The sequence below is a fragment of the Streptomyces zingiberis genome (genome assembly GCF_012034935.1).
Classification (GTDB): domain Bacteria; phylum Actinomycetota; class Actinomycetes; order Streptomycetales; family Streptomycetaceae; genus Streptomyces; species Streptomyces zingiberis.
In genome coordinates this window covers 1-227,931 of record NZ_JAATEN010000005.1, presented here as the reverse complement: position 1 = coordinate 227,931, position 227,931 = coordinate 1, and the positions used below count along the sequence as shown (strand labels likewise).

Below are 227,931 nucleotides of genomic sequence, written 5' to 3'. Positions count from 1 at the left end.
CGCCCTGGAGGCCCTGCACCGCCGCATCCCCACGGCCGTGCTCACCGATCTGGGCATCCGCGAGGCGCTGGGCAACCACCACTTCCTCGGCTCCGGCTGCCTCGCCTCCTGGGACGAGCTCGACGAGGGCCACCGGCCGGAGCCCGACCCGGACTGGCTCGCCCGCCAAGGGGTCGCCGCCGAGGGCGGTTACGAGCGCGCGTTCGACGCGGCGCGGGAGCGGATCGCGAAGCTCCTGGACCGGCCCGCCCTGCCCCCCGTGACGCCCTACTACACCACCGTCACCGCCCCCGGCTATCTGCCCGGCATCCTCGCCCGCTACGGCCTGGACAGCGGCGGCGCGCCGACCGGCGCGGGATCCGGCGCCGAGGCCGCGGACGCCCGCGGGATGCGGCAGGTGGTCCGCGGGGCCGTGCGGGAGGCGGCGCGCGGTGCCTACCGCCACGGCGTGCAGCGCGTGGCCCCCGTCATCCGCCGGCTGGGGGAGCTGTGACCGAACGCCCCGCCCCCGAGGCCCCTTCCCCGGCGGCCCCTTCTCCGGCGGCCCCGTCACCGGTGGCCCCCACCCCCGACAACCAGCACCGGGCCGTGGCGCCCACCCGAGGAGTCCCCATGCCGCAGACCGGAACAACGGTTCGGGAACAGGTGGTGACACCCGCCCCGGAGACCGCCCCGGAGACCGCGCGGGAGCACGTGCCCGCCCCCGCGTCCCCGGGCGGAGAGGCGATAGCCCCCGGCCGTTCGGTGCTCGCCGTCATCCCCGCCCGGGGCGGTTCCAAGGGCGTGCCCCGGAAGAACCTCGCCCCCGTCGGCGGAGTACCGCTGGTGGTGCGGGCCGTCCGGGAGTGCCTGGCGAGCCGGCTGGTGACCGAGGTCGTCGTCTCCACCGACGACGACGCCGTCGCGGCGGCGGCCTCCGGCGCCGGAGCCGGGGTGGTGCGCCGCCCGGCCGAGATCTCGGGCGACACGGCCGGCAGCGAGGCGGCGGTCCTGCACGCGCTGGACGTGCACGAGGAGCGGCAGGGCCGGCCGGCGGACGTGGTGCTGCTCGTCCAGTGCACCAGCCCCTTCCTGCGGAGCGAGGACGTCGACGGGGTGGCCGCGGCGGTGGCGGAGGACGGCGCCGACAGCGCGCTGACCGTCGCCCCGTTCCACGGCTTCGTCTGGCGCGGGACGGCCGTCCGGCCGGCGCGCGAGGCGGCCGGCGCCGGTGATCCGCATGCCACGGGTGACCCACACGCCACGGGTGATCCGCGCACCGCGGACGATCCGCGCACCGCGGACGCCCCGGACGCCGTCCGCGCGGCGGAGGCCGCCACCGGGGACGCCGGGGACGCGATCGGCGTCAACCACGACAAGTCCCACCGCCCCCGCCGGCAGGACCGGCCGCAGGACCACCTGGAGACGGGCGCCGCGTACGCCATGTCCGTCGCCGGGTTCCGGGAGGCGCGGCATCGTTTCTTCGGCCGTACCGTTCCCGTCCTCACCGACCCCGCCCGGGTGCTGGAGATCGACGACCCGCACGACCTGGCCCGCGCCCGCGCCCTCGCGCCCCTCCTGGACGGCCCCGCGCACCCCGGCGAGACCGCCGGCCGGCCCCGGGCGCTGCCCACCCGCGAGGACGTGGACGCGGTGGTGCTGGACTTCGACGGCACCCAGACCGACGACCGGGTGTACGTCGACGCCGACGGGCGGGAGACGGTCGCCGTGCACCGCGGCGACGGACTCGGCATCGCGGCGCTGCGCCGCGCCGGCGGGCTCAAGCTGCTGATCCTCTCCACGGAGCAGAACCCGGTCGTCGCCGCCCGCGCCCGCAAGCTGCGGATCCCGGTCCTGCACGGCATCGACCGCAAGGACCTCGCCCTCAAGCAGTGGTGTGAGGAGGAGGGCGTCACGCCCGAACGCGTGCTCTACGTCGGTAACGACGTCAACGACCTGCCGTGCTTCGGCCTCGTCGGCTGGCCCGTCGCGGTCGCGGACGCCCACGACGTCGTGCGCGGTGCCGCGCGCGCCGTCACGACCACGCCCGGGGGGTACGGCGCGGTCCGGGAGATCGCGGCCTGGCTCCTCGGCGCGTCCCTCTGACCCACCGCCCCTCTGACCCACCGCCCCGCTGAGCCCGCTGACCCACCACCCGGTCCGCACCCCGGCCGCACCGCGCAGGCCCCGGCCCGCACACCGGCCAGGACCCGACCCGAGCAGCCGCCCGAGCCGCCACCCCGGAGAACGCCACCGGCACCCCTCCGGACCGGCACCCCCGACCCACGGCACCCCGACCATCAGCACCCCCGACCCAGCACCCCGATCCCGTACCCGAACCAGAGGAATCCCCCTGATGAGCACCACGTCCCGCACCCGTTCCCTCGGCGACCGTCTCGTCGGCCCCGGCCACCCGGTCTACGTCACCGGCGAGATCGGCATCAACCACAACGGTGACCTGGAGAACGCCTTCGCGCTCATCGACGCCGCCGCCGAAGCGGGCTGCGACGCCGTCAAGTTCCAGAAGCGGACCCCCGAGGTCTGCACCCCGCGCGACCAGTGGGAGATCGAGCGCGACACCCCGTGGGGCCGCATGACCTACATCGACTACCGCCACCGCGTCGAGTTCGACGAGACCGGCTACCGGGCGATCGACGAGCACTGCAAGAAGCGCGGCATCGACTGGTTCGCCTCCCCGTGGGACGAGGAGTCCGTCGCCTTCCTGGAGAAGTTCGACGTGCCCTGCTACAAGGTGGCCTCCGCGTCCCTCACCGACGACGGCCTGCTGCGCGCCATGCGCGCCACCGGCCGTGCCGTCATCCTCTCCACCGGCATGTCCACCCCGCGGCAGATCCGGCACGCGGTGGAGGTGCTCGGCAGCGACAACATCGTGCTCTGCCACGCCACCAGCACCTACCCGGCGAAGGCCGGAGAGCTGAACCTGCGCGTGATCAAGACCCTCCAGGCCGAGTACCCGAACGTGCCGATCGGCTACTCCGGCCACGAGACCGGGCTCCAGACGACCCTCGCGGCCGTCGCCCTCGGCGCCTGCTTCGTGGAGCGCCACATCACCCTCGACCGCGCCATGTGGGGCTCGGACCAGGCCGCCTCCGTCGAGCCGCAGGGCCTCCAGCGGCTGGTCCGCGACATCCGCGTGGTGGAGGAGTCGCTCGGCGACGGCGTCAAGAAGGTCTACCCGAGCGAGCTCGGGCCCATGAAGAAGCTGCGCCGGGTCGCCGGGGTCGTCGCGGAGAGCGACGACCGTGAGCCCGCGGCGGTCTGAGCGGCGACGGCTCCGGGACGGGAGCGACGGGAGGTCGACGGCGGTGAACGGATCCCAGACGGACGAGGGGACGGGCCGGGGGACCACCGGCCGGGACGCCGCGGGTGCCACCGGCCGTGGCCCGGCCGCCGGCCCGCCCGGGCCCGGTGGCCCGGCTCCGGTCACCGGCCCGCCGGGGACCACCGCCCGGACGGCCGCCGGGGAGCGGGACGGGGCCGGGGGAGGAGGCGGGGCCGGGGAGCGGACCGCGTCCGGCGGCCGGTCCGCGGGGCCCGTCCCGGCGGCGCGGCGCGCCCGCGTCCTGCGCCGCCGTCCGTCCCGGCGTCCGGCCACGGACCCCGTCACGCCGGGCGGCACCCACACGCTCGCCTTCGTCGAGAGCCCCGTGCAGCTGCTGAACGTCCTGGAGTGGCTGCACACGCACCCGGCGGGCCCCGGGCCGTCCGGCCCCGCCGGCGCGGAGGTGCCCGCCGGGGGCGTGGCTGCCCCCGGCACTCCCGGGCCCAGGGCCACCGCCCTCCCCGGCGCCACCGGTGCGCCGGGCCCGCCCGGCGTCTCCGCCACCCGGGGAACGGAACCCCGTGCCACCACCGCCGGCGACGCCACGGGCGAGAGGCGAACCCCCGGGGCCGGGCGGGACGGGATCTGCGTGGTCGTCCTCTCCAACAACGACCCGATGACCCGTGGCCAGCTCCGGCGGATGGCCGAACTCGCCCGCGAGGAAGGGATCGGCGTGCGCTGGGAGGACGCGCGCGGCGGTCCCACCGCGCCGCTGCGCACCGTGGGCTCGCTCGCCCGTGCGCTGCGCCGGGCGCGCCGCGTGGTCATCGGCGACCCCTTCTCGCGCTATGTGCAGCTCCTCCTCGGCCTCACCTCCGCGCGGGAGATCGTCGTGGTGGACGACGGGACGGCCACCATGGAGTTCGTCGCGCAACTGGCCCGCGGTGAGCGGCTGGTGCGCTGGCACCGCAACGGCGCGGGAGGACTGGCCGGAGTCCGGGACGCGGTGTACGCGCCCGTGGCGGGCGCCGCCCGCCGGCGGTTCGCGCCCCGCGCCGGCCGGACCGTCGAGGTGTTCAGCTCGATGCCGGTGGAGGCGCCGGACGGCATCACCGTCACGGTCAACGACTTCGCCTGGACCCGGGCCCGCTTCGGGCCGCCGCACCTCACCAAGGGCGCCGATCTGGTGGGCACCAACCTCGCGGAGACCGGGGTCGTGGGGGTGGAGCCCTATCTCCGCGCGGTCGCCGCGCTCGCCCGCGAGCACGGCGCCACCCGCTATTTCGCGCACCGCCGGGAGTCCACCGGGAAGCTCCACCGGCTCGCCGAGGTGACGGGGCTGGAGATCGTCCGGCCGGAACTGCCGCTGGAGCTGATCGCGCGCCGGGGGCCCATCGGGCGCACCGTCGTCAGCTTCCCCTCCACCGTGCTGCACACCCTGCCGCTCGCGCTGGCCGGCACGGAGGTGCGGGTGGCGGCCTGTGACATCGACCCGGCCTGGCTGACGGAGCACGCCTCGCCCCGGGCGGAGGGTTTCCTGGCGGTGGTCAGTGGCACCGCGCGGGACGTGCACCACCTGCGGTCCGCGCCGTCGCCGGGCGGCTGACGCGGCGCTCCCGCACCGCGGCGAGCCGTCCGGAAGCTCCTGAAAAGCCCCTGAAAGGCACCGGAAGGCCCGGAACCGGCCACAGATCCCATGCGTCACGAGCGGGGGCCCTCGTCCCGGGATGGCCGGTGGTCCTCCGGGGCGCCTCCCGCGTACCACCGGCCTCCGGTCTCACATGCCGGGCACCGTCCGCGAACGAGTATCAGTGCGACCTACCCGCGACGCCCTGCGGTTATGCGGCCCGTGGCCGGATTTCCGTCGTCTGACGGGTGGAACTTTTGGTGATCGACAAGCGGCGGGCGGTCCAACGGCCGTACCCTGCACAGGGTGAACGATGTGATGTCCTCCGACTCCGACCCCGACTCCGGCGCCGATCCGGCCGCCGGCCGATCCATGGGGGCGAGCGGGGCCGTCGAGTCCGCCGGGCCGGTCGCCGCACCGGCCGCGGGGCCCGTCCCGGTGTCCGCCGCGGAGTCTTTCCCGGCGTCCTCCGCCGTGGCCCCCGCTGTTCCCCGGGGCGCCGGCCCGCAGCTGCCCGGTACGCTGCCCGATCCCCTGCTCGCGGAGCTGATCGCGTTCCGCCGGGATCTCCACATGCACCCGGAGCTGGGCAATCAGGAGTTCCGTACCACGGCCGCGATCAAGGCGCGGCTGGAACACGCGGGCCTGGCGCCGCGGGTGCTCCCCAGCGGCACGGGCCTCATCTGCGACGTGGGCGGCGGCGAGGTGCCCGGTGCCGCGGGCCCCGCCGTCTCGGGCGCGCTCCCGCCCGGCCACCGCCCCGTGCTGGCGCTCCGCGCGGACATCGACGCGCTGCCCATCCCCGACACCAAGACGGTGCCGTACCGCTCGACGATCCCGCACCGGGCCCACGCCTGCGGTCACGACGTGCACACCACCGTCGTGCTCGGCGCGGGCCTGGTGCTCGCCGCGCTGGCCCGTGAGGGGCGGCTGCCGCACCCCGTCCGGCTCGTCTTCCAGCCCGCCGAGGAGGTGCTGCCCGGCGGGGCGACCGAGGTGATCGAGGCGGGTGCCCTGGACGGGGTGGGCCGGATCCTGGCCGTGCACTGCGACCCCCGGGTGGACGCCGGGCGGATCGGTCTGCGCACCGGCCCCATCACCTCGGCCTGTGACCGGCTGGAGGTCTCCCTCGACGGCCCCGGCGGGCACACCGCCCGCCCGCACCTGACCACGGACCTGGTGACGGCCGCGGCGAAGGTGGCCACGGAGGTGCCGGCGCTCCTCTCCCGCCGGGTCGACACCCGCTCCGGGCTCGTCCTCACCTGGGGGCGGCTGGAGACGGGGCACGCCTGCAACGTCATCCCGCAGCACGCCGAACTCTCCGGCACGGTCCGCTGCCTGGACCTGCCGGCCTGGTACGCCGCGCCGGACCTGGTGCACGCGGCGATCGACGAGGTCGCCGCGCTCGGCGGCGCCAAGTCGGAGATCAACTACGTCCGCGGGGTGCCGCCGGTGGTCAACGAGGCAGGGGCGGCGGAGCTGCTGGAGTCCGCCATGGCGGCCCGCCGGGGCCCGGCGGCCGTCGAGGACACCGAGCAGAGCCTGGGCGGGGAGGACTTCTCCTGGTACCTGCAACGGGTGCCCGGCGCGATGGCCCGGCTCGGCGTGCGGCGGCCCGGGGACACCTCCCGCCGCGATCTGCACGCCGGTGACTTCGACGTGGACGAGGCCGCGATCCGCGTGGGCGTCGAACTCTTCACCGCCGCCACCCTGCTGGACGGCCACCGGCAGTGAGCGGCGGGCGCCGCCGCGGTGACCGGGGCCCGGGGCGGCGGAGCGGGTGGCGGGCGGACGGGGACGGTCACCGACGGTGAGCGGGTGTGATCGATCCGCAGGTGGCCGCGTCCACTTCGCGTCGATCCGGTAACGGCTGAGGAAGAGGGGTTTTCCCGGCATCTACGCGCGTTACGATGCCGAAAACCAGCGCCGGACGCGGCGCTCGTCCTGACACAGCGCAAAATCTACAGCGCTCGTCCCACACAGCGCAGCACCAACAGCGCTCGTCCTCAAAGGGGAAGTCCTCGTGCGCCGGGTAACCAAGATCGCTGCCGCGGGTATGGCCTCCGCGGCCCTCATACTCACCACCGCCGCCTGTGGTGAGTCCTCCACCGAGTCGGGCGGCAAGGAGAAGGGCGTCGGCCTCGCGTTCGACGTCGGCGGCCGCGACGACCACTCCTTCAACGAGTCCGCGGCCCGGGGCGTCGACAAGGCCAAGGACGAGCTCGGCGTCGAGGCCAAGCTGATGACGGCGAAGAACAACGAGACCGAGGCGGACCGCGAGCAGCGGCTGTCCTCCCTCGCGGAGGCGGGCTACAACCCGGTCATCGGGGTCGGCTTCAGCTACGGCAAGTCGATCGAGAAGGTCGCGAAGCAGTTCCCCGACACCACCTTCGGCGTGGTCGACTCGGTGTCCGAGGGCAAGAACGTCGACTCGATGGTCTTCTCCGAGCACGAGGGTTCGTACCTCGCCGGAGTGGCGGCGGCGCTGAAGTCGAAGTCCGGCAAGGTCGGCTTCATCGGCGGCGTCAACAACGCCCTCATCCAGAAGTTCGAGGCGGGCTTCGTGCAGGGCGCCAAGGACACCAAGAAGGACATCGAGGTCGTCCCGGAGTACCTCTACCCGAACAACGACAAGGGCTTCAACGACCCGGGCGCCGCCAAGGCGAAGGCCAAGGGCATGCTCGACCGCGGCATCGACGTGATCTACACCGCCGCCGGCCAGTCCGGTGCCGGCTCGATCGAGGCCGTCGCCGCCAAGAAGGGCGCCTGGGCGATCGGTGTCGACTCCGACCAGTACCAGCAGCCGGGCCTGGCCAAGTACAAGGACGCCATCCTCACCTCCGTGGTGAAGAACGTCGACGTGGCCGTGTTCGACCTGATCAAGAGCGTCAAGGACGGCAAGCCGCTGACCGGCGTCAACGCCTACACCCTCAAGGAGGACGGCGTCTCCCTGGCGACCTCCGGCGGGTTCATCGACGACCTCCGGAAGGAGATCGACGCCGCCAAGGAGAAGATCGCGGGCGGCGAGATCACGGTCGACGAGCAGCCCAAGCGCTGATCCCGGGCGCGGGTGGCGGCGCCGGGGTCACGGCGCCGCCACCCGCGTGACCGGCCCCCGGGCCCGGGGAGGGGCACACCTTCCCCGGGCCCGCGCCCCGGAGCGAGCGCTACGCGCGTAGCGCGACGGGCGGGGTAGCGTCGTTGCTGTACCCCCGTCCCCCGGGCCCCATGATCGCGTCAGGCCCCACCGACCTCGCCCGGTCGCCCTCCCGGCCGGTGTCCCGTCCCGCTCCCTTTCCCCGAGGAGAGTGCGCCATCAAAGCGTCCAGCAGCAGTTCACGGGCGGACCGTGCCCCCGCCGGCGCCCCCGCGGTCGAACTGCACGGCATCACCAAGCGATTCCCCGGTGTCGTCGCCAACCACGACATCGACATCACCGTCCACCGCGGCACGGTCCACGCCCTCGTGGGTGAGAACGGCGCCGGCAAGTCCACGCTGATGAAGATCCTCTACGGCATGCAGAAGCCGGACGAGGGGACGATCACCGTCGACGGCGAGCAGGTCTCCTTCGCCGGCCCCGGCGACGCCATCGCCCGCGGCATCGGCATGGTCCACCAGCACTTCATGCTGGCCGACAACCTCACCGTGCTGGAGAACGTCGTCCTCGGCGCCGAGAAGCGGCACGGCATAGCCGGCCGGGCGCGCGCCCGGATCCGGGAGATCTCCGACGCCTATGGGCTCGCCGTCCGCCCCGACGTCCTCGTCGAGGAGCTCGGCGTCGCCGACCGGCAGCGGGTGGAGATCCTCAAGGTCCTCTACCGCGGCGCCCGGACGCTCATCCTCGACGAGCCGACGGCCGTCCTCGTGCCGCAGGAGGTCGACGCGCTCTTCGACAACCTCCGCGAGCTCAAGGCCGAGGGCCTCACCGTCATCTTCATCTCCCACAAGCTGGGCGAGGTGCTCTCCGTGGCGGACGACATCACCGTCATCCGGCGGGGCACCACCGTCGGCGCGGTGAAGCCGGACGGGGTGACGCGGAAGGAGCTCGCCGAGCTGATGGTCGGCAGCGAGCTGCCGTCGCCGGAGACCCGCGAGTCCACCGTCACGGAGGTCCCGGCGCTCACCGTCGAAGGGCTGTCGCTGACCGCCACCGACCCCGACGGGGTCGTGCGGACCGTGCTGGACGGCGTCACCTTCACCATCCACCAGGGCGAGGTGCTGGGCATCGCCGGGGTGGAGGGGAACGGCCAGGCCGAACTGGTCGAGGCCGTCATGGGGATGCGGACACCCGACGGCGGCACCGTGGTGCTGGACGGCGAGGACATCACCACCGCCCCCACCCGCAGGCGCCGCGAGAACGGCATCGGCTACATCCCGGAGGACCGGCACCGCCACGGCCTCCTGCTGGAGGCGCCGCTCTGGGAGAACCGCATCCTCGGGCACGTCACCGAACCCCCCAACAGCCGGCGCGGGCTGCTGGACATCAAGTCCGCCCGCGCCGACACCCGGCGGATCGTCCAGGAGTACGACGTCCGCACGCCCGGGATCGAGGTGACCGCGGCCAGCCTCTCCGGCGGCAACCAGCAGAAGCTGATCGTCGGCCGGGAGATGAGCCACCACCCCAAGCTGCTGATCGCCGCGCACCCCACCCGCGGGGTGGACGTCGGCGCGCAGGCGCAGATCTGGGACCAGATCCGCACGGCCCGCCGCGAGGGCCTGGCCGTGCTGCTGATCTCCGCCGACCTCGACGAGCTGATCGGCCTCTCCGACACGCTGCGGGTGATGTTCCGCGGCCGGCTGGTCGCCGACGCCGACCCCGCCGCCATCACCCCCGAGGAGCTGGGCTCCGCCATGACCGGCGCGGCCGGCGGCCACCTGGGGACGGACGCCCCAGCAACCCCCCCGATGTCCCAGGCACCCCCGGCCCCCGGGGTCCCCGCGGCCCGCGCGGCCTCCGGGGCCGGGGCCGGCGCTGCGCCCGCGGCGTCCCCCGAGGGTCCCGCAGCCGCCACCGACGATCCGGCCGGCGCCCCCGCGCCCGGCCCCGCCGCCCCCGGGAACCGCCGGGAGGGAGACGCATGAGCACCGCACCGCCCGCCTCCGGGGCGTCCGGACCCGCGCCCGCCCCCGGGGCGCCCGAACGGCAGGCCCCGCGCGGGCCCCGGTCCGCCATCGACTGGGGCCGGGTGGGCCTCGGCCTGGCGGCGCCGCTGCTGGCGATCGTCGCCGCCCTGGTCATCACCTCGCTGATCTTCCTCTCCACCGGCGACGACCCGTTCCGGGCCTTCGCGGTGATGGCCGACTACGGCGTGAAGAGCGACAGCCAGATCGTGATCGTCAACAAGGCGGTCCCGTACTTCCTGTCCGCGCTGGCCGTGGCCATCGGCTTCCGCATGAACCTGTTCAACATCGGCGTCGACGGCCAGTACCGGATCGCCGCGTTCTTCGCCGCCGCGGTCGGCGGGGCGCTGGCGCTGCCCGGCATCGTGCAGATCCCCGTCATCATGATCGTCGCGATGATGGTCGGCGCCGTCTGGGCCGGTATCGCCGGTCTGCTGAAGACCACCCGCGGGGTCAGCGAGGTCATCAGCACGATCATGCTGAATGCCATCGCCGCCGCCGTCATCGGCTACTTCCTCCAGGACGGCCGCCTCGCGGTGCGCGACGGCAACATCATCCACACCGAGCCGATCCCGGAGTCCGCGCACTTCTTCGAGATCCCGACCGGGCAGGCGCCGGTCAACGGCTTCCTCGTGGTCGCGGTGGTCGTCGGCGTCCTCTACTGGTTCCTGCTGAACCGCACCCGGTTCGGGTTCGACCTGCGCACCGTGGGCCGCTCCGAGTCCGCCGCGCACGCCGGCGGGGTCGGGGTGGGCCGGATGGTCGTCACCTCCATGCTCCTCTCCGGGGCCGTCGCGGGCCTGGTGGGGATGCCCACGCTGCTGGGGGAGTCGTACAACTACGGCACCGACTTCCCGGCCGGGATCGGCTTCACCGGCATCGCCATCGCCCTGCTCGGCCGGAACCACCCGGTCGGCATGGCGCTCGGCGCCCTGCTCTGGGGGTTCCTGGAGCGCACCGGCGGCCGCCTCGAATTCGAGGGGTACGCCCAGGAGATCGTCGGCGTGATGCAGGGCGTCATCGTCCTGTGCGTCGTCGTCGCCTATGAACTCGTCCGCCGGTACGGACTGCGGACCCAGCAGCGCAAGGTCGGCGAACGCCTTGCCGCCGAGGCCCGGAACAACGGGAAGACGGAGAAGGCGGAGGTGTCCGCGTGAGCACCCATCTCACGGCACTCACGGCCGCGGTCGCGAAGGGACTCGGCCGGGGCGGCCGGGACACCCCCGACGGCCGTCACGGCAAGGACGGCCGTCACGGCAAGGACGGCCGTCACGGCAAGGACGGCAACCACGGCAAGGGGGGCCGGGAGCGGCGGAAGCTGTCCTACCCGGTGATCCTGCTGATCATCGCGGGGGCGTTGCTGGTCCTCTCCACGTTGCAGTGGTACACCGGCGCGCGGGACCTCACCTCCTCCGGGCAGTACGGGGGCGCGCTGGTCGCCGCCGTGCCGATCGGGCTCGCCGGTCTGGGCGGCCTGTGGGCCGAGCGCGCGGGCGTCATCAACATCGGCCTCGAAGGCATGATGATGATGGGCACCTTCTGCGCCGGCTGGGCCGGCTGGCAGTACGGGCCGTGGGCCGCCGCGCTGGCCGGGGTGATCGGCGGGCTGCTCGGCGGGCTGGTGCACGCCGTCGCCACCGTCACCTTCGGCGTGGACCACATCATCTCCGGTGTGGCGATCAACATCCTGGCTCTCGGCGTCACCCAGTACCTCGCCAAGCTGCTGTTCGGCGCCGAGGGCTCGGCGGCGGCCGCGGCGGGCGGCAACGACAAGCAGTCACCGCCGATGGAGGACATGTCCTCGTTCTCCGTGCCCTGGCTCTCCGACTGGCTGGGCCGGGTGGAGAAGGACGGGCTGTTCCTCGTCTCCGACACCGCGGGCATCCTGCGCGGCCTGACGACCAACGTCTCCTGGCTGATCCTGATCGCCGCGCTGATGTTCGTCGGCACCTTCTTCGTGCTGTGGCGGTCCTCCTTCGGGCTGCGGCTGCGCTCCTGCGGGGAGAACCCGGTGGCGGCGGAGTCCCTCGGCGTCAACGTCTACCTGTACAAGTACGCGGCGTTGCTGGTCTCCGGCGGGCTGGCGGGCCTGGGCGGCGCGTTCATGGCCGTCGGTGTGCACATGTACTCCGACGGCCAGACCGGCGGCCGCGGCTACATCGGCCTCGCCACGATGATCTTCGGCAACTGGCGGCCGGGCGGTGTCGCGATGGGCGCGGGACTCTTCGGCTTCATGGACAGCCTCCAGCTCCGCGGCGGCGGTGACACCGTCCACGGCCTGCTGCTGCTCGCCGTGGTGCTGCTGGTCGGCGTCGCGCTGTGGCGGCTGCGGGTGGCGAACCGGCGAACCGCCGCGATCAGCGCGGTCTTCGCCCTGCTGCTCGTTCTCTGGTACGCCTTCACCGACACCGTGCCGCGCGAGTTCGTCGAGGCCACCCCGTATGTCGCGACCCTGCTGGTGCTCGCGCTGGCCGCGCAGCGGCTACGGGCGCCCAAGGCGATCGGGCGGACGTACCAGAAGGGCCAGGGCAAGTAGCCGCCAGGTGCGGGGCGGCGCGCGGGGACGCCGGACGGCGCGGGACCGGGCCTCAGGGCCGCCGGCCCCGCGCCGCCGGCCCCGGGGCCCACGGAATCCCGCACGCACGGAGATCCCGGGGCCCACGGAGGACCAGCACCCACGGAGGACCAGCACCCACGCACCCCACCGACCCGACCGCAGGGAGCCGACACGTGAACCAGAGAGGCCAGGCCGGCCCGTGACCACCACCCCCGACCCAGGCGCCCCCGAACGGGACGACGCCGACTGGGAAGCGCTCCGCGGCGCGGCCCGGGAGGCCATGTCCCGGGCCTACGCCCCGTACTCCGGTTTCCCGGTGGGCGCCGCCGCCCTCGTGGCGGACGGCTCCACGGTGACCGGCTGCAACGTGGAGAACGCCGCCTACGGGGTCGCGCTCTGCGCCGAGTGCGGCCTGATCTCCGCCCTCGTCGCGGGCGGCGGCGGCCGGCTGACCGCCTTCACCTGCTGCGGCCGGGACGGCGAGCTGCTGATGCCCTGCGGACGCTGCCGCCAGCTGCTGTGGGAGCACGGCGGGCCGGAGCTGCTCGTGGACACGCCCTCGGGCATCCGCCCGATGAGCGAGGTGCTGCCGGACGCCTTCGGCCCCGGTGACCTCGAACGGCTCGCCGAACCCGTCCGCCCCGCCCCCTCCGCCCCGCCCGCCGGCCGGGGCTGACCACCGCAACGACCGCCCCGTGCCCGGGGAGCCGGAGCGGCCCCGCGTCCCCGCGGGTGCCGCGAGGGCCCAGGGCCCGGGGCACCATGAAGCCCCCGTACCCAGGGGGCGCCAGGAAGAGAGTGCGCACTGATGGACGCCATCTCCGTCATCCGGACCAAGCGCGACAAGGCGCGGCTGAGCGACGCCCAGATCGACTGGGTCATCGACGCCTACACCCGCGGCGCGGTCGCCGACGAGCAGATGTCCGCGCTCGCCATGGCCATCCTGCTCAACGGCATGGACCGGGCCGAGACCGCCCGCTGGACCGCCGCCATGATCGCCTCCGGCGAGCGGATGGACTTCTCCGCGCTGCCCCGCCCCACCGCCGACAAGCACTCCACCGGCGGTGTCGGTGACAAGATCACACTGCCGCTGGCGCCGCTGGTCGCCGCCTGCGGCGCGGCCGTGCCGCAGCTCTCCGGCCGCGGCCTCGGCCACACCGGCGGCACCCTCGACAAGCTGGAGTCGATCCCGGGCTGGCGGGCCACCCTGTCCAACGACGAGATGATGGCCGTGCTGGGCGACGTCGGCGCCGTCATCTGCGCCGCCGGCGACGGCCTCGCGCCCGCCGACAAGAAGCTGTACGCGCTGCGCGACGTGACCGGCACCGTGGAGGCGATACCGCTGATCGCCGCCTCGATCATGTCCAAGAAGATCGCCGAGGGCACGGGCTCCCTGGTCCTGGACGTGAAGGTCGGCTCCGGCGCCTTCATGAAGAACCTGGACGACGCCCGCGAGCTGGCCACCACCATGGTCGGTCTCGGCACCGGCCACGGCGTGCGCACCACCGCCCTGCTCACCGACATGTCCGTCCCCCTCGGGCGCACCGCGGGCAACGCCCTGGAGGTCCGCGAGTCCGTCGAGGTGCTGGCGGGCGGCGGCCCGGCGGACGTCGTGGAGCTGACCCTGGCCCTCGCCCGCGAGATGCTCGACGCGGCCGGGCTGCCCGACGCCGACCCGGCCCGGGCGCTGGCCGACGGCTCCGCCATGGACCACTGGCGCCGCATGATCACCGCCCAGGGCGGCGACCCGGACGCCCCGCTGCCGGTCTCCCGCGAACAGCACGTCCTCACCGCCCCCGCCTCCGGGGTGCTCACCGGGCTCGACGCGTACGCGGTCGGCGTCACCGCCTGGCGCCTCGGCGCGGGCCGGGCCCGCAAGGAGGACCCCGTGCAGGCCGCGGCGGGCGTCGAGCTGCACGCCCGGCCGGGCGACGAGGTCACGGCGGGAGCGCCGCTGCTGACCCTGCACACCGACACCCCGGAGCGGTTCGGCTACGCCCTGGAGGCGCTGGACGGCGCCGTCGTCGTCGCGCCTCCCGGCACGGCGTACGAGCCGCGGCCGATCGTCCTGGACCGCGTCGCCGCGGCGGGCTGACGGCGGCGGCGCCGGCCCGGAGGGCCCGGGACCGCGCCCTCGCGGCCCCAGGCGGCTCGCGGTCCGGCGGCCTCGTGGCCGCCTGGTAGCGCGGCCCCGTGGTCTCGCGGCCCGGAGGGCCGGGGACGGCGGCCACGGGCGCGGGGGCGGGCCCGCGACGGACCCGCCACGGGCCCGCGACGGACCCGCCACGGGCCCGCGACGGACCCGCCACGGGCCCGCGACGGGCCCGGCGGGTACGCGGCGCCGCCGCACAAGCGCCCGGGCGAGGCAGGGCCCCACCCCGCCCCGCCCGGGTGAAAGGGACCGGTGCACCCCCACCGGTCCCTTTCTGCCGCCCGCGCGCGGCCTCCGCCGCCGTGACCGGCCGGTCCCCGTACGGGTGAACGGCAGCGGTGGACCGGACCCGGTCACACTCGGCATGCTGGGATCGGTGACGTACCGATAGAGGAGACCGCCGTGAGCGCACTCACCGTCGACCAGCGGCCCGGCGACGGCTACAGCTGGGACGACCTCGTCTGTCTCTGGCAGGAGACCGACGCCCCCGAGGGCTGCAGGGTGGAGATTGTCGAAGGAACCATCACCGTGTCACCACCGCCCGCGAACAGCCACAACGTCACCGCAGCGCTGCTCCAGCGGATGCTCTACCCGGTGCTCCCGGAGAACTGGGAGATCTTTCAGACGCAGGGGCTGTCCGTGCCCGAGCGGTCCGGGCTGTACATCCCCGATCTGGCGGTCATCCCCATCGCGTCGCTGAAGCGTCCCGGGCACACTGTGCCGGCGGAGGAGGCCGAGCTGGTCGTGGAGATCACGTCGCGTGACAACGCCAACCACGACCGGGTCAGCAAGGTCCACGGTTACGCCCGTGCCGGGGTCCCGCTGTACCTGCTGCTGGACCCGTGGCACTCGGGCCGGCCGACGGCCACGCTCTACGGGCGGCCCGAGAGCGCCACCTACCGGGTCCTGGACTCCGTGGTCTACGGACGGCCCCTGCGTCTCCCGGAACCTTTCGACCTCACCGTCGACACGAGCGTCTTCCCGGTTCCCTGACGCCCGTCGCCTCCCGGACGGATCACCCGTCCATGATCCGCTGATCGGCCGTGGACGGGTGCCAGTCGCAGCCGGGGCCCCTTCCCGGGGCGGACATCGCGGTCCGCGCGGAGGCCCTGCCGTGCCGGTGGGATCGGAAGGCCGGCTCTCCGCTCCCCTCCGGCCTCAGCCCCCCGCGTACGCCGCCGGGTGGGCCGCGCGGCAGCGGCGGTCGGCGAGGGCGCGGCGCGTGGCGTAGACGGTGATGCCCGCCGCCGCGGTCACCGCCGTCAGGCCCAGCGCCACCACGCCCGGCCAGCCCGCCGCGTGGAAGGCCACGGCCCCCACGGCGCCGCCCGCGCTGCTGCCGATGTAGTACGCCGCCTGGTACAGCGCCGACGCCTGGGCCCGGCCGGTCCGCGCCGAGCGGCTCACGGAGGACGAGGCCACGGCGTGTCCCGCGAAGAAGCCCGCCGTGACGAGCACCAGCCCGGCCAGGACGGCGGTGAGCGCGTCGACCAGGGTGAGCAGCAGACCGGCCGCCGTCGTCGTCACGGCCACGTAGAGCGCCCCGCGCCGGCCCAGCCGCCCGGCGAGCCGGCCGGAGGAGGCGGACGAGACGGTCCCCACCAGGTAGATCAGGAAGACCGAGCCCGCCACCCCCTGCGGCAGCCCGAACGGCTCCGCCGCCAGCCGGTAGCCGATCACCGTGTAGACGCCGCCGAAGACCGTCATGAACAGCGCGCCGATCGCGTACAGCCGGCACAGCAGCGGGTCCCTCAGATGCCCGCGGACGGTGCGGAGCAGGGCCCGCGGTCCCGCCGGGGCGGGGGTGAAGTGCGCCGGCCGGGGCACCAGCAGCCGGAAGACCAGCAGGCAGAGCACGGCCAGCGCGGCGGCGGAGGCGAGCGCCGCCCGCCAGCCCCAGAGCTGCGCGGCCCAGCCGGTGACGACCCGGCCGGCCATGCCGCCGACGCTGTTCCCGGCGACGAACAGCCCGATCGCCCCGACGACCGCCTTGGCCCGCACCTCCTCGGCGAGGAAGGCCATGGCGGAGGCCGGCACCCCGGCCAGGGCCACGCCCTGCGCGGTGCGGAGCGCGATCAGCGTGCCCAGGTCCGGGACGAAGGGCACCGCCAGGGCGAGCAGGGTGGCGACCGTCAGCGAGGCCGTCATCAGGGCGCGCCGGCCGAACCGCTCGGAGAGCGCGCTCAGCGGCAGCACGGCGAGCGCCAGCCCGAGCGTGGCGCCGGAGACCGTCCAGCTCGCCGCCGAGGGGGACACCCCGAGGCCGGCCGAGACGGCGGGCAGCAGCGCCTGGGTCGAGTACAGCAGGGCGAAGGTCGCCACCCCGGAGGCGAAGAGGGCGAAGCTGAGGCGGCGGTAACCGGGACCGCCCGGGTGCAGCTTGGTGGCGTCGGGGTCGCGGTCCCGGCCGGGGCCGGGGGCGGCGCCGTCGCCGGAGGAGCGGGGCGAGCCGGGCGGGACGGGGAAACCGGACGGGCGGGGGGACGGCGGAGCGGGGGCGCCCGCGCGGATCACGCCGGACGCCCCGGTATCGGCGGGAGACATACCGGAACCGTAGGCAGAGGCGATTTAATGCGTCCAATGCATAGAACTCGAAATTCCGATGCGTTGTCGCATGATCGCTGATGAGGGGCATGGATGTCATCGAACAGTAAAGAAAAGGACATGCCCGTGACGCGTGGAGCCCGGGGCGCCCCCGCGCCGGAGGCGGCCGCCGGGCTCGCGGCCGGCTCCTGGGCGGCGCTGCTCGCGCCCCGCCTCGCCCAGTTCGCGGGGGTCGCCCGGCACGAGCACGTCACCCGGGCGGCGGAGGAGCTGGCGGTGCCGCAGCCCACCCTCAGCCGCGCCGTGGTCCGCCTGGAGAGGGACCTGGGCGTCACCCTCCTCGCCCGGCACGGCCGCACCGTTTCGCTCACCCCGGCGGGCCGCGCCTTCCTCCGCTCCGTCGAACGCGCGCTGGCCGAGGTGGAACGCGCCGCCGAGGCCGTACGCGCCGACGCCGACCCGTCCGCCGGGAAGGTCGCCTTCGGCTTCCTTCACACCCTCGGCCCCGAGACGGTGCCCGGCCTGATCCGGGCGTTCCGCGCCGACCACCCCCGGGTCCGCTTCACCCTCGTGCAGAACTACGGCGAGGCGATGCTGGAACGGCTGCGCGCCGGCGACCTCGACCTCTGCCTCACCGCGCCGGTGCCCGAGGCGCCCGACCTCGTCGCGCGCCGCCTCGACGAACAGCGGCTGCGGCTGGTCGTCCCGGACGACCACCGGCTGGCCTCACGGAAACGGATCCGGCTGGCGGAGGCCGCCGAGGAGGCCTTCGTCACCCTCGAACCGGGCTACGGGCTCCGCCGCATCACCGACGACCTCTGCGCCGCGGCGGGCTTCCGGCCCCGGGTGGCGTTCGAGGGGGAGGAGGCCGAGACGCTGCGCGGGCTGGTGGCCGCGGGGCTGGGCGTGGCGCTGCTGCCCCCGCCGGCCGTGCCGCGCCCGGGGGTGGCGGAGCTGACGGTGACGGCCCCGCGCGCGGTCCGGGAGATCGGCGTGGCCTGGCTGGACGGCCACCCGGACACCCCGCCCGTGGCGGCCTTCAAGCGCTTCCTCCTCTCCCGCCGGGGACGGCTGCTGCCCGGCTGACGGGCGCCGGGCGTGGCCGGCCGCGGCGGGGAGGGTGGTTACGGGGCGAGGGTGGTGGTTCGCGCGGGCCGGCGCGGTGGCCCGTCCCGGCCGGAGGTGGGTGCGTCGCCGGCCGGGCCCGGCCCCGGCCCCTGCTCGTGCGGTGGGGCGAGCCCTGGCCGGAGACCGGCCCCGGGCGTGCCGGAGAGCGCCGGCGTGAGCCGGGGGAAGGTCACGGCACACGGGTCGACGTCCGTGGCGGTGACGTGGCCGCTTCGGGGCCGGTTGCGCGGGCCGGGGACCGGGAACCGGGGACCGCGGGCCAGGGCGAGGGCGGGGCGCCGCGGGGGCGGGGGTTCAGCGGGGCCGGGAGCGGGCCCGTTCCGAGCCGAAGCCGGTGGCCAGGGGCATCCGCAGGCCCAGCGGCGGTGGGGCGGCGAGGGCGTCCTCCAGCGGGCGGGAGAACCCGCGTTCGAAGAGTGATCCCAGGACGAAGTCCACCGCCAGGGCCCGTACCTCCGAGCGGTACTGGTGGAGTCCGTGCCCGTCGGAGTGCACCTCGAAGCGGCACACGTCGCGGTTGGCCTTCTTCGCGCGCTGCGCGAAGCGGTACGACTGCTCGGGGTCGGCCAGCCCGTCGTTCGTCCCGTGCACCAGCAGCACCCGGCGGCCCCGCAACTGCTTGACCGGATCCGGCCCGGGGGCGTCCTTGCCCTCCGCGGGCAGCCAGGGGGAGAGCGCCAGGACGCAGCTCACGGCGGGTTCCCCGGCGGCCCGCAGCGCGGCCCGCGCCCCCATCCCCGTACCGGTGAGGCAGACGGGGACGTCCCCGTAGCGCCGTACCAGTTCGTCGACCGCCCAGGCGGCGTCCTCCGCGGGGTGCGCCGCCGCGCCGTTCCACCCCCGGCAGCGGTAGCGCACGGTGTGCACCACCAGCCCGTCCTCCTGCCCGGCGCGGGCCAGATGGCGGGCCAGGGGCGCCATGACGGCCGGCGCCACCGGGGACTGCCGCCCCAGCCCGTCCGGCGGGCCGTCGCCGAGCAGCAGCACGGCGCCGCCGACCCCCGTTCCGCGCTCCGCCGTCCCCACCGCACGCCCCAGCCGGGCGCCCCGCACCGGCACTGCTCGCTGAGCCATGGACAGCACCTTGGCAGAGATCGCGCCGGTGTCCACCGCCCCGGAGGGCAACCGTTGCGCATCCGTCACGGTGCGCCGGGGCGGACCGGCGCCGGCGGGGTTCCGCGGCGCCCCATACGTCCGGCTCATGGGGCTCTACGCGCGTAGGAGTTAGAGTACGGAGATGACGAGTCAGACCCGTGGAAGAACACCGGACGCGGACCGGATCCGCCGCGCCCCGAAGGTGCTGCTGCACGACCACCTCGACGGCGGCCTGCGCCCCGCCACCGTCGTCGAACTCGCCCGCGAGCAGGGTTATCGGAACCTCCCGGAGACCGACGCCGCCGCCCTCGGCCGCTGGTTCCGCGAAGCCGCCGACTCCGGCTCGCTGGAGCGCTATCTGGAGACCTTCGCCCACACCTGCGCCGTGATGCAGAGCCGGGACGCGCTGTTCCGGGTCGCGGCCGAGTGCGCGGAGGACCTCGCCGCCGACGGCGTGGTCTACGCCGAGGTGCGCTACGCCCCCGAACAGCACCTCACCGGGGGGCTGGGCCTGGAGGAGGTCGTGGAAGCCGTCAACGACGGCTTCCGGGAGGGTGAGCGGCGGGCCCGCGCGGCCGGCCGGCGCATCCGGGTCGGCGCTCTGCTCACCGCCATGCGGCACGCCGCCCGCTCGCTGGAGATCGCCGAACTCGCCAACCGCTACCGGGACGCGGGCGTCGTCGGCTTCGACATCGCCGGGGCCGAGGCCGGGTACCCGCCCACCCGCCACCTCGACGCCTTCGAGTACCTCAAGCGCGAGAACAACCACTTCACCATCCACGCCGGGGAGGCGTTCGGGCTGCCGTCCATCTGGCAGGCGCTCCAGTGGTGCGGTGCCGACCGGCTGGGGCACGGAGTCCGGATCATCGACGACATCCAGGTCGCCGGTGACGGCACCGTGAAGCTCGGCAGGCTCGCCGCGTACGTGCGGGACAAGCGCGTACCGCTGGAGCTGTGCCCGAGCTCCAACCTCCAGACCGGCGCGGCTCCCTCGTACCGCGAACACCCCATCGGCCTCCTGCGGGAGCTGGGTTTCCGGGCGACGGTCAACACCGACAACCGGCTGATGAGCGGTACCAGCATGAGCGCCGAATTCGGGCACCTGGTCGACTCGTTCGATTACACCCTGGACGACATGCAGTGGTTCACCGTCAACGCCATGAAGTCGGCGTTCATCCCGTTCGACGAACGGCTCGCCATGATCAACGACGTCATCAAGCCCGGCTACGCGGAGCTGAAGTCCGAGTGGCTGTTCGCGACGGCGGGGGCCGGCCCGCGGGGCTGAGACCGGGGGCGGCCCCCGTGCGGCCGCCTCCGGTCCCGCCGGGTGGAGGACAAGTGGGGGTGCCCGGGGCGACGCGCCCGGCGGTTGATTGCGGGCATTCCGGCTGATGGTTACTTTTCGCTTGCATTCGGCAGCGGAGTGAGCGTACGAGCGGGCTCCTGCCCGTACGCGGAGCCGCGCCACCTCCCCCCAGCAGAGGATGTCAGTCGATGAAGCAGGTAACCTCCCGGATCGTCCAGGCCGCGGTGCTCGGCCTGGGCTTCGCCGTCGCGGGCGCCGGCGCCACCTCGGCCGTCGCGTGCGACCACGGCCACCGGCCCCCTTCCGGCCACCACGCGGAGTCCGGCAAGAGCACGGGCAAACCGGCGAAGGGCAAGAAGCGCGGGTGCACCTGCCCGCGCAAGGACAGCCACGGTGACCACCATCACGACAAGAAGCACCACGACAAGAAGCACGAGGACAAGAAGCACGGCGAGAAGAAGAGCGCCGACAAGAAGCACGAGGACAAGAAGCACGAGGACAAGAAGCACGAGGACAAGAAGCATCACGAGCACGACAAGGGCGCTCACGGTGACCCGAAGGGCGAGCACGGCGGGAAGCACGAGCACAAGGGTGAGCACGAGCCCAAGGGCGAGCACGGCGGAAAGCACGAGCACGAGCACGAGGGCGAGCACGGCGGCCACCACAAGTCCCACCACGACGGTGGCCAGGAGGAGGGCCACCGGACCGGCGCGGACCTGAGGACCCCCGACCAGGCGGACGCCCGGACGCAGAGCCCGAGCCAGGTGCGGACCCCGGTCCAGGGCCAGGTCCCGGGCCAGGTCCCGGGCCAGGTCCAGGGCCAGGTCCCGGGTCAGGCCCAGGGTCAGACCCGCGGCCCGGTCCAGGGCCAGGGCCAGGGGCAGCCGCAGGGCCAGGCCCGGAGCCAGGCGCCGTCGCAGGGCCAGGGGATCCCGGCCCGGACGCTGCCCGCCAAGGCGCCCGCCAAGGGTGGCGTGCTGGGCAAGCTGCTCGGCGGTCTGCCGCTCGGCTGACCGTTCCGTGCCGCGGTGACCACGGCGGAAGGAGGGGTACGTGCCCGGTCACGGGCACGTACCCCTCCTTCCGCCGCGTGTACCCGCGAGGTGCCGCCCGGCGGACGGCCGTGCCCGCGGTGTCACCCGGTGCGGGCGGGCCGGCCGCGGCGGACCGCGGCCGTCACCAGGCCTGCCGGGACCGCTTCTCCGACGGCAGGAACACCCACAGCGCCAGGTAGAGCAGGAACTGCGGACCGGGCAGCAGGCACGAGAGGACGAAGAGGACACGCATGGTCGAGGTCGACGTGGAGAAACGCCGGGCGAGCGCTCCGCACACACCGCCGATCATGCGGTCGTCGAGAGGGCGGACCAGGGCGCTCATGAGGACTCCTTCGTGAGGCGTCGAGGACGGGTGATGTCCCGACCGTATGCCCCGGAAAAGGAGGGAACATCCGCCCTGGGGACCGTGCCCACCCCGGAAATCCTCGGGGCCCGACCCTGAAAGGGTTCCCCCCGGGAGGAACCGCCCGTCGCGGACGGCGCGCCGGCCGAGGCGGACGCGCGGGCCCGCTCCGCCCCGCGCCGCGTCCAGCCGCGCAGCACGGGCACCAGCGCCGCGTGGGCGATCGCCACCCCCGTCAGATGCAGCACCAGGGAGTCCACGTCCAGTGGCCGGCCCGAGCGGTTGGTCTGCAACAGCGCGAGGCCGAGGGAGACCAGGACGCCCGTGAAGACGGTGCGGGCCAGCGAGGTCAGCAGGGAGCCCTCCAGCCGTCCGACCGCCCACGGCAGCAGGACCCCCAGCGGGGCCAGCAGCAGCAGCGTCCCGCCCAGGTGCTGGACGGCCGGCCAGAGGCCCAGGGCCAGCTCGGCGCGGATCGTGGCCAGGGGCCGGAGGTTGGCCGCGGTGACCCACGGCAGCGCCGGCGGACGCAGCGTCAGCCACCCCAGGTACAGCAGGTAGCCGACCAGGAGAAGGAGTCCGGTCGCGCGGAAGCGGAAGGCGGCGCGGGCGCCGCGACCATGGTGCTGCACGCCCGTGAGGACGCGGCCCCGCGTCCGCGCGGTTCCGGCCGGGCCCCCGCCCCGGGGCTGTTGGCCCCGTCACACGGCGGCTGCGGGGTACGGCGGTACGGCGGTACGGGGGCACGGCGGGGCCGTGCCCCGGGGCGGGAACGGGCAGGGCGGGCGCGGAGGGCCCGGCGCACTCCCCGCGGGCCCGGGCGGGGACGGCCGGGCGCTCTCCCGCCCCGTCTGCCCGCCGCCCGCGGCCGTGGTCCCGTGCCGCCCGCGGGCACGCGCGTGGTGGCGCGCCGGTCCGGAGGGCGCGAGGGGAGGGTGGCGCGGTTCTCCCTGGCGCTCCGGTGGCACCCGGGACCGGTCCGTTCCGCCCAGGGGCGGGGGCCCGCGTCTCCGGGCGGGACGGGAGAGGCCCACCCCGGCGCGGGCGGAGCATCCGGCCGCCCGACGCCCCGACGCCCCGACGCCCCGACGCGCCGCCGACCGCCCGCCGACCGCCCGGGTCGCTCAGCGGTTCAGTCCTCCGCCGGTACGCCGTCGGCCGGCGCCTCCTCCGGCCGGGAGCGAATCTCCTCGGTGCAGGCGAAGCGCTCGGGGCGGTCCCGGCCCGGTCCGGCGAGGACGACCGACCCCTCGCCGCCGGTCACGACGGTCCCCGCGAAGGTGCACACGAGCTGGGCCAGCGCGAGGGCGGGCAGCTCGCCCGGGACGCGGCTGAGCCGCAGGGTCCGGCCCGGATCACCGTCGTGCGGGGGGAACACCTGGAGCCCGCCGGGCACCTCGGTGGAGAAGCCCGCCTCCGTCTCGGTGGCGGACGGCCGGGACCTCAACTCGCCGAGCAGGGCCCGCGCCGTGAGCAGCCGCTCCTCCTCCGTCCGCCCGTCCGTGTAGGGGATGACCCGCTGCACGGGCACGAGTTGCGCGCCGCACACCAGATGGACGGCGGCGGGCACGGTGGTGTTGGAGTCCGGCACGGGCGTGGGGTCCTGCGGGACCTGGCAGGAGACGCGGGACGGCGCCGGCCCCGCGTCGACGGGGACGGACGTGCCGCGGATGCCGCAGCCCGCCACCCCCGCGAGCAGCAGGACGGCGGCGGTGAGAGCGGCCCGCGGCCGGCGGCGCGGCGCCCCGGGGACGTGCGGCGAGCGGAGGCGGGCGCCCGGTGTCCCGGGGAGGGCGTGCCGTGCCTCCGCGGGACCGGGCGGGGCCTCGTGGGAGCCGTGCCGCGCCCCGGGTGGGTACGGGCGCGTGGCGGCGGGGGCGGAGCCGGGGAGCGGCGGCGTCGCGGGTATCAATCGGTGTCCTCGCGGGGCTGGTCCGTACCGGGGCGGGCGGCGTCCACGGGCAGGCGGAGGCGGAACACCGCGCCGCCCTCGGGGTGGTTGGCGGCGCTGATGTCCCCGCCGTGGATATGGGCGTTCTCCAGGGCGATGGAGAGGCCGAGGCCGCTGCCCTCGGAGCGCGGCCGTGACGCGCTCGCCTTGTAGAAGCGGTCGAACACGTGCGGGAGGACCTCCTCCGGGATGCCCGGCCCGTGGTCCCGCACCTCCACGGCGAGCCCGCCGTCGTCGGGGCGGACGGTGACCCGCACCGGGGAGCCGCCGTGCTTCAGGGCGTTGCCGATGAGGTTGGCGAGGATGACGTCGAGGCGGCGCGGGTCGAGCCGGGCGACGAGGCCGCGCTCGGTGTCGAGTTCGACGGCGTCCAGCCAGGCGCGGGCGTCGATGCAGGCGGTCACCATGTCCGCCACGTCCACCTCGTCGAGGACCAGGCGGGCCGTGCCGGCGTCGAACCGCGTGACCTCCATCAGGTTCTCCACGAGGGTGCCGAGGCGCCGGGTCTCGTCGACCACCAGCCGCACCGCGGGCGCGACCATCGGGTCGAGGTTGTCGTACTCCTCCTCCAGCACCTCCGTGACGGCGGTGATGGCGGTCAGCGGCGTGCGCAGCTCGTGCGACATGTCGGCGACGAAGCGGCGGCTGGCGGCCTCGCGCGCGCTAAGCTCCTCGACCCGGGCCTCCAGGGAGGCCGCGGCGGCGTTGAACGTCCGTGACAGCTCGGCGAGTTCGTCCGTCCCGGAGACCCGCAGCCGGGTGTCGAGCTTGCCCTCGCCGAGCCGGCGCGCGGCGTCCCCGAGGCGCTGCACGGGCCGCAGCACGGTGCTGGCCGCGGCCTGCGCGAGCAGTGCGGAGCCGACCAGCGCCAGGGCGGTGGCCACCCCCAGCGACCAGGCCAGCGAGTTGAGGTCCTCCCGCTCGGAGCTGAGCGACTTCAGCATGTAACCGGTGGGGCCGCCGCCGATCACCCTCGTCCCGCCGACGAGGTAGGGGGCGCCGTCGAGGGTGATCCGCTGCCAGTACAGGTGGTACGGCAGCCCGTCGCCCACCTCGGCGGGCCGTTCCTCGTCGACGGCGGTGCGCAGCGTCCCGGGCACCGTGTCGAGGGTGAAGCGGCCGTTCCCGGAGGGCGCGGCGCAGGAGCGGCCCTCCCGGTCCCGGTCGACGAGGAGCACCTCGTACCGCTGGGTGGACGCCGCCATGCGCTCCGCCGCCTCCTGGAGCTGCTCGCAGCGGGGGCGCAGCGGCAGGGTGCCGGTGGTGTCGGCGAGCGACTGGCGGAAGTCGTTGAGCGCCGCGTTCTGGGTGCGGGTGAGCACGGCGTCCCGGTTGAGCCAGTAGGCGATGCCGGAAGCGGAGACCGCCGCGGTGAGGGCGACCAGGGCGAAGACCACCACCAGCCGCAGCCGCAGGCTCGTCAGCCGGATCAGCCCCGAGATCCGCTCCCGGACACGGCCGGAGGGGCCGGGCGGGGCGGAACCGGACGGGGCGGAACCGGACGGGGCGGAGGCAGCGAACGGGCCGTCCGGCGCGGCGGACGGCGTTCCGCGGCCGGACGGGGCGGCCGGGCCGGAGCGACCGGCGGGCTGCGACGGGCCCGGCGGGGCGGGCGCAGGGCTCACTGCGGCGTGTCCAGCCGGTACCCCACGCCCCGCACGGTGCGGATGAGGGTCGGCGAGGACGGCACGTCCTCGACCTTGGCGCGGAGCCGCTGCACACAGGCGTCCACCAGGCGGGAGTCGCCCAGATAGTCGTGTTCCCACACGAGCCGCAGCAACTGCTGACGGGACAGCGCCTGGCCGGGGCGGCGGCTCAGCTCCAGCAGCAGCCGCAGCTCGGTGGGGGTGAGCTGGAGGTCCTCGCCGTTCTTGGTGACGGTCATCGCCGAGCGGTCGATCACCAGGCTGCCGAAGCTCGCGGCGTCGTTGGACTCCCGCTCGCCGCGCCGCAGCACGGCCCGGATCCGGGCGTCGAGAACGCGCGGCTGCACCGGCTTGACCACGTAGTCGTCGGCACCGGACTCCAGGCCCACCACCACGTCGATGTCGTCGCTGCGCGCGGTGAGCAGGATGATCGGCAACTGGTCGGTGCGGCGGATGCGGCGGCACACCTCGAAGCCGTCGATGCCGGGCAGCATCACGTCCAGCACGATCAGATCCGGCCGCTGGTCGCGGAGGAGTTTCAGGCCGTCCTCGCCCGTCGCCGCGGCCACCACACGGTGACCCTGGCGGGACAGGGAGAGTTCCAGGGCCGTGCGGATGGCGTCGTCGTCCTCGATCAGCAACAGGAAGGGCACGGTGGCCATTCTGGCCCACGGACGGGCGGGAGTTCGAGCGGCCGGACACCGGGGGCGCCGGAGGGGCGGCGCTGCCTCCCCGGAGCGCCGGCGCCCCGAACGGCCCGGAGGGGCCCCGGGTGGCCCGGCGGGCGCTGCTCGACGAGGCCGTGGCCGTGGCCGAGTTCAGGGGGCCCGGCGCTGCCCGTCGCCGTCCGTCACCGTGGGGAACCGGCCTGCCGGGGCGCGCGTCCGCACCCTTCGTACGTGACCCACGTCACGCCGCATCCCGGTCCCCGAGGCCCGGCGGCGCCCCGGGCGCCGGCCGACCGGGGTGCGAATCGCGCCAGGCGTGCGGGGGGCCGCAGGACAAGCCGCCCCCGTCCGGGGCCGGTTGCGCGGGTTACTGCCTCCCGGCCCCCTGTGACACGGCTGTGACAGGCGGCGGACAGCGTGATGAAACTGCCCCTGCAATCTGGTGTGCACCGGGCGGGAGGACGACCCGCCGGCCCGGCGGCAAGCGATCGGAACTGGCTCCATGATGGGGGGCGCGGCATGAACACACTGCAGACCCGTACCAGCAGCGCAGTTGTCACGCGCCTCCACACGGCCAACCGGGCCTGGGGACGCTCTCAGGACACCGGCGGCGAGATGTCCGGTGCCGTGGGCGGGCGGGGGTGCGCTCGCGGTACCGGACGGCAGAACCGGCAGTCGACCCACCCGGTGGCGATCGACGCGGTGACGGAGGGGAGCGGGGGTGGCTCCCCTCGGGGCGCCGTCGCGGACGGGGAGGCGCAGGGGGAGCGGCGTGAGCCGGCGGAGGCGGAGTTCACCGCCTACGTCCGGGAGCGCCGGGCCGCCCTGTTCGCGACGGCGTACCACCTGACCGGCGACCGGTACGAGGCGGAGGACCTGCTCCAGAGCGCGCTGTTCTCCACCTACCGCGCCTGGCACCGGATCAGCGACAAGGCGGCCGTGGGCGGCTATCTCCGCCGCACCATGACCAACCTGCACATCAGCGCCTGGCGCCGGCGCAAGGTCGCCGAGTACCCGACCGAGGAACTCCCGGAGACGGCCGGCGAACAGGACGCGATGCGCGGCACCGAACTGCGCGCCGTGCTCTGGCAGGCGCTGGCCCGGCTGCCCGAGACCCAGCGCACCATGCTGGTGCTCCGCTACTACGAGGGGCGGACCGACCCGGAGATCGCGGACATCCTCGGCATCAGCGTCGGCACGGTGAAGAGCAGCATCTGGCGCTCGCTGCGCCGGCTGCGCGACGACGAGGCGCTCAGCTTCGGCCGGGACCAGGAGGAGTCCTTCGGCGAACTGGTCGCCTGAGACCGGGGGGTGCGGTCCGCGGTACCGGGATCGCGGGAGGGGGACCGGTGGGCCGGGAGACCGGCCCGCCGGATGACACGGGGGAGCCGGGGGAGCGGGGGGACGCAGGGAACGGGGGAGACGGGGGAACAACGGGGGCCTGCCGGAGGGGAGGACGGCAGGGCCACGGGGGCCACCGCTCGGGGGAGCGGTGGGCAGGCGGGACCGAACGGCCGGGGGTCTGTTCGGTCCCGCCTCGCCGTGCCCGGTGTCAGCCGCCCGCCGCGGCGCGCGTCAGACGGAGCTGTCCGATCTCCGCGACGTTCTTCATCAGCTCGACGTTCACCCAGGCCAGCAGGTGGCCGACGGTGTGCGCGGGGTCGTCCGGGACGGGGAACCGCGCCGGGCTGCCGAGGTCGGCGTCCGTGAGCCCGGCCACCGTCCGCTGCCACTCCTGGCGCAGTCCGCGCAGCCATTCCACGGCCGGTTCGCCCGGACCCGGCCACGGGATGTCCTCCCGCCCGCGCGGTGGCCGGCCCGCCACATGGTCGGTGGCCACGCTCAGCCACCAACCGAGGTGCCAGCTCAGCCAGGCGACGGTGGGAACGGGCACGGGATCGGGCTCGGTGTCCGCCCAGTCCGCAGTCCACGCCCCGGTGCCGTCCGGGCGCATCGTCCAGTGGTGCGGGGCCGGTTCCCACAGGAAGTCCTCCGGGCGAAGACGCTCCAGGTGGTACTCGAAAAGCGACCAGGTCATGTCCCACTGACCGCGCAGCAGTTCGGATCGAGATGTGCTCATCCCCGGGACTCTGGCATGCCCGCCGGCCCCGGCCCCACCGGTTTCCGTCGGCCGGCGGCCCCGGCGGGCTTCCCGGACCTGGCCCGGGCCGTGGGACGGTGGGTGAGCGGAGGGCGGCGGCGTGGCCGAGGTGGCCACCGGGCCGCCGCCGGTGACGGTGTCCCGCGCCCCCAGCATCTACGGGGCCTACAGGGCCTACAGGGGCCTACAGGGCCTACGGGGTCGGCTGCGCCGACGGGACGGGCTCGGCCGGGGTGCGGGCCGGGGCCGGGCGGGGGGCCGGAACCTTCCCGTCCGCGGCGGGACGCGCCACGGCCGCGATCCGGGCGAGCGCCTCGTCCCGGCCGCACGGGTGGGCGCCGAGGGCCGCGTGGCGGGCCACGATGGAGCGTTCGGCGCGCATCAGCCGCCAGCCGCGCCGCACCAGGACGGCCGCCGGTTTGCGGCCCTCCCGCAGATCCCGCGCCAGCCGCCGGCGGAACGTCGTCGCAGGGCGCCCGCGCAGGCAGAGCACGTCGGCGAGGACCCCCGCGGCGCGGCAGCGTTCGGCGATGTCGGCGGCGAAGACTCCCTCCGCGACGAAGAGGGGCGCGTCAGCGATGTCGAACGCCGTCTCCCCGGTGCGGGCGCTGGTCGCGATGTCGTAGACCGGGACGGCCGTCCGTCCCGCGTGGCACAGGGCCGTCACGGCGGCGACCGCCGTGCCGGCGTCCCAGGAGAGCGGGGAGTCCCAGTCCGTGGCGCCGTCCGGGAGCCGGGGGAGGGCGGGGTCACCGGCCTCGCGGTAGAAGTCGTCGAGCCGGAGGACGGGCAGGCCGGTGCGGGCGGCGAGCGAGGACTTGCCGGAACCGGAGGGCCCGGTGAGCAGGACGACACGGGCGCGCGGGCGCGGTTGGCGGTTCACGGAAGACCAGTCTCCCTCATCCGGTCCCGTCCCCACACCCCTGGGTCCCGGCACACCGGGTTCGCGGACCGCCGCGTTCCGGCGTCCGGCCTCCCGGGCCCGGCTCCCGGCGGCCCCGGCACACGGCCGCCCCGGGCACACGGCGGTCCCGGGCGCTCGGCGGCCCCGGGTATACGGCTCCCCGGGCACACGCCGGCCCCGGCGAAGTGGCCGTCCCGGTGGGCGGGATCAGATGCCGATCGGGTGCCAGACCGTCTTGGTCTCCAGGAACGCCAGCATGCGCTCCGTACCGGGGCCGGTCGTCCAGTCCGTCGTGGCGGACGGCCGCAGGACCCGCTTGAGGTTGTCGGCCGCCGCCGTCTCCAGCTCCTTCGCCAGCGTCTCGTCCGTGGCCGCCCCGGCCAGGTCGATCGCGTTCACGTCCTGGTGGGCGGCGAGCGGCGCGGCGATCTCCGCCGTCCCGCCCGAGAGGAGGTTGACCACACCGCCCGGCAGGTCGGAGGTGGCCAGCACCTCGCCGAGCGAGAGCGCCGGCAGCGGGGTCCGCTCCGCGGCCACCACCACGGCGGTGTTGCCGGTGACGATCACCGGGGCGATCACCGACACCAGCCCCAGGAAGGAGGAGTCACCGGGGGCGAGCACGGCGACGACCCCGGTCGGCTCCGGGCTGGAGAGGTTGAAGTACGGGCCGGCCACCGGGTTGGCACCGCCCACGACCTGGGCGATCTTGTCCGACCAGCCCGCGTACCAGACCCAGCGGTCGATCGCCGCGTCCACCTGGGCGGCCGCCCCGGCCCGGTCCAGGCCCTCCGCGGCGGCCACCTCGGTGGTGAACTGCTCGCGGCGGCCCTCCAGCATCTCGGCGATCCGGTAGAGGATCTGGCCCCGGTTGTAGGCCGTCGCACCGGACCAGCCCGGGAACGCCTTGCGGGCCGCGACCACCGCGTCCCGCGCGTCCTTGCGGGAGGAGCGGGGGGCGTTGGCGAGCCACGCGCCGGTGCTGTCGGACACCTCGTACACCCGTCCGCTCTCGGAGCGGGGGAACTTCCCCCCGACGAACAACTTGTAGGTCTTGAGAACGCTCAGCCGGGCGGCGGCTCCGCCCCCGGGGCTCCCCGGGACCTCGTCCGCGCGAGACGCCGGTGAGCCCGGGGCCGACGGGGACGACGGAGAGGCCGGGGAGGCCGGGGAGGCCGGCGGTCCGGTCTTCCCGGTCGGCTCGGTCAGCTCAGACATCGAGATACGCCTCCAGACCGTGGCGGCCGCCCTCGCGGCCGTGACCGGACTCCTTGTAGCCGCCGAACGGCGAGGCCGGGTCGAACTTGTTGAACGTGTTGGCCCAGACGACGCCCGCGCGGAGCTGGTCCGCCGTCCACAGGATGCGGGAGCCCTTCTCCGTCCAGATGCCGGCGGAGAGCCCGTAGGGCGTGTTGTTCGCCTTCTCCACGGCCTCCGCCGGGGTGCGGAAGGTCAGCACCGAGAGCACGGGGCCGAAGATCTCCTCCCGCGCGATGCGGTGGGCCTGGGTGACGCCGGTGAACAGGGTCGGCGCGAACCAGTAGCCGGTGGACGGCAGGTCGCACGCCGGGGACCAGCGTTCGGCGCCCTCCGCCTCGCCCGCGTCGGCGAGGGCCGTGATCCGGTCGAGCTGCTCCCGGGAGTTGACCGCCCCGACGTCGGTGTTCTTGTCGAGCGGGTCACCCACCCGCAGCGTCGCCATCCGGCGCCGCAGGGCGTCCAGCACCTCCTCGGCCACCGACTCCTGCACCAGCAGCCGGGAGCCCGCGCAGCAGACATGGCCCTGGTTGAAGAAGATGCCGTTCACGATGCCCTCGACGGCCTGGTCGAGCGGGGCGTCGTCGTAGACGATGTTGGCGGCCTTGCCGCCCAGCTCCAGGGTGAGCTTCTTCCGCGTCCCCGCGACCGTGCGCGCGATGGCCTTGCCGACCTCCGTGGAGCCGGTGAACGCCACCTTGTCCACGCCGGGGTGGGCCACCAGCGCGGCACCGGTCGAGCCGTCGCCCGTGACGATGTTGACCACGCCCCGCGGGAGGCCGGCCTGCCGGCAGATGTCCGCGAAGAACAGCGCCGACAGCGGTGTGGTCTCGGCCGGCTTCAGGACCACCGTGTTGCCGGTGGCCAGCGCGGGGGCGATCTTCCACGAGAGCATCAGCAGCGGAAAGTTCCACGGGATGACCTGTGCGGCCACCCCCAGCGGGCGGGGGTCCGGCCCGTAGCCGGCGTGCGCCAGTTTGTCGGCCCAGCCCGCGTAGTGGAAGAAGTACGCGGCGGCGAGCGGCAGGTCCGCGTCGCGGGACTCGCGGATCGGCTTGCCGTTGTCCAGCGACTCCAGGACGGCCAGCTCGCGGGAGCGCTCCTGGAGGATGCGCGCGATCCGGAAGAGGTACTTGGCGCGTTCCGCGCCGGGCAGCGCCGACCAGGGGCCGAACGCCCGGCGGGCGGCGGCCACCGCCGCGTCCACGTCCTCCTCGCCGCCCTGGGCGACCTCGGAGAGCACCTCCTCGGAGGAGGGCGAGACGGTCTTGAAGACCTGGCCGTCCGCCGCCTCGCGGAACTCGCCGTCGATGTAGAGGCCGTACCGCGGCGCGATGTCCACGACGGAGCGGGACTCGGGCGCGGGGGCGTAGGCGAACAGCGGGCCGCCGGCCCCGGTGGCTCGCGCTGTTCCCGTGGTCCCGAGCGCCCCGGTGGGCTCGGCGGGTGTGGCCGGCCGGGTCTGCCGCCCGCGCTGCGGCTGGGTCTCCCGGGTCTGCCGGGTCTGCTGCTTCTTGGGCTGGGTCATGGGTTCCTCAGTCCACCGTCACGTAGTCGGGACCGGAGTAGCGGCCCGTGCCGAGCTTCTGGCGCTGCATCAGCAGATCGTTCAGCAGGCTGGAGGCGCCGAAGCGGAACCAGTCCGGGGAGAGCCAGTCCTCGCCCGCCGTCTCGTTGACCATCACCAGGTACTTGACCGCGTCCTTCGTGGTCCGGATGCCGCCCGCGGGCTTCACGCCCACCTGGACGCCGACGGACGCGCGGAAGTCGCGCACCGCCTCCAGCATGAGGAGGGTGACCGGCGGAGTGGCGTTGACCGCCACCTTCCCCGTGGAGGTCTTGATGAAGTCGGCCCCCGCGAGCATCGCCAGCCAGGAGGCCCGGCGCACGTTGTCGTAGGTCTGCAACTCGCCGGTCTCGAAGATCACCTTGAGGTGGGCGGCGCTCCCGTCCTCGCGCCGGCACGCCTCCTTCACCTGCCGGATCTCCTCGGAGACCTGGAGGTACCGGCCGGTGAGGAAGGCGCCGCGGTCGATCACCATGTCGATCTCGTCGGCGCCCGCGGCCACCGCGTCCCGCGTGTCGGCCAGCTTCACCGGCAGCGCGGCGCGGCCCGCCGGGAACGCGGTGGCGACCGAGGCGACCGGGATGTGAGGCGCTCCCGCCGCACGCAGCGCGTCCTTGGCGGTGGCCACCATGTCGGGGTAGACGCAGATGGCCGCGACCTTCGGCGCGCTCCGGTCCAGCGGGTCCGGGTGCGCGCCCTTGGCGCAGAGGGCCCGGACCTTGCCCGGGCTGTCGGCGCCTTCCAGGGTGGTCAGGTCGATCATGGAGATGGCCAGGTCGATGGCGAACGCCTTGGCCGTGGTCTTGATCGAGCGGGTGCCGAGGGCCGCCGCGCGGGCGTGCAGGCCGACGGCGTCGACGCCCGGCAGGCCGTGCAGGAAGCGGCGCAGCGCGGCATCGGAGGCGGTGACGTCCGCCATCGACGCCAGCCGCTCCGCGGCCTCGCTGCCGTATGCGGGCACTGCGGAGGGAAACGGGGGAGACGAGGGGGACGGAGGAAGAACGGTCACCCGAGGAGCATATCTACGCGCGTAGCCAGCTGTCACCCCCCGGGGAGGTGGTCCCCGCCACCGGGGCGGCCCGTGGTGGTCCCCGCCACCCGGACGGCCCGTGCCGCCCACCGGACCCGGCGGGACGGGTCTCCGGCCGCCGGACCGTCCCCGGGCCCGGTGCCCGGCCCCGTCGTGGCTCGTGGGGGGCATCGGGCAGAATCGGGCGCATGACGAGCCCGGACCCCTCCTCCTCCGCGCCGCGGCCCGAGCCCGGCCCCGAGCACGCCCCGCGGTACGCCGACCGCGTCTACCGCTCCGGCTCGGCCCTGCTCGGCGGGGCGGTGCTGCTCGGTCTCGCGGGCTGGATCGGCATCGACGCGCTCGTCCGCGGCACGGGCCGCACCCCCTGGCTCGCGCTGGCCGGGCTGCTGCTCGTGGTGCCGCTGGTCGTCGCCTTCACCTTCCGGCCCGCGGTCTTCGCGGGCGAGGACCGGCTCCGGGTGCGCAACCCGTTCCGCACGATCACCCTCCCCTGGGGGACGGTCGAAGGCGTACGGGCGAGCTACTCCAGCGAGATCTTCGCCGGGGGGCGGAAGTTCCAGCTCTGGGCGATCCCGGTGTCGCTGCGGGCCCGCAAGCGCTCGGCCCGGCGCAGCGCACGGAACGCCGCCGCCGACGACACCGGCCGTGCCTCGGCCGCCGTCACCGGACCGGACCGGGCCCCCGGCGACGAGGCCGTCACGGAACTCTCCGAGCTGGCGGAGCGGCACGCCCGCCGGGAGACGGCGCAGGGCGAGCCCGAGGTGCGCTGGGCCTACGAGGTGCTGGCCCCCTCGGCGGTGGGCGCGGTGCTGCTGCTCGTGCTCGCCCTGATCGGCTGACGGGCCTGATGGGCCTGACGGGCCTACTGGGCCTGATGGGCTGACGGGGCGGCGACGGCGCGGCGGGGCTCTCGCTCGCCGCCCGCCGCCGGCCGGGGGCCGGTCCGCGCGGGCTCCGGGTCCCGGGTCCCGGGTCCCGGTGGCGCCGGGAGGTCCCGGCCGGCCGCGCCCGGCGCACCGCCGTCCGGCCGCGCACCGCCGTCCGTCCTGCCGGCCCCCGGCCTGCCTGCCGTCCGTGCCCCCTTGCCGCTCTGCCGCCCTGCCGCCCGGCGGCCACGGCGCCGGCTGCCGCTTCCGTACCGGTCAGAGGCGCGCGGCCGCCGCCAGGTCCACCTTGAGCGCGGCCAGCACGGCGGCGGCGGTGGTCCGGGCGTCGTCCAGCGCGTCGGGGCCCGCCACCGGCACGACGGCCTCCAGGTAGCACTTGAGCTTGGGCTCGGTCCCGCTGGGCCGGACCACGACCCGGGCCGATTCCACCGGCAGGCGCCCGGCCGGGAAGTCCCCGCCGGCGAGGGTGTAGCGCAGGCCGTCGGTGGGCGGCAGCCGGTCGGTGCCGCGGGCCAGGTCCTCGGCGGTGGTCACGGTGAGCCCGGCCAGGGTGGCGGGGGGCCGCTCACGGAGCCGCGTCATGGCGTCGGAGATCAGCGAGAGGTCGGTCACCCGTACGGAGAGCTGGTCGGTGGCGTGCAGCCCGTACTCCACGGCGATGTCGTCCAGGAGTTCGGACAGGTCACGGCCGCCGGCCTTGAGTTCGGCGGCCAGTTCGGCCACGAGCAGGGCGGCGGTGATGCCGTCCTTGTCGCGCACCCCGTCCGGGTCCACGCAGTAGCCCAGCGCCTCCTCGTAGGCGTAAGCCAGCCCTTCGACGCGGGTCAGCCACTTGAAGCCGGTCAGCGTCTCGTCGTACGGCTGTTCGGCGCGGGCGGCGATGCGGGAGAGCAGCGAAGAGGAGACGACGGTGGTGGCGAAGGCCCCGGCGGCCCGCTTGTGCACCAGGTGCGTGGCGAGCAGCGCGCCGACCTCGTCCCCGCGGAGCATCCGCCAGCCCGGGCCGGTGCCGGGCGCGGGCACGGCGACGGCGCAGCGGTCCGCGTCCGGGTCGTTGGCGATGACGAGGTCGGGCGCCGGGGAGGCGGCGCGGGCGGTGGCGAACGCCAGGTCCATGGCGCCCGGCTCCTCCGGGTTGGGGAAGGCCACCGTGGGGAACGCCGGGTCGGGATCGCCCTGTTCGGGCACCACGACGGGCGGGGGGAAGCCGGCCCGTTCGAAGGCGGCGAGCAGGGTGTCCCGGCCCACGCCGTGCAAGGGGGTGTGGACGACCCGGACGTCGCGCGGGGAACCGCCGGTCAGCACCGCGTCGGTGCGGGCCAGGTACGCCTCGACGATCTCCTCCCCCAGGGTCTCCCAGCCGGAGCCGGCGCGCGCCACGCCGGTCAGGCTGCCCACCGCCGCGATCTCGGCGGCGATCTCCGCGTCGGCCGGCGGGACGATCTGCGCGCCGCCGGACGCGCCGCCGAGGTACACCTTGTAGCCGTTGTCCCGGGGCGGGTTGTGGCTGGCGGTGACCGTGACGCCGGCGACCGCCCCCAGGTGCCGCACGGCGAACGCCAGCACGGGCGTGGGCAGCGGGCGGGGCAGCAGCGCGGCGCGGAGCCCGGCGCCGGTCATCACGGCCGCCGTGTCCCGGGCGAACTCCTCGCTCTTGTACCGGGCGTCGTAGCCGATGACGACCAGCCCCGGCTCGCCGTCCGCGGCCGGGTTCTGCTTGCGGAGGTACGCGGCGAGGCCGGCGGCGGCCCGGATGACCACCGCCCGGTTCATCCGCAGCGGCCCCGCGCCGAGTTCGCCGCGGAGCCCGGCGGTGCCGAACTGCAGGGTGCCGCCGAAGCGGCCGGCGAGCGCCTCGGTGTCCTCCGCCTCGATGAGCGCGCTCAGCTCCGCGCGGGTCTCGGGGTCGGGGTCCTCGGCCAGCCAGGCACCGGCCTGCCGGATCAGCTCCGCTGTGTCGCTTGCCACGTGACGCTCCTGCTTCGGTCGGGGGCGGCGGCCCGGTGGGCGCGGGCCGTTCACCCGGTGTCGTGGCCCCCGGGGGTCGGCGGTGCCGGGGGCCGGTGGTGTTCCGGTGCGGGCGCCGGAGGCGGCGCCGGTGCGGCGGTCGGGTCCCCCGCCCCGCCCCGGCAGGGGGCCGGGCGCCGGGGGTACGGGACCTGGTGGTGAACCGGTGAGGAACGGTCCGGGGCCCGAGGGGTACCGGTACCCGTGTCGGCCGGGCTTTACCGGGAGGACACCCGGCGTGCGCGGTGAGGTGTCCCACCGGTGGGCGGTGACGGGCCGGCGGACGGCCGGGTTCCGGCTCCGGGTGCCGAGGCCGGTCCGCCGCCTTCCGGCCCCGGCCGCGGAGGGCGTCCCGCCACCGGCGGACCCGGTGCCGCCATGGGCGGTGCCGGTGCCGGTGCCGCTCGTACGTCCCCCGGGCGGCGGTCCGGCGGTCCGAGACCGGTGGAACCGGCGCGCCGGGAGCCGGGACCTTGCCGTTTCCCGGCGGGTTGTGGACGGATCCTGTGCGCGGGGCCGAGGCGGAGACGGCCGGTGAAGCGCCACGTCGCGGCGGACGGGGCGACGGTGGAACTCCGCCTCCCTTTCCCCGGCGCCGACGCGGTTACCGACATCAGCATCAGCACGGGCACCGACAGCGTCACTGCCACCGAATCCGCCACCGCCACCGCCACCGCCCTCGACGGCGGAAATCCGCCACCGCCCCCCGTGCGGCGGAACTCCGCCACCGTCGTCGAGGGTCCGGCAACCGGGACCGCAGGTGGCCCGTTGTGGCGGGGCCCCTCGGCCCCGCCCCGGACTGCCCCGGACCACCCCGGCCGACGTCCGTCCGGCCCGCGGCAGGCGGGCCCGCCCCGGGCCCGGAACCGGACCGCGCCGGACCGCTCAGGCCGGAGCAGGCCCGCCCCGGCCGGCGCAGGTCCGCTCGCCTACAGGCGGCCGAGGACCCGGGCGAGCAGGCTGCCCATCCGGGCCGCCGAGTCGCGCCCGGCCTGGAGGACCTCTTCGTGGTTGAGCGGCTCGCCCGTCATGCCCGCGGCCAGATTGGTCACCAGGGAGATGCCGAGCACCTCGGCGCCGGCCTCGCGGGCGGCTATGGCCTCCAGCGCCGTCGACATGCCCACCAGGTCGGCCCCGAGGGTGCGGATCATGTGGATCTCGGCCGGGGTCTCGTAGTGGGGGCCGGGGAACTGCGCGTAGACGCCTTCCTCCAGGGTGTCGTCGACCTCCTTGCACAGGGCGCGCAGCCGCGTCGAGTACAGGTCCGTCAGGTCGACGAAGTTGGCGCCCACGATCGGCGAGACCGCGGTGAGGTTGATGTGATCGCTGATGAGCACGGGCTGACCGGGGCGCATCCCCGCGCGCAGCCCGCCGCAGCCGTTGGTCAGCACGACGGTCTTGCAGCCGGCGGCGACGGCGGTGCGGACGCCGTGGGTGACGGCCGCGACCCCGTGGCCCTCGTAGTAGTGGGTCCGGCCGAGGAAGACCAGGGCGCGCTTCTCCCCGATCCGGTACGAGCGGATCCGTCCGGCGTGGCCCTCGACGGCGGGCGGCGCGAAACCGGGAAGGTCGGTCACCGGCAGGTCGCTCTCCGGGGCGCCGAGCGCGTCGGCGGCGGGGACCCAGCCGGATCCCATGACCAGCGCGACGTCATGGGTCTCGGCGCCGGTCAGTTCGCGGAGGCGGGCGGCGGCGGCGCGGGCGTCGGGCGCCGGGGGGAGCCCCGGGGCGGCAGTCTCTGAGGCGTTCACCGGATGAGGGTAACCCGTTTTCGGCTACGCGCGTAGACGCCGGTGGTGAGAGCCCCGCGGGCGTCCGGTGACCGCTTGGCCGGCGGGTACCGGACGGCCCCCGGGCCCGCCCCGGGCCCGCCGCCGGGTTCGCCGCTCAGCAGGGCCGTTTGCGCAGCTCCATCACGTAGTCGTGCGGTGCCCCCGCCGACTCGGCCGCGTCCGCGATCTCGCCGAGGTAGCGCGCGGACGGCAGCCCGCCCTCGTAACCGTTGAGGACGTAGAGCCAGGCCGCCTCCTCGCCGTCGAGGGTGTGCACCCGGACCCGCATCCGCCGGTATATGTCGAGGCCGACGCCCTCCCAGCGGTCCATGGAGTCCTCGTCCATGGGGGCGATGTCGTAGAGGGCGACGAACGTCTGGGCCCGCGGCGCCTCCACGATGGTGGCCAGTGCGCCCTCCCAGCCCATCTGCTCGCCGCCGAAGGTCAGCCGCCAGCCCGAGAGCCAGCCCGTTCCGCGCAGCGGTGAGTGGGGAGCGCGGCGGGACATCAGCCGCGCGTCGAGGTTGCCGGCGTACGCGGCGTAGAGCGACATGTGACGAGGGTAAGCGAGGTCCGCGGGCGGCTCGCGGGTTCGCCCGCTCCCGGCCGACCCCCGCCGGGACCTCCGCGGGCCCGTGGGGGAGAATGGGCCCGTGACTCGGATCGTGATCATCGGCGGCGGACCCGGCGGGTACGAGGCGGCCCTGGTGGCCGCGCAACTCGGCGCGGAGGTGACCGTCGTCGACAGCGACGGCCTCGGCGGCGCGTCGGTGCTCACCGACTGCGTGCCGTCGAAGACGCTGATCGCGACCGCCGAGGTCATGACCACCTTCGACTCCTCCTACGAGGAGCTCGGCATCATCGTCGCCGACGACACCCCGCACGTCGACCAGCCCGCCCGGGTGGTCGGGGTGGACCTCGGCAAGGTCAACCGCCGGGTGAAGCGCCTCGCGCTCGCGCAGTCGCACGACATCACCGCGTCCGTCACCCGGGCCGGCGGCCGGGTGCTGCGCGGCCGGGGGCGGCTGGAGCCGCAGCAGGCACCGGACGGCTCCCGCACGGTGACCGTGCGGTTCGCCGACGGTGCCGAGGAGGCCCTGACCGCCGACGCGGTGCTGGTGGCCACCGGCGCGCACCCCCGGGAACTCCCCGACGCCCTGCCCGACGGCGAGCGCATCCTCAACTGGACGCAGCTCTACGACCTGGACGAGCTGCCCGAGGAGCTGATCGTCGTCGGCTCCGGCGTGACCGGCGCCGAGTTCGCCGGCGCGTACCAGGCGCTGGGCTCCCGGGTCACCCTGGTCTCCAGCCGGGACCGCGTGCTGCCGGGTGAGGACCCGGACGCCGCCGTGGTGCTGGAGGACGTCTTCCGCCGCCGCGGGATGAACGTGATGAGCCGCTCCCGCGCGGCGGCCGTGAAGCGGGCCGGCGCCGGGGTCGAGGTGCGGCTGGCCGACGGCCGCACGATCACCGGCTCGCACTGCCTGATGGCGGTGGGCGCGGTCCCCAACACCGGCGGCATGGGGCTGGAGGAGGCGGGGGTCGTGCTCAAGGAGTCCGGCCACATCCGGACCGACCGGGTCTCCCGCACCGGCGCGCCCGGCGTCTACGCCGCGGGCGACTGCACGGGAGTGCTGGCGCTGGCGTCCGTCGCCGCGATGCAGGGCCGGATCGCGATGTACCACATCCTCGGGGACGCGGTGGCCCCGCTGAACCTCAAGACCGTCTCGGCGAACGTCTTCACCGACCCGGAGATCGCGACCGTCGGCTACACGCAGGCGGACGTGGACAGCGGCCGGATCGACGCCCGCGCGGTCAAGCTGCCGCTGCTGCGCAACCCCCGGGCGAAGATGCAGGGCATCCGGGACGGCTTCGTGAAGCTGTTCTGCCGGCCCGGTACCGGCATCGTCGTGGGCGGTGTGGTGGTCGCGCCGCGCGCCAGCGAGCTGATCCACCCGATATCGCTCGCCGTGGACAACAGCCTGACGGTCGAGCAGGTGGCCAACACCTTCACGGTGTACCCCTCGCTCTCCGGTTCGATCGCCGAGGTGGCGCGGCAGCTGCACACCCGGAAGAGCCTCGGCGAGGGCTGAGCCGGGCCCGGCGCACGCCTCCGGGGCCCGGCGTCCGCCGCCCCGCCGGGTGGAGGCCGCCCCGCGACGGGTCCGGGTCCGGCCGCAGGCTTCCCGGGAGCCCGGTCCCGGGCCGGGAGGCGCTTCCCGGCCGGTTCCGGCACGGCGGTTGCCGCGGGGGCCCGGGGCATGGTCCCGTATAGCAGGAGCGGGACGGGGCCACGGGCAATTTCTGCTATTCGGCGAAAACCGCTGAAAGCGGTCGGTCGGTGGCGTTACTGTCAGTTTTGTGTTCGCTGCAGAACGTCGCCAATTGATCCTTGAAATGGTGCGCGCCAACGGGGCCGTGTCGCTCCGTGAGCTCGCCCGTGTCGTCCAGACCTCAGAAGTGACCGTACGCCGTGACGTGCGCGCGCTGGAGGCGGAAGGGCTGCTCGACCGCCGGCACGGCGGAGCGGTGCTGCCCGGAGGTTTCAGCCGGGAGCCCGGTTTCCCGCAGAAGGCCCATCTGGCGACCGCCGAGAAGACGGCCATCGCCGACCGTGCCGCCGCCCTGGTCACGGAGGGCGAGGCGATCGTGGTCGGGGCGGGCACGACCACCCAGGAGCTGGCCCGCCGGCTCGCGCGCGTCCCCGGCCTCACCGTGGTCACCAACTCCCTGCTCGTCGCGCAGGCGCTGGCGCACGCCAACCGGGTCGAGGTGGTGATGACCGGGGGTACCCTGCGCGGCTCCGACCACGCCCTGGTGGGCAGTGGCGCGGAGCAGTCCCTGCACGGCCTCCGGGTCTCCCGCGCGTTCCTCTCCGGCAGTGGGCTGACCGCCGAACGGGGCCTGTCCACCTCGAACATGCTCTCCGCCAGCGTCGACCGGGCCCTCGTCCAGGCCGCCGCCGAGGTGGTGGTCCTCGCCGACCACACCAAGCTCGGGACGGACACCATGTTCCAGACGGTCCCCACGGAGACGATCACCCGGCTGGTCACCGACGAGCCCCCGGAGCACGAGGAGCGGGCCGCCGCCGAACTCCGGGCCCTGGCGGACCAGGGCGTGCAGATCACGGTGGCTGCGCCCGGCGGTGGCACCGGCGGGGGCGCCGGGGCCGCGCCGGGGCCGGGGCGCAGGCCGCGCCCGGTGCCTCCCGCCGCCGGGCGGGGCCCGTCCCCGGCCGCCGGGCCGGGCGGTGGCAAGCCGCCGGCGGGCGGGCAGGGCCCCGGGCGCACCGAGGACCTGCCCCTCCCCGGGCAGCGCCGCGCGCACCCGGCCGCGTCCACCACGCCCCCGCTCCGGGGCGGGCCCCCGACCGCCGAACCGCCCGCCACGGGTGGGCGGGTGGCGGATCTGCGTCGCCGCTGACCTGGGCGGCGGCGGGCCCGGCCCACGTGCGGTGCGGTCCGCGGTGTGTGGTCGGGCCGGCCGGCGCGGGGCGGGCACCGCGTACCGTCACCGGCCGCGCGCCCGCTCCGGTGAACCGCCCCGCTGCACGGGTGGGGCAGCGGGTGGGCCAGTGGGTGGGCCAGCGGGCGGGTCAGCGGCCGGCCGGTCCCGGGGCGCACGCGCCCGGGTCCGCGCGGAGGCCGTGCAGGGTGAGGGTGAGCAGCCGGTCGGCGAGGCCGGGGTCGCCGGGGCTCTCCTCGACGGCGATCGCGATGGCGTTGGTGAGCCGGATCAGATCACCGATCTCCACCTCGGCCCGGGTGGCCCCGGCCCGCTGGGCCCGGGCCAGCAGCTCACCGCCCGCGGCGCGCACCGGCACGGCGCAGGAGGAGAGTTCGCAGTCCGCGGCGGTGGACGCGGTCATCAGGGCGCGGGAGAGGCCCCGGTAGGTCACCGAGTGGTCGATCAGCGCGCGCAGCCAGTCGAGGAGCGCGGCACAGGGCTCCTCCGCCTCCAGCAGTTCCCGTGCCCGGTCCGCCAGGGCCTCGACCTCACCGTGGAAGACGGCGCCGATGAGCGCGCGGCGGTTGGGGAAGTGGCGGTAGAGCGTGCCGACGCCGACACCCGCGCGGCGCGCCACCTCCTCCAGGGAGGTGTCCGTGCCGTGCTCGGTGAACGCGGCCCGGGCCACGGTCAGCAGCCGCTCGTGATTGCGCCGCGCGTCGGCGCGCATGGGGCGTGCCCCGGCCGTGTCCATCGCCGTCCGCCCCGTCTCGGTCGCCATCGCCGCCCGGTCCCTCCTCACTCGCCCGCCCTGGTCCCAAGGATGCCATCGCCGCGGTGGTGCGCTCGCCCGGGAGCCGCCCGGGGCGGATCACCGCCCCGTCACGGGGGCGGAGGCGGTGGGGCCGGGCGACCGGCGGGCGGGGCGGCCGGGGAGCGGCCGCGAGGCCCGTCGCCGGACGGAAGACCCGTCGCCGGACGGAAGACCCGTCGCCGGACGGAAGGCCCGTCGCCGGACGGAAGGCCCGTCGCCGGTGGGGGCCCGCGAGGCCGTAGCGGGGGCGGGGAGCCCGCCGGGACGGCAGCCACCGGGACGGTGGGCAGGGTGGTGGGGCGACCGGCGGGGGCCGCGTACCGGCGGGAAGGCGGGAACGGGACGGGCCCGCCGTACGGTGCGGTACGGCGGGCCCGGAGACAGATCGGCGGCGGTGGTGGACCGCCGCCCGCTCAGTCCTTGATCTCGCAGATGACGGCCCCCGAGGAGAGGGCCGCCCCGACCTCGGTGGCGAGGCCCTTGACCGTGCCGGCCTTGTGCGCGTTGAGCGGCTGCTCCATCTTCATGGCCTCCAGGACCACGATCAGCTCGCCCTCCTCGACCCGCTGGCCCTCCTCCACGGCGACCTTCACCACGGTGCCCTGCATGGGCGAGGCCAGGGTGTCGCCGGAGGCGGCGGAGCCGGCCTTCTTGGCGGCCTTCCGCTTCGGCTTCTTCTGCCCGGCGGCCGGGGCGGCGCCCGCGCCCAGCGAAGCGGGCAGCGAGACCTCCAGGCGCTTGCCGCCCACCTCGACCACGACCGTCTCGCGCGTCTCGCCCTCGGCCTCGTCGGCACCCGGAGCGGCGAACGGCGTGATCTCGTTGACGAATCCGGTCTCGATCCACCGGGTGTGGACGGTGAACGGCTCGGCGGAGCCGCCCAGTTCGGGGGCGAACGCCGGGTCCGTCACGACCGCGCGGTGGAAGGGGATCGCCGTGGCCATGCCCTCGATCCGGAACTCCGCCAGGGCGCGCGCGGCGCGCTGGAGGGCCTGCTGCCGGGTGGCGCCCGTGACGATCAGCTTGGCCAGCAGGGAGTCCCAGGCCGGGCCGATGACGGAGCCGGACTCGACCCCGGCGTCCAGCCGGACGCCCGGCCCGGAGGGCGGGGAGAAGAGGGTGACGGTGCCGGGGGCGGGCAGGAAGTTGCGGCCCGGGTCCTCGCCGTTGATGCGGAACTCGAAGGAGTGGCCGCGCACCGGCGGGTCGCCGTAGCCGAGTTCCTCGCCGTCGGCGACTCGGAACATCTCGCGGACCAGGTCGATGCCGGTGACCTCCTCGGTCACCGGGTGCTCCACCTGGAGACGGGTGTTGACCTCCAGGAAGGAGATCGTGCCGTCGTTGCCGACGAGGAACTCCACGGTGCCCGCGCCGACGTAACCGGCCTCCTTGAGGATGGCCTTGGAGGCGCGGTACAGCTCGGCGTTCTGCTCCTCGCTGAGGAAGGGGGCCGGGGCCTCCTCGACGAGCTTCTGGTGACGGCGCTGGAGGGAACAGTCGCGGGTGGAGACCACGACGACGTTGCCGTGCCGGTCGGCCAGGCACTGGGTCTCGACGTGGCGCGGCCGGTCCAGGTAGCGCTCGACGAAGCACTCGCCGCGGCCGAAGGCGGCGACGGCCTCGCGCACCGCGGAGTCGTACAGCTCGGGCACCTCGTCGAGGGTGCGGGCCACCTTCAGGCCGCGGCCGCCGCCACCGAACGCCGCCTTGATGGCGATGGGCAGGCCGTGTTCCTCGGCGAAGGCCACGACCTCGTCGGCGCCGGAGACCGGGTCGGGGGTGCCGGCGACCAGCGGGGCGCCGGCGCGCTGGGCGATGTGGCGGGCGGCGACCTTGTCACCGAGATCGCGGATCGCCTGCGGGGGCGGGCCGATCCAGGTCAGGCCCGCGTCGAGGACGGCCCGCGCGAAGTCGGCGTTCTCCGAGAGGAAGCCGTAGCCGGGATGGACGGCGTCGGCGCCCGACTCGGCCGCCGCGGCCAGCACCTTGGACATGTCCAGATAGCTGGTGGCCGGGGTGTCGCCACCCAGCGCGTAGGCCTCGTCGGCCGCGCGGACGTGCAGAGCGTCCCGGTCCGGATCGGCGTAGACGGCTACGCTCGCGATTCCGGCGTCCCGGCAGGCGCGGGCCACACGGACCGCGATTTCGCCCCGGTTGGCGATGAGCACCTTGCGCACGATGGCTCCCTCCTTGAAACAAGGTGAGTTTAGGGACTGCCGACACGCCGTGCCGAGGCGCCTCAGGGGGTGACCTTGCCCACACGGACGGTCAGGATCCCCTCGGTCAGGTGCTGAAAGTCCTTGTCAGGCAAGGATAGTCGGGTCCGGCCCGAGGGGTGGCGGGCCGGTGATGTGGGCTAGGTCTCTGTCGGAGCCCGAGGCGCGCGACCGGCATTCTTTGTGGAATTCCTACGAACCTCGCGGGGAATCTTTGCCCGGGAGTCCGTTCCGGCGCGCACCCCGTACGCGCCCCTTGCCGCCGGGCATTACCCGGAAGTAGCCTGCGGGCCTTCTCACATACCCTGGGTAACGACCGGGCGGGACGGAACGGCGGTGGGTTCGGTGGCGCGCAGACCGGCGGCGCTCGTGGCGGTGGTGACGGGGCTCGTGCTGGTGGCCGAGGCGGTGGGCGCCGTCTGGCTGCACTGGTTCCTCGGCGAGGTCGTGAGCCGGCAGAGCATGTCGCTCGCCGGCCTGGACCCGGACCACATGGGGGCGTCCACCCTGGGCCTGGGGATCGTCCTCGGCCTGTTCCTGCTCGGCTGCGCGGTGACGCTGGTGACCGCCGGGGTGCGGAACCGGGCGCCGCGCTCCGTCCCGCGCGTCCTGCTGATCGCCTGCGCCGTCCTGCACGCCGTGCTGGGCGCGCTGACGGTGGGTCTGGTCGGCTGGGACGCCTTCGCGTTCCTGATGACCGTCTTCGGCCTGATCGTCTTCTGCCTGCTGGGCTTCGCGGAGGGGGACGGAGCCCCGCCGTCCGGCCCGGCCACCGCGGACGGCGGGACCGCGGGCGCGCCGGCGCACCCCTGAGCCCCGAGCCCCCGAGCCCCTGACCGGGGTTCACCCCCGACCGGGGTCACCCCCACAAGTCGGTGATGCGCACGTCCAGTTCGGCGAGGAGCCGCCGCAGCGTCGGCAGCGACAGGCCGATGACGTTGCCCGGATCGCCGTCCACCCCCTCCACGAACGGTGCCGACCGCCCGTCCAGGGTGAACGCGCCCGCCACATGGAGGGGTTCACCGCTGGCCACGTACGCGGCGATCTCGCCGTCGGACGGCTCGCCGAACCGGACGGTGGTGGAGGCCGTCGCCGACACCCGCCGGCCGCTCACCGTGTCGATCACGCAGTGCCCGGTCCGCAGCACGCCCGAGCGGCCGCGCATGGCCTTCCAGCGGGCCGTGGCCTCCTCCGGGCCGCCGGGCTTGCCGAGCGCCCGTCCGTCCAGGTCCAGCACCGAGTCGCAGCCCACCACGAGTGCCCCCGCGGCCTCCGGCCGGGCGGCGACCGCCTCCGCCTTGGCCTCCGCGAGCAGTCGCGCCAGCGCGCCCGGGGAGTCCGCGGTGAGCGCGTCCTCGTCGACCCCGCTCACGATCACCTCGGGCACCAGCCCGGCCTGCCGGAGCAGACCCAGCCGGGCGGGGGAGCGGGAGGCGAGGACGAGCGTGCGGCGGGTGGCGGGCGCGGTGGTCTCCATGGCGGCAGCGTATAGAAGCGCGAGGAGGCGGCCGGCGGCGAGTGGTGGGGTCAGCGGAGGAGCAGAAGCGCCAGGGTCACGAGGACCGCCACCGCCAGCAGCCCGCCGGCCCGGCGCAGCTTCCTCTCGGTGTCCCGCATGTCCTGGGGCGGTTCGTCGGAGGGGTCGGAGCACAACATGCGTCCGATGATCCGCCCGGAACGGCGGTGCCGCCTGAGTACGGATACTCAGGCGGCAGCGGGGCCGGTGGTTCAGGCCGCCGTGGCCGGCCGCCCGTCTCTCCCGGCCTCCGTTCCGTCCGGCGAGGTCCCCCGGTGCCCCGCGGGGCTCAGCGGGGCCAGTACGAGGTGCGCCACGCCTGCGGCCCCGGGTGGGGCAGCGTGTGCCCGGGCACGTTGCGGGCCGGGTCGGCCCACTCGTCCAGCGACTCGGGCGCCGTGGCGGCGGACGAGGACGCCGCGGCGCGCGCCTGGACCACCGCCAGCGCGGCGGCCAGCTCCTCGGGGGTCGGATTGCCCCGGACCACCTTGAACATGGATTCCTCCTCGTCGCTCGCTCGATCCCCGATCGTTCCCCTACCCCGCCCGGCGGCCGGTGCCACCCGGCGGGCGGGACCGTGTGCCCCGGCGCGCGCCCTTCCCCCGCGCCGTTCCCGGCCGCGGGCCGCCGGCGGCCCGCTCGGCCCGCCCGGTGGCCGGTCCGCCGCCGGGGCGGGCCGGTCAGAGCGGGATGTTGCCGTGCTTCTTCGGGGGCAGCGACTCCCGCTTGGAGCGCAGGGTGCGCAGGCCCCGGACGATGTGGCGGCGCGTCTCGGAGGGCAGGACCACCGCGTCCACATAGCCGCGCTCCGCCGCCGTGTAGGGGTTGAGCAGCGTCTCCTCGTACTCCGTGACCAGCCGCTGCCGCAGGTCCTCGCGCTCCTCGTCGGGGGCGGCGGCGAGCGTCCTGCGGTGCAGGATGTTCACCGCGCCCTGCGCGCCCATGACCGCGACCTGGGCCGTGGGCCAGGCCAGGTTGAGGTCGGCGCCGAGATGCTTGGAACCCATGACGTCGTACGCGCCGCCGAACGCCTTGCGGGTGATGACCGTGATCAGCGGGACGGTCGCCTCCGCGTAGGCGTAGATCAGCTTGGCGCCGCGCCGGATGATGCCACCGAGTTCCTGCTCGACGCCGGGCAGGAAGCCGGGGACGTCGACGAAGGTCAGCACCGGGACGTTGAACGCGTCGCAGGTGCGGACGAAGCGCGCGGCCTTCTCGGAGGCGTCGATGTCCAGGCAGCCGGCGAACTGCATGGGCTGGTTGCCGACGACGCCCACCGGGCGGCCCTCGACCCGGCCGAAGCCGGTGATGATGTTCGGCGCGAAGAGCGCCTGGGTCTCCAGGAACTCCCCGTCGTCCAGGACGTGTTCGACGACCGTCCGCATGTCGTACGGCTGGTTGGCGGAGTCCGGGATGATCGAGTCGAGCTCCCGGTCCTCGTCGCCCGTCTCCAGGTCGGCCTCCTCGGGGAAGGCCGGCGGCTCGCTGAGGTTGTTGGACGGGAGGTAGGACAGCAGCGCCTTGACGAAGTCGACGGCGTCCTTCTCGTCGCCCGCCATGTGGTGCGCCACGCCGGAGGTGGCGTTGTGCGTGCGGGCGCCGCCCAGCTCGTCGAAGCCGACGTCCTCGCCGGTCACCGTCTTGATCACATCGGGGCCGGTGATGAACATGTGCGAGGTGCCGTCGACCATCACCGTGAAGTCGGTGATCGCCGGGGAGTAGACCGCGCCGCCCGCGCAGGGGCCCATGACCAGGGAGATCTGCGGGATCACTCCGGAGGCGTGGGTGTTGCGGCGGAAGATCTCGCCGTACAGCCCGAGGGCGCTGACGCCCTCCTGGATCCGGGCGCCGCCCGAGTCGTTGATGCCGATGACCGGGCAGCCGTTCTTCAGCGCGAAGTCCATCACCTTGACGATCTTCTGGCCGAAGACCTCGCCGAGCGCGCCGCCGAAGACGGTGAAGTCCTGCGAGAACACGGCCACCGGGCGGCCGTCGATCGTGCCGTACCCGGTCACCACGCCGTCCCCGTAGGGGCGGTTGGCGTCCAGGCCGAAGTTGGTCGAGCGGTGCCGGGCGAACTCGTCCAGCTCCGTGAACGAGCCCTCGTCCAGCAGCAGGTCGATCCGTTCGCGCGCCGTCAGCTTCCCCTTGGCGTGCTGCTTCTCCACGGCGCGCTGCGAGCCGGCGTGCGTGGCCTCGTCGATGCGCCGCCGCAGGTCAGAGATCTTCCCGGCGGTGGTGTGAAGGTCGATTTCCGGCTCGGACATCGGGATGCGGCTCCTGCTCGTCCAGGGGGCGGGTGCGGTGGTGTCGGCTCGGCTGTTCGGTTCCCGGGGGCGTGTGTTCCGGAGGCTGCCCAGGAGTCACCCGGGTTACCGCCTCGTAGGGTATCGGCGCGGGCGGGGCCCGGCACTGCGGCGTTGGCCACATCCGCGCAGGCCCGCCCCCGTCCCGCCGTCCCGTCCCGGCACCGCCCCCGCACGGGACGCGGGACGGAGGACGGGGCGCGGGGGACGCGCGCGCCGGAGAGGTGCGGCCGTTCGAGCGAGGCGGTACGGGGGCGCCCCCGCAGGGGACCGGGGGAGCACCGGGGCGGGGGCCGCGCCCGCCGGGGATCGCCGGGGATCACCCCCCGGGGTCCTTAGGGTGGGGCCCATGACTGCCACCCCGTCCGGCGGGACCGCGCCGGAACCCCCCGGCCGCTGGTCCGACCTGGAGCGCCCGCCGCTCGGCGCCGCCGCGCTCCGCCGTGGCCTGATCCGTCCCGGCGGGCTGTGGACGGCGCTCGACGTCGTCGAGTCCACCGGCTCCACCAACACCGATCTCGCGGAGCGCGCCGCGGCCGGGACCGCCGGCGAGGGCGCGGTACTCGTCTCCGAGGAGCAGACGGCCGGCCGCGGCCGGCTGGACCGGCACTGGGTGGCCCCCGCCCGCTCCGGCATCTTCGTCTCCGTGCTGCTGCGGCCCGGGGTGCCGGGGACGGAGCGGAGCGCCGCGGACCCCGTGCCCGTCACCCGCTGGGGGTGGCTGCCGCTGCTCGCCGGAGTGGCGGTCGCCGCGGCGGTCTCCCGCGCGGCGGACACCGAGATCCGGCTGAAGTGGCCCAACGACCTGCTGGTCACGGTGGGCGGCGAGGAGCGCAAGGCGGGCGGCATCCTCGCGGAGAGCGTCGGCGGCGGCGAGCCGGCCGCGCGGACGGGCGGGGACGCCGGGGCGGCGGGGCCGGCGGAGGCCGGAGGGGCCGCCGGCGCGGGAACGGCCGCCGGGGGCACCGCCGCCCCGGCGGGGGTGGTCCTCGGCCTCGGCCTCAACGTCTCGCTGCGCGCCGCCGAACTCCCCGTCCCCGGCGCGGGCTCGCTCGCCCTGGCCGGGGGCGGCACCGACCGCGATCCGCTGCTCCGGGCCGTCCTGCGCTCCCTGGAGCTCTGGTACGGCGACTGGCGGGCGGCCGGCGGCGATCCGGTGCGCAGCGGGCTGCTCGCCGCGTACACCGAGCGCTGCGCCACCCTCGGCCGCGCCGTGCGGGCCGTGCTGCCCGGCGACCGGGAGGTCACGGGGGAGGCGGTGGCCCTCGACGAGGACGGGCGGCTGGTGCTGGAGACCGCGGAGGGCCGGCGGGCGGTCGGCGCGGGAGACGTCGTCCACCTGCGGCCCCGCGGGTGAGCGGCCCGTCCGGGGAGAGTGAGCCAGCACACACCTGCCGTATCGTTGGGGCCGCCGGGACGGCGTTCCCGGCCCGCCCGGGTAACCCGGGCCGTGCGGGCGAGACGTGATCGGAAGAGCTGTGCGCAGGGATCGGACAGGGGGCGGGCAGTGACCGTCGACGACGCGGGCGCCGACGCCCCCCGGGGATCCGAGGGGTCCGGGGGACCCGGCGGTGGGGCCACCGGGGCGGCCCCCGGCGCCGGCCCCGCCGGCGGCGGGCGGCCGGGAGCGGCCGGAGGGACGGCGGAGACCGGGGACGGGGCCGACGACGGCCCGCCCCCCGACCGGGCCCGCGTCACCGGGCCGGCCGGGGCGGGGGAGCCGGGCGGCCCCTCCGGGCCCCCGGCCGCCGAGGCCCCTTACGCCGGGCACGCCGGGCGCACCGGGCCGGCCGGCACTACGGCGCACGCGCACTCGCCGCACGCCTTCGCCGGCTCGCACGAGGGCGAGGAGACCGCGGAGACCGGGGACAACCCCCTCGCCATCCGCCTGGAGCAGCTCATCCTGGGCGCCGAGCGCCAGTACACGCCGTTCCAGGCGGCCCGCAGCGCCGGTGTCTCCATGGAACTGGCCTCCCGTTTCTGGCGCGCGATGGGGTTCGCCGACATCGGCCAGGCCAAGGCGCTCACCGAGGCGGACGTCCTCGCGCTGCGGCGGCTGGCCGGCCTGGTCGAGGCCGGGCTGCTGAGCGAGCCGATGGCCGTGCAGGTGGCCCGTTCCACCGGCCAGACCACGGCGCGGCTGGCCGACTGGCAGATCGAGGGGTTCCTGGAAGGGCTCACCGAGCCGCCCGAGCCCGGCATGACCCGCACCGAGGTGGCCTACCCGCTGGTCCAGCTGCTCCTGCCCGAACTCCAGGAGTTCCTCGTCTACGTCTGGCGGCGGCAGCTCGCGGCCTCCGCCGGGCGGGTCATCCAGGCCGCCGACGACGAGGAAATGGTCGACCGCCGGCTGGCCGTCGGCTTCGCCGACCTGGTGGGCTTCACCCGGCTCACCCGGCGGCTGGAGGAGGAGGAACTCGGCGAACTCGTCGAGGCGTTCGAGACCACCGCGGCCGACCTGGTCGCGGCGCGCGGCGGGCGGCTGATCAAGACCCTCGGGGACGAGGTGCTGTTCGCGGCGGACGACGCCGGCACGGCCGCCGAGATCGGGCTGCGGCTGATCGAGACCCTGGCCCACGACGAGACGATGCCCGCGCTGCGGGTGGGCATCGCCTTCGGCACGGTCACCACGCGCATGGGCGACGTCTTCGGCACCACGGTCAACCTGGCCAGCCGGCTGACCTCGATAGCGCCCAAGGACGCGGTCCTCGTGGACGAGGCGCTGGCGGCCGATCTGATCCGCGCGGGGGACGCGCCGGAGTCGGAGGCGGAGGCCGCCGCGGCGGAGAAGGCGGCGGACGGCGAGCCACCGCACCGGTACCGGTTCGCGCTCCAGCCGATGTGGCAGCGCCCGGTGCGCGGCCTCGGCGTCGTCGAGCCGTGGCTGCTGTCCCGCCGGCCCGGGTGAACGCCCGGCGCCGGGGCCTACCGGGGCCTACCGGGGCCTACCGGGGCCTACCGGGGACGGGCCGGGGGCTCGGAGCCGGCAGACGGGTCGGGCGCGGCTCACGCGTGGGGCGGTTCACGCGTGGGGTGGCTCATGCGTGGGGTGGCTCACGCGTGGGGTGGTTCGCGCGTGGGGTGGCTCGCGCGGGGCGCGGGCGGCGGCCGGGTAGGTACGGCGCCGGACGGCACGGGTGGCCCCCGGGCAGGTCGGCGCCGGGCAGGGCGCCCGGGGTGGGTGCGGCGCCGGGCAGGGCGCCCGGGGCAGGTGCGGCGCCCGGGTAAGCGGGGAGCCCCGGTTCCGGTCGTGACCGGCTCGGCGCGCCGGTTCAGCGGCCGCGGAAGTGGCGCCGTTCCGGTCCGGCCACGGGTATCGCCGTGGAGGCGTCGGCCAGGCGGACCACCGGATCGTCCGGCCCCTCGTCGCCCGCGACCACGGGCTCCGCCGCGCGGGCCGCCTTGGCCCGGTACTGCGCGGCGTCGGCGAGGCGGAACAGCCGCCGCGCGGAGCGGACGCGCCCGATCGGGTGACCCGTGGAGGCGACGCCGCAGGCGACCCCCTCGCCCAGGTCGAGCTTGGCCGCCCGATGGCACAGCTCGGTCGCGGCCCGGACCACCTCCTCCGCGGGCGGCCCCTCCGCGATCAGGCAGAACTCGTCTCCGCCGAGGCGCGCGGCCAGCGCCCCGGGGAGCATCGCGCCGCACACCGACAGCACCGAGCCGAATCGTTCCAGCAGCCGGTCGCCGACCGCGTGGCCCAAGGTGTCGTTGACCTGCTTCAGCCCGTTGATGTCACAGACCACCAGGGAGACGGTGGTGCCGTCCGCCCGGTGCCGCGCCAGCGCCTCGTCCAGGCGTATGTCGACGGCCCGGCGGTTGGCCAGGCCGGTGAGCGGGTCGGTGAAGGCGAGCCGGCGGGCCTCGGCCAGCCGCTCGGTCTGGGCTATGCCGGTGGCGGTGACGGCGGCGAGCACCGCGGCGAGCCGGGCGTCGTCCCGGCCGAAGACGGGGTCGCCCACCGGGCGGGCCACGTACAGCTCGCCCCAGGCCCGCCCGTGCAGCACGATCGGCGCCACCACGCAGCAGCCCCGGCCGCGCCGCCGCAGCGTGGCCATCCGCCGGCCGGGCCCCGGCCCGGGCTCGCGCGCGGGCGGCGGCCCCTCCGCGGTCTCCACCCAGGCGTGGGGGGCGTCACCGCCCGCCCCCGGCTCGTGCAGGAAGTCGGCGATCTCGGGGAAGTCCCGGACCGGATACCACTCGTCCTCGGGGAACTCCTGCTCCCCGGGAGCGAGTTCACCGACGTTCACCAGGACCCGCAGCCGTCCCGCCTCCCGTTCCCAGGCGGATATCGCGGCGAAGCAGCCGCCGAGGGCGCCCAGGGCGCCGATGGCCGCGGCGCGGGCCGTCTCGCGCGGGGTCTGGGCGCAGGCCACCGCCTGGGCCAGCGCCACGACGGCGGCCAGCCGCCCGTCACCCCCACCGCCGTCGACACCCAACCCGGCACCTCGCGTTCCGTAACAGTGGGCTCACCCTTCACCCAAGCCTAGGAACATTTCACGGAGTGCGCCCTCCCGGGGCGGTTTCTCTCCGGGCCGAATCGGCAGCGGGGGCGTGCCGGGAGCGCCGGGGCCGTCCCGGCCGGCTCCCCGCCGCTCACTCCCCGGGCCAGTCCGGCTTCCGCTTCTCGTTGAAGGCCGCGACCCCCTCCGCCCGGTCGCCCGAGAAGGCCACCGCGCGCCAGGCGGCGTCCTCCACCTCCAGCCCCGTCCGCAGATCCAGCCCGTGGCCGAGACGGAGGGCCCGCTTGGCGGCGCGCAGGCCGACGGGGGAGTTGGCCGCGATCCGGCCGGCCAGGGCCAGCGCCTCCGAGCGGTCCCCGCCCTCCTCGGCGAGCTGGTCGACCAGCCCCAGGCGCAGCGCCTCGGCCGCCGCCACCCGCCGCCCCGTGAAGATCAGTTCGGCGGCGCGCGCCGCGCCGACCCGGCGGGGCAGCAGCTGGGTGCCCCCGCCACCGGGGACGACGCCGACGGAGACCTCGGGCAGGCCCACCACGGCCGTGGGGTCCGCCACGATCAGATCGCAGGAGAGGGCGATCTCGAAGCCCCCACCGAGGGCGTAGCCGTGCACGGCGGCGACCGTGGGCACCGGCAGCTCCAGCACCCCGGTGTAGGCGGCCCGGGTGTGCGGGCGCTGCCGCAGCAGGTCGGCGTCGGTGAAGGAGTTGCGCTCCTTGAGGTCGGCCCCGACGCAGAAGGCCCGCTCATGGCTGGAGGTGAGCACCACCACCCGTGCCGAGGGGTCGGCGGCCAGCGCGGCGCACGCCTCCGCGAGACAGCGGGCCAGCTCGGTGGAGACGGCGTTCATGGCCCGGGGCCGGTCCAGGACGAGCTCCGCCACATGCGCGCCGTGCCGCCGCACGGCGATCCACTCGCCGTACCGCCGCTCCGGCCCCCCGGGGGCTCCGGGGCCGCCGGCCGCTCCGGACGGGGCGCGGGTGGCGGGCGTGGCGGCCGCTCCGGGGTCTCCCGCCGCCTTGTGCGCGGCCGCCGCCCCCGGCGCGCTGCCTGCCTCCGGCCCGCTGCCCGGCTCCGGCGCGCGGTCCGTCCCCGGTGCCTCCGGCCTCTCCGGTGCTCCGCTCATCGCCGCCTCCCGTCCTCCCGGGACCGTCGTCCCTGCTCGTGGGCGCCCGGCCGGCGCCCGGCCGTGCCGCGCGGCCCGTGCGTTCCCGGCCCGCGCGCTCCCGGCCGGCTGGTGCCCGCCCGTGTGTGACCGCCCCTACCTGCCCTGCGGCGCGCGGACCCGTCGCGCCGCGCTTCGACGGCGGGCACGCTGGTTAACGATCGTTCAGCCGATCATGTCAGGGAAGTCCCGGCCGGGCCAGGGGCGGTCCGGCCCCGAGGTGCGGAGGCCCGGTCCGGGGCCCCGGACCTGCTGTGGCCCGGTGGCTCGTGACGGAAGACGTCCGGCCGCCGGGGCCGGGCGGCTCGGAGGCCCGCACGCCGGGGCCCGCCCGGCCCGCGGGCCGGGCACCGGCCGGTGACAGAAGACGATTCAGAAATTAGGGTGCCTGAATATGAATATGCACACCGTGGAGCTGGGGACCTCCGGCGTCCGTCCGGCCGACGTCGTGGCCGTGGCCCGCGGCTCGGCCTGCGTCACGCTCTCCGCCGAGGCGCTCGGCGCGCTGGCCGCCGCCCGCGAGACCGTGGAGGCCCTCGCCGCGCGGCCCGAACCGGTGTACGGGGTCTCCACCGGCTTCGGCGCCCTCGCCGTCCGCCACGTCGACCCCGCCCTGCGCACCCGCCTCCAGCACAACATCGTGCGCTCGCACGCCGCCGGTATGGGGCCCCGCGTGGAGCGCGAGGTCGTCCGCGCCCTGATGTTCCTCCGGCTGAAGACCCTCGCCTCCGGCCACACCGGCGTCCGCCCGCTGGTCGCGGAGACGATCGCCGCGCTCCTCAACGCCGGTATCACCCCCGTCGTCCACGAGTACGGCTCCCTCGGCTGCTCCGGGGACCTCGCGCCGCTCTCCCACTGCGCCCTGACCCTGCTCGGCGAGGGCGAGGCCGAGGGGCCCGACGGCACCGTCCGCCCCGCCGCCGAACTGCTCGCCGCGCACGGCATCGCCCCGCTGGAACTGCGGGAGAAGGAGGGCCTGGCGCTCCTCAACGGCACCGACGGCATGCTCGGGATGCTCGTCCTGGCCGGTGAGGACCTCGCCCGGCTGCTCACCGCCGCCGACATCACCGCCGCCCTCACCCTGGAGGCGCTGCTCGGCACCGACCGGGTCCTCGCCCCCGAACTGCACGCCATCCGCCCCCACCCGGGCCAGGCCGCCAGCGCGGACAACATGGCCCGGGTACTCCGCGGCTCCGGGCTCACCGGCCACCACCAGGCCGGCTACGACGGGCTGCCGGCCGAGCCGCGGGTGCAGGACGCCTACTCGGTCCGCTGCGCCCCCCAGGTCGCCGGGGCGGGCCGGGACACCCTGGCCCACGCCCGCCTCGTCGCCGGCCGGGAACTCGCCGCCGCCGTGGACAACCCGGTGGTGCTCCCGGACGGCCGGGTCGAGTCCAACGGCAACTTCCACGGCGCGCCCGTGGCGTACGTCCTGGACTTCCTGGCCGTGGCCGCCGCCGACCTCGCCTCCATCGCCGAGCGCCGCACCGACCGGCTGCTGGACCGGAACCGCTCCTACGGGCTGCCGGCCTTCCTCGCCGGTGACCCGGGTGTGGACTCCGGGCTCATGATCGCCCAGTACACGCAGGCCGCGCTGGTGGCCGAGATGAAGCGGCTGGCGGTGCCCGCCTCCGTCGACTCGATCCCGTCCTCCGCGATGCAGGAGGACCACGTCTCGATGGGCTGGTCCGCGGCGCGCAAACTGCGGACGGCGCTCGGCAACCTGAGCCGGGTGCTCGCCGTGGAACTGGTGGCCGCCGCCCGCGCCGTGGAACTGCGCGAAGGGCTGGAGCCCGCCCCCGCCACCCGGGCCGTCCTCACGGCGCTGCGCGCCGCGGGGGTCGCCGGGCCGGGCGGGGACCGCTACCTGGCGCCGGACCTCGCGGCGGCGGACGAGTTCGTCCGCTCGGGGGCGCTGGTCGCGGCGGCCGAGACGGTCACGGGGCCGCTGGCCTGAGGCGTGGGAAGCCCGGAAGGGACGGGAGGCCGCGGGCCGCCCCGGCGGCGGTCAGGGGGCGGTCAGGGGGGCGGCGAGGGCCCGCGAGCGCCGGGCGGACGCCGAGACCAGCGCGGCGCCGAGGCCCAGGAAGAGCGTGCCGCCCAGCAGGTACGGGGTGGTGTCCACGCTGCCCGTGTCGGCGAGCGCGAGCTCCTCGGCGTCGGTGACCGGCTGGTCCTCGCCGGGGACGGACTCGGAGGGAAGGGCCGCGCCCCGCTCCTGCTGCGTCTCCAGCCCGGTCTGCCCGGTCTGCCCGGCCTGCTCGGCCGACGGTGCTCTGCCCTCCTCGACCGTCGCGTTCGCGGACGGCACGAACCACAGGGCGAGCAGCATGGCTCCCGCGGTGGAGGCGGTCAGCAGCGGTCGGCGCGCGGACACGTCATGAACCCCTTGCGATGCAGGTCGGTTGGGCGGCCGGTCCGATAGTAGTGAAGCCCGTGGGTCGTGGGAAAGCCCGGGCGCCGGCGGTACTCTCGGCCGTGCCCCACCTGCCGTGGAACGTCCGGCCCTGGCCTGTTTCGCGGCGGTTGGGGGCATCCGGCCCCGGTGGGCGGGCGGTCCGGTGACGGCCCGCGGCCTGCCGGGCACGGAGTGAGAAGCCGTGGTCACGGGCAGACGTCTCTCCGCGGAGACGCCGGAGACGCCCGTCCGGCGCGGTGTCCGACACGAAAGGGTGAGGAGCGGGGCGGATCATCCGATCACTCTTCGGAGGGGTGTACCCGGACCGGGGGCGCACGTGGCGTACGCCACACTTGGGTGGCCCGTGGAACGGGTCGGCCGGTCCGAGTGTTCTTCAGATGCATGGCCGGGAGCCGCGCGTGACGGATCCGGCCGGGCGACCCGGGGACAGCAATGGAGAAGCGTGTGATGACGACAGGGAAGCGGCGCAGGGCCACGGTGGTGGCCGCCGCGCTGCTGAGCGGTCTGCTGACGCTCACCGCCTGCGGGGGCGGCGGTGACAACGGCTCCGACGGCAAGGGCGGGGACGGCGGCAGCGGCGGGCAATCGCAGGTCGACCGGGCGGCGGCGAAGGACGCCTCGGACGCGCGAATAAAGATCACCCCCAAGGACGGCGCCGACAACGCGGGCATCAACAACGACGTCAAGGTCACCGTCTCGGGCGGCAAGCTCTCCGACGTGACGATGACGGCGGTCGCCTCCGGCGCGGACGTCCCCGGCACGCTGTCCGCCGACGGCACCTCCTGGACCCCCGACGGCCAGCTCGACCGTTCGGCCAAGTACAAGATCACTGCCACGGCGGAGGACTCCGACGGCCGCAAGGCCACCGAGAACTCGACCTTCACCACCGTCTCCCCGGACCACAGCTTCCTCGGGTACTACACCCCCGAGGCGGACACCACCGTGGGCGTGGGGATGCCCGTGTCGATCAAGTTCGACAAGGGCATCCAGAACAAGAAGGACGTCCAGTCGGCGATCGAGGTCAACACCAGCGGCAGCCAGGAGGTCGTCGGGCACTGGTTCGGTGACCAGCGGCTGGACTTCCGGCCCAAGGAGTACTGGCAGGCGGGCTCCACGGTGACGGTCAAGCTCAACCTCGATGGTGTCGAGGGCTCCCCGGGCGTCAAGGGCGTCCAGAGCAAGAGCTTCAGCTTCAAGATCGGGCGCAGCCAGGTCTCCACCGTCGACGTCAAGACCAAGAAGATGACGGTCGAGCGCGACGGCAAGGTGCTGCGGACCATCCCGATCTCCGCGGGCAGCCCCGAGAACCCGACCTACAACGGTCAGATGGTGATCTCCGAGAAGTTCAAGGAGACCCGGATGAACGGCGCCACCGTCGGCTTCACGGACGACGACGGCAAGGGCGAGTACGACATCAAGGACGTGCCGCACGCCATGCGGCTCTCCACCTCGGGCACCTTCATCCACGGCAACTACTGGGGCGCCGACTCGATCTTCGGGCAGACCAACACCAGCCACGGCTGCGTCGGTCTGAACGACGTCAAGGGGGCGAACGACCCCAAGCAGGACGGTGCCTGGTTCTACGAGCAGTCCCTGCTCGGTGACGTCGTGGTCGTGAAGAACTCCCCGGACAAGGAGATCCAGCCGGACAACGGCCTCAACGGCTGGAACATGGACTGGAACGAGTGGGTCGCCGGCAGCGCGGTCTGACCTGACCTGACCTGACCTGACCTGACCTGACCTGACCTGGCCTGGCCTGACTTGACCTGCGTGGACCGGACCGGGCCGGGGTCTTCCGGCCACGGCCCGGCACCGCGGCGGCAGCGCCGCGGGACGGCGGCACCACGAGAGCAGCACGACAACGGCACAGCACGTCCAGCACCACAGCACCACAGCACCACAGCACCACCGCACCACCGCGAAGGGCGGTGACCGGCACACCGCCGGTCACCGCCCTCCGCGTGCCGCGAGGGGCGTGGCTCCGCGCACCGGGGCGCCCGCCGGTGCGGGCTCAGCGCCGGGCCGGCCGCCGGGGCCGGGTGAAGAGGCGGTAGTACACCGCGACGCCCATACCGGCCCCGACGAAGAACCCGATGGCGGCGGACTTCAGCACCGAGGCCCCGCTGAGCCCGACGAGATACCCGACGGCGCCCCCGGTCAGCGCGCCGTAGCAGGCGGCCCGCACCTCCAGCAGCAGCTTCCCGCGCACCGCGTGGAACGCCAGCCACACCGCCAGCAGGGCGACCCCCGACACCCCGCCGACCAGCCAGGCCCAGCCGAGCGGGGCGCCGCCCTCCTGGTCGAGGAAGCCCGCGTAGAAGCCGAAGAAGGCGCTGATGAGGACCGGGGACCACCAGATGTGCGCGGGATGGTGCGGCCGGGCGGGTGCCACCGTTCCGCCGCGTCGGGTGTCGCTGCGTGAGGTGGGCATGGCGCGGCTCCTCTCTGACGTCCGGGCCCCACTTCCCAGGGCACAACGGGAGCGCGCGCCCGTCAATTCGATCAGTGGGCCGTCTCGGGCCGCGCCGATCGTCCTTCCGCGTCCGCCGCCGTCCGCCGCCGCCCGCCGCCGCCCGTGGCCGCCCGCCGCCGCCCGTGGCCGCCCCTGCGCCGGCCTTCTGCGCCCGTCCCGAGCCGTCGTCCCCGCCGTCCTGTCCCGGCCCGCTCTCCCCGCTCCCACCGGCCGTCCCGCTCCTTCGCGCCGCCTGTCCGGCCCCGGGCCGGGTGGCGGTGCCGGGCGGGGCGGGGCGGAGCGTCAGGAGGCGGTGCTGTGCGTGTACGGCCGGACGGACTGGTGGCCGACGCCGGCGATCATCTCCTCGGGCACCGTCGAGGGGACCTCCCAGCTCGTGGGGAGGGGATAGGCGTAGGAGTCGTACGCGTCGCGGGGATACGGGTGCTCCGCGGAGGCCGGGTACGCGGGCCGGGCCGGGTACCCGGCGCCCACGGCGTCCCGGCGGTGGCGGCCCGAACGGTTCTCCTCGCCCTGCCCGGCGCCCGCCCAGGGCGAGGAGAGCCGTCCCTCGGCCGAGAGCTGCTGGGCCCGGGCGACCAGCCGGGCCAGGTCGAGACCGAACTCCGCGGCCAGCACCTGGAGATCGACGCCGGTCTGCCGGCCTCCGACCAGCAGGGCGTCCATCGCCCCGCTCCAGCGCGGTTCGCGCTGCTGCGGCTGGAGCTGGGACGAGGTGGTGTACGGCTGGGATGCCTGGGTCGTCCGGGTCGTCTGCGGCGCCTGGGCCGACGAAGCCGACGAAGTCGGCGAAGAGGACTGGAGCTGGGGCTGGCCGTATCCGTACGACTGGTGCTGCTGCTGGTGCGCGTACGCCTGGGACTGCTGGTAGCTCTGGCCTTGGGGGTAGGAATGGCCTTGCTGGTACTGGTACTGCCAGTTCTGCTGGTGGTGCTGCTGGTGGTGGGGCTGGTGCGCGGCGGTGTACGGCGTTCCGGACCAGGCGTGGTGGTGCGAGGCGGGATCGGGCGTCTCGGCACCCGGCCCGGGGGTGTCCTGGCCGGTGACCGCCGGGCCCGTGGCGTCCGGCGTCCCCGCCCCGCCCGGCGCGGTCTCCGGGAGCTCTCCCGGGGCCGGTTCTCCCGGCCCGGCACCGGCCAGCACCTCCTCGGCGACCTCGCGGGCGCCGGACTTGCCCACCGTCCGCCGGGCCAGCCGCACCTCGCGCTCGGTGAGGCCGAGCATTCCGGCGACCGCCCCGTCGTCGCCCACCGTCACGGCGAAGGCCGCCAGCAGGCGGGCGCGGTGCACCTGTTCCTCGTCCAGCCTCGCCTGCGCGGATCGCACCTGTTCGTCGCTCCGGCAGAACGCTTCTGCCAGCACCGTGTTCCGTTCCCACCACTGCCGCGGCTCCATGGTGGCGACAACGGGCCGACGGATGATCAGGTAACCCTCCGGGCCCCGTTCGCTGCGCCATGTGGGTGGTATGTCGCATGGACGTTTCTTCGGCCCGGGGGCTGTGATCTTCGGGCCGGGGCCCGCGGGCCGAAGATCGCGGTCCGCGTCCTCGCGCTGGACGCGGGTGGCCCGCCCGCCGGTCCGGACGGTCGGCGCCGAGGCCCCCGGCGGATGGACGGCTGGAACCGGGTTTCCTGCGCAGGCGTGGAGGGTGCGGTCCGCCGTGCTGCGTACGTTCCCTGGTTCCCCCCGTTGCCCGGGCGCACGGAACGTCACGACGGCGGGACGGCGGGGGCTTGGGGAGGGCTGCTCAGCCGCAGGAGTTCACGGGGGCACGGGCGCGCGGGCCGGTTGGGGCCGTCCCCCGGGCGGGCGCCACGGGGACGCCCGTCCGGGAGCCCCGGACCGGTGCCGCGAACCACGCCGTCGGCGCGGGGCGGGGAGGGCCCGGAGGGAGAAAGGAGCCTCAGACGTCCTTCTTCTTCCCGTCGCCCCGCGGGGTGACGAAGAGGATGTACAGGGCGATGGAGAACCCGATTCCGAGGACGATCATCGAGGCATCGCTCACGCCGCACCGCTTTCTTCCGTCGGATGTGGTGAACAAGGGCTAACACAGCCATGGCCGGTTTCTCCAGCCGTGACGCGACGTGTTCACCGGTTGTCTCCGGAGCGTGATGAGAGGGGCCCGGAAACGGCCGGAGGGTGGTCCGCCGTAAGCGGTGGGTGAGCACACTTCCCGGGCGCGTCACTCTATGCGGTCGTCCGGGTATGCCGCAGGAGATTGCCCGAATTCTCGTGCGAGTGCGGCACGTTGCGTAATCTCGCCGTCACTGGAACGGACGGCCGGGAGGGGCGCCCGTCCGTGGATGGGAGGACGGCGGCGTGCCCGGAATCGACGCGTGCCTGGCGGACGCCATGGCCCTGCCCGGAGCGCGCGGCGCGGCGGTGATCGAGTGGACCAGCGGCCTCACCCTGGGCACCGTGGGGGAGCCCCCGAACGGGGACTACGAGGTCACCGCGGCCGAACTGGCGGAACTCGCGCGACTGGCCGCGGAGCACACGGCGTTCGGCTCGGCCGAGCCCGGCCGGGCGGACGGCGTCCCGGCGGAGGGGCCACCGGGCGGCACCTCCGGTGGCCCGCCCGGTGGCGGCTTCCCCGGCGCCCCGCCCGGCGCCCCGCCCGGCGGCAGCGTCGCGTACGGCAGCGGCGGCCCCGGCGGCCCGGTCCCCGTGGAGGATCTCCTCCTCACCACCCGCACCGGCTACCACCTGCTGCGTTTCGTCGAGGACACGCTGGACGGCGCCGTGGTGGTCTACCTCTGGCTGGACCGGGAGAACGGCAACCTGGCCCTCGCGCGGCTGCGTCTGCGGGACCTCGTCGCCGGGCTGGCGCTGATATGAGCGCCGGGGTGAGCGGGAGCCCCGGCCCGGGCGGGGCGGCCGGTCCCGCCGCGTCGATGGGCCCCATCGCGCCGGCCGACCCCGCGTTGCTGCCCCAGCTCGCCCGGCTCGCCGCCGGCCGGGCCACCGGAGCTCTGTCCGGCGAGGGTGGGGTGCTCTATCTGGCCGGGGGCCGGGTGGTGCACGCGGAGAGCCCCGCCGCCCCGGGCCTGGAGATCCTGCTGTCCGCCGCCGGGCGGCTGCCGGCCGAGGGCTGGCGGGAAGCGGTCGAACGGGCCGGCGCGCGCCGCGAGGTGGCCCGCCACCTGGTGGAGAGCGGGCGGCTGGGCGGCGGCGAACTGGAGATCTGCCACCTGGGCGCGTTGTTCGACGCCGCCTACTTCGTCCTGGCGCCCGGCGGGGGCCGGGCCCGCTTCCGGCCGGGCGCCGCGCACTGGCTCGGTCCGGTGCGGCCCGTCCCCGCCGAGACCGTCGCCCGGGAGAGCCGGCGGCGCCGGGCACTGCTGGCGGCGGTGTGGCCGCACCCGCAGGTGGACACCGCGCCCGTGGTGCGGCGCACATCCGTGCGGGCCCCGGCCGTCCCCCGGCGGCAGCGGGCGGTGCTGGACCTCGCGGACGGCCGCCGCACCGCCGTCGAGATCGCCCGCCTTCTCGGCCGGCCGGCGTTCCACACCCTGCTGGACCTCCGGCGGCTGGCCGCGGCCGGGCACGTCGAGACGCCCCGGCCGCGAACCTCCGGCGCCGCGCGTGCCGCTCCGGCCGGGCCGGCCCCCGACCCGCCCACGCCGGACGGGCCTTCACCCGCCGGGTCCGCGCCGGCCCGGCCCGGGCCGCCGGGCCCGGCGGCGGCGCCTGCCGCGCCTGCCGGACTCGCCGCGCCTGCCGGACTCGCCGCGCCTGCCGGACCCGCTGCGTCCGGCGGCTCCGGCCCGCCCGAGGCGGCCGAGGCGTCCGGTGCGCCCGCCCGGCCCCACCCGGCGGAGCCGCCCGCCGGTCTCACCGATCCCGCCGATCCGGATCTCCACCTGCTGCGCCGGGTCCGAGACGCCCTGGAGGCCAAGCTGTGAGTCCCCGATCCGCTCCCGAGACCGCGCGCGGTGCCGTGCGGCGCGCGCTGCTGCCCCGCGCCGACCGGCGGCAATCGCTCCGGGCGGAACCCGAGATCCTCGACGAACTGGCCCGGCTGAGGGCGCGCGTCCCCGGGGTGACCGGAGTCCTCGCGGCCAGTGCCGACGGCCTCGTCCTCGCGCAGGACGGCGCCGGCGAGGAGGCCGAGGGGGTCGCGGCGCTGACAGCGGCCGCCCTCGGGGTGGCGCTGCGGCTCGCCGACGCCACCGGCCGCGGCGCCTTCCGCGAACTGCTGACGCGCGGCGAGGAGGGCTACGTCGCCACCTACGCGGCCGGGTCCTCGGCCGTCGTCACCGTGCTGGCCGGTCCGCGCGTCCACGTGGGCCGGCTCCATCTGGAGGCCCGGCGGTGCGGGGCGCGCATCGGCGAACTGGTGGACGACGCGCACGACCGGTCCGAGCGCGCGTGAGCAGCCGCCTCCCGGGAGCGGCCGGTGCGAGAGCCCCGGCGCCCGGGGGGCGACGGGCTCGCGCCGAACAGGGACCGCACGTCACCCGGGGTCCGGACCCCACGGGCCCCGGACCGGGGAAGCGCCACCGGAACTGACGGACAACCGGAGAAACCCGACCGATCGAGGAAAGGAACCACACCGGCATGAGCAACACGGAGACGGCCCTCAAGGAAGCGATGACCGCGATCGAGGGCGCGGTCGGCGTCGCCCTCGTCGACTACACCAGCGGTATGGCACTGGGCACCCTGGGCGGTGGCAAGGATCTCGACCTGGGCGTGGCCGCCGCGGGGAACACCGACGTGGTACGGGCCAAGGTGCGCACCATGGAACACCTGGGTCTGAAGGACGAGATAGAGGACATCCTCATCACGCTCGGCAGCCAGTACCACCTGATCCGGTTGATGAAGGGGCGCGGGAAGGACGGCCTCTTCCTCTATCTGGCGCTCGACCGGGGGCGCGCCAATCTGGCCATGGCGAGGCATCAACTGCGCCGGATCGAGGCGGGCCTGGAGGTCTGAGCCCGGGGGAGCCGCGTGGAGGCGGCCGGAAGTGGTCCCAGGGCGGTCGCCCCGCGGTGGAGCACGGTGCCCGTGGCGGGTGGCGGGAAGCCGGGAGGAACCCGGTTTCCCGCCACCCCGGCTCATCGCCGTGCCGCCCGCTCCGGCACTTGGCCGCACCCTCCTGCCCTGCCCTGCCCCGCCTTGCCCTGACCCGGCCCGCTCCGGCCCTTCCTCCCCAGGCCCTTCCGCCCTCCGTGGTGTGCGGGCGGCGTGGACGCGGGACGCGGCGACGCGCCTGGGGCGTCCGCCCCGTGTCGTCCGCCCGCCCCGCCCTCCGCCCGGGCGGGCGCGCCGGACGGTGGAGGGGGACGCCGGGCCGTGCCGTGGCCGGGCGGGGGCGGGCGGGGTTGACAGGGCGTGGGAGCAGCCGGTGACAGCCGGCCGGGGGCGGGCCCCGGCGGCCGGTGCGCCGGTCCGGCGCCCGGCGGGGGTTCAGCCCCACCCCGGTACGGGCCGCTCCGGGACCTGCACGAGCCGGAACGGCCCGGCGGCTCCGGCCGCGTAGAAGAGGGTGGTGCCGTCCGTGCAGGTCACCCAGACGGCCCGCTGGGAGGCCAGGCACTTCTCCAGCCGGGGTCTGAGCACCAGTTCGACCATGGTCTCGTCGGCCGTGACCGGTTCGAGGACGGTGGGATCGTGTTCCAGGTGAGGGGCGGACTGGATGGAGTACACCGGAAGCCAAGTGCCGTTCAGCAGGATCTCGGCGCGCACCTGAGTCATCTCACCAGAATGGCTCAACTGCCCTTCCTGAGCGCCTGTTCGGCATCCATGGGCCGGCTGGGACCTGCCGCGTGGGCCCGGGTGTGGCCGGAGTGTTTCGGCGGTGAATCACCCGGGTAGTTTGGGAGCGCTCCCACCTCTCTGAAGCCCACATTCGGAAGGCGGAGAACGACGTGTTCTCACCGCGTCACCCCCACCGATCGCCGTCCCCCTCATCCTCTTCGTCCCCCACGAACTCCCCGCGCCGCTGGGCGGTACGGGCTCTCACCCTGCTGGCCGCGGCGGTGCTCGGCCTCCTGCCGTGGTCCAACACGGCGGTGGCCCACGGCTCCGTCACGGACCCCGCGACCCGCAACTACGGTTGCTGGGCGCGCTGGGGCAGCGACTTCCAGAACCCGGCCATGGCCCAGCAGGACCCGATGTGCTGGCAGGCCTGGCAGACCGACACCAACGCCATGTGGAACTGGAACGGGCTCTACCGTGAAGGCGTCAAGGGCAACCACCAGGGCGCCATCCCGGACGGGCAGCTGTGCAGCGGCGGCAACACCGAGAACGGCCGCTACCGGGCCATGGACACCCCGGGTGCCTGGAAGACGACCGACGTCTCCAACAACTTCCGCGTCAACGTGACCGACCAGGCGCTGCACGGCGCGGACTACCTGATCGTCTACGTCTCCAAGCAGGGCTACAACCCCAAGACGCAGCGGCTGCGCTGGAGCGACCTGGAGCAGGTGGCCAGGACGGGCAAGGTCGCGCCCAACTCCTCGATGCCGGTCAACGTCAGCGCCCCGGGGCGCACCGGCCACCACATCGTCTTCACGATCTGGCAGGCCTCGCACTCCGACCAGTCGTACTACTTCTGCAGTGATGTGAACTTCCGCTGACCGGACCCCACCACCGGCGGCCCCGCCGAGCGCGTCCACGCGCCCGGCGGGGCCGCCGGCCGTGACGGGCCGGACCGGTGCCGTGCCGGTGTGGGCGGGGCAGTCAGGAGGCTGTCCCCTGATCCGGCCGGCGCCCGGGCCCTCTCAGCCCGCCTTCTTCACGAACTCCGTGGTGTACGTCTTCTCCAGGTCCACGTCCGCGTTCTTCAGGTTGGGGTTGAAGGACTTGAGGACGCGCTCCACCGTCTCCGGGCCCCGCTCCGGCATCACGCCGTCGTCGGTGAACATCGGCAGCGTGGACTTGATCGCCTCGGTGTAGAGCTCCTTGCCGCCCTGCGCGTAGTCGGCGGGCATCTTGGCGGCGATCTCCTCCGGGGAGTGCGTGGCCATCCAGCGGAGCGTCTTCACGAAGGCGTTCGCCAGCTTCTGCACGGTCTCCTTGTTGGCGTTCACCCAGTCCGTGTTCATGTAGAGGCTGGAGGAGGGGTAGGGGCCGCCGAGCGCCTTCTCGGAGCCCTCGGGGGTGCGCATGTCGACCAGGACCTTGCCCAGCTTCTTGTCCAGGATCTGCGCGACGGTCGGGTCGGTGGTCATGCCGCCGTCGATGGAGCCCTGCTTCAGCGCCGAGATGAAGGTCTGGCCCGCGCCCACCGCGACCGGCGTGAACTCGTTCGCGCCCACGCCGTTCTCGACGGCGAGGTACTTGGTGAGGAAGTCGGTGGAGGAGCCCAGGCCGGTGACGCCGAGTTTCCTCTTCGCGAAGTCCGCGGGGGACGTGATCTCGTCCGCGGCCTGGTTGGAGACCACCTCCACCTCACCGGAGGCGTGGGAGAGCTGCACCACGGACTCCACGTACTTGCCCTTCACCTGAAGGTCGAGGGTGTGGTCGTAGAAGCCGACGACGCCCTGGACCTCCCCGGCGACCAGCGAGGTGGTGGCCTGCACCCCGGCCGGTTCGGTGAGGAGCTGGACCTCCACGCCCTCGTCCTCGAAGTAGCCGAGCCGCTGCGTGAGCATGGCCGGGAGGTAGATGACCTTGTCCAGGCCACCCACCATGATCTTGACCTTGCCGCCGCCGGCGGAGCCGGTGCCGGCGGACGAGTCTCCGCCGCCACAGGCGGTGAGGGCGGTGAGGGCGAGCGCCGCGGTGGCGGCCGCCACCCGGAACCTGGTGAGTCTGCGCATGGTGAAGTCCTCCGAAGGGAGCTGCGGGGATACAGGGCGGGAGGGAGCGGGAGAAGCGGGGCGGGAGGGAACGGGAGGGAGCGGGAGGGGTGGGGTGGGGACGGGGGTGGGACGGGCCCGTGGGGGCCGGCGGCGGAGTGGTGCGGGGAGGGCCGCCGCCGGCCGGTCCGCGGGCCGCCGCCGGCCGGTCCGCGGGCCGGCGCCGGACGGGCCGGCTGGGACCGGGACCGGGACAGTGGACCGGACCACGGGGCCGCGGCACGGCGGTGCCGGGCACGGGGCGGCGGGACCTGGTGGGCCCGGGGTGATCCCGGCGGTCCCGGTGATCCCGGCGGTCCCGGCCGGTCAGTGGCCGTCGCCCGATTCGGCGGGGCGCCAGCGGAAGAGTTTCTTCTCCAGGAAGGTCAGCAGGCCCTCCGCGAGGAGCGCGACCACCGCCAGCACCACCATCGCCGCGTACACCCCGGCCGCGTTGAACGTGCCCTGGGAGGCGGAGACCAGCAGGCCGAGGCCCTTGGTGGCGCCGATGTACTCCCCGACGATCGCGCCGATCAGCGCGAACCCGAAGCTGACATGGAGGCTGGTGAAGATCCACGAGGTGGCGGAGGGCACCACGACCTGGAGGGTGATCTGGCGGTTGTTGGCCCCCAGGATCCGGGAGTTGGCGACCAGGTTGCGGTCCACCTCCCGGGCGCCCTGGAAGGCGTTGAAGAAGACCGGGAAGAAGACGAGGACGACCGCCGAGGCGACCTTCGAGGCCGGTCCCAGACCGAACCAGATCAGGAAGATCGGTGCCAGAACGATCCGCGGCAGGGCGTTGAGCACCTTCACGTACGGTCCGAGGACATCGGCGAGGAAGCGGATCCGGCCGAGCAGGATGCCCAGCACCACACCCGCCGTCACACCGATGACCCAGCCGAGCAGCGCCTCGTAGAGCGTGTACCAGATCTGCTCCCACAGCGAGCCCTGCGGGGTGCCGTCCACCGCCCAGGTGACCATCTGGGACCAGATCTGCGAGGGCATGGAGAAGTTGAACGGGTCGATGACCTGGGCGCGGGCCAGCCCTTCCCACAGGCCGATCACGCCGAGGAGGACGAGGACCCGCGCGGCGAGGACGAGCAGCCGGTGGTTGCGGGCCGCGCGGGCCCGGGCCGCCGTGCGGGTGGTGGCCGGCTCCGCCTTCCCGGCGGGCGCGGGAGCGGTCCCGGCGGCGCCGGCGGCGGGGGCGGCCGGAGCGGTGGTGGTGGTCTCAGGCGGCATGCGCGGCACCCCTCTCGCGGGTGATGCGGACCTCTTCGCCGAGCGAGGACCAGATCTCCCGGTAGATCTCGATGAACCGCGGCTCCAGCCGGACGGTCTCCACCTTGCGCGGGCGGGGCAGGTCGATCTCGAAGACCGCCTTGATCGTCGCGGGTCCGGCCGTCATCACGACGACCTTGTCGGCCAGCGCGATGGACTCCTCCAGGTCGTGGGTGACGAAGACGACCGAGGCGCCGGTACCCGACCACAGCTCCAGCAGCTCGTCCGACATCAGCGCGCGGGTCTGTACGTCGAGCGCCGAGAACGGCTCGTCCATGAGCAGCAGTTCCGGGTCGTTGACGAAGGTCGCCGCGAGTGCGACGCGCTTGCGCTGACCGCCGGAGAGCTGGTGCGGATAGCGGTCCTCGAAGGCGCTCAGCCCGACCCGGGCGAGCCACTCCCGGGCCCGCTCCTTCGCCTCGGCCTTCGGCACCCCGCGGAACCGGGGACCCGCCATGACGTTCGACAGCACCGTCCGCCAGGGGAAGGTGGCGTCCTGCTGGAAGACGAAGCCGACCTTGTCGCCGACGCCCCGGACGGGCTCCCCGGCGACCAGGACCTCACCCTCGGTCGGCTCCTCCAAGCCGCTGACCAGGGTCAGCGTCGTGGACTTGCCGCAGCCGGTGGGGCCGACGACCGCGACGAACTCACCGCGGCCGATGGTCAGGTCCAGATCCGTCACGGCGGTGTGCAGACCGCCCGACGGGGTGCGGAACACTTTGCTGGTGCCCCGCAGCTCGATGGCGGGGTTCGTATCGCGTGTCATGGGCCGGGAGGCTAGGAGCGCCGGAGACACCCGCGGCAGCCTTGTGGGCGCAACCCGCCGTTCTGAGCGCAAACCCCGTTCTGCTCGTTTTGCTCGCACGTCGGCGACAAATGTGTTACGAGGTCTGGGCTCGCGACGGTGGAGCGCCGTACGTTGCGGGAGGCATGAACTCCGTTCATGGGTCCCCGCGCGTGTGCGGCTCCCGGCGAGGTCCGGGGGGTGCGGCGCCCGAGGTTCCGTGGGGCGGATGCGGCCGTGGGACGACCGCGCGCACCTGCCCGGACCGTCCACCGGCCGATCCACCGACCGACCGCCCCGCCGTCCGACTCCCCGCCCGAGCAACCGACCACCGACCACCGACCGATCACCGACCGAACCACCGACCGAACTGCCGACCCGCTGACAGGCGCGCCCGAACCGTGCCGCGCCGCCGCGGTCCGGAGGACAGGGGGGCCCATGCGGATCCGCTGGCCTCGCCGTGTCTTCGCCCAGGTCCTGGCGGTGCAGCTGGTCATCACCACCGGGGTGATGGTGCTGGCCACCGCCCTCTTCCTGGCCCCCCTCAGCTCGGAGCTCGACGCCCAGGCGACCAGCCGGGCGCTCTCCATCGCCCAGACCACCGCCGCCGTCCCCGACATCCCGCTCGGCGTGACGAGCACGCCGCCCACCCCCGGCGGCCCGGTGCAGGAGGAGGCCGAGCGGATCCGCCGCGCCACCGGGGCGCTGTACATCGTGGTGATGGACACCCGCGGGGTGCGCTGGTCGCACACCAACCCCGACCGGATCGGCCGGCACGTCTCCACCGACCCGAGCGCCGCCCTCTCCGGCCGGGAGATCCAGCAACTCGACACCGGCACCCTCGGCCGTTCCGCCCGTGCCAAGGTGCCGCTGCGGGACGAGGACGGGAAGATCGTCGGCGCGGTGTCCGTCGGCATCGCCTACGGCAGCGTGCGCGAACGGCTGTTCGCGGCCGTGCCCGGGCTGCTGCTCTACGCCGGTGCGGCGCTCGCGGCCGGTGCCCTGGCCGCCCTCGTCGTGGCGCGCCGGCTGCGCCGCCGTACCCACGGGGTGGCGTTCACCGACATCTCCGCGCTGCTCGACGAGCGCGAGGCGATGCTGCACGGCATCCGCGAGGGCGTCGTCGCCTGTGACCACCGGGGCAGGATCCGGCTGGTCAACGACGAGGCGCAGCGGCTGCTCGGCCTCGGCGCGGACTGCGCGGGACGCTCCCTGGACGAGGTGCTGCCGCCCGGGCGGACCACCGACGTCCTGACGGGCCGGGTGAGCGGAACCGACCTGCTGACGGTCAGCGGCGGCCGGGTCCTGATCGCCAACCGGATGCCCACCACCGACGGCGGCGCCGTGGTCACCCTGCGCGACCGCACCGAACTCGAACTCCTCGGCCGCGAGCTGGACTCCACCCACGGGCTGCTCGACGCGCTGCGCGCCCAGGACCACGAGCACGCCAACCGCCTCCACACCCTGCTGGGCCTGCTCGAACTCCGCCGCTACGGGCAGGCCGAGGAGTTCGTCGCCGAGGTCACCCGGGCCCACCGCTCGTCCGCCGAGCAGATCGCCGAACGGGTGCACGAACCGCTGCTCTCCGCGCTGCTGGTCGGCAAGGCCGCCATCGCCGCCGAACGCGGGGTGGACCTGCGGATCTCGGCGGCGACCCTCCTGCCGGACCGGGTGGTCGACCCGCGGGACCTCGTCACCGTCCTCGGCAACCTCGTGGACAACGCGCTCGACGCGGCCGCCGCCCACCGCTGCGCCGGCCCCTTCGTGGAGGTCGAACTCCAGGCCGAGGGGACCACGGCGGTGCTGCGCGTCGCCGACACCGGGCCCGGCGTGGACCCCGGGATGCGCGAGCGCATCTTCGCCGAGGGGTGGACCACCAAGGACACCGGTCACCGCCCGCACGGCCGGGGCATCGGCCTGGCCCTGGTCCGCCGGCTCTCGGAACGGTACGGCGGAACGGCCCGTGTGACGGCCCGCGCGGGCGGCGGCGCCCTCTTCACGGTGGTCCTGCCGGAGGCGCTGCGTGACCCGGGCGCACCGGACCGGGGCGGCGAGCCGGACCGGCCGCCGCCCGCCATGGCGGAGCCCACGCCCCTCGGCCCCGCGCCTCGTACCCCTGCCGCGCCGGAGCAGGCCGTGCCGGAACCTGTAGGGCCGGAGCGAGTCGGACGGGATCCCCTCGGGCCAGGTCTCGTCGGGCCGGACCCCGTCAGGTCGAGGGCCGACGGGCCGGGCCCCGTCAAGCCGGAGGCCGGCGGTCCGGAAGACGCCGGGCCGGAGCGGGTGAGTCCGGAGCGAGCCGGTCCGGAAGACGCCGGCCCGGACCCCGGTACACCGGACTCCGTCCTCCCGCCCGGGCCCGGCACCTGCCCCGCTTCCCCCGCCCCCGGGCCGCGCTTCCCCCTCACCACCACCCCACGGGAGTCCAGATGATCGATGTCCTCGTCGTCGACGACGACTTCCGCGTCGCCGAGATCAACTCCGCCTATGTGGGCCAGGTCCCCGGCTTCCGCGTGGCCACCCGCGCCCACACCGCCGCCCAGGCCCTCGCCACGCTGGAGCGCACCCCGATCGACCTCGTGCTGCTCGACCACTACCTGCCGGACGAGACCGGGCTCACCCTCGTCCGGCGGATGCGCCAGCTCGGCCACCAGACGGACGTGATCATGGTGACCGCGGCCCGGGACGTCGCCACCGTCCAGGCCGCGATGCGCTACGGCGCCCTCCAGTACCTCGTCAAGCCGTTCAGCTTCGGCGGACTGCGGGCCAAGCTCGACGGCTACGCGGCCCTGCGCCGCACCCTCGACGGCGTCGGCGGCCGCAGCGAAGCCGGGCAGGAGCAGGTGGACCAGATCTTCGGCGCCTTCCGGTCGGCCGACGGCCCCCGCTCCGACCTGCCCAAGGGCCACTCCGCCCCCACCGTCAACCTGATCCGCGGCGTCCTCGGCACGGCCGAGCACCCGCTCTCCGCCCACGAGGTGGCCGAGCGCACCGGCATCAGCCGCTCCACGGCCCAGCGCTACCTCAAGTACCTGGAGCGCGCGGGCCGCATCACCCTCACCCTCAAGTACGGCGACACGGGCCGCCCCGAACACCGCTACGCATGGACGGAGGCGAGCTGAGCCGGAGCTCCACGCCGCGCCGCTCCCCGCCGGGCGCGTCCGGCGCTCCCCCGGGGCACCGGAGTGGCGGGATCCACGCTATTTTGGCGTGATCTTAGGCGGAGCGGGGGCCGGATCGAGCCACCGCCGGAGGTGGGGGCCCGTGCGGCTCCGGGGGACGGGGGCTGTGCCGTGACGGCTGACCAGTACGAGGAGACCGGGTCTTCCGGAGCGCTGGGCGGGCGGCCGAGGCGGCGGGCTGGGGTGGTCGCCGTCGTCGTCACCGCGCTCGGTTTCGTGGTCGCGGCCGGGGTCGCCGCCTGGTTCCTGCTGCTGCCGAAGGTCCAGGGACGCGACGACCCCTACGGCGAACTGCCCAGGACGACGGCTTTGGTGGACGGCGGCGACCAGGAGGTGAACCGGGGTGGTCTCCTCGTCAGGCAGACCGAGCTCCACACCCCCACGAGCAGCTGGGTGCGCTGGGCCTCGGGCGGGATGAACGACATCCAGCTGGAGATCAGGTACCAGCTGCACGAGGCCACGCCCACCGGCTCCGGCCGCTCGGCGGCGGAGTCCTGGTGGGGTGACCGGATCGCCCACTCGAAGAAGAGCCTCGTCGACGTCGCCGGGGTGCCGGACGTGGGCGACGAGGCCGGGGAGACCTGGACGTCCTCCGGATACACGGTGTACGTCCGCAGCGGGAACGCGACGATCGAGATCACCTACGGCGTCTACGGGGTGGGCACCGGCACCACGGAGCAGGAGCAGATGCGCAAGACCGTCCGGCGGCTGGCCGCCGAGGCCGTCCAGGACATCGAGGAGGCGAACGGCGGGTCGGCCTGAGCAGCCGCCCGCTGCTTCCTGCCGCTCCCGGCTCCCGGCTCCCTGGCCTTGCCCGCTCTGTGCTCCCGGCCCCCGGGCCCCGCCCGTCAGGGGATGTTGGTGGCGTTGGGGACGTTGTCGCAGTCGGTGAACCGGTAGCGCGGGGCGCCGCTCGTCCAGCGCAGGGCCTCCGTCGCGGTGGTCGCCTGCCCGCTCGTGCCCCGCCAGAAGTAGCAGCCGTCGTAGGTGATGTTCCCCCGGGTGACCGCCGGGCCGCTGTAGAGGTGGTAGCCGACGCCCTGGTGCTGGCGGTAGCGGACGGTCGGCATCGAGCCGCCGATGCCCCAGAAGTCCGCGCCGGAGTAGCGGTGGAGGTTCCAGGAGCGGGCGGCGTCGTTCTGGGCGGAGGCGAGGTCCGAGCAGTCGGCGAAGGTGACGGAGCCACTGGCCCAGTTGCAGTCGATGACGAGGTGGTTGGCGGCCTTCGGCTCGAACCGGACCCCCCGCACGCTGAGCTGGGTCGCCGCCCGGTTGTTCGGGTTGGTCAGCGGCATCGAGAACCAGGTGATCGGGCCGGACGAGCCGGACGCCGCGGACCAGGAGCCACGGGAGACACGGATGCTGCCACCCCGGTCGAAGCGGAAGACGGTGCCGCTGGAGAGCGTCAGACAGCAGTCCCGCACCCAGTAGTTGACGAACTGATTCTGCGCGTTGTAGGTGCCGCTGATGCCGCCGGAGCGGAAGAAGGCGTCGCTGAAGACCGAGTTGGTGGCGGTGTAGACGTTGTCGAAGATGAACTCGGAGTTGAGGTTGGCCGTGGCGTCGCCGTCCAGGCCGAAGACCCGGACCCAGGGCCCCTGGAACTCCATGTCGGAGACGGTCCATCCCTCGTTGTACGTGCCCGGCGTGGTCGACCAGAGGTAGGCGAAGCTGTTGGCCGCGTTGGTCGAGGCGACCGTCATGCCGGAGATGGTGAAGAAGCGCAGCAGCTTGATGGCGGAGATCAGCGTGCCACCGCTCGCGTCCCAGTTGACGAACGTCGTCCGCTTGCCGTAGCCGCGGATGGACAGGCCGTCGAGCTGTCCGGTGGTGGACGCGGGGATCAGCGGCCGGGTGAGGTGGTACTCGCCGGGCGGCAGGATCACGGTGTACTTGGCCGCCGTCCCGCGGCGGTCGCCCAGTGCCCGGGCCATGGCGGCGTCGACCGCGTCGCTGTTGAACCCCTCGGTGACGACGATCTCCCACGGCCGCTCCACGGCCGTCACACGAGCGGAGAGGGCGTTGAATTCGTCGGCGGTCGGGACGTAGACGGGCATGGCGACTCCGCGGGGGAGAGGGCGGACGGTGGCGTGGAACGCCGGCGCGCTGCGGAGGGTGCGCTCGCCCGGTGCCGGGGGCCGGGGCGGCGGTGCCCGACGCTACTGTCCGCCTCCGGCGCAGGACACCGGCGTATGGGGTGCGACGGCCGGACGCGGAGCCCGGCGGGACGGCCCGCCACCCCGCCCGCCGCGGGCTCCTCAACGGGCGTGCGCCCCGGGCTCCCGGCCACGCCGTTCCGCGCTCCCCGCCGTGCCCCGGGCCCTGAACAGTGCCCGGAAGGGCTGTTCCCGTCACGGCTGAGCCGGGAGAGCGCAGGCGCGTCAACGGGGGATGCCGTGGCGGTGCGCGACGGATGGGGCTCGCGCCTCGGGCCACCGGGCGGTGCGTGGCCGGGTGACACCGGCCGGCGATCGGCGCGCGATCCGCCGGCGATCGGCAGGTGGCCGGCGCGCGATCCGTCCGGGATCGGCAGGTGGCCGGCGCGCGAGGGCCCGTCGGGCCTTCGGGCGCCCCGGTGCGGCGGGCGCGGGAAACGCGCGCCCGCCGCACCGCGGGCCGGTCAGAGGCGGCGCGCGAGGCGGTGGCCGCCGACCGCCGCGAGGGCGGCGAGCAGACCGCCGGCCACCGTCCACAGCCACCGGTCCGACCAGCGGCCCGAGGACCAGCCGTCCTCGGGGGCACCGGCCTGCTGCTCGTCACCGGAGTCACCGGCGTCACTGCCCTCACCGGCGCCGTCGGAGCCGTCGCCGGTGCCGTTCCCGCCGTCACGGGCCGGGCCCGACACGGTCAGGGGCACCAGCGGCTCGGCGAGCGTGCCGTCCACCGCGTGCGCACCGCCCGCCGCGACGGACACCGCCTCGACCTCGGCCCGCACCGGCAGGCCCCGGTCGCGCGCGGGCAGGTCGACGACGGTCAGCCGGACGTAGTAACTCCCCGGCAGCGGCGCGTCGTCCCACGGCTCGGTGTACGAGCGCACGGGGCGCAGCGTGCAGGAGAGCCGCAGCGTGGTCTCCCCCTGGAGGTCCTCGCCCGCGGTGCGGGCCTGGGCCCCGTACACGCAGGGCTGCCGGCGGCGGAGCCCGTCGTACACGTCGACGCGCCAGCGGGAGGCGCCGCTGCGGGCCGACTCGGGCAGTTCCACGCCCGCCCGCACGGTGACCCGCTGCCCGGTGTCGGCGGGGAAGACCCAGTACAGGTAGTCGCCCGCGGAGGCGTCGGCGGTGGCCTTCTGGTCCTGCTGGATCGCCGTCGCCAGCCGGAAGGAGGTGCCGGCCTCGCCCGGCGCCTCGTCACCGGCGCCCGGTGACGGGTCGTCCGCCGCGGCGGATCCGGCCGTTCCGGCGAGGGTGGCGCCGGTGAGCAGGGCCACGGCCAGGACGCGGACCAGGCGCGGGAGGCCCGTGGGTCCCGCGGGCCGGGCGGAGTTCGCGGAGCGCCGGGAGCCGGTGGAGCGCGGGGAGCCGGTGGAGCCGGCGGAGCGCAGGGCGTTCGGCACGCCCGGGAAGCCGAAGCGGAGGCGGTTGAGGGAGCGCATCAGTTGGACCTCCACCGGAGCCGGGACAGCAGACCCCACAGCAGCCCGGCGAGCAGGCCCGTGAGGGCGAGGAGCCCCAGGAACCACCAGCCGCGCCCGAGGCCGAAGGAGGCCACGTCGCCCGCCTCGGAGGGGCCGTCGACCAGCTCGACGGCGAGTTCGACCGGCAGTCCCGGTGCGGTCTTCACCGCGTCGGGCGCGGAGAAGGAGTGGGAGACCTGGAGGCAGATCGTCTCCGGTTCGTCCTCGGCCTCCCCGGCCCCGTCGGAGCTCTCACGTTCGGGTGTGGGGAGACGCAGCCCCGTCGATATCACGTCCGTCCGGCCGTCACCGGCCTCCGTACCGCGGACGATCTCGCGGCCCTTCGCGCTGACGGCCCGCAGCAGCACGCCGTAGTCGTCGTCCACGGCGCGGTCGGCGGCGACGCTCACCGACGCGCGCAGTTCGCGGCCCGGCGGCACGTCCACCCGGTACCAGTGGTGCTGACCGAACTCCTGGCGGTCCGAGTACAGCCCCGGCTTCAGCCGCGGGGCGGCCGAGCAGCGGTCCGAGCCCTCGGCCGGCGAGGGGGTGACGACGGGCGCGGCGGCGCGGTCCACGAGTTGCCGTACCCGGCCCGACAGCTCCTCCGTGCGCTGCACCGAGGTGTACGTGCCGCCGGTGGCCTCCGCGATGCAGATCAGCTGCTGCCGGGTCTTGGCGTCGGGGACGAGCCCGAGGGTGTCGATGACCAGGCCGATGCCCTTGGCGGCCAGTTCGCGCGCCACCTCGCAGGGGTCGAGCGGGGCGCAGGTGTCCTCGCCGTCGGTGATCAGGACGATCCTGCGGGTGGAGTCACCGCCCTCCAGGTCGTCCGCGGCCTTCAGCAGGGCCGGCCCGATGGGCGTCCAGCCGGTGGGGGCGAGCGTGGCCACGGCGGTCTTCGCCTCGGTCCGGTCGAGCGGGCCGACCGGGTAGAGCTGCCGCGTGTCCTTGCAGCCCTCCTGGCGGTCGTCCCCGGGATAGTCGGCGCCCAGGGTGCGGATACCGAGCCGCACCTCGTCCGGGACGGCGTCCAGCACCTCGTTGAACGCCTGCTTCGCCGCCGCCATGCGGGACTTGCCGTCGATGTCGCGCTTGCGCATGGAGCCGCTCACGTCGATCACCAACTCGACCTTGGGGCCCTCGTCCCCGCCCGGTTCGTCGGCCACCGCCGTGGAGGCCGGGAGCAGCCCGGCGCCCAGCGCCGCGAGCAGCACGCACACGGCGGCCACGCGCTGTTTTCTTCTGATCATCGCTGGATCCTAGGCGAGAGCGGAAACCACCGAAGAACCGGCACGTCACCGCCAGTTGAAGCCCCGCCGGCGGGCCCGGCCACCGGGGGCCGGCCGGCGGTGCGGCGACCGGGGCGGGGCGGCGGGCAGCGACCGGCCGGTGGGCCGGAGGACGGGCGGGCCGGCGCGCCGGAACGCCTTGCCGCCTCCGTCGCCCGTCGCCCCGTTCTCCCGTCGTGGCGGGCGCGGCCGGTGGCGGGCCACGTTCCGTCAGGTGGCAAGGTTCTCCCAGGCGCGAGACGTGGGAGGTCCTCGGTGGGAGCGCGACGGGTAACCATGACCGACGTGGCCAAGCGGGCCGGGGTCTCCCGCACCACCGCGTCCCTGGTGCTGTCGGGTCGGGGGCGGGAGCTGCGGATCTCCGAGGGCGTGGCGGAGCGGGTCCTGGAGGCCGCCGACGCGTTGCGGTACCGGCCGGACATCGTCTCCGTCGGCCTGCGCACGGGCATGACGCGCACCATCGGCTTCGTCTCCGACACCGTGGCCACCTCCCGGCTGGCGGGGGACATGATCAAGGGTGCGCTGGAGGCCGCGCGGGAGCGCGGGGTGATGCTGTTCATCGGGGAGACGGAGGGTGAGCGGGACCTGGAGGAGGGCCTGCTGCACGCCATGCACGACCGGAGGGTCGACGGCATCGTCTTCGCCTCCATGTTCACCCGGACGATCCCGGTGCCGGCGACGCTCCCGGACGGGCCCGCCGTTCTGCTGAACGCCTTTCCGGCGGACGCGTCCCCGCCGATCTCCGCGGTGGTCCCCGACGAGGTGGGCGCGGGCCGGGCGGCGGCCGGGGTGCTCCTCGGGGCGGGTCACCGGGACGGCGTGCACCTGATCGGTGCCGGGCCCGGCGTGGACGACGTGCCGCCCGGCGCCGTCGCCGGGGCCGAACGGGTCGCCGGCATCCGCGCGGCCTTCGCGGCGGAAGGGGTGACGATCGGAGGCGGCCGGATGTGCCCCGACTGGCAGCCGGAGTACGGCTACGAGGCCACCCGCGACCTGCTCTCCCGCGACCGGCCCCGCGCCCTGGTCTGCCTCAACGACCGGCTCGCCCTGGGCGCCTACCAGGCCCTCGACGAGGCCGGGCTGAGGGTGCCGGGCGACGTCTCCGTCGTGTCGTTCGACGACCACCCCATCGCCGGCTGGATCCGGCCCAAGCTGACCACCGTCGCGCTGCCGCACCACGAACTCGGCCGCCGGGCCGTCGAGGTGCTCTTCGACGAGATCGGCCGGCGCCGGGAGGGGCTGCCGCCCGAGAACCGGCTGATCCGGGTGGAGATGCCGGTCCGGGTGCGGGGGTCGGTGGGGCCGCCCGCCGGGTGACGGCCGGTGGCGGCGGGTCGTGGCGCGGAGCCGCCCCTTCCGGGGGTGTGCCGGCCGTCTGCCCCCGTGCCCGCCCGCGTGCCCGCGCGCCTCTCCGCCTGCCCGGCTGTCCGTCAGCCGGCCCGCCGGTTCGCGCGGGCGAGGTTCGTGATGTCGGCAGTCTTGACACCCGCTGAGGGCGTCAAGAGACTGCCACCGCGTGACTAACACGTTTTAGCACGCGTCACAGAGCTCTCGCCGGAGCCGTCGGCCGCCACCGGCCGGGGCGCTGGTCCGACGAGAACGGCACGGCCGCACGGAGGTCACCATTCTCATCCGCCGACTCGCCCTCGCCTGCGCCTCCCTGGGGCTGACGGGCACGCTCCTGATACCGGCCGCACCCGAGGCCGCCGCCGCCGGACGGGCACCGGAGCGCGGGATCCAGAGCGTCACCCCCATCACCCGCGTGCACACCTACGGCCAGAAGGTCGAGGCGGTGGCCGTCGAGTACGGGGCGGCCGTCAACCCCCGGACCCTCGACCGGGGCACCTTCACCGTCACCGACAGCATCTACAACTTCCGCTACAACCCGATCGAGGACCTGGACAAGTACGCGGACCGGGAAGTCGTCCGGGTCTACACCAACAACAAGGCCGGACTGCGCGCCGACGGCCGCTCCCGGGCCGGCCGGTACGTCATCGTCGAGCTGGCGCCGACCGATCCCGGCGGCAACACCGTCATCGTGTCCAAGTGCCCGACCTTCCTCTGCTCGGTCAAGGTCAACCCCGACCTGCCGACGAAGATCGTCCAGAACGAGGCCGTCCACGCCGCGCCGGGCCGGGGCAAGGGCCGGGGGCCGGTGCTCGCCTCCGCCTCGTCCACGCCCCGTCCGCTGACGGAACCCGCGGTCAACCTGCTGGTCGACGAGTTCGAGCAGGCCACGTACCTCCGGGACGGCACCGTCCTGCCCTACGCCTACCACCTGCCGCGCAGCTACGACCCGCGGCGGAGCTACCCGCTGATGGTGATCCTGCCCGGTCACGGGATGGGCTGGGACGGCGACAACCTCGGCGTCTCGCTCGCCGCCGACATCCCCGCCACCGCCTGGCTGACCCCGCAGTGGACCGGGAAGAAGGAAGACGTCATCGTGCTCGTCCCGCAGAACCAGCGGGTCGGCTCGGCGGCGGAGGCCGAGCTCATGACCGGGCTGGTCGAGGAGTTCATGGACTCCCACGCCGTGGACAGCCGCCGCGTCTACGCCTCCACCGTCTCCTACGGCTCCACCCTGGCCTGGGAAGCCCTGGCGAAGAAGCCCGGCCTGTTCACCGCGGCCCTCGTCACCGGGGGCTTCGAGGTCAGCGCCGAGCAGGCGAAGGGCATCGCCAAGGCGGAGACCCCGCTGTGGATCACCCACGGCCTCAACGACCACCTCCTGCCCGTGCGCTACGGACGCGACTCGACGGAGACGCTCCGCGACGCGTACACGGCGGCCGGCATGGACAGCGAACGCGCCGAGGACGTCATCCGCTACACCGAGTACGGCAACGAGGCGTTCTCCGAGCCCGACTACCACGCCGCGTACGGGCCGACGTACGAGGACCCGTCGATCCTGCGCTGGCTGCTGCGGCAGAAGAGCGGCGGCGAGTGACATGAGGCCGTCCGCCGGCTCCGCGGGCCCCACCGGTGCGGTCACCGCCACCGGTGGGGGCGCCCCGGGGCCGGCGGACGCCGCACTGCTGCGGCGGCCGTGCGTGCCCTCGCGGCCGTACCCCTGCCCGTCCTCGTACCCGGGCCCGGGCTCATGGGTCGGGACGGAGCACGGAGCGGGGCGCGCGGCCGGGCGCGGGACCGTGCGCGTCGCCGCGCGCGCGGCCGGACGCGGGGCGGCGCGCAGGACGAGCGCGCGCCCCGCACCGCGGACCGGTGCCCAACTGCCGCGACCACGCCGCGGGGCCACCGGCACGCGGCAGCGGGCGCCGCCCCTCGAAGTCCGGTGAGTAATCCCGACCGGCCGGGGGCATGCCTGTCCCCGAACCCCCACGCGCGCCGGGGCAGCGCGCGGGTCGCCGCGCACGGGACATGAGCGACCCGCACGAGAACACGGCAAGCCCGACCAGCCGAGAACCGGACAACCGGACAATCCGACAACCGGCAGAGCGCGAAGAAAAAGGTCTCTCCGGCCTTTCCCCCACATCCCCCCACATCCCCCCCACAGAGGAGTCAACAGATGTTGAGCCGTCGTCTGTTATCGATGCCTGTCGCCGTCGCCACGCTGCTCGCCCTGGTCCTGGGCGGTCAGGCGGTGGCCGACAGCCCCGGGCCGAACGAACCGGCCGGCACGACGAGCAAGGCCGCCACGGCGAGCGCGGCGAACACCGCCACCGCCACCGCGGCGTGCGGCTCCGAACCCGCGCTGCGTGACGGCACGCACACCATCCAGAGCGGCGGCAAGAACCGCTCGTTCATCCTGGACATCCCCGACAGCTACGACGTGAACCGGCCGCACCGGCTGGTCCTCGGCCTCCACTGGTGGGGCGGCACCGCCACCGACGTGGCCACCGGCCAGACCGTCGAACGGGACGTCTGGTCCTTCTACGGCCTGAAGCGGCTGGCGGGCGACGACACGATCTTCGTCGCGCCCCAGGGCCTCGACAACGGCTGGGCCAACTCCGGCGGCGAGGACGTCACCTTCATGGACGACCTCCTGCGGCGCCTCGAAGCCGACCTCTGCATCGACACCTCCCAGCGCTTCTCCGTCGGCTTCAGCTGGGGCGGCGCCATGAGCTACGCCCTCGCCTGCGCCCGCCCGGACACCTACCGGGCCGTCGCCGCCTACGGCGCCCCCGGGGAGATCAGCGGGTGCAGCGGTGGCACCGGCGCCGTCGCGTACTTCGCGGCCCACGGTGTCAGCGACAGCATCGCCAACGGGCGCGCCATGCGTGACCGGTTCGTCCGGAACAACGGCTGCGCCGGCCAGAACCCGCCCGAGCCGGCCCAGGGCAGCCTGAGCCACGTCACCACCACGTACTCGGGGTGCGCGAGCGGACGTCCGGTCGTCTGGGCCGCTTTCGACGGAGGCCACATCGCCGCACCCCAGGACGGCGCCCCCGGCGACAGCGGCTCCCGCACCTGGCTCCCGGGCGAGACCTGGCGCTTCTTCACCCAGTTCTGACCGATCCGCGCCGATCCCCACGGAGACCGGCACGGATCTGACCCGCACCTCCGGCTGGGCCGCGTGAACGGCGGCCCGGCCGGACCGCGCGAAACGCCCCTCGGGGGCCTGCCCGTACGGGGCTCCCACAGCCCCGTACGGGACGATCACCACCAGCCCGTGACGAACGGCGCCGCGACCTCGCACCCGCGGCGCCGTTCCTCCGGGCACGGCTCATCGAGGGCCGCGAACCCTCCACTGGAACGGCCCCCGAGGCAGCCGGGCACTGCGGCCCCGCTCGGGGGGCCGGTCACCGGCCGACCCCCTGTCCCTCCCCGTGCTCTTTCTCTATGAGTGGGCTTGCCCGGTAGGCGGTCCCTCCCGCGGCACCGTCTCCGGTGTGATCGGCTTCGGTGGCCTCTGCGCGGGCGACCCCGCCTGCGACCTTGCCGCCGCGTGGATGCTCCTGCCGGACGGCGCGCGCGTGGCTGGGCGCTGGGCGAAGCCCTCGTTTGCGCCGCTGTCGGCGAGGCCGGTGTCCACGGCTACCTGGGAGGCAAGCCCAGCTGGCGCCCACCCTCCCGTGTTGCCCCGCGACGCCTCGCCACCTCCGTCCACTGAACTGGGCATACCCGCCCGTGCATCGACAGCAAATGCCATACCGCGCTATGGTGCATGTATGGCTAGCAAGAAGGTGACGATCACCCTCGACGAATCCCTGGTCGAAGCCCTGGCCGGAGCCGCGGAGGAAGAGGGCATCCCGCTGTCCCGCCTCGTCGCCGGAGCAGTCGAACGGGAGCTGCGCCTGCGAGCCGGCCGGGCCGTCGTCCGGGAGTGGCAGGCGGAACACGGCGCCTTCACCCCGGAAGAGCTCGCCGATGCCCGCGCGGAGCTGGCCGCCGCCGATGCCGAATACCTCAGCAACCCGGGGGCCTCGGCCGCGTGAACATCCCCTACCTGTACGACGCCGGGGTGCTCATCGCCATCGGCAACGACGACCGGCGCATGTGGGCGCGCCACAGCCTGGCCCTCGAAGACGGCCGTGACATCCACATCCCCTCCGTCGTCGTCAGCCAGGCCTGGCGGGACTCCCGCGGTCAGGTCGGACTCGGCCGGTTTCTCGCCGGGTGCCGCGTCGTGCCCGTCGGTCTCGAAACCGCCAAGACCGCGGGAATCCTCTGCGGTAAGGCCGGCACCTCCGACATCGTCGACGCCACCGTCGTGACCATGGCAGCCGGCCTCGGCGCCATCATCTGGACCTCGGACCCGGACGACATCCGCACCCTCATCGAGGCCCAGAACGTCGAACCCGCCCCCGTCGTCCGCACCGTCTAGCCAAAGAGCAAGGCTCCCGGCTGACCCGGTCGTTCACCGGGCGGCCGAGGTAGGAACACGGCCTCGCGCCCCGGGGGTCCCGGTGCGGCAGACTCGGCACTCCAGCCCGATCACACGCACGGCCCCAAGATCTTTCACGCCGACGCCCAACTCCCCCACTTCCCTGCCTGCCCCGGCCGGATGGATTCTGGAGAGGTGCGCACTTCCTGAGCCCACGGATTCCCAGGGCTCGTCAACGCTGTTCACCCATGAACTCCGAGGAGTCCTCATGCCCGTCATCACCTGGGAAGACCCCTACTGCGCAGAAGGCAACAACTGCTTCCGGTTCGGCACCGACACCGACGGCAACGGCTACATCGCCATCAACGGCCAGGAGTCGAACTACCTCACGGACTCCCTCGAAGCCCTGCGCACCCTCATCACCGACATCAAGGCCGGTAAGGCGGACCACCTGCTGTAGGGACCGCCACGCGCTGTCGTTTCGAGCCGGGCGGCCCGGCAGACCACCGCCAGGGCCCGAGCGGGCCCCGCGGATGTGAACCGTTCGTCCACATCGGCGGCAGCGTCGGGCGGCGAGCCGTTGGTTCGGGGCCCACACCCTGCCAGCCGGGGCAGCGGATGACGGCGCGAGGCCCGGACCACAGCCTGACCGTGCCTACGGGAGGGCCGGACAGAAGATCCGGGGGAGTGGTGTGGCCGACCCTCCGCCTTGGTCGGGGGAGTCAAGTGGCCACTTCGTGCCCAGGTGCGAGTCCGCGCTCACCGGGTGGGCAGCCCGACGGCCGCGTGGGCTCCGTCCAGGATCCGGCCGATCTCGGAAGCAGCCCTGCGCGCCTGGACGGCGCCTCCCGAGGCGGCGATGTCCTCCCAACGCCGGAAATCCGCTGCCAGCTCGGGATGGCGCTGGATATGGACGTAGACGGACCACTGGGCGATGAACCCCTGAAGCGGTGCGAGGTCGGACCCCTGCCGGGACTGGTCGGCTGCTTGATCCAGCTCCCGGGTGAAAACGGGGAGAGCGGCGGGCGCGATCCGGCTGATGGCCTGCCGCAACGCGGCAACCGTGGCAGGGGGCTGGGGGATGAGCGGCTGCCCGGTGGCAGAGGTGGTCATGGCTACTCCCATGGGCGAAATCCCGACCCCATGCGTGAGGGTATCCGGCGGCGGCCGGCCCGGAAGCGGATTCCGAGTCGGCCGTCCATCGCCCGGGTGAGAGCTTCCAACTCGTCGTCGCACCTCTCCCGTGACTCTCCTGCACCCTCCGGTGACGGGGACCGAGTCCCATGGTGCTCGGGCACCACTTGCCGAATGGTGACCGCTGCGGTGTAACCGACTGTCGGTCTTTCCTGACCTCCCGCAGTGAGGCGGGGGTCCCGCGACCCCGAGCCCCCAGCGGGGCACCCATGGGAGAGATCCAGCGCCCCGGAGCGCTCTACCAGCAGGTGGCCGCCGCCATCCGCGACGCCATCACCACCGGGGAGTTCCCACCCGGCGCGCCCCTGCCCTCAGAAACCCAGCTCATCGCCCGCTACGGCGTCTCACGCCCCACCGTGCGCAACGCCATCGCCGCCCTGCGGACCGAAGGACTCATCGAAGTCATCCACGGCAAGGGCAGCTTCGTCCGCAGCACCGCAAACCCCGTCCTCACCCTCGAACGCACCGTCACCCGGGACCAGGCAGGCAACTTCACCACCGGCCACGAGGCGTGGAAGCCGGCCGAAGAACCCACCGTCCACCGCACGACGACCACGGCCACGACGGGCCCACTCCTCGGCCTGGACGAAGGCGAAGCCCTCTTCGGCGTAGACCGCCTCCTCACCGACCCCACCACCGGCACCCGAGCCCTGCACCGGACCCTCATCCCCTTCACCACCGCCGAGGGAACCGACCTGGCCGAGAACCCCGATGCGGCACCGGAGCGCATCTATGCGCTGCTCACCGAGGCCGGACATCACCTGTCCTGGACGGAGACCACCCGCGCGCGAATGCCACTCCCCGACGAGCGCACCACGCTCCAGCTCGCCGACGCCGTCCCCGTCATCCACGCCACCCGCACCACCCACGGCACCGACGACCGCCCACTGATCCTCGAAGAACTCACCACCAGCGGCGACCACGCCCAACTCACCTACCGCATCACCGCCACCAGCTCTGAACAGGCACAGGCCACCGCCTGAACCGGCGACCTGTCGAAACCTGTCTTCACTTACTCAAGGCGGCTCGCTCCGCTCACCGCGCGCGGCACGGCCCCCGGCCGGGCCTGCGCTCCTGTCTCCGCCCCGCTCCAGCCCGGCCGGCGCCCGTGCCGCGCTCACAGCAATCGGCCGCCTGATGCCAGAGGAGGGGTACGTCGTGGCTGGGGCGGTCGGCTCCACGGCTTTACGGAGCCACTTTGGCGCGAGCCTCGAAGATCATGGCCCCAACGTCGTGCTTTACCGGGCAGGTCCACAGACTGCCCGACGCGCCGGAAGCTTACGGGGCCATGATCACTCGCGCCAAAGCAGCGCCACCCCAAAGCCGCTCCACCGACCTCACACTGCTACTAGCGGAATCGCAGGCCGAACAGGCCTCCATCGTCATACTTGTCTGTAAGGCGGACTGGCAATATAACGGCGGCAAGATCCACGCCCTCGACATTCGGCAAGTTGTCACTGTTCAGAGTAATTAGATGTTGATAGCCGTGCTCATCGCATTCTTCCTTGCCGGTCCTAATGGCAGCTGCGATTTGCCTACTGTCAACTCCATCAAAGATGTGGCTATCGTGAGCCACAAATGAAGGAGCCCTACCCTGAGACAATGCGATACGAATCAAAGTGAGGTCAAAGCAGTAGGTGAGCATGTTTGTAATACCCTTGCTTCGCTCACCATCGATACTAACATTGAACTTTGGTCCATTATCCGTGTTAGAAATTGCCAGCAGTCCTCCCCTATCGCCATAGATGGAGTGTGACAAATCTTGGAACACTACGGCAGCCCGGTCTACGCTATCTGAACGCTCGCGAAAATCGCGCTGCAAACGCTCTTGAAGTTGCTGCCGCTCTAGCCCCAATGTGACCTGCTGCGACTCGAGCGCTTCAGCAGCTTGATACTGCTTGGTCAAGCGCTCAACTTCGTTTTCCCGCCGGCCAAGCTCCTTTTGCATTTCCAGGAACGTTTCCAGAGCGCCGCCCGCACTCAGCAAGGCCATAATTTCGGCACGCCGACGATCGAGTGTTCCAATCTCCTTCTCACGTGCCGCGATCCGGGCCTCAGTAGCTACGATCTCTTCACGCAGGTACGTGCGCCGATTCGCAACGACAGATTCATGAAAGCGCTGAACATCTTCGTAGGCAGCAAGAGCGACGCCGGGAAGCTCAACTCCAGCAAGATCATAAAGAAGCCTTAGGTTCTCTGGATCGGGAACTGGTTCTGTTTTCGAATCATTGCTCAGCCGATCTAGGTACCGGCGATCCAGAGTGTTCTCATCGTTGAACTCGGCGATTTTTCTACTGAGTTGAGTGGCTTCACTTTGCAACTCCGAGTACTCTTCGACCACACGAAAGCTCTTCAGCTGCTCACTCAGCCGCGTAACACCTGCTTGAGCAATTGCAAGAGAGGCTCGAAGCTCGGCTGTTTTACCCACAGGGTCACCTAGAGCTCCATCTTTCGCCGCCTTTTTTAGCTCTCGCAGAGATTTCTCGCGCTGGCGAACTTTTTCCCAGTCTCGGGGAATTGACCAGTCTAGCCCTAGCAGGTAGGAGATATTCACTTGCTGATCAACAGTTGACTGTTGACTCGTGTGCTTTACCGTCTCCTGAAACCCGCCACTTGCCTGACGCCTAATCAGGTATGACAGCAGAGAACGTGCAGATGGGCCAGAGTTTCCAGCGTTCTCTAGATCGGAGATACCGAAGAAGTGTTTCGCAATAAGAGACTTCCAAACGGCGTTGGAGACGGTCACGCTGGGGCTACCCAGCACGCTCTCCCAACCATCGATATGAATCTTCGACGGCTGAACTCCAGAACGGCGTACGGTGATATAAGAGGGCTCTGCTGAAGGGTCACGCTGTGGAGCGAGAATTTCTAGGCCGAACTCGAAGTTCACAAGGGCTTCATTGCGGAACAGGCTACTCGGATCTGCATTGCCACCCATGAGGAAGTGAAGCAACTCAATCAAACTGCTCTTGCCAACCCCGTTCCGAGTGTCAACCTCCTTCGATTCCGGCCTGACATCCGCGAGAAGAATATTCAACCCGGCGTGAAGGTGGATCTCCTTAAAGGAGGGCATTGTGCTGAAAATTCGCTTAATCACGTTGCCCGCCTAAGTGTGTTTGCTGGCCCCGTTCGAATTGCCCCGACCGCGAACAGGAGATCGAGCGCCAATACAAACCAGTCAAATGTAAGGGGAGTAGAATTTTCATCTTGGGCCCGCTTGACTCGCACCAAGTGCCATAGTCCGCTCACAGTGCTCGGCTCGTCCAATTCGCGTATGATTTGAGCGCCCACGGTCAGCAGGGCCCTATCGGCAGACACTCCCTTAGTTGGCAAGATCATTCTTCCTGGCCTTCCTCTGGCCGCAAGAATATATCGCACTCTTCAAAAAAGTACGTGAGCACGCCGTATACGGCCACTTCGCGAGCAGGACTCGATGGGCCGATGCCACCAACCCACTTGCGGAGCTCCCAGTAGATCTCATCCGGGCTCTGACCAGTACCGCGCAGTTCCTGATACTTCTCGGAGAAGGCTTGAGCCGTTTGGTCCCTAAGAAGCTCATCACTCACGCGCCTATAGTAATTTCTTACCAAATGCGCTGGCTGCATGCCCATAGTGATGAGGAAGCGTGTCGCTTCTGACAGAAGGTTGTACTCGATCTTATCCTCAGGCACCGGACGCCTATCAGGACGACCAGGTACGCGAGCGCGCTCCAGATGATCGAGGACTGGCTGGATTTGCTCCATTCCCGTCTCTACGAAGTCTGCCATCGAGGGAACACTAGGGAAGAGCGCCCGCAGATTGCTGATTCCGAGGTCCATCACGCGCTTGCATAGGGCTTCCCGCCCCCAGGGGGCGGCCACCTTGTCCCCATGCGCTCTATTGAGCTCAAGGATTGTCTTCAGCGCATCCGGCCCGAGTCCTTCACGGTCATTGTGGACGAATACCCATTGGTCAAGATACTCGTCCCAAAAAGGGAGGCACCCATTGAAGTCGCTCTCAATCTTCGCCCGAATGCCTGAAGCCGTGGGCTTCCGTGGGGCGTACACGGCGAAAACCGTACGCTGAGATATCAGGTATCCGTCATTTTTCTCGTCTCCGGAGTTTCCCCAGGGCCTGACACGAACAAAGTCGCCATCGGGATAGGCTCGCTCCATTATCTCCGAGAAGAACTCCTGGAACTCATCTTCGAAAGATTCCTGGTAACGGTCCCGGAACGCCATTTCGTATAACGCCAGAATGCGCTCATTCATATGCCCCCCCCTGCAGGTGCTCAAAGACTTCAGAGTCGCATAGCCTCCCGTGTACCTCAATACCCCGATGGTGTCAAAGTGATGTCAGCCTAAGCTGACCGGCTGGATGCCCACAGCTGAGGGGGCCGAACCAGACAGCCGGGGAGCGAGGGAGTCAGCGCCAGATCGGACCACAAGTCAGGCGCACTGCACGCGCCAGACGCCGATAGTCGCAGGTAGGAGACCCAACTCCTCAGACAGTTGGAAAGCGTGTTGGCATCGGGGTTGGGCAACGCCCCACGGAGGACCCTCGATGCGTGATCAGCTTGGGCGGTGGAGACCATCATCGCCAGCGGCATAGCCGTCCTAGGGACGCTGCTTGGTTCGGGGATCACCCTGGCGTTCCAGCAGCGCACCGCCGACAGGAGCCACCAGTTCACCCGCCAAGAGAAGCTCCGGCAGGAACGACTCGATGCCTACTCCGCTTACGCCGGCGCATTGGTCAACTACCGCCGCTGCCTCGTTCACCTATGGTTCTGCGAGCACGAACAGCCACCACCGGAGGACCCCGACACGGTACGGATCCGTGCCTACGACCTGCGCTCCAACGCCCAAGAAGCACTGTTCCGGGCACAGATGCTCACCGATGACGTGACTCTGAGCCAGGCCGCGGAGGACTTGCTCGCAGACGTTACGACGCTGTCCAAGACGGACAGCAGAACAGAACTAGACGTTGCCAGGGTACGGACCCGTGACGACATCAGCCGACTGGTCAGGGCAACCAAGCAACACCTTTAAGGCACGTGCAGACGCGCCGGTTCGTAGGTAACCGCACCACAAGCGCACCAGATCGAGCGGGGAGCAGCGGGGAATCACGGTGAAAGCAGTCGAGCCCGCAGAGGTTACGAACCTGCGGTTCAAGCAGGTCAGCGCCGACGACAGGCCCGCGATGCTCGCTGCTTCCTAAGCTGAGGGCTCATGCGCCGCCATCACGTACCGACCGTCGTGGCTTGCTCTAGTCGACAACACTGGCAGCGTGGCTGAGGTCGGCGAGGGTACAGCGAGGCACACGCGCGCCTGGTCGGTCGGCGCACCCGCTGTCGTGGCTGGCTGTCGTCGGCTGAGGCTCGTGCCACAACCGTGCCAGATGCAGGAGGCAACAGAGGTCAACACCGGCGTGCCGCGGTCGAGTAGCCGCTTGCTTCCTCGGCCTGCAAAAGCCGCAGCTCAGGCCCGAGATCACCCTGCCTCTCTCCTAAAGCGGGGGGTGAGGGCACACGTCACTCCTCGCGGTGCTGAGCGAATACCTGCTGCTGCTCGTCTCGCCAGTTCCAGTTGGCCGGCCGAGAGAAGGGCAAGCTTTGGGCAAGGCCTGAGAATTGGCCGGATGGCTCCCGGCTGGCCTTGTTCACCACGATCGCTGAGAGCATGGGGGCTCGTCCGTCTTCGTTGCGGTAGAGGCAGACATCCTTGAGCAGGTAGGTCATGACTCCGCGGTGAGGCGGGATGGAGTCGAAGCCCTGTGCCGCCAACTCGGCGCTCAGCTCACCGTACGTGAGGGTCCGTCCCTGCTGAGCCCGCTTCCGCAGGATCTCTACGGCCGCTTCGACAGCTGCCGGGTATTCCGGGTCCTTGATCCTCATGGTCCCTCCCCCATCGCGTGGACACTGCCCAGCCTCCGCATCGTACCGGCCGGATACCCACCCGGTAGTGCTACAGGTGGTTCAGCAGCGAACTCGCCCCCGCGCGCGGGGGTCCGTGACCGCTCGTGTCCGTCGGCCATCGGCTTTCACTCGGAGCATCATGGCTGAGCCCGGTGGTCGGTACGGCGAGGCATACGCGCGCCTGGTCAGTCGGCGCACCCGCCGTCGTGGCTGACTTTCTGTGGCTGAGGTTCCCAGAGCCGCGTCTGGGTGAAGGTCCGTGCCAGATGCGTGCCAGAAGGGGCGGTGAACCCCGGGTAACAGCGGTCACGTCGAGTCCGTTCTCGGAACAGGCGGGACGGGCATATACACAGGTCAGCACAACTTTCCGCCCCAAGACCGCCGGTAATTCCCAAGCTCAGGGCCAGTAGGTCGCTGCGTTATCCCAGGAGCCTGGCCACCTCGCGTGCCGTTTCGGGGGAGCACTTCAGGTGGACGACTCCCGAGCCGTCTGCCCTGGTCGCGGCTCGGAGTTGGACGTCCGCCGAGCGCAGGTCCGCCGCATTGAGGGCGTTGGCCAGGTCGTCCGCCGCGTTCGTTGCATCTCGCCACCCTGACAGGTAGTCGACGCCCCGGACCCACAGGACCGCTTCCGGGTCGAGATCTTCGCTCGTGAACCCTGCATCCTCCGGGTCGTACATCGGCCCGCACCCCTCTTCCAGATCGTCGCTTGAACTCTGCTGCTCTGGGGCCGAGTTGGTGTGGGGCACGCGGAAGTGCCCCGGTACCATCGGCGCCGGGGTCCTCCGGGATCTCCGCCGGGCCACCCCTGTGCCTGCCAGGGTTGAGGGGGTGGCCCGGTTCTCATCTGTGGTGATCGTTTTCGTACGGGATCAGTGCGGCACGGGCCCCTCCAACTGCGTGGCGAGGAGGAGGCTGGTCGCGGTCATCCGGAAGCTTCTGTGGCCCGTCCGGCCCGCGTGGCGGAGGCACCACAGTTCGAGGGCGCCCCGCTCCATCGACTCATCCGGAGTTTCGTCACACGTGGTGCAGCCCGCCGCGTAGGTGCGTTCCTCGGCGTCGGGGGCGATGGTCAGGGACCATCGCACGAAGCGCATACGTGAGCGGATGGTCACCGGCCCGCCCTCCGGTGGCCCCGCCGCACCTGCACGTCATTGCCGGCCGGGAGGCGGAGGGCCGGGGCCTCCTGAAAGATGAGGGTTACGGCTTGGCCCCCGGCAGCGTGCCGCTGTATGCGTACCGCCTTTACCTCCAGCCATTGGCCTCTGGCCTCCACCACGTCACCGCGTCGTACCAGTGCTGCCAGCATCGGTTCCTCCAGCTCTTCACCGCAGGTATGGGGGGTGTCGGGCAGCTCCCCGGGGACAGGAGGGGAACCCGCCCCCTGGGGAGCCACCCACCGCGCTGGAGTGAAACCGCCGCTCTCGGCGCGGTCCCCGGGGAGGCCACCCGAACCCGTAGGCGCTGCCCGGGCGTCGGCTGCCTGTGGCCTCCACGGAGTCTGTGGGGCGGTCACCGGTCGGCCTCGCCGTTGGTGTCGAAGCGGCAGAAGACGCTCTTGTCGCCGGTGTCGCGAGGGGCCCACCACGTCGCGTCCGCGAGACTCTGCACGATGAACAGCCCACGTCCGTGATCGGGCAGAGCCGAGCCGGGTGCGGTTCCGAAGACCGCCGGGTCGAGGAGGTCCCCGATCGGGAGCATCGGCGGAGTGGAATCCTCGTCGCACACCTCGATGAAGAACCACTTCGGCCAGGCCCGGAACGCCACGGTGATGCGCCGTGGGCCGCCGAGCATCCGTTGCCAGCCATCGGGCGTCGCGTGATGCACGGCGTTGCCGACCAGCTCGGACACGCAGAGAGCCACGTCGTCCAGCAGACCCGAAAGACCCCAGTCATGCAGCGCTTCGGCGGCGCTACGACGCGCGACACGAGCGGTGTCCAGCGCGTCGGCGTCGAGCACTATTGCGCGAAACTGAGTGGGCGCGGAAAGGGTCGTCGGATCCAGGGAAGCCTGTCCCGCTGCCCGCAGCAGCGGCTCGTGCGCTACCTCGCGAGTATCCATGGGTACCCCTTCGGCTGTTGGTGCGAGCGGCGCCCCGCCCTCTGGTGAGTCAGTCAACGACGGTGATCGTGAAGACGGGAGTGTTCACCGGGGGTTCACGCGCACACCGGGGGTTCGCACGGGTCCATGAGGGGGTTCAAGGGTGAACCCCCTGACCGTTGGCCCGGGTTCGGTGTAAGGATGGGTGCCCGGAGCCTTCTCGGGAGGCAGAGCGCGTGAGCAGAGAACGCAATCACCGACTGGCCGCTGTCATGGCCGAGGCCGGCGCTTCGAACAAGGGGCTCGCCAGGCGAGTTCGGGACATCGCGGCGCTGCGGGGCGTCCATGTCGGTACCACCCATGTCGCCGTGCAGCGCTGGCTGGACGGCGGAGGCATTCAGCCGCAGACGGCGGTGTTCCTGGCCGATGCGCTGAGCGAGAAGACCGGCCGGAGGATCACGCCGACCGACATTGGCTTCCCCGGCATGAAGTCGGGCTCTCCATCCTCCGTGGCTCGTATCGGGTACGCGCGTTCGCTGCCGGAGGCCCTTGAACAACTCAACGGCCTGACGCAGCTCCGCCCCGAGGACGAGCAGGCAGGCGCCGACCTCTTACCCGAGGGAGACGTCAACGCGGCCGTGCTCTCCTGGCTCGTTTCCCGCCCGGACGGGTTCACGTCGGAGGCATCTCAAGGGCGCCGCGTCGGCATGCGTGATGTCGCGGCGATACGGACCGCCGCAGACATGTTCATGCATCTGGATTTCAAGTTCGGCGGCGGGCACGGCCACAAGGCCCTACGTCACTACTTCCGTGAGGATGTCCTGCCGCTGCTGAACGGCAGCTACAGCTCCCGGGTGGGGAAGGCCCTCTACGAGGCGGCGGCGGAGACCGCGCAGTTGCTCGCATGGACCGCGTACGACACCGGGAATCACTCGATCGCCAACCGCTACATGGTGGCGACCCTGCGCCTCACTCAGGTGATCGACGATCGGACGATGGGCGCCCGCATCCTCACCAACATGAGCCACCAGGCCAACTACCTGGGCCAGGTGCCACGCGCCGTGCAACTCGCCCGTGCGTCGCTGGAAGGCGGCCGGGGTACGGCCACACCGCGTGCCATGGCGTTGTTCGCCGCCCACGAAGCCCGCGCCTTGTCCACCGCGCAGGATCACAAGGGCGCCGCCCGCGCCATGAACGAGGCCGAACGCTACTTCGAGCGGGCCGACAGCGGTGACGATCCCGACTGGCTGGCCTACATGGACGAGGCCGAGTTGGTGGGGGAGTTCTGCCACTGTTTCCGGGACCTCAGGCGAGGCGACGAAGCAGTGCGCTACGCGGAACGGGCTGTTGCGCTCACCGACCCGAAGTACGCCCGCACAGTCGGGTTCTGCCGCATGGTGCTCGCCGGAAGTCAACTCCTCAATGGCGATCTGGAAGCGGCCGTGCACACGGCGAGTCTGGCCGTCGAGGACGGGGACGCCCTCCAGTCGGCCCGCTTCGTGCGATACGTGACCGACTTCCAGGACCAGGCTTCCCCGTACGGCGGCCCGGCAGTTCAGCGGTTCAATGAGCAGGTGCGCGACGCCTTGGCCGAGTTGGACGACGAGGAGTGAGGCGGAGCGCGGCGGAGCCGATCGAGGTCAGCCCGGGTGCCAGTGGCGGGGAGCGTCCTCGTCCCGCAGGGAGGCGATGCGGTGGGCGTACTCCTCGGCGACGCGCGGGCTCTCCGCGATGTTCTGCATGAGCCAGGTGGTCATCTTGAACTCCTGGATGCCGCGCAGCACCGGGAAACCGGCCCAGTCGCGCAGGTCCCGGCCGTAGGCGCCGGCGAACGCGGCGTACTGGTCGGTCGTCTGCCATCCGAGGCTGTGGTGTTCGGTGGCGGTGACCATCAGATCCCATTCCGGGTGGTCGTGGCCGAACGCCTCGAAGTCGATCAGGAGGACCTGGCCGCTGCGGTCGACCATGAGGTTCTGCGCGTGGGCGTCGCCGTGGACCGGGCCCCTGGCCGACTCGAAACGTAGTTCCGCCAGCCGGTCGGCCAGTTCACGGCCTCGCTTGCGCAGGAACTCCCGGTCGTCCTCCGGTATGCCGTTGGCCCTTTCGATGCGCAGTTCGGTGCGGCCGAACACCTCGTAGGGCGGCAGTTCCAGGCCGTCGGGGAGGCGCATGGCGTGCAGGTCGCGCAGGATGCCGCCCAGTTCGCCGTAGGTGGCTTTGCGGTCGCCCTCCTCGATCAGCCGCCAGAAGGTCACCGGGCGGCCCGCGACCACCACCGGTTGTTCGAGGTCGTCCACGACGCGAGCGGCCGGGAAACCCTCACCGGCCAGCCAGCGGGATACGGCGACCTCCGTGCGCACCGAGGACAGGTAGTCCGTGGAGCGCGCGATGCGGACGATGACCGGGTGCGCGGCCAGCCGGAACAGTGCGTTCTCACCGAAGCGAATGAGCCGCGCGCCGTCGCTGTCGAGCCCGGCGGACCGGCAGGCCGCCGTCATGACCCGAGCGGATTCCGCCGAGGTGAATCCCTCTTCCACGCTTCCAGCAGCGTCGGACGCCATGCCGGACCAACTCCCCTTGGTCGTGCCCCACGGGCACGTGCCGCCGAGGCAGACGGCGGCACATGCCCTGCTTCAGCCCGAACGTACCCACGGGACGGGATGATCAGCAGACCGGGGAAGCCGTGGTCAGTCCTCCGTCTTGGCCAGACCTGTCGGGCAGGCGCCGCCCCAGGCGGAAGGGTCACTTAGGTTGACGCCCGTGCCGCCGATGCCGCAGTAGCCGGCCGGGTTCTTGTCCAGGTACTGCTGGTGGTATGCCTCGGCCGGGTAGAAGGTGCGGGGTTCGGCGGGGAGGATCTCCGTGGTGATGTCGCCGTAGCCGCGGGCGGCCAGGACGGACCGGTAGGAGTCGCGGGAGGACTCCGCCGCCCGCTGCTGCTCGGGGGAGTGGGTGTAGATCGCCGAGCGGTACTGGGTGCCGACGTCGTTGCCCTGGCGGAAGCCCTGGGTGGGGTCGTGCGACTCCCAGAAGACCTTCAGCAGCGTCTCGTAGCTGACGGCGTTCGGGTCGTAGACGACGCGGACGGCCTCCGTGTGGCCGGTGAGGCCGCTGCACACCTCTTCGTAGGTCGGGTTCGGCGTGGAGCCGCCCTGGTAGCCGACGAGGGTGGTCCAGACGCCCGGGGTCTCCCAGAACTTGCGTTCGGCGCCCCAGAAGCAGCCCAGGCCGAAGTCGGCGACCTCCAGGCCCTCCGGGTACGGGCCCAGGAGGGGGTTGCCGAGGACGGTGTGGCGCTCGGACAGCGTGTAGGCCGGCTCCGCGCGGCCCTTCAGGGCCTGGTCGGGCTCGGGCAGCTGTGGCGTGCGGGTCCAGAACATCAGGGCGCTCCTCCGGGTGCGGTGTCCGCTTCCGCCAACGTAGGACGGGGGCCGGGCATTCCGCACCCGGAGGGCGGACCGCCGGCCGGGTGCGGCCGGGCACCGGTGGTCATGGCCTGGTCACCGCATGTCTTCGGTCGCTTCCGGTGAGCGGGACACCCCAGTTCAGCGGGGTGCTCCTGCGGCTCGTCGGGTCGGCGCCAGGCCCACCGGCGACCCCGTCCTCGGGTCCAGGGCACGCCCCTGCGGGTCCGTCCTCGGATCGGTGGCATGGCCACGCGGTCCCGGTTCCGCGGGGCGGCGACGCGTCCCGTCCGGGCCCCGGGTCCGCCGTGTGCTCATCCGGAGCCCGGAGCCCGGAGCCCGGAGCCCGGAGCCCGGAGCCCGGAGCCCCAAGCCCGGAGCGGGCCCCGGACCCTGGGGCCCGGACGGGCCCGGACCCAGCCCCCAGACGGACCCAGCCCCCAGACGGACCCAGCCCCCAGACGGGCCCAACCCCCGGAAGGGCCCAGCCCCAGCCCCAGAGACCCCCGGACCCGCCCCCCGGCCGGCGGCCACATCCCCTCAGCGCGGCAGCGTCGCCGGGGTGCCGCCCGTGGCCTCCCAGCCCGCGACGGCCATGGCGCGGTGCGCCGCGTACTCCGCCGCCGGATGGGCGCCGTAGGACCACGGGACGGCGCCGACGTGGCCGTCCACCTGCGCGACCTGCTCCATCGCCTCCTGCCAGCGTTCCGCGCGCACCAGGAACCACAGCAGCAGGTGGCGTACGTGCGGCAGCACCGGGTGGTCGGACGGCGCGCTGCGGGTGGCGTAGAGGGCGCCTTCGACGGCCTTGGTGATGACGTCGCTCTGATACAGGCTGCGGACCGTGTTGACCTCGGACAGGTGCTCGAAGACCGCGAACAGCGGCAGGGCGGGCAGCAGGGAGCGCTCCGGAGCGGAGGCCGCGGCGCGGTGCGTGAACGCGTCGGCCTGCTCCCGCGAGCCGTGCCACTTCTCGCACCAGTAGTGCAGCGCGGCCAGATGCGCGCCCATGTGGTGCGGGGCGCGGGCCGTGACGGTGGACCACAGCTCCTCGAAGTCCGCCTCCCGGTAGCCGAGGCCACGGGCGATCGCCAGTTCGACGATGTACGGGGTGGGGTCGCCGGGGGCGAGCAGCGCGGCGTCGGCGCAGACGGAACGCGCCTCCTCCAGGATGATCCGGTGCTCGTCCGAGCCCGCGCCGGAGACGGCCGCCGTCTGCCGCGCCTGCCGGAGCAGGAACTCGGCGTGCACCACCGCGCCGCCCGGGTCCTTGGGCGCCTCCACCCGCCAGGTCCGCAGCCAGCGGCCGCCCTCGCCGGGCCGCTCCGCCAGCTCGTGGGCCGCCGCGCCCGCCAGGGTCTGCACCCGCTGCCAGCGCAGCTCCGGGTTGTCCCCGGTGGCGGTGAGCACCCGTTGCGCCGCCCGCCAGTCCTGGGTGCGCTCCAGCTCCTCCAGCGCCTCCGCGAGGTCCGGGTCGGGGCCGGGCAGGCGGACGTCGAGGTGGTCGGCCGGGAGGAACCCGTAGGCGTCCGGCCCGGACGCGCCCGAGCCCGCCATGGCCTGGGTGTACGGGCGGTTCGCGCGGGAGCGCCGTACGAAGACGAGCACGACAGCGGCGATCATGGTCAGGGCGATGAGGAGGAGAAGAGGGTCCATCGGAGATCCTGTCGGTGTCCTGGCGGTCGGGCTGTCGGGCTGTCGGCGGCGTGGGGGCGGGGGCGGTCGGGGCCGCCGGGCGGTCAAGAGGCGTCCGGGCTGTCCGGGCCGTCCGGGCCCCGGCCGGGCCGACCCCCGCACGGCGGGCCGGTGGCGGTGGCCGGGCGGTGCCGCCCGGCGCGGTTGCCGCCCTCCGGCACGGCGGTGCCCACCCCCAGTGTCGCGCCTCTCCCTTTCCTACTCCCGGGCGCGTGCGGGAGTTCCGGGTGGCGGGCCCCCGGGTATTACTCTCGGGCCCATGAGCGACCAGCACCAGCAGCACGGAGCGACGAGCTTCGAGACCCTTGCCATCCACGCGGGCCAGGAGGCCGACGCGGCCACCGGCGCCGTCGTCCCGCCGATCTACCAGGTCTCGACCTACAAGCAGGACGGGGTCGGCGGCCTGCGCGGGGGCTACGAGTACAGCCGTTCGGCGAACCCGACGCGCACCGCGCTGGAGGAGAACCTCGCCGCGCTGGAGGGCGGGCGCCGCGGGCTGGCCTTCGCCTCCGGCCTCGCCGCCGAGGACTGCCTGCTCCGCACGGTGCTGAGCCCCGGCGACCACGTGGTCATCCCGAACGACGCCTACGGCGGCACGTTCCGGCTGTTCGCGAAGGTGGCGGAGCGCTGGGGCGTCACCTGGTCGGTCGCGGACTCCGCCGACCCGGCGGCCGTGCGCGCGGCGCTCACCCCCCGCACCAAGCTCGTCTGGGTCGAGACCCCGTCCAACCCGCTGCTGGGCATCACGGACATCGAGGCGGTCGCCGGGGTCGCGCACGCCGCCGGCGCGCGCCTGCTGGTGGACAACACCTTCGCCAGCCCCTATCTACAGCAGCCGCTGGCGCTCGGGGCGGACGTCGTCGTCCACTCCACCACCAAGTACATGGGCGGCCACTCGGACGTCGTCGGCGGCGCGCTGGTCGTGAACGACGACACGCTCGGCGAGGAACTGGCCTTCCACCAGAACGCCATGGGCGCCATCGCCGGCCCGTTCGACGCCTGGCTGGTGCTGCGCGGCATCAAGACCCTCGCCGTCCGGATGGACCGGCACAGCGCCAACGCCGAGCGCGTCGCGCAGATGCTGAGCGCGCACCCGAAGGTGACGAGCGTCCTCTACCCCGGCCTGCCGGAGCACCCCGGGCACGAGACCGCCGCCAAGCAGATGCGCGGCTTCGGCGGCATGGTGTCCTTCCGGGTCGCGGGCGGCGAACAGGCCGCCGTGGACGTCTGCGACCGGGCCCGGCTCTTCACGCTCGGGGAGTCCCTCGGCGGTGTCGAGTCGCTGATCGAGCACCCGGGCCGGATGACGCACGCCTCGGCGGCGGGCTCGGCGCTGGAGGTGCCCTCCGACCTGGTGCGGCTGTCGGTCGGCATCGAGGCCGCCGACGACCTGCTCGCGGACCTGACGCAGGCGCTCGGCTAGCTCGACTGGCTCGGCTGGATCGGCTGGCTCGACTGGATCGGCTGGAGCGGGACGGCGGGGACGGGGCGCCGGAGACGGCGCACGGCCCCGGGCGGCGGGCCGGGCGTGGGACGGCCGGGCGCGCCGCGCGCGAGGGGCCCCGCCGCACCGGGCCGGACCCCGGCCATCAGCCCCGGTACCCGCCTCGGGCCCGTCTCACAGGCCCCCGATCGGCGGGCTCGTCGTCTCCGGCGCGGCCCACGGCTGGGTGACGAGCAGCCACAGCAGGAGCGCGACCCCCGCCGCGGCCACGGTGACGGCCAGCAGGGAGCGGAGGAACCGGCGCCGGGCCAGCGCCCGCCCGCCCCGGGCCGCCGCGCGCGCGGCGAGGTCCGGCGGCACGGGCGGGTGCGGCCCGTCGAGCATCCGCCGGACCGCTTCCTGCTTGGGGTCCGGGACGCCGGGAAGATCGGGGAGGCTCACGGCGGAGGCCCTCCCGGCGCGGGCGGACGCCCGTACGCGGAGCGGGAGCCGGGCCCCGCGCCGTGGTCACCGCCGCCACCGGCGTTCCCCGCGCCGGCGCGCGCGGGCCCGGCGGGGAGCCCTCCGGGCCGCGCCGGGGGCGGATCCGTGGCGAGCCGCGGCGCCGGGGGTGGAGACGGTGAAAGCGCGGCCGGGGACTCCGTGCGCCACGGCGCCGAACCCGGAGCCGCCCGGGCCGCCGCCGGGACGGACGCGCCGAGGGCGGGCCGTGGTGTGGAGCGCAGCAGCGCGACGGAGCGGTGGCAGATCGCCCGTACCCGGTCCTCGTCCAGCCCGAGCTGCGCGGCGGTCTGCTCCTCGGCGACCCCTTCGTACAGGCGCAGGACGACGACCAGCCGTTCCCGGGGGGTGAGCCCGTCGAGGACACCGCCGTGGGGGTGGCGCCGGCGCCACGCGGCGCGGGCGAAGCGGGTGGCGAGCTCCTGGCGGGCCACGTCGTAGGGGTCCTCGCCGCGCAGCCGGTCCCAGCGGGCGTAGGTGCGCGCCAGGGCGGCGGTGAGCAGTCGTTCGGCGGCGTGGAGGTCGGCCGTCAGCAGGGTCGCGGTGTGCAGCAGGCGGCCGGCCGCGCCGGCGACGAAGGCGTCGAACTCCTGGCTGCGGCGCCGGTCCCGTTCCGCCCGTCGCTTCCGCACAGCGCCTCCCGGACTCCATGGGACGGCAGCGGGTCAGGGGCGGTCAAGAGGGTGTCAAGGGCGGATCCGGCCCGCCCCCGGGCCCATGGCCGGGGCGGGGGACGCCGATCGAGGGCGCGGGCAGGTGGCCCGCCCCGGTGTTCCCCGCGAGCGGCGGTCCTCCACCGGGAGGGGAGGCGGGACAGAGGGTCCGGGACGGGGAAGCGGGGACGGGGAGGCGCGTCAGGAGGCCGGGGCGCGGGAGACGTCGCGCGACGCGGCGGCGGTGACGGTGGTGTGGCGTGCGGAGAGGGCGGCGTTGAAGCGGGTGAGCAGGGCGCAGAAGTCGGTCCGCTCGTCCTCGGTCCAGTCCTCGGTGAGCAGCTCCATCAGCCGGCGCCGGGAGAAGCGCACGTCGTTCAGGCGGGCCCGGCCGCGGGGGGAGAGCTCCAGGACGACGGCGCGTCCGTCCTCGGGGTGGGAGGCCCGCTTGACCAGGCCGGTGTCGACCAGCGGCGCCACCTGGCGGGTCACGGTGGAGGAGTCGATGCCCATGCCGGCGGCGAGGGCCTTGACCCCGGTGGGGCCCTCCCGGTCGAGCCGGTTGAGCAGGAGGTAGGCGGCGCGGTCCATGGAGTTGCGCACCTGCCCGACACCGCCGAGCCGGGTCTGCTCCGCGCGCCGGGCGAAGACCGCGACCTGGTGCTGGAGGTCGTCGAGGAGGCCGTCGGCGGCGGGGGGCGTCGCGTCCGGAGTGGGGGGCATGGCCTGGGCTCACTTCGTGAGGGGGCGGGGGGAGGGGATGTGCCACAGGTTACGCGGACGCGCCGCGCGCCCGTACCGGCGACGGGGCGACGGGTGAACCCGGCGGAAACCTTGGTGAAGCTGTTGAACCTGTGACGTGAGAGACGCATGTGACGTGGCTGTCCTGCGAGACTGGCCTCATGGCTGCAACCCATGGCTGCGACGCGGACCACAAGTCCGCCTCCCCTCCCGCCCCCGTGCGCGCCCCGTCCCTGGACGACGTGCGGACCGCGCGCAAGATGCTCTCCGGGGTCTCCCGGGTGACGGCGATGGAGGGGAGCCGGCATCTGTCCCGGCTGGTGGGCGCTCCGGTCCACCTCAAGTGCGAGAACCTCCAGCGCACAGGCTCGTTCAAGCTGCGCGGCGCGTATGTGCGGATCGCCGGGCTGTCGGCGCCGGAGCGGGCCGCCGGGGTGGTGGCGGCGAGCGCCGGGAACCACGCCCAGGGTGTCGCGCTCGCCGCCTCGCTGCTGGGGGTGCGTTCCACGGTGTTCATGCCGGTCGGCGCGCCGCTGCCGAAGGTGGCCGCCACCCGCGAGTACGGGGCCGAGGTGCGCACGCACGGCCAGGTGGTGGACGAGACGCTGCACGCCGCACAGGAGTACGCACGGGCCACCGGTGCGGTCTTCATCCACCCCTTCGATCACCCGGACGTGGTGGCGGGGCAGGGCACCGTGGGCCTGGAGATCCTCGAACAGTGCCCGGACGTCGGCACCGTCGTGGTCGGTATGGGCGGCGGCGGGCTGGCCGCGGGGATCGCGCTGGCCGTCAAGGCGCTGCGGCCGGAGGTACGGGTGGTCGGGGTGCAGGCGGAGGGCGCCGCCGCGTACCCGCCCTCGCTGGCGGCCGGACGGCCGGTGGCCCTGGCCGCCCCGGCGACGATGGCGGACGGCATCAAGGTGGGCCGGCCCGGGGACGTGCCGTTCAAAATCGTTGGCGATCTGGTGGACGAAGTCCGTACGGTCACCGAGGACGCGCTCTCGCGGGCGCTGCTGCTGTGTCTGGAGCGCGCGAAGCTGGTGGTCGAGCCGGCGGGGGCGAGTCCGGTCGCGGCGCTGCTGACCGATCCGGACGCGTTCCGCGGCCCGGTGGTGGCGGTCCTCTCCGGGGGGAACGTCGATCCGCTGCTGCTCCAGCAGGTGCTGCGGCACGGCATGGCGGCGGCGGGCCGTTACCTGTCGCTGCGGCTGCGGCTCACGGACCGGCCGGGGTCGCTGGCCACGCTGCTCGGGGTGCTGTCGGAGGCGGACGCCAACGTCCTCGACGTCAGCCACGCCAGGACGGATCCCCGGCTCGGGCTGCGGGAGGCCGAGGTGGAGCTGCGGCTGGAGACGCAGGGGCCGGTCCATTGCGAGGAGGTGCGGAAGGTGATCCGGGAGGCCGGTTACACGGTCATGCCGTGAGGCCGTGAGGCCGCCGCGAGGCCGGTGGCACGCGGCGGAGACGGGGGTGAGTGGGCGGCCGTGGCCGGTGGGGCCGGTGCTTTCCGGGGCCGTCGGTCTCTCGGTCCAGCGGCCTGTCTGCCCGTCGGCCCGCGTGGCCGGTTGCCGCGTCCGGCGCGGCGAGGAGGATGAAACGGACATGGCGAAACTCTGACGCGATATATCGCGAGTGCGGTAAGGTGGCGGCCCCGCTCCACTCCGCCGTGCCCGGCGCCCGGTGGGGCGGCCGGCCGTCACCCTCCGGCGCGGGCCCTCGCGCGTTCCCGGTCAGCTCACCAGCTCACAGCCCAGCAGAAGCAGCCACCGAAAAATCAATACAACAGGAGAAGTTCCATGCCAGGCGCCATTTACGCCGAAGGTCTGGTCAAGACCTTCGGTGACGTGCGGGCACTGGACGGCGTTGATCTCGATGTCCCCGAAGGTACGGTTCTGGGCCTGCTCGGCCCGAACGGTGCCGGGAAGACCACCGCCGTACGCGTCCTCACGACCCTTCTGCGGCCCGACAGCGGGACCGCGGTCGTGGCGGGCATCGACGTGCTGAAACAGCCCAACGAAGTCCGCCGCTCCATCGGCCTCTCCGGCCAGTTCGCCGCCGTCGACGAGTACCTCACCGGCCGCGAGAACCTCCAGATGGTCGGCCAGCTCTACCAGATGAGCGGGCGGGACGCGAAGGCGCGCGCCGCCGAGCTGCTCGAACGCTTCAACCTCGCCGACGCGGGCGACCGCCCCGCCAAGACCTACTCCGGCGGTATGCGGCGCCGGCTGGACCTCGCCGCGGCCCTGGTCGTCAGCCCGCCGGTGATGTTCATGGACGAGCCCACCACCGGGCTCGACCCCCGCAACCGCCAGCAGCTCTGGTCGATCATCCAGGAGCTGGTGGCCGGTGGCACCACCCTGCTGCTGACCACGCAGTATCTGGAGGAGGCCGACCAGCTCGCCCACGACATCTGCGTCGTGGACCACGGCAAGGTCATCGCCCGCGGCACCTCCGACCAGCTCAAGGCCCGCACCGGCGGCGAGCGCGTCGAGGTCGTGGTGCACGAGCCGGAGCAGCTCACCACCGCCGCGGAGGTGCTGCGCGGCTTCGGCAAGGGCGAGACGACGGTCGACACCCACACCCGGCGGCTCACCGTCCCCGTCACGGGCGGGGCCAAGCTGCTGGCCGAGGTCATCCGCGAGCTCGACGGCCGCGGGGTGGAGATCGACGACATCGGTCTGCGCCGCCCCACCCTCGACGACGTCTTCATCTCCCTCACCGGCCACGCCGCCGAGACCGGCGGCGCGGACGGCGACCAGCCCGAGGAGGCCGCCGCGTGAGCGTCCTGACCCAGCCGGGGGCGGATACGGCCGCCCCGCGCCCGCGCGGCGGCATCGTCCAGTCCGTGAAGGACTCGCTGGTCGTCGCCCGCCGCAACCTCATCCGGATGCTGCGCATCCCCGAGATGATCATCTTCGGCCTCATTCAGCCGATCATGTTCGTGGTGCTGTTCAGCTATGTCTTCGGCGGCTCGATCAGCGTCGGCGGCAGCCTGGACTCCGGTCTCTACCGCGAGTTCCTGATGGCGGGCATCTTCGCCCAGACGGTCACCTTCGCCACCGCGGGCGCCGGCGCCGGTATCGCCGACGACATGCACAAGGGCCTGATCGACCGGTTCCGCTCGCTGCCCATGGCCCGCGGCGCGGTGCTCACCGGCCGCACCCTGGCCGACCTGGTGCAGACCTCGCTGACCATAGTGGTGCTGGCCCTGGTCGCCCTGCTCGTCGGCTGGCGGATCCACGAGGGCGTGCCGAAGATGCTGGCCGGCTTCGGCCTGCTGCTCCTGCTGGGCTACGCCTTCTCGTGGATCGGCGCGCTGATCGGCCTGTCGGTGCGGACCCCGGAGGCGGCCACCTCCGGCGGCCTGATCTGGCTCTTCCCGCTGACGTTCATCTCGACGGCCTTCGTGCCCTCCAGCAACATGCCGGCCTTCCTGCGGCACATCGCCGAGTGGAACCCGTTCAGCGCCACCGTCCAGGCGTGCCGGGAGCTGTTCGGCAACCTCCCGCAGGGCTACCCGGTGCCGGACGCCTGGCCCATGCAGCACCCGGTCCTGGCGTCCGTGATCTGGTCCGTGGTGATCATCGCGGTGTTCCGGACGCTCGCCGTCCGGAAGTACCGCTCCGCCGCCGCCTGACGCGGGCCGCGCCGCCCGCCGCCCCGGTCACCGGCCCGTGGCCGGGGCCGGGGCCCGGGCGGCGCGGCGGACACCGCCACGGCGTGGCCGTCACCACGACGGAACCCCCGGTGCGCCGCACCGGGGGTTCTTCGCGTGCCGTGGGATCTCCCGGACGGGCCGGGCCGTCCGGCGCGTCCGGCCGCCGCCGGGTGGTACCGGGCCGCCGCCCGGGCTCCGGGCCCGGCGGCCGCCCGGACCTCAGCCCTGATAGGGCTTGGCCTCAAGGATCTTGACCGAGGCCATCTTGCCGTTGGGCAGCTCGTACCGCGCGTCGTCGCCGACGCGCTTGCCGTTCACGCCCTGGCCGAGCGGGGACTGCGGGGAGTACGTCTCCACGTCCGAGCTGGCGTACTCGCGGGAGGCGAGGAGGAAGGTGGTGGTGTCGTCCGGGTCGCCGTCGAAGGCGATGGTGACGACCATGCCGGGCTCCACCACGCCGTCGTCCGGCGGGGTCTCGCCCACCTTGGCGTGCTGAAGCAGCTGGGTCAGCTGCCGGATCCGGAGCTCCTGCTTGCCCTGCTCCTCCTTGGCCGCGTGGTAACCGCCGTTCTCCCGCAGGTCACCCTCTTCCCGGGCCGCCTCGATCTTCTTGGCGATCTCGGTGCGTGCGGGACCCGACAGGTACTCCAGCTCCTCCTTGAGCCGGTTGTACGCCTCCTGAGTGAGCCAGGTGACGTTGTCGCTGGTCTGGGTCACAGGTGCTCCTTGTCCGTACTGGATATACAAAGCAACGCCCTACCCGGAAGACTTGCGCCGTCACGGGCGGGCGAAACCACGAGCCTAACAATTCCGGCGGAAAAGGGGGAGGACAAAAACTCCGGCGTGGGGCGATCCACCCGGCCGCGCTCCGGCGGGGTGGCGCGGCGCCGCCCGGGGCGGCCGTCCGCCGGCCCCGGCGGTGGGGTCAGGAGGCGCCGGCCGCCCGGCAGCCGAGCAGCTCGACGCTGGAGCCGCGCTCGGTGGTGCGGACGCTCACGACCTTGTCCACCCGGGTCTCGCGCTCGTCGAAGCGGACATCCTTCCAGCCCACCTCGGCGCCGGACGCGGAGAGTGAGCGGAGGGTGCACAGGCCGGGGGTGGCGGCGTCCTTGCGGACCTCCAGGTGGGCCTGGACCTCCTCGTCGGAGACCACCTTGAACTTGATCAGCTCACCGCTGACGTCCTGGCCGGTCACATAGGAGAAACCGAGCCATCCCACACCCGCCAGCAGGGCGGCGCCGAGCACCGTGCCGACGGCCTTCAGGGTGCGGTCGGACCGCTCGCCGGCCACCCGGCCGTACCGCCCCTGGGGGAGGGGGGTGCGCGTCGCTGTCATGGAGTCCTCCCGCGCCCCGGAAACCCGGAATGATTCGGTTCCCGCTTCGGTCACTATAGAAGGCACCCGTCTCCCGAACGGCGGAGGGGGCCAGCGACCACTGACCGAGGACGAGTCTTGACCGAGCAGCTGCGATTGATGGCGGTCCACGCCCACCCCGACGACGAGTCGAGCAAGGGCGCCGCGACCATGGCGAAGTACGTGTCCGAGGGGGTGGACGTGCTGGTCGCCACCTGCACGGGCGGCGAGCGCGGCTCCATCCTCAACCCCAAGCTCCAGGGCGACCCCTACATCGAGCAGCACATCCACGAGGTCCGCGCCAAGGAGATGGACGAGGCCCGGCAGATCCTGGGCGTGAAGCAGGCCTGGCTGGGCTATGTCGACTCCGGGCTGCCCGAGGGCGACCCGCTGCCACCGCTCCCCGAGGGCTGTTTCGCCCTCCAGGACGTGGACGAGGCGGCGGGCGCGCTGGTGAAGCTGATCCGCGAGTTCCGCCCGCACGTGATCACCACGTACGACGAGAACGGAGGCTACCCGCACCCCGACCACATCATGACCCACAAGATCACGATGGTGGCCTTCGAGGCCGCGGGCGACCCCGGCCGCTACCCGGAGGCCGGCGAGCCCTGGCGCCCGCTGAAGCTCTACTACAACCAGGGCTTCAACAAGCCCCGCACCCTCGCCCTCCACGAGGCGCTGCTGGAACGCGGTCTGGAGTCGCCGTACGAGGCCTGGCTGAAGCGCTGGGAGAGCATCTCCCCCAAGGAGCGCACCCTCACCACCTATGTGCCCTGCGGTGACTTCTTCCCCGTCCGGGACAAGGCGCTGATCGCCCACGCCACCCAGATCGACCCCGACGGCGGCTGGTTCCAGGTGCCCATGGAGATCCAGCAGGAGGTGTGGCCGACCGAGGAGTACGAGCTCGTGACCTCACACGTGGACACCTCCCTCCCCGAGGACGACCTCTTCGCGGGCATCCGCGAGAATTGACCTCATGAGCATCGACTCCACCCTCTCCCCGGTCTCCGCCTGGGGCCACCAGGCCGCGCACCAGCTCGTCCCGCTCGCCAAGGAGCTGGACGAGAACAAGGTGACCCCGGGCGTCCTCGGTTTCGTCGTCTTCGCCCTCCTCGGCGGGGCGGTGTGGCTGCTGATGAAGAACATGAACCGGCAGTTCACGAAGATCGACTTCGAGGAGAAGGGCGCCGGCGCCGGGGAAGGCGGGGCCCCGGAGGCCGCGGAGCGGGGCGCGACCGTGCCCCCGGCCCGCGCCGCCGGCCCGGCGGACGACTCCGCCGGCGGGGCGGCCGGAGCGGACCGCACCGGCGGCGACCGCCCGGTCCCGGGCTCGGGGGCCTGACCGGCCCTTCCTGACCCGGGTTCCGGGCTGACCGGCGCCCCGGCCCCCGGCCGCCGGCTCTCGGGTTCCAGGCTGCGGGCTCCGGGTTTCCGCCCGGCCGCCGCGCTGCCGGGCGCCGAGAGGCCGGCCCGCGGGCGCGGCCGGTAGGCCGTCCCTCTCCCCGCCCGGTGTCCGGCCGGAAGCCGCCTGACCGGCCCTTCCTGAACCCGGGCTCCTCCGGCGGGAGAACCGGCGTGCCGGACGGTTCCGGCCGGGCCGGTGAGCCTCCGGCGCGTTCGATGACGTCGTCGGGTGCGTTCCCCGGTGCCGTCCGGTCCGTCAGTCGGGATGTGTCTCCATGTGCGCGAGGACGCGCTGCGAGAGCCGGGCGAGCGTGGCGAGTTCCTCGGGGGTGAGGGCTTCGACGAACAGCCGGTGGACGTGCCCGGCGTGGATGGGGGCGGCCTCCTCGATCGCCCGGTAGCCGGCCCCGGTGACGACGATGAACGCCCCGCGTCCGTCGTCGGCGCACTCCTCCTTGGTCACCAGGCCGCGGTTCGTCATCCGCCTGACCTGGTGGGACACCCGGCTCTTCTCCCACTCCACCAGCTTCGCCAGGTCCATGGAGCGCATCCGCCCGCCGGATTCGGTGAGTTTGGCCAGCACGATGTAGTCGGATGCGGACAGCCCGGAGTCGGCCTGAACCCGGCGGGTGAGCCGTCCGAGGAGCTTCTCCTGCATGCGGATGAAGCTGTACCAGGCGGACGACTGTTCCGGGGTGAGCCGGCGAAGTGGTGCGTCCATAGGGGGAGCGTAACGAGGCCGCGTGCGGCTCATCCATCCGGCAGGCACGGCCGGATTCCGGACCGGCGCCCGGAAGATCCCGGGAGCCCCGGTATGGCGCTGTGGCCGCCTTCCCCGTGGTCGCGCAGGACGGCGGAAGGGGCCCCTCCGGCCACCCCGTCCCCCCTCCTCTCCGGGAGTCGCCGCACCCCTCCCGTGGCGCCCGGTGGCTTCCGGTGTCGGCTTCGGGTGAGGGGCCGGGGCGGGTCCCGGCCCGCCCCTCGGGTGCCGCCAAGGGCCCGGCCCTGGGGGTAGTTGACGTGTCAAGCATTGCGCCTCTAATCTGTGTGACGCGTCAACCAAATGGTGCGGGGTCGACGGCCGGGCGGCTCGTGTCCGGCTTGCCACAGGCATCGAGACCCCGGCACCGGCCGGGGCCCGCGGACGCGACCTTCCAGGGAGGGGAATCCCATGAGCGCCCAGAACAAGGCCGGTCTTGACGCGCTGCTGACGCCCGAGGAGAGCGTCGTCGTACTGATCGACCACCAGCCGTTCCAGTTCGCCAACCTGAACAGCCACGAGCCGACGATGGTCGTCAACAACGTCGTCGGGCTCGCGAAGGCCGCCAAGGTGTACGAGGTCCCGACCATCCTCACGACCGTCCTGGAGGACCGCGGCGGCTTCATCATCCAGGGGCTTCAGGAGGTGTTCCCGGAGCAGAAGCCGATCGACAGGACCTTCATCAACACCTGGGAGGACCAGCGTGTCGTGGACGCCGTCAAGGCGACCGGGCGCAAGAAGCTGATCCTCGCCGGCCTCTGGACGGAGATCTGCCTGGCGATGCCGGCCATCCAGGCGGCCGGTGAGGGCTTCGACGTCTTCGCCGTCACCGACGCCTCGGGCAGCGGCTCCAAGGAGGGCCACGACATGGCGGTGCGGCGCATGGTCCAGGCGGGCGTGGTTCCGATCACCTGGATGGCGGTGCTGGGTGAGTGGCAGCGGGACTGGGCCCGCGAGAAGACCGTGCCCGGTGCCGCCGAGGTCCAGTCGCAGCACGGCGGGGCCACCGGCGTGGCCTTCGCCTGGGAGACGCAGCTTCTCGGGGCGCGCGCCGGCGGCGGCGCCTGACGGCGGCGCCGGCCCCCTCCTGCGCGGAAGCCCAGGCCTCCGGGTGGGGGTGGCCGGCCGGGGTTCTTCCGGGGCGGGCCGCCGAGGGCCGGTGACCCGCCCCGCACCCACGGGGACCGGGGTCCTGCCCCGGGCCCCGTGGGTGCGCCCCGGCCGGGCCGGCCTCCCGCGGGTGCTCCCCCCGGGCCTCGCCGCCGGCCTCCCGCGGGGGCCTCGTGGCGCGCGGACGGGAATGACTGGCGCGTGAGGTAAGTTGATGCATCAACTGGATGGTCCGGCGTGGATGCCCACGCGGAGAGCGCACGGAGGAAACGTGGCAGTGGAAGTGAAGGACGTTCCCGAGGCCAAGCGGTACGAGGCCCGAATCGAGGGGGAGTCCGGCGTCGCGGGCTTCGCGCAGTACATCCGGACGCCGGAACTCATCGCGTTCGTGCACACCGAGGTCGGGCCGGAGCACGAGGGCCGGGGGGTCGGATCGGCGCTGGCCCGCACCGCCCTCGACGAGGCGCGCACCGCGAACCTTCGCGTGCTGGCCACCTGCCCGTTCTTCGCGGGATGGATCGCCCGGCACCCCGAGTACCAGGACCTGCTGTACCAGTCCCGCAGCAAGGTCAGCGACTGAACACCGGACAGGACGGCGGCGAGAGGCCCTTATGAGCAGCGGAACCGCGAAGAGCGGGAAGAAGACGTACACGGGCCGGTCCGTCACGGTGACGTTCGAGGCCGGGCGGTGCCTGCATGCCGCTGAATGTGTCAACGGCCTCCCGGGCGTCTTCGACCTGGGCGAACGCCCGTGGATACGGCCGGACGGCGCCGAGGCCGAGCGCCTCGTCGAGGTGGTGGAACGCTGCCCCTCGGGCGCGCTGCGCCACGAACGCGTGGACGGCCCGGCGGAGACCCCGGACCGGCCCACGCGGATCACGCGCGGCCCCGCCGGGCAGCTGACCGTGCGCGGTGAGCTGAGCGTGGACACGGCGGACGGCCCGCGCGCCGAGACCAGGGCCGTGCTGTGCGGCTGCGGGCAGAGCCGCCGGCAGCCGTACTGCGACCACGCCGGACCTTGCGGCCGGACGCCGGCGGAGTGACCCACCGGGCCCCACGGGCCCGCACGCGCGTGGGGCGGAGCCGCCGGACGGGAATCCGTGCGGCGGTGGTTTCCGAAGGCCCGGCCTCCGTGCGGCCAGTGGCGGATATGTGCCATTTATGCCGGTTCACCGGCGGCCACACAGGAAACACCGGGAATGTGACACCACGGGCCCCGACGCCCGCGGCGACTCGGAAAGGACGAGCACATGGGGTACATCACCGCAGGGACCGAGAACAGCACTCCGGTCGAGCTCTACTACGAGGACCAGGGCGCGGGCCGGCCCGTCGTCCTCATCCACGGATATCCGCTGAACGGGCACAGCTGGGAGCGCCAGACCCGCGAGCTCCTGGCCGCCGGGCACCGCGTCATCACCTACGACCGCCGCGGCTTCGGCAGGTCCTCGAAGGTGAACTCGGGTTACGACTACGACACCTTCGCCGCGGACCTCAACACCGTGCTGGAGACGCTCGACCTGCGGGACGTCGTCCTGGTGGGCTTCTCGATGGGCACGGGCGAACTCGCGCGTTACGTCGCCCGGCACGGGCACGACCGGGTCGCGGCGCTCGCCTTCCTCGCCTCGCTGGAGCCGTTCCTCGTCGCCCGGGAGGACAACCCCGAGGGCGTGCCGCAGGAGGTCTTCGACGGCATCGAGGCGGCGGCGAGGAACGACCGGTACGCCTGGTACACACAGTTCTTCTCGGACTTCTACGACCTTGAGCAGAACCTCGGCAGCCGGATCAGCCAGGAGGCCGTCACCGCGAGCTGGAACGTGGCGACATCGAGCGCCCCCGTCGCCGCCTACGCGGTCGTCCCCGCCTGGATCGAGGACTTCCGCGCCGACGTCGGGGCGGTCCGCGACAGCGGCAAGCCGGCGCTGATCCTGCACGGCACGGCCGACAAGATCCTGCCCATCGACGCCACCGCGCGCCGCTTCCGGCGGGAGCTGCCCGAGGCGGAGTACGTGGAGATCGAGGGCGCCCCGCACGGACTGCTCTGGACGCACGCCGAGGAGGTCAACTCGGCCCTGCTCTCCTTCCTCGGCCGGACCGGTGGGGGCGGCGGCAGTCAGGGGTGACCGTCCGCGACCGCGAGGGGATTCACCCCGCCGATGAGGCTCCGCCGCGGCCGCCGGCCGCGACGGGGTCCGCCTGCCACCCCGTCCCGGAGGAAGGAGCTTCCCTTCCTTCAGGGCATGGGCGCGCAGAACGTCGCGCAGTTCGGGACCGCCGGGCGGGACCGGGCCCGGGCCGGGGCGGTTCAGGGACCGTCCGTCGCCGGGGCGGTCCCGCGTCCGTCGTCCGCCCGCTGGGGCGCAGCCGTTCGATCGCCGTCGAGAAAACTGACGATGCGCGCACCGGCGTCGCCGAGCGCGGCGGTCGCGGTCTCGCCGAGTCCGTCGAAGAGCGGGTCGCGGATCTCGCGGCGCTGGGAGCGGAGCACGCGGCTGACGAGGAGCTGTCCCTCGCGGGTCAGTGTCGCCTCGGACGCGCGGCGCCCGCCCGCCACGGGGCGGCGCGTGACGAGCCCTTGGCGTTCGAGAGCGGCGAGGGCGTGGCTGACGCGGCTCTGCGAGAAGCGGAGGACGTCGGCGAGGCTCTTGAGCCCAAGGGTCCGGTCCTCGGCGGCGCTGAGGAGCACGAGAAGTTTGAAGTGGCCGTGTGAGATCCCGCCGTCACGTTGGGTCTGCCGTTCGAGGGCGGTCTCGAGAAGGTGCGTTGCGAGAATCAGGTCGTGCCATACGGCGGCCCGGCCGGGGCCGTCGTCGGGGCCGGTTCGTGCGCGGATGCCGCGCCCGGTGTTCGGTGGTGGCGTCACCCTCTCATCCTCTCGCCCCCGGTGGGAGGGGCGGAGCGGTCGCCCCGCCCCTCCCACGCGCCCGTAACGTCAGACCATCGGGTTGCCGCTGGCGGTCGATCCGGGCGGGGTGAGCTCCTGTACGACGTCCCAGTGCTCGACGATGCGGCCGTTCTCCAGGCGGAAGATGTCGACGATCACCACGGGGCCGGGGGCCCAGCCGTGGACGATGCTGTGGGTGAACACCAGATCGCCCTGGGCCGCGGTGCGTTGCGGCTCCCAGGAGAATCCCCGCAGGCCGGGTACGGCGGCGCGCAGCGTGCCGAGGCCGTCGGGCATCTGGGGGCTGTGCTGCACGTACGGTTCGGCCCAGTAGCGGTCCAGCGCGGTGAGGTCCTTCTCGACGAAGAGCTCACGCATCGCGGTGACCACGATCTCGGTGTTCCGCTGTGCCTGGCCGTCTTCGGTGACGGTACTGCCGGTCATGGTCATGCCTCCGTGATGGTTCCGGCGAGGTGGTACAGGTGGCCGTCGACGGTGACGTTGGAGTAGAGCGTCGCGTTGGCGAAGTCCTCCACGTGCGTGACGGTGGCGCCGCCGGCCTCGGTCCAGGAGTTCAGGTAGACACCGTCGCGGATCTTCTTCAGGTCGAGCGTGACGGTCTCGGCGTGGCCGTCCGGGGCGAGTCCCCCGCCCTCCTCCACGACGAAGCTGCCCTGCGACGGCGAGTCGAAGGTGAACCTCACCTTCAGCGGCCCCAGGTCGAACCTGAAGCTCCTGCCGACCAACTGCGTGGTCATGGCGTTCCTTCCCTTCCGGTGCCGGGAAATCCGGCATTGACTTGAACGTTCAAGTCAGCGCGATGATTCCCGCCCTCCGCCGTCTCCCCGAGCGGTCCGGCGCCACGTCACGGCACCTCGCCGCGGGGAGGCCGGCGGAGCGGCCACGGCGTGCCACCGGCGCCACCCCGGGCCGGCCGCGTGACGGTGCCGGATCCGCCGGCCGGGATCATGCAACGATGGTGGGTATGAATCGCCTGGCCGACTCGCAGTCGCCCTATCTGCTGCAACACGCCGCCAACCCGGTGGACTGGTGGCCCTGGCAGGAGGAGGCGTTCGAGGAAGCGCGGCGGCGTGGTGTGCCCGTCCTGCTGTCGGTCGGCTACTCGGCCTGCCACTGGTGCCATGTGATGGCCCATGAGTCCTTCGAGGACGCCGAGACGGCCCGCTACCTCAACGCCCACTTCGTCGCCGTCAAGGTCGACCGCGAGGAGCGGCCCGACGTGGACGCCGTCTACATGGAGGCCGTGCAGGCCGCCACCGGCCACGGCGGCTGGCCGATGACGGTCTTCCTCACCCCGGACGCCGAGCCCTTCTACTTCGGCACCTACTTCCCGCCCGCCCCGCGCGCCGGCACGCCCTCCTTCCGGCAGGTGCTGGAGGGCGTGGTGGCCGCGTGGAGCGACCGCCGCGACGAGGTCGGTGAGGTCGCCGGGCGCATCACCCGGGAGCTGTCCTCCCGTACCCTCGCCCTCGGCGGCGACGGCGCCGTGCCGCCCGGCGAGGAGGAACTGCACGCCGCGCTGCTGGCGCTCACCCGCGACTACGACGCGGCGCGCGGCGGTTTCGGCGGGGCGCCGAAGTTCCCGCCGTCGATGGTGCTGGAGTTCCTGCTCCGCCACCACGCCCGCACCGGCTCCGAGGCGGCGCTCCAGATGGCCGCCGACACCTGCGAGGCGATGGCCCGCGGCGGCCTCTACGACCAGCTCGGCGGCGGCTTCGCCCGCTACTCGGTGGACCGCGACTGGATCGTGCCGCACTTCGAGAAAATGCTGTACGACAACGCGCTGCTGCTGCGCGTGTACGCGCATCTGTGGCGGTCCACCGGCTCGGACCTGGCCCGCCGGGTGGCGCTGGAGACGGCCGGCTTCCTCCTGCGCGAACTGCGCACCCCCGAGGGCGGTTTCGCCTCCGCGCTGGACGCCGACAGCGCCGTGCCGGACGGCGCTGTGCCGGACGGCGCCGGGGGGAGCGCGGACGGCCCCGGGGGGAGCGCGGCCGGTGGCGGGGCGCCGCACGCCGAGGGCGCGTTCTACGTCTGGACGCCCGGGCAGCTCCGCGAGGTGCTCGGCGAGGAGGACGCGAGGCTCGCGGCCGGCTGGTTCGGGGTCACGGACGACGGCACCTTCGAGGAGGGCGCGTCCGTGCTGCGCCTGCCCGGTGAGGGGCTGACCGACGGGGAGCGGATCGCCGCGATCCGGGAGCGGCTGACCGCCGCCCGCGACCGCCGTCCCCGGCCCGGCCGGGACGACAAGGTGGTCGCCGCCTGGAACGGCCTGGCCGTGGCCGCCCTCGCGGAGGCCGGTGCCTATTTCGACCGCCCCGACCTGGTCGAGGCCGCCACGGAGGCGGCGGACCTGCTGGTCCGGGTGCACCTGGACGAATCCGGCCGGCTCGCCCGGACCTCCCGCGACGGCCGGGCGGGCGCGAACGCCGGGGTGCTGGAGGACTACGCGGACGTCGCCGAGGGCTTCCTCGCGCTCTCCTCCGTCACGGGCGAGGGCGTCTGGGTGGAGTTCGCCGGGCTGCTGCTCGACACCGTCCTGCGCCACTTCCGCGGGGAGGACGGGGCGTTCCACGACACGCCGGACGACGGCGAGCGGCTGATCCGCCGCCCGCAGGACCCGGCCGACCAGGCCACCCCGTCCGGCTGGTCCGCCGCGGCGGGCGCGCTGCTGTCGTACGCGGCGTACACCGGCAGCTCCGCGCACCGTGAGGCCGCGGAGAAGGCGCTCGGCGTGGTGCGCGCGCTGGCCCCGCGGGTCCCGCGGTTCACCGGCTGGGGGCTCGCCGTCGCGGAGGCCGCGCTGGACGGGCCGCGCGAGGTGGCCGTGATCGGCCCGGCCGGTGACCCGGCGACGCGCGAGCTGCACCGCACGGCGCTGCTGGGGACGGCGCCCGGGGCGGTCGTCGCGCTGGGGGAACCCGGCGCCGAGGAGCCGCCCCTGCTGCGGGACCGGCCGCTGCTGGACGGCCGTCCGGCGGCGTACGTCTGCCGGGGCTTCGTCTGCGAGCGGCCCACCGCGGACCCGGACGAGTTGGCCGGACGGCTCGCGGGCCCGGACGGCCACGGCGGCTGAGCGCCCGGGGTACGGGGCCGGCGCCTCCCGGCGACCCGGGAGGCGGCGGTTCGGGACACGGAGGTTCGGGGCGTCCGGTCTGCCGTGAGGCCAGGCGGGCCGGACACACTTCGGGACGCCAGGGACGCCAGGGACGCCAGGGACGCCAGGGACGCCAGGGACGCCACGGACGCCGGGGGCCGGGCCCCGGCGCGCACGGCGCCCCGACGCTCCCGGGCCCGGTCCCGACCGGCCGCCGGCCCGGTCGGAAGGCGGACGGGCCGGGCGGTGACCGGGATCGGAGCGCGACCGGAGCGCGGTCGATCAGAGCGCGATCAGCAGGATCGACACGTAGTGCGTGACGAAGGCCGCCAGCGTGAACGAGTGGAACACCTCGTGGAAGCCGAAGAACCGCGGTGAGGGGTTGGGCCGTTTCAGCGCGTAGATGACCCCGCCCGCGCTGTAGAGCAGCCCGCCGGCGATCACCAGGACGAGGACCGCGACCCCGCCCGCCCGCATGAAGTCCGGCAGGAAGAAGACCGCCGCCCAGCCCATCGCGATGTAGCAGGGCGTGTAGAGCCAGCGCGGCGCGCCGACCCACAGCACCCGGAAGGCGATTCCGGCGATGGCGGCGCCCCAGACCGCCCAGAGCAGTGCCTCGCGGGTGCCGTCGGGGAGCAGCAGGATCGTCAGCGGGGTGTAGGTGCCCGCGATGATCAGGAAGATGTTCGCGTGGTCGAGCCGGCGCAGCACGGCTGTGGCGCGCGGCCCCCAGTTGCCGCGGTGGTACAGCGCGCTGACGCCGAAGAGCAGGCAGGCGCTCAGTGTGTAGACGGCGCAGGCGACCCGTCCCTCGGTGGTGTCGGCCAGCGCGGTGAGGAAGATCCCGGAGACCAGCACCGCGGGGAACATGCCCGCGTGCAGCCAGCCCCGCAACCGCGGTTTGACCGGCCGGTGGAGGTCGAGCGGGACCACGCCGGGGCCCTCGGTGGGCGCGTTCCCGGGGTGTGCGGGGTGCTCGGGGTCCTCGGCACGGACGGCCTCGCGGGAGGCATCGGATGCGGCAGTCATAGGCCAATGCTAGCTACGCATGCGTAGGTTCTTGCCGCCGACGGTGGTCCTTCGGGGAGAACTGGAGGGACATCAGGGGTGATCAGGGGTGATCGGCGGGGAACGGCGCGTGTTCATGCTCACATGGGAGGCCCTCTGGACAGATGAGCTGGAGAAGCGGACACTCAAATGAGTGCGGTCGACACCGGATGAGCATGGATGAGCAGGAGTGCGGCATCCGGGTCGCGGCCCCCACGGGGCAACACCCGCACGCGGCGCCCGCACCGGGCGTGGCGTGCGCCGACGGGCATCAGGGACAGGGATGCCCGTCGTGACCCTCGCTATCTGACGCCGGAGCGGCGCGGTTCCGGCGGAACGGAGTGATCGTGGCGCTCAGCGCTGTGTCTCCCGGGGGCGGCCCCGGTACCCCCGTGGCCACCCCACCCCCCACCGGCCACCGGGAGCTGGTGACCTGGGTCGGCGAGATCGCCGCCCTCACCCAGCCGGACCGGGTGGTCTGGTGCGACGGCTCCGAGGCGGAGTACGAGCGGCTGTGCGAGGAACTGGTCGCCAAGGGGACCTTCACCAGGCTCGACCCGGTCAAGCGGCCCCGCTCGTACCACGCGGCCTCCGACCCGAGCGACGTGGCGCGCGTCGAGGACCGCACCTTCATCTGCTCGGAGAAGGAGGAGGACGCGGGCCCCACCAACCACTGGAAGGCCCCCGCCGAGATGCGGGAGATCTTCACCGGTGAGAACGGTGTCTTCCGCGGCTCCATGCGCGGCCGGACGATGTACGTGGTGCCCTTCTGCATGGGCCCCCTCGGCTCGCCGCTCTCCGCGATCGGGGTCGAGATCACCGACTCCGCGTATGTCGCCGTCGCCATGCGCACCATGACCCGGATGGGGCGGCCCGTCCTCGACGAGCTCGGCTCCGACGGCTTCTTCGTCAAGGCCGTGCACACCCTGGGCGCCCCCCTGGCCGAGGGTGAACAGGACGTGCCCTGGCCCTGCAACTCCACCAAGTACATCTCGCACTTCCCCGAGACCCGCGAGATCTGGTCCTACGGCTCGGGGTACGGCGGCAACGCCCTGCTCGGCAAGAAGTGCTACGCGCTGCGCATCGCCTCGGTGATGGCCCGGGACGAGGGCTGGCTCGCCGAGCACATGCTGGTGCTCAAGCTCACCCCGCCGCGCGGCGAGTCCCGTTACGTGGCCGCGGCCTTCCCCTCCGCGTGCGGCAAGACCAACCTCGCCATGCTGGAGCCCACCCTCCCCGGCTGGACCGTGGAGACCATCGGCGACGACATCGCCTGGATGCGCTTCGGCGAGGACGGCCGGCTCTACGCGATCAACCCGGAGGCCGGCTTCTTCGGCGTCGCCCCGGGCACGGGCGAGCACACCAACGCCAACGCCATGAAGACCCTCTGGGGCAACTCCGTCTTCACCAACGTGGCGCTCACCGACGACGGTGACGTCTGGTGGGAGGGCATGACCGAGGAGCCCCCGGCGCACCTGACGGACTGGAAGGGCAACGACTGGACCCCGGCCTCCGGGACCCCGGCGGCCCACCCCAACGCCCGCTTCACCGTCCCGGCCGGGCAGTGCCCGACCATCGCGCCCGAGTGGGAGGACCCGGCGGGCGTGCCGATCTCGGCGATCCTCTTCGGCGGGCGCCGGGCCTCCGCCGTCCCGCTGGTCACCGAGTCCTTCGACTGGCAGCACGGGGTCTTCCTCGGCGCCAACGTCGCCTCCGAGAAGACGGCCGCCGCCGAGGGCAAGGTCGGGGAGCTGCGCCGCGACCCGTTCGCCATGCTGCCGTTCTGCGGCTACAACATGGGCGACTACATGGGCCACTGGGTGCGGACCGGTCAGCGGGCCGACCCGGGGAAGCTGCCGAGGATCTACTACGTCAACTGGTTCCGCAAGGACGCCGACGGCCGTTTCGTGTGGCCGGGCTTCGGTGAGAACAGCCGGGTGCTCAAGTGGATCGTCGAGCGCCTGGAGGGGCGCGGCGAGGGTACCGAGACGCCCATCGGCATCGTGCCGGCCAAGGGCGCCCTGGACACCGAGGGGCTCGACCTCTCCGAGGAGGAGCTGGAGTTCCTGCTCGGCGTGGACCGGGAGACCTGGCGCCACGAGGCGTCGCTGATCCCGGAGCACCTGGAGACCTTCGGCGAGCACACGCCGAAGGAGATGTGGGAGGAGTACCGGGCGCTCGTGGAGCGGCTGGGCTGATCCGGCGGTCGCGGCCGCCGGCCCTCACGGCCGGCGGCGCGTCCGGGTCCCGCGCGCGGGTGGTCGGCTCCCGCGCGCCGGAGGGACGGACGCGGTGACTCCCCTCCGCGTTCCCCCGCCTCCTGGGCGAAACCGGTGGCCGGGTGCGGCACGTACCGCACCCGGCCACCGGTTTTCGTGCCCGTTCCGCCGATTCCGGGGGGTCCTGCCGGTCCTGCCGGGCCTGCCGGGCCTGCCGGGCCTGCCGGGCCTGCCGGTCCTGCCGGGCCCGGCGGCTCTGCCGGATCGGTCCTGCCGGGCCCCGGCTCGGTGGTCCCGGCTCCGTGGACCCGGGTACGTACCGGGGCTCCCCGGCCCGCCGGGTCTCGGGTTCGGGGAGGGGCGCCGGGGTCGCGGGCCCTGTCGCCGGGCCGCGCGGCCCCGGCGCGTCAGCGGCCCGCCCCCGAGAGGGCGGAATCGGCGCCACCGAGAGCGGCGGCGTGCGCGTCCATACGCTCGGCGGAGAGGATCGCGGCGCCCGTGTCCGCCCGGGACGCGGCCACCACCAGCGCCCGCCCGGCGAGCATGTGCGCCCGCCGGTGCAGCGCCGTGAGGCGGTCGGCGTCCGGCTCGCCGGATACGGGTACGACGGCGGCGCGGGCCGGGCGGGAACCGCGCAGTGCGGCGATCCGCTCGGCCAGCCGCTCGGCGGCCCGGTCCAGGGAGTCGTCCGGCACGAGGGTGCGCAGCTCGTCGGTGACGGCGAGCAGCGTGGCCAGGTGTCCGGCGAGCTGGATGTCCAGCTCCTCCCTGCGGGTCCGGCGGGGCAGCGACGTCGGCTCTCCCATGGCGTGGACCGACTTGGAGCGGATCGGTTCGTACATGGTGGGCCTCCTCGGATGAGGCGGCCATCCTACCTTGGAACCTGTCTAAAGTTGACTCCGTTCGCATGCGGAGTTCCCGGCTCTTCGCGGGGGCGTGGTGCCGGTGGGGCCGGGGTTCACCGGTGGGGCGGCGGTGGGCCCGCGGAGGGCGCGGACCCGCTGCTCCCGGTCCTCCGCCGGCCGGGAGAACCCCGCACCGGAAGCCCGCCCCGCGCCGCCGGAAGAAGGTGCTCGGACGCGGGAAGGGCCTCCGCCCGCCGGTATGGCGGGAACGGAGGCCCTTCCCGGGGAACGGCGCGACGGTGCGGCCCGGACGGCCGGGCCCACCGCCGGGGCCGGTGCGGTCAGTACTGGCTGTAGCCGTCGAGGAACTGGCCGATCCGGTGGACCGCGTCCGCCAGATCCTCCTTGTGCGGCAGGGTCACCAGACGGAAGTGGTCGGGTTCGGGCCAGTTGAAGCCCGTCCCCTGCACGATCATGATCTTCTCGGCGCGGAGCAGGTCCAGCACCATCTGCCGGTCGTCCTTGATCTTGTAGACCTTGGGGTCGAGGCGGGGGAAGGCGTACAGCGCCCCCTTGGGCTTCACGCAGGTCACGCCCGGGATCTGGGTCAGCAGTTCGTACGCCGTGTCCCGCTGTTCCAGCAGCCGCCCGCCCGGGAGCACCAGTTCCTTGATCGACTGCCGCCCGCCGAGGGCCACCGCCACCGCGTGCTGGGCCGGCACATTGGCGCACAGCCGCATGTTGGCGAGGATCGTCAGCCCCTCCATGTAGCTGGAGGCGTGTTCCTTGGGGCCGCAGACCGCCAGCCAGCCGCTGCGGAAACCCGCGACCCGGTAGGACTTGGAGAGGCCGTTGAAGGTGAGGACCAGCAGGTCCGGGGCGATCGCGGCGGTGGGGGTGTGGGTGGCGCCGTCGTAGAGGATCTTGTCGTAGATCTCGTCGGAGCAGACGATCAGATGGTGGCGGCGGGCGATCTCCGTGATGCCGCGGACCAGCTCGTCGTCGTAGACCGCGCCGGTGGGGTTGTTCGGGTTGATGACGACGATCGCCTTGGTGCGGTCGGTGATCTTGCGCTCGATGTCGGCGAGATCGGGCATCCAGTCGGCCTGCTCGTCGCAGCGGTAGTGCACGGCCGTCCCGCCGGAGAGGGACACCGCGGCCGTCCACAGCGGATAGTCGGGGGCGGGGACCAGCACCTCGTCCCCGTCGTCGAGGAGCGCCTGCATCGACATCTGGATCAGCTCGGAGGCGCCGTTGCCGAGGTAGACGTCCTCGACGTCCAGCTCGATGCCCTGGGTCTGGTAGTGCTGCATGACCGCGCGGCGGGCGGTGAGCAGCCCCTTCGCGTCTCCGTACCCGTGGGCGGTGCCCAGCGTGCGGAGCATGTCCTCGAGGATCTCCGGGGGGCACTCGAAACCGAACGGCGCCGGGTTGCCCGTGTTGAGCTTGAGGATGCGGTGCCCTGCCGCCTCCAGCCGCATCGCCTCCTCCAGAACCGGTCCCCGGATCTCGTAGCAGACGTTTGCGAGCTTCGTTGACTGGATCACCTGCATGTTCGCCACGATACGGCGGCCCGCGGGGGGCCGCTCGGTGTTTTCCGCCACGCGGGTCCGCCGCCCGGACGGCCCCGGCCCACCGCCCGGTGCCTCCCGCGGAACGCCCGCGCGGGCGGCGGGCGGCGGGGCGGGAGCCGGGTCTGCCGGCGGCCGTCTTCGATGCGGAAGCGGACGCCGCCCGGCGCATACGGAAGTGCGGCCGGCCGACCCGGCACGGCTTCGAAAGTGGAGGCGAGGGAGCGGCGGGCCGGTCCCGGGCGGAGCTGGGTCCGGGGCGTCCTCCGGGGCGGTCGCGGAGCCCGGGGGCGGTCCGTGGGTGGTGTTCGCCGGGCGAATGTGACGTCCGCCACGCGCCCCCGGGCCCGCCCCGGCCGCGCTCCCCGCCAGGTCGGGAACGGGACCGGCCGGGGCCGGGGGCCGGGCACGGCCGCCGGAGGACTCCGGGATCCCGGTGCGGCGGGACCGGCGGGGTCCGGGGCCGCGCACCGGCGGAACCGGGGTGGGGCAGCCGGTGCGCCGTGGACGTCGGAGGGGTGAGGGCGCCGGAAGAAGGCGCGGTCGGAAGGAGGCACGGTCAGAAGAAGGTGCGGTCGGAAGGAGGCGCGGTCAGAAGAAGGTGCGGACGAGATCCACCACCGTCCCGTCCTCCTCCGTCACCACGGGGATGAGCTGCCAGCGGTCGAAGACGGTGCACGGATGCGACAGCCCCAGCGCCACCCAGTCGCCCACCTCCAGGGCCTCCCCCTCCCCGGTGACGTCCAGCCAGGCGTGCTGGTCGGACAGGGCCCGCACCGTGAGGCCCGTGGCGGGCCGCTCCCGCCCGTCCCGCGCGGACCGCACCCGGCGGGGAACCGGGAGGTGGAGGTCGGAGGGGGCGTCGCGCTTGCCCGCGTTGAGGAACGCCTGGCCCGGCTCGGGCCGGGAGAGCACCTGGGTCCAGAGGCGGAACGCGGGCCGCAGGGCGCCCTCCTGCGGGACGCGGTTGAAAGGCGTCAGCCGCCGGTAGTGGACGTCGTCGTGGCTCACGTAGGCGCCGGAGCGCAGGAGCCGCAGCACCGGCCGGGACAGTTCCGGGAGTTCCGCGAACACCTCCGCCACGGCGTCGAACCAGGCGCTCCCGCCCGCGCTCACCACGATCTCGCCGCCCTCCGCCGCCTCACCGTCCCCGGCCGGCGGGGCGAGGTGCGTGAAGTGGCCCTCCGCGTCCAGCCTGACGGCGAGTGCCACCAGCCGGCGCAGCCAGGCCGTGACCCGTTCGGGGTCCGCGTCCGGCACCTCGCCCTCGTAGCCGGCGACCCCGGCCGGCCGCAGGGTGCGGGCCCGGGTCACGGCGGCGGCGACCGCGGCGCCCTCGTCCTCGGTCCGCACCCCCGTGCGGGCGTGGGGGCCCGCGCCCAGTTCGATGACGACATCGAGCGGGCGGGAGGCGCCACAGGCGGTGCGGGCCGCGTCCATCAGTTCGACCCCGCGCACCGAGTCGGCGTAGACCACGCAGCGGAACGCCGGGTCGGCGTCGAGTTCCGCGGCCAGCCAGCGCAGCGCGGCCGGGTCGACGAGCTGGTTGGCGAGGAAGATCCGGCGGAAGCCGAAGGCCCGGCAGACCCGCATCTGGTGGGGCACGGCCACCGTGACGCCCCAGGCGCCGTGGGCCAGTTGGCGCGCGAAGAGCGCGGGGGCCATGGAGGTCTTGCCGTGTGGCGCGAGGGCCAGGCCATGGGCGGCGGCGTACCGGCCCATCAGCGCCACATTGTGTTCCAGCGCCTCGGCCGAGAGCGCCAGGACGGGGGTGGTGAAGCCGCCGGTGAACAACGAGCGACGCTGGGCGGCCAGTTCGCCCACGGTGAGCCCTTCCGCGTCCGGCGGGAGACCCTTGAAACGGTGGTCCACGGTCTCCGTGGCGAGCCGTTCGGCGACGGCCTCCGGGGTGGGGCCGGCCGGGCCGTGGGGCACGGTGACGGCTGTCGCCGCGGACGTGGGGGCGGGACGAGGTCCGGTGGCGGGATCGGTGGTCGGGCCGGTGGTGTGGTCGGCGGTCATCGGGCCTCCCGGGCGCGGGTGTGCGGGCGTGCTTCCTCGTCCCTGCCCTACCCCGTCGGGCCGGGACGGTTCGATCGCCCGGCGGAGGGCGAGCCGGGGCGGTGTCCCGGACGAGGGCCGGGCAGGGGCCGTTCGGCGCCTCGCGGGCGGGCGGGGAGGGGGTGTCGCGGGGGCCGTGGGCGGGGGAGCCGTCACCGTGCGCCGGAGCGGGGCCGGGACCAGGGGGTGAGAGCCGGGAAGGAGGGCGAGGCCGGCAGTCACGGCGAAGGCGACCACGTCGAAGGCGGCACCGCAAGATTCGGTCAGCAGTTCGCAGGGTGAAGGTGGAGCGCGGTCGCCGCGACCGGATTCGGGGGCTGCCACTCTGCTTCAGGTGCGATCGTCACACTCTCCCGATCACCCTATTGATCGGCGGTGAGGGGCGGGCCGTGCCGCCTCGTGACGAGGCCGGCGGGGGACCCGGCCGGTTCGTGGGCGGTGCCGCGCCGGGGTGTCATCAGTTGCGGGCGGAGGACTGACGTGATCGTGAGGCACACCGCGGACGAGACAAGGGGCGGTCCCGGTTCCGGCCCCGGGGCCCGGTCCGCCGGAGGCGACCGGTCGCGCCGGGTCCCCCGGCACGTGGCCTGTGTCATGGACGGCAACGGACGGTGGGCGGCCCGGCGGTCGCTGCCGCGGACGTCGGGGCACCGGGCCGCGGAGACGACGGTCATCGACGTCATCGAGGCGGCCCGGGCCGCGGGCGTGGAGTGGCTGAGCCTGTACGCCTTCTCCACCGAGAACTGGAGCCGGCCGGGCGCCGAGGTCGACTATCTGATGCGGCTGGTCCGCGAGGTGGTACGCAAGCACGCCCCGCTGCTGCTCGCGCGGGGGGTCCGCTGCCGTTTCCTCGGGGTGAGTGACCCCAGGATTCCCCCGGAGCTGGCCCGGGACTTCGCCGACCTGATGACCCTGACGGGTGAGAACCGCGGCATGACCTTGACTGTCGCGTTCGACCACGGCGGACGCGGGGACATCGTCGCGGCCGCCCGGTCGCTGATACGCGCCGGAGTGGCGGCCGAGGCGGTGGACGAGCGGAGCTTCGCCGCCCATCTGCCCTTCCCCGACACGCCCGACGTGGACCTGGTCATCCGGACCTCCGGGGAACAGCGCATCTCCAACTTCATGCTCTGGCAGGTCGCCTACGCGGAGTGGGTCTTTCCGGACGTGCTCTGGCCCGATTTCCGGGCGCCGCACTTCCTCGCCTGCCTGCACAGCTACCGGCAGCGCGACCGCCGCTTCGGCGGCGTGCCGCCGGCCGGGCAGGCGGGCGGGCCTCCGAGCGGCCCCCCTGGCCCGATGCCCGAGCGGGACCCCGGCCCCGTCTCCCGGCGCGCCCCCGGCCGGTTCCCCGAGCAGATCCCCGGTGACACCCCTGACCAGACTCCTGGCCAGACCCCTGACCAGACCCCCGACCAGAAGGGAGAACCCCCGACGTGACCACCGCAGAAGGCGGACGCCCCGGCAGCGCGGCCCAGCACGGTCCGACCGGCACCACCGGCACCGGCACCCCGCTCGGCACCGAGACCGAGACCGAGACCCGGGGCCGGACCGAGGACGAGTCCGGCGCCGAGCCCCGGCCCGGCGGCCCGCGGCCGGCCGCGGCGGACGGAGCCGATCCGTCGCCCGGCACCGCCCCGTACTTCCGGGAACTCTTCGACGATCCGCGCTGGGGGCCGGCCATGGTCCGGGCGGTCGTGCTGGAGGCCGCGCACCCGCAGGTCGGCGCGGCGCTGATCGACAACTCCACGTTCGTCGCCCACCCGTGGCGGCGGCTCCGGAACACCTTCGAGAGTCTGCGGCGCATGTTCGGGGACGACGAACAGGTACGGCTCCGGGAGGCCGCGCGGCTGAACCGCCTCCACTCCCGGATCGCCGGAACCGACCCCCAGGGCCGCCCCTACGCCGCGACGGACCCCGCGGTACGGGCCTGGGTGGTGGCGACCCTCTTCGAGTCCGCCGTGACCATGTGCCGGGTGAGCGGACAGCCGCTGGAGCAGCACGTCATGGAAGGTCTGTACGCCGAGTTCCGGGCCTACCTGGCCGTCATGGAAGGGGGCCCCGGCCATCTGCCGCCCACCCTGGCCGAGTTCTGGCCCTGGTACGACCGCGTGGTGGCCGAGGAGCTGGAGAACACGGAGGCGATGCGGATCATCCTCTACCGCCTGTTCGACCATCTGCCCGCTCCGGCCCTGCTGAGCGGGGTGCCCACGCTGTGGGCGGCCGGCCGGGCCGTCGCGGGCCCGCTCATCGGGGCGATCACCGTCGCCTCGCTCCCGGAGCCGTTCCGCCGGAGGGCCGGGCTGCCCGAGACGCCCGGCGCCCAGACCCTGATGCAGGGGGCGTATCTGGCCGCCGGGCTGGCCCGGTTCCTGCCGGAGGGCCTGCTCCGGGCCGACGCGATCGCCGACCTGCTGGCGCTCTCGCCCGGCGGCGACGACCCGCGGGCCAAGGCGGTCACCGCCCTGCACGACAGGATCAAACGGGCCGGGGCGCTGATCCGCCTCGTCACTCCGCTCTCCCCGGTACCGGGACCGGCGTCGCGTACCGCCGCCGAACGCGGCGCGGAGGAGTTCTTCCGCGACGTGCTCGACCAGACCGGCGACGGGTACGTGACCTGGCCGGACCTCGCCGCCATGGCCCGCGAGCTGTCCACCCGCCTCGATCTGGACGAGCCCGAGGAGACCCGGCTCTACGACGCGTACGCCGCATGGTGGCGTGAACTCCGGGCCGCCCTGGACACGGACGGGGACGGCCGCGTCAGCGCCGGCGAGTACGCCGCCGCCGCTCCCTCCCTGGCCGGACCCGCACTGATCAGGGTGGCCGAGGTCCTCTTCGACGCCACCGACAAGGACGGCAACGGGCACATCGACGCGGACGAGTACCGGGGGCTGTTCCGGACCGCGTTCCGCCGCGACACCGGCCCCTCCGCCGTGCCCGGCGCCTCCGCGGCTTCCGGCCCCTCCGGTGTTCCCGGTGCCGGCCGCGCCGGTACGGTCCTCGACCGGGCCGATTTCGTCCGGGACTTCCTGTCCTTCATGTCCGGCCGCCTGCGATCGACGGCCTACGACCCGCTGCTCGCCCAGGCCTGAGCGGCTCCGGGGCCGCCGGCGCCCCGGTGCCTGCCCCTCGGCCGTGTCCGCCCGCCCCTCGTCCGCGCCCGTCCTGCCCCGGGCGCGTGGCGAGTCCCCGGGCCGGGGGCCGTGCCGGTGCCGGCACGGCCCCCGGCCGTTCGGCCCTTCGTTCGTACCGCCGCTCAGCGGCTCAGTCGTTCAGTCGTTCGAGCCGCTCAGCGGTTCCGCGGTCCAGCCGTTCGTTCAGCCGCCCGGGCAGTACTGGGCCTCCTTGCCGATGGAGCGGTACATGCAGTCGGCGTTCTCGACGAGCTGGAGCACCGCGTCCCGGTTGCGGCCGGTCTCCCGCTCGATCACCTCGTCGGGCGGGTAGAAGCCACCGCCGGAGGCCGACCGCGGATACATCTCGAAGGTGTAGGAGAAGATCTTCTGGTTGGCCCACATCCAGTCGTTGACGCTGCCGTCGGTGATGTAGAGGTCGCTGGACTGCTGTGCGGTGTAGCCGTTGCTCGCGGCCATCTTGCGGCCCACGGTGGCGAAGGCGTCGCGGTCGTCCTGGGTGAGCCCGGACGCGGTGTCGGAGTAGGTGTAGCCGTAGGGCCAGAGCACCAGCTCGCTGTAGGTGTGGAAGTCGATGCCCGCCGTGATCTGCTGCTTGCCGCCGACGACCCGGCTCCGGACGAAGTCGGTGACCACCTTCACCTCGGGGGTGGAGCCGGCGGACGGGCCCCGGTAGGTCTCCGAGGAGGGGCTGGAGGAGGAGCCGCCGCAGCAGCCCCACTGGTAGGGCCAGTTGCGGTTGATGTCGGTGCCGACCGCGGAGGAGCCGGAGTTCGGCTGCCGGTTCTTCCGCCAGGAGCGGTAGGAGCCGGTGGCGATGTCGTACTCACCGCCGTCCGGGTTGAGGTCCGGGATGATCCAGATCTCACGGCCGTTCACCGCCCGGGTGATGCGGTCGTCCTTGCCGTAGCCGGCGCCGAACTCGCGCAGCAGGTAGAGCGCCATCTCGACGGTCAGGTGCTCGCGGGCGTGCTGGTGGTGGGTGAAGAGGATCTCCGGTTCGTTCTCGTCCGTGCCGACGTTGTCGCTGATCTTGACGGCGACGATGTCCCGGCCCTCGTAGGACTTGCCGATCACCCGCTTGCTCATGATCGAGGAGTGGGCGGCGACCCGGGCGTTGATCTCCGCGGTGGCCTCGGCGTAGTTGTGGTAGCCGGAGTCGGCCGGGGGGAAGTCCAGGGTCCGTGCCGGCCGGTCCGCCGAGCGGCGGGCGGGCGGCGCGGGCAGCGGGTCGAGGTCGTAGCCGAGTTCGCGCAGCTTCCGGGCCTGGCCGGCGTCGGCGGAGACCACCACGGAGTGGTCGCGCACCTCGTCGAGGGAGACGCCGGTGCCGGCGAGGAGGCGGGTCCGCCCGCCGGCGGTGGACGGGCCCGCGACCTCGTACTGACGGGTGGTCGTCTCGGCGGAGGCCACGCCGGTGAAGGTGTCGGCGCGGCCGGCCGGGCCGGTGAGGTCCGTGGCGGATGGCGCGCCGGTCTGGGAGAGGGGGACGGCGAGCGCGAGCGTCAGAAGAGCGGCGAGGGCGGTGACCCGTCGGCCGCGTGAAGGCAGTCGCATGGTGCGCCATGGTGGGGGTTTGGCATGAGCTGGTCAATGGGCCACGCCTGATACCGGACTGAAGTCACCGGTTGTGGTGCGTGAGGCGACCCGGACGGCGGTGGCGCGGTGCGGTGGCCGGCCGGCCCGCCGGTCCGGGACGTCAGGACCCTGGGGTGTGAGGAGGCCGGAGTGCGGGGGCGCGGGGGAGCGGGCGCCTGCGCCCCGGCGCCGGACGTTCAGGGCGGGCGGCGCCGGGGCGCGGGAGTGGAGCGGACCCGCGCGGGGAATGGCACCTCGTGTACGCGGGCCGCCCGCCGGTTCCGCGCGGTTCGACGGCGTGACGGGCACAGCGGAGGCGGTCCAGTGACATCTACGGGCGACACCGGCAGGACGGCGGCGAGCGGCGTCGGGCCCCCTCCCGGAACGGAGACGGCGGCCGCGGGCCCCCGCAAGCCGCGCTGGCGGTACATAGGCCCCGGCATGGTCGTCGCCGCGACGGGGGTCGGCGCGGGGGACCTGGTCGCCACCCTCATCGCCGGCAGCAAGTTCGGCTACACGCTGCTGTGGGCGGCCGTCATCGGCTGTCTCGTCAAGATCTCCCTGGCGGAGGCCGCCGGCCGCTGGCATCTGGCCACCGGCCGGACGATGTTCGAGGGCTGGCGCTCCCTCGGTTCCTGGACCACCGTCTACTTCGCCATCTACGTCGTCATCTGGGGTTTCGTCTACGGGGCGACGGCCATGTCGTCCAGCGCCCTGCCGATCGTCGCGCTCTTCCCCGACGGGCCCGGCCTCAAGACCTGGGCGGTGATCACCGGCCTGGTCGGCCTGGTCTTCGTCTGGTTCAACCACTACGCCGTCTTCGAGAAGGTGATGACGGCGCTGGTGGGCGTGATGTTCGTGGTCGTCGTCTACGTGGCGGTGCGGGTGGGCCCGGACGTGCCCGCGGCGCTCGCCGGCCTGGTGCCCGTCCTGCCGGACGGCTCGCTCCTCTACACGCTCGGGCTGATCGGCGGCGTCGGCGGGACGATCACCATGGCCGCGTACGGCTACTGGGTCAACGCCAAGGGGTGGACGGGGCCCGGGTGGATGAAGGTGATGCGGCTGGACAACCGCGTCGCCTACATCACCACCGGCATCTTCGTCGTCGCCATGCTGATCGTCGGCGCGGAACTGCTGCACTCCGCCCAGATCGCCCTCAACCAGGGGGACCGGGGCCTGCTCGACCTGGGGGACGTGCTGGCCGCCCGCTTCGGCGCCTTCACCGCCAAGCTCTTCCTGATCGGCTTCTTCGCCGCCTCCTTCTCCTCGCTGATCGGCGTCTGGCACGGCGTCAGCCTGCTCTTCACCGACTTCGTCCGGCACGTCCGCCGGACCCGGGCGGACGAACGCGGCGCGGTGGCCGAACTCGCCACCGGCGCCGCGGAGAAGTCGCTGCCCTTCCGCGGCTATCTGCTCTGGCTGACGTTCCCGCCGATCAGCCTGCTCTTCCTCGACCAGCCCTTCGGACTGGTGATCGCCTACGGCGTGCTGGGCGCGTTCTTCATGCCGTTCCTCGCCCTGACGCTGCTGTGGCTGCTCAACTCCGGCCGCACCCCGCGGGAGTGGCGCAACGGCTGGCTCAGCAACGGGATGCTGACGTCGGCAGGGCTGCTCTTCGTCGTGCTCTGCGTCCAGCAGGTCAGGGAACTGCCCTGGTGAGCGGGGGTTCCGCGGCCCGGTCCGAGCGGAGATCCGCCGCCGACCGGGCGCTGCCTCCCGGGGGCCGTTCCGGGGCCCCTTCCAGGGTCCGATCCGGGCTCCCTCCCGGGGTCCTCCCCACGCTCCTCCGCGGAAAGGGACAGACCGTGCTCCGTCGCCATGGGGAGATCGAATTCACCGATACCGGCGAACTGTTCTCCAACGACCACGGCCCGGATAAAGTGCTGTGACGGTAGCGATACGGTCGCGCTGCGCAGTGGTGTGCACAGCGGTGCGCACAGCGGTGTGGGCAGTGGTGTGCACAGCGGCGTGCACGGGGAACACAGCCGTAACCGCGGCCACGTCCACCATCGTGACCACGGTCGCGGTCACAGTCACCACCACGGCAACGACCGCGGGCGCGGGCGTCGGAGCGGCCGTCGGAGCGGCCGCCGGAGTGAACGGGGAGACCTGAGTGCCCACCGCGATAGCAGTCACCGCCCCCGATCTCGTCCTCCCGGCCCTCGACCGGCAGACGCCGTCCGCCACCGTCCTGACGCCGGACCAGCCGCTGGAGGAGAGCCTCGCCCGGACCTACGCGCTGATCGAGAGCCACGGCTATCTGATCGTGCTCTACCCGGCCGCCGGACCGGGCGCGGTCCACCGCCGGCTGCACGGCGTGCGGTCCATCCTGGAGAGCGACCGGATCGCCCTGCTCCCGCTGGACCTGCCGCCGCTGGCCGTCGCCGTCCTCGCGCACCAGCTCCGCCGCCTCTCGCTCTGCGAGTTCAGCCCCGGGGTGCTCGGCTCGGCCGTCCGGCTGCTCGCCCACTACGTGCACGCCGGGGCGCTGCTCTCCTCCGTGGCCCGGCTGGACCGCGTCTCCGTCGGGCTCCGTGAGCACGCCCGGTCCTGGGTGCCCGGCAGCCAGTTCGCCGTCCTGGCGGGCCCGGAGCCCGCGCTCACCCAGGTCACGCCCGGCGGCACCGTGCCCCCCGGCCCGCGGTACGCCACCGAGCTGGTCGTCGCGCGCGGCCAGCCGCCCTCCGACTGGGTCTTCACCACCCTCGCCCCCGCCTGGCGGGTGGCGAGCGTGCGGGAGGCGACCCTGCCCGCCGGCTCCGCCCGCTGGTGGGGGACGGGCCGGCTGGTCGAGTTCGCGGCGGCCATCCCCGATCTGGCGGTCCTGTACCAGCTCGTCGCCTCGGTCCGGACCGCGGAGTGCCGCTGGTGCGGGCTCGAACTGATCGGCGACCGCTGCGCCTTCTGCGGTACGCCCCTGGCACCCGGCGCGGCTCTCACCGCGGGGGCTCCCGGGTAACCCCCGCGCGCCCGGCCTGGGCCCGTCCGCTCCGTCCGCCCCTGGCCCGCCCGAGCCCTCCGCACGAACACCCCGAGCCCCAAGCCCCTCGAGTTCCCAGCCCCGAGCCCCAGCCCCCGAGTCCCGCCCGGACACCTTCCCGAACGAGGTCATACGTCCATGAACTCACGTCAGCGCCGCGGAGTGATCCTCCTGCTGCTCTCCGTCCTCTGCGCGGCCGGTGTCTTCGCCGGCGTGCTGGCGGTCATCGGCGACGTGCAGTCCAAGGTCGGCCCGGAGACGGCGGCCTACGAGGTGAAGACCGACATACGGCCCTACGAGCGGCTGTCCGCGGCGCAGTTCGAGCGGATCAGCGTGCCGGAGCGGTGGCTGCCGGAGACCGCCGTCACCGATCTCCGCGACCTCGACGGCAAGATCGCGCTCACCCCGCTCCGCAAGGGCTCGCTGCTCCAGCGCGACATGATCGTGGAGCGCCCGGCGCTGGAGGACGGTGAGCAGGAGATCGCCATCATGATCGACGCGGCGACGGGGGTGGCCGGCAAGATCCGTCCCGGCGCCCGCGTCAACATCTACGCCACCTTCGACGGCGCGGAGGAGGGCGAGCGGCCCCAGTCCAAGGTGATCGTCGAGAACGCCGAGGTCATCGACGTCGGCCGGCTCGCCCCCTTCGAGCGGGACAGCGAGGACCGGCGCAACGGCCGCACCACCGAGGCGGTGCCGATCACCTTCGCCCTCGGCACGCTCGACGCCCAGCGCGTCGCCTACGCCGAGTCCTTCGCCTCCCACGTCCGGCTCGCCCTGGTCGCGCCGGGCACCACGGAGTCCATCCGCCCCGGCGACCGCACGTACACCCTCGACGGGGACAAGTGAGGCACGGATGACCACCAGAATCCTCCCGGCCGTGGGCGACACGGACGCCGCCCGCTCCCTCACCACGCTCATCGGCCAGCTCCCGGACACCGAGCCCGCGCCGCCGGTGGGCGACTCCACGACCCTGCTCGACACCCTCGCCCGGCTCGCCGCCGAGTCCGTCGACGAACTGCCCGAGGTCGTCCTGGTCCATGAGCGGATCGGCCCGGTGCCCGCCCTGGACCTCATCCGGGAGACGACGCTCCGCTTTCCCGCGGTCGGGGTGGTCCTCGTCTCCGCCGACGCCGGGCCGCAGCTCTTCCAGGCCGCGATGGACTCCGGCGCGCGCGGCCTCGTCGGGCTGCCGCTGAGCTACGAGGAGCTGTCCGCCCGGGTCCAGGGCGCGGCGCAGTGGGCCACCGGCGTGCGCCGCCATCTGGGCGCCCCCGCGGAGGGGCCGGGCGGCCCGGGCGGCACCGTCGTCACCGTCACCGGGGCCAAGGGCGGTGTCGGCACCACCGTCACCGCCGTCCAGCTCGCGCTGGCGGCCCGCGCCGCCGGGCGGAGCGCCGCCCTGGTCGACATGGACCTCCAGTCCGGTGACATCGCCTCGTACCTCGATGTGCAGTTCCGCCGCTCGGTGGTGGACCTCGCGCAGATAAGCGACATCTCCCCGCGCGTCCTCCAGGAGGCCGTCTGCGACCACCCCACCGGGCTCGGCCTGCTGCTCGCCCCGGCGGAGGGGGAGCGCGGCGAGGAGGTCACCGACCGGGCGGCCCGGCAGATCGTCAGCTCGCTGCGGACCCGCTACCAGGTGGTGGTCATCGACTGCGGCACCCAGATGAACGCGGCCAACGCGGCGGCCGTGGAGATGTCCGACCTGGCGGTGATGGTGACCACGCCCGACGTGGTGGCCGTGCGGGCCGCGAAACGGCTGGTCCGGCTCTGGGACCGGTTGCAGATCCGCAAGGCCGAGGAGACCCTCACCGTCGTCAACCGGCAGACCCGCGGCTCGGAGATCCAGCCGCCGCTGGTCGAGCGGATCACCGGCACCCGGGCCGCCCGGACCGCCGTCCCGGCCGCCTTCAAGGAGCTCCAGCCGTCCGTGGACGCCGGGCGGTTGCAGGACCTCGACGACCGCTCCACGGTCAAGCAGGCGCTGTGGGCGCTCGCCGCGGAGCTGGGGCTCGCCGACGCGTCCGGTGCCACCGCCGCCCGTGGCGGGCGCGGCTCGCGCCAGGCCCGGGGGAAGGCGCTGGAGAAGTACGGCGACCGGGGCGCCCTCTCGCTGCTGCGGCGGCGCCGCGGCGGCGACAGCGGGCAGGTCGCGGTGGAATTCCTGGGCATGGTGCCGGTGCTGGTCGTCGTCCTGATCCTGTGCTGGCAGTGCGCGCTCACCGGCTACACCTACGCCCTGGCCGGGCACGCCGCGGACCGGGCCGCGCGCACCGCCACCGCCGAACGGAGCGCCGCCGCCTGCCAGGAGGCCGCGCGGGCCGATCTGCCGGGGGCCTGGCGGGACGGCGCGTCGATCGGCTGCTCCCGCGCGGACGGGCTGTGGAAGGCCCGGGTGGCCTTACCGGTACCCGTCCTCTTCCCCGGGACGGTGGACTTCCCGGTGACGATCACCGGCGAGGCCGGAGCGGCGGAGGAGGGCCGGCCATGACGACGGCGGGGACGGCAGGGGCAGCAGGGATGGCGGGGACAGCGGGAACGGCAGGGCCGGCGGGGCCGGCGGGGCCGGTGCGGGCAGCAGGGATGGCGGGAACGGACCGAAGTGCGGGCCCGCCCGCCACGGCGGGCCCGCCGGACCCCGCCCGGGGCTGGACGCCGGACCTGGCGCGGGTGCGGGCGCCGCAGCCTGCCCGGGCCCGATGGACGGCGTGGGCCGGGGCGTTCGCCCGGACCCGCCGCCCGGGTCCGGCCGCGCGCCGGACGGCCGGCGCGCCGGAGCGGCGCGGCCACGGCGGCCCGCCGGCGCGCGCCGGACGGTCGCCGGGCCCGCGCCGGCCCGGGCGTGACCGGGGCCAGGTGGCCGTGGAGTTCATCGGGTTCGTGCCCGTCCTGCTGCTCGTCGCGTTCGCCACGATCCAGCTCGGCGTCGTCGCGTACGCCGCCTCCCAGGCCGGGACGGCGGCGCGGGCCGCCGCCCGTACCGCCTCGTACCAGGAGTCCGACGTGGACCCGGTGGCGGCGGGGCGGGCCGCGATCAGCGGGTGGCTCGCCGACGGGACGAGCATCAGCGTCGGCGGCCCGGACGAGGAGGTCACCGCCACCGCCCGCGTCACCATCCCGTCCCTCCTCCCCGGCGTCGGCGACTTCGGCCCGGTGGAGCGGAGCGCGACCATGCCCCGCGACTGACGCCCGTGACCGGCCCGGACGCGGAACCCGGTGGCGGCCCCGGCAGCGGCCCCGCCGGCGGACCGTCACGCGGCCCCCCGCCGCGCCGAGAGCGCCACCCCGAGCACCCCGAGCACCCTGTCCACCCCGAGGAGCACACCATGAGCCTGAGGGCGCGCGTCACCTCACCCGAGGACGACGGCGGCACGCGCGAGGACGGGCACCTCGTCGCCGTCTACCGGGCCAAGCTGCTGGAGGAGATCGACCTCGCGGAGATGTCCGCGCTCGCCGCGGCCGAGCGCCGGGCCCGCCTGGAGCGGGTGCTCGGCCACATCATCAGCCGTGAGGGCCCCGTCCTCTCCACCGCCGAACGCTCGCAGCTCATCCGGCGCGTGGTGGACGAGGCGCTCGGGCTGGGCGTGCTGGAGCCGCTGCTGGAGGACCCCTCCGTCACCGAGATCATGGTCAACGGCCCCGACCACGTCTATGTGGAGCGGGCCGGCCGGGTCGAACGGGTGCCCGTGCGCTTCGCCTCGCACGAGCAGCTGATGCAGACCATCGAGCGCATCGTCTCCACCGTCAACCGCCGCGTGGACGAGGCCAACCCGATGGTGGACGCCCGGCTGCCCTCCGGCGAGCGCGTCAACGTCATCATCCCGCCGCTCGCCCTGACCGGCGCCACCCTCACCATCCGCCGTTTCCCCCGCGCCTACCGGCTCCAGGAGCTGATCGACCTCGGCACCCTCGACGAGCGGATGGTGATGCTGCTCTCCGGCCTGGTCCGGGCGCGGTTCAACGTGATCGTCTCCGGTGGCACCGGCTCCGGGAAGACCACCCTGCTCAACGCCCTCTCCGGGCTCGTCCCCGAGGGCGAGCGTATCATCACCGTCGAGGATGCCGCCGAACTCCAGCTCCAGCAGGCGCATGTGATCCGGCTGGAGACCCGCCCGCCCAACGTCGAGGGCCAGGGCCGGATCACCGTCCGCGACCTGGTCCGCAACTCGCTGCGGATGCGGCCCGACCGGATCATCGTCGGCGAGGTGCGCGGCGGTGAGACCCTCGACATGCTCCAGGCCATGTCCACCGGCCACGACGGCTCGCTCGCCACCGTGCACGCCAACAGCGCCGAGGACGCCCTGATGCGGTTGCAGACGCTGGCGTCCATGTCCGAGGTGAAGATCCCCTTCGAGGCGCTGCGGGACCAGATCAACAGCGCCGTCGACTGCATCGTCCAGCTCACCCGGCACACCGACGGCAGCCGCAGGGTCAGCGAGATCGCCCTGCTCTCCTCGCACGGCCGGGAGACGTACCGGCTGGCCACCGCCGCCCGCTTCGACGCCCGCCCGGCCGGCCCGGACCGGGCCGTGACCGGGAGCTTCACCTTCTTCCCGCTGCCCCGCCGGGTCGCGGACCGGCTCCACCTGGCCGGGGAGCCCGTGCCGCCCGGGTACGGCATCGCGGGCTCCGAGGACCAGCTCACGATCCGGGAGGCGAGCTGACGCCGTGACCATGGCCGTGAACGCGAACCTGCCGCTGCTGACGCTCGGCGCCACCCTGCTCTGCTGCGCGCTGGGCGTCGCGGGCGTGCACGCCTACGCCGCCGGGCGCGCCCGCCGGCAGGACCTCATCGACCGGCTCTCCGCCCCCGGCGCCACCGCGAGTGACGGTGGCGGCCGGGGGCGCCGCTTCACCGGCGTGGACCGGCGGCTGCGCCGCACCCGCCTCGGCCGCGGGCTGGAACAGCGGCTGGCCGCCACCGGACTGGACACCACCCCGGGTGAGTTCTTCGTCCTCCTGCTGGCCTCCGTCGCCGCCCTCTGGCTGATCGCGGCCTCCTTCCTCGCCGCCTTCTTCGGGCCGGTCGCCGCGCTCATCGGCATCTGGGCCGGGTACGCCTTCCTCGGCTGGCAGCGGACGCGCCGCAACGAGCGGTTCATCAACCAGCTCCCCGAACTCTCCCGGGTGCTGGCCAACGCCACCCAGGCCGGGCTGGCCCTGCGCACGGCACTGGCCATGGCCGCGGAGGAGATGGAGGCCCCGGCCGGCGAGGAACTGGCGCGGGTCGCCGACAAGCTGGCCGTCGGCCACTCCGTCGACGACGCGCTCGGCGAGATGGCGGAGCGGCTGCCCTCCCGCGAACTCTCCGTCCTCGTCACCACCCTGGTCCTCTCCCACCGGGCGGGCGGCACCGTCGTCGGCTCGCTGCGTAACCTCACCCAGACGCTGGAGGAGCGCAAGGAGACCCGGCGCGAGGTCCGCACCCAGCTCTCCCAGGTCACCGTCACCGCCTACGCCGTCCCGGCGTTCGGGCTGGGCGCGCTGCTGCTGATGGACCGGGTGATGCCGGGCGCGCTGGAGCGGATGACCGGCTCCTTCTACGGGCAGGCCGCGGTGGTGATCAGCCTGGGGCTCTACGCGCTGGGGTTCGTGCTGATCCGGCGCATGTCCAGGATCCATGTCTGAGGCGCGGCGCGGGCCCGTCCCGCCCCCGCGCCGGGGACACCGCCGAGAACGAGAAGGGGCCCGCCGATGACCGCCCTGCTGCTCGCCTGCGCCGCCGCGCTCAGCGCCGTCGGCCTCGTGCACGGCGTCGCGCTCTACCGCCGGGAGACGGAACTCCCGGGCGACCTGCGGGTGGCTCTGGAGGTCGGGGCCACCCGCACCACGGCCGTGGGGTCGGCCGTCGACCGGCTCGGGATGCGCTGGGCGCCGCTGGTGCTCCGCATGATGGGGCCACGGCGCGCGGACCGCGTCCGCCGCCGCATCGACCGGGCCGGCAACCCCGGCGGCCTCACCCTCGACCGCTACGCCGCCCGGCGCGCCGTCTACGGGCTCATCGGCTTCACCGGAGCGCTGGCGATGCTGCTGCGCGGCCAGTTCGTCCTGGCCGTGCTCCTCGTCCTCTTCGGCCTCTTCTGGGTGGAGGCCGGGATCTGGGCCGCCGTACGCGAGCGCCGGGCCGACATCGAACGCACCCTGCCGGACTTCCTCGACGTCCTCGCGGTGGTCGTCAGCGCCGGACTGAGCTTCCGGCAGGCGCTGGAACGCGTCGCCGACCAGTACAGCGGTCCCTGGGCCGACGAACTGCGGATCGCCCTGCGCCGGATGGACATGGGCGTCAGCCGCCGGGAGGCGTTCGACGAACTGCGCCGGCGCAACGACAGCGACCAGGTCGCCATGTTCGTCACCGCGCTGCAACAGGGTGAGGAACTGGGCGCGCCCATCGTGGACACCCTCATCCAGATCGCCAACGACATGCGCCGCACCGACGCCCAGAACGCCCGGCGCCGGGCCGCCCGGGCCGTGCCCAAGGCCACGCTGACGGTGACCACCTTCATGCTGCCGGGGACGCTGATCCTGCTGGTCGCCGGTTTCGTCTTCGGCTCGGGCGTGGACTTCGGGGCGCTGCTGGGCGGGGGGTGACCGGGCCGTGCGGGTATCGCCTCGTCCCGGCACGCGGCCGACGGCAGGCGGCAGGCGGCCGACGGCAGGCGGCAAACGTCTGGCCGGTGCATCTGCACACGGCAGCCGCAGGGGTCCCACCGCTCCCTCCCGGCCCCGACCGGCCCGGGGCACAGGGGAAGAAGAGTGGACGGAACGACGGGAACGTCAACCTCCCCCTTCGCAAGCGCAATCACCTATGGCACAGTCGGAGGCGGAGCGGCCCTCTGTTCGCGGGCCGCGCGCGGATTTCGGCCGGAGCCACCGGGAGGCGGGAATGAGGGAAGCGATCGCCTCCGGCCTGAGCAGCCGCCAGAACGCCGCCGCCGGTTTCATCGGTGACCGGACTGTCAAGAACAACCACATCGACCGGATCTGCGCGAAACTCTCCGTCACGACTCGTTCCGCAGCGATACTGGCTTGGCTCGGCAGAGGAGAACGGAAACACGGACCCGCCGGCGGCGGCCATGGCTGAACGGAGGACAGGCGCGATGCGGACTCCGCACCCTTCGCTTCCGGGTCCCCGTCGCCGGGGCGGCCGGATCCGGCCCGTGCCGCCCGGCGCGGGTCCGGCGTACTCCGCGTATTCCGCCCTCTGGGCCCGGAAGTTGGCCCCTGGGCCCTCGCCCTCCGCCGAGTGGTCGTCGTACGGTCCGTCGGAGACGAGTGTGTCTGTTGTGCCTGTGTCGTATGCGCCGGTCGGCGCACGACCGGCCGGCACGGGAGGAAGGTCCCATGGCGAACAAGACCTTGGCGCAGGCCGCGGCCGGGACGCTGGTCCGCGTGAGCGGCTGGCGGGACACGGCGGTGAGGGCGATCACCGCCCGGACCCGCCGAGCCGCGGGCGGCGGGGACCGGGGGCAGACCGCCCTCGAATACTTGGGCATCATCCTGGTGGTGGTGCTGATCATCGGGGCGATCGCGGGATCGGGGATTGGGCAAGCGGTCCTGAGCCGCATCATGCAAGCCATTTCCAGCATCAAGTCCGGGTGATACGCGATCGCTGCTCACCGGGTGACTCCGGGCAGGCCTTCCCCATCTACATCATGGTGGTGGCGGGCCTGCTCTTTCTTGCGTTCGCCTACTTCGCGGTGGGGCAGGCCGCGGCCACCCGCAACAGCGCCCAGACGGCGGCGGACGCCGCGGCGCTCGCCGCCGCTCAGGAACTCCGTGATCAGTGGACCGACGGTTTCCTCGACGCCCTCGAAGGCGACGGGGGCTGGGAGGACTGGCTCGGAGGGAACGGGGACACCGACCCGGGTCCCGCCTGTGCGGCGGCCTCCGACTTCGCCGCCAAGAACCGTTCCGGTGTGACCTCCTGTCAGTGCGCGCTCGACGAGTGCACCGTCTCGATCCGCACGGACTTCACGATCGGTGAGTCGATCGTCCCCGGCACGGAGAGCATGCATGGCGAGGCCGACGCCACGGCGGTGGTCGAACCACGCTGTGGCGTGGAAACCGGCGACACGGACGCCGTGGAGTTCTCCTGTGACGGTGACGACTGGATCATTGACCTCGACGACCTGGATCTGCTGCCGGAGGCGGCGGACCTCTTCTCCGTCCACTTGTCCGAGTGACCGCTGAACCTACGAGCAGAGGAACGCTTCATGAGTATTCGGCACACGGCGAAGGCCCGAAGGGGAGCCGCCGCAGCAGCGCTTGTGGCGAGCTTGGTGCTTGCCGTGGCCGGTTGTGGATCTGACAGTGATGAAAAGCCGTCAGGAGAATCATCGGCACAGGAGGACTCCGGCAGGGACTCCGGTGCGGGCGAGCCGGAAGGAGGGGAATCGGAGGGGTCCGGACCCTCCGAGACCATCGCTGAACTCAAGGGTGAGAGCGGTATGAGCCTTGCCGTCCACGTGCTGAAACGGGATTCGGGCGGATTTCTGACTCTTGAGGGAACAGTTCGGAACGATGGTAAGGAATCGTATTTCGACACCACCAAGTGGCAGGGTAACGAGAAAGAGATCATGAGTAACGGTTACTCCCTCGGTGGGGCTGCTCTTGTGGATCACAAGGGCAAGAAGCGTTACTACACCCTGCGGGACACGGAGGGACGGTGCTTGTGCACCACCGGGATCACCGAGGTAGCCCCCGGCAAAGATGTCCCCTTCTTCGTCCAGTTCCCCGCCCCACCCGAAGGCACCACCGAGGTGGAGTTCTCCCTGCCCACGTTCGACTCCGCCACCGTAGAGATCACCGAGTGAGCGCCCCGTGAACGCGACTCGCCCTCACCCCGGTCTCCCGCTGCGTCGGCCGCACGTGTTGCGGGCCCCCACCGCCGTCGCCCTGGTCCTGGCGCTCTCCGCGCTCGGCGTGGTGCACACGGCCGACCTGGCCCGCGCGGACGACGACCCCACCACCCCCACCGCCCCCGGCGCTCCCGGGGGCCCCGGCGCGGCCGTGACCCCGTCACCGCCCGTCGAGATCGACGCCGACGACCCCGACCTCAAGATGGTCGCCGGTGCCCAGCTCGCCGACGCGAAGGTGCTCGACATCAAGTCCGTGGTCGAGGACCTGGGCGGCGAGGAGCGCCGTGAGGACACCAACGCGGACGTCACCTTCTCCCTCCAGGCGGAGGTGCTCTTCGGCAAGGACAGCGCCAAGCTCGACTCCAGGGCGAACGCCCGGATCGCCGAGATCGCCGAGGAGATCAAGAACCAGGACGCGCAGCGGGTCCAGGTCTTCGGCTTCACGGACAACCTCGGTTCCTCCGCGCACGGCGACGTGCTGTCCAAGAAGCGCGCCAACGCGGTGCACAAACAGCTCGTCAAGGATCTCGACTCGGGCGTGACCTTCGACATCCGCGGCTACGGCGAGCAGTTCCCGATCGCGGACAACTCCACGGAGGAGGGGCGGAAGAAGAACCGCCGCGTCGAGGTGTCCTTCCCCCGCTCCGCGAACGAGGGCTGACGGGGCCCACGAGGCGCGCCCACGGGGCCGGTTGTGCGCCCCCGGCGCTCCCGTCGCGGCGGGGTTCCGGTGGTGGCCGGGCAGTCGCGTGGTGGCCTGCGCGGGAGGGGCGGACGCGGGCATGATGCCGGGAGGGCGGTGCCCCGCCGTCCGTCCCGAGGAGGTGGCGCGGTGGTCCCCCAGTCCGTCCTGGTGACCGGTGGAACCGGCACGCTCGGCCGGGCCGTCGTCCAGCGGCTGCTCGACGGCGCGCCGCCCGGGGCGCGGCTCCCGGACGGCAGACCGGCCGTCCGGCTGCTCAGCAGACGGCGGCGCCCCGCCGGTGACGACCGGCCGTACGACTGGGTCACCGGTGATCTCGGCAGCGGAGAGGGCATCGCGGAGGCGGTCGCCGGCACGGACGTGGTCATCCACTGCGCCACGACGGCCGGCCGCGGCGACGTCGAGGCCACCCGGCGGCTGACGGAGACCGTCGCCGGCCAGACGGAGGGCAGCCCGCACCTGGTCCACATCTCGATCGTCGGCATCGACCGGATTCCCCTCGGGTACTACCGGGCCAAGCTGGAATGCGAACGGATCATCGAATCCTCGCAGGTGCCGTGGACGATTCTGCGCGCCACGCAGTTCCACGATCTGATCGTCCGGATCGCGGCGGCCCAGCGCCGGCTGCCGGTGGCGCTGGCCTGCGCCGGGGTGCGGTTCCAGCCGGTGGACGTGGGCGAGGTCGCGGGACGGCTGGTCGAACTGGCGGACGGGCTCCCCGCCGGGCGCGCCCCCGACATGGGCGGCCCCGAGGTGCGTAGCCACGCCGACCTGACGCGCGAGTGGCTGCGGGCCACCGGGCGCCGGCGGCCCGTCCTGTCGCTGCCGCTGCCGGGGAAAGCGGGCCGGGCCCTGCGGGACGGTGCCAACCTGGTGCCCGCAGGCGGGGCGGCCCCCGGGGGCACGGCCGGCGACGGCGGCTCCGGCGACGGCGGCAGCGGCTCCGGCAATGGTGGCGGCGGCGGGACGGGCCCGGCCCCGACCATCGGGCGGGTCACCTTCGGCCGGTACCTGGCGGCGCGCCACCCGGGATGACGGGCCGGTGGCCGGCCCGGCCGGGCTCCGGCCCGCGGTGGCTCCGGGAGGCCCCGGGGTGACCGTCCGGGTCGTCGGGCCGCGGCCGCGTCGTGCCGTTGACCCGTGGCCCATCTGCTAGCGCCCGCCCCCATGTCGTCGTCTGCCCGTCTGCCCGTCTCCCATTTGCCGTTGCCGTTGCGGGTGCGGTGCGGTGCGGTGCGGGGGGCCGTCGTCGCCGGCAGGGGCCGCCGGTCAGCCGATGCGCGCGCGGGAGCCCCGCCGCAGTCCCCACCGGGCCATCGCGCCCGCCTCCGCCTCCAGCACATGACGGGCCCGGAATCGGGGCCGGCCCATCCGGCCGGGGCGCATGGTGCGTACGGCGAGCACCCGGAGGTCCCAGCTCAGATAGGCCACGTCGATCGGGAAGCCCATCCGGAAGGTGTGCACGCTGTTCGCGGGCGTCAGCAGGATCGCCCCCTCGATGCCGTCACGGCCGAGGAGACCGCGGGTACGGGCCCGCAGCGAGGCGGCGATCTCCAGGGGGACGGTCGTCGGCCCCGGTGGTTCGCTTCGCCGGGGTTCCGCCCGCTCGGCACCGCTCCGACCGGCCGCGCCGGCCGCGCGAGGGGTGCCGGTCGCGGGACCGGTGCCGGCACGGCGTGCGGGGCGGCGGGCCGGGACGGGGACGTGGTCCGGGGCCGGGAGGATCGTCAGGGTGGTGGTGCCGTCCCGCAGCCGCGCCATGCCGGTCCGCCCTTCGTCGTCCTTGATCTCTCACCTGATCGCCTGATCACCTGGGCCCTGTCCCGGGCGTTGTCCCAGGCCCCAGCCCCCCGGGTTCTACCAGAACACGGCTCTCCACGGGGCGCGTCACCCGATTCCGGGGTTAGGGCCCCCGGGCCCATGACCGGTGGGCCTCCCGGTCCGTAGGGTCGGGGCGTGCTGCTGCCGCTGACTCTCCTCGCCGCCCTGTACGGTGCCGCCGCCGGCCTGCTGGTGCCCCGGGCGGTGTACCGGCTCGCCGTCGAGCCGGGGGAGCCGTGGCGCGCCGACTGTCCCGCCGGGCATCCGCTGACCGGGCCGTTACGGGGCTGGGCCGGAACCGGCCGCTGCACGGACTGCGCGCCCACCGGGCACGGCGGGCCGCTGCCCCTCGTCGCCGCCCTCCGCCCGGTCGCCGCCCCCGGCCCCTCCGCCCCCCGCCCGCTCGGCGCGGCCGCTCTCGGTGCCGCCGCCTGTGCCGGGCTGGCGGTGGCCACGGGCCCGCGGCCGGAGCTGGCTGCGTGGCTGCTGCTGGTGCCGTTCGCGCTGGTCCTGGGCTATGTCGACGTGGCGGTTCACCGGCTGCCGGATGTCCTGACCCTCACGCTCCCGCCCGCCGCCGCCGTGCTGCTCGGGCTCGCCGCGCCCCTGCCCGGGGTGGCGGGGTCCTGGACGGGAGCGCTGCTCGGCGGGGTGGTGCTGGGCGGCGCGTTCCTGCTGCTGTTCCTCATCCACCCGGCAGGCATGGGGTTCGGGGACGTCAAGCTGGCGGTGACGGCCGGTGTGATCCTCGGGTGGTACGGCTGGGTGGTGCTGTTCATCGGCGCTTTCGCCGGGTTCCTGCTGGGCGCGGTCTACGGGGGCGCGCTGGTGCTGCTGCGCCGCGCCGGGCGCCGGACCGCGCTCCCGTTCGGCCCTTTTATGATGTGCGGCACTTTTCTGGGGATGCTGGTGGGCGGTCTGGGCGCGGGGTGAACGGTCACGCGGCGTGATGCCAGGGGCAGTTGACGGCTCCCCCGTCCGGAGGGGCCGCCGCTGCCGGTGCGCGGGGCGCGCCGCGCCTACGGCGACCACCGCCCGCATGGGGTTATGGTGGGAACCCCCCCTCGGGCCGGTCCGTATCCCCCCCACGGACCGGCCCGTTTCTTTTCCCCCGGGACGGTCACGGCGGCCGTCCTCCCGCTCACCGGACGTGACGGACGGTGAGCGAGGGCGTCCGGTCCACCGGCCCGGCCGCCGTTCGGCCCGCGGACCGGCGGAGATCGGTCCGCCCCCGTGAACGGCCACCGCGCCCCGCCCCCGTCCCTCATGCCGCGTGAGTCCGTGAACCCGCGCCCCAGCATCCCGGGGGCCCGCACCGGACCTCGCAGGTTCCTCCGGCCCGGCCCGGCCCGGCCCGGCCCCGTCCCCCGTCCGGTGGCCCGCGAAAGCCGCGGGTCCCGGGCCCGTCCCCCGCCACCCGCACCCCGCGGGCCCCCGTCCCACGCCCGGACCCGCTGGTCAGCCCCGGAGCGCCCAGATGTTCACCCCCGGTGTGGTGACCGCGAAGGTGTCGATCTCGGCCAGCTCCTCGTCCGTGAACGCCGGCCCGCCGAGCGCCGCCACGTTGGCCTCCAGCTGCCGCACGCTCGACGCCCCGATCAGCGCGGACGTCATCCGCTCGTCCCGCAGCACCCAGGCCAGGGCGAGCTGCGCCAGCGTCTGGCCGCGGCGCCGGGCGACGGCGTCCAGCCCCCGCAGCCGGCGCACCACGTCCTCGGTGAGCAGGCCGGGGTCGAGCGACTTGCCCTGGGCGGCGCGGGAGCCCTCCGGGATGCCGTCGAGGTACTTGTCGGTGAGCAGTCCCTGGGCCAGCGGGGCGAAGGCGATGCAGCCCATGCCCTCCTCCTCCAGGGTGTCCAGCAGCGCGTCGTCCTCGGTCCAGCGGTTGATCATCGAGTACGAGGGCTGGTGGATCAGTGGCGGGACGCCCATCTCGCGCAGCAGCCGGGCCGCTTCCCGGGTCTGCTCCGCGGTGTACGAGGAGACGCCCGCGTAGAGCGCCTTGCCCTGCCGGACGGCGGTGGCGAGGGCGCCCATCGTCTCCTCCAGCGGGGTGGCGGAGTCGAAGCGGTGGGAGTAGAAGATGTCGACGTGGTCGAGGCCCATCCGGCGCAGCGAGGCGTCCAGCGAGGAGAGCAGGTACTTCCGCGAGCCCCACTCGCCGTACGGCCCGGGGTGCATCCGGTAGCCGGCCTTGGTGGAGATGATCAGCTCGTCCCGGTAGGGGCGGAAGTCGCGGGCGAGGTGGCGCCCGAAGTTGGCCTCGGCGGAGCCGGGCGGCGGGCCGTAGTTGTTGGCCAGGTCGAAGTGGGTCACGCCCAGGTCGAAGGCGCGGCGGAGGATCGCCCGCTGGGACTCCAGGGAGCGGTCGTCGCCGAAGTTGTGCCAGAGGCCGAGGGAGATCTCGGGGAGCCGCAGCCCGCTGCGGCCGCTGCGCCGGTAGGCCAGGGAGTCGTAGCGGTCATCGGCCGCGCGGTACGGGGCGGAGGGGCCGGAGCGGCCGCCGGAGCCGCCGGGGCGGGGAGAAGCGGGGGCGGGGGAGGAATCTGTCACGCTCCTCTCCCTATCACGCCGCCGGCGGGACACGGTTGGCCCGCTCGGTGGTGGGAGCAGTACTGTGCTGGCTTCGGTGCTGGCACTGCTCGGAGGGGCTGAGGAAGGCGATGCTGCGGAAGGCCGAGGGGCACGACGGGACTGAGCGGCGGCGCCGCGGACCCTACGCGGCCGTTCGCGAACTGGTGTACGGGCTCTACGCGCGGCGTGTGGAGCGCCGGCTCGACACCGCCCGGGGCCCCAAGCACATCGGCGTGATCCTCGACGGCAACCGCCGCTGGGCCCGCGCCTCCGGCGGTACGGCCGAGCAGGGGCACCGGGCCGGGGCCGGAAAGATCCAGGAGCTGCTCGGCTGGTGCACCGAGACCGATGTGAAGGTGGTCACGCTCTGGCTGCTCTCCACGGACAACTTCGACCGGCCGGAGTCCGAGCTGGGCCCGCTGCTCGGCATCATCGAGGGCGCCGTGCGGGACCTGGCGGCGGACGGCCGCTGGCGGGTGCACCACGCCGGCACGATGGACATCCTGCCCGCCCGCACCCAGACCGTGCTCAAGGAGGCGGAGGAGGCCACCGCCCACGTCGACGGGATACTGGTCAACGTCGCCGTCGGCTACGGCGGCCGGCAGGAGATCACGGACGCGGTGCGGTCCCTCCTCACCGCAGAGGCCGAGCGCGGTACCTCGCTGTCGGAGCTGGCCGACAAGCTGGAGGTGGAGCACATCTCCCAGCACCTCTACACCCGCGGCCAGCCCGACCCCGACCTGGTGATCCGCACCAGCGGCGAGCAGCGGCTCTCGGGCTTCATGCTCTGGCAGAGCGCTCACTCGGAGTACTACTTCTGCGAGGTCTTCTGGCCCGCGTTCCGGAAGGTGGACTTCCTGCGGGCGCTGCGCGACTACGCGGCACGGCACCGGCGCTACGGCGGCTGACCGGCGATCCGCCGTCCCCGGGCCGGTCCCGCCCGTCCGGAGGCATCCGTCCGAGGTCCTGGTCCGGCCCGCCGTACGCCCGGGCGTACGGCGGGCCGGACACGGCAACGGCAGAGGGGGCGGTGCCGGCGCCCGTACCCACGGACACCGCCACCGCCCCCGCCGTTCCCCCGCCCGAGACGCCCCGCCGGGCCGGGCCCGTCAGCCCACCGGCTGCCGTGTGCGCCCGCCGGGCCGCCACTCCCCGTCGTCCGGTTCCGGTTGCGGCTCCGGCGCCTCCCGGCGGTTGCCCAGCCAGGCAAGGAGGAAGCCGACCGGGATGGAGACCAGTCCGGGGGAGGACAGCGGGAAGACCTGCCAGTCCGCGCCGGGGAAGACGGCGTCGGGGGCGCCGGAGATGGCCGGGGAGAAGAACATCAGCAGCACGGTGACGGAGATGCCGCCGACGACGGCCCAGCGCAGCCCGGAGACCGTGTACCGCCGCCACAGCAGGCCGACGCAGAGCGCCGGGAGCACCGACGAGGCGGCGACCGTGTAGCTGAGGATCAGCCAGAACTGCGGGTTGGCGTCCCGCCCGAAGACGGCCAGGGCGATGGCCGCAGCGCCGGCGGCGAGCAGCGCCAGCCGCGCCCGGACCCCGTCGTGGATCCGGACCCGCCGCCGGGCCTTCTCCGCCCTGCCTGCTCCCAGGTCGTGGACGATGGCGGCGGAGCTGACGAGGAGCATCACCGAGGCGGAGGCCATGACGGTGAGGAAGGTCGCGGAGGCGATGAAGGTGAGCACCATGCCGGGCCCCTGGTCGCCGCCGTCCAGCGCGTCGGCGAGCAGCAGCAGGTTGTTGCCGCCGCGCGGTCCGGCCGCGTTGATGCCGTCCGCGCCGATCAGTGCCTGGATGCCGTAGCCGAGGAAGATCGCCGAGAAGCAGAGCAGGGCGACGGTGCCGGCCGTCCAGCCGGCCGCCCGCCGCGCCTCGGACGGTCCGCGGCTCGTGGTCAGCCGGGGGATGAAGTGGGGCAGGAAGGCCGCGCCGAGCAGGATCGTCAGCACGAGGCTCACCGTGTCCACGGCGCCGGTCGTGCCGCCGCCGAACAGATGACCGAAGGAGAAGTAGGAGTCTCCGGCCTGGCTGCCCTTCTCGGCTGCCTTCGCCAGCTCCCCCGTGCTCCAGCCGAACTGGCCCATGACCAGCGCGGCGAGCAGGGGGCCCATGAAGACGAAGGACACCGCCATGCCGGCCTGCAACAGGGTGGCGCCGCGTGCGCCGCCGATGGAGGCGCAGGTGAGGATGATCAGGCCGAGCACCACGGTGCAGGCCGTCTCGCCCAGCCGGCCGGGGAAGCCCATCAGCGCCGCGGTGATCTCGCCGAGCGGCCCGAGCTGCGCGACGAGCAGCGGTACGGAGGCCACCAGCGCCGCGACGGCGGCCAGCCGGCGCGCGGCCGGCCCGGGCAGCCGGTGGGCGAGGACATCGCCGAAGGACCGGGTGTGCTCGATCGGCAGCCGCCCCGCGAGCACCCGGCTGAACAGCAGGGGGGACAGCGCGGTGGCGATGACCACGGCGATCCCGTCGAACCCGGCGACGGCGACGGTGCCGACGATGTAGAGCACGCCCGCGATCGACACGAAGTCACCGCTCAGGGCGAGGCTCTGGCGTACCGGTCCGTTGCCCGAGCCGCCGCTGTGGAAGGCGTCCGCGCCTTCGCCGAGGTCCTGGCTGCTCCACATGGAGAGCAGGAGGCAGCCCAGGACGAAGAGGAGGAAGAAGAGGACCGTGGTGAAGTGGTCCCCGGTGAACCCGGTGGTCACGCGGTGCTCCCTCCGCCACGGCGGACCCCGGCCGCCCGCGGGGGCCGGGGTGACCGGAGCCGGCGGGCCGGGACGGTGGAGGGCCGGGCGCGGCCCGGGCGGGGGGAGCGGTGGGGGGAGTTGATCAAACGGGACACGAACGCTCCAGTGCGGAGAAAAGGGCAGGGTGACGGCACGGCGCGCCGAAGTGGCGGCCGTGTCACCGGAGGGGGTCGTTCTGCGGGGCCGGCGGTCGACCGGCGGTTCGGGGAGCATAGGTGGGTGATCCGGGGACGGCCAGCGGGCCGTCACGCCCGGTGGGCCTGACTGCCCGGTAACTCCCGTTCCGTTCCCCGGACTTCACGCGATCCGCACCAGCTCTCCCACACCATGGAGATGCTGGTGGCCCACGCGCCCCAGGGGCCTCACCCCCGGGGCGCTTCCGCCTGCCGGGCGCACCGGGGCATGGCGCCGCTCGTTCGAGGGAATATCACCACCAGATCGACGCCCGGCCCATGGGTGTCGAACGCAGCGGGCGGCTCGGTGGCCGCCCGCCCGGGAGGCCCTTTGCACACGGACGACCGCGCGGAACACCGGCCCCGGCCGGTCGTCCCGCGGGCGGGAGTCGGGGAGGGCCGGTCGCCGGCCCGCGCAGCGTGGCCGGCACCGGTTCAAGTCCCCCGCGACGCCGTCGCACCCCGACCTCATCCGAGGGGGTTCGTCCACCCGTGGTGACCAGCACGAAACGCCGCCTGCACGACCGGCGCACCTATGTCGTCGACACCAGCGTCCTGCTCGCCGACCCGTCCGCCATGACCCGCTTCGAGGAGCACGAAGTCGTGCTCCCGGTGGTCGTGGTGACGGAACTGGAGGCCAAGCGGCACCACCCCGAACTCGGCTACTTCGCCCGGCAGGCGCTGCGCCGCCTGGACGAGTACCGGATCCGTCACGGGCGGCTGGACGCGCCCATCCCCATCGGGGAGCTGGGCGGGACCCTGCGGGTGGAGCTGAACCACTCCGACCCGTCGGTCCTGCCGCCGTCCTTCCTCGGCCCGTCCGGCCGTCCCGGGGACAACGACACCCGCATCCTCGCCGTGGCCCGCAATTTGCAGGCCGAGGGGTACGACGTCACCGTCGTCTCCAAGGACCTGCCGCTGCGGATCAAGGCGTCCGCGGTGGGTCTGCTCGCCGAGGAGTACCGGGCGGAACTGGCCGTCACCGACTCCGGCTGGACCGGGATGGCCGAACTGTCCGTGCCCGCAGAGGAGGTGGACGAGCTCTTCGCCGCCGACAGCGCCGTCGTGGCGGCGGCGGAGGGGCTCCCCGTCCACACCGGCCTGGTGCTCCAGTCCGAGCGGGGCAAGGCCCTGGGCCGGGTGACCCCCGGCGGCCGGGTCCGGCTGGTGCGCGGTGACCGGGAGGCGTTCGGCATCCACGGCCGCAGCGCCGAACAGCGCATCGCCCTCGACCTGCTGCTCGACCAGGAGGTCGGGATCGTGTCGATGGGCGGCCGGGCCGGCACCGGCAAGTCGGCGCTGGCGCTCTGCGCGGGGCTGGAGGCCGTGCTGGAACGGCGGCAGCACCGCAAGCTGATGGTCTTCCGGCCGCTGTACGCCGTGGGTGGGCAGGAGCTGGGCTACCTGCCGGGCAGCGAGGCCGAGAAGATGGGCCCGTGGGCGCAGGCCGTCTTCGACACGCTCTCCGCGGTGACCTCGGCCGGGGTCATCGAGGAGGTGGTGGAGCGCGGGATGCTGGAGGTGCTGCCGCTCACGCACATCCGCGGCCGGTCCCTGCACGACGCCTTCGTGATCGTCGACGAGGCGCAGTCCCTGGAGCGCAACGTGCTGCTCACGGTGCTCTCCCGGATCGGCGCCAACTCCCGTGTCGTCCTGACCCATGACGTGGCCCAGCGGGACAATCTGAGGGTCGGCCGGTACGACGGTGTGGTCGCCGTGGTCGAGCGGCTGAAGGGCCACCCGCTCTTCGCGCACATCACCCTCAACCGGTCCGAGCGTTCCCCGATCGCCGCCCTCGTCACCGAGATGCTGGAAGACGCCCCGGTCTGAGGGGTGTTGGGGCCCGGGCCGGGCCCCGTGCGCCGCGCGCCGCACCGCGAAAGCCAAGGAGCTTAGCGGTGGGGCGTGCGGCGCATCCCTTTTTCCGATGAAGTGATCGCGCAAACCTCGTGTGAGCTTTCCCACGCACCGGGGAATTGCCTCAACCACCCGCCGTCCGGCAGGGTGTGGGTTCTGTCAGGCCCCGCGTACGGCATCATGAGCACCACCCCCGGTTCATGCCCCTCGGGTGAGGGCCGGGAGCGGAGCGCACCGCCACCAGGAGCGCGCCACCAGAACTGAAGACCGCCGCCGTACGCCGCCCGAGCAGCGAGCGGAACTCCCCCCGGGGAGGCCGCCCGGGTCCGCGCCTCCGTGACCAGCCGGTCCCGCCCTGGGGACCGGAACAATGGGGGCCAGCGCCAGGGGCACGATCGCGCCCGCGAGGTCACCTAAGCGGGCGATGCTGGAAGGAAACCGTGTGAGCCGGATTTCGGTCCGGGGATTCGCCGTGGCATCCGCCACCGCGGTCACCACCGTCGGCGCGGTCGTCGGTGTGGCCTCCGGCGGCACCCAGGCATCGGCCGATTCGATCGAGGCCACCGCCGCCGACGCGACCCTCCTCGCAGACATACCCGCCGGGAACCACGCCGTGGCCCAGACGGCTTCCCTGACGCAGCAGGCGGACGCCCAGTCCCTCGCTGCCGAGACGGAGGCCAAGCGCTCCGCGGAGGAGTCCGCGCGGAAGCAGGCGGCGAAGGACGCCGCCGCCAAGAAGGCGGAGGCGGACAAGAAGGCCGCGGAGGAGCGCGCCAAGGAGCGCGAGGCAGCCGAAGCCAAGTCTGCTGCGGCAAGCCGTTCCGCGACCCGCGACGCCTCGGACTTCGGTGTCCAGAGCTCCTACACCGTGGCCCAGGTCCAGGCCATGGCACGGCAGATGGTCCCCGCCGACCAGTTCCAGTGCTTCAGCAACATCGTGGACCACGAGTCCAGCTGGAACTACAAGGCGTCCAACCCGTCCTCCGGGGCCTACGGCCTCATGCAGGCGCTGCCCGGCTCCAAGATGTCCAGCGCCGGCGCGGACTGGCAGACCAACCCCGCGACGCAGATCAAGTGGGGCCTCAGCTACATGGACGGCCGCTACGGCAGCCCCTGTGGTGCCTGGGAGTTCTGGCAGGCCAACAACTGGTACTGAGACCCGCGGCGCCCGCCGGCGCCGCACGGGCCCACTGAAGACGGCCCCCGCCTCGTGGCTCAGCCACGGGCGGGGGCCGTCCACGTGTAACGTCGGTCCGACTGCCTCGGGGAGGACTGACTGCCTCAGGGGACTGGGGGAAGTGGGAGAGACATGTCGAGACTGCCTGACTGGCTCGGGGGCGTGGGTTCCGGGCTGACGAAGATCGCCGCCCGGATGAACGAACGCCGGGCCCGCGCCGAGGAGCGCGCCGCCGAGGCCGGTGAGGCCGACGCGGCCGCCTACGACGACGGGGACGGCGGTGCGGGCGGTCCTTCCGGTGCCGGGCCCGGGGCGGGCCGGTCCGGGGCCCGGTCCGGCACCCTCGTCCCGCCGCCGCCCGCCTACGCGCCGAGTGTCGCCGCCCGGCGCGAGCCGGCCGACTCGGTGCCGTGGAGCATGCGGGTGGCCTCCGAGGTCGGCTGGCGGCTGCTGGTGCTCGCAGGCACGCTCTGGGTGGCGATGCAGGTCATCAGCACCGTGCGGCTGGTGGTCTTCTCCTTCGTCATCGGTCTGCTGATCACCGCCCTGCTCCAGCCCACCGTCGCCATGCTCCGCCGCCGCGGCGTGCCGCGCGGCCCGGCGACCGCCCTGACCTTCGTCGGCGGCATCGTCTTCATGGGCCTGATCGGCTGGTTCGTGGTCTGGCAGGTGATGGAGAACATCGACAACCTGTCCAGCCAGCTCCAGGACGGTATCCAGGAGCTGAAGCGGTGGCTGCTCAACTCGCCGTTCCACGTCACCGAGGAGCAGATCAACCAGATCGCCCAGAACCTCAGCGACGCGGTCGGCAGCAACACCGAGGCCATCACCTCCGCCGGTCTCCAGGGCGTCACGGTCGTCATCGAGGTGGCCTCCGGCCTGGCGCTCGCGATGTTCTCCGCCCTCTTCCTGCTCTACGACGGCCGCAAGATCTGGGACTGGCTGCTGAAGCTCATGCCCGCCTCCGCGCGGGACGGGGTCGCCGGGGCCGGTCCGCGCGCCTGGCTCACCCTCACCGCGTATGTGCGGGGCACGGTGGTGGTGGCCTTGATCGACGCCATCTTCATCGGCATCGGCATCTACTTCCTGGGTGTGCCGATGGCGGTGCCGCTGGCCGTCATCATCTTCCTCAGCGCCTTCGTGCCCCTGGTCGGCGCGGTGGTCTCCGGTGCCCTCGCGGTGATCGTCGCCATCGTCACCAACGGCGTGTTCACCGCGCTGTGGGTGCTGGTCGTGGTGCTGGCCGTGCAGCAGATCGAGGGCCATGTGCTCCAGCCGCTCATCCTGGGCCGCGCGGTGCGGGTGCACCCGCTGGCCGTGGTGCTCGCCGTCACGGCGGGCGGCCTCGTCGCGGGCATCGGTGGCGCGGTGGTGGCGGTGCCGCTGGTGGCCGTCGTCAACACGGTCGTCGGCTATCTCTACCGGCACGCGGAGCGGCAGGCCGCGGCACGGGCCGAGGGCGTGGGGCCGACGGTCACGGTCCCGGCCGCCGTCGCGGCGGCCTCCGCGGCGGCGTCCTCGGCGGCGTCCGCGTCCGGCTCCGCGGCTGTGCCGTCCTCGACGACGTCCTCCGCGCCGGCGCCGGCCCCGGACGACGAGCCTCGGGGCGGGCCGTCGGCGCCCCCGGGCACCCGGCCGGGCGCGGAGGCTCCCGACGGCACCGCCGGTGAGCCCGGAGCCACCGGCTCCGGCCCGGGGGCGGGCCCCGCGCCGGACGGCCCCCGGCCACCGGAACCGCCGGACCGGCCCGCCGGATAGCGCGGTTCCGCACCGGCGCCCGTATCCCCGGCCGGGGCCGGGTGGCGGGCGCCGGCCCGGCCCGTACGGGTTGCGCGGGCCGCCGTGTGCCCCGCGCTCCGTCCCTCATCGTTCCGCCGGTCCCGCCCGCCGGGGCCGGGGGCACGGGACGGTACGGAGGCCGGAGCGGGGGAGACGGGCGGCGCGCGGCGTGACCGGCATGACACCCGTGACCGGACATGACACAGGGGCGCCCCCACCGACCGGTGGGGGCGCCCCTGTGCGCAGGCCAGGACGTCAGGGCCAGGACGTCGGGGCGAGGGCGCCGAGGCACGCGCGGCGCCGTGCCGCCGGCCGGCCCGGGCGGCCGTCAGGCCTCGGCCAGCACCTCTTCGGCGTCCAGCGTCGCGGCGACCGCCTGCACCACCGCGGCGATCTTGAAGGCCTCCTGGATCGTCTCCCGGCCCAGACCGGCGGTGCGGAGCACCTGCTCGTGCGAGTCCAGGCACATGCCGCAGCCGTTGACGGCGGAGACGGCGAGCGACCACAGCTCGAAGTCCGTCTTGTCCACGCCCGGGTTGCCGATGACGTTCATCCGCAGGCCCGCGCGGAGCGTGCCGTACTCGGGGTCGGACAGCAGGTGCCGGGTGCGGTAGAAGACGTTGTTCATCGCCATGACCGCCGCGGCGGCCTTGGCGGCGGTGTACGCCTCCGGCTTGAGGTTCGCGCGGGCTTCCGGCTCCAGCTCGCGCAGCACGCGCGGGGAGCGGGAGGCGATCGCGCAGGCGAGCACCGTGCCCCAGAGCTGCTGCTCGGGCAGTTCGGAGTTGCCGATGACGGAGCCGAGGTTCAGCTTGAGGTCCTTGGCGTAATCCGGCAGCGCGGCCTTGAGTTCGGCGAGAGCCATCTCAGATCACTCTCCCGAGAGCAGCTTGACCGGGTCCAGGGTGTCCTCGCCCTGCTTCCAGTTGCACGGGCAGAGCTCGTCGGTCTGGAGGGCGTCGAGCACCCGCAGGACCTCCTTGGGGTTACGGCCGACGGAGCCGGCGGTCACCATGGAGAACTGGATCTCGTTGTTCGGGTCCACGATGAAGACGGCGCGCAGGGCGTAGCCGTCCTCGCCCTCGACGCCGCAGTCCCGCATCAGCTCGTGCTTGGGGTCGGCCAGCATCGGGAAGGGCAGGTCGCGCAGGTCGGCGTGGTCCTTGCGCCAGGCGTGGTGGACGAACTCGGAGTCGCCGGAGACGCCGAGGATCTGCGCGTCACGGTCGGCGAACTCGTCGTTCAGCTTGCCGAAGGCCGCGATCTCGGTCGGGCAGACGAAGGTGAAGTCCTTGGGCCAGAAGAAGACCACACGCCACTTGCCCTCGTAGCTCTTGTGGTTGATCTGCGCGAAGGCCTTGTCCGCGTCGAGGTCGACACAGGCGGTCAGGTCGTAGGCGGGGAACTTGTCACCAACGGTGAGCACGCGATCTCCTTGCAAGGGTGGTAAGCCCCCTTTTGGGGAGCTTTCCTGAGGTTGGACAGGCCCCACCCTGGCACAGAGTGCATTGATCGCGGAAATCGCCGCGCGGAGACCCGTTGATAGCATCCCCTTATCGAACGCCCCGGCGGGGCCGTCACAGGGCGGGCCGGGACGCGCGGAAACGACGGAACCCGCAGTGACCGCAGTGACCGCAGTAACCACGGAAACCCCCAGAAACCCCAGTAACCACGGGAGGAGAGTCCGGTGCCCGCAGGACGAGGACCGGGGCCCGCCCCCGCCCGGCGGCCGACGCTCGCCCAGCTCCGGGCGTTCGCCGCCGTCGCCGACCACCTCCACTTCCGGGACGCGGCCGTGCACCTGCGGATGAGCCAGCCCGCGCTCTCCGGCGCCGTGTCCGCGCTGGAGGAGGTCCTCGGGGTGCAGCTCCTGGAGCGTACGACACGGAAGGTGCTGCTCACCCCGGCGGGCGCCCGGCTGGCGGCTCGTGCCCGTACCGTCCTGGAGGCGGTCGGCGAGCTGATGGAGGAGGCCGACGCGGTGCGCGCCCCGTTCACCGGCACCCTGCGGTTCGGCGTGATCCCCACCGTGGCGCCCTATCTGCTGCCGGCCGTCCTGCGGCTGGTCCGGGACCGCTACCCGGAGCTGGAGCTCCAGGTCCACGAGGAGCGGACGTCCTCCCTGCTCCAGGGGCTCACCGGCGGCCGGCTGGACCTGCTGCTGCTCGCGGTGCCGCTCGGTGCCCCCGGCGTCACCGAACTGCCGCTCTTCGACGAGGACTTCGTGCTCGTCACCCCGCGCGACCACTGGCTCGGCGGGCGCCGGGACATCCCCCGGCAGGCGCTCCGCGAGGTCGATCTCCTCCTGCTCGATGAGGGGCACTGCCTGCGCGACCAGGCGCTGGACATCTGCCGGGAGGCGGGCCGGGAGGAGGGGGCGGCGGCGACCACCGGCGCGGCCGGGCTCGCCACCCTCGTCCAGCTCGTCGCCGGCGGGCTGGGGGTGACCCTGCTGCCGCGCACCGCGCTCCGCGTGGAGACCGGGCGCTCCGCCCACCTCGCCACCGGCCGCTTCGCGGACCCGGCGCCGTCCCGGCGGATAGCGCTGGCCATGCGGTCCGGGGCGGCCCGGCAGGAGGAGTTCGAGGCGTTCGCGGCGGCGCTGCGCGAGACGCTGACGGGGCTTCCGGTGCGGATCCTGCCGCCGGACGCGCCACCGCCCCGGGCGCCGTCCGCGCCGTCAGCACCGTCCGCGCCGTCCGCGCCGTCCGCACCGCCGCGGACGGGCTAGCCGGCGGCGCCGCCGTCCGGGCACGGCCGCTCCGGCGACTGCCCGGGTGGTGCAGGCCGGTGCCGTGCCGACCACACGGCCGGCGGGCCCCGGTGGACGCGCACGTGGGTGCGGTGATGCCGCCGCGGCCGGAGCCCGGAGCCCGGTGCCGGAGCCCGGAGCCCGGTGCCGGGGGCAGGACCGGGCGCGCCACCGTCCGGTACGCGCTCCCCTTCGGGGGCGTACCGGACGGTGGCGGTGGGCCGGGCCCGCGCAGGACGTGGACGGAAGTGTCCGGCAGTGTCCCGGCCCGGGTGTCACTCCGTGCGGAGGCCCTCCGGCCGCATCATCCGCCACAGCGGCGGCATGCTCAGCGCGGTCACCCCGAGGACCACGGCCGCGCCGGCGCCGGTCAGCAGTGCCAGGCTCGCCCAGTCCACGGAGAGGGGCAGGTCGACGAGGGCCAGCAGGACGGCGCCCAGCCCCAGGCCGCCCACGGCCGCGAGGATCAGCCCCAGCGCCACCGGGAGCGCCGTCTGCCCCAGCACCGACCAGGCCATGGTGGACCGCCGGGTGCCGAAGGCGACGAGGACGGAGAGCAGCCGCCGCCGTTCCCGGAGTTGCTCCAGGGTGGAGAGGATCATGCTCGCCCCGATCAGCACCAGCGTGGCGGTGGCGCCGATGAACAGGCCGCGCTTGATGGTGGTGAAGAGGCTGTTCTCCGCGGAGCCGTGCAGGGTGAACACGTTGACCAGCGGGGACACCGCGGCGGCGGCGTTGCGCACATGCTCCGGCGCGTCCGGGTTCCGCGGGTCCACCCGTATCTGGGCGACGGCCGACGGTTCCTGAAGCATGTCCGTGTCGAGGACGGACGGGGTGAGGAAGATGCCCTCCTGACGGCCGCCGAGCGGGTCCTCGCGGGAGTCGACCTCGCGTGCGCTGTCCGGGACCGTCCACCGCACGGGATCCTCGGCGACCATGCCCTCCTCGTCCCAGCGGAGGTCCACCGTGGTGCCGGGGCGGACCCAGGACTGGCTCTCCGCGGGGCCGGGAAGGGCCGACGGCGCGTCGTCCCCGGCGGGCCGGGTGACGAAGACGTCGCCGTCCGCGCACCGCGATCCGATCGCGATCAGTTCCCGCAGGGAGGCGCAGTCGGCGACCTGGATGCTCGTCCACTGCGCGGCGTCGTAGCCACCGGCCTCGCCGGATCCGGCCGTCCCCGTCTCCTGGGAGGTGGCGGAGGCCTGGATGTAGCCGATCGTTCCCGTGACGCCCTCGGCTGCGCCGAGGCGATCGGTCAGCTCCCGCGCCGCTCCGGCGTCCTCGGCGTCGGCGTAGACCTGCATCTGGGCGCGGCTGGTGTCGTGGCCCGTCGCCTCGGTGTTCTCGGCCTGGGTCGCGGAGAAGAGCATCTGGAGGGCCACGGCCCCGGCCACGGCGACGGTGATTCCGCTGACCGCGCGGGCCGCGGTGCCGCTGCTCAACTGGAGCCTGCGGACGGCGAGCTGCCACGGCACGGGCCCGCCGGACATCCGGTGCACCACCGACTCCACCAGCCACGGCAGCAGTCCGGCGCAGCCGATGAGCACGAACACGGTGCCCGCGGCGACCTGGAACGTCGCGGCGGCGTCGGTGGTCGAGGCGAAGCCGCCCGCGAGGGGCAGCAACAGCAGGAGCCCCAGCGCGGGCAGCACCAGGCGCCACCACAGCCGCCGGCGGCGCGGCACGGCGCTGCGCACCACGCCGAGCGGCTCGATGACCACCCCGCGCAGCACCAGCAGGGTGACGGCCACGGCGGCGACGGGGACGGCCACCACGATCAGGGCGGCCAGCGCCGGGGCGGGACGGAGATCGGCGGCGAAGACGCTCATGTTGAACATGACCAGCGATTCGGCGGAGCTCCGCAGCAGCAGGAACAGGCCGCCGCCCACCGCGAGCCCCAGCAGCGCGCCGGCCATGGCCTCGCCGGCGGCGATCCGCCGGACCATCCGGCCGTCCGCGCCCACCAGCCGGAGGGCCGCCAGCCGCCGGTCGCGCCGTTCGCCGCCGAACCGCACGGCCGTTCCCATGAAGATCATCACGGGCAGCAGCAGCACCACGCAGATGATGATGACCAGCAGCAGCAGTTCGGGGGGCATGGGATCGTCCGCGGCGCCCTGGTTGCCGAACGCGTCCAGGTGGTAGCTGTAGCCGGTGGCGAAATCGCTCTCCTCGGCGCCGGCGTAGTACATCAGTTCCTGCGGGCCCGTCAGCCCTTCGTCGCCGATGACCGCGGTGATCCGGTGGTCCAGCCGTTCCCGCAGCAGCTCGGACCCGGGGGATTCGAGCAGGTCGCGCAGGGCGGGGGAGACGGCCATCTCCCCGGTGGCGGGCAGCTTCTCCAGCCCGGGCGGCACCGGCGGCCGCCCATCCCCGTCGGGCCGGACCAGCAGGCCGGTGACGGGCCGGTCACGGAAGTCGGTGTTGGCCTGGCCGACCCGGACCGTGTCCGGGCCCGCTTCCACCTGCGGGCCGTAGTTGGAGGCCGAGCGCTCCGCTCCGCGGGCGTCCCGGGCCGCCATGACCTCCGGCACGCTCGCCGCCGCGAGCAGCAGCGCCGCGCCGAGACCGACACCGACGGCGGTGAGCACCGCGCGGATCCAGCCCTCGCGCCCGCCGGCGAACGCGAAACGGGCGCCCATCAGCAGGTCGGCGGCCCAGCGGGTGAGGAGGGAGCGGCGGTCGGTGGGCGGCCGGGCGGAGGCCTGGCCGTCCGTCACGGGGGAGTCGCCGGCGTGGTCCGGGGCCCGGGTACGGCCACCCGGGGGGTGGGTGGTCGTCATCGCACACCCGCCATGTCCCGGGCGACGCCGTCCCGCACGACCACTTCGCGGTCGGAGTAGGCCGCGACCCGCGCCTCGTGGGTGACGAGGACGACGGCCGCGTCGGTGGAGCGGGCCGCCTCGGTGAGGAGCTGCATGACCCGCTCGCCGTTGAGGGAGTCCAGCGCGCCGGTCGGCTCGTCGGCGAAGACCACCCGCGGGTGCGTGACCAGCGCGCGGGCGACGGCCACCCGCTGCCCCTGGCCGCCGGAGATCTGCCCCGGCCGCTTGGGCCCGACATCGGCCACCTCCAGCCGGTCCATCCAGGCCAGTGCGCGGGACTCCGCCTCCTTGCGGCCCATGCCGGTCAGCCGGAGGGGCAGGGCGACATTCTCCGTGCAGGTCAGCTCGGGCACCAACTGGCCGAACTGGAAGACGAACCCGAACTCGCCGCGGCGCAGGGCGCTCCGCTCGGCGTCGGACAGGGCGGACAGCTCACGGCCCTGGTAGCGGACCGTGCCGGCGTCCGGCTGGACGATCCCGGCAAGGCAGTGCAGCAGCGTCGACTTGCCGGAGCCGGACGGGCCCATGACGGCGACGATCTCGCCGGGATGGATGGCGAACGAGGCGCCGTCCAGGGCCGGGGTCGCGCCGTAGGTCTTGTGCAGGGCCTCGGCGGAGAGCAGGGCGCCGGACGCGGCGGCCTCCGTGGCGGAGGGGATGGGTTCGCGGCCCGCGGCCGGGGCGGTGGGGGGCGTGGTGGGAGGAGTCATGCGCGGACCTCCGAGGCGAGCGCGTCGAGCCGGGCGGCTGTCAGTTCCAGCCAGCGCAGATCGGCTTCGAGGTGGAAGAGGGCGTGGTCACAGATGAGCTGGTCGGCGAGGTCGCCGCCGGTCTTGCGCCGGGTCAGCTCCCGCATCAGCCGCAGATGCTCCGACCGCTGCCGGTCCAGCAGCTCGGTGGCGTCCCGGTGCGTGAGCAGGGCCAGGACGACCTTGGTGTAGAGGACCGACTGGAGGTACGGCTCGGGCTTCTCGGGCGAGGTCAGCCACTTCTGGACATCCGTGACCCCCGCGTCGGTGATCGCGTACCGCTTCCGCTCCGGCCCGCCGCCGGCCTCGATGCCGTCGACCTCCACGAGGCCGTTCTTCAGCAGCCGGGACATGGTCGAGTACACCTGGCCGTAGTGGAGCGGCCGATCGTGACCGAATCTCTCGTCGAAGGCGCGCTTGAGGTCGTAACCGTGGCGCGGCCCGGACTCCAGCAGCCCGAGCAGCGTGTGAGCGATGGACATGCGGAGCACTGTACACCATGTGTATACACGGGGTGTATAGATCTTAAGCTTGAGGCTCTGTGGGAGGTTATGGGTTGCCGGAGGCGGGTTGCCCCGTAAGGTCGGGAAGGGTCAGTTGTGGCCGAGGATCTTGTCGACGTCCAGCTTCAAGGGCTTGCCGACGGGTTCTGGGAGGGCGAAGGACTCGCCGGGGCGGTGGACCGCGCGGACCCGGTACTGGCCGTCGACAGGGTCGGTCATGACCAGGACGCGACGGTTCTTGTGGTCGGCCACCAGGTGGACGGGGACGCCTGCCCGGGCGTAGGCGATTGGTTTCCGGGTGAGATCATCGTTGAGGTTCGAGGAGGTGATCTCCACGACCAGCCGAAAGGCCACGGGGTCGTAACCGTTCGACTTGATGTGATGCTTCTCGATCTCGGCCTCGACGACGCAGAGGTCGGGAATGGCGAAGTCGGAAGGGCCGTCGGGCAGCATGATGCCAAGAGCTTGGAAGACTTCGGATGTCTCGCCGTGGAGAGGCGCCAGCGCCAGCATGAGATGGGTCAGTGACCGGGCGTGACCGGAGTCGGCGGACGGCGACACGGTGATTTCTCCCCCGAGGACCTCGACGCGGTAACCGACAAGCTCCTGAGCGAGACGGTCAGCGACCTCCAGCAGTGTCGGCTCGTCACGGGAGTGCTCGACTGCTGCGGCGGACATGACGTTCCTCCTGACGGCCGGATGTCGAGAACATCATGGTAAGCCGGAAACGCTGCTCAAGCTTGGAGCCGGGTTTCTCACTCGAATGTGTGAGTGTGGCGTGACTTTCTCCCTGGCCGGGCTGCCCGGAGCGGGGCATCCTGGTGCTGCGAGCCGAATGGCCGGAAGGGGGTCGCCAGTCATGGCGAAGGTGACGGTGTCGCTCGACGCGGACCTCGTGATCGAGGTGATGCTGCTGTCGGGCACGAGGAATCCGCAGGACGCCGTGGAGCTGATCGTCCGCGACTACCTCGCCCGCGGCCATCGCACCGAGGCCCGCACCGGCGACGCGGACGACGCCCACCGGCTACGCGAACAGGAGCCCCCACGGGCGGAGGGCTGAGCCCTGGACGGGCGGTACCTCCATCAAATGACGAGGGTGCCGGCAGCGGTACCCAAGGGCGTTCGTCTGAGGGTGGCTGCTTCGTGGCCCGGCTGAACCCCGGAGGCAAGGTCTTCAGCGGTTTCCTGGTGCGGACTCATATCCCGGCCGTGAGGCTTGTTCGGCGGCGTCCAGGACCAGTGTCCACGGATACTCGGCCGGGCGGCCCTGACCGGGGGCGTTCGGTACGAATCCGCCGTCTCCGTACAGCACCCGCACGCCCGCACCCCGCAGCGTCTCGATGCTGCGGGGCACCTGTGGATGCGCGGCGTAGGCGGCGTTCACACACGGCATCGCCACCATCGGAATTTCCTTGCCGATACCCTCGGCGACGACTCCGACGGCGAAGTTGTGGGTGAGGCAGAGGGCCCAGGAGTTGAGGCTGTTGGCTGTGACCGGGGCGAAGGCGATCACGTCAGCGGTGGGCCACGCATCGGCGGCCCCTGGTTTCTTGTACCGAGAGCGGACGGGGTGTCCCGTCCGCTGTTCCACCTCCGCGAGCTGTGGAGACAGCCATTCGGCGGCGGTCGGTGTGAGGCCGACGCACACGGTGAATCCCCGGCCCTGAGCGGCTTCGACAACGGCGGGGAAGTCATGGACAGGAGGGGCGGCGGAACCGAAGAGGTAGAGCACGCGCGACGTCATGCGCACTATCCGACCACAGTCTTCAGCATCCCGATTCGGTGGAAATGGGGAGCATTGGCGGCTCGTGCGCTGTTCCCCGCGCTCTGCATGCGTGCCCCACCGGCGCGCGGTTCTGTGACGCGCCCGTCAAGCATGAAGACGCTTCTGGGCGGCCGTGTTACAGACTCGGTCGGCCGGTCTTGACGCCGCTGATGAAGGTGGACCAGGCGGAGCCCGGGAAGACGAGGTGGGGCCCCTCCGGATTCTTGGAGTCGCGTACGGGGACGGCACCGGGGAGACCGGCGGCGACAACGACGCAGGCGCCCCCGTTGCCCCTGCTGTAGCTGCTCTTACGCCAACCGGAGCCCGTGGCGCGATCGGGAGACCGGATCATGTTTCGCTGCCCCTCGCGTCGAGCCCGCCGGCTTTGACGCCGGTGACGAACATGGCCCAGGCGCCGCTCCGGAAGGTCAGGGCGGGGGCGTGCGGATTCTTGCTGTCACGAACGGGGACGACCTCGGTATTGCCTTGGGCGACCTCGACGCACTCTCCGCCGTTGCCGCTGCTGTAGGTGCTTCTGCGCCAGACTGCACCGGTCAACTCGCTCGCATTGCACGTCATGGGCTCAGTTCCTTCATCGCGGCAATGATCATCTCGATGGACGCGTCGGGCGACAGTGCTACGGCCCTGAGCAGATCATAGGAGCGCACGGCCGCTTGGACATCTTCCGGATCAGCCAGAAGTTGACCGCGTGAGAAGCCGTCCTCGTGTACCACGTCAGCACCCTCCGCGAAGGAGAGCAAGGTGAACGGCCCGAAGCCGGCGTGGGCGCCTGCGGAGTACGGGACGACTTGAATCACGTTCCGTGGGTTCGCAGCCGCCCGCACCAGCTTGGCGAGTTGGGCATGCATGACGCTCGGCCCGCCGATCACACGGCGTAGCACGGTTTCGTCCATGACGAGCCACAACCTGGGCGGCAGGTCCTGGTCCAGGAGGCGCTGCCGTTCGAGTCGAGCGGTGAGCAAGTCTTCCACGGCGTCGGGTCGACCTGCGGAGAGTACGGCTCGCGCATAATCCTCGGTCTGCAGCAGACCGTGTACGAACTGGACCTGGAAGGTGCGGATGACCGTCGCGTTTCGCTCCAATTCCACGTAGGGCCGGAACCAGGGCGGATACGCGTGCTTGATCACCAGCGGCCACAGGCGGGTGAAGTGGCCGTCCGCGCCCAGGGAACGGTCCAGTTCCTCCGCGAGGTCCTGGGACGGTACCCGGGAGGCCGCCTCGATCTTGCTGAGCAGGGAGGGCGTGACGTAGGCCGTCCTGGCCAGGTCCGTTTGGGACACGCCTGCCTCCCGCCGGACGCGGCGCAACTCCGAGGCGAAGAAGGCCAGGACAGAAGCCGTGGGGTCGAGTTCATCCGCTGCCGACATGGGCCGGTTCCTCCACTCGCTGCGCCGGGGCGTGACGTTGTGACGGCACGGGCCGTCAGGGTTCGACGCTGGGAACGCTAGCCGCACACCGCCACCATGGAGCCACGGAACGTGACGGGCTCACCCGAACTGGTGGGCCTGGCCAGAACTCATGGACAGGTGGGACGAGATGGGAACCACTCCCCGGCACCCCGAAGGCGAGGCCATCACCGTGGCGCCGTGGCGCGCGGACCCCTGGGAGGAGGCGGAGGACGCGGCGCGGGCGCTCGCGGTGGCGCTGAAGTCGGCCGGGCTGACTCTGCCTTCGCTCGGTGTGGACCAGTGGCCGGTCGTCACCGGCCGTCCCCTGGTCGAACTCGGCCGCGCCCGGCCTGACGTGGTGCGGGAACTCGCCGCCCTGGTGGTCACGGGAAGGAAGGGGCGGGAGGCCGAACCGCCCCCGCCCGGCCCGGGGGATCCGGCCGTGGCTCCTGCCGACTCCGCTGACGCCACTGCCGGAGCGACCATCCACGGTCCCCTGTTGCTGGACCCGGATGACCTCGTCACCGTCACGGAGGACGGGGAGGCGCCGGGTCCAGGACCCCGACCCGGATCTCACGGCGGGAACAGCGGGTGCGAAGACGCGGACCGCTGACCACGGAGCCGCCGGCTGGTCGGTCCTCGCCGGGGCAAACGGCTCCGGGGGGGACGACGCTGATGCGGGCGATGGCGCCGGCCTTTCTCGGACCGGCCCTCCCCGAAACGCAGGACGGCACTCGTCCGCCGTGCACGGCGAGAGCCGGGAGGGAAGCTGAGCGCCTCCTTCTCCGGGACCAGGTGCCGGTCGGCGGCAGAGGGTGGAGGAGGCCCGGGAAGCGGGCCGTCGTGGGTGGGGCGCGGGTCTCCGAGACCGGGGCCGGGGGTACGTCCCCAGCCCCGGGGCGTTGGGCTTCATGGTTCGTGGCCGTTTGCGAGCCCACGCCGGAATTCGGCTGGGAACGTGGACATCCCGCATTTACCCGCTGCACGGAAAGCGGTGGCCGGTGCACCTACCGGCAGGCCACTCCGCTGATGAAAAGGTAGCCGTTGTAGTCTCCTTTCCAGTCCTGCGAGGTGCGGCCGTCCGAGGCGCGGGCGACGAATCCGATGCACATTCCCTTGCCGTACACCTTGACGGGTCCGGCGTAGTACTTGTAATGGCCGGTGTCGTCGTCGCAGTTGTTCTTCTTGTTGTCCTCGGCGCAGCGCCCGTTGAACAGGAAGATGCTCATGGGAGTGATCTCGCCGTACCGCGGTCCCTCGCGCTTGACGAGGGCGGCGCAGTTCCAGCCGGTGCTCGCGTCGTAGTAGAGCTTCACGTCGCTCCGGTAGTACGTGCCGCCGGTCAGGACGTCCTTCATGGGGACGGGCCAACTGCCCACGAGTGATCCGCTGCACCCGTACCCGCCCGCGTGTGCCTGCGGTGCCGGTCCCAGGATCAGAAAACCGGCGGTGATGGACAACGCGGCGACTATCGCTTTCATGGTGCGCAGCACGTGTACTCCCTCCGTCGAGAATGGGGAAATTCCATGTGCGGTCCGTCCGAGATGCGTCCGCCGTGCCCTGTTCGTGCGTGAAGGGGCACGGGGCTCGTTGTTCGATCGCTCGCAAGTCGTGAAGATCGGAAGTCGCGTTCTCCGGTTCTCCACTTCAAAGAAACTCCCCCGGTGCCGGTAGTCTGCCGGTCGGCCGGGGGAATGTCTTTGGCGATGTGTCGCCACTTCTTGACGCTCGGTGCACGGTTCAGCCGGGCATCCTCATCGGGGCTCAGCCGGCCGGCTGTCCCGTCAGATGGGTGGTCAGGCTGTCGAGGAGCATGGTGCTGCCCTCCTCCGCCGCCTGGCGCTCCGCCACGGTGTCACAGGTCTGGCTGAGCACGACCTGGGTGCGGTCGCCGTCGGGGGCGCCGAGTTCCGCGAGTTCCAGGGCCATGGTGGACGGTTCCGGCCGGCCGGGGACGTCCATGCCGATCACCAGCCGCCGGTTCTCCTCCGCCTCCAGGTAGGAGCCGGTCAGGGGGAACTGCTGCCCGTCGGGGGCGGCCATCGTCGCCTTCCACGCCCCGCCCGGCCGGACGTCCATCTCGACGGAACCCGGGACGGCGTACGCCCACCGCGCGTACTGCTCGGGCGTCGTCCAGGCCCGCCACACCTGTGCCACGGGGACGTCCAGCACGCGGGTCAGCGTGTAGGAGAGGCCGTCGTCCGCGGGGGTCCGCTCACTGCTCATCTGTGGTCTCCTCGGTTCCGTACCGCCGGGCCCTCCCGGCTCTCGTAGGGATGGACGGCCGCGGGGGCGGAAACTCATCGGTGCGGGGAGATGTTCTCCTCCGGTCCCGGGGAGGGCTCGCGCGGCACGCGGCCGGCGCCCGCCCCGCCCGTGTCCTCCGGGATGGCGCCGGGGCGCCGTTCGCCGGAGGTCAGGGCGAGGACGGCGAGGAGCAGCAGGGCCGCGCCGCACCCGCTCACCGCGTTCAGACGTTCGCCGAGCAGCGCGATACCGAGGGCCGCCGCCGTGAGCGGTTCCACGAGGGCGATCACCGAGGCCGTGGCCGCCCGTACCGTGCGCAGGCCCGCGAAGAAGAGCGTGTACGCCAGCGCGGTGGGGACCGCGCCGAGGTAGAGCAGCGACAGGACGGTCCGGGCCGGGTCGCCCGCCGTGGGCAGCAGTCCCTCCGCCACGGCCGCGGGCGCCAGGCAGACGGTTCCCGCGGCCAGGCCGATCGCGAGGCCCAGCGGCGTCGCCGTCCCGGAGGAGCCGGCGGGATTCCGGCGGCCCGCCGCGCGGCCGCGCAGGGTCACGGCCGCGTATCCGGTGGCCGAGAGCAGCGCGTAGGCGATGCCCCATGCCGGGTCCGGGCCCGTGCCCTCGTCGGCCCCGCCGGTCAGCAGGACGAGGCCGAGCGCGCCGGCGGCCACGGCCACCGCGCCGGTGGCGCCGACCCGTTCGTCCAGCAGGAACCGTCCGCCCACCGTGATCAGCACGGGGCCCGCGCCGAGGGTCACCACCGTGGCCACCGTCAGCCCGGCCTCCCCGACCGCCGCGAAGTACGCCGTCTGGTAGACGGCCATCCCGGCTCCGGTGATCAGCAGCCACCGGCTGTTCCGGGGGTGAACGGGGCGCGGGGTGTGGCGTGTTGCCGGGCGCAGCGCGCCGCGGGCCGCGTGAACGGCCAGGAGCAGTACCAGCCCGATCAGAAAGCGCCAGAAGGATACGGAGAGGGGGCCCAGCCCGCCCGTTGCGTAGAGGTCGGAGGCCACGGCACCACCGGTGCCCCAGGCCGTGGCCGCCACCGCGACACAGAGAACGCCTCGCCCCACGGGCGAGACGGAGGGGAAACGCATCCGAGAACTCCTCGGTCGATTGCCGTCTCGATGACCTGGCCGAGGGCAACCCGCGTGGCCACCACGGCGCTTCCGCGCCCGCGGTGGCCGGTCCGGCCGCCCGTCAGTGGGCGGGCGGCGGAGGAGTGGTCGGGAAGAGAGGCATGGGGGCACGCTATCCGGCCCGGTGTTCGAGCGCGAGGGCTTTCCGGTGTGGTGGGCCGGCCCGGGGGAGGGAGGTGCCGATACGCGGGAGGCGCGCGGGCCCAGCCGTCAGCCGTCGCCCGTCGGCCGGGCGTCAGCCGCCGGCCGTCGGCGGCCGGAGGGAACGGCTGACCGCCGCGTCCGCCGGCAGCCGTGCCCGCCGAGCCCTTCGGCGCACCGCCGATACCGCCGGTACCCCCGATCCGCGTGCGCCTGATCGTGCTGCCGCCGGGGACCGGGCGCAGGGCGCCGGGCCGTCCGGGCCCGGCCGCCGCCGTCTGCCGCGGGAGAACTCAGGCCGTCCCCGCGTCCCCGCCCGTCCCGCCGCCGGCGCCGGTGTCCGCCCCGGCGTCGGGCAGCAGCGTGAACACCTGGTGGAGCCCGACGAGGGTCAGGATGCGCAGGGTGTTGGCAGGGACGGCGGCCAGGGCGACCTCGGCGCCGGCGGCCTGCGCGTGCTGACGGGCGGCGAGCAGGGCGGTGATGCCGGTGGAGTCGCAGAACTCCAGCCCGGCGAGGTCGATGACCAGGCACTGGCCCGGCCGGAGCGGCAGGCGCTCGGTCTCCTCGCGCAGGGCGGCGGCCTGGTCGTAGTCGAGTTCGCCGGTCACGTGGAGGACGGGGCCCGCTGCCCGGTCCTGGCGGGTGATCTTCAGAGGGCTCATGGTGCGCCGTCCGGTGGCGGGGTTCGGTGCGCGGGATCGTCGGCGGGAACGCCGAGGGCCAGCAGGGCGGTGTCGTCGTTGACGCCGTCGCCGAGCCCTTCCAGGAGGGTGGTGAGCGCGGCGACGGTCGTGTGGGGGGACGAGGGGGCGTGTTCGGCGGCGAAGTCGAGCAGGGCGTCCTCGCCGTAGAGGCTGTCGCGGGCGTCCCCGGTGCGGGCCTCGGTGAGGCCGTCGGTGTAGAGCAGCATCGTGTCCCCGGGGGCGAGGACGGTCTCGGCGGTGACGAAGGGCGCGGTGGGCAGGATGCCGACGAGCAGCCCGCCCGGGGTGGGCAGGTACTCGGCCCGGCCCCCGGAGCGCAGGATCAGGGCCGGGGTGTGCCCGCCGGAGGCGAGGCGAACGGTGATGCCGCCCTCCGGGCCGGGTCCCAGCACGCCGAAGATCGCCGTGCAGTAGCGGGGGTCGCCGCCCCCGGCGTACCGCTCGTGGAGCACGGTGTTCAGCGTCCGCAGCGCGGTGGCGGGCTCCGGGTCGTGGAGGGCCGCCGCGCGCAGGGTGTAGCGGGTGAGCGAGGTGACGGCCGCCGCCTGCGGGCCCTTGCCGGAGACGTCGCCGAGGAAGAACGCCCACCGGTCCCCGGCGACGGGGAAGAGGTCGTAGAAGTCGCCGCCCAGCCGGTCGGGGGAGGCGGTGTGGTAGTAGGCGGCCGCCTCCAGGCCGGGTACCGCGGGCAGGGCGTCGGGCAGCAGCGACTTCTGAAGGACGGTGAAGGCGTCGGCCAGCCGGGCCCGGTCGGCCTCGGCCTGGAGGCGGGCCGTCTCGGCCTCGGCGCGGGCGGCCTCGGCCTCCGCGCGGGCCTTCTCGGCCTCCTGCTGGCGGCGGAGGAGTTCCGCCTCGTAGGCGCGGCGGTCCGAGGCGTCGAAGACCGTGGTGCGGATCAGCAGGGGCTCGCCCTCGCTGCTCTGCTTGACGGCGGAGGAGACCAGCACCGGCAGCCGGCCGCCGCCCCGGGTCCTCAGCTCCAGCGCTATCCCGCGGAGTTCGCCCTGCATCCGGAGCAGGGGCGCGAAGTGCGTCTCGTGGTAGAGCTTGCCGCCGACGGAGAGGAGATCGGCGAAGCGCTTCCGGCCGACCACGGCCTCCCGCTCCAGGCCGATCCAGTCCAGCAGGGTGTTGTTGATCTTCGCCACGGTGCCGTCCATCAGGGTGGACAGATAGCCGCAGGGCGCCGACTCGTACAGTTCCTCGGCGCTGTCCTCCAGCAGCGCGGAGAACTCCGCGTCGGTGGCGGCGGGCTCGTTCTCCTTGCCCGACGGCTCCGGGCCCTGGTCCTGGCCGGTGCGGCACATCATCTGCGGCTCCCCAGGAATCCGAGGATCGCTTCCGTGGTGGCCTCCGGCGCGCTGAGCTGCGGGCAGTGGCCGGTGGCGCCGAGCGTGACCAGCCGGGAGGAGGGGATCGCCGCGTGGACGTAGGCGCCGACCTCGCGGGGCGCGATGGCGTCCTGGTCGCACTCCAGCACCAGGGTGGGCACGGTCACGTGCCGCAGGTCCTCGCGGCTGTCGCCGAGGAAGGTGGCGCGGGCGAAGACGCGGGCGATGTCCGGGTCGGTGGCGCAGAAGCTGTTGGTCAGTTCCCGTCCCAGCTCCGGGCGGTCCGGATTGCCCATGATCACCGGGGCCATGGCGGCGGACCAGCCGAGGTAGTTCGAGTCCAGGGAGGCCAGCAGCTCGTCGATGTCCTCGGCGGAGAAGCCGCCGCGGTAGCCGTCGTCGTCGATGTAGCGGGGGGAGGGGGTCACCATCACCAGGGCCCCGATCCGCTCCGGTGCCCGGCGCGCGGCCAGGGCACCGGTCATGGCGCTCACCGAGTGGCCCACGAGGGTGGCCCGGTCGAGCTCCAGCTCCTCGCAGACTTCCACCACGTCCTGGGCGTAGCCCTCCAGGGAGGAGTACCGCTCAGCGCTCCAGGCGGAGAGGTCCGACCGGCCGGAGCCGACGTAGTCGAACAGCACCACCCGGTACCGCCGCGCCAGTACCGGCGCCACCAGGCGCCACATGTTCTGGTCGCAGCCGAACCCGTGCGCGAGCACCACGGCCGGCGCGCCGGCCGGGCCCGTGATCGTCACGTTGTTCCTGTGCCGGATGTCCATACGGCCATCCTCGCATCCGGAACGGACAGATCCGCCGGAACGGGCGGGGGCCACCCCGTCCGCGCAGGTGGGACGGGGTCCGGGGCTCGAAAGGGAGCGGCAGGGGAGGCGCGCTGCCGGGGGTGATGCCCGGTCCGGAGCGGGCTCGGTCCGGACCGGTGGCCTGGCGCGCGGGCCGCTCCGGGGCCTGGCCGGGGTTCTCAGGTGGTGTCCGGGTCCTCGTCCGCCACGGACTCGCGCCCCTCCCGGGGCCCCGGTGGGCGCCCCCGCCTCGCGATGGGGCGGGCCGCCCCCGGCAGCCGCCCCGCCTGGGCGAGGGCCCGCCTCAGGAGGAACTCCACCTGCGCGTTGGTCGAACGCAGCTCCGCCGCCGCCCAGGCGGCGAGGGCGTCGTGGACGGCCGGGTCGAGCCGGAGCAGCATCTGCTTGCGCTGCTGCCGGGCCCGCCGCCGCTCCGGGCCGGCCGGGGGCGCGGGCCGCCCGGGGGGCGCGTCCCCGGCCGGCCCGGGGACCGGGCCCGGACCGGCTCCGTCCCGCTCACCCGCCCCGTCCCGGTCGGCGGTCACTGGTACAGGCCGCCGGTGTTGAGGACGGGCTGCGGCGCGCGGTCACCGCAGAGCACCACCATCAGATTGCCGACCATCGCCGCCCGGCGCTCCTCGTCCAGTTCCACGATGCCCTCCTCGGTGATCCGCGTCAGGGCCGCCTCCACCATGCCGACCGCGCCGTCCACGATCTGCCGCCGCGCCGCCACCACGGCCCCCGCCTGCTGGCGCTGGAGCATCGCCGAGGCGATCTCCGGGGCATACGCGAGGTGGGTGAAGCGGGATTCGATGATCTTCACCCCGGCGGCCTGGACCCGCGCGGACAGCTCCACCGCCAGCTTCTCGGTGATCTCCTCGGCGTTTCCCCGCAGCGAGAGGCCGTCCTCGTCGTAGGCGTCGTACGGGTACTCGATGGCGATGTGGCGGACGGCGGCCTCGGTCTGCGTGGAGACGAACTCGAGGAAGTCGTCCACCTCGAAGACCGCCTGCGCGGTGTCCTCGACCTTCCAGACGACGACGGCGGCCAGCTCCACGGGGTTGCCGTAGGCGTCGTTGACCTTGAGGACGGCCGTCTCGTGGTTGCGGACCCGGGTGGAGACCTTCTTGCGCGTGGTGAGCGGGTTGACCCAGCGCAGACCGTCGGTGCGGATGGTGCCGGTGTAGCGGCCGAAGAACTGCACGACGCGGGCCTCGCCGGGCGCGACCATGTTGAGCCCGGCCATCGCGAAGATCGAGCCGACGAAGAGCAGCACGCCGGCGATGATCAGCGCCACGCCCCCGCCCGTGTGGCCGTCCTGGGCGACGGAGGCGCCGAGGACGACGAGGCCCGTGCCGATGAGCAGCCCGACCAGGCCGAGCAGCAGGGCCAGCCCGCCGCCGATGTTCTTCGCGGCGAACTCCCTGACCTGCGGCTTCGGCATCTCGGGCGCGGTGTCGGCGGTGGCGGTGGCGGTGGTGGCGGTGGTGGGGGCGGTCGCGGCGGTGGGGCCGCCGGGAGCCGCGGGTCCCTCCGGCTCGCGGTCCTGGCTGGGCGGTGTGGTGTCCGGCATGGCGGGTCCCCGTTTCTGTGCGCCCGGCGCCGTGGGACGGCTCCGGTGCGGTCGGTGGTGCGGTCGGTGGTGCGGTCGGTGGTGCGGTCGGTCTAGCAAAGTGATAGCACTTTAACAGCCGGGGCCAAGGGCGTACAGCGCGGGTGGCGTACGGGGGCGCGCGGAGCCGGCCCATGCGCCGATTGCCCGCCCGTGCGGAGAACATTCGGCCCGTCCGGTCCGTATCAGTGGGTGGCTTGGTGTACCCGGCGGCTGACGGACGGAGCTCGGACCATGGGACGTGCGGATGTGCGGCGAGCCCGCCTGCGGTGGGCCCAGGAGGCACAGCGGCTCCCGTACGGGGGACGGCGGCGGCGCTTCCGCCTCGGCTGGAAGGGGGTGCTGGGGACCGCGGTGGCGCTGGCCGGACTCGGTCTGGGCGTCTTCTTCGCGCTGTACCTGGTCGTCGACGTCCCCGACGGCAACCCCGAGGCCACCGCGCAGCGCAACGCCTTCACCTTCGCCGACGGCTCGCTCCTGGCCCGCGAGGGCGACTTCAACCGTGAGCTGGTGCCGATCAACCGGGTGCCCAAGGGGACCCAGTACGCCTTCGTGGCGGCCGAGAACAAGACCTTCTACCAGGACCCCGGCATCGACGTGAAAGGGCTCGGCCGCGGTCTGCTCTCCACGCTGATGGGGCAGCGCCAGGGCGGCTCGACCATCACGCAGCAGTACGTCAAGAACTACTTCCTCAGCCAGGAGCAGACGGTCAGCCGCAAGGCCAAGGAGCTGATCATCGCGCTCAAGGTCGACCAGCAGCAGTCGAAGGACGAGATCCTCGCCGGCTACATGAACACCAGCTACTTCGGCCGCGGCGCGTACGGCGTCCAGGCCGCCGCCAAGGCGTACTACGACACGGACGTCGAGAAGCTCTCCGTCGCCCAGAGCGCCTATCTCGCCGCGCTGCTCCAGGCCCCCAGCCAGTACGACCTGGCCGTGGCCTCGCCCGGCTCCCGGCGGCTGGTCACCGCGCGCTGGAACTTCGTCCTCGACAACATGGTCGAGCAGAAGTGGCTGGACCCCCTGGAGCGGCGGAACATGGTCTTCCCCGAACCGGGCAAGCCCGAGCCCAACCCCGGACTCGGCGGCCAGGCCGGTTACTTCGTCGAGGCCGCCAAGGCGGAGCTGATCGCGGCGGGCGTCGACGAACAGGAACTGGCCGCCCGCGGCTGGAACATCGAACTCACCATCGACCCGGCGAAACAGCGGGAGCTGGAGGAGGCGGTCGAGAAGACCCTCCTGGGCGATCTGGACCCGGAGAGCCGGGAGGTGGACGGACGGGTCCAGCCCGGCGCCGTCTCGGTGGACCCGGAGACCGGCGCCGTGGTCGCGATGTACGGCGGGCGCAACTACGTCGAGCACTTCATCAACAACGCCACCCGCCAGGACTACCAGCCCGCCTCCACCTTCAAGCCCGTCGTCCTCGCCGCGGCCTTCGAGACCGGCGCCACCACCCAGGACGGCCGGAAGATCACCCCGGCCACCGTCTACGACGGCACCAGCGGACGCCCGGTGGAGGGCAGCAGGACGGCGTTCTCCCCGCCGAACGAGGACGAGGTCGACTACGGGCCGATCACCGTGCAGCAGGCGATGAACAACTCCGTCAACTCCGTCTTCGCCCAGATGGCGGTGGACGTCGGTCTGGAGCGGACCAAGCAGACCGGGATCCAGCTCGGCATGCAGGGTGACGCGGGCGGCTTCGACGTCGAACCCGCCATGTCGCTGGGCGCCATGGGGGCCAGCCCGCTGGACATGGCCGCCGTCTACGCCACGCTCGACAACCACGGCAAGAAGGTCAAGCCGCGGCTGGTGAAGTCCGCGACCCGCGGTGACCGCAAGGTCGACCTTCCCGACCCGATCGGGGAGCAGATGATCGACCGGCGGACCGCGGACACCGTCACCGACGTGCTGCGCGGGGTCGTCAACGACGGCACGGCGCGCGGCATCCGCTCCGAATCACTCAACTTCGCCGGGAAGACGGGCACGTCCGACGACAACAAGTCGGCCTGGTTCGCCGGTTACACCCCCGACCTGGTCACCACCGTCGCCCTCTTCGGTGAGGGTGAGGGCGGCAAGCAGGTCTCCCTCAGCGGCGCGGCCGGCGGCGGGCGGGTCAACGGCGGCGGCTACCCCGCGCGCATCTGGGCCGCCTACACCCAGGACGCCCTCGGCGGCCGGGCCGCGGCCCCCTTCGACCTCGACGTGATGGAGGCGCCCCCGGAGACCCCGTCGCCGAGCCCGGTGCCCGAGGAGAGCGAACCGGAGGAGAACGGGCCGGGTGACGCCGGGCCGGGGGAGGCCGGACCGGGCGAGGAGGGGCCCGGGGGACCGGAGGAGGACGGCGGGCAGGGCGCTCCCGGTGCCCCCGAGCCACCGCCCGCCGCCCCCGAGCCGCCGCAGGGACCGGGGCAGCCGGCCTCGATCCTGCCCCTGCCGGGCGGCGGCGGCCAAGGCGACGGCGGCGGCAACGGGAACGGCAACGGCGCCGGCCGCGGCGGCCGCGGCGATCAGGGGCAGGGAGACGGCTTCGGCTTCTAGCCCGGAGCCGTACCGAGTCGTGAACGACGGGCCGCCCGGGCCCGCGCCCCGCCACGGCACCCGGGTGGCCCCGGCACCGCCGCACGGGCGGCGGCCCCCGCCCGGTGTCAGCCGCCGTTGCCGAGGGAGAGTTCGAACCAGACGACCTTGCCCGTGGAGAGCCGGGTCGCGCCCCACCGCCGCGCCACCTTGTTGACCAGGTACAGCCCCCGGCCGCCCTCGTCCGACGGCCGGGCCTGGCGCAGCCTGGGGAGCTGCGGCACGTCGTCGCCGACCTCGCAGCGGAGCACGTCGGTCCGGAGCAGCCGCAGCGTGATGGGGCGTTCGGCGTACCGGACGGCGTTCGTCACGATCTCGCTGACCAGCAGTTCCACGGAGTCCGAGAGGTCCTCCAGCCCCCAGCGCTCCAGCGCGCGCCGGGCCAGCCGGCGGGCCTTGCCGGGGGCGCGGTCGTGCGGATCGAGGAACCAGTACGCGACGTCGCTCGGCGGTATGCCGTCGAACCGGGCCGCCAGCAGGGCGATGTCGTCGTCCCGGTCACCCGGGCCGAGCATGTCCAGCACCTCGTCGCAGAGGGGCTCCAGCGGCGGCGGGTGGTCCGGGCCGGTCAGCCGCGCCGTCGCCACCAGCTTCTCGCGGAGCTGCTCCACCCCCGTCCACACGTCACGCAGCCGGGACTCCACCAGGCCGTCGGTGTAGAGCAGCAGGGTGGCGCCGGCGGGCGCGTCCAGCTCCACGGCCTCGAAGTCCACCCCGCCCACGCCGATGGGCGCGCCCGGCGGCACCCGCAGCACCTCGGCACGGCCGCCCAGATGGAGCAGCACCGGCGGCGGATGGCCGGCGTTGGCCACCACGATCCGGTGCGCCACCGGGTCGTACACCGCGTAGAGGCAGGTGGCCATGCGGTCGCTGCCGAGCCGCTGCGCCTGCTCGTCGAGGTGGTGCAGCACCTCCTGCGGCGGGAGGTCGAGCTGGGCGAGGGTCTGCGCGGTCGTCCGCAGCTGGCCCATGATCGCGGCGGAGGTCATGGAGTGGCCCATGACGTCGCCGACCACCAGGGCGACCCGGCTGCCGGGCAGCGGGATCGCGTCGTACCAGTCGCCGCCGACCCGGGCCGTCTCGGCGGCCGGGAGGTAACGGGTGGCCAGCCGCACCCCGGTGGGCTGCGGCAGCGAGTCGGGGAGCATGGCGCGCTGGAGGGCGTCGGCGATGTACGCCTCGCGGCCGTAGAGCACGGCCTTGTCCACGCCGAGCGCGGTGTGGGTGGCCAGCTGCGCGGCCACCAGCAGGTCGTCGGCCTCGAACGGGGGCCGCTCGGTGGTGCGCAGGAACACGGCCGCGCCGATCACCCGGCGCCGGCCGCGCAACGGGGCGAGCATGGCGTGCCGGCCTCCGGGCACGGGGTAACGCGGGCCCAGCAGCTCGGGTATCGCGTCCCGGGCGACGTCGTCGCTGTCGCCGAACACCGGGCGCACCCCGCGCAACACCTCGGCCAGCGGGCCGCCGGCCGCCACCTCGGAGAGCTTGGCCGCGGTCGGCAGCCCCGGGACGAGGCCCGCGGGGTCGTGTCCCTCGTCACCGGCGGCCCGGTCCCGGGCCTCCTTGCCGGGGGCGGTCTCCGGGACCGGCACGGGGAGGACGGCGGGGGCCGACAGGGGATCAGCGACGGCCGCCCCGGTCTCCCCCGCGTCCGCCGCGCGCGCCGGCTGCGGCCCCCACTCCGTGGCGGGTGCCGTGCCGGTGCCCGCGGTGGAGCGCCCGGGCGGGAGCCGGTCGGTCCGGCGCAGCCGCAGCACGAACGGTTCGACCGGACGCTCGTCCCCGACCGGCAGCGGGTCGCGCAGATAGACGTGGATGACGTCGGCGAAGGTCGGCACGGTGGCCCGGCACAGGCCCAGCACGATCTCGTCCAGGTCGATGCCCCGGGCGATCCGGCGGGTCGCCGCGCCCACGAAGCGCAGCCGGTCGCCGTCCCGCCGCAGCCGGGCCGCGACCTCCGCCGCGGAGAGCGCGTCCGCCACGGCGCCGGGGTCGGCCGCCAGGTCGGCGCGCTCGTGGGTCTCGGTCCGCGGGGCGGGCGGCTGCGACGCGCCCCCGGCCCCGGACGGCCGGCGCGACCGGTCGCGCGATCCGCCCCGCCGGGCCGCCGCGTCCCGGTCCGCGGGCGTGGAGTCCTGGGGGAGGCCGCCCTTACGGGTCGCGGCCATACCCACGGCCACGGTGGCGCCGCGGGGACGGCCGGGGCGCTCGGCCTCCGTGGCCTCCGCGGGCTCCCGGTCCTCCGGGCCGCGCCCGCGGCGGGCCGGCCGCGCGCCCTCCGGCTTGCCGCGGCGGCGCCGGCCGCGTCCGCGTTCGGCCCCGGGGCCGCCGTTCCCCTGGCCGGCGCCGTCCGGCCCGTCCCCGGGCTCGTCAGGGGCCTCGCGTGGGGCGGGGGCCGTCGGGGCTGTGGTTCCGCCGGGCGCGCCGGGCGCGCCGGGTGGGCCCGGCTCGGGGTGCTCGCCGTGTTCGCCGCCGCGCGGCCGGGGCCGGCCCGCGGGTTCCTCCCCGGGGGCATCGGTGTCCGCCGGGGCATGCCCGGGGCCGGCGGCCTCCCGGCCGCCGTCTGAGATCGGGTACTCCGTCACGCGTGGGGTTCCATCCGTCCGGGGCTGCGCGTCGGGCGCGCCAGTGGTCAGGCGCGTCGTCGGCAGTGCAGGAAGAGCTGGATCTCGGGGGGTACTTCGGTGCTGGCCGGCGCGTACGCGTACGAGTCCTCCCCGGCGATCTCGAAACCCGCCGCGCGCACGACCTGCCGCAACTCGTCCCGTGGATAACCCGATACCCGGATCGGGTGGCCCAGGAACGGAATCACCGCGTCGTCCACGTCCGCCTCGACCATCGACAGGGCCAGCAGCCCGCCGGGGCGCAGCAGGTGGTGGATCGTGCGCAGGGCGTGGGGGATCTCGGCGCGCGGCAGCATCAGCAGCGAGAAGAACGCCGCCGCGCCGTCGAACAGGCCCAGGTCGCGGTGGTCCGCGGACGCGTCGGGGTCCCCGGGCTCCCCGGGCTCCCCGAGGGCCGCGACGTCTCCGAGGGCCGCGAGGTCCCCGAGGCCCCTGAGATCCTCCAGGCCCCCGAGATCCTCGAGGTTCCCGGGGCCCGTGGGATCCGCCGGGTCCTCGGGGGCACCGCTCTCCCGCGGGCCGAGGTCGGCCACGTCACGCCGGTGGAACTCGCCCTGCGGCACGTTCTCCCGGGCGAGTTCGACCATGGTGGCGGAGAGGTCGATCCCCACCACGTGGTGCCCGGCCGCCGCCAGCTGCGCGGCGGTCGGCACCCCCGTCCCGCAGCCCACGTCCAGCACGCGGGAGCCGGGCGGCAGGGAGGCGGCCAGCCAGGCGCCGGCGGCGAGCTGCCCCTCGCGGTGCGGGAAGGCCTCGGTGTAGCGGGTGGCGATGGCGTCGAAAGCCTCCGCCTGCCCGGAGCGGTCGATGGCGGAGCGGTCGTAGCCCGCGTAGCCGTCGGCCGCCGGGGCGTTCCGCAGGCCGTCTCCTCCGCTCATGGGCCCTTCCCCTCGGTGGTTGTCGAGTCGCGGTCAAGTCTTCTCCGCACCTGCGGAGTTGTGCCCGGCCGGACGCCTGGAGGCGATCCTACGTTTCCCGCCTGGGGGGTGCTACCGGCGGATCGTGCCCATCGCACCGGCGCCCCGCCCGGCGGCCCGCCGCGGACCGGAACGCCCGGGCACGGCCGGCCGCGCTGCCCCCGGCGCTCAGGGACGGGTCATCCGGAGGACGTCGAGGGCCTCGTCCAATTGTTCCACCGTCAGCAGCCCCCGTTCCACGTAACCGCCGTCCAGGACCGTCTCCCGGATGGTGCGCCGCTCGGCCAGGGAGCGCTTGGCGACCCGGGCCGCCTCCTCGTAGCCGAGGTAGCGGTTGAGCGGTGTGACGACGGACGGGGAGGATTCGGCGTACTCGCGGGCCCGCTCGGCGTTGGCCGTGATCCCGGTGACCGTGCGGTCGGCGAGGAGCCGGGCGGCGGACGTCAGCAGCCGCACCGACTCCAGCAGATTCTTGCCGATCACCGGGAGCATGACGTTCAGTTCGAAGGAACCGGCCGCGCCGGCCACGGCCACCGTGGTGTCGTTCCCCGTGACCTGCGCGGCCACCATCAGCACCGCCTCCGGGACCACCGGGTTGACCTTCCCCGGCATGATCGACGAACCCGGCTGCAGATCGGGCAGGTTGATCTCGGCCAGCCCGGTGCGCGGGCCGGAGGCCATCCAGCGCAGATCGTTGCAGATCTTGGTGAGGCCGACGGCGACGGTGCGGAGCTGGCCCGAGGTCTCCACCAGGGCGTCCCGGGCCCCCTGCGCCTCGAAGTGGTCGCGCGCCTCGGTCAGCGGCAGCCCCGTGACGCGGGCCAGTTCCGCGATCACGGCGGCCGGGAAGCCCGGCGGGGTGTTGATGCCGGTGCCCACCGCCGTACCGCCGAGCGGCAGTTCGGCCAGACGGGGCAGCGCGGACTCCAGCCGCTCGATCCCCAGCCGCATCTGCGCCGCGTACCCGCCGAACTCCTGGCCGAGGGTGACGGGGGTGGCGTCCATCAGATGCGTCCGGCCCGCCTTCACCACCTCGGCGAACTCGGCCGACTTGGCCTCCAGGGCGGACGCCAGGTGGTCCAGCGCCGGGACGAGGTCCGCGGTGACGGCGGCCGTGGCCGCGATGTGGATGGAGCTGGGGAAGACGTCGTTGGAGGACTGGCTCGCGTTGACGTCGTCGTTCGGGTGCACGGGCTTGCCGAGGCGCTCGCCCGCCAGCGTCGCCAGCACCTCGTTGACGTTCATGTTGGACGAGGTGCCCGAGCCGGTCTGGAAGACGTCCACGGGGAAGTGGTCGTCCCAGCGCCCCTCCGCCACCTCCTCCGCGGCCGCCGCGATCGCCCCGGCCTTGTCCGGGTCGAGCACGCCCAGTTCGGCGTTGACCGTGGCCGCCGCCCCCTTGATCCGCGCGAGGGCCTCGATGTGCGCCCGCTCCAGCCGCTGCCCCGAGACGGGGAAGTTCTCCACCGCGCGCTGGGTCTGCGCCCGCCACTTGGCGTGCGCGGGCACCTTCACCTCGCCCATGGAGTCGTGCTCGGTGCGGTACTCCGGTGCCGCACCGCCGGGCCCGCCGCCCGTGCCGCGCGCCGCCCCGGCCGCCTCCGCTGCCTCGGCCATCGCCTGATGCCTCCCTCGTCCGTCTCCCTGTACCCAGCGCCTGCCCGGTCTCCGCCGTCACCACCGCAGGTGACCGCGGGAATCTCCGGGGACCAGGCCAGTAAAGCGGGGCACGGCCCGCGAGCGGGGGACGCCGGCGTGACGTGACCGGAACAGGGGGACCGGGGGCGGTACCGGAACGGACGGACGGAGACGTGGCGGCCGGCGGGGAGCCGGGTGGGGGTGGCGGAGAGCGGACGGGGAGAGCCGGTGGCGGACCGTGGCCCCTTCGGGGAGCGGTGACGGGCGGCGGCCCGGCGGCCCGGCGGACCGGCAGCGCCCGGCCGCGGCCCCGGCCCGCCGCGGCCGGGAGCGGATCAGCCGCGCGAGACCGTGGTGAAGAACTTCCGGGCCCGCGCCGAACGCGGCTGGTCCAGGACCTCGCCCGGGGCGCCCATCTCGACGATCTCCCCGGCGTCCATCATCACGATGGTGTCCGCGACCTCACGGGCGAAGTGCATCTCGTGCGTGACGATGATCATGGTGGAACCCTCCACGGCCAGTTCGCGGATCACTTCGAGGACCTCACCGACCAGTTCAGGGTCCAGGGCGCTGGTGGGCTCGTCGAACAGCAGGACCTCCGGGCCCATCGCGAGCGCCCGCGCGATGGCCACGCGCTGCTGCTGTCCGCCGGAGAGCTGGTTCGGGTAGCTCTCGCCCTTCTCCGCCAGCCCGACGCGGGCCAGGAGTTTCTCCGCCCGTGCGCGCGCCTCGGACCGGCTGATCCCCAGCACCCGGACGGGGGCCAGCATGATGTTGTCCAGAGCCGTGAGGTTCGGGAAGAGATGGAAGCCCTGGAAGACCATGCCGAAGTTGAGCGTCTGGGATCTCGCCTGCCGCTTCCGCACCGGAACGCGGCGCCCGCCCGTGACGACCTGGCCGATCATCTCGCCCTTGAAGAAGACGGCCCCGGAGTCGATGGACTCCAGCATGTTGACCGTCCGCAGCAGCGTGCTCTTGCCTGATCCGGAGGGCCCGACGACGCAGGTCACGGAGCCACGGGCGACCGAGAGGCTGACCCCTTTGAGCGCTTCGAAGTCACCGTAGGACTTGCGGATCCTCACGAGCTCCAGGAACGAGTTCTCAGTGGACATCTCCGGGCCCTCCTCCGGGACGGACGGTCTTCCTCGGGCGGCGCCGGAGGCGGCCGGCGGGGTCGAAGCCCCTGCCGAAACGCCGTTCCAGCAGCCCCTGCAGATACATGGCGACGCTGGTCAGCAGGAGGTACCAGATGACCGCGACCGTCAGCAGCGGAATGGTCTCGAAGGTGCGGGAGTAGATGGACTGCACCGTTGTCAGGAGTTCGGAGAATCCGATGACGCTGACCAGCGACGTGTTCTTGAACATCGTGATCACTTCGTTGGACAGCGGCGGAGTGATCACCCGGATGGCCTGGGGGCCGATCACCCGTTGATAGGTCTCCCTGGGGCTCAGCCCGAGCGCCCGGCACGCCTCGAACTGCCCCTTGCTGACCGAGGTGATCCCGGCCCGGAAGATCTCGGCCGACTTCCCGCCCAGGTAGAGGGAGAGCCCGACGAGGGCCGCGGTGAACCGCGAGATCAGATCGTTCGTGGGAGCGGAGACGAAGCTGGGACCGAAGGGGATGCCGATCCCCAGCCGCGGGGTGAGCGCCGCCAGGAAGAAGACGAAGAGGATGACGACGAGGAGCGGGGTGGCCCGGGAGAACCAGATGTAGACATACGCGATGACGCGGAGGAGGCGTGAATCGGACAGCCGGCACGCGGCGGTGACGACGCCGAGCAGCAGGCCGGCGACGGTCGCGATCACCGTCAGCAGAATCGTGTTGGCGACCCCGGCGACAATTCTCTGGCTGAACAGATAGGACCAGATGACGTCCCACTGCCAGCGATCGTTCATGATGGTGAACTCGTAGAGACTCAGGACGAGATAGAGTCCGACGGCCGCGCTCACCCATGATTTCCAGCTCCGGCGTGACCGGATCTCCATGTCGGCCTGAGCCGTCAGGCCGGCGGGCACGGCGGGTTCGGCGGTGGATTTCACGTGAGCGCTCTTCGCTTCCGTAGTCATCGCGGTGATCGCCTCAGTCCTGCGACGGCCCGGTGTTGATCGGGAAGTCGGGCAGCGCCGCGGACTTCTCGATACCCCAGCCGGAGATCAGCTCGTCGTACACGCCGTCCTTCGCCAGCTTCCGCAGAGCCGCGCGCAGCGCGTCCCGGAGTTCGCCGTTGTCCTTGTGGACGCCGATCCCGTACGGACCCTCCTCCTGCTCGTACACCACCTTGTACAGATCGGGGTTCATCGTGGCGTTGTAGATCATCGCCGGCGAATCGCTCCAGACGGCGTCGGCCTGGCCGCTCTGCACGGCCAGCACACCGGCATTGGCGTCCTTCATCGGCGACTTGACGAGTTCGTCCTTGCCGTCGGCCGCGCACTTCCCGGCGGCCTTCTCGACGAGGCCCTGCTGGGCCGTGCCCCGGGTGAAGGCGACCTGCAAGCCGCACAGATCGTCCGGAGTCAGCTTGCTCTGCTCGAAATCCGCGCCGACCATGATGGCGTTGCCGTAGGTCATGTAGTCGATGAAGTCGGTTCTGGCCCGGCGCTCCTCGAAGTCGCCCACGGAGGCGATCAGGTCGTAGCGGCCCGATTCGAGGCCCGGTACGAGGGAGTCGAAGGGGACTTCCTGGTAGTTGACCTTGAGGCCCAGCACGCCCCCGGCGGCTTCGAGGAGCTGTGGGTTGAATCCGCGGATCCGGCCCGAGGAATCCTGGAACTTGATGGGGGGTATCCCGGAGTTCATGGCGACGCTGATCCGCTTCCCGGACCTGACGTCGTCCGGCAGCATCGCCGCGATGTCCTCATCGACGCTCACCTTCGGCGCCTTGGGATAGGCGGAGGCGGAGGAGCCCTTCTCCGGGCTCCCGGCCGGACCGGCGGGACCGGCGGGGTCCGCACAGGCGGTGAGCCCGAGCAGGACAGCCGTGCAGAGACCAAGTGTGTGCAGTCGCCTGTTCATGTCAGAAGTCCTCTTCTTCGGTGAATCTGCTGGGCGAGAAACGGTTGGTGAGCAGTTCGCTGCGGTTCCCCGTGCGGACCAGGTCCGCGACCATGCCGCCGACGAGCGGGCCCATGGTGACGCCGCTGTGTGTGACCGCTTCGATATAGCCGGGGAGTCCGGCGACCTCGCCGATGGAGGAGAACGAGTCGGCGGGAATGGGCCGGATGCCGAAGTACTCCGCGACGATGCGCGCCGCCTTGAGCTCCGGGACGACCTCCACGGCCCGGCCGAACAGTTCGGCGACCAGCTCTGGGCGGTCCGTGGCGGCGCCCTGCGCCATCAGTCCGTCCACCGCGTTGTTGTGGATGCGGAAGCACTCGGGGCCGTCGGGGCGGATGTCCACGGCCTCGCTGAGGACGACCTTCTCGATCGCGGTGTCAGGCGCGTGGAGCCGCAGCGTCAGCCCCTTGGTCGGGGCGAGGGGGAGGTGCCTGCCGAGCATCCGGGCGACCCGGTCGGCCTTCGGGCCGGCCGCGTTGACCACGTAGTCGGAGAGAAACTGCGTGCCGTCCCCCAGGGTGACGCGGAACGCTCCCGGAGTCCGCTCGACGGAGGTCACCGGGCAGCCGAACCGGTAGGAGAAGTCTCCCCGGGCGGCTTCCGCCATCATGTAGGACAGGGCGCCGGGGACGTCGATCCACCCCTCGGCCGGGTAGTGGGCGAAGAGTTCCTCCGGGTCCCCCACCCGTATGCCGATGCCGAATCTCTCCTCGATCTCCTTTCCGCGGACGCGTTCCACCGGATATCCCCATCCCTCCAACTCATCAAGGCGGGAAGGGAGGTTGGGTGTATAGCGTTCACTCGCGATCGAGCCGCTGAGGTGTATCCAGTCGAGATCGAGTTCTTCCTTCATCCGGTGGTACTCGCGTACCCCCGCGTAGTTCAGCTCGAAATAGTCCCGGGGTCGTTTGTTGCTCGCGTTGAGCCATGCCATGCCGGTGCTGCTCGTGCCCCCGCCCGGGAGGGACGGGTCCACCAGCGTGACCTGGACGTCACCGTAGCGGGCGAGCCGGTAGGAGCAGGAGACTCCGATGATTCCCGCTCCGACAACGGTCACTCTTTTCGCGCTCACGCCGTGCCTTTCGTCGCGCATGATTCTCGTACGGCTGGGGAGAGAAAGCGATTGGTTCTTCCGGGGCGATCACCGCGCGGCGGTTCCGGGGCGGCGGAATTCCAGGTTTCACCGCGGCCCGGCTCCGGGGCCGGTGCCTCGTCGGTTCTCAGGTTCTCGCCGGGGCCTTTGCCGGCCGCAGCGTATGGTTGACCCGCCGATTCCGCGGAGTCGTGATCTTCAACACCCATGACTGTAGCGTTTGCCTCAAAGAAGGGTCAATACTGTAGTGGAAGATTCATCGACGGGCAGGACGCTGCTGGAGCGGGTCACGGCCGCGACCGGCCATCTGTCTCCCCAGGAGCGCCGGGTCGCCGAGTACATGCTCGCCAACCCCCAGCAGGTGGCGGCCTCGTCCGCGGCGGACGTGGCGAAGCTCGCCCGGGCCAGCGACGCGACGGTGATCCGCACGGCCCAGTCCCTCGGTTACGCCGGCTTCTCCGAGCTGCGGAAGAGCCTCATCCTGGGCAGTTCACGGCGCACGGCCGCGGACATCCTGGAGGACCGGATCGCCCACGCGGGCGGGGAGAACGACCTCGCGATCGCCGTGCGGGACTCGGTGGACGTCATAGGCATGCTCGGGACCGACCGGGTCGGGGATGCCTGGGACGCCGCCTTCACCCTGCTCGCCTCGTCCGAGCGGGTCTGGACCCTGGGGTTCGGCCCCGCCGGTTCGCTGGCGGACTTCCTGGCCCTCTCGCTGGTCCGGATCGGGCTGGAGGCCACGGCGATGACGACGACGGGCTTCCGGCTGGCCGACGACCTCCTCCGGTTCCGGCGGGGCGACGTCCTCGTGGTGTTCGCCCCCGTCCGCCTGTTCCGGGAGATCGACGCGGCCCTCGCCCACGCGCGGGAGACCGGGGTCGGGACGGTGGTCGTCACGGAGGCGCTGGGCATGGTGCTCGACGGCAAGGCCGACGTGGTCCTCAGCACTCCGGAGACCACGCACAACTCCGCCAGCGAACTCACGGCCGGCCTGGTGCTCGCCCACTCCCTGGTGCTCCATCTGGCGAAGGCGAACCGGGGGGAGTCGCGCGGGCGCATGGACGATCTCAACCGCCTGCGGACCAGGATCGCGGGACCGGCCCTCGACGCCTCCTGAACGGTCCGCGTGGGGCGACTCCGGTGGCGGGCGGGCCGGGCGCGGCCCGGAGCCGCCGCGTCCAGGGGCCTCCGGTCCTCCCGGTGCGTCCCGGGTGAGACACGGCGGTGACGGCGAGAGCCCCTGACCCCGGCCAGGGGTCAGGGGCTCTCCGCGGCGGCGGAAGCCCTCCGTGGCCGTCAGTCGGCGCGGCGCACCGGGATGCTGGTGACGAAGGGCTGCTCCGGCGCCGGGTCGGCGAAGAAGTCGTTCCCCTTGTCGTCCACGACGACGAACGCCGGGAAGTCCTCCACCTCGATCTTCCAGACCGCCTCCATGCCCAGCTCCTCGTACTCCAGGACCTCCACCTTCTTGATGCAGTCCTGCGCGAGCCGGGCGGCCGGGCCGCCGATGGAGCCCAGGTAGAAACCGCCGTGCCGGGCGCAGGCGTCCGTCACGGCCTGGGAGCGGTTGCCCTTGGCGAGCATCACCTTGGAGCCGCCGGCCGCCTGGAACTGCTCCACATAGGCGTCCATCCGGCCCGCGGTGGTGGGCCCGAAGGAACCGGAGGCGTAGCCCTCGGGGGTCTTGGCCGGGCCGGCGTAGTAGACCGGGTGGTCCTTGAGGTACTGCGGCATCTCCTCGCCCGCGTCCAGCCGCTCCTTGATCTTGGCGTGCGCGATGTCACGGGCGACGACGAGCGTGCCGGTGAGGGAGAGCCGGGTCTTCACCGGGTGCCGGGTGAGCTCCGCGAGGATCTCGTCCATCGGGCGGGACAGGTCGATCCGCACGGCCGCCAGGTCGGGCCCGGCGCCCTCGGTGAGCTGCTCGTCCGTGGTCTCCGGCAGGAAGCGCGCCGGGTCGGTCTCCAGCTGCTCCAGGAAGACGCCCTCGGGGGTGATCTTGGCGAGCGCCTGCCGGTCGGCGGAGCAGGAGACCGCGATGGCCACCGGGCAGGACGCGCCGTGCCGCGGCAGCCGCACCACGCGCACGTCGTGGCAGAAGTACTTGCCGCCGAACTGGGCGCCGATGCCGATCTTCTGCGTCAGCTCGAAGACCTTCTCCTCCAGCTCCTTGTCGCGGAAGCCGTGCCCGGTGGGGGAACCCTCGGCGGGGAGGGCGTCGAGGTAGTGCGCGGAGGCGTACTTGGCCGTCTTCAGGGCGTACTCGGCGGAGGTGCCGCCGACGACGATCGCCAGGTGGTACGGCGGGCAGGCGGCCGTGCCCAGCGAGCGGATCTTCTCCTCCAGGAACCGCATCATGCTCTTCTCGTTGAGCACGGCCTTGGTCTCCTGGTAGAGGAAGGACTTGTTGGCGGAGCCGCCGCCCTTGGCCATGAAGAGGAACTTGTAGGCGCCCCCGTCGGTGGCGTACAGCTCGATCTGCGCGGGGAGGTTGGAGCCGGTGTTCCGCTCCTCCCACATCGTCAGCGGGGCCATCTGCGAGTAGCGCAGATTCAGCTTCGTGTAGGCGTCGTACACCCCGCGGGAGAGCGCCTCCTCGTCCCGCCCCGCGGTGAGGACGTGCTGCCCGCGCTTGCCCATCACGATGGCCGTGCCGGTGTCCTGGCACATCGGCAGCACCCCGGCCGCGGCGATGTTGGCGTTCTTCAGCAGGTCCAGCGCGACGAAGCGGTCGTTGGGGGAGGCCTCGGGGTCGTCCAGGATGCGGCGGAGCTGGGCGAGATGGGTGGGCCGCAGGTAGTGCGCGATGTCGTGCATGGCCTCGGCGGCCAGCGCGCGCAGCGCCTCGGGCTCGACCTTCAGGAACGTCCGGCCGTCCGCCTCGAAGGTGCTCACGCCCTCGGAGGTCACCAGGCGGTAGGGCGTGGTGTCCTCGCCGAGGGGGAGGAGATCGGTGTACGCGAACTCGGGCATGGTCGGTGTTCCTCGTCTCGGCGGTTCCGCCGCGTCGGTCGTCTCGGCCGTTTCTGCTGTCGCCGCCGGCACCGGGTGTCCGCGGGCCCGTCCAGCCTAGAACGGCCCGCGGACACCCGGTCCGTGAGGTCGGTCGCACCCGGTCCGTCCCCGGCCTGGTCGCGATCTATCGCGTGTGGGTACGCTGGCGGACGTGGATGCCGCAGCACGGGGGACGGCCCCCGGAACCCCTGATCCCTCCGAACCGCCCGCCGCCCCGGCGGCTCCCTCCGAACCGCCCGCCGCCCCGGCGGCGCCGGGCCCCTCCGGCACGCCGGAGGCCGGCACCACACCCGCACCGGGTCCCGTCCGCCTCTCCAAGGAGGAGGGGGGCGACGCGGCCGGCGGCGCCCGCGGTGGTGACGGGGCGGCCCCCGCCCCCGCCCCCGCGCCGCGAACGGCTCCGGCGGCCCCCGCCCTCTCCGGCCCCTCCGCGCTGCGCGCCGCGGACCGGGACCGCGACCGCGTCGCGGACATCCTGCGGGAGGCCATGGCCGAGGGCCGGCTCACCGCCGAGGAGCACGCCGAGCGGATCGACCTGGTCTACCGGGCGAAGACGGTCGGCGAACTGGAGCCCCTCATCCAGGACCTGCCCACCGAGGCCGACCGCGGGCGCCCCCCGTACGGCTCCTCCTACCGCCCCGCCCCCGCCGGGGCCCCGCACTCGCCGACGGACGCGGCCGCCGAGAACCTCGTGGCCGTCTTCGGCGGCGCCAGCCGCCGGGGCCGCTGGCGGGTCGGTCCGGTCACCCGGGCGTTCGCGCTGTTCGGCGGGGTCGACATCGATCTGACCGAGGCGGTGTTCGAGCAGCAGCAGATCGTCATCCGGGCCGCGGCCGTCTTCGGCGGCGTGGACGTCAAGGTCGCGGAGAACGTGACCCTGCGCGGCACCGGCACCGGCATCTTCGGCGGTTTCGACGTGCGCACGCAGGAGGCCGAGGACCCCGGCGCGCCGATCGTGGTGGTCACCGGGTTCGCGGTGTTCGGCGGGGTGGACGTCCGGCCCAAGCGCGGCAAGCGCCTCAAGGACCTTCGCGATCGCATCCGCCGCGAGCTGGACTGAACCTCCGCAGGGAGGATCGGCGGGAATCGCCGGGATCGGTTCGCCACGGTGTGAATAGGCGCGCGTACAGCGGGTAGGGACAGTCGAGTCGTCTCTCGTGCGGCATGGGGGTGCAAATGGTCGTGCGAAGGGAGACAGGCAAGGGTGACCCTTCGTAGCTGTCAGGAGTGGACCGTGCTGCAAACGCCGCATCACCCCCCGCAGGCCGCCGTCGTGCCGCCGCCGCGCACCTCCGCGCGGGAGCAGGACGGCCCCTGGCATGCGGAGGCGGTGTGCCGCCGGGACGAGGCGGGGCTGTTCTTCGCGCCCTCGAAGGAGCCGACGGCCGCCCGGCTGTCGCGTGAGGAGGCGGCGAAGAGGGTGTGCGCCCGCTGCCCCGTGCTGGTCGAGTGCCGCGAGCACGCTCTGCTGCAGCCGGAGCCCTACGGGGTGTGGGGCGGGCTGACCGCCGCCGAGCGCCGCGTCGTGCTTGCCCGCCGCCGGCGTCGCGACGCCGAGCTGCAGAAGGCCGCGCGCCCGGCGATATCGGGTGTCGCCGCCGCCGGATGAACCGGGTTCCCGGGCCCACCGAGGTGAGGCGCCGGATTCCCGGACGGTCCGGCCGGAGGGGATGACCGACGCCGGGCCGGTGCGCCCGGCAGTTCCGCGGGCCCGGAGACCGTGCAGCGTACCTCCGTGAGCCCGCCATCCGTGGAGCCGTACATCTGCGAGCCCGGTACCCGTGGAGCCGCGCGTCCGTGATCCGGACGCACCCGGGGCCGTGCGCCCGCAGCCGAGAACGTGCCCGCGCGACGTAGGTGACGCCAGGTGAGGGGCGCCCCCGCACAGGGCGCCCCTTGGTGTGTGCCCACCCGCTTCCGCCCCGCCGCGTTTCCGGGTCCGCGCGCGTCCGGCGCGGTGGGCGGCGGGACCGTTCCGGGGGCGGTGTTCAGCGGGCGCGGTCGAAGTCCACGGCGCTGTAGGCGCGGAGCTTCTTCAGCCGGTGGGTGGAGTCGATCTGCCGGATGGTGCCGGACTTCGACCGCATCACCAGCGACTGGGTGGTGGCCGTCTCCCCCCGGTACCGCACCCCGCGCAGCAGCTCGCCGTCCGTGATGCCGGTCGCCACGAAGAACACGTTCTCGCCGCTGACCAGGTCGGCGGTGTGCAGTACCCGGTCCAGGTCGTGGCCGGCGTCCAGGGCGCGCCGCCGCTCCGCGTCGTCCTTGGGCCACAGCTTGCCCTGGATGGTGCCGCCGAGGCACTTGATCGCACAGGCCGCGATGATGCCCTCGGGGGTGCCGCCGATGCCCATCAGCAGATCCACACCGGTGCCGTCCCGGACGGCCATGATCGCGCCCGCCACGTCACCGTCCGCGATGAACTTGATGCGGGCGCCGGTCTCCCGGATCTCCTGGACGATCCCGTCGTGCCGCGGCCGGTCCAGCACGACGACCGTGACGTCCTCGGGCTCGCTCCGCTTGGCCTTGGCGACCCGCCGGATGTTCACCGCGGGCGGGGCGGTGATGTCCACGTAGTCGGCGGCGTCCGGTCCTGTGACCAGCTTGTCCATGTAGAAGACCGCGGACGGGTCGAACATCGTGCCCCGGTCGGCGACGGCCAGCACGGAGACCGCGTTGCTCATGCCCTTGGCGGTGAGGGTCGTCCCGTCCACCGGGTCCACGGCCACATCGCACTCCGCGCCGGTGCCGTCCCCGACGCGCTCGCCGTTGAACAGCATCGGCGCCTCGTCCTTCTCGCCTTCGCCGATCACGACCACGCCGTTCATGGAGACCGTGTGGACCAGGGCCCGCATGGCCTTGACGGCGGCACCGTCCGCGCCGTTCTTGTCACCGCGCCCGACCCACCGCCCCGCGGCCATCGCCGCGGCCTCCGTAGCCCGGACCAGCTCCAGGGCGAGGTTGCGGTCGGGGTGCTCGGGCTCGACATCCAAAGCGGGAGGCAGATGGTTTTCGGTCATCGGAGCGCACCTTTCTGTACGGCGACGGCCGGATGTTGAAGGTAATGAGACTTTATCCGTTCATTCGCAATCTGAGCAGAGCGCCCCACGTTTGAGCGCCTCCGGGTGGCCCCGGCCCGCCGTCCGGCGGGGCGCCGGGGGCCGGGGGACGGGTCCGCCACGGCATGAGGGACGATGGAGGGGTGGCAAGTGGACGTGGCAGGCAGACGGTGCGGGACATGGTGCTGTCGATGGCGGTGATCGTTCTGTTCGCCGCCGGGATCTACGTATTCATCCCGCACGACGACTCAACGGACCCGCTTCAGCGGGTGGACTACTCGGTCGAGTTGCAATCGGCCCAACGCGCGGCCCCCTATCCGCTGGCCGCGCCCGAAGGGCTGCCGGACAGCTGGAAGGCCACCTCGGTCACCTACACCGCGGACAGCTCGCACGGCGCCGCCTGGCACCTGGGCTTCCTCGACCCGGACCGCGAGTACGTGGCCGTGGAGCAGAGCGACGCCCCGGCGAGCAAGTTCGTCACCGCCGTGAGCCGTGGCGCGGAGCGGACGGAGACCGTCCGGAGCATCCGCGGCGAGGAGTGGGTCCGCTGGGAGGGCGAGAAGTACAACGCCCTGGTGCGCGAGGAGGACGGGCACACCACGGTCGTGATGGGCACGGCCTCCGGCGAGCGGCTGGAGACGATGGCCGCCGCGCTCCGCAGCTCCGGCACAGGCTGACCTGACCGGCGGGCGGCCGGCCGGCGAGGAGAGCCGGTGGCCGGCCGCGGCCGGCGGGACCGGGACGCGTCAGCCCGCTCCGGTGACATCGGAGCGGGCTGACGGGTGTGTGTGACGGCGGCGAGGGCCGGGCCGGCCTCGGGTCAGACGGTGGTGACGACCTCGTCGTAGTCCAGGCGCGGCAGGCGCTCGGGGAACCAGGCGTTCTCGGCCGGACGGCCGATGTTGACCACGGTCAGCACCGCGTGGTTGCCGTCGGGGAAGAAGTCCTTGTTGATGCCGGCGGCGTCGTACCCGGTCATCGGGCCCGCCGCGAGGCCGGCGGCGCGGACGCCGAGGATGAAGTAGCCGACCTGGAGCGAGGCGTTGAAGGAGCCCTGCTGCTCACGGACGGGGCGCTCGCCGAAGACCGTGTCCTTGAGGTCCGGCGCGAAGGGGAGCAGACGGGGCAGCTCCTCGTGGAACTCGTGGTCCGTGGCGAGGATCGCGGTCAGCGGGGCGGTGGAGGTCTTCGGCTTGTTGTTCTCCATCATGTGGCCGACCAGCCGCTCACGCGCCTCGGGGGAGCGGACCAGGACGACGCGCAGCGGCTGCTGGTTGAAGGCGGTCGGCGCGTTCTTGACCAGGTCGTAGATCGCGCGCACCTGTTCGTCGGTCACCGGCTCGTCGGTGAACGCGTTGGCCGTGCGGGCCTCGCGGAAGAGCAGGTTCTGGGCGGCCGTGTCGAGCGCGAGGGTCATGGGGACTCACCTTGTTCGTTCTATCGGTCCGCGGGGCCGGGCCCCGCCCTGACAAGGTGGATTAGCGTTCAACTATCGCGAGGCATTCCGCCTGCGCCCTGTGATGTGACCCACAGCCCTGGCCCGGGGCGAGGGCCCGGGCGGCGAACCCGGCCGGGAAGCCGGCGCTCCCCGTTCCGCGCCGGCCGGTGTGCGGCGCCCCGCCGGACCTCCGGGCCCGCCGGGCCCCGCGTGGCACCGGATCCTCGGGACCTGCGGGGCATACGCCCATCGGGCACCGCACCCGGCCGCGGGGAACCCCGCGCCGCCCCGGCCGTGGAAGTGCGGGGCACGGTGCAGTGAGGTCCCGGGCGGTCCCCGGCGGCCCCTGGGAGCCCGGCGGCCGTCAGCCGTCCTCGGTGGTGCCCCGGGCGCCGTCGCCCGCCCCGGTCTCCGCCTCCGAGGGCTCGGCGAGCGCCGCGTCGAGCCGCGCCCGCGCGCCGTCCAGCCAGCGGCGGCAGATCGTCGACAGCTCCTCCCCGCGCTCCCAGAGCGCGAGTGACTCCTCCAGGGTCGTCCCGCCCGCCTCCAGCCGGCGCACGACCTCGATCAGCTCGTCCCGCGCCTGCTCATAGCCCAAGGTGTCGCTCGGCGCGGCGGCCCCGCTCCCGGTCTCCGTCATGCGCCCACCCTACGATCCGCCGCCGACATCGCCGCCGGCCCGGCCACCGGAGCCGTCGGCGCCGCCGCCCGCGCCGGGAGCCCCGGCCGGCGTCGGCGTCCCGCCGGGGAGTTCCGTCGCCGCCGGTGCCTCCGCGCCGGGCGCTTCCCCGGCGGCGACGACCGTCAGCTCCCCGTCCGCCACCCGGGCCCGCAACCGCTCGCCCGGCGGGACCTCCGCGGCCACCCGTACCACGGCGCCGTCCGGCCGCTGAAGCACCGCGTAGCCGCGGCGCAGGGTGGCGGCGGGGGAGAGGGCGACCACCCGGGCCCGGGTGTGCGTCAGCTCCGAGTCGGCACGGTCCAGCAGATGCCCCAGGGTGCGGCGCGACCGGTCGCACAGCTCGGTGATCCGCTCGGCCCGCTCCTCGACCATCCGGTGCGGCCGCTCCATGCAGGGCCGGGCGCGGGCCGCGGCCAGTCCGCGCTCCTCGCGGTCCAGCAGGCCGTTCACCGCGCGCAGGGACCGTTCGCGGAGCTGACGGACGCGCTGCAGTTCCTCGCCGACGTCCGGCACCACCAGCTTCGCCGCGGCGGTCGGTGTGGAGGCGCGCAGATCGGCGACCAGATCGAGCAGCGGGGTGTCCGGCTCGTGCCCGATGGCCGACACCACCGGGGTGCGGCACGCGGCCACCGCCCGCACCACCTGCTCGTCCGAGAAAGGCAGCAGATCCTCCACGCTGCCACCACCGCGGGCCACGATGATCACGTCCACCCCGGGGTGCGCGTCCAGCTCGCGCACCGCCTCGATCACCTGCGGCACGGCGTGCACCCCCTGCACCGCGACGTTGCGCACCTCGAAGCGGACCGCGGGCCAGCGCAGCCGGGCGTTCTCCAGGACATCGCGCTCGGCGGCCGAGGCCCGCCCGCACACCAGCCCTATGAGCTGGGGGAGGAACGGCAGCGCGCGCTTGCGCCCCGCCGCGAACAGGCCCTCGGCGGTCAGGGACCTCTTCAGCCGCTCCAGCCGCGCCAGCAGCTCGCCGACCCCGACCGGGCGGATCTCCGCGGCGCGCAGCGAGAGCTGCCCCCGCGGCGCGTACCACTCGGGCTTCGCGTGCACCACGACCCGGGCGCCCTCCGTGACCACGTCCGCCACCTGGTCGAAGACCGCGCGGAAGCAGGTGACGACGATCGAGACGTCGTGCGAGGGGTCACGGAGGGTCAGGAAGACCACGCCCGCCCCGGGCCGCCGCGAGAGCTGGGTGATCTGCCCCTCGACCCAGACGGCGCCGAGACGGTCGATCCAGCTGCCGATGAGCCGCGAGACCTCACCGACGGGGACCGGGGCGTCGGCGGAGGTGGTGAGTGCCATGGGAGGGAGGCTAGCGGGCCCCGCCGACAGAGCGGCCCGGCGAGCCGTCCCGCGCGTGCTTGCCGGTCCGCCGGTCCGCCGGTCCGTCCGGCCGTCTGCGCCGTCAGCGCCGTCAGCGGTCCGCCGGTCCGGCCGCCCGTGGTCCGGCCCGGCCGCTGCCGTTTCCCGTGGTTCCGGCCGGCGGCCGGTCCGCCACCCTTCCCGGCCGGTCCGGCGGCCTCCCCCGCACGCCCCGCCCACCGGCTCTCCGCCCATGGTGCCGGCGCGGGCGCCCCGGCGTCCGGCGCCCGGGCGGCGCCGTCCGGCGCGCCCGCACCCGGACCGTGCCGGGCGCTTCCCGGCTTTACGATGAACGTATGACTGCTACGCCCAGCCCGTCGCCCGACCCCGCCCCGACGAGCGCGGACGCCCCGCAGCCCGCCGACCGCAAGCGCGTCCTGCTCGCCGCCCCCCGTGGCTACTGCGCGGGCGTGGACCGCGCGGTGATCGCCGTCGAGAAAGCGCTGGAGCAGTACGGCGCGCCGGTCTACGTGCGCAAGGAGATCGTCCACAACAAGTTCGTGGTCCGCACGCTGGAGAAGAAGGGCGCGATCTTCGTCGAGGAGACGGAGGACGTCCCCGAGGGCTCGATCGTGATCTTCTCGGCGCACGGCGTGGCCCCCGTCGTCCACGAGGAGGCCGCCACCCGCAAGCTGGCGACCATCGACGCCACCTGCCCGCTGGTGACGAAGGTCCACAAGGAGGCCGTCCGGTTCGCCAAGGACGACTACGACATCCTCCTCATCGGCCACGAGGGCCACGAGGAGGTCATCGGGACCAGCGGCGAGGCCCCCGAGCACATCACCCTGGTCGACGGCCCGGAGGACGTGAAGAACGTCGAGGTCCGCGACCCCTCCAAGGTCGTCTGGCTCTCCCAGACCACCCTCTCCGTGGACGAGACGATGGAGACGGTCGACGCACTCAAGGACCGCTTCCCGCAGCTCATCAGCCCGCCCAGCGACGACATCTGCTACGCCACGCAGAACCGCCAGATCGCCGTGAAGCAGGTCGCGGCCGACTCGGACCTGGTGCTGGTGGTCGGCTCCAGGAACTCCTCCAACTCGGTGCGGCTGGTGGAGGTCGCCATCGGCGCCGGAGCCAGGGACGGCCACCTGGTCGACAACGCCGGGGAGATCGACGAGGCCTGGCTGGACGGTGTGCGGACGGTCGGCGTCAGCTCCGGCGCCTCCGTGCCGGACGTGCTCGTCGAGGGGGTCCTCGACTGGCTGGCCGAGCGCGGCTACGGGGACGTCGAGATCGTCCAGCCGATGGAGGAGAGCATCACCTTCTCGCTCCCGAAGGAGCTCCGGCGGGACCTCCGCGCCGAGGCCGCCGCGCTGGCCGGCGGCGGTACGGACGCACGCTCGTCCTGACCCGGGCACCGGCACCCTCCCGCTGCTGCCGTCCTCCGGCGCGTCCCGGGTGAGCTGATCCGGCCCGGGCGCGCCCCGGGCGGGCCTTCCGCTGGTGCGCCCGCCCCCTCGTCCGTGGGCGAGGGGGAGGGGGCGTGCCGGGATCGATGCCGTCGCCTGTTTTCGCTGGTCCGTGGCACTGCCCCGGGTGTCTTCGGCGGTCCGTGGCCCCGCCCCGGCCGGGGGAAAGCGGGCCGCCCTGGCCGCTGGTGGCCGTACCGCCGTCCTCCCGCCGCCGGCCGGCCACCGGCGAGGGCCGCGCGGCGCCGGCCGCCCCGTCCGGGCCCGGCCCACGGGCCCTCCGTCGAGGTGGCGGGATCCGGGGCCGCCGGAGTCCTCCTGCCGCGGCGGTCCACGCTCTAAGTTGGGGGCATGGCCGCTACTTCCGGGACACAGCCCGCCGAGAGTCAGAGACCGCAGACGAGCGGTGCCGCGCCGTCCGCCGGCCGGGACGCCGGCTCCGCGGCCCCGGCGCCGAAGGTGGCGACGGCCCCCGCGCCCGGAGCGGCCGGGGCGCGCCCCCGTCCCGTCCTGGGCGTGGACATCGGCGGCTCCGGGATCAAGGGCGCCCCGGTCGACCTCGGCCGCGGGGATCTCGCCGAGGAACGGCACAAGGTGCTGACCCCCAGGCCGGCGACGCCGGAGGCGGTCGTGGAGTGCGTCGCCGAGGTCGTCGGGCACTTCGCGTGGACCCGACCGCTGGGCGTGACCTTCCCGGGCGTCGTCACCGACGGCACCACCCGCACCGCCGCCAACGTCGACCCCGGCTGGATCGGCCGCGACACCCGGGCCCTGCTCGCCGACCGGCTGGGTCTGCCGGTCACCGTACTGAACGACGCGGACGCGGCCGGCGTGGCCGAGATGGCGTTCGGCGCGGGCCGTGGCCGGCGCGGCACCGTCATCGTGCTGACGCTGGGCACCGGCATCGGCAGCGCAGTCTTCACCGACGGGCACCTCGTCCCCAACACCGAGCTGGGCCACCTCGAACTGGACGGCCACGACGCGGAGACCCGCGCGGCCGGGCGGGTCAAGGACGAGGAGGGGATGAAGTGGGCCCAGTGGTCGCGGCGGCTGGAGCGCTACCTGCGCCATGTCGAGATGCTCTTCTCGCCCGAGCTGTTCATCCTCGGCGGCGGAATCAGCCGCAAGGCGCACAAGTTCCTGCCGCGGATCGAGGGCGTCCGCGCGGAGATGGTGCCGGCCGAGCTGAAGAACAACGCGGGCATCGTCGGGGCCGCGATGACCGCCGCGGCGGCCGCGCGCTGAGGGGCGGCGCTGAGGGGCGGTGCTGAGGGGCGGTGCTGAGGGGCGGTGCTGAGGGGCGGTGCTGAGGGGCGGTGCTGAGGGACGGTGCTGAGGGACGGCGGGGTGGAGTGCGGCCCGGGGCCGCTGCCCGGGCCCATGGTGCTCGCGGTCAGGGCACGGAAGGGCCGGGCCCGTCCGGCGCCGGGTCCGCCGGGTGGGGCCTCTCCGCCGCCCGGCGCGCGGCCCGCGCGGCCAGCAGAACCACCTTCCGGAGCAGCACGGTGGCCACCGCCAGCAGCGTCCCGGCGTACAGCCAGAGCGCGTTGGTCGCGAGCGCGGTCACCAGCTCCACGAGCCGGTCGGTCAGCGGCCCCCGGTCGCCCATCGGCACCAGCCCCAGGAAGAACGCGATCGGCATGGCGACGGGCGCGGCGCTCAGCTCCGCGGGCCGTACCCACAGCGCGCAGATGACGGAGGCGACGAGGAAGGTCACCCCGTACGCGTCGGGGGACGCGCCGGCCAGCAGCCCGTTCAGGGTCCCCGCGACCACCATCAGGACGACGGCCAGCAGCCCGCAGCCCAGCCCGGTGAGGCGCGGGCCGGGCATCCGGCGCAGCCAGCGCAGCCGCCGGAGGACGGTGAGCATCGGGGAGGCCGGGCGCCCCGGCCCGGTCCGGTACACCGCCGCGGGCCCGGCGGCTCCCGGCGGCTCGGTGGCCCCGGCGGCGTCTCCGGCATCGGCCGGGCCGGACGCGGACCGTCCGCGGCCCCTGCCGGTGGACCGGGCCGGGACGTCGTGGCCCGGCGCACCGGCCGGGGCCTGCCGGGGTTCCCCCGGGCCGCCGCGCGCGGGGCGGGGCAGTGGCGCGGGCCGGGAGGGTGTGCGCTCGTCGCTGTGGGTGCTCGGTTGATCCACGCGACCAACGTAGGCGGCCGGGGGCCGGGAATGTGGCCCGGGACACGCGAGCGGTCCCGGGACCGCCATCATTTCAGCCGATCATCCGCCCGGCCGGCGGCGCAATGGCCGGGAGGCGACGCAGCTGTGGCCATGGCGCCGGCGGGTGGGTCCCCGACGGCCCGGGGCCGGCCGCGGACCGGCGGGCGCCGGCCGCCCGGGAGGCGCCTGGCGAGGCCGGTGCGCCGGGTCCGGCCGGGCCGTCGGGGACCCGGACCGGGAAACGGGCGACCGCGAGCGCCCGGGAGGGGGACCGGCGGCGGCCGGGAAGCGGGACCCGGGAGCGACGGGGAGGACGGACCGGGAGCGGCCCGGTCACCCGGGCCGGGCAGCGGTGCCACCGGCGGCCCGGAGGCCGGGCGGGGCAGCAGTTGCTTCGGGCGCCCCGGAGGCCGGGCGGGTCCCGGGAGCCGGCGCCGTAGACTGGATGGCCGGCCCCGGTCGGGGCCCGTCCAGCCCGCCCACGCTCTCGCTCCGGGAAGTCGCCACGTGTCGCTCACGATCGGAATCGTCGGCCTGCCGAATGTCGGCAAGTCGACCCTCTTCAACGCCCTGACCAAGAACGACGTCCTGGCGGCCAACTACCCCTTCGCCACGATCGAGCCGAACGTCGGCGTCGTGGGCGTCCCCGACCCCCGCCTGGACCGGCTCGCCGAGATCTTCGGCTCGGCGCGCAAGCTCCCGGCGACCGTCGACTTCGTCGACATCGCGGGCATCGTGCGGGGCGCCTCCGAGGGCGAGGGCCTGGGCAACAAGTTCCTGGCGAACATCCGTGAGTCGGACGCGATCTGCCAGGTCATCCGCGCGTTCAAGGACGAGAACGTCGTGCACGTCGACGGGAAGATCTCGCCCAGGAGCGACATCGACACGATCGACACCGAGCTGATCCTGGCCGATCTCCAGACGATCGAGAAGGTGCTCCCGCGCCTCACCAAGGACGCGCGGCTGCAGAAGGAGAAGGCGCGGGTGCTCACGGCCGTCGAGGAGGCCAAGGCGATCCTGGAGGAGGGCCGCACCCTTTTCGCCGCCGGGATCACCCGGGAGTCCGACCAGGGCCGCCTCCTGTACGACCTGCACCTGCTCACCACCAAGCCGTTCCTCTACGTCTTCAACGTCGACGAGGACGAACTGGTCGACGAGGCCTTCCGCAAGGAGCAGCAGGAGCTGGTCGCCCCCGCGGAGGCGATCTTCCTCAACGCCAAGATCGAGTCCGAGCTGATCGAACTGGACGACGACGAGGCGCTGGAGCTCCTCCAGTCCATGGGCCAGGACGAGCCGGGCCTGGCCACCCTCGCCCGCGTCGGCTTCGACACCCTGGGCCTCCAGACGTACCTCACCGCCGGGCCCAAGGAGGCCCGCGCCTGGACGATCAAGAAGGGCGCCACGGCCCCCGAGGCGGCCGGTGTCATCCACACCGACTTCCAGAAGGGCTTCATCAAGGCCGAGATCGTCTCCTACGAGGACCTGGTGGAGTGCGGCTCGGTCCCGGAGGCCCGCGCCAAGGGCAAGGCCCGCATGGAGGGCAAGGACTACGTCATGCAGGACGGCGACGTGGTGGAGTTCCGCTTCAACGTGTAGCGGCTGACATATCACCACGTTGCTGATCTGGCAAACATGCAGGTCAGAGAGGGTCCGACTCTTCGGAGTCGGGCCCTTTGTTTTTCCCGTGCTGGGATCGTGCTGGGATGGGATGGGGGTGCCCGTGCTGGGATTTGCGTGAGCGGGGCGCTGACCGAGCTGTGAAGGTAGTGCGGACGTGGCGCTTTTCCTACTCGTTTGACACAATCGGGGGTATGGCTGAGGCGACGTACAGCATCGGGGAAGGGCCAGCGACGCGGGTGAGCTTGTCGCTGCCGGAGGGGACCGCGGAGGCGATCCGGGCGCGGGTGGGCAAGCGGGAGTTCTCCGCGTTCATCGCCGAGGCGGTCGAGCGTGAGCTGCGGGGGCAGGTCCTGGACGAGTACCTGGCGGGTTACGAGAGCCGCAAGGGGCCGGTCTCCGAGCCGGCTCGTCAGCGGGCGCGGCAGGTCTTCGACGAGGTGTTCGCCGAGGAGGCCGAGTGGCCCGCCGCAGGCTGAGTCACGAGGGGACGCTCGTCCTCGACAGCGAGGGACTCTCGAAGCTGCTCGCTGACGAAGAACAGGTGGTGGCTCTGATCGCTGAGGCGCGCTCGCGCGGCATGGAGGTCGTGATCAGTGCGCTCACCATCATCGAGGCCGTCCACGCCCGTACAAACAAGTCACGCCTGAACTGGGTGCTTTCCGGGCTGCGAGTCGTCCCGGTCGGTGACGAGGAGGCGAGGGCTGCCTCGAAGTTGCTGATGAATGCCGGGTTGCACGGACACAAGTACGCGATCGATGCGGCCGTCGCCGAGGCCGCGCTGCGACAGCACCGCCCCGTGGTCATGCTGACTTCCGATATTGACGACATGGCCAAGCTGTGCGGCGAGCGGGTCCGGCTCGTGGCAGTGTGATTTCCCTTGGTCCGGCTCAGTAGGAGCGGGGTCCGTAGGGGCTCCAGTGACCGAGGAAGGGCTTGAGGTCGTCGCCGCTGGGTTTCGGCGGCGTGGGCAGTTTCGGCGCTGAGGCCGATTCGGTGAGGTTTTGGAGGTGCGCGTCCGCGAACGCGAGCCACGCATCGACCTCGGTCCGCTCCTGCCCAGGCGGAAGTGATGTGGCATGGACGCCTACTGCTGCGACGTATTCAGTCAGGCGCCTGGCCTGGTACCAGGTGTCTGCCTGTTCTCCGAGCTGTTTGACGCGGTAGGCGTGGGTGTAGGCGGCGTGGGCTTCCTGCATGGCGGCTTGCCAGCGCTTTTGCTGTACCTCTCTGGCTTGCTGGTCTGCAAGGCGTTTGCGTTCTGCGGCCTCGCCGCGGATTCCGACTTCCTGCACGATCTCGGCGAGTTGTTCTTCCAGAGGCCGGTCGGGGAGATCCGCCCATTCGCTTGCACGGTGCGGGCTGCCGCCGCGGAGTATGAAGCGTAGGCGGCTGGAGGGGGTGTAGTCGAAGCGGGGGATGCGCATCCATGAGTGCTTCTTGGCGTCGGCGAGTTCCTTTTCTGTGGGGACGTGTTCGCTGCGGTCCTGTTCTTGGAGGACGAGGAATCCGACACTTTCGCCTTGGGCGGTGATGGAGAAGTGCGGTGGTGCCTTGCGGCGCCGGTGGGGTGGGGGCGCGCCTTGTGTGGTTCCGAGCGATGCCTTGTGGCCTTGGGCTGTGGTGGCGGCGATGAGAAGCTGTTGTCTTTCCGAGAGTGACGGGTGCGTTTCCGCTGGTCAGGTGTAGGTGCGGTGTTTCGGCGGCAGGGACGAGGTGTCGTGTCGTCTCTTCGGGGAGGTGCCGGGATGCCGTCGGTGATGGGGTTGCTGGAGGATCGTGAACGCGCCGCTCGGCAGCGGGTGGAGGCCCTTCAGGCCGAGTTACGGGAGGCCGAGGCAGTGTGGGAGCGGTTCGTGATCGCCCGTGAGACGGTGGGCGGGGTTCTGGCGGAGCCTCGCGGTGGCGAGTCGGTCCCGCCCGTCGTGGTGGCCGGCGAACGGCAGGTGCAGGTCACGGCGGCGGTGCCCGGTTCGGTGGTGCCGCACTGGCAGGAAGGACTCGCCCCGACGGTTCTCGCACCGGACTGCCAGCGGATCATGGAAGTCCTGGCCGGTGGGACCGGGAAGCACGGGGAGGCGATGGACTGCCGGCGGCTCGCGGCGGCTGTCGGGCTGGAGCCGGTCCCGGCGAAGGTGGAAGGGACGCGGTCAAAGGCGAAGCGTCTGGCCGCACGGGGCTGGCCGGCGGAGGAACGACCGGGGCTCTTCAGCGTGCCCGCCGGGCGAGCCGACGGCTCATGACCATGCTCATCGACCACCGGATCACCGCCTCCGAGGTGTCGGTGCGCCTCTCGTAGTCGCGGGCCAGTCGGCGTGAGTGCATCAGCCACGCGAACGTGCGCTCCACCAGCCACCTCTTCGGCAACACGGTGAAGCCGCTGGTGTCGTCGCTGCGTCTGACCACCGTCAGCGCGACGTGCAGGACACCGCGGGCGAAGTCGACCAGGCGGCCGGTATAGCCTCCGTCGGCCCACACCCGCGTGAGGTGCCAGTGCCGCTCACGCAGCCGAATCAGCAGGGTCTGCCCCGCATCCCGGTCGGTGACCGAGGCCGCGGTCACCATCACGGCCAGCAGCAGTCCGAGGGTGTCCACCACGATGTGCCGCTTGCGGCCGTTGATCTTCTTTCCGCCGTCGAAGCCCCTGGTCGCGGCCGGCACCGACGCGGCTCCCCGCACCGACTGCGCGTCGATGACGGCCGCCGTCGGCTCCGGACCGCGGCCCGCAGCCATACGGACCCGGTCACGCAGCCGGTCGTGGAACTCGGCGGCCAGGCCCTTGTCCCGCCAGCGCCGGAAGAAGGCGTAGACACGGTCCCACGCGGGGAAGTCCGCGGGCATCGCCCGCCAGGTGATGCCGCCCGCGACCAGGTAGCGCACCGCGTCGACCATCTGCCGGTGGCAATAGCTCTCCGGCTGCCCGCCGCGGCCCTCCAGCCAGCCGGGAACCGGCATCGCGTCACGCACGACCGCCCACTCCGCATCGCTCATGTCCGACGGATACTTCGGCCGCCTGTACGGCCGACCCCCGGCGCTCCCGAACCGGTGAGCGAGACAATCACACGACAGGGAATCCGAGTTGGACGACATCAGCGCCGGCACGGAAGACTGCAGCACCAGGGGCCTCCTGTTGCTCGGTTGGATTCGACACCCACGAGCTGTACGGGAGGCCCCGCTCCCATGCCCGGCCAGTCAGAAGATCACCCGACCGAGTCGACGATTTCGAACTCACGCTCACCAAGATCGATAGAGCAACGGCTTCTAACATGCCCAACAACCCGCCCGACGAAGGGAACACCGTGGCCCAGCAGACCGACGACCGCTCCCAGGCACTCAAGCCTGCGCTCGAATCGATGACCCTGCTGGTCGCCGCCGTCATCGTCCACGACAAGGCCACCAACCGCGTCGTCCTCCTCCAGCGCAGCGAGAATGCCAAGTTCGCCCAAGGCATGTGGGATCTCCCCGTCGGCAAGAGCGAACCGGGCGAACCCATCACGGAGACCGCGGTCCGTGAGCTCTACGAGGAGACTGGCCTCACTGTGAAGCCCGAGTCGCTCAAGGTCGCCCACATCATCCACGGCGCTTGGGGCGTCGAAGCCCCCAACGGCTTCCTCACGGTCGTCTTCGCCGCCCACGAATGGACCGGCGAACCCGAAAACCGCGAACCCCGCAAGCACTCCCAGGTCCGCTGGGTCGATGCCAACGCCATCCCCGACGCCTTCGTCGACACAACTGCCAGTGCTCTCCATCATTACCTGCACGGCAGTTCTCAGGTGTCACTTGAGGGATGGCGTTAGTTGCGCACCCTGAGTTTGTGTGCAGGGCCTTCCGTCGACTCCGGCTTGATGGCGGCGGGCTGTTTCGGCTATTCGCCCGGGAACATCGTGGCTGGAAAATAGCAGCTTCCGGTCTCATTTGCGTGACGCCGGCGTACGCGCCACGGCCGCTCACGACGGTGCCGCGGCCCCCGAGCCTGGCGGCGGGAAAGCCCGCTGACCCTTCGACGCGTCCACCGGGCCACACGATCTGGGATGAGCTGCCGGAGTGGGGCCGGGGGCCGGGGCCGGCCCCGCAGGCCCGTTACCACGCCTGTAAGGCGCGCCGGCCGGGAACAGGTTGGGGTTCCCCTGTTCGAGGGGAATATCGACTCCTACGGAGACGGAACCCGGGCGCCGGTGTGAAGAATCCCCCGCGTGAATCCCTCCCCCCAGACCTCCCGCGCCGAGCCGCTGAGTTATCCCGTCCTGCTGGCCGGCGCGCCGGCGCCCGGCGCGAGCTGGGTGCACTGGCCGAGGAGCGGCGCCATGCTGCTCGACACCTACGAGACGGTGGCGCTCAAGGCGCGCCTGGACCACGACCGCGCCACCCCGGCGGACCACGACGACCCCCGGCTGGTCGGCCGGGTCGCGCGCTCCACGGGCGAGCAGGCCCTCGTGGCGCTGGCCGCCGCCCGCGAGGCGCAGCCGGCCTGGGCGCGGATCCCGCTCGATCGGCGGCTGGACTTCGTCCGCGCCGTCCACCACCGGCTGCGGGAGCGGGCCGGGGAACTCCTGGCGGTGCTCGTCGCGGAAGGGCACCCGCTGCCCGTGGGCCGGTGGGAGCTGTCCGCCGCGCTGAACGTGACCCACCCCGACTCGGTCGCCCACGCCCGCGCCGCGATGTTCTGGGAGGGGAGCCAGGCGGGGCGGCTGGTGCGGCTGGTGCGCAAGCCCGACGGGGTGGTCTGCCTCGATCCGGCGCGCAACGCCCCGATGCTCACCGCCCTGTCGGGGGTGCCGACCCTGGCGGCGGGCAACGCCCTGGTGGTCAACGCGCCGCCGACGGTACCGCTGAGCGTGGCCTACGTGTTCCACGAGCTGGTCGCCCCGCTGCTCGCCGAGTACGGGGCGCCACCGGGCACGCTGAGCGTGCTGTGCGCGCCGGCCCGCCCGACGCTGCGCACCTGGCTCGCCTCACCGAACTGTGACGACATCTTCTTCTTCGGCGGTTCGGCCCAGGGCGCCGAGCTGGCCCGTTCCTGCCTGGAACACGGGAAGAAGCCCATCCTGGAACTGGCCGGGAACGACGCCCTCGTGGTCTGGCGGGACGCCGACCTCGACGGGGCCGTGACGGCGGCCCTGGAGCGTTACCTCGGGTCCGGACAGCTCTGCCTGGCACCGAAGTTCGCCCTGGTGCACCCCGCCGTGGCGGACGACTTCACGGAGCGGCTGCGCCGGAAGGTGGCCGCGCTGCGGGTGGGTCCGGCCGACGATCCCGAGGTGGTCCTCACCCCGGTGATCAACCGGAACCGGTGCGGGGACGTGCTGGACGACGCGGTCGCCCGGGGAGCCGAACTCCTCTGCGGCGGCGAGGTGGTGGACGTGCACGGCCGCCCCTCCCTCCGGGGACCGTTCGTCACCCCCGCGCTGCTGCGCGTACGGGGCCTGGAGCGGGCGGCGACGATGGAGGCCGTCACCGAGGAGACCTTCTTCCCGCTCATGTGCGTGGTCGTCCCGGAGCCCGCCCCGGCCCCGGCGCCCGAGGGCGGTACGGACGACCCGCTGCTGGACTCGGTTCTCGCCTTCGTCGACGCCAACCACTACGGGCTGCGCAACTCGCTGTGGGCACGGGACCCGCGGGTCATCCACCGGTTCACGGACGAGGTGACCAACGGCGGTGTGCTGAAGGTCAACGACAGCCACGTCGGGACCCTCCCCGTGCTGCCCGTCGCCGGCGGCACCGGCCTGTCGGGCGGTGTGTTCGGCGAGGCCAACATCCCCTTCCTGCGCACCACCCGCCTCCAGGGCATCAGCGTCGCCGGCGGGAGCGGTGATGCCTTCGACCCCTTCGACCATCTCGCCGCCGCCGGGGCCCTCCCGGATCCCGGGGCGGTCTCTCCCGCCCCTATCCCCCTGCCGGAACAGCCCGGCAGCAGCAGAAAGGCCGACACATGACCACGCTCTCCGGAACGCCCCTGCTCCACCGCAAGATCGATGTGTGCTTCGGGCACTTCGACACCGACGACAACGGCTCCGTCGACCGGGAGGACCTGCTCACCCTGGGGGCCCAGCTCCTGTCCAAGTTCGGCGAGCCCGTCACCTCGCCCAAGGGCATCGCGCTGATGGACGGCATGGCCCGCTTCTGGGACGCCCTGGTCGCCGTCTCCGACCAGGACGGGGACCAGCGGCTCAGCCGCGACGAGTACCGGTCCGCCATGACCGGCGCCTTCGTCGAGGATCCCGGGAACTTCGACACCGCGTTCCGGCCCCTGGCGGAGGCGGTGTGCGCGCTGCTGGACACCGACGGGGACGGCGCGGTGGACGAGCGGGAGTTCGAGGCGTGGCAGGACGTCTTCCGTACCGCGCCCGGGGACCGGGCCGAAGCCTTCCGCAGGCTCGACGCCGACGGTGACGGCAAGCTCTCGGTCGGCGAACTGCTGGCGGCCGTCCGCGAGTACTACCTCAGCCCCGACGCCGACGCGACCGGCAACTGGCTCTACGGCTCGGTCGGCTGACTCCCGGGCCGGTACCCGGTGGCGGCAGCGCGTCCCACCGGGTACCGGCCACCGGCTCCGCGACGGCCGCCGCTCCGGGCCGCCGGCCCGTCAGGCGGCCCCGGCCCGTCAGCCCTCCGCCGGCCGTGCCACCGCCGCCGTGAAGTGCCGGGCCCGGCGGGTGATCTCCGGCCAGTCACCGGCCGCCACCACCGCGGGCGGGACGACCTCCGAGCCGGCGCAGACCGCGTGGGCCCCCGCGGCCAGGAAGTCCGCCGCGTTCTCCGCGTTGACCCCGCCGGAGGCCACCAGCGGGACCCCGGGGAAGGGGCCCGCGAGGTCACGGAAGTACCGCGGTCCGTGGGCACGCGCGGGGAAGATCTTCACGGCCGCCGCGTCCAGGTCGAGTGCCGTGCCCACCTCCGTCGGGGTCAGCGCGCCCATCACGACCGGCACACCGGCCTCCGAGGCGACCCGGGCGACGGCCGGGCGGCAGCCGGGGGTGACGAGGTAGCGGGCGCCGGCGTCGATCAGCTCGCGGGCCTGCTCGCCGGTCATCACCGTGCCCGCGCCGACCCGCTCCGCCTCGCCGGGTTCCGCGCCGGCCACCGCGCGCCGCAGATGGGCGGCGAGGCCGGGCGTCGTGCGGGTGAACTCGATCCAGCGGATGCCCCCGGCGCGCAGCGCGTCGCACAGGGCGGCCGCGTCGGGGATCTCGGGTGCCCGGACGACGGCGATGACCCGGTCCTCCGCCAGGGCGGAGAGAAAGCCGGTGCTGCTCATGGGGGACTCCTTGGTTCTGCGGGGGCGGCGTTCTGCGGGTGGCCGGCGGCCGGCGGACGGTGGCGGGTGGCCGGTGGCCCGGCCGGGCGGGGGACGGCCGGTCAGCCCGGCCAGGCGGTCTCGGTCAGGGCGAGCATCGGGTCGGTCTCCGCGCGGGCGGGCATCGCCGGCACGTCGTCCGCCGTGCGCAGCGCGGCCCGGGCGGCGAGGTGGCCGAGGCGCAGCCGCGCGCGTTCGTCCCGGCCTTCCAGCAGTCCGGCCAGGTAACCGGCGGCGAACGCGTCGCCCGCGCCGACCGGTTCGACCACGTCCGTGGGCAGGGCCGGGACGAAGGTCCGGACCCGGTCCGGGCCGGACGCCCCGGACGCCCCGGACGCCTCCGGTGGCTCCGCCGTCCTCGCTGTCCCGGTCAGCTCCGCCACCCTCGCTGTCCCGGACGGTGAAGCCGTCCTCCCTGTCCTGGACGGCGAAGCCGTCCAGGAGGTGGCCCCGTGTTCCGCGTCCTTCACGACGACGACCGGGTGGGGGCCGAGCAGCGCCGCCACCTCCTCCGGGCGGGCGGTGCCCCACAGCGCCTCCGCCTCGTCCCGCCCGACGAACACCAGATCCGCGGCGCGCGCCGGTATCAGCAGCCGCTCCGCCGCCTCGGCGGTGCCGCCCCGCCAGAGTGCCGGGCGATGGTTCACGTCGAAGGAGATGAGCGGGCCGGGGTCCCGCCCCGCCGCGCGCCGGACGGTCAGGGCGTCGAGGAGGGCGGCGCAGGTGTCCGAGAGCGCCGCCGAGATGCCCGACAGATGGACGACGCGGGCGCCCCGCACGGCGGGCAGCCGGGCCAGTTCGGGGCCCAGGGCGGTGGCGGCCGATCCGGCGCGGTAGTAGTGGGTGCGGGTCGATCCGGAACCGGGGTCCTTGAAGTAGATCCCGGTGGGCCGTTCCGGGTCGGTCACGGCGCCGCTCACGTCGACCCCGCGCCCGGCGAGGTCGGCCAGGACCCGGTGGCCGAACGGATCGTCGCCGACCCGGCCGAGCCAGGCGGCGCGGTGCCCGAGCCCCACGAGGGCACAGGCCACGTTGGACTCGGCGCCGCCGACGGAGAGCCGCACCGCGGACTGCCCCGCGAGCGGTCCCGCCCCGTCCGGGCGGAACATGACCATGGTCTCGCCGACGCAGACCACGTCCGGGCCCGTGGGCGGGGTGCCGGACGGGTCGCCGGCCGGGGCGGCCGGGGCCGTGACCGGGGAGCTGGGTATCGCGTCGGCCCGGCTCCCGCCGGTCTCCGCCCCGGCGCCGGGCGGGGACGGGGCAGCGCCCCTGGGCGCGGGGGCGGTCGCGGACGCGCTGTCGGTCTCCCGGGGGACGCGGGGCTCCGGCACGAGAACTCTCCTGGGACGGTGGGGGACGGGTCGGGGGCGGAGGCGGGAACGGGGATCTGACGACGACGATGATGCCGGGGACGGCACCGGGAGTGACCGGCAGGGGAACGAGGCCCGGGGCCCCGGGACCGCAAGCCGACGGAGGCCCGTAAGCCGGCGTCGGCCCGGCGGCCCGGAAACCCGGCGCCCCGCAGGCCCGCCGCCCCGGGCGCGCGGCGTCGGGGGACACCACGCGCCCGGAGCGCCGCGGTCAGGCGGCCGTCGCCGGCTCCGACAGCCGCAGCATCACCTTGCTGCTGCCGCTCCCCGGGTCGGCCGCGACGGCCAGTGCCTCCGCGGCCCGCTCCAGCGGGAAGCGGTGGGTTATCACGGGGGAGACGTCCAGCCCGTCGCGGAGGGCGTGCAGGGCGTCGTCGATCTCGTCCACGAACCGGTAGGAGCCGATCCAGGTGAGTTCCCTGGTCACCAGGTCGCCGAGGACGGCGGTGACCGGGGTGCCGGGCAGGTTCCCGACCTGGACGACGGTGCCGCCGCGGGCCGCCGCCCGGAGCACCCCGCCGAGCGCGGCCGGCGCCCCGGACGCCTCGAACACCACCTCCACGTCCTCGGGCAGGGCCTCGCCCCGGGAGAGGTCCCGGGTCTCGTCGGCGCCCATGGCCCGGGCGACGGCGAGGGAGGAGTCGGTGAGATCGGCGGCGACGACGGTGCCGGCGCCCCGGTGTTTCGCGGCGGCCACGAGCAGCGAGCCGATCGGCCCGGCGCCGTTGACCAGCACCGTCCTGCCCTGGAGGGCCGGGACCCGGCCCACCGCGTGCAGGGCGACGGCCAGTGGCTCGGCCAGCGCGCCCCGTTCGGTGCCGACGCCCTCCGGCAGCGGCCGGATCTGGTCCGCGGGCACCGTCCGGTACTCGCTGAACCCGCCGTCGGTGTGCGGATCGAAGGCGGCGGAGCCGAAGTAGCGCACCTGCGGGTGCAGGTTGGTGCGGCCGGCGATCCGCTCCGGCAGCGCCACCTCGCCCACCGGCCGGGCGGGGTGGACGGTGACCGGCCGGCCCACGTCCAGGCCGGTCACCCCGTCGCCGAGCGCCGCGACCCGGCCCGCGACCTCGTGGCCGAGGACCAGCGGGTGGCGCAGGGTGGCCGTGCCGGAGGCGCCGTTCCGCCAGTAGGCGATGTCGGAGCCGCAGATTCCGCCCCACTCCAGGGCCAGCAGTACCTCGCCGGGTCCGGGGACGGGGGTCTCCCGCCGGTCGATGCGCAGGTCGCCGGGGCCGTGCACGGTGACGGCCCTCATACCGCGTCCTCCAGCCGGACCAGGTCGCGGCCCCGGGTCTCGGGGGCGAGCCAGGCGCTGACGAGGGTGATGGCCGAGTAGACGACGAGCATCGCCGCGATGGGCCACCAGCTTCCGGTGACGGCGGTCAGGGTGGCCGCGAGGACCGGGCCGATCGCCGTGGCGAGCACCCCGCCGATCTCCTTGGCGAGCGCGAGCTGCGTGAAGCGGGTGCGGGAGCCGAAGAGTTCCGCCATGGTCACGCTCTCCAGCGAGAACAGTCCCAGGACGCCGATGTTCAGGGCGAGGACCATGCCGAGCATGAGGGCCGGGGTCGAGCCGGAGGTGACGAGGAACATGACGGGGAAGGAGATGGCCATGGTCAGCAGCGTCAGCACCATGTAGATCACGCGCCGGCCGAACCGGTCGCCCAGGAAGCCGACCAGGGGCACCGTCAGGAAGCCCAGCAGCGAGCCGTAGAGGATGGCGTCGGTGGGGACGGCCCGGTCGAGGGCGAGGTTGGTGGCGATGTAGCCGACGAGGAACGTCTGCACCAGGCCGGAGTTGCCGGCCTGGCCGAAGCGGAGGCCGAGCGCCAGGAAGAACGCCTTGCCCTTGCGCTGGCGGATGCCCGCCTCCAGGACGCCGGCGTGCCGGGTCTCCCCGGCGGCGACGGTGGACTCCACCTCGCTGCGGGTCATGGCGACGCCGTCCACCACGTCGGGGCGCTCCTCGAAGACCGGGCTCTCCTTGAGGCCGCGGCGCATCCAGGCGGCGAAGATCATCAGGACGAAGCTGAGCAGGAACGGGATCCGCCAGCCCCAGGAGAGCAGCTGCTCCTCGCTGAGCACGGCGAGCAGGAGGGCCCACAGACCCGAGGCGGCCAGCGTGCCGGAGTTGGTGCCGAGCGACACCAGCGAGGCGACCAGCCCGCGCCGCTTGACCGGGGCGTACTCGGCGAGCATCACCGTCGCCCCGGCGATCTCCGCGCCGGCGCCGAAGCCCTGCACCAGGCGGAGGGCGACCAGCAGGATCGGGGCGAGCAGGCCGATCTGCGCGTAGGTGGGGAGCGCGCCGATGAGCGTGGTGGAGGCGCCCATCAGCAGGATGGTGAGGTAGAGGACCTTCTTCCGGCCGATCCGGTCGCCCATCCGCCCGAAGTAGACGGCGCCGACGAGACGGGCGACGTAGCCGACGCCGTAGGTGGCCATGGCGGCGATCAGGCCGATGGCGGGGGAGACGTCCGGGAAGAAGATCTTGTTGAAGACGATGGCGGCGGCCAGCGAGTAGAGCTGGAAGTCCATGAACTCCATGGCCGTGCCGAGCCAGCCGGAGACGGCGGCTCTGGTGAGGTCACGGGTGGAGCGCTGCGCGGGGCGCGGCGCCTGTGCCGTGGTGGTGTCGTGCTGCATGGTGAACTCCGTGGTTCCGGTGGTGCGGGGGAGAGCGCGAGGGCCGGTGCCGTGGGATCAGATCTCCACGTGTCCGGCCCGGAGGGCGGGGAGGCGCTCCGCGACGGCGGTGGTGAGACCGTCGTCCTCGGCCAGGTCCGGCGCGCCGAGGGCGCGCAGGAGGGCGCGGACCGACTCGATGGGGGAGAGGGAGGGGGCCCAGCAGGCCGTGAGGGTGGGGGCCGCGGGATCGGTGAGGTCGGGGTCCCGGTGGCCGGGTCGCGGCCGGCCGGGATCCGGTCGGGTCTCGTTCGCCCAGGCGGCGAGGGCGAGGGTGAGGACGGGCGCGGTGGCGCCCCGCTCGCGCAGGGTGCGCAGGGCGGGCAGCCACCGCTCGGGGATCTTCAGCGATCCGTCGGAGCCGATCTGCCGCAGCGGATGGCGTATCGCGGGGTTGCGGAAGCGGGTGACCAGGTCGTCCGCGTATCCGCCGGGGTCGGGGCCGCCCGTGGGGAGGGTGGGGGCGACCTCCGAGCACAGGGCCCGGACCAGGCGCTCGCCCCAGCCGGCCGCCATGGCGGCGTCGACGGTGGCGAGCCCCGCGGCCCGGCCGAGGTAGGCCAGCGCCGAGTGGGAGCCGTTGAGCAGCCGGAGCTTGGTGAGCTGGTAGGGGGCGACATCGGGGACGAACAGGGCGCCGTCCCGCTCCCAGGGCGGGCGGGGACCGGCGAACGCGTCCTCCAGCACCCAGCTCCGGTAGGGCTCGCCCGCCACCGGCAGCGCGTCCCGCACGCCCGGCAGTCCCGGCAGGACCTGCCCGTCGGTGACCGGGCCGGTGGCGGGGACGATCCGGTCGACGACGGTGTCGGGGAAGGCCACCGCCGTGGCCATCCGGTCCAGGATCCGGTCGCGGTCCGGCCAGGCGGAGGCGCGGACGAAGTCGCGCACGACCCGGCGGAGGGCCGCGCCGTTGCCGGCCATGTTGTCGCAGGAGACGACGGAGACGGGCGGGGCGCCGCGCCGCATCCGGCCCGCCAGGCCGGTGGCGAGCCGGCCGATCACCGTGGTCAGGGGGGCTCCCCGGGGGGCCGCGAGATCCGCGGCCACCTCCGGCGCGGAGAGATCGAGGCCGCCGTGCGGGGCACGGTGGTAGCCCTTCTCCGTGACCGTCAGGGTCACCACCGTCACCTCCGGGCCGGCGAGCAGGGCGTCCACGGCTTCGGCGTCCGGCCCCAGGGCCAGGGCGCCGATCACCGAGCCCACCACGCGCGTGGCGTCGCCGTCCGGGTGCCGTTCGGTGAGCGAGTACAGACAGTCCTGCGCCCGCAGCGCCCGTACCGTCGCCACCGAACGGGGCGCCACCGCCGTGATGCCCCACGGCTCGCCCGAGGCCGCGGCGGCGTTCTCCGTGTAGACCGCCTGGTGCGCCCGGTGGAAGGCGCCGAGGCCGAAGTGGAGGACGCGCGTCCGCAGCTGGGCGGGGTCGGCCGCGGGTCGCTGGGCGGGCGGGAGCCCGGCCAGCGCGGCACGGTTCAGCAGGGCCGGCGGGTCCGGTGGGCCCGGCAGGCCGCGCGAGGGGGATCCGGCGGTGCTCACCAGTCGTGCACCGACCCGTCGAGCCGGCGCGCCACCGGCAGATAGCGCTGCTGGTAGGGGTAGCGCTCGGCGGCCCGGTCGTCGTACTCCACGCCGAGACCCGGCGCGTCGGAGGGGTGGAGCATGCCGTCGGCGAAGGTGACCCCGGTGCGGAAGACCTCGGCGGCCTCGTCGGGGTGGCCCATGTGCTCCTGGATGCCGAAGTTCGGCACGGTGAGGTCCAGGTGCACGGCCGCGGCCATGCTGACGGGGGAGAGGTCCGTCGCCCCGTGGGAGCCGGTCCGCACCTGGTAGAGGGCGGCCAGGTCGAAGATCCGGCGCAGATGGGTGATGCCGCCGGCGTGGACGACGGTGGTGCGGACGTAGTCGATGAGCTGTTCGGTGATGAGGTCCTTGACGTCCCAGATCGAGTTGAGGACCTCGCCGGTCGCGATCGGTGTCGTCGTGTGCCGGCGTATGAGGCGGAACGCCTCCTGGTTCTCCGCCGGGGTGGGGTCCTCCATCCAGAACAGGGCGCAGTCCTCGACGCTCTTGCCGAACCTGGCCGCCTCGATCGGGGAGAGCCGGTGGTGCACGTCGTGCAGCAGGTGGAAGCCGAAGCCGAACCGCTCCCGCACCTCGGCGAGGTAACCGGGGGCGAAACGCAGGTACGCCTCGGTGTCCCAGGGCTGCTCGTCGGGGAGGTCCGTGGCGGCGGGCTCGTAGACCTTGCCCTTGCGGACGCCGTAGGTGCCGCCGACACCGGGGACCGCGGCCTGGGCCCGGACGGCGCGGTAGCCGAGGTCCAGGAAGCGCTCGACGTCGTCCAGGAGCTCGGGCACGTCGGAGCCGCTGGCGTGCGAGTACACCAGGACGCCGTCCCGGGACCGGCCGCCCAGCAGCTCGTAGACGGGCAGGCCCGCGGTCTTCCCCTTGATGTCCCACAGGGCGGTGTCCACGGCGGCGATCGCCGTCATCGTGACCGGGCCGCGCCGCCAGTAGGCGCCGCGGTACAGGTACTGCCAGGTGTCCTCGATGCGTGCCGGGTCGCGGCCGATCAGCAGCGGCGCCACGTGATCCCGGAGGTAGGAGGCCACCGCCAGCTCGCGGCCGTTGAGTGTGGCGTCGCCGAGCCCGGTCACACCGTCGGAGGTGGTGATACGCAGGGTGACGAACGTACGCCCGGGTGAGGCGACGAGGACGTCGACACGCTCGATCCTGGTCACAGGTGGCTCTCCTTGAGGACTGCGGTGGTGGGGGGTGCCGGGCCCGGCCGGCGCCTTCTGCTGTCCGGACGGCCGGAGCGGCCTGTCGCGGACGGCTTGTATACAAGCACTTGTCGTGCAGGTTGACAAGGGGTGTGCGGGACTGTTTCCGCTGCCCGGCGCGGGGGCCGGCCGAGGCCGCGAGTGGCGGGCGGGACGGCCGGGAAGACGGCCGGGGGGCGGCCGCCGGGGGAGTACCCGCCGGTACGATGACGGCATGGCCCAACCGAACCGGCGGCGGACGAGCCGGCGTGCGATCTACCTGAAGCTCCGCCAGATGGTGCTCACGCTCGAACTCCCCCCGGGCTCCGCCCTGTCGGAGAACGAGCTCGCCGCGTCCCTCGGCGTGAGCCGCACCCCGGTACGGGAGAGCCTGATACTGCTCGCCCAGGAGGGGCTGGTGCAGGTCTTCCCGAAGATCGGCTCGTTCGTCTCCCGGGTGGATCCGGCGCAGGTCGCCGACGCGCAGTTCCTGCGGGAGGCGGTGGAGCTCGCCGCGCTGGAGGACCTGCCGGCCGCGCTCGACCAGGAGACCGTCGGGGAACTCCGCGCCAACCTGCGCGAGCAGCAGCGCCCCGACCTGGGCCTCGAGGAGTTCTTCGCCCTGGACGAGGCGTTTCACCAGGGCCTGATGCGGCTGAGCGGCCACGGCAACGTCTGGACGACCGTCGCCGCCGCCAAGGGGCATCTGGACCGGGCCCGCCGGCTCGGGCTGCACGAGAACGCGTCACCCGCCGGGTTCGCGGCCCAGCACACGGAGATCTTCGACGCCGTGACCGGTGGGGACGTCCCGCTGGCCCGGCGGGCCATGCGCGCGCATCTGCGCGCGGTCTTCGACGACATCGAGCGGATCCGCGCCCACTCGCCCGATCTGTTCGCCGGGGTGGCGGGGTCGGTGCCGGTCCGGCGCAACGTCGTCGTCTGGGAGTGACCGGCGGGCCGGTCACCCCGCGGAGTCGCGGACGGCGTCACGGGGGACGGGCCGGGTGGTGACGGTGCCGGTGAAGACGGGTTCACCGTCCTGGTGGGCCGTGACGCGGAGGGTGCCGTCGGCCCCCGGGACGTCCCGGGCCTCGATCCGGCACGGGCGGTCGAACTCCGCGTAGCGGTGGTAAGCGCTCTCCACACCGGTCACCAGCAGGGGACCGGCGCCGGGGTCGAGGGCGTGGGCCGCCTGCCGGGCGGCCTCCAGCAGGACCATGCCGGGGATGTGGTCGACGGGGTGGTCGAAGAGGACCGGGTGCGCCGGGTCCGCCCGGAGCTGCCAGCGGCCGGGCGCGTCGCCGGGGCCGAGGACCACGTCGAACCCCGAGGTGCGGCCGACCCGGCCCGGGCTGACCGGCCCGGCCGGGGCGTCCGTCCCCGCGTCCGTCCCCGCGTCCGTCCCCGCGTCCGGCGGGGCCTGCCGCCGGGCCCGCAGCCGCGCGTAGATCTTGGGCGGGACGCAGGTGTAGTGGGCGCCGCCGGTGGCGACGGTCTCGCCGTCCCGGCGGATCTCCGCCTCGTACCGCAGGCCGGTGAGCCGCCCGGCGCGTTCACCGATCTCGGTGCAGGTGATGGCGAGTTCGAGGGAGGCCGGCGCCGGGCCCATGCGCAGGCCCTCGGGCCGGGCCGAGTAACGCAGCTCCCACATCAGGAACTTGTGGTCCAGCGGTACGCCGAACGCGGCGTGCGCCAGCAGGGCCCCTGCCTGCCGCACGGTCTCGGCCACCAGCAGGGGATCGTGGAACGCGCGCTCGATCGGGGTGAAGAAGGCGTGGCTGCGGGGCCATTCGGCCAGGACGGAACACCGGCCGTCGCGGAGCGGGGTCCAGTCGGTGAGGAAGACCTCCGCGACGGAGGCCCGGTGGACGTACTCGCGGGGCACCGTCGTCGTGAGGCGGGGGCCGGTTCCGTCGTGGCCGGGGCCCGGCGCGGCGGCCGGGCCTTCCGTGTGGTCCAAGGCGCTCTGAATCATGGGCTCCCCGGGTGAGTTCCGCTGGACAAGGACGGTGCGCAGGGGCCGCAGGGGGCCCGGTGGGTCCCTCATGGGAGGTCGTGCGTCTCGCGTTGCTCGTGCGTAACTCAAACTCACGTACGAAAGAAGATACGTACTGAACGGTTTGCTCTTCAAGGGTGCCGCCCGCTCCGGCCGGTGAGGGCGTGATCTTTCCGGGGGAGAGCCGCTGATCCGGGGGTTCTCGTGGTGCGCCCCGGCGTGGTCCGTTCGCCGGGGGGAGCGGGGCGCGACCTGCCCGATTCCTGGCGCGGAAGCGTCTTGACAGGCGGGCGCGGGAAGTTGACGGGCCGTCCGGTGAGCGGTACGCATGGGGAACGGGTGTTCAAACAGACGGGTGGTCCGGTATGTTTCCGTCCCGGCCGGTCGGTCCGGCGGCACTCACGGGTGCCTCCGTGCCGCGGAATCCCTGATTCCGTATCCGGCCGGTCGGTGGGACGGCGCGCCTTCGGCCGTCCCGTGCGCCTGTCACCAGGGGGTCCCAGTGCGGCAGTCGGGCGAGCCGGAACCACCGGATCAGCGGTGGTCCGGCCGGGAACGGACGGAGCGGCAGCGGCCCCCGGACGGGAGGGCCCGGCCGGAGCGCGCGGGCCCGGCGGAGGGGGCGGAAGCCCGGCCCGCCCACCCACTGCGGCAGTTGCGGCTGGCGGCCGTGAACATCGACGGCGTCCTGCTCAACGACACCTTCAGCCCCGTCATCCACCGCTTCGTCACCCGGCGGGGCGGCACGTACACGGCCGCGACGGAACGGGAGATCTTCTCCCAGCCCCAGCACCTGGCGGCCGCGGCACTGGGCCGCGCGGCCGGGCTGGACCAGCCCGTCCGGGACGTCCTCGCCGCCTACTTCCGGGAGCGGGACGCCTACCTCGCGGAGCACCCCGTACGCGTCGAGCCCGGGGCCGCGGAACTGCTCCGCCGGCTGCGCTCCCTCGGCCTGCGGACGGTGTGCTACGGGGGCCTGCCGAAGGACCACTTCGACCGCCACCTCGGCGATCTGGCGGACCGCTTCGACGGGCCGCGCTACGTCTGCACCAACGACTTCCGCCCCGGCATCCGGGAGATCACCTGCGAGGTCTTCGGGCTCGCCGTGGACCAGGCTCTCTTCGTCGACGACGTGGCCAGGGTGGCGGAGGCCGCCAGGGACCTCGGCGCCGCCTTCATCGGCCACCCCGGCGGCTTCGCACATGGCTTCCAGGCCGCCGCGATGCGCGCGGCGGGCGTCCGCCACCTGGTGAACTCGCTCGCCGCGATCGACGAGGAGCTGCTGCGCACCGTGGACCGCGAGGCCGCGGCCGGCACGCTCTGGCGCCCCCGGCCCTGACCCCCGGCCCCGCATCCGGACCCCGCCCCGAGCCCTACCCGCCCCGACAGCCCGGACCTGCCCCGAATCCCCGAACCCCGGCGCCCTCTTCCTCCGGGCGCCTCGCCCACCGGACGGGGCGGGACGTGCGCCCGGCACTTCCGCGGCGCCGGGCCGCGGAAGTGCCGGGCGCCGATCCAGGAGACTCACCGACCCGCCGAACCCGAACGGACCCGCCGAACCGAGGGACCCACCGCCCGCGACCCCGGAAGGACGCCGGAGAGATGACCTCACACCACACCCCGCTGCTCAAGGACAAGACCGCGCTGATCACCGGTGCCAGCAGTGGCATCGGCGCGGCGGCGGCCCGGGTCTTCACCCGTGAGGGCGCCCGCGTCGTGCTCGCCGCCCGCCGTGAGGACCGGCTCAAGGCCCTGGCCGGGGAGTTGCGCGCGGAGGGCGCCGAGGTGGAGTACGCGGTGTGCGACGTGGCCCGCCGGGAGGACGTCACCCGGGCCGTGCGCCGCGCCGTGGACCAGTTCGGGCGGCTGGACGCCGCCTTCAACAACGCCGGTTACGGCGCGGGCCGGTCACCGCTGCACGAGATGGCGGACGAGCTCTACGACGAGATCATGGACGTCAACGTCCGCGGGACGTGGAACTGCCTGCGCGCGGAGATCACGGCGATGCTGGCCTCGGGCCGGGGCGGCGCCGTCGTCAACACCAGCAGCGTCGGCGGACTGCTGGCCACCCCCGTCGCGGCGCCCTACGTGGCGTCCAAGCACGCGGTGATCGGCCTCACCAAGGCGGCCGCCGCCGAGTACGCGGGCCAGGGCATCCGGGTCAACGCCCTGGCGCCCGGCACGACGCGCACGGAGATCGTGACGGAGTGGTTCGCCGCGAACCCCGGTCTGGAGGAGGCGCTGCACCAGGCGACCCCGCAGCCGCGCACGGCGGAACCCGAGGAGGTCGCGGAGGCCGCGGCCTGGCTCTGCAGCGACCGGGCCGGTTTCGTCACCGGGGCCACCCTGCCCGTGGACGGTGGCTTCACGATCGTCTGACCGGCGACCGGCGACCGGCGACCGGCGACCGGCCCCAGCGACCTGCCGGCCCGAGCCCTCGCCGGCCCCTGCTCGCCGGCCCGGGAGGCCGGGGCCGCGGGCGGGCTCCCGGGGGAGCCCGCCCGGCTCCGGCGCCCCGGCTCCGGCGCCCCTGACCCGGTGTCCCGCCCGTGTCCCGCCCCCGGGGCGCCCGGCGGCACCGGGGCCGGGAGCCCCGTCCGTCCCGGTGGGTCTCCCGGTTCCGCCGATACATACGGACTTCGCGGTTTAGAATGCCGGTCAGTTGCCGGGCCACGCGGCCCGGTGGAGGCCGCGGGGATCGTGAGGGTGTGCTGTGCCGAAGCAGGACCGTGCTGTACGCACTCGGCAGACCATCCTGCTCGCCGCCGCCGGTGTGTTCGAGGAGCGGGGGTACGGCGCCGCCAAGCTCACCGAGATCCTGGACCGGGCCCGGGTCACGAAGGGCGCGCTCTACTTCCACTTCGCCTCCAAGAAGGAGCTCGCGCTCGCGGTGCTCCAGGCCCAGATCGAGGAGGCCCCGCCCCGCGTCCCGCAGTCCAGCAGGGCGCAGGAGTTCGTGGATCTCGGCCTCGTCTTCGCCCACCGCCTGGTCTACGATCCGCTGCTGCGCGGCAGCGTCCGGCTGACCTTCGAGCACAACTCCTACGACCTCGACCGCTCCGGCCCCTACCGGCAGTGGACGGAGGTCTCGCTGTCGCTGCTGACGGAGGCGCGGGAGCGGGGTGAACTGCTGCCGCACGTGGTCCCGCTGGAGACGGCCCGGCTGGTCGTCGGCGCCTACGCGGGGATCAACCTCATGAACCAGGTGCTCGACGCCCGCGCGGAGCTGTGCCGGGAGGCGTCCGCCCTCTACCAGCACATCATGCCGAGCGTGGCGGTACCGGGGGTGCTGGTCTCCCTCGACATGGCCCCGGACCGCGGCGCGCGGGTGCTGGCCGAGGCGCGGGCGGGTGAGGCGGCGGAAGCCACACGGGGGCCGGATGCCACGGAACCGGCGGAGGCCGGGGAACGCACGGCATCCGGGGAACGCACGGAGGCCGGGAAGGCCGTCCGCACCGGCTGAACGGCCGTCGCGCCGCCGCCAACCCGATCCGGCGCCCGATCCGGGACCTGCCTTCGGCGCCCGTTACCGGCCCGACGGCCCGGCCGCGGCCCTGCTCCGGGGGACGGACGGGGGCCGCGGGATGGTCAGGCCGGTCAGCATCAGGTCCCAGAAGTGGACGTGGAGCTGCGGGTCCAGCCAGTCCGGGTCCTCGTGTCCCAGCGTCACGAATCCGCGGCTCGCCGCGGTGATCGTGGCGAGCGCGACCCGCCGCAGCGCCGGATCCCCGGTCAGCAGGCCGGCGTCCGCGGCCTCCGCCAGGAGCCCCGCCACGCACCGCTCCCACTCCTGGTAGAGATCCGTCCGGCTCGCGAACGACGGGTCACCGGCGAGCCGCAGGCCCGCCCGGATCACGACGTCCCGGCGGAGCTGCTCGACCACGGCCAGGGAGGCGGACGCCAGCTTCCGCAGGGGGTTCGCGTCCGAGCGCCGGGCCGCCGTGGCGATCTCCCGCAACCGGCCGGCCGCCACGGCCTCCACGGTGGCGGCCACCGCGGCCTTGTCCTGGAAGTGGTGACCGAGGGCGCCGCGGCTGACGCCGGCGCCGGCGCTGATGTCCGCCAGGCTCGCCCGGGTGTATCCGTGCTCCTCGAACGCGTGCGCCGCGGAGGAGATGAGCGCCTGCCGGGTGCGGAGCGCGCGTTGCTGCTTCACGGCGAACGGCGCGGTGGGCTGCGCCAGGGGCGCCGCCGCGTGGGCCGGGGTGTGGGCCGGTGCCCGCACGGCCGAATTCTCCGATTCAGAAACCGCCATCCCGGTATTTTATCAGCTGATCCCCCCACAGGGACTGCCGGGTGCGGGGCCGTTCCGAGTTTCCCGGCCGCCCGGTGGTTCCCCGGTTGCGCCGGGCGTTCTCGGTCACGTCGCGCCGGATTCCCGTCCGTCGGGCCCGGGATCGGCGCCGGGCACGGTCGCGGCTCTGGGGGCGGGGCTGGGGCGGGGTGGCCGGGGTGGGGCCCGCCGGCGGATGGACGGCTCGGGGGCCCGCCGGAGTCCGCGACGCCCGTTCCCGGCCCGCCCCGTGACCTCCTCGCGGGGCCGCTCGCCCCGTGCGCGCTCCGGCGCAGGGGGCGCATGCGCGCCGCACGGCACACCACTGCCGCCCGTTTCTGCCACCGGAGCGCTTCGACCACTTCGGGGGAATCTTTGGCCCTTACTTGCGAGTGGCAACTTTGGGTTGCCAAGCTGTCGCGGACTGTCAACCCTTGGAGGGGCACGTGACTTTCGGTGAGCAGCCGGCGTATCTCCGGGTCGCCGGTGACCTGCGGCAGAAGATCGTCAGCGGTTCCCTGGCGCCGCATACCCGGCTCCCCTCCCAGGCCCGCATCCGCGCCGAGTACGGCGTCTCCGACACCGTGGCCCTGGAGGCGCGGAAGGTGCTGATGGCCGAAGGGCTGGTGGAGGGGCGGTCCGGCTCCGGTACGTATGTGCGTGAACGCGTCGAGCCCCGCCGCATCGCCCGGACCGGCTACCGCTCCGGCGGTGACCGCACCCCGTTCCGGCAGGAGCAGGCGGACGAACGGATGCGTGGCACCTGGGAGTCGCGCAGCGAGCAGGAGCGGGCCACCCCGGAGACGGCCCGGCGCCTCGGCCTCGACCCCGGCGCGCGGCTGATGTGCACGCGCTACCTCCACCGCGCCGACGGCGAGCCGATGATGCTCGTCACCTCCTGGGAACCGCTGGCGGTCACCGGCCGGACCCCCGTGATGCTGCCGGAGGAGGGGCCGCTGGCCGGGCGCGGGGTGGTGGAGCGGATGGCCGCCATCGACCTGGTCGTGGACAACGTCCAGGAGGAGGTCGGCGCCCGGCCCGGCCTGGCCGGGGAGACGGCCCTGCTGGGCGGGGTGCCGGGCCGGGTGGTGATCGTCGTCTCCCGGACGTTCTACGCCTCGGGGCGGGCGGTGGAGACGGCGGATGTCATCGTCCCCGCGGACCGCTACCGCCTCTCGTACCACCTGCCGGTCCGCTGACGCCGCGGGCGGGGCCCACCCGGTCCCGGCACCGGCCGTCCGGGGGCCGCCTCCGGCGCCGGCCGCCCGGGGAGCCTCCGGCGCGGGGGCCTTCTCCGCCGTGCCGGGGCCCGCCCCGCTCTCGGCCCCGCCCCGCTCTCGGCCCCGCCCCGCTCTCGGCCCCACCCCGCTCTCGGCCCCGCCGTGCTCGCGGTTCCGCCCCGCTCGCCGTCCCGCCGTGCGCCCCCGGCCGCCTTCCCCGGCCGGCCGGTCCCGTCCGTCCTCGCGTCCTCGCGGCCCCGCCGTTCCGCCGGGGCCGTCTCCGGTCCGCTCGGCAGCCGCCCCGCCTTCCGTACGCTCCCGCCGGGGTGGCGCCGCCGCGTGCGAGGCGACGGGCCGCCTCCGCCGTCGCGGCCGGCCGCGCCCCGTGGTGACGGTTCCCCTCTGCGGGCGGGTCGGTCGCCGTTCAGAACCTCGAACGGTTGGCCGGATGCGTGCCTCTTCGTGCCAAGTCGTATGCGCTGCGTGAAGGCCGGGCGTAGGCTCGGGCATATGCTGACTGTTGTTTCCCCAGAGGACGGCACCGTGTACGCCGGCGTGCGCGCCCCGGCGCGGGAGGGGTCGCGATGAGCGACGGCAGCGCCGACCGCCCCTGGCTCGTGATACGCGAGGACGGCAACGGCAACCGCTACCGCGTCGGCAGCTACCCGACCCGCGGCGAAGCGGAGCGGGCCGCGGCCCGGCTCGACCGTCCCGGAAGCGCCCCCCTCTACGTGGTCGAGCGGGTGGCCCGCCACCCGTAGAGTCCTGGCATGACCGAGAGCTCTCATGTCTCCCCCGGCCAGGCCGTTCCGGGTCCGGCCGGGGCCGATGCCGGCCGCCCGGCCTCGGCAGCCGGCCACCTGGACGACCGGCCGCCCGGCCCGGCGGGGTCCCGCCTCGTCGTCGGAGGCGCCCTGCTGGACGGCGGACGGCTGCTCGCCGCCCGCCGCAGCGCGCCGCCGGCGCTGGCCGGGCGGTGGGAGTTCCCCGGCGGCAAGGTGGAGCCCGGGGAGACGCCCCCGCAGGCGCTGGTCCGCGAACTCCGCGAGGAACTCGGCGTGGAGGCCGTGCCGGTGGCGCGTATCCCCGGCACCTGGCGGCTCTCGCCGCGCCATGTGCTCCAGGTGTGGACGGCGCGCCTGGTCTCCGGTGACCCCCGGCCGCTGGAGGACCACGACGCGCTGCGCTGGCTCACGCCCGGGCAGGTGGACGAGGTGGACTGGCTGGACGAGGACCGCCCCGCCCTCGCCGAGGTGGTGCGGCTGCTGACGGCGGACGGGGGCCGGAGCGGGGCCGGGGACCGGAACGCGGGCGGGGCCGGGCCGGGCGGGCCCCCGGTGACCGGCGAGCCCCCGGCCGGGACCCTGCCGTAGCGGCCGGCCCGTACCGCGACCCCCGGCTCGTCCGACCCCCGGCTCGTCCGACCCCGGCCCGTGTCGCGGTCCCCGACCCCCGCCGAAGCGGACGTGGTCCGGGCGCCGGTGCGCGGAGGCGCGCCCGCGGCGGAGGTGCGCCGGAGCGGGAGGAGCGGGGCCCGGCCTCGGGCTGTGCGCCGTTCGTGCCACAGAAGCCGCAGTTATGTGATATTCGGACCGTGATTTCGGGTATGCGCTCCTTGCAGGACGATCCTCGACGTGTCTGATGTATCCGACGTGCCCGCGGATTCCGGGCGGACCTCCCGGGGCCGGCGAAAACGGCGGCATCTGCGCATCCGTGGCGGACCGCGCCGTCCGGCCCCCGGTGGGGCGCCCGGACGGCACCCGGGGGAGCGGCCGGGACAGTGAGGGGAAGTGGTCGGCGTGAGCGGCTCCCCGGATCCCGCCGAGCCGGTGAACCCGTACACCCTGCTCTCCGCGCAGGCGGCGGGGTCCGGTGGCCCCGCGGGGGAGGTGTACGTCGCGGAGTGGAGCTTCCCGGCGGGACCGGACGCGCCGCGGAACGCCCGCGCCCTGACCCGGGCGACGCTGGGGCAGTGGCGTCTGAACGCCGTGAGCGACGTCACCGTACTCCTCGTCAGTGAGCTGGTGACCAACTCGCTGCGCTATGCCAGCGGCCCGATCGGAGTCCGTATGGAACGCACCCGGAACCGTACCCTGATGGTCGAAGTCTCCGATCCGCTTCCCGATCCGCCCCTGGCACGGACCGCCGCCCCCGAGGACGAAGGCGGCCGTGGACTGCAGCTGGTGGCCGGTGTGTCGCACCGCTGGGGTGCCCGTCGCGGGAAAACGGGGAAGACGGTGTGGTTCGAGCTGGGGCTCTCCGGTTAGGAGAAGGACTGGCAGCTGATCACGTCCGATTAGGCAGTTGAAACCGTGCTGTGATCGTGAAGGCCGTGTTCCGGATGGCGTCGGTGCTGGATACTCGGCCCATGCCGTCCGGACGAGGTGAGCTGGAGGGGACGGGCGCGTGAGCGGAATACCAGCGGGGCAGGGGACGTCCGGCGAGGACGGCGGTCTGCCGGTGTGGCAGAGCCACCCGCCCGGATCGATCTACGACTACATCGGGGTCGCCTCCTTCTCGCTCGGCCCGGACGGCCGGATCACCCAGTGGAGCGACCGGGCCGCCGAGCAGCTCGGCATCCCCGCCGAGGAGGCCCTCGGCAAGGACCCGGTGGACGCGTTCCTCCCCCCTGAACTGAGGAAGCACGGTCGCGGCCGGGTCTCGGAGATCATGGACGGCCGGGAGTGGGTCGGCCTGGTCCCCTTCCGCACGGAGGCCGGCGGCCGGCACGGCCTGGCCGAGGTCTACGTCATGCCGACCGACACCGAGGACGGCCGGCGGGGCGCGCTCTGTGTCGTCGTGGACGTCCGTGTGCTCCGGGGAATCGAGACCGACCTCGCCGTCTCGGAGGCGGTTTTCGGCCAATCTCCGATGGGCTTCCTGCTCCTCGGGACCGACCTGCGGGTCATGCGGGTGAACGAACGGTTCGCCACCGTCTTCGGCGGCACCACCGGCTCCCACCGGGGCCGCTCCGCCGCCGACTATCTGCCGCCCGCCGAGGCCGGCCGGCTGGAGGCCGCCGTCCGCGTCGTGCTGGAGACCGGCAACCCCGTGACCGACCTCTTCCTCGTCGGCTTCGCCGACGGCGAGGAGGAGCAGCGCCGCTGGAACCTCAGCCTCTACCGGCTGCACAACGCGGCCGGGCGCCCCATCGGGGTGGCCGGTCTCGGCACCGACATCACGCGGCGGCGGAACGCCGAGCGCGAGGCCGCCAGCGCCCGCCGCAACCTGGCCCTGCTGAACGCCGCCGGCACCCGCATCGGCAACTCCCTCGACCTGGAGACCACGGCCCGCGAACTGCTGGCGGTGGCCGTGCCGCAGTTCTGCGACATCGCCTCCGTCGACCTCTTCCAGGGGCTGCTCAGCCGCGACGACGACCCGTTCTCCGTCCGCGCCGGCCGTGAGCCCGTCCCCGGGCTGGCCGACGGCAGCGCCGAGATGCGCCGGGTCGCCTTCGCCAGCGCCGTCTCCGGCGCCCCCATGACCCTCTCCGACGACGGGGAGTACGGCGGGGACGCGACGGGCAGCGGCGCGAGCGCGCCGGTCCGGGTCGGCGCCGTGCACCGCTATCCCTTCGACTCACCGCTCGCCGACGCGCTGCGCACCGGGCGGCCCCAGGTCGTGCCCGGCTGGGGGAGCGACGACCGCCCGGACCTCGCCGCGATCGTGCAGTCCACCCTGGCCGTGCCGATGATCGCGCACGACACCGTGGTCGGTCTGGCCCGCTTCTCCCGGACCAAGGGCAGCGAGCCGTTCGGTGAACGGGACACGGCGCTCGCCGCCGAACTCGCCGCCCGCGCGGCCGTCTGCATCGACAACGCCCGCCTCTACCGCCGGGAGCACGAGCGGGCGCTGATCCTCCAGCGCAGCCTGCTCCCGCCCGGGGACCCGGAGGCAGCGGGCCTCGACATCGCCTGCCGCTATCTGCCCGGTTCCACCGCGACCGAGGTGGGCGGCGACTGGTTCGACGTCATCGAACTGCCCGGTCACCGCACCGCGCTCGTCGTCGGCGACGTCATGGGCCGCGGGCTGCGCGCCGCCGTCGCCATGGGCGAACTGCGCACCGCCGTCCGCACCCTGGCGATGCTGGACGTGGAACCGGCCGAGGTCCTCTCCCATCTGGACGAGATAGCCCGCGGCCTGGCCGCCCCGGCCGGGACCCACGCCCCCCAGGGGGGATCCCGCGGCTCCGAGCCCGACGACCTTTCCGAGGTCTACCTCGCCACCTGCGTCTACGCCGTGTACGACCCGGTCACCCGGCGTTGCACCTTCGCCAACGCCGGTCATCTGCCGCCCGTCCTCGTGGAGCCCGGGGAGCCGGCGCTGATGATGGAGGTCCCCACCGGGATGCCGCTGGGCGTCGGCGGGGAGCCCTTCGAGGAGGTCGAGGTCGAGCTCCCGGACGGCGCGCTGCTCGCCCTCTACACCGACGGCCTGGTGGAGTCCCGCGACCACCCGCTGGACGAGGGGCTGAGCGCGTTCCGCGCCGCGCTCGCCGACCAGAGCCGGGCGCTGGAGGACATCGCGGACCACGTGCTCGGCACCCTGCACACCCGGCACGGCGAGGACGACACCGCCCTGCTGATGGCCCGGGTGCAGGGGCTGCCGGCCGAGTCCGTCGGCGACTGGCGGCTGGAGCGCGAACCCCAGTCGGTCTCCCGCGCCCGGGAACTGGCCCGGGAACAGGTGGTGGCCTGGGGCCTGGAGGCCCTGGTCGACACCACCGAACTGCTCGTCAGCGAGCTGGTGACCAACGCCCTGCGCTACGGCGAGGGCGAGATACGGCTCCGGCTGCTGCTCGACCGCACCCTGGTCTGCGAGGTGTGGGACGGCGGACTGGTGCAGCCCCGGCGGCGCCGGGCCCGCGCCACCGACGAGGGCGGCCGCGGCCTCCAGCTCGTCGGGTTGCTCAGCAGCGGCTGGGGCAGCCGGCGTACCCCGCGCGGCAAGACCGTCTGGTTCGAACTCGCGCTGCCCGACGGGGACGCGCCGGGCGCCGACCCGGTGGAGGCGCTGCTCAGCCTCTACTGACATCGCGCGCCCCTCGGCCGCGGGGGTCCGCGCGCGGGGGGAGGTCTCCGCTGAGGGACCCGGCTGCCCGGCGCCGGCCGACGGCGGCCCCGCGTGCCGGCCCGCTCAGTGCCCGCGGCGGCGGATCTTCGAGCCCAGCCAGACCAGCGGGTCGTAGCGGCGGTCGGCCACCCGCTCCTTCATGGGGATCAGGGCATTGTCGGTGATCTTGATGGACTCGGGGCAGACCTCGGTGCAGCACTTGGTGATGTTGCAGTAGCCGAGGCCGTGGTCCCGCTGCGCGGCCGTCTTGCGGTCCAGACCCGTCTCCGCCGCCGCGTCCAGCGGATGCATGTCCAGCTCGGCGACGCGCATGAGGAAACGCGGCCCGGCGAAGGCGGGCTTGTTCTCCTCGTGGTCGCGGACCACATGGCAGACGTCCTGGCAGAGGAAGCACTCGATGCACTTCCGGAACTCCTGCGGGCGGTTCACGTCCTCCTGCGCCATCCGGTACTCCCCGGGCTTCAGCCCCGGCGGCGGTACGAACGCGGGGACGTCACGGGCCTTGGCGTAGTTGAACGACACGTCCGTCACCAGGTCCCGCACCACGGGGAAGGCGCGCAGCGGGGTGACGGTGACCGTCTCCGCCGGGTCGAAGACCGACATCCGGGTCATGCACAGCAGCCGGGGCCGACCGTTGATCTCGGCGCTGCACGAACCGCACTTGCCCGCCTTGCAGTTCCAGCGGACCGCCAGGTCCGGCGCGCGCGTGGCCTGGAGCCGGTGGATGATGTCGAGGACCACCTCGCCCTCGTTCACCTCCACCTCGTAGTCGGCCAGGCCGCCGCCGGTGGCGTCGCCCCGCCACACCTTGAAGTGCGCTGTGTGGGTCACTGGAAGATTTCCTCCTCGGAGAGGTACTTGCCCAGTTCGTCCTTCTCGAAGAGGGCCAGCAGATCGCTGCGGATGGGGGGTGGTGTGTGGCGGACGAGCTCGATCGCGGCACCGGCACCGGCACCGGCACCGGCACCCGCACCGGCACCGGGCGTGGCGCCGGACGTGCCGGGGGCGCTCCCCGCGGCGGCGGGGGTGGCGAGCCGGCACAGCAGGTTGACCCGCCGCCAGTCCCGTTCCATCCGCGGCCGGTCCTCGCGGGTGTGGCCGCCGCGGCTCTCCTCCCGCTCCAGCGCGGCCCGGGCCACGCACTCGCTGACCAGCAGCATGTTCCGCAGGTCCAGGGCGAGATGCCAGCCCGGGTTGAACTGCCGGTGCCCCTCGACCAGCGCCCGCCGGGCGCGTTCCCGCAGCCCGGCCAGCCGCCCGAGCGCGTCGGTCATCTCCGGGCCCCGCCGGATGATGCCGACGAGGTCGTTCATGGTCTGCTGGAGTTCCTGGTGGAGGGCGTACGGGTTCTCCGGCGCGGCCGGCCCGGTCACGCCGCCGCCCGCTGCCGCTGCCGACGCCGTGGCGGATGCCGTGTCCGCTGCCGTGGCCGGGGTGGCGGTGCCGAAGGGCCGCAGGGCTTCCGCCACGGCCGCCTCCACGTCCGCCCCCGCGACCTCGGGGCGCTCGCCGTCGGGGACCGCGAGCGCGTGCCGCGCCGCGTGCAGCCCGGCCCGGCGGCCGAAGACCAGCAGGTCGGAGAGGGAGTTGCCGCCCAGCCGGTTGGAGCCGTGCATGCCGCCGGCGACCTCGCCGGCCGCGTAGAGCCCACCGACCCCGCGGGCCCGCGCGGTGTCCGGGTCCACCCAGACACCGCCCATCACGTAGTGGCAGGTCGGGCCGACCTCCATCGGCTCGGCCGTGATGTCCACATCCGCCAGCTCCTTGAACTGGTGGTACATCGACGGCAGCCGGCGGCGGATCGTCTCCGCGGGGACGCGGGTGGAGACGTCGAGGAAGACCCCGCCGTGCGGGGAGCCCCGGCCGGCCTTGACCTCGGCGTTGATGGCGCGCGCCACCTCGTCACGGGGGAGCAGCTCGGGCGGGCGGCGGTTGTGGTCCGGGTCCTCGTACCAGCGGTCACCCTCCTCCTCCGTCTGCGCGTACTTCTCCTTGAAGACGTCGGGGACGTAGTCGAACATGAACCGCTTGCCGTCACTGTTGCGGAGCACCCCGCCGTCGCCGCGGACGGACTCGGTGACGAGGATGCCCTTCACCGACGGCGGCCAGACCATGCCCGTGGGGTGGAACTGGACGAACTCCATGTTGGTCAGCCGGGCGCCGGCGAGCAGCGCCAGCGCGTGCCCGTCGCCGGTGTACTCCCAGGAGTTGGAGGTCACCTTGAACGACTTGCCGATGCCACCGGTCGCCAGCACCACGGACGGCGCCTGGAGGACGAAGAACCGGCCGGACTCGCGCTCGTAGCCGAAGACGCCGGACACCCGGCCACCGGACGGCTCCTCCACCCCGCCCGTCTCGTCGGTCCCGTCGGTCTCGTCGGTCTCGTCCACCTTGCCGCGACCGTCGGCCGGCGGTGGGCCGGACGGGCCGGCGGTACCGGGCGGACCGGGCTCGGTGAGGACGCGGGTGACGGTGCACTCCTGGAAGATCTTCAGCCGCGCCTCGTGGTCGCCGAACTCGCGGAAGTCCTCCTGCTGGAGGGCGACGATCTTCTGCTGGAGGGTGCGGATCAGCTCCAGGCCCGTGCGGTCGCCGACGTGCGCGAGGCGCGGGTACTCGTGGCCGCCGAAGTTCCGCTGTGAGATGCGGCCGTCGGCGGTGCGGTCGAAGAGGGCGCCCCAGGTCTCCAGCTCCCAGACCCGGTCCGGGGCCTCCTGGGCGTGCAGCTCGGCCATCCGCCAGTCGTTGAGGAACTTGCCGCCGCGCATCGTGTCGCGGAAGTGGACCTGCCAGTTGTCACCCTGGTTGACGTTGCCCATGCTGGCGGCGATGCCGCCCTCGGCCATCACCGTGTGGGCCTTGCCGAACAGGGACTTGCAGACGACGGCGGTGCGGGCGCCCCGTTCCCGCGCCTCGATGGCGGCGCGCAGCCCGGCGCCCCCGGCGCCGACCACGACCACGTCCCACGCCTGCCGCTCGGGTTGCTGCCTCATCACGGTGTGGTTTCCCTCTCAGAACAGCTTCGGGTCGTCGAAGACGCCGGTGGCGAGCAGATACACGTACAGGTCGGCGAGGGCGACGCTCAGCAGCGAGGCCCAGGCGAGCGCCATGTGGTGGGCGTTGAGCCGGCTGACCCAGCCCCAGAGCCGGTAGCGCACCGGATGGCGGGAGAAATGCTTCAGCCGGCCGCCGACGATGTGCCGGCAGGAGTGGCAGGAGAGGGTGTAGAGCCAGATCAGCACCACGTTGACGAGCAGGATCACCGTGCCGAGCCCCATGTGGCCCCAGGCGTAGTTCTCGTCCCGGAAGCCGAGCAGGGTGTCGTAGGTCAGCACCGAGGCGACCAGCACCGCCGGGTAGAAGAAGTAGCGGTGGAGGTTCTGGAGGACCAGCGGGAAGCGGGTCTCCCCGGTGTACCGGCGGTGCGGCTCGGCGACCGCGCAGGCCGGGGGCGAGGCCCAGAAGCCGCGGTAGTACGCCTTGCGGTAGTAGTAGCAGGTCAGCCGGAAGCCCAGCGGGAACACCAGGATGATCAGCGCCGGTGACAGCAGCCACCAGTCACCGAACAGCGCCCAGTTCGGCCCGGCCTTCATCGGGACGCAGTTCTCCGCCAGGCAGGGCGAGTAGAACGGCGAGACGTAGGGGGCCGCGTAGTAGTCGGCGCCGGAGAAGGCCCGCCAGGTGGAGTAGACGACGAAGGCGAGCAGCCCGGCGGCGGTCGCGGCCGGGGAGAGCCACCAGCGGTCGGTCCGCAGATGCGCCGCGCCGATGGCGGCGCGTGGCGGCGAGGCGACACCCCGGCGCGCGGCGCGCGGCTCCGGTGGGGCGCCAGAGGTGCCGGAGGGTCCGGAAGCGGTGGGGTCCGGATCGGTGCCAGTGGTCACAAGGGGCTCCGGGGTGGGACGGATGGCTGAGGGAACGGGAGGGGCCGGGGGAGGGGGACGGCTCGGCCGGGGAGGCCCCGGGCGGTCCGGCCACCGGGACGGCCTGGCGGACGGGCCGCTGCGGGGCGGGCGGGGCCGGGTGGCTCGCGGCCCGGGACCCGGGGCCCGGTCGCCGGGGGAACGCGGCCGGGGGCCGGGTCCGGCCTCCCCGGGCCCGATGCCCGGAGACCGGGAGCCGCGCCGGGACCGGGAGCCGCCCGGGGAGCGGGGCCGTCCCGCGCCACGCGCGGCGGGGGCCGCTCCCGGGGGCCGGGGCCGGGGCGGGTCCGTGCCGGCGGTGGGACCCGCGCGGTGGCGTCAGGGCGCCTTGCCGTGGCGCGTACCGAGGCCCTCGTCCTCGGCGTCCGCCCACAGGGTGGCGTCGTACGGCGCGTCCGGGATGACGATCACGTCCTCACGGGGCTTCACCGGCAGCGCGTCGGGCACGCTCTCCCGCAGCAGCGCCAGGCTCTCGCGCAGATGGTCGGTGTCCGAGCGCACCCGGCGGATGTCGGGGCCCCCGCCGACCTGCCCCTCCAGCCGGGCCACGGTCCGTCCCAGCTCGTCGAGGCAGCGCTGGGCCGCTCGTAGATCGTCGTGCAGGGACATAACTCGCCCTCACCTCCGCGGCGTTGCGGGTGGTACGACTCCGGAGAGTGTTGCGCGTCACACCTCCGCTTGGGAAGACGGCGGCGGCGAATCCCGCGCCGTTCACCCCGGGCCCCGGCGCGCCCCGAACCGGTGTCCGCCCCCGCGACGCCCGTCCGCCCCCACTACGCCCGTCCGCCCCCACTACGCCCGTCCGCCGCCGCGACGCCCGTCCGGTCTCCCGACGCCCTACGGGTCTCCGATGCCCGTCCGGCCCTGCTGCCGCCGGCCGGGCCGCCCGGGCGCCGCCCCGTCACCCGCACGGGTGGCTTCCCCGGCTTCCCGGCGGAATCCACCGCGCCGGGCGGCGGGGACTCGCCTTCCCTGGGAGGGCGACCCAGCGCGTCCGCGCGAGCCCGGAGGTACCCCGCCATGGCCGGCACAGGCAGCACAGGCACCCCCCGCCCCCGACCCGGTGCCCGCGCGCCGGGCCCCCGCGCGGGCCGGGCCGCGGCCGCCCGCGCCCGGACGGGCCGCCGGGCCCCGGGCGGCGGGGGGCCCGGCGGGGGCGGGGCGCGCGCCCGCGGCGGCGCTGTCGGCCCCGGGGG

General features: G+C 73.6%; 202 protein-coding genes and 3 pseudogenes (1 of these 205 only partly in view). 100 read left to right on the top strand and 105 right to left on the bottom strand.

Annotation, left to right across the window (positions count from 1 at the left end):
* The 12 genes from HCK00_RS08805 to HCK00_RS08750 all read left to right on the top strand — a co-directional run.
* Positions 1-493 carry the final stretch of a DUF6716 putative glycosyltransferase gene (locus tag HCK00_RS08805; RefSeq protein WP_168101235.1) on the top strand. Its footprint begins 1,004 nt before the window's first position, so the window shows 493 of its 1,497 coding nt (coding positions 1,005-1,497); its start codon lies off the left edge, out of view; the stop codon is at positions 491-493.
* 119 nt (positions 494-612) lie between these two features.
* Positions 613-2,085, top strand: coding sequence for an acylneuraminate cytidylyltransferase (locus HCK00_RS08800; RefSeq protein ID WP_168101234.1), 1,473 nt, complete (start codon positions 613-615; stop codon positions 2,083-2,085).
* Between the two features lie 250 nt (positions 2,086-2,335).
* The gene (locus tag HCK00_RS08795; protein WP_168101233.1) at positions 2,336-3,262 is read left to right on the top strand and encodes an N-acetylneuraminate synthase family protein; all 927 of its coding nucleotides are present in this window, start codon (positions 2,336-2,338) and stop codon (positions 3,260-3,262) included.
* A gap of 301 nt (positions 3,263-3,563) precedes the next feature.
* The gene (locus HCK00_RS08790) at positions 3,564-4,868 is read left to right on the top strand and encodes a collagen-like triple helix repeat-containing protein (RefSeq protein ID WP_168101362.1); all 1,305 of its coding nucleotides are present in this window, start codon (positions 3,564-3,566) and stop codon (positions 4,866-4,868) included.
* 327 nt (positions 4,869-5,195) lie between these two features.
* Positions 5,196-6,623: an amidohydrolase gene (locus HCK00_RS08785; RefSeq protein ID WP_311765218.1), complete on the top strand. Its 1,428-nt coding sequence runs from the start codon at positions 5,196-5,198 to the stop codon at positions 6,621-6,623.
* Positions 6,624-6,912: 289 nt separating this feature from the next.
* Positions 6,913-7,947: a BMP family lipoprotein gene (locus HCK00_RS08780; RefSeq protein WP_168101232.1), complete on the top strand. Its 1,035-nt coding sequence runs from the start codon at positions 6,913-6,915 to the stop codon at positions 7,945-7,947.
* Between the two features lie 170 nt (positions 7,948-8,117).
* A complete protein-coding gene (locus tag HCK00_RS08775; protein WP_168101231.1) occupies positions 8,118-9,971 on the top strand; it encodes an ABC transporter ATP-binding protein in 1,854 nt (617 codons plus the stop codon).
* Positions 9,968-11,167 carry an ABC transporter permease gene (locus tag HCK00_RS08770; protein WP_168101230.1) on the top strand — a complete coding sequence of 400 codons (1,200 nt, stop codon included), beginning with the start codon at positions 9,968-9,970 and terminating at the stop codon, positions 11,165-11,167. Before HCK00_RS08775 ends, HCK00_RS08770 begins: the two co-directional genes overlap by 4 nt.
* Positions 11,164-12,546: an ABC transporter permease gene (locus tag HCK00_RS08765; protein ID WP_168101229.1), complete on the top strand. Its 1,383-nt coding sequence runs from the start codon at positions 11,164-11,166 to the stop codon at positions 12,544-12,546. Before HCK00_RS08770 ends, HCK00_RS08765 begins: the two co-directional genes overlap by 4 nt.
* Before the next feature lie 301 nt (positions 12,547-12,847).
* Entirely contained in the window at positions 12,848-13,243 is a 396-nt protein-coding gene (locus HCK00_RS08760; protein ID WP_206320116.1) for a cytidine deaminase, read from the top strand.
* A gap of 132 nt (positions 13,244-13,375) precedes the next feature.
* The gene (locus tag HCK00_RS08755) at positions 13,376-14,662 is read left to right on the top strand and encodes a thymidine phosphorylase (protein ID WP_168101228.1); all 1,287 of its coding nucleotides are present in this window, start codon (positions 13,376-13,378) and stop codon (positions 14,660-14,662) included.
* Positions 14,663-15,121: 459 nt separating this feature from the next.
* Positions 15,122-15,712 (top strand): Uma2 family endonuclease, encoded by a 591-nt coding sequence (locus HCK00_RS08750; protein WP_168101227.1) that lies wholly within the window; start codon positions 15,122-15,124, stop codon positions 15,710-15,712.
* A gap of 165 nt (positions 15,713-15,877) precedes the next feature.
* On the opposite strand, the gene HCK00_RS08745 is transcribed toward HCK00_RS08750, so the two are convergent.
* Positions 15,878-17,263, bottom strand: coding sequence for an MFS transporter (locus HCK00_RS08745; protein WP_168101226.1), 1,386 nt, complete (start codon positions 17,261-17,263; stop codon positions 15,878-15,880).
* 120 nt (positions 17,264-17,383) lie between these two features.
* On the opposite strand from HCK00_RS08745, the gene HCK00_RS08740 reads away from it, so the two are divergent.
* Positions 17,384-18,349 (top strand): LysR family transcriptional regulator, encoded by a 966-nt coding sequence (locus HCK00_RS08740; RefSeq protein WP_240965380.1) that lies wholly within the window; start codon positions 17,384-17,386, stop codon positions 18,347-18,349.
* Between the two features lie 336 nt (positions 18,350-18,685).
* Here HCK00_RS08740 and HCK00_RS08735 read toward each other — a convergent pair whose 3' ends face one another.
* On the bottom strand, positions 18,686-19,465 hold the full coding sequence (locus tag HCK00_RS08735; RefSeq protein ID WP_168101224.1) for an alpha/beta hydrolase: 780 nt from the start codon (positions 19,463-19,465) through the stop codon (positions 18,686-18,688).
* 163 nt (positions 19,466-19,628) lie between these two features.
* On the opposite strand from HCK00_RS08735, the gene HCK00_RS08730 reads away from it, so the two are divergent.
* On the top strand, positions 19,629-20,771 hold the full coding sequence (locus HCK00_RS08730; protein WP_168101223.1) for an adenosine deaminase: 1,143 nt from the start codon (positions 19,629-19,631) through the stop codon (positions 20,769-20,771).
* Positions 20,772-20,980: 209 nt separating this feature from the next.
* Positions 20,981-21,805 carry a hypothetical protein gene (locus tag HCK00_RS08725; protein ID WP_168101222.1) on the top strand — a complete coding sequence of 275 codons (825 nt, stop codon included), beginning with the start codon at positions 20,981-20,983 and terminating at the stop codon, positions 21,803-21,805.
* 163 nt (positions 21,806-21,968) lie between these two features.
* Here HCK00_RS08725 and HCK00_RS08720 read toward each other — a convergent pair whose 3' ends face one another.
* The 5 genes from HCK00_RS08720 to afsQ1 form a co-directional block, all read right to left on the bottom strand.
* Positions 21,969-22,169 carry a PspC domain-containing protein gene (locus HCK00_RS08720; protein WP_168101221.1) on the bottom strand — a complete coding sequence of 67 codons (201 nt, stop codon included), beginning with the start codon at positions 22,167-22,169 and terminating at the stop codon, positions 21,969-21,971.
* Positions 22,166-22,822, bottom strand: a complete 657-nt coding sequence (locus HCK00_RS08715; protein WP_168101220.1) for a VanZ family protein — start codon at positions 22,820-22,822, stop codon at positions 22,166-22,168. Before HCK00_RS08715 ends, HCK00_RS08720 begins: the two co-directional genes overlap by 4 nt.
* Before the next feature lie 500 nt (positions 22,823-23,322).
* Positions 23,323-24,102 carry a hypothetical protein gene (locus tag HCK00_RS08710; RefSeq protein ID WP_240965379.1) on the bottom strand — a complete coding sequence of 260 codons (780 nt, stop codon included), beginning with the start codon at positions 24,100-24,102 and terminating at the stop codon, positions 23,323-23,325.
* Positions 24,099-25,766, bottom strand: a complete 1,668-nt coding sequence (locus HCK00_RS08705; protein WP_446459015.1) for an ATP-binding protein — start codon at positions 25,764-25,766, stop codon at positions 24,099-24,101. Before HCK00_RS08705 ends, HCK00_RS08710 begins: the two co-directional genes overlap by 4 nt.
* On the bottom strand, positions 25,763-26,440 hold the full coding sequence (gene afsQ1, locus HCK00_RS08700) for a two-component system response regulator AfsQ1 (RefSeq protein WP_311765216.1): 678 nt from the start codon (positions 26,438-26,440) through the stop codon (positions 25,763-25,765). The genes HCK00_RS08705 and afsQ1 overlap by 4 nt, the downstream gene beginning before the upstream one ends.
* 534 nt (positions 26,441-26,974) lie before the next feature.
* On the opposite strand from afsQ1, the gene HCK00_RS08695 reads away from it, so the two are divergent.
* Positions 26,975-27,757 (top strand): SigE family RNA polymerase sigma factor, encoded by a 783-nt coding sequence (locus tag HCK00_RS08695; protein ID WP_168101218.1) that lies wholly within the window; start codon positions 26,975-26,977, stop codon positions 27,755-27,757.
* Between the two features lie 250 nt (positions 27,758-28,007).
* On the opposite strand, the gene HCK00_RS08690 is transcribed toward HCK00_RS08695, so the two are convergent.
* The 5 genes from HCK00_RS08690 to deoC all read right to left on the bottom strand — a co-directional run bounded on the left by HCK00_RS08690 (position 28,008) and on the right by deoC (position 33,200).
* Positions 28,008-28,535 (bottom strand): DinB family protein, encoded by a 528-nt coding sequence (locus HCK00_RS08690; protein ID WP_168101217.1) that lies wholly within the window; start codon positions 28,533-28,535, stop codon positions 28,008-28,010.
* A gap of 214 nt (positions 28,536-28,749) precedes the next feature.
* Complete coding sequence (locus HCK00_RS08685) at positions 28,750-29,439, bottom strand: uridine kinase family protein (protein ID WP_311765215.1); 690 nt, start codon at positions 29,437-29,439, stop codon at positions 28,750-28,752.
* Between the two features lie 228 nt (positions 29,440-29,667).
* Positions 29,668-30,675: an aldehyde dehydrogenase family protein gene (locus HCK00_RS08680; RefSeq protein ID WP_168101215.1), complete on the bottom strand. Its 1,008-nt coding sequence runs from the start codon at positions 30,673-30,675 to the stop codon at positions 29,668-29,670.
* The gene (locus tag HCK00_RS08675) at positions 30,668-32,242 is read right to left on the bottom strand and encodes an aldehyde dehydrogenase family protein (RefSeq protein ID WP_168101214.1); all 1,575 of its coding nucleotides are present in this window, start codon (positions 32,240-32,242) and stop codon (positions 30,668-30,670) included. Before HCK00_RS08675 ends, HCK00_RS08680 begins: the two co-directional genes overlap by 8 nt.
* 7 nt (positions 32,243-32,249) lie before the next feature.
* Positions 32,250-33,200, bottom strand: coding sequence for a deoxyribose-phosphate aldolase (gene deoC / locus HCK00_RS08670; RefSeq protein WP_168101357.1), 951 nt, complete (start codon positions 33,198-33,200; stop codon positions 32,250-32,252).
* 299 nt (positions 33,201-33,499) lie between these two features.
* Here deoC and HCK00_RS08665 point away from each other — a divergent pair, with 299 nt between their 5' ends.
* A complete protein-coding gene (locus HCK00_RS08665; RefSeq protein ID WP_168101213.1) occupies positions 33,500-34,153 on the top strand; it encodes a PH domain-containing protein in 654 nt (217 codons plus the stop codon).
* 303 nt (positions 34,154-34,456) lie between these two features.
* Here the strand turns inward: HCK00_RS08665 and HCK00_RS08660 are convergent, their stop codons facing one another.
* The 3 genes from HCK00_RS08660 to HCK00_RS08650 form a co-directional block, all read right to left on the bottom strand.
* Positions 34,457-36,169 carry a phospho-sugar mutase gene (locus HCK00_RS08660; RefSeq protein WP_168101212.1) on the bottom strand — a complete coding sequence of 571 codons (1,713 nt, stop codon included), beginning with the start codon at positions 36,167-36,169 and terminating at the stop codon, positions 34,457-34,459.
* Positions 36,170-37,137: 968 nt separating this feature from the next.
* Complete coding sequence (locus HCK00_RS08655; RefSeq protein ID WP_168101211.1) at positions 37,138-37,959, bottom strand: purine-nucleoside phosphorylase; 822 nt, start codon at positions 37,957-37,959, stop codon at positions 37,138-37,140.
* Positions 37,960-38,095: 136 nt separating this feature from the next.
* Positions 38,096-38,533, bottom strand: coding sequence for a gamma-glutamylcyclotransferase family protein (locus tag HCK00_RS08650; RefSeq protein WP_168101210.1), 438 nt, complete (start codon positions 38,531-38,533; stop codon positions 38,096-38,098).
* 100 nt (positions 38,534-38,633) lie between these two features.
* On the opposite strand from HCK00_RS08650, the gene HCK00_RS08645 reads away from it, so the two are divergent.
* Together HCK00_RS08645 and HCK00_RS08640 are read left to right on the top strand one after the other, a co-directional pair.
* On the top strand, positions 38,634-40,073 hold the full coding sequence (locus HCK00_RS08645; RefSeq protein WP_168101209.1) for an NAD(P)H-quinone dehydrogenase: 1,440 nt from the start codon (positions 38,634-38,636) through the stop codon (positions 40,071-40,073).
* 268 nt (positions 40,074-40,341) lie between these two features.
* Positions 40,342-41,403, top strand: a complete 1,062-nt coding sequence (locus HCK00_RS08640) for a DeoR/GlpR family DNA-binding transcription regulator (RefSeq protein WP_168101208.1) — start codon at positions 40,342-40,344, stop codon at positions 41,401-41,403.
* Positions 41,404-41,575: 172 nt separating this feature from the next.
* Here HCK00_RS08640 and HCK00_RS08635 read toward each other — a convergent pair whose 3' ends face one another.
* Entirely contained in the window at positions 41,576-42,208 is a 633-nt protein-coding gene (locus HCK00_RS08635; protein ID WP_240965378.1) for a TetR/AcrR family transcriptional regulator, read from the bottom strand.
* Between the two features lie 446 nt (positions 42,209-42,654).
* Complete coding sequence (locus HCK00_RS08630) at positions 42,655-44,418, bottom strand: acetyl/propionyl/methylcrotonyl-CoA carboxylase subunit alpha (protein WP_168101207.1); 1,764 nt, start codon at positions 44,416-44,418, stop codon at positions 42,655-42,657.
* Between the two features lie 384 nt (positions 44,419-44,802).
* On the opposite strand from HCK00_RS08630, the gene HCK00_RS08625 reads away from it, so the two are divergent.
* Positions 44,803-45,270 carry a hypothetical protein gene (locus tag HCK00_RS08625; RefSeq protein WP_168101206.1) on the top strand — a complete coding sequence of 156 codons (468 nt, stop codon included), beginning with the start codon at positions 44,803-44,805 and terminating at the stop codon, positions 45,268-45,270.
* Positions 45,271-45,316: 46 nt separating this feature from the next.
* Here HCK00_RS08625 and HCK00_RS08620 read toward each other — a convergent pair whose 3' ends face one another.
* The 4 genes from HCK00_RS08620 to HCK00_RS08610 all read right to left on the bottom strand — a co-directional run bounded on the left by HCK00_RS08620 (position 45,317) and on the right by HCK00_RS08610 (position 48,240).
* Positions 45,317-45,934, bottom strand: a complete 618-nt coding sequence (locus HCK00_RS08620; RefSeq protein ID WP_168101205.1) for a Maf family protein — start codon at positions 45,932-45,934, stop codon at positions 45,317-45,319.
* 50 nt (positions 45,935-45,984) lie between these two features.
* Entirely contained in the window at positions 45,985-46,113 is a 129-nt protein-coding gene (gene mmpB, locus HCK00_RS28145; RefSeq protein ID WP_277348198.1) for a morphogenic membrane protein MmpB, read from the bottom strand.
* Between the two features lie 149 nt (positions 46,114-46,262).
* Complete coding sequence (locus tag HCK00_RS08615; protein WP_168101204.1) at positions 46,263-46,469, bottom strand: acyl-CoA carboxylase epsilon subunit; 207 nt, start codon at positions 46,467-46,469, stop codon at positions 46,263-46,265.
* Positions 46,470-46,653: 184 nt separating this feature from the next.
* Complete coding sequence (locus tag HCK00_RS08610; RefSeq protein WP_168101203.1) at positions 46,654-48,240, bottom strand: acyl-CoA carboxylase subunit beta; 1,587 nt, start codon at positions 48,238-48,240, stop codon at positions 46,654-46,656.
* Positions 48,241-48,628: 388 nt separating this feature from the next.
* On the opposite strand from HCK00_RS08610, the gene HCK00_RS08605 reads away from it, so the two are divergent.
* Entirely contained in the window at positions 48,629-49,636 is a 1,008-nt protein-coding gene (locus HCK00_RS08605; RefSeq protein WP_168101202.1) for a biotin--[acetyl-CoA-carboxylase] ligase, read from the top strand.
* A gap of 150 nt (positions 49,637-49,786) precedes the next feature.
* Positions 49,787-51,187, top strand: a complete 1,401-nt coding sequence (locus tag HCK00_RS08600) for an adenylate/guanylate cyclase domain-containing protein (protein ID WP_311765214.1) — start codon at positions 49,787-49,789, stop codon at positions 51,185-51,187.
* 364 nt (positions 51,188-51,551) lie between these two features.
* On the opposite strand, the gene HCK00_RS08595 is transcribed toward HCK00_RS08600, so the two are convergent.
* Together HCK00_RS08595 and HCK00_RS08590 are read right to left on the bottom strand one after the other, a co-directional pair.
* A complete protein-coding gene (locus HCK00_RS08595) occupies positions 51,552-52,718 on the bottom strand; it encodes a GGDEF domain-containing protein (RefSeq protein ID WP_168101201.1) in 1,167 nt (388 codons plus the stop codon).
* Between the two features lie 157 nt (positions 52,719-52,875).
* A complete protein-coding gene (locus HCK00_RS08590) occupies positions 52,876-53,862 on the bottom strand; it encodes an enoyl-CoA hydratase/isomerase family protein (RefSeq protein WP_240965377.1) in 987 nt (328 codons plus the stop codon).
* A 439-nt stretch (positions 53,863-54,301) separates the two neighbouring features.
* Here HCK00_RS08590 and hutH point away from each other — a divergent pair, with 439 nt between their 5' ends.
* Positions 54,302-55,858: a histidine ammonia-lyase gene (hutH, locus tag HCK00_RS08585; RefSeq protein WP_168101354.1), complete on the top strand. Its 1,557-nt coding sequence runs from the start codon at positions 54,302-54,304 to the stop codon at positions 55,856-55,858.
* A gap of 51 nt (positions 55,859-55,909) precedes the next feature.
* On the opposite strand, the gene HCK00_RS08580 is transcribed toward hutH, so the two are convergent.
* Positions 55,910-56,278 carry a hypothetical protein gene (locus HCK00_RS08580; RefSeq protein WP_168101200.1) on the bottom strand — a complete coding sequence of 123 codons (369 nt, stop codon included), beginning with the start codon at positions 56,276-56,278 and terminating at the stop codon, positions 55,910-55,912.
* Between the two features lie 489 nt (positions 56,279-56,767).
* Between HCK00_RS08580 and HCK00_RS08575 the strand changes: the two genes are divergently transcribed.
* On the top strand, positions 56,768-58,030 hold the full coding sequence (locus HCK00_RS08575; RefSeq protein ID WP_206320073.1) for a L,D-transpeptidase: 1,263 nt from the start codon (positions 56,768-56,770) through the stop codon (positions 58,028-58,030).
* Positions 58,031-58,331: 301 nt separating this feature from the next.
* Here the strand turns inward: HCK00_RS08575 and HCK00_RS08570 are convergent, their stop codons facing one another.
* Entirely contained in the window at positions 58,332-58,751 is a 420-nt protein-coding gene (locus HCK00_RS08570; RefSeq protein ID WP_168101198.1) for a hypothetical protein, read from the bottom strand.
* 324 nt (positions 58,752-59,075) lie between these two features.
* Entirely contained in the window at positions 59,076-60,188 is a 1,113-nt protein-coding gene (locus HCK00_RS27480; protein WP_240965376.1) for a hypothetical protein, read from the bottom strand.
* A 924-nt stretch (positions 60,189-61,112) separates the two neighbouring features.
* On the opposite strand from HCK00_RS27480, the gene HCK00_RS08560 reads away from it, so the two are divergent.
* From HCK00_RS08560 to HCK00_RS08545, 4 genes are all read left to right on the top strand, one after another.
* The gene (locus HCK00_RS08560; RefSeq protein WP_168101197.1) at positions 61,113-61,631 is read left to right on the top strand and encodes a hypothetical protein; all 519 of its coding nucleotides are present in this window, start codon (positions 61,113-61,115) and stop codon (positions 61,629-61,631) included.
* A gap of 8 nt (positions 61,632-61,639) precedes the next feature.
* A complete protein-coding gene (locus HCK00_RS08555; RefSeq protein WP_311765213.1) occupies positions 61,640-62,698 on the top strand; it encodes a hypothetical protein in 1,059 nt (352 codons plus the stop codon).
* A gap of 35 nt (positions 62,699-62,733) precedes the next feature.
* Positions 62,734-63,168, top strand: coding sequence for a roadblock/LC7 domain-containing protein (locus tag HCK00_RS08550; RefSeq protein ID WP_168101352.1), 435 nt, complete (start codon positions 62,734-62,736; stop codon positions 63,166-63,168).
* Between the two features lie 185 nt (positions 63,169-63,353).
* Entirely contained in the window at positions 63,354-63,728 is a 375-nt protein-coding gene (locus HCK00_RS08545; RefSeq protein WP_168101196.1) for a hypothetical protein, read from the top strand.
* Positions 63,729-64,202: 474 nt separating this feature from the next.
* Here HCK00_RS08545 and HCK00_RS08540 read toward each other — a convergent pair whose 3' ends face one another.
* A complete protein-coding gene (locus HCK00_RS08540) occupies positions 64,203-64,490 on the bottom strand; it encodes a hypothetical protein (protein WP_168101195.1) in 288 nt (95 codons plus the stop codon).
* 269 nt (positions 64,491-64,759) lie between these two features.
* Between HCK00_RS08540 and HCK00_RS08535 the strand changes: the two genes are divergently transcribed.
* A complete protein-coding gene (locus tag HCK00_RS08535) occupies positions 64,760-65,374 on the top strand; it encodes a lytic polysaccharide monooxygenase auxiliary activity family 9 protein (protein ID WP_168101351.1) in 615 nt (204 codons plus the stop codon).
* Positions 65,375-65,518: 144 nt separating this feature from the next.
* Here HCK00_RS08535 and HCK00_RS08530 read toward each other — a convergent pair whose 3' ends face one another.
* From HCK00_RS08530 to HCK00_RS08520, 3 genes are all read right to left on the bottom strand, one after another.
* Positions 65,519-66,559, bottom strand: a complete 1,041-nt coding sequence (locus HCK00_RS08530; RefSeq protein ID WP_168101194.1) for an ABC transporter substrate-binding protein — start codon at positions 66,557-66,559, stop codon at positions 65,519-65,521.
* 345 nt (positions 66,560-66,904) lie between these two features.
* Positions 66,905-67,819 (bottom strand): ABC transporter permease, encoded by a 915-nt coding sequence (locus HCK00_RS08525; protein WP_168101193.1) that lies wholly within the window; start codon positions 67,817-67,819, stop codon positions 66,905-66,907.
* The gene (locus HCK00_RS08520; RefSeq protein WP_168101192.1) at positions 67,809-68,624 is read right to left on the bottom strand and encodes an ABC transporter ATP-binding protein; all 816 of its coding nucleotides are present in this window, start codon (positions 68,622-68,624) and stop codon (positions 67,809-67,811) included. The genes HCK00_RS08525 and HCK00_RS08520 overlap by 11 nt, the downstream gene beginning before the upstream one ends.
* Positions 68,625-69,080: 456 nt before the next feature.
* Here HCK00_RS08520 and HCK00_RS08515 point away from each other — a divergent pair.
* The 3 genes and pseudogenes from HCK00_RS08515 to HCK00_RS08505 all read left to right on the top strand — a co-directional run.
* Positions 69,081-70,697: pseudogene (locus tag HCK00_RS08515) on the top strand (sensor histidine kinase); the annotation flags it as partial.
* A gap of 374 nt (positions 70,698-71,071) precedes the next feature.
* Positions 71,072-71,764, top strand: a complete 693-nt coding sequence (locus HCK00_RS08510; RefSeq protein ID WP_168101191.1) for a response regulator — start codon at positions 71,072-71,074, stop codon at positions 71,762-71,764.
* Between the two features lie 171 nt (positions 71,765-71,935).
* Positions 71,936-72,586 carry a hypothetical protein gene (locus tag HCK00_RS08505; RefSeq protein WP_168101190.1) on the top strand — a complete coding sequence of 217 codons (651 nt, stop codon included), beginning with the start codon at positions 71,936-71,938 and terminating at the stop codon, positions 72,584-72,586.
* Between the two features lie 86 nt (positions 72,587-72,672).
* On the opposite strand, the gene HCK00_RS08500 is transcribed toward HCK00_RS08505, so the two are convergent.
* The 3 genes from HCK00_RS08500 to HCK00_RS08490 form a co-directional block, all read right to left on the bottom strand.
* Positions 72,673-73,881: a hypothetical protein gene (locus HCK00_RS08500; RefSeq protein ID WP_168101189.1), complete on the bottom strand. Its 1,209-nt coding sequence runs from the start codon at positions 73,879-73,881 to the stop codon at positions 72,673-72,675.
* A gap of 563 nt (positions 73,882-74,444) precedes the next feature.
* Entirely contained in the window at positions 74,445-75,419 is a 975-nt protein-coding gene (locus HCK00_RS08495; protein WP_240965374.1) for a hypothetical protein, read from the bottom strand.
* Complete coding sequence (locus tag HCK00_RS08490; RefSeq protein WP_168101188.1) at positions 75,419-76,693, bottom strand: VWA domain-containing protein; 1,275 nt, start codon at positions 76,691-76,693, stop codon at positions 75,419-75,421. Before HCK00_RS08490 ends, HCK00_RS08495 begins: the two co-directional genes overlap by 1 nt.
* A gap of 315 nt (positions 76,694-77,008) precedes the next feature.
* Between HCK00_RS08490 and HCK00_RS08485 the strand changes: the two genes are divergently transcribed.
* From HCK00_RS08485 to HCK00_RS08460, 6 genes are all read left to right on the top strand, one after another.
* Entirely contained in the window at positions 77,009-78,049 is a 1,041-nt protein-coding gene (locus HCK00_RS08485; RefSeq protein ID WP_168101187.1) for a LacI family DNA-binding transcriptional regulator, read from the top strand.
* 268 nt (positions 78,050-78,317) lie between these two features.
* Positions 78,318-79,676: an alpha/beta hydrolase family protein gene (locus HCK00_RS08480; RefSeq protein WP_311765230.1), complete on the top strand. Its 1,359-nt coding sequence runs from the start codon at positions 78,318-78,320 to the stop codon at positions 79,674-79,676.
* Positions 79,677-80,279: 603 nt separating this feature from the next.
* Positions 80,280-81,200 (top strand): CE1 family esterase, encoded by a 921-nt coding sequence (locus tag HCK00_RS08475; RefSeq protein ID WP_240965430.1) that lies wholly within the window; start codon positions 80,280-80,282, stop codon positions 81,198-81,200.
* Positions 81,201-81,858: 658 nt separating this feature from the next.
* Positions 81,859-82,125 carry a hypothetical protein gene (locus HCK00_RS08470; protein WP_168101184.1) on the top strand — a complete coding sequence of 89 codons (267 nt, stop codon included), beginning with the start codon at positions 81,859-81,861 and terminating at the stop codon, positions 82,123-82,125.
* A complete protein-coding gene (locus tag HCK00_RS08465) occupies positions 82,122-82,514 on the top strand; it encodes a type II toxin-antitoxin system VapC family toxin (RefSeq protein ID WP_168101183.1) in 393 nt (130 codons plus the stop codon). Before HCK00_RS08470 ends, HCK00_RS08465 begins: the two co-directional genes overlap by 4 nt.
* Before the next feature lie 268 nt (positions 82,515-82,782).
* The gene (locus HCK00_RS08460) at positions 82,783-82,974 is read left to right on the top strand and encodes a hypothetical protein (protein WP_168101182.1); all 192 of its coding nucleotides are present in this window, start codon (positions 82,783-82,785) and stop codon (positions 82,972-82,974) included.
* 299 nt (positions 82,975-83,273) lie between these two features.
* On the opposite strand, the gene HCK00_RS08455 is transcribed toward HCK00_RS08460, so the two are convergent.
* Positions 83,274-83,627, bottom strand: a complete 354-nt coding sequence (locus tag HCK00_RS08455; protein WP_168101181.1) for a DUF6247 family protein — start codon at positions 83,625-83,627, stop codon at positions 83,274-83,276.
* Positions 83,628-83,917: 290 nt separating this feature from the next.
* On the opposite strand from HCK00_RS08455, the gene HCK00_RS08450 reads away from it, so the two are divergent.
* Entirely contained in the window at positions 83,918-84,691 is a 774-nt protein-coding gene (locus HCK00_RS08450) for a GntR family transcriptional regulator (protein ID WP_168101180.1), read from the top strand.
* A 365-nt stretch (positions 84,692-85,056) separates the two neighbouring features.
* Here HCK00_RS08450 and HCK00_RS28425 read toward each other — a convergent pair whose 3' ends face one another.
* The 3 genes from HCK00_RS28425 to HCK00_RS08440 are packed head-to-tail and all read right to left on the bottom strand — an operon-like array spanning position 85,057 to position 87,958.
* Positions 85,057-86,805 carry an ABC-three component system protein gene (locus HCK00_RS28425; RefSeq protein ID WP_168101179.1) on the bottom strand — a complete coding sequence of 583 codons (1,749 nt, stop codon included), beginning with the start codon at positions 86,803-86,805 and terminating at the stop codon, positions 85,057-85,059.
* Positions 86,802-87,047 (bottom strand): ABC-three component system middle component 6, encoded by a 246-nt coding sequence (locus HCK00_RS28695; protein ID WP_078915164.1) that lies wholly within the window; start codon positions 87,045-87,047, stop codon positions 86,802-86,804. Before HCK00_RS28695 ends, HCK00_RS28425 begins: the two co-directional genes overlap by 4 nt.
* Positions 87,044-87,958 carry an ABC-three component system protein gene (locus HCK00_RS08440; protein ID WP_168101178.1) on the bottom strand — a complete coding sequence of 305 codons (915 nt, stop codon included), beginning with the start codon at positions 87,956-87,958 and terminating at the stop codon, positions 87,044-87,046. The genes HCK00_RS28695 and HCK00_RS08440 overlap by 4 nt, the downstream gene beginning before the upstream one ends.
* 312 nt (positions 87,959-88,270) lie before the next feature.
* Here HCK00_RS08440 and kilB point away from each other — a divergent pair, with 312 nt between their 5' ends.
* Entirely contained in the window at positions 88,271-88,735 is a 465-nt protein-coding gene (kilB, locus tag HCK00_RS08435; RefSeq protein WP_168101177.1) for a plasmid transfer protein KilB, read from the top strand.
* Between the two features lie 482 nt (positions 88,736-89,217).
* Here kilB and HCK00_RS08430 read toward each other — a convergent pair whose 3' ends face one another.
* The 3 genes from HCK00_RS08430 to HCK00_RS08420 form a co-directional block, all read right to left on the bottom strand.
* A complete protein-coding gene (locus tag HCK00_RS08430; protein WP_168101176.1) occupies positions 89,218-89,580 on the bottom strand; it encodes a hypothetical protein in 363 nt (120 codons plus the stop codon).
* An 893-nt stretch (positions 89,581-90,473) separates the two neighbouring features.
* Positions 90,474-90,698, bottom strand: a complete 225-nt coding sequence (locus HCK00_RS08425) for a DUF7848 domain-containing protein (protein ID WP_168101175.1) — start codon at positions 90,696-90,698, stop codon at positions 90,474-90,476.
* A gap of 415 nt (positions 90,699-91,113) precedes the next feature.
* Positions 91,114-91,662 (bottom strand): ATP-binding protein, encoded by a 549-nt coding sequence (locus tag HCK00_RS08420; RefSeq protein ID WP_168101174.1) that lies wholly within the window; start codon positions 91,660-91,662, stop codon positions 91,114-91,116.
* A 215-nt stretch (positions 91,663-91,877) separates the two neighbouring features.
* On the opposite strand from HCK00_RS08420, the gene HCK00_RS08415 reads away from it, so the two are divergent.
* Positions 91,878-93,254, top strand: coding sequence for an NsdA family TPR-like regulatory protein (locus HCK00_RS08415; RefSeq protein ID WP_168101173.1), 1,377 nt, complete (start codon positions 91,878-91,880; stop codon positions 93,252-93,254).
* 27 nt (positions 93,255-93,281) lie between these two features.
* Here the strand turns inward: HCK00_RS08415 and HCK00_RS08410 are convergent, their stop codons facing one another.
* From HCK00_RS08410 to HCK00_RS08400, 3 genes are all read right to left on the bottom strand, one after another.
* Entirely contained in the window at positions 93,282-94,202 is a 921-nt protein-coding gene (locus HCK00_RS08410; RefSeq protein ID WP_168101172.1) for a phosphotransferase enzyme family protein, read from the bottom strand.
* A 126-nt stretch (positions 94,203-94,328) separates the two neighbouring features.
* The gene (gene msrA, locus HCK00_RS08405; protein ID WP_168101171.1) at positions 94,329-95,021 is read right to left on the bottom strand and encodes a peptide-methionine (S)-S-oxide reductase MsrA; all 693 of its coding nucleotides are present in this window, start codon (positions 95,019-95,021) and stop codon (positions 94,329-94,331) included.
* A gap of 564 nt (positions 95,022-95,585) precedes the next feature.
* The gene (locus HCK00_RS08400) at positions 95,586-96,701 is read right to left on the bottom strand and encodes a hypothetical protein (RefSeq protein ID WP_168101170.1); all 1,116 of its coding nucleotides are present in this window, start codon (positions 96,699-96,701) and stop codon (positions 95,586-95,588) included.
* A 298-nt stretch (positions 96,702-96,999) separates the two neighbouring features.
* Here HCK00_RS08400 and HCK00_RS08395 point away from each other — a divergent pair, with 298 nt between their 5' ends.
* A complete protein-coding gene (locus HCK00_RS08395) occupies positions 97,000-98,163 on the top strand; it encodes a cystathionine gamma-synthase (RefSeq protein ID WP_168101169.1) in 1,164 nt (387 codons plus the stop codon).
* 195 nt (positions 98,164-98,358) lie between these two features.
* Here HCK00_RS08395 and HCK00_RS08390 read toward each other — a convergent pair whose 3' ends face one another.
* From HCK00_RS08390 to HCK00_RS08380, 3 genes and pseudogenes are all read right to left on the bottom strand, one after another.
* Positions 98,359-98,625 (bottom strand): hypothetical protein, encoded by a 267-nt coding sequence (locus HCK00_RS08390; RefSeq protein WP_311765212.1) that lies wholly within the window; start codon positions 98,623-98,625, stop codon positions 98,359-98,361.
* 221 nt (positions 98,626-98,846) lie between these two features.
* Positions 98,847-99,317, bottom strand: a pseudogene (locus HCK00_RS27465) (sigma factor-like helix-turn-helix DNA-binding protein); the annotation flags it as partial.
* 222 nt (positions 99,318-99,539) lie between these two features.
* Positions 99,540-100,061, bottom strand: coding sequence for a MarR family winged helix-turn-helix transcriptional regulator (locus HCK00_RS08380; RefSeq protein WP_168101167.1), 522 nt, complete (start codon positions 100,059-100,061; stop codon positions 99,540-99,542).
* 278 nt (positions 100,062-100,339) lie between these two features.
* Here HCK00_RS08380 and ilvA point away from each other — a divergent pair, with 278 nt between their 5' ends.
* From ilvA to HCK00_RS08365, 3 genes are all read left to right on the top strand, one after another.
* Positions 100,340-101,503 carry a threonine ammonia-lyase gene (gene ilvA / locus HCK00_RS08375; RefSeq protein WP_240965407.1) on the top strand — a complete coding sequence of 388 codons (1,164 nt, stop codon included), beginning with the start codon at positions 100,340-100,342 and terminating at the stop codon, positions 101,501-101,503.
* Positions 101,504-101,875: 372 nt separating this feature from the next.
* The gene (locus HCK00_RS08370) at positions 101,876-102,859 is read left to right on the top strand and encodes an ATP-binding cassette domain-containing protein (protein ID WP_168101165.1); all 984 of its coding nucleotides are present in this window, start codon (positions 101,876-101,878) and stop codon (positions 102,857-102,859) included.
* Positions 102,856-103,716, top strand: a complete 861-nt coding sequence (locus tag HCK00_RS08365) for an ABC transporter permease (RefSeq protein ID WP_375781933.1) — start codon at positions 102,856-102,858, stop codon at positions 103,714-103,716. Before HCK00_RS08370 ends, HCK00_RS08365 begins: the two co-directional genes overlap by 4 nt.
* A gap of 240 nt (positions 103,717-103,956) precedes the next feature.
* On the opposite strand, the gene greA is transcribed toward HCK00_RS08365, so the two are convergent.
* Both greA and HCK00_RS08355 read right to left on the bottom strand, forming a co-directional pair.
* Entirely contained in the window at positions 103,957-104,454 is a 498-nt protein-coding gene (gene greA / locus HCK00_RS08360) for a transcription elongation factor GreA (RefSeq protein WP_168101164.1), read from the bottom strand.
* A gap of 208 nt (positions 104,455-104,662) precedes the next feature.
* On the bottom strand, positions 104,663-105,073 hold the full coding sequence (locus tag HCK00_RS08355; protein ID WP_168101163.1) for a DUF4307 domain-containing protein: 411 nt from the start codon (positions 105,071-105,073) through the stop codon (positions 104,663-104,665).
* Between the two features lie 117 nt (positions 105,074-105,190).
* On the opposite strand from HCK00_RS08355, the gene mca reads away from it, so the two are divergent.
* Positions 105,191-106,063 carry a mycothiol conjugate amidase Mca gene (mca, locus tag HCK00_RS08350; RefSeq protein WP_168101162.1) on the top strand — a complete coding sequence of 291 codons (873 nt, stop codon included), beginning with the start codon at positions 105,191-105,193 and terminating at the stop codon, positions 106,061-106,063.
* Between the two features lie 4 nt (positions 106,064-106,067).
* Positions 106,068-106,433, top strand: coding sequence for a hypothetical protein (locus HCK00_RS08345; protein ID WP_168101161.1), 366 nt, complete (start codon positions 106,068-106,070; stop codon positions 106,431-106,433).
* A gap of 318 nt (positions 106,434-106,751) precedes the next feature.
* Here HCK00_RS08345 and HCK00_RS08340 read toward each other — a convergent pair whose 3' ends face one another.
* Positions 106,752-107,216 (bottom strand): MarR family winged helix-turn-helix transcriptional regulator, encoded by a 465-nt coding sequence (locus HCK00_RS08340; RefSeq protein WP_168101160.1) that lies wholly within the window; start codon positions 107,214-107,216, stop codon positions 106,752-106,754.
* 450 nt (positions 107,217-107,666) lie between these two features.
* Here HCK00_RS08340 and HCK00_RS08335 point away from each other — a divergent pair, with 450 nt between their 5' ends.
* The 4 genes from HCK00_RS08335 to HCK00_RS08320 all read left to right on the top strand — a co-directional run bounded on the left by HCK00_RS08335 (position 107,667) and on the right by HCK00_RS08320 (position 110,485).
* Entirely contained in the window at positions 107,667-108,323 is a 657-nt protein-coding gene (locus HCK00_RS08335; RefSeq protein ID WP_168101159.1) for a hydrolase, read from the top strand.
* 313 nt (positions 108,324-108,636) lie between these two features.
* Entirely contained in the window at positions 108,637-108,945 is a 309-nt protein-coding gene (locus tag HCK00_RS08330) for a GNAT family N-acetyltransferase (protein WP_168101158.1), read from the top strand.
* 31 nt (positions 108,946-108,976) lie between these two features.
* Positions 108,977-109,408 carry a (4Fe-4S)-binding protein gene (locus tag HCK00_RS08325; RefSeq protein ID WP_168101157.1) on the top strand — a complete coding sequence of 144 codons (432 nt, stop codon included), beginning with the start codon at positions 108,977-108,979 and terminating at the stop codon, positions 109,406-109,408.
* Between the two features lie 207 nt (positions 109,409-109,615).
* Positions 109,616-110,485: an alpha/beta fold hydrolase gene (locus HCK00_RS08320; protein ID WP_168101156.1), complete on the top strand. Its 870-nt coding sequence runs from the start codon at positions 109,616-109,618 to the stop codon at positions 110,483-110,485.
* Between the two features lie 182 nt (positions 110,486-110,667).
* Here the strand turns inward: HCK00_RS08320 and HCK00_RS08315 are convergent, their stop codons facing one another.
* The 3 genes from HCK00_RS08315 to HCK00_RS08305 form a co-directional block, all read right to left on the bottom strand.
* Positions 110,668-111,225: a MarR family winged helix-turn-helix transcriptional regulator gene (locus HCK00_RS08315; RefSeq protein WP_168101155.1), complete on the bottom strand. Its 558-nt coding sequence runs from the start codon at positions 111,223-111,225 to the stop codon at positions 110,668-110,670.
* A gap of 69 nt (positions 111,226-111,294) precedes the next feature.
* Entirely contained in the window at positions 111,295-111,690 is a 396-nt protein-coding gene (locus HCK00_RS08310) for a nuclear transport factor 2 family protein (protein ID WP_240965373.1), read from the bottom strand.
* 2 nt (positions 111,691-111,692) lie between these two features.
* On the bottom strand, positions 111,693-112,004 hold the full coding sequence (locus tag HCK00_RS08305) for a MoaF-related domain-containing protein (RefSeq protein ID WP_168101153.1): 312 nt from the start codon (positions 112,002-112,004) through the stop codon (positions 111,693-111,695).
* 227 nt (positions 112,005-112,231) lie between these two features.
* Here HCK00_RS08305 and HCK00_RS08300 point away from each other — a divergent pair, with 227 nt between their 5' ends.
* The gene (locus tag HCK00_RS08300) at positions 112,232-114,343 is read left to right on the top strand and encodes a thioredoxin domain-containing protein (protein ID WP_168101152.1); all 2,112 of its coding nucleotides are present in this window, start codon (positions 112,232-112,234) and stop codon (positions 114,341-114,343) included.
* A gap of 303 nt (positions 114,344-114,646) precedes the next feature.
* Here the strand turns inward: HCK00_RS08300 and trhA are convergent, their stop codons facing one another.
* Complete coding sequence (trhA, locus tag HCK00_RS08295; RefSeq protein ID WP_240965405.1) at positions 114,647-115,234, bottom strand: PAQR family membrane homeostasis protein TrhA; 588 nt, start codon at positions 115,232-115,234, stop codon at positions 114,647-114,649.
* Positions 115,235-115,803: 569 nt separating this feature from the next.
* Here trhA and HCK00_RS08290 point away from each other — a divergent pair.
* A complete protein-coding gene (locus tag HCK00_RS08290; protein ID WP_168101150.1) occupies positions 115,804-117,609 on the top strand; it encodes a phosphoenolpyruvate carboxykinase (GTP) in 1,806 nt (601 codons plus the stop codon).
* 428 nt (positions 117,610-118,037) lie between these two features.
* On the opposite strand, the gene HCK00_RS08285 is transcribed toward HCK00_RS08290, so the two are convergent.
* From HCK00_RS08285 to HCK00_RS08275, 3 genes are all read right to left on the bottom strand, one after another.
* Positions 118,038-118,472, bottom strand: a complete 435-nt coding sequence (locus HCK00_RS08285; protein WP_168101149.1) for an SCO4983 family protein — start codon at positions 118,470-118,472, stop codon at positions 118,038-118,040.
* Positions 118,473-118,816: 344 nt separating this feature from the next.
* A complete protein-coding gene (locus HCK00_RS08280; protein ID WP_168101148.1) occupies positions 118,817-120,028 on the bottom strand; it encodes a pyridoxal phosphate-dependent aminotransferase in 1,212 nt (403 codons plus the stop codon).
* Positions 120,029-120,637: 609 nt separating this feature from the next.
* Entirely contained in the window at positions 120,638-122,068 is a 1,431-nt protein-coding gene (locus HCK00_RS08275) for an alanine racemase (RefSeq protein ID WP_168101147.1), read from the bottom strand.
* A 633-nt stretch (positions 122,069-122,701) separates the two neighbouring features.
* On the opposite strand from HCK00_RS08275, the pseudogene uppS reads away from it, so the two are divergent.
* Positions 122,702-123,364: pseudogene (uppS, locus tag HCK00_RS08270) on the top strand (polyprenyl diphosphate synthase); the annotation flags it as partial.
* Positions 123,365-123,543: 179 nt separating this feature from the next.
* A complete protein-coding gene (locus HCK00_RS08265) occupies positions 123,544-125,199 on the top strand; it encodes an oxygenase MpaB family protein (RefSeq protein ID WP_311765211.1) in 1,656 nt (551 codons plus the stop codon).
* 225 nt (positions 125,200-125,424) lie between these two features.
* On the opposite strand, the gene HCK00_RS08260 is transcribed toward HCK00_RS08265, so the two are convergent.
* Positions 125,425-126,798 (bottom strand): M14 family metallopeptidase, encoded by a 1,374-nt coding sequence (locus tag HCK00_RS08260; RefSeq protein ID WP_168101145.1) that lies wholly within the window; start codon positions 126,796-126,798, stop codon positions 125,425-125,427.
* A gap of 345 nt (positions 126,799-127,143) precedes the next feature.
* On the opposite strand from HCK00_RS08260, the gene HCK00_RS08255 reads away from it, so the two are divergent.
* The 14 genes from HCK00_RS08255 to HCK00_RS08190 all read left to right on the top strand — a co-directional run bounded on the left by HCK00_RS08255 (position 127,144) and on the right by HCK00_RS08190 (position 140,398).
* Positions 127,144-128,478, top strand: coding sequence for an Nramp family divalent metal transporter (locus HCK00_RS08255; RefSeq protein ID WP_311765210.1), 1,335 nt, complete (start codon positions 127,144-127,146; stop codon positions 128,476-128,478).
* A gap of 454 nt (positions 128,479-128,932) precedes the next feature.
* Entirely contained in the window at positions 128,933-129,778 is an 846-nt protein-coding gene (locus HCK00_RS08250) for a zinc ribbon domain-containing protein (protein ID WP_168101144.1), read from the top strand.
* 159 nt (positions 129,779-129,937) lie between these two features.
* Positions 129,938-130,648: a Flp pilus assembly protein CpaB gene (cpaB, locus tag HCK00_RS08245; protein ID WP_168101143.1), complete on the top strand. Its 711-nt coding sequence runs from the start codon at positions 129,938-129,940 to the stop codon at positions 130,646-130,648.
* A 7-nt stretch (positions 130,649-130,655) separates the two neighbouring features.
* Positions 130,656-132,293 carry a CpaE/TadZ family protein gene (locus HCK00_RS08240; protein ID WP_168101142.1) on the top strand — a complete coding sequence of 546 codons (1,638 nt, stop codon included), beginning with the start codon at positions 130,656-130,658 and terminating at the stop codon, positions 132,291-132,293.
* Positions 132,294-132,664: 371 nt separating this feature from the next.
* The gene (locus HCK00_RS27460; protein ID WP_311765209.1) at positions 132,665-132,988 is read left to right on the top strand and encodes a TadE/TadG family type IV pilus assembly protein; all 324 of its coding nucleotides are present in this window, start codon (positions 132,665-132,667) and stop codon (positions 132,986-132,988) included.
* Between the two features lie 140 nt (positions 132,989-133,128).
* The gene (locus HCK00_RS08230) at positions 133,129-134,466 is read left to right on the top strand and encodes a TadA family conjugal transfer-associated ATPase (protein ID WP_168101140.1); all 1,338 of its coding nucleotides are present in this window, start codon (positions 133,129-133,131) and stop codon (positions 134,464-134,466) included.
* 10 nt (positions 134,467-134,476) lie between these two features.
* Positions 134,477-135,430, top strand: a complete 954-nt coding sequence (locus HCK00_RS08225; protein WP_168101345.1) for a type II secretion system F family protein — start codon at positions 134,477-134,479, stop codon at positions 135,428-135,430.
* 66 nt (positions 135,431-135,496) lie between these two features.
* Positions 135,497-136,390 carry a DUF5936 domain-containing protein gene (locus HCK00_RS08220; protein ID WP_168101139.1) on the top strand — a complete coding sequence of 298 codons (894 nt, stop codon included), beginning with the start codon at positions 135,497-135,499 and terminating at the stop codon, positions 136,388-136,390.
* 217 nt (positions 136,391-136,607) lie between these two features.
* Positions 136,608-136,883 (top strand): LuxR C-terminal-related transcriptional regulator, encoded by a 276-nt coding sequence (locus tag HCK00_RS08215; protein WP_277348197.1) that lies wholly within the window; start codon positions 136,608-136,610, stop codon positions 136,881-136,883.
* Between the two features lie 260 nt (positions 136,884-137,143).
* Positions 137,144-137,401, top strand: coding sequence for a hypothetical protein (locus HCK00_RS08210; RefSeq protein ID WP_168101137.1), 258 nt, complete (start codon positions 137,144-137,146; stop codon positions 137,399-137,401).
* Positions 137,398-137,985 carry a pilus assembly protein TadG-related protein gene (locus HCK00_RS08205; RefSeq protein WP_311765208.1) on the top strand — a complete coding sequence of 196 codons (588 nt, stop codon included), beginning with the start codon at positions 137,398-137,400 and terminating at the stop codon, positions 137,983-137,985. Before HCK00_RS08210 ends, HCK00_RS08205 begins: the two co-directional genes overlap by 4 nt.
* Before the next feature lie 393 nt (positions 137,986-138,378).
* Positions 138,379-138,615, top strand: a complete 237-nt coding sequence (locus HCK00_RS28420) for a hypothetical protein (RefSeq protein WP_311765207.1) — start codon at positions 138,379-138,381, stop codon at positions 138,613-138,615.
* A 7-nt stretch (positions 138,616-138,622) separates the two neighbouring features.
* On the top strand, positions 138,623-139,321 hold the full coding sequence (locus HCK00_RS08195; protein ID WP_311765206.1) for an OmpA family protein: 699 nt from the start codon (positions 138,623-138,625) through the stop codon (positions 139,319-139,321).
* A 171-nt stretch (positions 139,322-139,492) separates the two neighbouring features.
* Entirely contained in the window at positions 139,493-140,398 is a 906-nt protein-coding gene (locus HCK00_RS08190) for an SDR family oxidoreductase (RefSeq protein ID WP_311765205.1), read from the top strand.
* A gap of 234 nt (positions 140,399-140,632) precedes the next feature.
* Here the strand turns inward: HCK00_RS08190 and HCK00_RS26875 are convergent, their stop codons facing one another.
* Positions 140,633-140,920 carry a DUF192 domain-containing protein gene (locus HCK00_RS26875; RefSeq protein ID WP_206320097.1) on the bottom strand — a complete coding sequence of 96 codons (288 nt, stop codon included), beginning with the start codon at positions 140,918-140,920 and terminating at the stop codon, positions 140,633-140,635.
* Positions 140,921-141,319: 399 nt separating this feature from the next.
* Between HCK00_RS26875 and HCK00_RS08180 the strand changes: the two genes are divergently transcribed.
* Positions 141,320-142,117, top strand: coding sequence for a prepilin peptidase (locus HCK00_RS08180; protein WP_375781932.1), 798 nt, complete (start codon positions 141,320-141,322; stop codon positions 142,115-142,117).
* A gap of 525 nt (positions 142,118-142,642) precedes the next feature.
* Here the strand turns inward: HCK00_RS08180 and mgrA are convergent.
* The gene (gene mgrA, locus HCK00_RS08175; RefSeq protein ID WP_168101134.1) at positions 142,643-143,737 is read right to left on the bottom strand and encodes an L-glyceraldehyde 3-phosphate reductase; all 1,095 of its coding nucleotides are present in this window, start codon (positions 143,735-143,737) and stop codon (positions 142,643-142,645) included.
* A 110-nt stretch (positions 143,738-143,847) separates the two neighbouring features.
* Here mgrA and HCK00_RS08170 point away from each other — a divergent pair, with 110 nt between their 5' ends.
* The gene (locus tag HCK00_RS08170) at positions 143,848-144,666 is read left to right on the top strand and encodes an isoprenyl transferase (protein WP_168101133.1); all 819 of its coding nucleotides are present in this window, start codon (positions 143,848-143,850) and stop codon (positions 144,664-144,666) included.
* 201 nt (positions 144,667-144,867) lie between these two features.
* Here HCK00_RS08170 and HCK00_RS08165 read toward each other — a convergent pair whose 3' ends face one another.
* On the bottom strand, positions 144,868-146,472 hold the full coding sequence (locus HCK00_RS08165; RefSeq protein ID WP_168101132.1) for a sodium:solute symporter family transporter: 1,605 nt from the start codon (positions 146,470-146,472) through the stop codon (positions 144,868-144,870).
* Positions 146,473-147,179: 707 nt separating this feature from the next.
* On the opposite strand from HCK00_RS08165, the gene phoH2 reads away from it, so the two are divergent.
* The 3 genes from phoH2 (at position 147,180) to HCK00_RS08150 (ending at position 151,479) form a co-directional block, all read left to right on the top strand.
* Complete coding sequence (gene phoH2, locus HCK00_RS08160; RefSeq protein WP_168101131.1) at positions 147,180-148,517, top strand: RNA 5'-3' helicase PhoH2; 1,338 nt, start codon at positions 147,180-147,182, stop codon at positions 148,515-148,517.
* 469 nt (positions 148,518-148,986) lie between these two features.
* Positions 148,987-149,700, top strand: a complete 714-nt coding sequence (locus HCK00_RS08155) for an aggregation-promoting factor C-terminal-like domain-containing protein (protein ID WP_446459014.1) — start codon at positions 148,987-148,989, stop codon at positions 149,698-149,700.
* Between the two features lie 153 nt (positions 149,701-149,853).
* Positions 149,854-151,479 carry an AI-2E family transporter gene (locus tag HCK00_RS08150; RefSeq protein ID WP_168101129.1) on the top strand — a complete coding sequence of 542 codons (1,626 nt, stop codon included), beginning with the start codon at positions 149,854-149,856 and terminating at the stop codon, positions 151,477-151,479.
* A 349-nt stretch (positions 151,480-151,828) separates the two neighbouring features.
* Here HCK00_RS08150 and HCK00_RS08145 read toward each other — a convergent pair whose 3' ends face one another.
* Together HCK00_RS08145 and HCK00_RS08140 are read right to left on the bottom strand one after the other, a co-directional pair.
* The gene (locus tag HCK00_RS08145; RefSeq protein WP_168101128.1) at positions 151,829-152,365 is read right to left on the bottom strand and encodes an alkyl hydroperoxide reductase; all 537 of its coding nucleotides are present in this window, start codon (positions 152,363-152,365) and stop codon (positions 151,829-151,831) included.
* Positions 152,366-152,371: 6 nt separating this feature from the next.
* Positions 152,372-152,926, bottom strand: coding sequence for a peroxiredoxin (locus HCK00_RS08140; RefSeq protein WP_168101127.1), 555 nt, complete (start codon positions 152,924-152,926; stop codon positions 152,372-152,374).
* Positions 152,927-153,187: 261 nt separating this feature from the next.
* On the opposite strand from HCK00_RS08140, the gene HCK00_RS08135 reads away from it, so the two are divergent.
* Positions 153,188-154,231, top strand: a complete 1,044-nt coding sequence (locus HCK00_RS08135; RefSeq protein ID WP_168101126.1) for a hydrogen peroxide-inducible genes activator — start codon at positions 153,188-153,190, stop codon at positions 154,229-154,231.
* A gap of 296 nt (positions 154,232-154,527) precedes the next feature.
* Here HCK00_RS08135 and HCK00_RS08130 read toward each other — a convergent pair whose 3' ends face one another.
* From HCK00_RS08130 to HCK00_RS08115, 4 genes are all read right to left on the bottom strand, one after another.
* Positions 154,528-157,032, bottom strand: a complete 2,505-nt coding sequence (locus tag HCK00_RS08130; RefSeq protein WP_240965371.1) for an FtsX-like permease family protein — start codon at positions 157,030-157,032, stop codon at positions 154,528-154,530.
* A complete protein-coding gene (locus HCK00_RS08125; RefSeq protein WP_168101125.1) occupies positions 157,029-157,784 on the bottom strand; it encodes an ABC transporter ATP-binding protein in 756 nt (251 codons plus the stop codon). Before HCK00_RS08125 ends, HCK00_RS08130 begins: the two co-directional genes overlap by 4 nt.
* Positions 157,781-158,305, bottom strand: coding sequence for a PadR family transcriptional regulator (locus tag HCK00_RS08120; RefSeq protein WP_168101124.1), 525 nt, complete (start codon positions 158,303-158,305; stop codon positions 157,781-157,783). Before HCK00_RS08120 ends, HCK00_RS08125 begins: the two co-directional genes overlap by 4 nt.
* 111 nt (positions 158,306-158,416) lie before the next feature.
* Entirely contained in the window at positions 158,417-159,004 is a 588-nt protein-coding gene (locus tag HCK00_RS08115) for a Uma2 family endonuclease (protein ID WP_168101123.1), read from the bottom strand.
* Positions 159,005-159,185: 181 nt separating this feature from the next.
* Here HCK00_RS08115 and HCK00_RS08110 point away from each other — a divergent pair, with 181 nt between their 5' ends.
* Positions 159,186-159,386, top strand: a complete 201-nt coding sequence (locus tag HCK00_RS08110; RefSeq protein WP_168101122.1) for a hypothetical protein — start codon at positions 159,186-159,188, stop codon at positions 159,384-159,386.
* Positions 159,387-159,500: 114 nt separating this feature from the next.
* Here the strand turns inward: HCK00_RS08110 and HCK00_RS08105 are convergent, their stop codons facing one another.
* From HCK00_RS08105 to HCK00_RS08090, 4 genes are all read right to left on the bottom strand, one after another.
* Positions 159,501-160,070: a flavoprotein gene (locus tag HCK00_RS08105; protein WP_168101121.1), complete on the bottom strand. Its 570-nt coding sequence runs from the start codon at positions 160,068-160,070 to the stop codon at positions 159,501-159,503.
* Positions 160,071-160,227: 157 nt separating this feature from the next.
* Complete coding sequence (locus HCK00_RS08100; protein ID WP_168101120.1) at positions 160,228-160,443, bottom strand: DUF397 domain-containing protein; 216 nt, start codon at positions 160,441-160,443, stop codon at positions 160,228-160,230.
* Positions 160,440-160,670, bottom strand: a complete 231-nt coding sequence (locus tag HCK00_RS08095) for a DUF397 domain-containing protein (protein ID WP_168101119.1) — start codon at positions 160,668-160,670, stop codon at positions 160,440-160,442. The genes HCK00_RS08100 and HCK00_RS08095 overlap by 4 nt, the downstream gene beginning before the upstream one ends.
* Positions 160,667-161,479 carry a helix-turn-helix domain-containing protein gene (locus HCK00_RS08090; RefSeq protein ID WP_168101118.1) on the bottom strand — a complete coding sequence of 271 codons (813 nt, stop codon included), beginning with the start codon at positions 161,477-161,479 and terminating at the stop codon, positions 160,667-160,669. Before HCK00_RS08090 ends, HCK00_RS08095 begins: the two co-directional genes overlap by 4 nt.
* 169 nt (positions 161,480-161,648) lie before the next feature.
* Here HCK00_RS08090 and HCK00_RS26870 point away from each other — a divergent pair, with 169 nt between their 5' ends.
* Entirely contained in the window at positions 161,649-162,113 is a 465-nt protein-coding gene (locus HCK00_RS26870; RefSeq protein WP_206320136.1) for a hypothetical protein, read from the top strand.
* A gap of 394 nt (positions 162,114-162,507) precedes the next feature.
* On the opposite strand, the gene HCK00_RS08080 is transcribed toward HCK00_RS26870, so the two are convergent.
* The 8 genes from HCK00_RS08080 to HCK00_RS08045 form a co-directional block, all read right to left on the bottom strand.
* A complete protein-coding gene (locus HCK00_RS08080; protein ID WP_168101117.1) occupies positions 162,508-162,981 on the bottom strand; it encodes a hypothetical protein in 474 nt (157 codons plus the stop codon).
* Between the two features lie 283 nt (positions 162,982-163,264).
* Complete coding sequence (locus HCK00_RS08075) at positions 163,265-163,726, bottom strand: SRPBCC family protein (RefSeq protein WP_168101116.1); 462 nt, start codon at positions 163,724-163,726, stop codon at positions 163,265-163,267.
* 74 nt (positions 163,727-163,800) lie between these two features.
* A complete protein-coding gene (locus HCK00_RS08070) occupies positions 163,801-164,841 on the bottom strand; it encodes a DMT family transporter (protein WP_168101115.1) in 1,041 nt (346 codons plus the stop codon).
* Between the two features lie 476 nt (positions 164,842-165,317).
* The gene (locus tag HCK00_RS08065) at positions 165,318-165,689 is read right to left on the bottom strand and encodes an STAS domain-containing protein (RefSeq protein WP_168101114.1); all 372 of its coding nucleotides are present in this window, start codon (positions 165,687-165,689) and stop codon (positions 165,318-165,320) included.
* Positions 165,686-167,041: a PP2C family protein-serine/threonine phosphatase gene (locus tag HCK00_RS08060; protein ID WP_168101113.1), complete on the bottom strand. Its 1,356-nt coding sequence runs from the start codon at positions 167,039-167,041 to the stop codon at positions 165,686-165,688. The genes HCK00_RS08065 and HCK00_RS08060 overlap by 4 nt, the downstream gene beginning before the upstream one ends.
* Positions 167,038-167,841 carry an alpha/beta fold hydrolase gene (locus HCK00_RS08055; RefSeq protein ID WP_168101112.1) on the bottom strand — a complete coding sequence of 268 codons (804 nt, stop codon included), beginning with the start codon at positions 167,839-167,841 and terminating at the stop codon, positions 167,038-167,040. Before HCK00_RS08055 ends, HCK00_RS08060 begins: the two co-directional genes overlap by 4 nt.
* Positions 167,842-168,041: 200 nt before the next feature.
* Positions 168,042-168,407 (bottom strand): type II toxin-antitoxin system antitoxin, encoded by a 366-nt coding sequence (locus tag HCK00_RS28415; RefSeq protein ID WP_168101111.1) that lies wholly within the window; start codon positions 168,405-168,407, stop codon positions 168,042-168,044.
* Positions 168,404-169,306, bottom strand: a complete 903-nt coding sequence (locus HCK00_RS08045) for an SPFH domain-containing protein (protein ID WP_168101340.1) — start codon at positions 169,304-169,306, stop codon at positions 168,404-168,406. The genes HCK00_RS28415 and HCK00_RS08045 overlap by 4 nt, the downstream gene beginning before the upstream one ends.
* A 402-nt stretch (positions 169,307-169,708) precedes the next feature.
* Here HCK00_RS08045 and HCK00_RS08040 point away from each other — a divergent pair, with 402 nt between their 5' ends.
* Positions 169,709-172,012: a transglycosylase domain-containing protein gene (locus HCK00_RS08040; RefSeq protein ID WP_168101110.1), complete on the top strand. Its 2,304-nt coding sequence runs from the start codon at positions 169,709-169,711 to the stop codon at positions 172,010-172,012.
* Positions 172,013-172,119: 107 nt separating this feature from the next.
* On the opposite strand, the gene HCK00_RS08035 is transcribed toward HCK00_RS08040, so the two are convergent.
* From HCK00_RS08035 to HCK00_RS08005, 7 genes are all read right to left on the bottom strand, one after another.
* A complete protein-coding gene (locus HCK00_RS08035; protein ID WP_168101109.1) occupies positions 172,120-174,636 on the bottom strand; it encodes a SpoIIE family protein phosphatase in 2,517 nt (838 codons plus the stop codon).
* A 47-nt stretch (positions 174,637-174,683) separates the two neighbouring features.
* The gene (locus HCK00_RS08030; RefSeq protein ID WP_168101108.1) at positions 174,684-175,553 is read right to left on the bottom strand and encodes a class I SAM-dependent DNA methyltransferase; all 870 of its coding nucleotides are present in this window, start codon (positions 175,551-175,553) and stop codon (positions 174,684-174,686) included.
* A gap of 207 nt (positions 175,554-175,760) precedes the next feature.
* The gene (locus tag HCK00_RS08025) at positions 175,761-177,116 is read right to left on the bottom strand and encodes a class II fumarate hydratase (protein WP_240965400.1); all 1,356 of its coding nucleotides are present in this window, start codon (positions 177,114-177,116) and stop codon (positions 175,761-175,763) included.
* 449 nt (positions 177,117-177,565) lie between these two features.
* Entirely contained in the window at positions 177,566-178,342 is a 777-nt protein-coding gene (locus HCK00_RS08020) for an amino acid ABC transporter ATP-binding protein (RefSeq protein WP_168101106.1), read from the bottom strand.
* A complete protein-coding gene (locus HCK00_RS08015) occupies positions 178,332-179,270 on the bottom strand; it encodes an amino acid ABC transporter permease (RefSeq protein ID WP_206320069.1) in 939 nt (312 codons plus the stop codon). The genes HCK00_RS08020 and HCK00_RS08015 overlap by 11 nt, the downstream gene beginning before the upstream one ends.
* A gap of 40 nt (positions 179,271-179,310) precedes the next feature.
* Positions 179,311-180,243 (bottom strand): ABC transporter substrate-binding protein, encoded by a 933-nt coding sequence (locus tag HCK00_RS08010; protein ID WP_168101104.1) that lies wholly within the window; start codon positions 180,241-180,243, stop codon positions 179,311-179,313.
* Between the two features lies 1 nt (position 180,244).
* Positions 180,245-181,342 carry an NAD(P)/FAD-dependent oxidoreductase gene (locus HCK00_RS08005; RefSeq protein ID WP_168101103.1) on the bottom strand — a complete coding sequence of 366 codons (1,098 nt, stop codon included), beginning with the start codon at positions 181,340-181,342 and terminating at the stop codon, positions 180,245-180,247.
* 283 nt (positions 181,343-181,625) lie between these two features.
* On the opposite strand from HCK00_RS08005, the gene HCK00_RS08000 reads away from it, so the two are divergent.
* Positions 181,626-182,498, top strand: coding sequence for a MurR/RpiR family transcriptional regulator (locus tag HCK00_RS08000; RefSeq protein ID WP_168101102.1), 873 nt, complete (start codon positions 181,626-181,628; stop codon positions 182,496-182,498).
* 179 nt (positions 182,499-182,677) lie between these two features.
* Here HCK00_RS08000 and HCK00_RS07995 read toward each other — a convergent pair whose 3' ends face one another.
* Entirely contained in the window at positions 182,678-184,354 is a 1,677-nt protein-coding gene (locus tag HCK00_RS07995) for a fumarate hydratase (protein WP_168101101.1), read from the bottom strand.
* A 475-nt stretch (positions 184,355-184,829) separates the two neighbouring features.
* Between HCK00_RS07995 and HCK00_RS07990 the strand changes: the two genes are divergently transcribed.
* Together HCK00_RS07990 and HCK00_RS07985 are read left to right on the top strand one after the other, a co-directional pair.
* The gene (locus HCK00_RS07990) at positions 184,830-185,456 is read left to right on the top strand and encodes a DUF1707 SHOCT-like domain-containing protein (protein WP_168101339.1); all 627 of its coding nucleotides are present in this window, start codon (positions 184,830-184,832) and stop codon (positions 185,454-185,456) included.
* Positions 185,457-185,630: 174 nt separating this feature from the next.
* Positions 185,631-186,005 (top strand): WhiB family transcriptional regulator, encoded by a 375-nt coding sequence (locus HCK00_RS07985; protein WP_168101100.1) that lies wholly within the window; start codon positions 185,631-185,633, stop codon positions 186,003-186,005.
* Positions 186,006-186,384: 379 nt separating this feature from the next.
* On the opposite strand, the gene glpX is transcribed toward HCK00_RS07985, so the two are convergent.
* Positions 186,385-187,416 carry a class II fructose-bisphosphatase gene (glpX, locus tag HCK00_RS07980; RefSeq protein ID WP_168101099.1) on the bottom strand — a complete coding sequence of 344 codons (1,032 nt, stop codon included), beginning with the start codon at positions 187,414-187,416 and terminating at the stop codon, positions 186,385-186,387.
* Positions 187,417-187,598: 182 nt separating this feature from the next.
* On the opposite strand from glpX, the gene HCK00_RS07975 reads away from it, so the two are divergent.
* Complete coding sequence (locus HCK00_RS07975) at positions 187,599-188,132, top strand: DUF4245 domain-containing protein (protein ID WP_168101098.1); 534 nt, start codon at positions 187,599-187,601, stop codon at positions 188,130-188,132.
* A gap of 143 nt (positions 188,133-188,275) precedes the next feature.
* Here the strand turns inward: HCK00_RS07975 and HCK00_RS07970 are convergent, their stop codons facing one another.
* The 3 genes from HCK00_RS07970 to xseA form a co-directional block, all read right to left on the bottom strand.
* Entirely contained in the window at positions 188,276-188,872 is a 597-nt protein-coding gene (locus HCK00_RS07970) for a malonic semialdehyde reductase (protein ID WP_168101097.1), read from the bottom strand.
* Between the two features lie 385 nt (positions 188,873-189,257).
* Positions 189,258-189,533 carry an exodeoxyribonuclease VII small subunit gene (locus HCK00_RS07965; RefSeq protein ID WP_168101096.1) on the bottom strand — a complete coding sequence of 92 codons (276 nt, stop codon included), beginning with the start codon at positions 189,531-189,533 and terminating at the stop codon, positions 189,258-189,260.
* 9 nt (positions 189,534-189,542) lie between these two features.
* A complete protein-coding gene (xseA, locus tag HCK00_RS07960; RefSeq protein ID WP_168101095.1) occupies positions 189,543-190,886 on the bottom strand; it encodes an exodeoxyribonuclease VII large subunit in 1,344 nt (447 codons plus the stop codon).
* 356 nt (positions 190,887-191,242) lie between these two features.
* On the opposite strand from xseA, the gene HCK00_RS07955 reads away from it, so the two are divergent.
* Positions 191,243-192,298 (top strand): 4-hydroxy-3-methylbut-2-enyl diphosphate reductase, encoded by a 1,056-nt coding sequence (locus tag HCK00_RS07955; protein ID WP_168101094.1) that lies wholly within the window; start codon positions 191,243-191,245, stop codon positions 192,296-192,298.
* A 411-nt stretch (positions 192,299-192,709) separates the two neighbouring features.
* On the top strand, positions 192,710-193,603 hold the full coding sequence (ppgK, locus tag HCK00_RS07950) for a polyphosphate--glucose phosphotransferase (RefSeq protein WP_168101093.1): 894 nt from the start codon (positions 192,710-192,712) through the stop codon (positions 193,601-193,603).
* A gap of 148 nt (positions 193,604-193,751) precedes the next feature.
* On the opposite strand, the gene HCK00_RS07945 is transcribed toward ppgK, so the two are convergent.
* Positions 193,752-194,498 (bottom strand): DUF6542 domain-containing protein, encoded by a 747-nt coding sequence (locus HCK00_RS07945; RefSeq protein ID WP_311765203.1) that lies wholly within the window; start codon positions 194,496-194,498, stop codon positions 193,752-193,754.
* Between the two features lie 528 nt (positions 194,499-195,026).
* Between HCK00_RS07945 and ychF the strand changes: the two genes are divergently transcribed.
* From ychF to HCK00_RS07930, 3 genes are all read left to right on the top strand, one after another.
* Positions 195,027-196,115, top strand: coding sequence for a redox-regulated ATPase YchF (gene ychF, locus HCK00_RS07940; RefSeq protein WP_168101092.1), 1,089 nt, complete (start codon positions 195,027-195,029; stop codon positions 196,113-196,115).
* Between the two features lie 215 nt (positions 196,116-196,330).
* Entirely contained in the window at positions 196,331-196,615 is a 285-nt protein-coding gene (locus tag HCK00_RS07935) for a hypothetical protein (protein ID WP_168101091.1), read from the top strand.
* Positions 196,597-197,010 (top strand): PIN domain-containing protein, encoded by a 414-nt coding sequence (locus HCK00_RS07930; RefSeq protein WP_037661709.1) that lies wholly within the window; start codon positions 196,597-196,599, stop codon positions 197,008-197,010. The genes HCK00_RS07935 and HCK00_RS07930 overlap by 19 nt, the downstream gene beginning before the upstream one ends.
* A gap of 16 nt (positions 197,011-197,026) precedes the next feature.
* On the opposite strand, the gene HCK00_RS27455 is transcribed toward HCK00_RS07930, so the two are convergent.
* Positions 197,027-197,563 (bottom strand): hypothetical protein, encoded by a 537-nt coding sequence (locus tag HCK00_RS27455; protein WP_240965367.1) that lies wholly within the window; start codon positions 197,561-197,563, stop codon positions 197,027-197,029.
* Between the two features lie 321 nt (positions 197,564-197,884).
* Between HCK00_RS27455 and HCK00_RS07920 the strand changes: the two genes are divergently transcribed.
* Complete coding sequence (locus HCK00_RS07920) at positions 197,885-198,379, top strand: hypothetical protein (RefSeq protein WP_168101090.1); 495 nt, start codon at positions 197,885-197,887, stop codon at positions 198,377-198,379.
* Here the strand turns inward: HCK00_RS07920 and HCK00_RS07915 are convergent.
* Positions 198,345-199,127, bottom strand: a complete 783-nt coding sequence (locus HCK00_RS07915; RefSeq protein ID WP_168101089.1) for an IS5 family transposase — start codon at positions 199,125-199,127, stop codon at positions 198,345-198,347. The two genes, HCK00_RS07920 and HCK00_RS07915, sit on opposite strands and share 35 nt — an antisense overlap.
* A gap of 275 nt (positions 199,128-199,402) precedes the next feature.
* Here HCK00_RS07915 and HCK00_RS07910 point away from each other — a divergent pair, with 275 nt between their 5' ends.
* The 3 genes from HCK00_RS07910 to HCK00_RS07900 all read left to right on the top strand — a co-directional run bounded on the left by HCK00_RS07910 (position 199,403) and on the right by HCK00_RS07900 (position 202,629).
* Complete coding sequence (locus HCK00_RS07910; protein WP_168101088.1) at positions 199,403-199,933, top strand: NUDIX domain-containing protein; 531 nt, start codon at positions 199,403-199,405, stop codon at positions 199,931-199,933.
* A gap of 396 nt (positions 199,934-200,329) precedes the next feature.
* Positions 200,330-202,069: an aldehyde dehydrogenase family protein gene (locus tag HCK00_RS07905; protein WP_311765202.1), complete on the top strand. Its 1,740-nt coding sequence runs from the start codon at positions 200,330-200,332 to the stop codon at positions 202,067-202,069.
* Entirely contained in the window at positions 202,066-202,629 is a 564-nt protein-coding gene (locus tag HCK00_RS07900; protein WP_168101087.1) for an EF-hand domain-containing protein, read from the top strand. Before HCK00_RS07905 ends, HCK00_RS07900 begins: the two co-directional genes overlap by 4 nt.
* 108 nt (positions 202,630-202,737) lie before the next feature.
* Here HCK00_RS07900 and HCK00_RS07895 read toward each other — a convergent pair whose 3' ends face one another.
* The 6 genes from HCK00_RS07895 to manD form a co-directional block, all read right to left on the bottom strand.
* Complete coding sequence (locus HCK00_RS07895; RefSeq protein ID WP_168101086.1) at positions 202,738-203,391, bottom strand: bifunctional 4-hydroxy-2-oxoglutarate aldolase/2-dehydro-3-deoxy-phosphogluconate aldolase; 654 nt, start codon at positions 203,389-203,391, stop codon at positions 202,738-202,740.
* Between the two features lie 101 nt (positions 203,392-203,492).
* The gene (locus HCK00_RS07890; RefSeq protein ID WP_311765201.1) at positions 203,493-204,764 is read right to left on the bottom strand and encodes a sugar kinase; all 1,272 of its coding nucleotides are present in this window, start codon (positions 204,762-204,764) and stop codon (positions 203,493-203,495) included.
* A 250-nt stretch (positions 204,765-205,014) separates the two neighbouring features.
* Entirely contained in the window at positions 205,015-206,058 is a 1,044-nt protein-coding gene (locus HCK00_RS07885; protein WP_168101085.1) for an L-idonate 5-dehydrogenase, read from the bottom strand.
* Positions 206,055-207,449, bottom strand: coding sequence for an MFS transporter (locus HCK00_RS07880; RefSeq protein WP_168101084.1), 1,395 nt, complete (start codon positions 207,447-207,449; stop codon positions 206,055-206,057). The genes HCK00_RS07885 and HCK00_RS07880 overlap by 4 nt, the downstream gene beginning before the upstream one ends.
* Positions 207,450-207,506: 57 nt before the next feature.
* Entirely contained in the window at positions 207,507-209,024 is a 1,518-nt protein-coding gene (locus HCK00_RS07875) for a mannitol dehydrogenase family protein (RefSeq protein WP_311765200.1), read from the bottom strand.
* Entirely contained in the window at positions 209,021-210,229 is a 1,209-nt protein-coding gene (manD, locus tag HCK00_RS07870; protein ID WP_168101083.1) for a D-mannonate dehydratase ManD, read from the bottom strand. Before manD ends, HCK00_RS07875 begins: the two co-directional genes overlap by 4 nt.
* A 256-nt stretch (positions 210,230-210,485) precedes the next feature.
* Here manD and HCK00_RS28140 point away from each other — a divergent pair, with 256 nt between their 5' ends.
* Complete coding sequence (locus HCK00_RS28140) at positions 210,486-211,199, top strand: GntR family transcriptional regulator (protein WP_168101082.1); 714 nt, start codon at positions 210,486-210,488, stop codon at positions 211,197-211,199.
* Between the two features lie 12 nt (positions 211,200-211,211).
* Here HCK00_RS28140 and HCK00_RS07860 read toward each other — a convergent pair whose 3' ends face one another.
* Entirely contained in the window at positions 211,212-212,210 is a 999-nt protein-coding gene (locus HCK00_RS07860) for a ScbA/BarX family gamma-butyrolactone biosynthesis protein (protein WP_240965366.1), read from the bottom strand.
* A 706-nt stretch (positions 212,211-212,916) separates the two neighbouring features.
* On the opposite strand from HCK00_RS07860, the gene HCK00_RS07855 reads away from it, so the two are divergent.
* The 3 genes from HCK00_RS07855 (at position 212,917) to HCK00_RS07845 (ending at position 215,709) form a co-directional block, all read left to right on the top strand.
* Positions 212,917-213,585 carry an HAD family phosphatase gene (locus tag HCK00_RS07855; RefSeq protein ID WP_311765199.1) on the top strand — a complete coding sequence of 223 codons (669 nt, stop codon included), beginning with the start codon at positions 212,917-212,919 and terminating at the stop codon, positions 213,583-213,585.
* A gap of 263 nt (positions 213,586-213,848) precedes the next feature.
* A complete protein-coding gene (locus tag HCK00_RS07850) occupies positions 213,849-214,625 on the top strand; it encodes an SDR family NAD(P)-dependent oxidoreductase (RefSeq protein WP_168101080.1) in 777 nt (258 codons plus the stop codon).
* A gap of 334 nt (positions 214,626-214,959) precedes the next feature.
* Positions 214,960-215,709: a ScbR family autoregulator-binding transcription factor gene (locus HCK00_RS07845; protein ID WP_168101079.1), complete on the top strand. Its 750-nt coding sequence runs from the start codon at positions 214,960-214,962 to the stop codon at positions 215,707-215,709.
* 63 nt (positions 215,710-215,772) lie between these two features.
* Here the strand turns inward: HCK00_RS07845 and HCK00_RS07840 are convergent, their stop codons facing one another.
* Positions 215,773-216,501, bottom strand: a complete 729-nt coding sequence (locus HCK00_RS07840) for a TetR family transcriptional regulator (RefSeq protein ID WP_168101078.1) — start codon at positions 216,499-216,501, stop codon at positions 215,773-215,775.
* 464 nt (positions 216,502-216,965) lie between these two features.
* Here HCK00_RS07840 and HCK00_RS07835 point away from each other — a divergent pair, with 464 nt between their 5' ends.
* The 5 genes from HCK00_RS07835 to HCK00_RS07815 all read left to right on the top strand — a co-directional run bounded on the left by HCK00_RS07835 (position 216,966) and on the right by HCK00_RS07815 (position 222,770).
* Entirely contained in the window at positions 216,966-217,718 is a 753-nt protein-coding gene (locus HCK00_RS07835) for a GntR family transcriptional regulator (RefSeq protein WP_168101077.1), read from the top strand.
* Positions 217,719-218,323: 605 nt separating this feature from the next.
* Complete coding sequence (locus HCK00_RS07830) at positions 218,324-218,500, top strand: SPOR domain-containing protein (protein ID WP_168101076.1); 177 nt, start codon at positions 218,324-218,326, stop codon at positions 218,498-218,500.
* Positions 218,501-218,599: 99 nt separating this feature from the next.
* A complete protein-coding gene (locus tag HCK00_RS07825; protein WP_240965391.1) occupies positions 218,600-219,112 on the top strand; it encodes a (deoxy)nucleoside triphosphate pyrophosphohydrolase in 513 nt (170 codons plus the stop codon).
* 471 nt (positions 219,113-219,583) lie between these two features.
* Positions 219,584-220,006 (top strand): ATP-binding protein, encoded by a 423-nt coding sequence (locus tag HCK00_RS07820; protein ID WP_206320086.1) that lies wholly within the window; start codon positions 219,584-219,586, stop codon positions 220,004-220,006.
* A gap of 148 nt (positions 220,007-220,154) precedes the next feature.
* A complete protein-coding gene (locus HCK00_RS07815) occupies positions 220,155-222,770 on the top strand; it encodes a SpoIIE family protein phosphatase (RefSeq protein ID WP_375781937.1) in 2,616 nt (871 codons plus the stop codon).
* Positions 222,771-222,875: 105 nt separating this feature from the next.
* On the opposite strand, the gene HCK00_RS07810 is transcribed toward HCK00_RS07815, so the two are convergent.
* From HCK00_RS07810 to HCK00_RS07790, 4 genes are all read right to left on the bottom strand, one after another.
* A complete protein-coding gene (locus tag HCK00_RS07810) occupies positions 222,876-223,643 on the bottom strand; it encodes a succinate dehydrogenase/fumarate reductase iron-sulfur subunit (RefSeq protein WP_168101074.1) in 768 nt (255 codons plus the stop codon).
* A complete protein-coding gene (locus HCK00_RS07805) occupies positions 223,640-225,805 on the bottom strand; it encodes a fumarate reductase/succinate dehydrogenase flavoprotein subunit (RefSeq protein ID WP_168101073.1) in 2,166 nt (721 codons plus the stop codon). The genes HCK00_RS07810 and HCK00_RS07805 overlap by 4 nt, the downstream gene beginning before the upstream one ends.
* Before the next feature lie 18 nt (positions 225,806-225,823).
* Complete coding sequence (gene sdhC, locus HCK00_RS07800; RefSeq protein ID WP_168101072.1) at positions 225,824-226,696, bottom strand: succinate dehydrogenase subunit SdhC; 873 nt, start codon at positions 226,694-226,696, stop codon at positions 225,824-225,826.
* Between the two features lie 357 nt (positions 226,697-227,053).
* Complete coding sequence (locus HCK00_RS07790; RefSeq protein WP_168101071.1) at positions 227,054-227,344, bottom strand: Rv0250c family protein; 291 nt, start codon at positions 227,342-227,344, stop codon at positions 227,054-227,056.
* Positions 227,345-227,931 lie beyond the last annotated feature (587 nt).

What these genes read in the sequence shown, in the direction of transcription:
- HCK00_RS08800 (WP_168101234.1), top strand. Translation starts at nt 613, where the DNA reads ATGCCGCAGACCGGAACAACGGTTCGGGAACAGGTGGTGACACCCGCC.
- HCK00_RS08795 (WP_168101233.1), top strand. Translation starts at nt 2,336, where the DNA reads ATGAGCACCACGTCCCGCACCCGTTCCCTCGGCGACCGTCTCGTCGGC.
- HCK00_RS08775 (WP_168101231.1), top strand. Translation starts at nt 8,118, where the DNA reads ATGATCGCGTCAGGCCCCACCGACCTCGCCCGGTCGCCCTCCCGGCCG.
- HCK00_RS08770 (WP_168101230.1), top strand. Translation starts at nt 9,968, where the DNA reads ATGAGCACCGCACCGCCCGCCTCCGGGGCGTCCGGACCCGCGCCCGCC.
- HCK00_RS08760 (WP_206320116.1), top strand. Translation starts at nt 12,848, where the DNA reads ATGTCCCGGGCCTACGCCCCGTACTCCGGTTTCCCGGTGGGCGCCGCC.
- HCK00_RS08755 (WP_168101228.1), top strand. Translation starts at nt 13,376, where the DNA reads ATGGACGCCATCTCCGTCATCCGGACCAAGCGCGACAAGGCGCGGCTG.
- HCK00_RS08745 (WP_168101226.1), bottom strand. Translation starts at nt 17,263, where the DNA reads ATGTCTCCCGCCGATACCGGGGCGTCCGGCGTGATCCGCGCGGGCGCC.
- HCK00_RS08740 (WP_240965380.1), top strand. Translation starts at nt 17,384, where the DNA reads ATGCCCGTGACGCGTGGAGCCCGGGGCGCCCCCGCGCCGGAGGCGGCC.
- HCK00_RS08735 (WP_168101224.1), bottom strand. Translation starts at nt 19,465, where the DNA reads ATGGCTCAGCGAGCAGTGCCGGTGCGGGGCGCCCGGCTGGGGCGTGCG.
- HCK00_RS08730 (WP_168101223.1), top strand. Translation starts at nt 19,629, where the DNA reads ATGACGAGTCAGACCCGTGGAAGAACACCGGACGCGGACCGGATCCGC.
- HCK00_RS08725 (WP_168101222.1), top strand. Translation starts at nt 20,981, where the DNA reads ATGAAGCAGGTAACCTCCCGGATCGTCCAGGCCGCGGTGCTCGGCCTG.
- HCK00_RS08720 (WP_168101221.1), bottom strand. Translation starts at nt 22,169, where the DNA reads ATGAGCGCCCTGGTCCGCCCTCTCGACGACCGCATGATCGGCGGTGTG.
- HCK00_RS08695 (WP_168101218.1), top strand. Translation starts at nt 26,975, where the DNA reads ATGAACACACTGCAGACCCGTACCAGCAGCGCAGTTGTCACGCGCCTC.
- HCK00_RS08690 (WP_168101217.1), bottom strand. Translation starts at nt 28,535, where the DNA reads ATGAGCACATCTCGATCCGAACTGCTGCGCGGTCAGTGGGACATGACC.
- HCK00_RS08680 (WP_168101215.1), bottom strand. Translation starts at nt 30,675, where the DNA reads ATGTCTGAGCTGACCGAGCCGACCGGGAAGACCGGACCGCCGGCCTCC.
- HCK00_RS08675 (WP_168101214.1), bottom strand. Translation starts at nt 32,242, where the DNA reads ATGACCCAGCCCAAGAAGCAGCAGACCCGGCAGACCCGGGAGACCCAG.
- deoC (WP_168101357.1), bottom strand. Translation starts at nt 33,200, where the DNA reads ATGGCGGACGTCACCGCCTCCGATGCCGCGCTGCGCCGCTTCCTGCAC.
- HCK00_RS08665 (WP_168101213.1), top strand. Translation starts at nt 33,500, where the DNA reads ATGACGAGCCCGGACCCCTCCTCCTCCGCGCCGCGGCCCGAGCCCGGC.
- HCK00_RS08650 (WP_168101210.1), bottom strand. Translation starts at nt 38,533, where the DNA reads ATGTCGCTCTACGCCGCGTACGCCGGCAACCTCGACGCGCGGCTGATG.
- HCK00_RS08635 (WP_240965378.1), bottom strand. Translation starts at nt 42,208, where the DNA reads ATGGCGACCGAGACGGGGCGGACGGCGATGGACACGGCCGGGGCACGC.
- HCK00_RS08620 (WP_168101205.1), bottom strand. Translation starts at nt 45,934, where the DNA reads ATGGAGACCACCGCGCCCGCCACCCGCCGCACGCTCGTCCTCGCCTCC.
- mmpB (WP_277348198.1), bottom strand. Translation starts at nt 46,113, where the DNA reads ATGTTGTGCTCCGACCCCTCCGACGAACCGCCCCAGGACATGCGGGAC.
- HCK00_RS08615 (WP_168101204.1), bottom strand. Translation starts at nt 46,469, where the DNA reads ATGTTCAAGGTGGTCCGGGGCAATCCGACCCCCGAGGAGCTGGCCGCC.
- HCK00_RS08610 (WP_168101203.1), bottom strand. Translation starts at nt 48,240, where the DNA reads ATGTCCGAGCCGGAAATCGACCTTCACACCACCGCCGGGAAGATCTCT.
- HCK00_RS08605 (WP_168101202.1), top strand. Translation starts at nt 48,629, where the DNA reads ATGACTGCCACCCCGTCCGGCGGGACCGCGCCGGAACCCCCCGGCCGC.
- HCK00_RS08590 (WP_240965377.1), bottom strand. Translation starts at nt 53,862, where the DNA reads ATGAGCGGAGCACCGGAGAGGCCGGAGGCACCGGGGACGGACCGCGCG.
- hutH (WP_168101354.1), top strand. Translation starts at nt 54,302, where the DNA reads ATGCACACCGTGGAGCTGGGGACCTCCGGCGTCCGTCCGGCCGACGTC.
- HCK00_RS08575 (WP_206320073.1), top strand. Translation starts at nt 56,768, where the DNA reads ATGACGACAGGGAAGCGGCGCAGGGCCACGGTGGTGGCCGCCGCGCTG.
- HCK00_RS08570 (WP_168101198.1), bottom strand. Translation starts at nt 58,751, where the DNA reads ATGCCCACCTCACGCAGCGACACCCGACGCGGCGGAACGGTGGCACCC.
- HCK00_RS27480 (WP_240965376.1), bottom strand. Translation starts at nt 60,188, where the DNA reads ATGGAGCCGCGGCAGTGGTGGGAACGGAACACGGTGCTGGCAGAAGCG.
- HCK00_RS08545 (WP_168101196.1), top strand. Translation starts at nt 63,354, where the DNA reads ATGAGCAACACGGAGACGGCCCTCAAGGAAGCGATGACCGCGATCGAG.
- HCK00_RS08540 (WP_168101195.1), bottom strand. Translation starts at nt 64,490, where the DNA reads ATGACTCAGGTGCGCGCCGAGATCCTGCTGAACGGCACTTGGCTTCCG.
- HCK00_RS08530 (WP_168101194.1), bottom strand. Translation starts at nt 66,559, where the DNA reads ATGCGCAGACTCACCAGGTTCCGGGTGGCGGCCGCCACCGCGGCGCTC.
- HCK00_RS08525 (WP_168101193.1), bottom strand. Translation starts at nt 67,819, where the DNA reads ATGCCGCCTGAGACCACCACCACCGCTCCGGCCGCCCCCGCCGCCGGC.
- HCK00_RS08520 (WP_168101192.1), bottom strand. Translation starts at nt 68,624, where the DNA reads ATGACACGCGATACGAACCCCGCCATCGAGCTGCGGGGCACCAGCAAA.
- HCK00_RS08510 (WP_168101191.1), top strand. Translation starts at nt 71,072, where the DNA reads ATGATCGATGTCCTCGTCGTCGACGACGACTTCCGCGTCGCCGAGATC.
- HCK00_RS08500 (WP_168101189.1), bottom strand. Translation starts at nt 73,881, where the DNA reads ATGCCCGTCTACGTCCCGACCGCCGACGAATTCAACGCCCTCTCCGCT.
- HCK00_RS08495 (WP_240965374.1), bottom strand. Translation starts at nt 75,419, where the DNA reads ATGCGCTCCCTCAACCGCCTCCGCTTCGGCTTCCCGGGCGTGCCGAAC.
- HCK00_RS08490 (WP_168101188.1), bottom strand. Translation starts at nt 76,693, where the DNA reads ATGATCAGAAGAAAACAGCGCGTGGCCGCCGTGTGCGTGCTGCTCGCG.
- HCK00_RS08485 (WP_168101187.1), top strand. Translation starts at nt 77,009, where the DNA reads ATGACCGACGTGGCCAAGCGGGCCGGGGTCTCCCGCACCACCGCGTCC.
- HCK00_RS08475 (WP_240965430.1), top strand. Translation starts at nt 80,280, where the DNA reads ATGCCTGTCGCCGTCGCCACGCTGCTCGCCCTGGTCCTGGGCGGTCAG.
- HCK00_RS08470 (WP_168101184.1), top strand. Translation starts at nt 81,859, where the DNA reads ATGGCTAGCAAGAAGGTGACGATCACCCTCGACGAATCCCTGGTCGAA.
- HCK00_RS08460 (WP_168101182.1), top strand. Translation starts at nt 82,783, where the DNA reads ATGCCCGTCATCACCTGGGAAGACCCCTACTGCGCAGAAGGCAACAAC.
- HCK00_RS08455 (WP_168101181.1), bottom strand. Translation starts at nt 83,627, where the DNA reads ATGACCACCTCTGCCACCGGGCAGCCGCTCATCCCCCAGCCCCCTGCC.
- HCK00_RS08450 (WP_168101180.1), top strand. Translation starts at nt 83,918, where the DNA reads ATGGGAGAGATCCAGCGCCCCGGAGCGCTCTACCAGCAGGTGGCCGCC.
- HCK00_RS28695 (WP_078915164.1), bottom strand. Translation starts at nt 87,047, where the DNA reads ATGATCTTGCCAACTAAGGGAGTGTCTGCCGATAGGGCCCTGCTGACC.
- HCK00_RS08440 (WP_168101178.1), bottom strand. Translation starts at nt 87,958, where the DNA reads ATGAATGAGCGCATTCTGGCGTTATACGAAATGGCGTTCCGGGACCGT.
- HCK00_RS08430 (WP_168101176.1), bottom strand. Translation starts at nt 89,580, where the DNA reads ATGAGGATCAAGGACCCGGAATACCCGGCAGCTGTCGAAGCGGCCGTA.
- HCK00_RS08425 (WP_168101175.1), bottom strand. Translation starts at nt 90,698, where the DNA reads ATGCGCTTCGTGCGATGGTCCCTGACCATCGCCCCCGACGCCGAGGAA.
- HCK00_RS08420 (WP_168101174.1), bottom strand. Translation starts at nt 91,662, where the DNA reads ATGGATACTCGCGAGGTAGCGCACGAGCCGCTGCTGCGGGCAGCGGGA.
- HCK00_RS08410 (WP_168101172.1), bottom strand. Translation starts at nt 94,202, where the DNA reads ATGGCGTCCGACGCTGCTGGAAGCGTGGAAGAGGGATTCACCTCGGCG.
- msrA (WP_168101171.1), bottom strand. Translation starts at nt 95,021, where the DNA reads ATGTTCTGGACCCGCACGCCACAGCTGCCCGAGCCCGACCAGGCCCTG.
- HCK00_RS08400 (WP_168101170.1), bottom strand. Translation starts at nt 96,701, where the DNA reads ATGGACCCTCTTCTCCTCCTCATCGCCCTGACCATGATCGCCGCTGTC.
- HCK00_RS08395 (WP_168101169.1), top strand. Translation starts at nt 97,000, where the DNA reads ATGAGCGACCAGCACCAGCAGCACGGAGCGACGAGCTTCGAGACCCTT.
- HCK00_RS08380 (WP_168101167.1), bottom strand. Translation starts at nt 100,061, where the DNA reads ATGCCCCCCACTCCGGACGCGACGCCCCCCGCCGCCGACGGCCTCCTC.
- ilvA (WP_240965407.1), top strand. Translation starts at nt 100,340, where the DNA reads ATGCTCTCCGGGGTCTCCCGGGTGACGGCGATGGAGGGGAGCCGGCAT.
- HCK00_RS08370 (WP_168101165.1), top strand. Translation starts at nt 101,876, where the DNA reads ATGCCAGGCGCCATTTACGCCGAAGGTCTGGTCAAGACCTTCGGTGAC.
- HCK00_RS08355 (WP_168101163.1), bottom strand. Translation starts at nt 105,073, where the DNA reads ATGACAGCGACGCGCACCCCCCTCCCCCAGGGGCGGTACGGCCGGGTG.
- HCK00_RS08345 (WP_168101161.1), top strand. Translation starts at nt 106,068, where the DNA reads ATGAGCATCGACTCCACCCTCTCCCCGGTCTCCGCCTGGGGCCACCAG.
- HCK00_RS08340 (WP_168101160.1), bottom strand. Translation starts at nt 107,216, where the DNA reads ATGGACGCACCACTTCGCCGGCTCACCCCGGAACAGTCGTCCGCCTGG.
- HCK00_RS08335 (WP_168101159.1), top strand. Translation starts at nt 107,667, where the DNA reads ATGAGCGCCCAGAACAAGGCCGGTCTTGACGCGCTGCTGACGCCCGAG.
- HCK00_RS08325 (WP_168101157.1), top strand. Translation starts at nt 108,977, where the DNA reads ATGAGCAGCGGAACCGCGAAGAGCGGGAAGAAGACGTACACGGGCCGG.
- HCK00_RS08320 (WP_168101156.1), top strand. Translation starts at nt 109,616, where the DNA reads ATGGGGTACATCACCGCAGGGACCGAGAACAGCACTCCGGTCGAGCTC.
- HCK00_RS08310 (WP_240965373.1), bottom strand. Translation starts at nt 111,690, where the DNA reads ATGACCGGCAGTACCGTCACCGAAGACGGCCAGGCACAGCGGAACACC.
- HCK00_RS08305 (WP_168101153.1), bottom strand. Translation starts at nt 112,004, where the DNA reads ATGACCACGCAGTTGGTCGGCAGGAGCTTCAGGTTCGACCTGGGGCCG.
- HCK00_RS08300 (WP_168101152.1), top strand. Translation starts at nt 112,232, where the DNA reads ATGAATCGCCTGGCCGACTCGCAGTCGCCCTATCTGCTGCAACACGCC.
- trhA (WP_240965405.1), bottom strand. Translation starts at nt 115,234, where the DNA reads ATGTTCCCCGCGGTGCTGGTCTCCGGGATCTTCCTCACCGCGCTGGCC.
- HCK00_RS08285 (WP_168101149.1), bottom strand. Translation starts at nt 118,472, where the DNA reads ATGTACGAACCGATCCGCTCCAAGTCGGTCCACGCCATGGGAGAGCCG.
- HCK00_RS08280 (WP_168101148.1), bottom strand. Translation starts at nt 120,028, where the DNA reads ATGCAGGTGATCCAGTCAACGAAGCTCGCAAACGTCTGCTACGAGATC.
- HCK00_RS08275 (WP_168101147.1), bottom strand. Translation starts at nt 122,068, where the DNA reads ATGACCGCCGACCACACCACCGGCCCGACCACCGATCCCGCCACCGGA.
- HCK00_RS08260 (WP_168101145.1), bottom strand. Translation starts at nt 126,798, where the DNA reads ATGCGACTGCCTTCACGCGGCCGACGGGTCACCGCCCTCGCCGCTCTT.
- cpaB (WP_168101143.1), top strand. Translation starts at nt 129,938, where the DNA reads ATGAACTCACGTCAGCGCCGCGGAGTGATCCTCCTGCTGCTCTCCGTC.
- HCK00_RS08240 (WP_168101142.1), top strand. Translation starts at nt 130,656, where the DNA reads ATGACCACCAGAATCCTCCCGGCCGTGGGCGACACGGACGCCGCCCGC.
- HCK00_RS08230 (WP_168101140.1), top strand. Translation starts at nt 133,129, where the DNA reads ATGAGCCTGAGGGCGCGCGTCACCTCACCCGAGGACGACGGCGGCACG.
- HCK00_RS08225 (WP_168101345.1), top strand. Translation starts at nt 134,477, where the DNA reads ATGGCCGTGAACGCGAACCTGCCGCTGCTGACGCTCGGCGCCACCCTG.
- HCK00_RS08220 (WP_168101139.1), top strand. Translation starts at nt 135,497, where the DNA reads ATGACCGCCCTGCTGCTCGCCTGCGCCGCCGCGCTCAGCGCCGTCGGC.
- HCK00_RS08215 (WP_277348197.1), top strand. Translation starts at nt 136,608, where the DNA reads ATGGCACAGTCGGAGGCGGAGCGGCCCTCTGTTCGCGGGCCGCGCGCG.
- HCK00_RS08210 (WP_168101137.1), top strand. Translation starts at nt 137,144, where the DNA reads ATGGCGAACAAGACCTTGGCGCAGGCCGCGGCCGGGACGCTGGTCCGC.
- HCK00_RS28420 (WP_311765207.1), top strand. Translation starts at nt 138,379, where the DNA reads ATGAGTAACGGTTACTCCCTCGGTGGGGCTGCTCTTGTGGATCACAAG.
- HCK00_RS08170 (WP_168101133.1), top strand. Translation starts at nt 143,848, where the DNA reads ATGCTGCGGAAGGCCGAGGGGCACGACGGGACTGAGCGGCGGCGCCGC.
- HCK00_RS08150 (WP_168101129.1), top strand. Translation starts at nt 149,854, where the DNA reads ATGTCGAGACTGCCTGACTGGCTCGGGGGCGTGGGTTCCGGGCTGACG.
- HCK00_RS08145 (WP_168101128.1), bottom strand. Translation starts at nt 152,365, where the DNA reads ATGGCTCTCGCCGAACTCAAGGCCGCGCTGCCGGATTACGCCAAGGAC.
- HCK00_RS08130 (WP_240965371.1), bottom strand. Translation starts at nt 157,032, where the DNA reads ATGACGACCACCCACCCCCCGGGTGGCCGTACCCGGGCCCCGGACCAC.
- HCK00_RS08125 (WP_168101125.1), bottom strand. Translation starts at nt 157,784, where the DNA reads ATGACTCCTCCCACCACGCCCCCCACCGCCCCGGCCGCGGGCCGCGAA.
- HCK00_RS08120 (WP_168101124.1), bottom strand. Translation starts at nt 158,305, where the DNA reads ATGTCCATCGCTCACACGCTGCTCGGGCTGCTGGAGTCCGGGCCGCGC.
- HCK00_RS08115 (WP_168101123.1), bottom strand. Translation starts at nt 159,004, where the DNA reads ATGTCCGCCGCAGCAGTCGAGCACTCCCGTGACGAGCCGACACTGCTG.
- HCK00_RS08110 (WP_168101122.1), top strand. Translation starts at nt 159,186, where the DNA reads ATGGCGAAGGTGACGGTGTCGCTCGACGCGGACCTCGTGATCGAGGTG.
- HCK00_RS08105 (WP_168101121.1), bottom strand. Translation starts at nt 160,070, where the DNA reads ATGACGTCGCGCGTGCTCTACCTCTTCGGTTCCGCCGCCCCTCCTGTC.
- HCK00_RS08100 (WP_168101120.1), bottom strand. Translation starts at nt 160,443, where the DNA reads ATGATCCGGTCTCCCGATCGCGCCACGGGCTCCGGTTGGCGTAAGAGC.
- HCK00_RS08095 (WP_168101119.1), bottom strand. Translation starts at nt 160,670, where the DNA reads ATGACGTGCAATGCGAGCGAGTTGACCGGTGCAGTCTGGCGCAGAAGC.
- HCK00_RS08090 (WP_168101118.1), bottom strand. Translation starts at nt 161,479, where the DNA reads ATGTCGGCAGCGGATGAACTCGACCCCACGGCTTCTGTCCTGGCCTTC.
- HCK00_RS26870 (WP_206320136.1), top strand. Translation starts at nt 161,649, where the DNA reads ATGGGAACCACTCCCCGGCACCCCGAAGGCGAGGCCATCACCGTGGCG.
- HCK00_RS08080 (WP_168101117.1), bottom strand. Translation starts at nt 162,981, where the DNA reads ATGAAAGCGATAGTCGCCGCGTTGTCCATCACCGCCGGTTTTCTGATC.
- HCK00_RS08075 (WP_168101116.1), bottom strand. Translation starts at nt 163,726, where the DNA reads ATGAGCAGTGAGCGGACCCCCGCGGACGACGGCCTCTCCTACACGCTG.
- HCK00_RS08070 (WP_168101115.1), bottom strand. Translation starts at nt 164,841, where the DNA reads ATGCGTTTCCCCTCCGTCTCGCCCGTGGGGCGAGGCGTTCTCTGTGTC.
- HCK00_RS08065 (WP_168101114.1), bottom strand. Translation starts at nt 165,689, where the DNA reads ATGAGCCCTCTGAAGATCACCCGCCAGGACCGGGCAGCGGGCCCCGTC.
- HCK00_RS08060 (WP_168101113.1), bottom strand. Translation starts at nt 167,041, where the DNA reads ATGATGTGCCGCACCGGCCAGGACCAGGGCCCGGAGCCGTCGGGCAAG.
- HCK00_RS08055 (WP_168101112.1), bottom strand. Translation starts at nt 167,841, where the DNA reads ATGGACATCCGGCACAGGAACAACGTGACGATCACGGGCCCGGCCGGC.
- HCK00_RS08045 (WP_168101340.1), bottom strand. Translation starts at nt 169,306, where the DNA reads ATGCCGAAGCCGCAGGTCAGGGAGTTCGCCGCGAAGAACATCGGCGGC.
- HCK00_RS08040 (WP_168101110.1), top strand. Translation starts at nt 169,709, where the DNA reads ATGGGACGTGCGGATGTGCGGCGAGCCCGCCTGCGGTGGGCCCAGGAG.
- HCK00_RS08030 (WP_168101108.1), bottom strand. Translation starts at nt 175,553, where the DNA reads ATGAGCGGAGGAGACGGCCTGCGGAACGCCCCGGCGGCCGACGGCTAC.
- HCK00_RS08025 (WP_240965400.1), bottom strand. Translation starts at nt 177,116, where the DNA reads ATGGGCGAGGTGAAGGTGCCCGCGCACGCCAAGTGGCGGGCGCAGACC.
- HCK00_RS08020 (WP_168101106.1), bottom strand. Translation starts at nt 178,342, where the DNA reads ATGTCCACTGAGAACTCGTTCCTGGAGCTCGTGAGGATCCGCAAGTCC.
- HCK00_RS08010 (WP_168101104.1), bottom strand. Translation starts at nt 180,243, where the DNA reads ATGAACAGGCGACTGCACACACTTGGTCTCTGCACGGCTGTCCTGCTC.
- HCK00_RS07995 (WP_168101101.1), bottom strand. Translation starts at nt 184,354, where the DNA reads ATGCCCGAGTTCGCGTACACCGATCTCCTCCCCCTCGGCGAGGACACC.
- glpX (WP_168101099.1), bottom strand. Translation starts at nt 187,416, where the DNA reads ATGACCGAAAACCATCTGCCTCCCGCTTTGGATGTCGAGCCCGAGCAC.
- HCK00_RS07970 (WP_168101097.1), bottom strand. Translation starts at nt 188,872, where the DNA reads ATGACCCTCGCGCTCGACACGGCCGCCCAGAACCTGCTCTTCCGCGAG.
- HCK00_RS07965 (WP_168101096.1), bottom strand. Translation starts at nt 189,533, where the DNA reads ATGACGGAGACCGGGAGCGGGGCCGCCGCGCCGAGCGACACCTTGGGC.
- xseA (WP_168101095.1), bottom strand. Translation starts at nt 190,886, where the DNA reads ATGGCACTCACCACCTCCGCCGACGCCCCGGTCCCCGTCGGTGAGGTC.
- HCK00_RS07955 (WP_168101094.1), top strand. Translation starts at nt 191,243, where the DNA reads ATGACTGCTACGCCCAGCCCGTCGCCCGACCCCGCCCCGACGAGCGCG.
- ppgK (WP_168101093.1), top strand. Translation starts at nt 192,710, where the DNA reads ATGGCCGCTACTTCCGGGACACAGCCCGCCGAGAGTCAGAGACCGCAG.
- HCK00_RS07935 (WP_168101091.1), top strand. Translation starts at nt 196,331, where the DNA reads ATGGCTGAGGCGACGTACAGCATCGGGGAAGGGCCAGCGACGCGGGTG.
- HCK00_RS27455 (WP_240965367.1), bottom strand. Translation starts at nt 197,563, where the DNA reads ATGCGCATCCCCCGCTTCGACTACACCCCCTCCAGCCGCCTACGCTTC.
- HCK00_RS07920 (WP_168101090.1), top strand. Translation starts at nt 197,885, where the DNA reads ATGCCGTCGGTGATGGGGTTGCTGGAGGATCGTGAACGCGCCGCTCGG.
- HCK00_RS07915 (WP_168101089.1), bottom strand. Translation starts at nt 199,127, where the DNA reads ATGAGCGATGCGGAGTGGGCGGTCGTGCGTGACGCGATGCCGGTTCCC.
- HCK00_RS07910 (WP_168101088.1), top strand. Translation starts at nt 199,403, where the DNA reads ATGCCCAACAACCCGCCCGACGAAGGGAACACCGTGGCCCAGCAGACC.
- HCK00_RS07900 (WP_168101087.1), top strand. Translation starts at nt 202,066, where the DNA reads ATGACCACGCTCTCCGGAACGCCCCTGCTCCACCGCAAGATCGATGTG.
- HCK00_RS07895 (WP_168101086.1), bottom strand. Translation starts at nt 203,391, where the DNA reads ATGAGCAGCACCGGCTTTCTCTCCGCCCTGGCGGAGGACCGGGTCATC.
- HCK00_RS07885 (WP_168101085.1), bottom strand. Translation starts at nt 206,058, where the DNA reads ATGAGGGCCGTCACCGTGCACGGCCCCGGCGACCTGCGCATCGACCGG.
- HCK00_RS07880 (WP_168101084.1), bottom strand. Translation starts at nt 207,449, where the DNA reads ATGCAGCACGACACCACCACGGCACAGGCGCCGCGCCCCGCGCAGCGC.
- HCK00_RS28140 (WP_168101082.1), top strand. Translation starts at nt 210,486, where the DNA reads ATGGCCCAACCGAACCGGCGGCGGACGAGCCGGCGTGCGATCTACCTG.
- HCK00_RS07850 (WP_168101080.1), top strand. Translation starts at nt 213,849, where the DNA reads ATGACCTCACACCACACCCCGCTGCTCAAGGACAAGACCGCGCTGATC.
- HCK00_RS07840 (WP_168101078.1), bottom strand. Translation starts at nt 216,501, where the DNA reads ATGGCGGTTTCTGAATCGGAGAATTCGGCCGTGCGGGCACCGGCCCAC.
- HCK00_RS07830 (WP_168101076.1), top strand. Translation starts at nt 218,324, where the DNA reads ATGAGCGACGGCAGCGCCGACCGCCCCTGGCTCGTGATACGCGAGGAC.
- HCK00_RS07805 (WP_168101073.1), bottom strand. Translation starts at nt 225,805, where the DNA reads ATGAGGCAGCAACCCGAGCGGCAGGCGTGGGACGTGGTCGTGGTCGGC.
- HCK00_RS07790 (WP_168101071.1), bottom strand. Translation starts at nt 227,344, where the DNA reads ATGTCCCTGCACGACGATCTACGAGCGGCCCAGCGCTGCCTCGACGAG.